Source organism: Bifidobacterium sp. ESL0682, assembly GCF_029392815.1.
In the GTDB taxonomy this organism is placed as follows: domain Bacteria; phylum Actinomycetota; class Actinomycetes; order Actinomycetales; family Bifidobacteriaceae; genus Bifidobacterium.
The window spans coordinates 574,660-805,345 of the sequence record NZ_CP113942.1; the positions used below are offsets into that span (position 1 = coordinate 574,660).

157 protein-coding genes, 8 tRNA genes and 26 pseudogenes are annotated in these 230,686 nt (G+C 55.1%); 139 read left to right on the plus strand and 52 right to left on the minus strand.

Annotated elements, in window-relative coordinates; genetic code table 11:
• Nucleotides 1-264 precede the first annotated feature (264 nt).
• On the plus strand, nucleotides 265-1,257 hold the full coding sequence (locus OZX57_RS02435; protein WP_277162911.1) for a tRNA pseudouridine synthase A: 993 nt from the start codon (nucleotides 265-267) through the stop codon (nucleotides 1,255-1,257).
• Nucleotides 1,258-1,463: 206 nt separating this feature from the next.
• Nucleotides 1,464-1,548: transfer RNA gene (locus OZX57_RS02440), tRNA-Ser, on the plus strand.
• Between the two features lie 293 nt (nucleotides 1,549-1,841).
• Here the strand turns inward: OZX57_RS02440 and OZX57_RS02445 are convergent.
• Nucleotides 1,842-2,678 carry a hypothetical protein gene (locus tag OZX57_RS02445; protein WP_277162569.1) on the minus strand — a complete coding sequence of 279 codons (837 nt, stop codon included), beginning with the start codon at nucleotides 2,676-2,678 and terminating at the stop codon, nucleotides 1,842-1,844.
• A 152-nt stretch (nucleotides 2,679-2,830) separates the two neighbouring features.
• On the opposite strand from OZX57_RS02445, the gene nusA reads away from it, so the two are divergent.
• The 5 genes and pseudogenes from nusA to OZX57_RS02470 all read left to right on the plus strand — a co-directional run bounded on the left by nusA (nucleotide 2,831) and on the right by OZX57_RS02470 (nucleotide 10,244).
• A complete protein-coding gene (gene nusA, locus OZX57_RS02450) occupies nucleotides 2,831-3,901 on the plus strand; it encodes a transcription termination factor NusA (protein ID WP_277162570.1) in 1,071 nt (356 codons plus the stop codon).
• A gap of 184 nt (nucleotides 3,902-4,085) precedes the next feature.
• A pseudogene (gene infB, locus OZX57_RS02455) lies at nucleotides 4,086-6,929 on the plus strand (translation initiation factor IF-2); the annotation flags it as partial.
• A gap of 313 nt (nucleotides 6,930-7,242) precedes the next feature.
• Complete coding sequence (gene rbfA / locus OZX57_RS02460) at nucleotides 7,243-7,725, plus strand: 30S ribosome-binding factor RbfA (protein WP_277162571.1); 483 nt, start codon at nucleotides 7,243-7,245, stop codon at nucleotides 7,723-7,725.
• Nucleotides 7,709-8,902 carry a tRNA pseudouridine(55) synthase TruB gene (locus OZX57_RS02465; RefSeq protein WP_277162572.1) on the plus strand — a complete coding sequence of 398 codons (1,194 nt, stop codon included), beginning with the start codon at nucleotides 7,709-7,711 and terminating at the stop codon, nucleotides 8,900-8,902. Before rbfA ends, OZX57_RS02465 begins: the two co-directional genes overlap by 17 nt.
• 79 nt (nucleotides 8,903-8,981) lie before the next feature.
• The gene (locus tag OZX57_RS02470) at nucleotides 8,982-10,244 is read left to right on the plus strand and encodes a riboflavin kinase (protein WP_277162573.1); all 1,263 of its coding nucleotides are present in this window, start codon (nucleotides 8,982-8,984) and stop codon (nucleotides 10,242-10,244) included.
• Between the two features lie 164 nt (nucleotides 10,245-10,408).
• On the opposite strand, the gene OZX57_RS02475 is transcribed toward OZX57_RS02470, so the two are convergent.
• The 7 genes and pseudogenes from OZX57_RS02475 to radA all read right to left on the minus strand — a co-directional run bounded on the left by OZX57_RS02475 (nucleotide 10,409) and on the right by radA (nucleotide 18,757).
• On the minus strand, nucleotides 10,409-11,278 hold the full coding sequence (locus tag OZX57_RS02475) for an amino acid ABC transporter ATP-binding protein (protein WP_277162912.1): 870 nt from the start codon (nucleotides 11,276-11,278) through the stop codon (nucleotides 10,409-10,411).
• Between the two features lie 105 nt (nucleotides 11,279-11,383).
• Nucleotides 11,384-12,240: pseudogene (locus OZX57_RS02480) on the minus strand (amino acid ABC transporter permease).
• Between the two features lie 136 nt (nucleotides 12,241-12,376).
• On the minus strand, nucleotides 12,377-13,255 hold the full coding sequence (locus OZX57_RS02485) for an ABC transporter substrate-binding protein (protein ID WP_277162574.1): 879 nt from the start codon (nucleotides 13,253-13,255) through the stop codon (nucleotides 12,377-12,379).
• A gap of 228 nt (nucleotides 13,256-13,483) precedes the next feature.
• Entirely contained in the window at nucleotides 13,484-14,872 is a 1,389-nt protein-coding gene (locus OZX57_RS02490; RefSeq protein ID WP_277162575.1) for an amidohydrolase family protein, read from the minus strand.
• Between the two features lie 166 nt (nucleotides 14,873-15,038).
• Entirely contained in the window at nucleotides 15,039-16,544 is a 1,506-nt protein-coding gene (locus tag OZX57_RS02495) for an adenosylhomocysteinase (RefSeq protein WP_277162576.1), read from the minus strand.
• A 9-nt stretch (nucleotides 16,545-16,553) separates the two neighbouring features.
• Nucleotides 16,554-17,210, minus strand: a complete 657-nt coding sequence (locus OZX57_RS02500; protein WP_277162577.1) for a cupin domain-containing protein — start codon at nucleotides 17,208-17,210, stop codon at nucleotides 16,554-16,556.
• A gap of 124 nt (nucleotides 17,211-17,334) precedes the next feature.
• Nucleotides 17,335-18,757 (minus strand): annotated as a pseudogene (gene radA, locus OZX57_RS02505) (DNA repair protein RadA).
• Nucleotides 18,758-18,909: 152 nt separating this feature from the next.
• On the opposite strand from radA, the gene OZX57_RS02510 reads away from it, so the two are divergent.
• The 3 genes from OZX57_RS02510 to tpx all read left to right on the plus strand — a co-directional run bounded on the left by OZX57_RS02510 (nucleotide 18,910) and on the right by tpx (nucleotide 20,415).
• Entirely contained in the window at nucleotides 18,910-19,524 is a 615-nt protein-coding gene (locus tag OZX57_RS02510; RefSeq protein WP_277162578.1) for a hypothetical protein, read from the plus strand.
• Nucleotides 19,525-19,662: 138 nt separating this feature from the next.
• Nucleotides 19,663-19,752, plus strand: coding sequence for an AURKAIP1/COX24 domain-containing protein (locus OZX57_RS02515; protein ID WP_004268639.1), 90 nt, complete (start codon nucleotides 19,663-19,665; stop codon nucleotides 19,750-19,752).
• A 159-nt stretch (nucleotides 19,753-19,911) separates the two neighbouring features.
• Nucleotides 19,912-20,415: a thiol peroxidase gene (gene tpx, locus OZX57_RS02520; protein WP_277162579.1), complete on the plus strand. Its 504-nt coding sequence runs from the start codon at nucleotides 19,912-19,914 to the stop codon at nucleotides 20,413-20,415.
• A gap of 179 nt (nucleotides 20,416-20,594) precedes the next feature.
• On the opposite strand, the gene rpiA is transcribed toward tpx, so the two are convergent.
• The 3 genes and pseudogenes from rpiA to pgm all read right to left on the minus strand — a co-directional run bounded on the left by rpiA (nucleotide 20,595) and on the right by pgm (nucleotide 24,941).
• The gene (gene rpiA / locus OZX57_RS02525; protein WP_277162580.1) at nucleotides 20,595-21,293 is read right to left on the minus strand and encodes a ribose-5-phosphate isomerase RpiA; all 699 of its coding nucleotides are present in this window, start codon (nucleotides 21,291-21,293) and stop codon (nucleotides 20,595-20,597) included.
• 1,104 nt (nucleotides 21,294-22,397) lie between these two features.
• Nucleotides 22,398-23,006, minus strand: a pseudogene (locus tag OZX57_RS02530) (ribonuclease H); the annotation flags it as partial.
• 260 nt (nucleotides 23,007-23,266) lie between these two features.
• Nucleotides 23,267-24,941, minus strand: a pseudogene (gene pgm, locus OZX57_RS02535) (phosphoglucomutase (alpha-D-glucose-1,6-bisphosphate-dependent)).
• 276 nt (nucleotides 24,942-25,217) lie between these two features.
• Here pgm and OZX57_RS02540 point away from each other — a divergent pair.
• Together OZX57_RS02540 and OZX57_RS02545 are read left to right on the plus strand one after the other, a co-directional pair.
• A complete protein-coding gene (locus tag OZX57_RS02540) occupies nucleotides 25,218-25,658 on the plus strand; it encodes a DUF3290 domain-containing protein (protein ID WP_277162581.1) in 441 nt (146 codons plus the stop codon).
• A 9-nt stretch (nucleotides 25,659-25,667) separates the two neighbouring features.
• The gene (locus OZX57_RS02545) at nucleotides 25,668-26,303 is read left to right on the plus strand and encodes a DUF421 domain-containing protein (protein ID WP_277162582.1); all 636 of its coding nucleotides are present in this window, start codon (nucleotides 25,668-25,670) and stop codon (nucleotides 26,301-26,303) included.
• 155 nt (nucleotides 26,304-26,458) lie between these two features.
• On the opposite strand, the gene OZX57_RS02550 is transcribed toward OZX57_RS02545, so the two are convergent.
• Complete coding sequence (locus tag OZX57_RS02550; protein ID WP_277162583.1) at nucleotides 26,459-27,559, minus strand: diacylglycerol kinase family protein; 1,101 nt, start codon at nucleotides 27,557-27,559, stop codon at nucleotides 26,459-26,461.
• 304 nt (nucleotides 27,560-27,863) lie between these two features.
• Here OZX57_RS02550 and OZX57_RS02555 point away from each other — a divergent pair, with 304 nt between their 5' ends.
• The 6 genes from OZX57_RS02555 to OZX57_RS02580 all read left to right on the plus strand — a co-directional run bounded on the left by OZX57_RS02555 (nucleotide 27,864) and on the right by OZX57_RS02580 (nucleotide 33,588).
• Entirely contained in the window at nucleotides 27,864-29,294 is a 1,431-nt protein-coding gene (locus OZX57_RS02555) for a hypothetical protein (protein WP_277162584.1), read from the plus strand.
• Nucleotides 29,295-29,434: 140 nt separating this feature from the next.
• On the plus strand, nucleotides 29,435-29,575 hold the full coding sequence (locus OZX57_RS02560; RefSeq protein ID WP_277162585.1) for a hypothetical protein: 141 nt from the start codon (nucleotides 29,435-29,437) through the stop codon (nucleotides 29,573-29,575).
• A 153-nt stretch (nucleotides 29,576-29,728) separates the two neighbouring features.
• On the plus strand, nucleotides 29,729-31,081 hold the full coding sequence (locus OZX57_RS02565; RefSeq protein ID WP_277162586.1) for an aromatic amino acid transport family protein: 1,353 nt from the start codon (nucleotides 29,729-29,731) through the stop codon (nucleotides 31,079-31,081).
• A gap of 175 nt (nucleotides 31,082-31,256) precedes the next feature.
• Nucleotides 31,257-32,543 (plus strand): serine--tRNA ligase, encoded by a 1,287-nt coding sequence (serS, locus tag OZX57_RS02570; protein WP_277162587.1) that lies wholly within the window; start codon nucleotides 31,257-31,259, stop codon nucleotides 32,541-32,543.
• 179 nt (nucleotides 32,544-32,722) lie between these two features.
• A tRNA-Ser gene (locus tag OZX57_RS02575) sits at nucleotides 32,723-32,807 on the plus strand.
• Nucleotides 32,808-32,961: 154 nt separating this feature from the next.
• On the plus strand, nucleotides 32,962-33,588 hold the full coding sequence (locus OZX57_RS02580; RefSeq protein ID WP_277162588.1) for an HAD family hydrolase: 627 nt from the start codon (nucleotides 32,962-32,964) through the stop codon (nucleotides 33,586-33,588).
• A gap of 22 nt (nucleotides 33,589-33,610) precedes the next feature.
• On the opposite strand, the gene OZX57_RS02585 is transcribed toward OZX57_RS02580, so the two are convergent.
• Both OZX57_RS02585 and OZX57_RS02590 read right to left on the minus strand, forming a co-directional pair.
• A complete protein-coding gene (locus tag OZX57_RS02585; RefSeq protein ID WP_277162589.1) occupies nucleotides 33,611-34,372 on the minus strand; it encodes a response regulator transcription factor in 762 nt (253 codons plus the stop codon).
• Nucleotides 34,373-34,426: 54 nt separating this feature from the next.
• Nucleotides 34,427-35,989, minus strand: a complete 1,563-nt coding sequence (locus tag OZX57_RS02590) for an ATP-binding protein (protein ID WP_277162590.1) — start codon at nucleotides 35,987-35,989, stop codon at nucleotides 34,427-34,429.
• Between the two features lie 114 nt (nucleotides 35,990-36,103).
• Here OZX57_RS02590 and OZX57_RS02595 point away from each other — a divergent pair, with 114 nt between their 5' ends.
• Both OZX57_RS02595 and OZX57_RS02600 read left to right on the plus strand, forming a co-directional pair.
• Entirely contained in the window at nucleotides 36,104-38,053 is a 1,950-nt protein-coding gene (locus OZX57_RS02595) for a PspC domain-containing protein (RefSeq protein ID WP_277162591.1), read from the plus strand.
• Nucleotides 38,050-38,817, plus strand: coding sequence for a hypothetical protein (locus OZX57_RS02600; protein ID WP_277162592.1), 768 nt, complete (start codon nucleotides 38,050-38,052; stop codon nucleotides 38,815-38,817). The genes OZX57_RS02595 and OZX57_RS02600 overlap by 4 nt, the downstream gene beginning before the upstream one ends.
• A 166-nt stretch (nucleotides 38,818-38,983) precedes the next feature.
• Here the strand turns inward: OZX57_RS02600 and OZX57_RS02605 are convergent, their stop codons facing one another.
• From OZX57_RS02605 to OZX57_RS02620, 4 genes are all read right to left on the minus strand, one after another.
• The gene (locus OZX57_RS02605; RefSeq protein ID WP_277162593.1) at nucleotides 38,984-40,390 is read right to left on the minus strand and encodes a hypothetical protein; all 1,407 of its coding nucleotides are present in this window, start codon (nucleotides 40,388-40,390) and stop codon (nucleotides 38,984-38,986) included.
• Nucleotides 40,324-40,767 carry a hypothetical protein gene (locus tag OZX57_RS02610; protein ID WP_277162594.1) on the minus strand — a complete coding sequence of 148 codons (444 nt, stop codon included), beginning with the start codon at nucleotides 40,765-40,767 and terminating at the stop codon, nucleotides 40,324-40,326. Before OZX57_RS02610 ends, OZX57_RS02605 begins: the two co-directional genes overlap by 67 nt.
• Before the next feature lie 36 nt (nucleotides 40,768-40,803).
• The gene (locus tag OZX57_RS02615) at nucleotides 40,804-41,475 is read right to left on the minus strand and encodes a DUF4125 family protein (RefSeq protein ID WP_277162595.1); all 672 of its coding nucleotides are present in this window, start codon (nucleotides 41,473-41,475) and stop codon (nucleotides 40,804-40,806) included.
• Nucleotides 41,476-41,702: 227 nt separating this feature from the next.
• Complete coding sequence (locus OZX57_RS02620; protein ID WP_277162596.1) at nucleotides 41,703-43,961, minus strand: DUF4037 domain-containing protein; 2,259 nt, start codon at nucleotides 43,959-43,961, stop codon at nucleotides 41,703-41,705.
• A gap of 219 nt (nucleotides 43,962-44,180) precedes the next feature.
• On the opposite strand from OZX57_RS02620, the gene OZX57_RS02625 reads away from it, so the two are divergent.
• Nucleotides 44,181-46,313 carry a DUF6020 family protein gene (locus OZX57_RS02625; protein ID WP_277162597.1) on the plus strand — a complete coding sequence of 711 codons (2,133 nt, stop codon included), beginning with the start codon at nucleotides 44,181-44,183 and terminating at the stop codon, nucleotides 46,311-46,313.
• A gap of 42 nt (nucleotides 46,314-46,355) precedes the next feature.
• On the opposite strand, the gene OZX57_RS02630 is transcribed toward OZX57_RS02625, so the two are convergent.
• Together OZX57_RS02630 and OZX57_RS02635 are read right to left on the minus strand one after the other, a co-directional pair.
• Nucleotides 46,356-47,543, minus strand: coding sequence for an MFS transporter (locus tag OZX57_RS02630; protein WP_277162598.1), 1,188 nt, complete (start codon nucleotides 47,541-47,543; stop codon nucleotides 46,356-46,358).
• Between the two features lie 192 nt (nucleotides 47,544-47,735).
• Nucleotides 47,736-47,812: transfer RNA gene (locus OZX57_RS02635), tRNA-Pro, on the minus strand.
• A 290-nt stretch (nucleotides 47,813-48,102) separates the two neighbouring features.
• On the opposite strand from OZX57_RS02635, the pseudogene lysS reads away from it, so the two are divergent.
• Nucleotides 48,103-49,766, plus strand: a pseudogene (lysS, locus tag OZX57_RS02640) (lysine--tRNA ligase).
• Nucleotides 49,767-49,936: 170 nt separating this feature from the next.
• Here the strand turns inward: lysS and OZX57_RS02645 are convergent.
• Both OZX57_RS02645 and OZX57_RS02650 read right to left on the minus strand, forming a co-directional pair.
• Nucleotides 49,937-52,171: a hypothetical protein gene (locus tag OZX57_RS02645; protein WP_277162599.1), complete on the minus strand. Its 2,235-nt coding sequence runs from the start codon at nucleotides 52,169-52,171 to the stop codon at nucleotides 49,937-49,939.
• Nucleotides 52,172-52,321: 150 nt separating this feature from the next.
• Complete coding sequence (locus tag OZX57_RS02650) at nucleotides 52,322-53,329, minus strand: LacI family DNA-binding transcriptional regulator (RefSeq protein WP_277162600.1); 1,008 nt, start codon at nucleotides 53,327-53,329, stop codon at nucleotides 52,322-52,324.
• A 401-nt stretch (nucleotides 53,330-53,730) separates the two neighbouring features.
• Here OZX57_RS02650 and OZX57_RS02655 point away from each other — a divergent pair, with 401 nt between their 5' ends.
• From OZX57_RS02655 to OZX57_RS02675, 5 genes are all read left to right on the plus strand, one after another.
• Nucleotides 53,731-55,014 (plus strand): extracellular solute-binding protein, encoded by a 1,284-nt coding sequence (locus OZX57_RS02655; protein WP_277162601.1) that lies wholly within the window; start codon nucleotides 53,731-53,733, stop codon nucleotides 55,012-55,014.
• 16 nt (nucleotides 55,015-55,030) lie between these two features.
• Nucleotides 55,031-55,975 (plus strand): sugar ABC transporter permease, encoded by a 945-nt coding sequence (locus tag OZX57_RS02660; RefSeq protein WP_277162602.1) that lies wholly within the window; start codon nucleotides 55,031-55,033, stop codon nucleotides 55,973-55,975.
• 9 nt (nucleotides 55,976-55,984) lie between these two features.
• A complete protein-coding gene (locus OZX57_RS02665) occupies nucleotides 55,985-56,863 on the plus strand; it encodes a carbohydrate ABC transporter permease (RefSeq protein WP_277162913.1) in 879 nt (292 codons plus the stop codon).
• A 178-nt stretch (nucleotides 56,864-57,041) separates the two neighbouring features.
• Nucleotides 57,042-58,133 (plus strand): 1,4-dihydroxy-2-naphthoate octaprenyltransferase, encoded by a 1,092-nt coding sequence (menA, locus tag OZX57_RS02670; RefSeq protein ID WP_277162603.1) that lies wholly within the window; start codon nucleotides 57,042-57,044, stop codon nucleotides 58,131-58,133.
• A gap of 58 nt (nucleotides 58,134-58,191) precedes the next feature.
• A complete protein-coding gene (locus OZX57_RS02675; RefSeq protein ID WP_277162604.1) occupies nucleotides 58,192-58,935 on the plus strand; it encodes a phosphoglyceromutase in 744 nt (247 codons plus the stop codon).
• 216 nt (nucleotides 58,936-59,151) lie between these two features.
• Here the strand turns inward: OZX57_RS02675 and phoU are convergent, their stop codons facing one another.
• Together phoU and OZX57_RS02685 are read right to left on the minus strand one after the other, a co-directional pair.
• On the minus strand, nucleotides 59,152-59,829 hold the full coding sequence (gene phoU / locus OZX57_RS02680) for a phosphate signaling complex protein PhoU (RefSeq protein ID WP_277162605.1): 678 nt from the start codon (nucleotides 59,827-59,829) through the stop codon (nucleotides 59,152-59,154).
• 118 nt (nucleotides 59,830-59,947) lie between these two features.
• Nucleotides 59,948-60,205 carry a hypothetical protein gene (locus OZX57_RS02685; protein WP_277162606.1) on the minus strand — a complete coding sequence of 86 codons (258 nt, stop codon included), beginning with the start codon at nucleotides 60,203-60,205 and terminating at the stop codon, nucleotides 59,948-59,950.
• A gap of 463 nt (nucleotides 60,206-60,668) precedes the next feature.
• On the opposite strand from OZX57_RS02685, the gene OZX57_RS02690 reads away from it, so the two are divergent.
• From OZX57_RS02690 to OZX57_RS02705, 4 genes and pseudogenes are all read left to right on the plus strand, one after another.
• A complete protein-coding gene (locus OZX57_RS02690; RefSeq protein ID WP_348637175.1) occupies nucleotides 60,669-61,850 on the plus strand; it encodes a type I phosphomannose isomerase catalytic subunit in 1,182 nt (393 codons plus the stop codon).
• Nucleotides 61,851-62,152: 302 nt separating this feature from the next.
• Nucleotides 62,153-63,084 (plus strand): annotated as a pseudogene (locus tag OZX57_RS02695) (CHAP domain-containing protein).
• A 210-nt stretch (nucleotides 63,085-63,294) separates the two neighbouring features.
• Nucleotides 63,295-64,053: a C40 family peptidase gene (locus tag OZX57_RS02700; protein WP_277162608.1), complete on the plus strand. Its 759-nt coding sequence runs from the start codon at nucleotides 63,295-63,297 to the stop codon at nucleotides 64,051-64,053.
• A gap of 194 nt (nucleotides 64,054-64,247) precedes the next feature.
• Nucleotides 64,248-65,255 carry a universal stress protein gene (locus tag OZX57_RS02705; RefSeq protein WP_277162609.1) on the plus strand — a complete coding sequence of 336 codons (1,008 nt, stop codon included), beginning with the start codon at nucleotides 64,248-64,250 and terminating at the stop codon, nucleotides 65,253-65,255.
• Between the two features lie 177 nt (nucleotides 65,256-65,432).
• Here the strand turns inward: OZX57_RS02705 and OZX57_RS02710 are convergent.
• Nucleotides 65,433-65,848: pseudogene (locus OZX57_RS02710) on the minus strand (OsmC family protein).
• 343 nt (nucleotides 65,849-66,191) lie between these two features.
• Between OZX57_RS02710 and OZX57_RS02715 the strand changes: the two are divergent.
• The 3 genes and pseudogenes from OZX57_RS02715 (at nucleotide 66,192) to OZX57_RS02725 (ending at nucleotide 68,567) form a co-directional block, all read left to right on the plus strand.
• Nucleotides 66,192-66,991 (plus strand): annotated as a pseudogene (locus tag OZX57_RS02715) (thymidylate synthase).
• 151 nt (nucleotides 66,992-67,142) lie between these two features.
• Nucleotides 67,143-67,802 (plus strand): dihydrofolate reductase, encoded by a 660-nt coding sequence (locus tag OZX57_RS02720; protein ID WP_277162610.1) that lies wholly within the window; start codon nucleotides 67,143-67,145, stop codon nucleotides 67,800-67,802.
• Nucleotides 67,803-68,057: 255 nt separating this feature from the next.
• Complete coding sequence (locus OZX57_RS02725; protein WP_277162611.1) at nucleotides 68,058-68,567, plus strand: low molecular weight protein-tyrosine-phosphatase; 510 nt, start codon at nucleotides 68,058-68,060, stop codon at nucleotides 68,565-68,567.
• Nucleotides 68,568-68,724: 157 nt separating this feature from the next.
• Here OZX57_RS02725 and OZX57_RS02730 read toward each other — a convergent pair.
• The 3 genes from OZX57_RS02730 to OZX57_RS02740 all read right to left on the minus strand — a co-directional run bounded on the left by OZX57_RS02730 (nucleotide 68,725) and on the right by OZX57_RS02740 (nucleotide 69,720).
• A tRNA-Phe gene (locus OZX57_RS02730) sits at nucleotides 68,725-68,800 on the minus strand.
• Nucleotides 68,801-68,845: 45 nt separating this feature from the next.
• A tRNA-Asp gene (locus OZX57_RS02735) sits at nucleotides 68,846-68,919 on the minus strand.
• 138 nt (nucleotides 68,920-69,057) lie between these two features.
• Nucleotides 69,058-69,720 (minus strand): DUF4190 domain-containing protein, encoded by a 663-nt coding sequence (locus OZX57_RS02740; protein WP_277162612.1) that lies wholly within the window; start codon nucleotides 69,718-69,720, stop codon nucleotides 69,058-69,060.
• Between the two features lie 62 nt (nucleotides 69,721-69,782).
• Between OZX57_RS02740 and trmB the strand changes: the two genes are divergently transcribed.
• The 8 genes from trmB (at nucleotide 69,783) to cydC (ending at nucleotide 82,232) form a co-directional block, all read left to right on the plus strand.
• Nucleotides 69,783-70,580, plus strand: coding sequence for a tRNA (guanosine(46)-N7)-methyltransferase TrmB (gene trmB / locus OZX57_RS02745; protein WP_277162613.1), 798 nt, complete (start codon nucleotides 69,783-69,785; stop codon nucleotides 70,578-70,580).
• A gap of 77 nt (nucleotides 70,581-70,657) precedes the next feature.
• Nucleotides 70,658-70,729, plus strand: a tRNA-Glu gene (locus tag OZX57_RS02750).
• A 417-nt stretch (nucleotides 70,730-71,146) separates the two neighbouring features.
• On the plus strand, nucleotides 71,147-74,083 hold the full coding sequence (locus OZX57_RS02755) for an HAD-IA family hydrolase (RefSeq protein ID WP_277162614.1): 2,937 nt from the start codon (nucleotides 71,147-71,149) through the stop codon (nucleotides 74,081-74,083).
• Nucleotides 74,084-74,453: 370 nt separating this feature from the next.
• Nucleotides 74,454-75,635, plus strand: a complete 1,182-nt coding sequence (locus tag OZX57_RS02760) for an NAD(P)/FAD-dependent oxidoreductase (RefSeq protein WP_277162615.1) — start codon at nucleotides 74,454-74,456, stop codon at nucleotides 75,633-75,635.
• Nucleotides 75,636-75,680: 45 nt separating this feature from the next.
• The gene (locus OZX57_RS02765) at nucleotides 75,681-77,132 is read left to right on the plus strand and encodes a cytochrome ubiquinol oxidase subunit I (RefSeq protein ID WP_277162616.1); all 1,452 of its coding nucleotides are present in this window, start codon (nucleotides 75,681-75,683) and stop codon (nucleotides 77,130-77,132) included.
• On the plus strand, nucleotides 77,129-78,199 hold the full coding sequence (cydB, locus tag OZX57_RS02770; RefSeq protein ID WP_277162617.1) for a cytochrome d ubiquinol oxidase subunit II: 1,071 nt from the start codon (nucleotides 77,129-77,131) through the stop codon (nucleotides 78,197-78,199). The genes OZX57_RS02765 and cydB overlap by 4 nt, the downstream gene beginning before the upstream one ends.
• Nucleotides 78,200-78,346: 147 nt before the next feature.
• The gene (locus tag OZX57_RS02775) at nucleotides 78,347-80,233 is read left to right on the plus strand and encodes an ABC transporter ATP-binding protein/permease (protein WP_277162618.1); all 1,887 of its coding nucleotides are present in this window, start codon (nucleotides 78,347-78,349) and stop codon (nucleotides 80,231-80,233) included.
• Between the two features lie 19 nt (nucleotides 80,234-80,252).
• Nucleotides 80,253-82,232: a thiol reductant ABC exporter subunit CydC gene (gene cydC, locus OZX57_RS02780; RefSeq protein WP_277162619.1), complete on the plus strand. Its 1,980-nt coding sequence runs from the start codon at nucleotides 80,253-80,255 to the stop codon at nucleotides 82,230-82,232.
• Between the two features lie 122 nt (nucleotides 82,233-82,354).
• Here cydC and OZX57_RS02785 read toward each other — a convergent pair whose 3' ends face one another.
• The 3 genes and pseudogenes from OZX57_RS02785 to OZX57_RS02795 all read right to left on the minus strand — a co-directional run bounded on the left by OZX57_RS02785 (nucleotide 82,355) and on the right by OZX57_RS02795 (nucleotide 85,068).
• Nucleotides 82,355-83,326, minus strand: a complete 972-nt coding sequence (locus tag OZX57_RS02785; protein WP_277162620.1) for a polyprenyl synthetase family protein — start codon at nucleotides 83,324-83,326, stop codon at nucleotides 82,355-82,357.
• Between the two features lie 133 nt (nucleotides 83,327-83,459).
• Nucleotides 83,460-84,173, minus strand: a complete 714-nt coding sequence (locus OZX57_RS02790; protein ID WP_277162621.1) for an MgtC/SapB family protein — start codon at nucleotides 84,171-84,173, stop codon at nucleotides 83,460-83,462.
• 6 nt (nucleotides 84,174-84,179) lie between these two features.
• A pseudogene (locus tag OZX57_RS02795) lies at nucleotides 84,180-85,068 on the minus strand (glycosyltransferase family A protein).
• 56 nt (nucleotides 85,069-85,124) lie between these two features.
• Here OZX57_RS02795 and OZX57_RS02800 point away from each other — a divergent pair.
• From OZX57_RS02800 to OZX57_RS02845, 9 genes and pseudogenes are all read left to right on the plus strand, one after another.
• Nucleotides 85,125-86,748 (plus strand): annotated as a pseudogene (locus OZX57_RS02800) (AI-2E family transporter).
• A complete protein-coding gene (locus OZX57_RS02805) occupies nucleotides 86,748-87,971 on the plus strand; it encodes a glycosyltransferase family 2 protein (RefSeq protein ID WP_277162622.1) in 1,224 nt (407 codons plus the stop codon). Before OZX57_RS02800 ends, OZX57_RS02805 begins: the two are co-directional and overlap by 1 nt.
• A gap of 27 nt (nucleotides 87,972-87,998) precedes the next feature.
• On the plus strand, nucleotides 87,999-89,486 hold the full coding sequence (locus OZX57_RS02810; RefSeq protein WP_277162623.1) for a D-alanyl-D-alanine carboxypeptidase: 1,488 nt from the start codon (nucleotides 87,999-88,001) through the stop codon (nucleotides 89,484-89,486).
• Nucleotides 89,487-89,490: 4 nt separating this feature from the next.
• Nucleotides 89,491-90,587, plus strand: a pseudogene (tilS, locus tag OZX57_RS02815) (tRNA lysidine(34) synthetase TilS).
• A complete protein-coding gene (gene hpt / locus OZX57_RS02825; protein ID WP_277162625.1) occupies nucleotides 90,574-91,137 on the plus strand; it encodes a hypoxanthine phosphoribosyltransferase in 564 nt (187 codons plus the stop codon). Before tilS ends, hpt begins: the two are co-directional and overlap by 14 nt.
• Nucleotides 91,134-93,269 (plus strand): ATP-dependent zinc metalloprotease FtsH, encoded by a 2,136-nt coding sequence (ftsH, locus tag OZX57_RS02830; RefSeq protein WP_277162626.1) that lies wholly within the window; start codon nucleotides 91,134-91,136, stop codon nucleotides 93,267-93,269. Before hpt ends, ftsH begins: the two co-directional genes overlap by 4 nt.
• Nucleotides 93,266-94,096 carry a hypothetical protein gene (locus OZX57_RS02835; RefSeq protein WP_277162627.1) on the plus strand — a complete coding sequence of 277 codons (831 nt, stop codon included), beginning with the start codon at nucleotides 93,266-93,268 and terminating at the stop codon, nucleotides 94,094-94,096. Before ftsH ends, OZX57_RS02835 begins: the two co-directional genes overlap by 4 nt.
• Nucleotides 94,083-94,376 (plus strand): hypothetical protein, encoded by a 294-nt coding sequence (locus OZX57_RS02840; RefSeq protein WP_277162628.1) that lies wholly within the window; start codon nucleotides 94,083-94,085, stop codon nucleotides 94,374-94,376. Before OZX57_RS02835 ends, OZX57_RS02840 begins: the two co-directional genes overlap by 14 nt.
• A complete protein-coding gene (locus OZX57_RS02845; RefSeq protein WP_277162629.1) occupies nucleotides 94,373-94,921 on the plus strand; it encodes a DUF3180 domain-containing protein in 549 nt (182 codons plus the stop codon). The genes OZX57_RS02840 and OZX57_RS02845 overlap by 4 nt, the downstream gene beginning before the upstream one ends.
• Nucleotides 94,922-95,038: 117 nt before the next feature.
• On the opposite strand, the gene OZX57_RS02850 is transcribed toward OZX57_RS02845, so the two are convergent.
• The gene (locus tag OZX57_RS02850) at nucleotides 95,039-95,962 is read right to left on the minus strand and encodes an acyl-CoA thioesterase domain-containing protein (protein ID WP_277162630.1); all 924 of its coding nucleotides are present in this window, start codon (nucleotides 95,960-95,962) and stop codon (nucleotides 95,039-95,041) included.
• 252 nt (nucleotides 95,963-96,214) lie between these two features.
• Nucleotides 96,215-97,891, minus strand: a complete 1,677-nt coding sequence (gene ettA, locus OZX57_RS02855; RefSeq protein WP_277162631.1) for an energy-dependent translational throttle protein EttA — start codon at nucleotides 97,889-97,891, stop codon at nucleotides 96,215-96,217.
• Between the two features lie 330 nt (nucleotides 97,892-98,221).
• Between ettA and OZX57_RS02860 the strand changes: the two genes are divergently transcribed.
• On the plus strand, nucleotides 98,222-99,112 hold the full coding sequence (locus tag OZX57_RS02860; protein WP_277162632.1) for a dioxygenase: 891 nt from the start codon (nucleotides 98,222-98,224) through the stop codon (nucleotides 99,110-99,112).
• 43 nt (nucleotides 99,113-99,155) lie between these two features.
• Here the strand turns inward: OZX57_RS02860 and OZX57_RS02865 are convergent, their stop codons facing one another.
• Nucleotides 99,156-99,572, minus strand: a complete 417-nt coding sequence (locus tag OZX57_RS02865) for a peptide deformylase (protein ID WP_277162633.1) — start codon at nucleotides 99,570-99,572, stop codon at nucleotides 99,156-99,158.
• Between the two features lie 397 nt (nucleotides 99,573-99,969).
• Here OZX57_RS02865 and OZX57_RS02870 point away from each other — a divergent pair.
• Both OZX57_RS02870 and OZX57_RS02875 read left to right on the plus strand, forming a co-directional pair.
• Nucleotides 99,970-101,276 (plus strand): annotated as a pseudogene (locus OZX57_RS02870) (DEAD/DEAH box helicase); the annotation flags it as partial.
• A gap of 943 nt (nucleotides 101,277-102,219) precedes the next feature.
• A complete protein-coding gene (locus OZX57_RS02875; RefSeq protein WP_277162634.1) occupies nucleotides 102,220-104,979 on the plus strand; it encodes an excinuclease ABC subunit UvrA in 2,760 nt (919 codons plus the stop codon).
• A 184-nt stretch (nucleotides 104,980-105,163) separates the two neighbouring features.
• On the opposite strand, the gene msrA is transcribed toward OZX57_RS02875, so the two are convergent.
• Nucleotides 105,164-106,111, minus strand: a complete 948-nt coding sequence (gene msrA, locus OZX57_RS02880; RefSeq protein ID WP_348637176.1) for a peptide-methionine (S)-S-oxide reductase MsrA — start codon at nucleotides 106,109-106,111, stop codon at nucleotides 105,164-105,166.
• Nucleotides 106,112-106,554: 443 nt separating this feature from the next.
• Between msrA and OZX57_RS02885 the strand changes: the two genes are divergently transcribed.
• From OZX57_RS02885 to OZX57_RS02945, 13 genes and pseudogenes are all read left to right on the plus strand, one after another.
• Entirely contained in the window at nucleotides 106,555-107,163 is a 609-nt protein-coding gene (locus tag OZX57_RS02885; protein ID WP_277162636.1) for an SWIM zinc finger family protein, read from the plus strand.
• Nucleotides 107,070-110,723, plus strand: coding sequence for a DEAD/DEAH box helicase (locus tag OZX57_RS02890; protein WP_277162637.1), 3,654 nt, complete (start codon nucleotides 107,070-107,072; stop codon nucleotides 110,721-110,723). The genes OZX57_RS02885 and OZX57_RS02890 overlap by 94 nt, the downstream gene beginning before the upstream one ends.
• A 320-nt stretch (nucleotides 110,724-111,043) precedes the next feature.
• Entirely contained in the window at nucleotides 111,044-112,669 is a 1,626-nt protein-coding gene (locus tag OZX57_RS02895) for an ABC transporter substrate-binding protein (RefSeq protein ID WP_277162638.1), read from the plus strand.
• Nucleotides 112,670-112,801: 132 nt separating this feature from the next.
• Nucleotides 112,802-114,427 (plus strand): ABC transporter substrate-binding protein, encoded by a 1,626-nt coding sequence (locus OZX57_RS02900; RefSeq protein ID WP_277162639.1) that lies wholly within the window; start codon nucleotides 112,802-112,804, stop codon nucleotides 114,425-114,427.
• Between the two features lie 373 nt (nucleotides 114,428-114,800).
• Entirely contained in the window at nucleotides 114,801-116,438 is a 1,638-nt protein-coding gene (locus tag OZX57_RS02905; protein ID WP_277162640.1) for an ABC transporter substrate-binding protein, read from the plus strand.
• A 125-nt stretch (nucleotides 116,439-116,563) separates the two neighbouring features.
• Complete coding sequence (locus tag OZX57_RS02910) at nucleotides 116,564-117,661, plus strand: ABC transporter permease (protein WP_277162641.1); 1,098 nt, start codon at nucleotides 116,564-116,566, stop codon at nucleotides 117,659-117,661.
• Between the two features lies 1 nt (nucleotide 117,662).
• Nucleotides 117,663-118,868 (plus strand): ABC transporter permease, encoded by a 1,206-nt coding sequence (locus OZX57_RS02915; protein WP_348637177.1) that lies wholly within the window; start codon nucleotides 117,663-117,665, stop codon nucleotides 118,866-118,868.
• Between the two features lie 101 nt (nucleotides 118,869-118,969).
• Nucleotides 118,970-120,678 (plus strand): annotated as a pseudogene (locus OZX57_RS02920) (ABC transporter ATP-binding protein).
• Between the two features lie 365 nt (nucleotides 120,679-121,043).
• Nucleotides 121,044-122,822 carry a DEAD/DEAH box helicase family protein gene (locus tag OZX57_RS02925; RefSeq protein ID WP_277162642.1) on the plus strand — a complete coding sequence of 593 codons (1,779 nt, stop codon included), beginning with the start codon at nucleotides 121,044-121,046 and terminating at the stop codon, nucleotides 122,820-122,822.
• On the plus strand, nucleotides 122,819-124,168 hold the full coding sequence (locus OZX57_RS02930; protein WP_277162643.1) for a hypothetical protein: 1,350 nt from the start codon (nucleotides 122,819-122,821) through the stop codon (nucleotides 124,166-124,168). Before OZX57_RS02925 ends, OZX57_RS02930 begins: the two co-directional genes overlap by 4 nt.
• A 17-nt stretch (nucleotides 124,169-124,185) precedes the next feature.
• Entirely contained in the window at nucleotides 124,186-125,856 is a 1,671-nt protein-coding gene (locus OZX57_RS02935; RefSeq protein WP_277162644.1) for a type I restriction-modification system subunit M, read from the plus strand.
• Between the two features lie 93 nt (nucleotides 125,857-125,949).
• Nucleotides 125,950-127,194: a restriction endonuclease subunit S gene (locus tag OZX57_RS02940; protein ID WP_277162645.1), complete on the plus strand. Its 1,245-nt coding sequence runs from the start codon at nucleotides 125,950-125,952 to the stop codon at nucleotides 127,192-127,194.
• 59 nt (nucleotides 127,195-127,253) lie between these two features.
• Nucleotides 127,254-128,171: a site-specific integrase gene (locus tag OZX57_RS02945; RefSeq protein WP_277162646.1), complete on the plus strand. Its 918-nt coding sequence runs from the start codon at nucleotides 127,254-127,256 to the stop codon at nucleotides 128,169-128,171.
• 11 nt (nucleotides 128,172-128,182) lie between these two features.
• On the opposite strand, the gene OZX57_RS02950 is transcribed toward OZX57_RS02945, so the two are convergent.
• Nucleotides 128,183-129,328, minus strand: coding sequence for a restriction endonuclease subunit S (locus tag OZX57_RS02950; RefSeq protein WP_277162647.1), 1,146 nt, complete (start codon nucleotides 129,326-129,328; stop codon nucleotides 128,183-128,185).
• Between the two features lie 565 nt (nucleotides 129,329-129,893).
• Between OZX57_RS02950 and OZX57_RS02955 the strand changes: the two genes are divergently transcribed.
• Together OZX57_RS02955 and OZX57_RS02960 are read left to right on the plus strand one after the other, a co-directional pair.
• Nucleotides 129,894-130,589, plus strand: a complete 696-nt coding sequence (locus tag OZX57_RS02955; protein ID WP_277162648.1) for a hypothetical protein — start codon at nucleotides 129,894-129,896, stop codon at nucleotides 130,587-130,589.
• A 169-nt stretch (nucleotides 130,590-130,758) separates the two neighbouring features.
• Nucleotides 130,759-131,358, plus strand: a complete 600-nt coding sequence (locus tag OZX57_RS02960) for an NAD(P)H-dependent oxidoreductase (RefSeq protein WP_277162649.1) — start codon at nucleotides 130,759-130,761, stop codon at nucleotides 131,356-131,358.
• Nucleotides 131,359-131,587: 229 nt separating this feature from the next.
• Here the strand turns inward: OZX57_RS02960 and OZX57_RS02965 are convergent, their stop codons facing one another.
• Nucleotides 131,588-132,925, minus strand: coding sequence for a hypothetical protein (locus tag OZX57_RS02965; protein ID WP_277162650.1), 1,338 nt, complete (start codon nucleotides 132,923-132,925; stop codon nucleotides 131,588-131,590).
• 205 nt (nucleotides 132,926-133,130) lie between these two features.
• Here OZX57_RS02965 and OZX57_RS02970 point away from each other — a divergent pair, with 205 nt between their 5' ends.
• From OZX57_RS02970 to OZX57_RS03045, 16 genes and pseudogenes are all read left to right on the plus strand, one after another.
• Nucleotides 133,131-133,667, plus strand: coding sequence for an NAD(P)H-dependent oxidoreductase (locus OZX57_RS02970; RefSeq protein ID WP_277162651.1), 537 nt, complete (start codon nucleotides 133,131-133,133; stop codon nucleotides 133,665-133,667).
• A gap of 354 nt (nucleotides 133,668-134,021) precedes the next feature.
• On the plus strand, nucleotides 134,022-134,201 hold the full coding sequence (locus OZX57_RS02975) for a hypothetical protein (RefSeq protein WP_277162652.1): 180 nt from the start codon (nucleotides 134,022-134,024) through the stop codon (nucleotides 134,199-134,201).
• Between the two features lie 8 nt (nucleotides 134,202-134,209).
• Nucleotides 134,210-134,659, plus strand: a complete 450-nt coding sequence (locus OZX57_RS02980) for an NAD(P)H-dependent oxidoreductase (protein WP_277162653.1) — start codon at nucleotides 134,210-134,212, stop codon at nucleotides 134,657-134,659.
• A 249-nt stretch (nucleotides 134,660-134,908) separates the two neighbouring features.
• Nucleotides 134,909-135,157: pseudogene (locus tag OZX57_RS02985) on the plus strand (aldehyde dehydrogenase family protein); the annotation flags it as partial.
• A gap of 243 nt (nucleotides 135,158-135,400) precedes the next feature.
• The gene (locus tag OZX57_RS02990; protein WP_277162654.1) at nucleotides 135,401-136,036 is read left to right on the plus strand and encodes an ECF transporter S component; all 636 of its coding nucleotides are present in this window, start codon (nucleotides 135,401-135,403) and stop codon (nucleotides 136,034-136,036) included.
• A 75-nt stretch (nucleotides 136,037-136,111) separates the two neighbouring features.
• Nucleotides 136,112-136,185 (plus strand) — tRNA-Ile (locus OZX57_RS02995).
• Nucleotides 136,186-136,516: 331 nt separating this feature from the next.
• The gene (gene rpmE / locus OZX57_RS03000) at nucleotides 136,517-136,729 is read left to right on the plus strand and encodes a 50S ribosomal protein L31 (protein WP_277162655.1); all 213 of its coding nucleotides are present in this window, start codon (nucleotides 136,517-136,519) and stop codon (nucleotides 136,727-136,729) included.
• 125 nt (nucleotides 136,730-136,854) lie between these two features.
• Nucleotides 136,855-137,943, plus strand: a complete 1,089-nt coding sequence (gene prfA / locus OZX57_RS03005; RefSeq protein ID WP_277162656.1) for a peptide chain release factor 1 — start codon at nucleotides 136,855-136,857, stop codon at nucleotides 137,941-137,943.
• Between the two features lie 15 nt (nucleotides 137,944-137,958).
• Entirely contained in the window at nucleotides 137,959-139,032 is a 1,074-nt protein-coding gene (gene prmC, locus OZX57_RS03010; RefSeq protein ID WP_277162657.1) for a peptide chain release factor N(5)-glutamine methyltransferase, read from the plus strand.
• 282 nt (nucleotides 139,033-139,314) lie between these two features.
• Nucleotides 139,315-139,977, plus strand: coding sequence for an L-threonylcarbamoyladenylate synthase (locus OZX57_RS03015; protein WP_277162658.1), 663 nt, complete (start codon nucleotides 139,315-139,317; stop codon nucleotides 139,975-139,977).
• A pseudogene (locus OZX57_RS03020) lies at nucleotides 139,974-141,121 on the plus strand (MraY family glycosyltransferase). Before OZX57_RS03015 ends, OZX57_RS03020 begins: the two are co-directional and overlap by 4 nt.
• A 49-nt stretch (nucleotides 141,122-141,170) precedes the next feature.
• Nucleotides 141,171-142,721: an IMP dehydrogenase gene (guaB, locus tag OZX57_RS03025; RefSeq protein WP_277162659.1), complete on the plus strand. Its 1,551-nt coding sequence runs from the start codon at nucleotides 141,171-141,173 to the stop codon at nucleotides 142,719-142,721.
• Nucleotides 142,722-142,874: 153 nt separating this feature from the next.
• Nucleotides 142,875-143,525, plus strand: coding sequence for an oligoribonuclease (orn, locus tag OZX57_RS03030; protein WP_277162660.1), 651 nt, complete (start codon nucleotides 142,875-142,877; stop codon nucleotides 143,523-143,525).
• 161 nt (nucleotides 143,526-143,686) lie between these two features.
• Nucleotides 143,687-145,099, plus strand: a complete 1,413-nt coding sequence (locus OZX57_RS03035) for a PIF1 family DEAD/DEAH box helicase (RefSeq protein ID WP_277162661.1) — start codon at nucleotides 143,687-143,689, stop codon at nucleotides 145,097-145,099.
• Between the two features lie 285 nt (nucleotides 145,100-145,384).
• Nucleotides 145,385-147,199 carry a proline--tRNA ligase gene (locus OZX57_RS03040; protein WP_277162915.1) on the plus strand — a complete coding sequence of 605 codons (1,815 nt, stop codon included), beginning with the start codon at nucleotides 145,385-145,387 and terminating at the stop codon, nucleotides 147,197-147,199.
• A gap of 474 nt (nucleotides 147,200-147,673) precedes the next feature.
• Nucleotides 147,674-148,315, plus strand: coding sequence for a single-stranded DNA-binding protein (locus tag OZX57_RS03045; protein WP_277162662.1), 642 nt, complete (start codon nucleotides 147,674-147,676; stop codon nucleotides 148,313-148,315).
• Between the two features lie 153 nt (nucleotides 148,316-148,468).
• On the opposite strand, the pseudogene OZX57_RS03050 reads toward OZX57_RS03045, so the two are convergent.
• Nucleotides 148,469-150,549 (minus strand): annotated as a pseudogene (locus tag OZX57_RS03050) (M13-type metalloendopeptidase).
• 220 nt (nucleotides 150,550-150,769) lie between these two features.
• On the opposite strand from OZX57_RS03050, the gene OZX57_RS03055 reads away from it, so the two are divergent.
• The 3 genes from OZX57_RS03055 (at nucleotide 150,770) to OZX57_RS03065 (ending at nucleotide 154,547) form a co-directional block, all read left to right on the plus strand.
• Nucleotides 150,770-151,852, plus strand: coding sequence for an HdeD family acid-resistance protein (locus OZX57_RS03055; protein WP_277162663.1), 1,083 nt, complete (start codon nucleotides 150,770-150,772; stop codon nucleotides 151,850-151,852).
• Nucleotides 151,853-152,073: 221 nt separating this feature from the next.
• On the plus strand, nucleotides 152,074-152,850 hold the full coding sequence (gene map, locus OZX57_RS03060) for a type I methionyl aminopeptidase (RefSeq protein ID WP_277162664.1): 777 nt from the start codon (nucleotides 152,074-152,076) through the stop codon (nucleotides 152,848-152,850).
• 401 nt (nucleotides 152,851-153,251) lie between these two features.
• Nucleotides 153,252-154,547 carry a citrate synthase gene (locus tag OZX57_RS03065; protein ID WP_277162665.1) on the plus strand — a complete coding sequence of 432 codons (1,296 nt, stop codon included), beginning with the start codon at nucleotides 153,252-153,254 and terminating at the stop codon, nucleotides 154,545-154,547.
• Between the two features lie 87 nt (nucleotides 154,548-154,634).
• Here OZX57_RS03065 and dapD read toward each other — a convergent pair whose 3' ends face one another.
• On the minus strand, nucleotides 154,635-155,639 hold the full coding sequence (dapD, locus tag OZX57_RS03070; protein ID WP_277162666.1) for a 2,3,4,5-tetrahydropyridine-2,6-dicarboxylate N-succinyltransferase: 1,005 nt from the start codon (nucleotides 155,637-155,639) through the stop codon (nucleotides 154,635-154,637).
• A gap of 229 nt (nucleotides 155,640-155,868) precedes the next feature.
• Between dapD and OZX57_RS03075 the strand changes: the two genes are divergently transcribed.
• The 12 genes and pseudogenes from OZX57_RS03075 (at nucleotide 155,869) to OZX57_RS03130 (ending at nucleotide 169,754) form a co-directional block, all read left to right on the plus strand.
• Nucleotides 155,869-156,000 (plus strand): hypothetical protein, encoded by a 132-nt coding sequence (locus tag OZX57_RS03075; RefSeq protein WP_277152651.1) that lies wholly within the window; start codon nucleotides 155,869-155,871, stop codon nucleotides 155,998-156,000.
• A 198-nt stretch (nucleotides 156,001-156,198) separates the two neighbouring features.
• Complete coding sequence (gene prfB, locus OZX57_RS03080) at nucleotides 156,199-157,350, plus strand: peptide chain release factor 2 (RefSeq protein WP_277162667.1); 1,152 nt, start codon at nucleotides 156,199-156,201, stop codon at nucleotides 157,348-157,350.
• A gap of 92 nt (nucleotides 157,351-157,442) precedes the next feature.
• The gene (ftsE, locus tag OZX57_RS03085; protein ID WP_277162668.1) at nucleotides 157,443-158,789 is read left to right on the plus strand and encodes a cell division ATP-binding protein FtsE; all 1,347 of its coding nucleotides are present in this window, start codon (nucleotides 157,443-157,445) and stop codon (nucleotides 158,787-158,789) included.
• Nucleotides 158,786-159,709 carry a permease-like cell division protein FtsX gene (gene ftsX / locus OZX57_RS03090; protein ID WP_277162669.1) on the plus strand — a complete coding sequence of 308 codons (924 nt, stop codon included), beginning with the start codon at nucleotides 158,786-158,788 and terminating at the stop codon, nucleotides 159,707-159,709. The genes ftsE and ftsX overlap by 4 nt, the downstream gene beginning before the upstream one ends.
• 221 nt (nucleotides 159,710-159,930) lie before the next feature.
• Entirely contained in the window at nucleotides 159,931-161,184 is a 1,254-nt protein-coding gene (locus OZX57_RS03095; RefSeq protein ID WP_277162670.1) for a CHAP domain-containing protein, read from the plus strand.
• A gap of 144 nt (nucleotides 161,185-161,328) precedes the next feature.
• On the plus strand, nucleotides 161,329-161,808 hold the full coding sequence (gene smpB / locus OZX57_RS03100; RefSeq protein ID WP_277162671.1) for an SsrA-binding protein SmpB: 480 nt from the start codon (nucleotides 161,329-161,331) through the stop codon (nucleotides 161,806-161,808).
• Between the two features lie 379 nt (nucleotides 161,809-162,187).
• Nucleotides 162,188-163,123 carry an ABC transporter substrate-binding protein gene (locus OZX57_RS03105; RefSeq protein WP_277162672.1) on the plus strand — a complete coding sequence of 312 codons (936 nt, stop codon included), beginning with the start codon at nucleotides 162,188-162,190 and terminating at the stop codon, nucleotides 163,121-163,123.
• Nucleotides 163,124-163,455: 332 nt separating this feature from the next.
• Nucleotides 163,456-164,332, plus strand: a pseudogene (locus OZX57_RS03110) (amino acid ABC transporter permease); the annotation flags it as partial.
• Nucleotides 164,333-164,517: 185 nt separating this feature from the next.
• On the plus strand, nucleotides 164,518-165,312 hold the full coding sequence (locus OZX57_RS03115) for an amino acid ABC transporter ATP-binding protein (protein WP_277162916.1): 795 nt from the start codon (nucleotides 164,518-164,520) through the stop codon (nucleotides 165,310-165,312).
• A gap of 147 nt (nucleotides 165,313-165,459) precedes the next feature.
• The gene (gene glmS / locus OZX57_RS03120) at nucleotides 165,460-167,349 is read left to right on the plus strand and encodes a glutamine--fructose-6-phosphate transaminase (isomerizing) (protein WP_277162673.1); all 1,890 of its coding nucleotides are present in this window, start codon (nucleotides 165,460-165,462) and stop codon (nucleotides 167,347-167,349) included.
• Nucleotides 167,350-167,355: 6 nt separating this feature from the next.
• On the plus strand, nucleotides 167,356-168,195 hold the full coding sequence (locus tag OZX57_RS03125) for a pseudouridine synthase (RefSeq protein WP_277162674.1): 840 nt from the start codon (nucleotides 167,356-167,358) through the stop codon (nucleotides 168,193-168,195).
• 152 nt (nucleotides 168,196-168,347) lie between these two features.
• Nucleotides 168,348-169,754 (plus strand): sugar ABC transporter substrate-binding protein, encoded by a 1,407-nt coding sequence (locus tag OZX57_RS03130; protein ID WP_277162675.1) that lies wholly within the window; start codon nucleotides 168,348-168,350, stop codon nucleotides 169,752-169,754.
• A gap of 92 nt (nucleotides 169,755-169,846) precedes the next feature.
• Here OZX57_RS03130 and OZX57_RS03135 read toward each other — a convergent pair whose 3' ends face one another.
• Nucleotides 169,847-170,620 (minus strand): type III pantothenate kinase, encoded by a 774-nt coding sequence (locus OZX57_RS03135; protein WP_277162917.1) that lies wholly within the window; start codon nucleotides 170,618-170,620, stop codon nucleotides 169,847-169,849.
• A gap of 132 nt (nucleotides 170,621-170,752) precedes the next feature.
• Here OZX57_RS03135 and OZX57_RS03140 point away from each other — a divergent pair, with 132 nt between their 5' ends.
• From OZX57_RS03140 to OZX57_RS03165, 6 genes are all read left to right on the plus strand, one after another.
• The gene (locus OZX57_RS03140; protein ID WP_277162676.1) at nucleotides 170,753-171,238 is read left to right on the plus strand and encodes a hypothetical protein; all 486 of its coding nucleotides are present in this window, start codon (nucleotides 170,753-170,755) and stop codon (nucleotides 171,236-171,238) included.
• A gap of 113 nt (nucleotides 171,239-171,351) precedes the next feature.
• Nucleotides 171,352-173,136, plus strand: coding sequence for an ABC transporter substrate-binding protein (locus tag OZX57_RS03145; RefSeq protein WP_277162677.1), 1,785 nt, complete (start codon nucleotides 171,352-171,354; stop codon nucleotides 173,134-173,136).
• A 125-nt stretch (nucleotides 173,137-173,261) separates the two neighbouring features.
• Entirely contained in the window at nucleotides 173,262-174,233 is a 972-nt protein-coding gene (locus OZX57_RS03150; RefSeq protein WP_277162678.1) for an ABC transporter permease, read from the plus strand.
• A gap of 59 nt (nucleotides 174,234-174,292) precedes the next feature.
• A complete protein-coding gene (locus OZX57_RS03155; protein WP_277162918.1) occupies nucleotides 174,293-175,162 on the plus strand; it encodes an ABC transporter permease in 870 nt (289 codons plus the stop codon).
• Nucleotides 175,163-175,164: 2 nt separating this feature from the next.
• The gene (locus OZX57_RS03160) at nucleotides 175,165-175,953 is read left to right on the plus strand and encodes an ABC transporter ATP-binding protein (RefSeq protein WP_277162919.1); all 789 of its coding nucleotides are present in this window, start codon (nucleotides 175,165-175,167) and stop codon (nucleotides 175,951-175,953) included.
• The gene (locus OZX57_RS03165) at nucleotides 175,946-176,731 is read left to right on the plus strand and encodes a dipeptide/oligopeptide/nickel ABC transporter ATP-binding protein (protein WP_277162679.1); all 786 of its coding nucleotides are present in this window, start codon (nucleotides 175,946-175,948) and stop codon (nucleotides 176,729-176,731) included. Before OZX57_RS03160 ends, OZX57_RS03165 begins: the two co-directional genes overlap by 8 nt.
• A 99-nt stretch (nucleotides 176,732-176,830) precedes the next feature.
• Here the strand turns inward: OZX57_RS03165 and OZX57_RS03170 are convergent, their stop codons facing one another.
• A complete protein-coding gene (locus OZX57_RS03170) occupies nucleotides 176,831-177,823 on the minus strand; it encodes an NAD(P)-dependent oxidoreductase (RefSeq protein ID WP_277162680.1) in 993 nt (330 codons plus the stop codon).
• A 322-nt stretch (nucleotides 177,824-178,145) separates the two neighbouring features.
• Between OZX57_RS03170 and OZX57_RS03175 the strand changes: the two genes are divergently transcribed.
• The 11 genes and pseudogenes from OZX57_RS03175 to OZX57_RS03225 all read left to right on the plus strand — a co-directional run bounded on the left by OZX57_RS03175 (nucleotide 178,146) and on the right by OZX57_RS03225 (nucleotide 190,569).
• The gene (locus tag OZX57_RS03175; RefSeq protein WP_277162681.1) at nucleotides 178,146-178,496 is read left to right on the plus strand and encodes a damage-inducible protein J; all 351 of its coding nucleotides are present in this window, start codon (nucleotides 178,146-178,148) and stop codon (nucleotides 178,494-178,496) included.
• 14 nt (nucleotides 178,497-178,510) lie between these two features.
• A complete protein-coding gene (locus tag OZX57_RS03180; protein ID WP_277162682.1) occupies nucleotides 178,511-179,017 on the plus strand; it encodes a PIN domain-containing protein in 507 nt (168 codons plus the stop codon).
• Between the two features lie 189 nt (nucleotides 179,018-179,206).
• Nucleotides 179,207-181,250, plus strand: a pseudogene (locus OZX57_RS03185) (RecQ family ATP-dependent DNA helicase).
• 190 nt (nucleotides 181,251-181,440) lie between these two features.
• Nucleotides 181,441-182,724, plus strand: coding sequence for an HRDC domain-containing protein (locus OZX57_RS03190; protein WP_277162683.1), 1,284 nt, complete (start codon nucleotides 181,441-181,443; stop codon nucleotides 182,722-182,724).
• A gap of 49 nt (nucleotides 182,725-182,773) precedes the next feature.
• The gene (gene tig, locus OZX57_RS03195; protein ID WP_277162684.1) at nucleotides 182,774-184,153 is read left to right on the plus strand and encodes a trigger factor; all 1,380 of its coding nucleotides are present in this window, start codon (nucleotides 182,774-182,776) and stop codon (nucleotides 184,151-184,153) included.
• 357 nt (nucleotides 184,154-184,510) lie between these two features.
• Nucleotides 184,511-185,774 (plus strand): annotated as a pseudogene (locus OZX57_RS03200) (chloride channel protein).
• 52 nt (nucleotides 185,775-185,826) lie between these two features.
• Nucleotides 185,827-186,450 (plus strand): ATP-dependent Clp protease proteolytic subunit, encoded by a 624-nt coding sequence (locus OZX57_RS03205; RefSeq protein ID WP_277162685.1) that lies wholly within the window; start codon nucleotides 185,827-185,829, stop codon nucleotides 186,448-186,450.
• Between the two features lie 5 nt (nucleotides 186,451-186,455).
• On the plus strand, nucleotides 186,456-187,127 hold the full coding sequence (locus OZX57_RS03210; RefSeq protein ID WP_277162686.1) for an ATP-dependent Clp protease proteolytic subunit: 672 nt from the start codon (nucleotides 186,456-186,458) through the stop codon (nucleotides 187,125-187,127).
• A gap of 176 nt (nucleotides 187,128-187,303) precedes the next feature.
• Nucleotides 187,304-188,722 (plus strand): ATP-dependent Clp protease ATP-binding subunit ClpX, encoded by a 1,419-nt coding sequence (clpX, locus tag OZX57_RS03215; protein ID WP_277162687.1) that lies wholly within the window; start codon nucleotides 187,304-187,306, stop codon nucleotides 188,720-188,722.
• A gap of 232 nt (nucleotides 188,723-188,954) precedes the next feature.
• Nucleotides 188,955-189,028, plus strand: a tRNA-Arg gene (locus tag OZX57_RS03220).
• Between the two features lie 302 nt (nucleotides 189,029-189,330).
• Complete coding sequence (locus tag OZX57_RS03225) at nucleotides 189,331-190,569, plus strand: macrolide family glycosyltransferase (protein ID WP_277162688.1); 1,239 nt, start codon at nucleotides 189,331-189,333, stop codon at nucleotides 190,567-190,569.
• A gap of 179 nt (nucleotides 190,570-190,748) precedes the next feature.
• Here OZX57_RS03225 and OZX57_RS03230 read toward each other — a convergent pair whose 3' ends face one another.
• The gene (locus OZX57_RS03230; protein ID WP_277162689.1) at nucleotides 190,749-191,696 is read right to left on the minus strand and encodes an NADP-dependent oxidoreductase; all 948 of its coding nucleotides are present in this window, start codon (nucleotides 191,694-191,696) and stop codon (nucleotides 190,749-190,751) included.
• Nucleotides 191,697-191,979: 283 nt separating this feature from the next.
• On the opposite strand from OZX57_RS03230, the gene OZX57_RS03235 reads away from it, so the two are divergent.
• Together OZX57_RS03235 and OZX57_RS03240 are read left to right on the plus strand one after the other, a co-directional pair.
• Entirely contained in the window at nucleotides 191,980-192,153 is a 174-nt protein-coding gene (locus OZX57_RS03235; RefSeq protein ID WP_277162690.1) for a hypothetical protein, read from the plus strand.
• Nucleotides 192,138-192,929 (plus strand): TIGR00730 family Rossman fold protein, encoded by a 792-nt coding sequence (locus OZX57_RS03240; RefSeq protein WP_277162691.1) that lies wholly within the window; start codon nucleotides 192,138-192,140, stop codon nucleotides 192,927-192,929. The genes OZX57_RS03235 and OZX57_RS03240 overlap by 16 nt, the downstream gene beginning before the upstream one ends.
• Before the next feature lie 3 nt (nucleotides 192,930-192,932).
• On the opposite strand, the gene OZX57_RS03245 is transcribed toward OZX57_RS03240, so the two are convergent.
• From OZX57_RS03245 to OZX57_RS03255, 3 genes and pseudogenes are all read right to left on the minus strand, one after another.
• Nucleotides 192,933-193,577, minus strand: a complete 645-nt coding sequence (locus tag OZX57_RS03245) for a methyltransferase (protein ID WP_277162692.1) — start codon at nucleotides 193,575-193,577, stop codon at nucleotides 192,933-192,935.
• A 119-nt stretch (nucleotides 193,578-193,696) separates the two neighbouring features.
• Nucleotides 193,697-194,754, minus strand: a pseudogene (locus OZX57_RS03250) (2Fe-2S iron-sulfur cluster-binding protein).
• A gap of 150 nt (nucleotides 194,755-194,904) precedes the next feature.
• Nucleotides 194,905-196,874 (minus strand): annotated as a pseudogene (locus tag OZX57_RS03255) (FAD-binding protein).
• A gap of 95 nt (nucleotides 196,875-196,969) precedes the next feature.
• Between OZX57_RS03255 and OZX57_RS03260 the strand changes: the two are divergent.
• A complete protein-coding gene (locus tag OZX57_RS03260) occupies nucleotides 196,970-197,314 on the plus strand; it encodes an MGMT family protein (protein ID WP_277162693.1) in 345 nt (114 codons plus the stop codon).
• A 168-nt stretch (nucleotides 197,315-197,482) separates the two neighbouring features.
• On the opposite strand, the gene OZX57_RS03265 is transcribed toward OZX57_RS03260, so the two are convergent.
• The 4 genes from OZX57_RS03265 to OZX57_RS03280 all read right to left on the minus strand — a co-directional run bounded on the left by OZX57_RS03265 (nucleotide 197,483) and on the right by OZX57_RS03280 (nucleotide 202,533).
• Nucleotides 197,483-199,204, minus strand: a complete 1,722-nt coding sequence (locus OZX57_RS03265) for a DNA-processing protein DprA (protein ID WP_277162694.1) — start codon at nucleotides 199,202-199,204, stop codon at nucleotides 197,483-197,485.
• Nucleotides 199,201-200,733, minus strand: coding sequence for a YifB family Mg chelatase-like AAA ATPase (locus OZX57_RS03270; RefSeq protein ID WP_277162695.1), 1,533 nt, complete (start codon nucleotides 200,731-200,733; stop codon nucleotides 199,201-199,203). The genes OZX57_RS03265 and OZX57_RS03270 overlap by 4 nt, the downstream gene beginning before the upstream one ends.
• Entirely contained in the window at nucleotides 200,733-201,206 is a 474-nt protein-coding gene (locus tag OZX57_RS03275; protein WP_277162696.1) for a YraN family protein, read from the minus strand. The genes OZX57_RS03270 and OZX57_RS03275 overlap by 1 nt, the downstream gene beginning before the upstream one ends.
• A 451-nt stretch (nucleotides 201,207-201,657) precedes the next feature.
• Nucleotides 201,658-202,533, minus strand: coding sequence for a pyridoxamine kinase (locus OZX57_RS03280; protein ID WP_277162697.1), 876 nt, complete (start codon nucleotides 202,531-202,533; stop codon nucleotides 201,658-201,660).
• Nucleotides 202,534-202,967: 434 nt separating this feature from the next.
• Between OZX57_RS03280 and OZX57_RS03285 the strand changes: the two genes are divergently transcribed.
• From OZX57_RS03285 to OZX57_RS03295, 3 genes are all read left to right on the plus strand, one after another.
• Nucleotides 202,968-204,290: an O-acetylhomoserine aminocarboxypropyltransferase/cysteine synthase family protein gene (locus tag OZX57_RS03285; RefSeq protein WP_277162698.1), complete on the plus strand. Its 1,323-nt coding sequence runs from the start codon at nucleotides 202,968-202,970 to the stop codon at nucleotides 204,288-204,290.
• A gap of 463 nt (nucleotides 204,291-204,753) precedes the next feature.
• A complete protein-coding gene (locus OZX57_RS03290; RefSeq protein ID WP_277162920.1) occupies nucleotides 204,754-205,596 on the plus strand; it encodes an ABC transporter ATP-binding protein in 843 nt (280 codons plus the stop codon).
• 197 nt (nucleotides 205,597-205,793) lie between these two features.
• Complete coding sequence (locus tag OZX57_RS03295; RefSeq protein WP_277162699.1) at nucleotides 205,794-208,451, plus strand: FtsX-like permease family protein; 2,658 nt, start codon at nucleotides 205,794-205,796, stop codon at nucleotides 208,449-208,451.
• Between the two features lie 345 nt (nucleotides 208,452-208,796).
• On the opposite strand, the gene OZX57_RS03300 is transcribed toward OZX57_RS03295, so the two are convergent.
• Together OZX57_RS03300 and OZX57_RS03305 are read right to left on the minus strand one after the other, a co-directional pair.
• Nucleotides 208,797-209,717 (minus strand): response regulator transcription factor, encoded by a 921-nt coding sequence (locus OZX57_RS03300; RefSeq protein WP_277162700.1) that lies wholly within the window; start codon nucleotides 209,715-209,717, stop codon nucleotides 208,797-208,799.
• 34 nt (nucleotides 209,718-209,751) lie between these two features.
• On the minus strand, nucleotides 209,752-212,421 hold the full coding sequence (locus OZX57_RS03305) for a histidine kinase (protein WP_277162701.1): 2,670 nt from the start codon (nucleotides 212,419-212,421) through the stop codon (nucleotides 209,752-209,754).
• Between the two features lie 287 nt (nucleotides 212,422-212,708).
• On the opposite strand from OZX57_RS03305, the gene OZX57_RS03310 reads away from it, so the two are divergent.
• From OZX57_RS03310 to OZX57_RS03385, 16 genes and pseudogenes are all read left to right on the plus strand, one after another.
• A complete protein-coding gene (locus OZX57_RS03310) occupies nucleotides 212,709-214,070 on the plus strand; it encodes an alpha/beta fold hydrolase (protein ID WP_277162702.1) in 1,362 nt (453 codons plus the stop codon).
• A 172-nt stretch (nucleotides 214,071-214,242) separates the two neighbouring features.
• The gene (locus OZX57_RS03315) at nucleotides 214,243-216,135 is read left to right on the plus strand and encodes a glycoside hydrolase family 2 TIM barrel-domain containing protein (RefSeq protein ID WP_277162703.1); all 1,893 of its coding nucleotides are present in this window, start codon (nucleotides 214,243-214,245) and stop codon (nucleotides 216,133-216,135) included.
• The gene (locus tag OZX57_RS03320) at nucleotides 216,125-217,069 is read left to right on the plus strand and encodes a beta-galactosidase small subunit (protein ID WP_277162704.1); all 945 of its coding nucleotides are present in this window, start codon (nucleotides 216,125-216,127) and stop codon (nucleotides 217,067-217,069) included. Before OZX57_RS03315 ends, OZX57_RS03320 begins: the two co-directional genes overlap by 11 nt.
• 184 nt (nucleotides 217,070-217,253) lie before the next feature.
• A pseudogene (gene proC / locus OZX57_RS03325) lies at nucleotides 217,254-218,056 on the plus strand (pyrroline-5-carboxylate reductase).
• A 199-nt stretch (nucleotides 218,057-218,255) separates the two neighbouring features.
• Nucleotides 218,256-218,890: pseudogene (locus OZX57_RS03330) on the plus strand (Type 1 glutamine amidotransferase-like domain-containing protein).
• 181 nt (nucleotides 218,891-219,071) lie between these two features.
• Nucleotides 219,072-220,159: pseudogene (gene ychF, locus OZX57_RS03335) on the plus strand (redox-regulated ATPase YchF).
• A gap of 377 nt (nucleotides 220,160-220,536) precedes the next feature.
• Nucleotides 220,537-221,196, plus strand: coding sequence for a hypothetical protein (locus OZX57_RS03340; protein ID WP_277162705.1), 660 nt, complete (start codon nucleotides 220,537-220,539; stop codon nucleotides 221,194-221,196).
• 564 nt (nucleotides 221,197-221,760) lie between these two features.
• Nucleotides 221,761-222,447, plus strand: a complete 687-nt coding sequence (locus OZX57_RS03345; RefSeq protein WP_277162706.1) for an SDR family oxidoreductase — start codon at nucleotides 221,761-221,763, stop codon at nucleotides 222,445-222,447.
• A 293-nt stretch (nucleotides 222,448-222,740) separates the two neighbouring features.
• A complete protein-coding gene (locus OZX57_RS03350) occupies nucleotides 222,741-222,950 on the plus strand; it encodes a zinc ribbon domain-containing protein (RefSeq protein ID WP_277148444.1) in 210 nt (69 codons plus the stop codon).
• 64 nt (nucleotides 222,951-223,014) lie between these two features.
• Nucleotides 223,015-223,371, plus strand: coding sequence for a DUF488 domain-containing protein (locus tag OZX57_RS03355; RefSeq protein ID WP_277162707.1), 357 nt, complete (start codon nucleotides 223,015-223,017; stop codon nucleotides 223,369-223,371).
• Nucleotides 223,372-223,551: 180 nt separating this feature from the next.
• Nucleotides 223,552-223,968: a nuclear transport factor 2 family protein gene (locus OZX57_RS03360; protein ID WP_277162708.1), complete on the plus strand. Its 417-nt coding sequence runs from the start codon at nucleotides 223,552-223,554 to the stop codon at nucleotides 223,966-223,968.
• A 161-nt stretch (nucleotides 223,969-224,129) separates the two neighbouring features.
• Nucleotides 224,130-224,941: pseudogene (locus OZX57_RS03365) on the plus strand (histidine phosphatase family protein).
• 128 nt (nucleotides 224,942-225,069) lie between these two features.
• Complete coding sequence (locus tag OZX57_RS03370; RefSeq protein WP_277162709.1) at nucleotides 225,070-226,353, plus strand: solute carrier family 23 protein; 1,284 nt, start codon at nucleotides 225,070-225,072, stop codon at nucleotides 226,351-226,353.
• A gap of 328 nt (nucleotides 226,354-226,681) precedes the next feature.
• Nucleotides 226,682-227,203, plus strand: a complete 522-nt coding sequence (locus tag OZX57_RS03375; RefSeq protein WP_277162710.1) for a gluconokinase — start codon at nucleotides 226,682-226,684, stop codon at nucleotides 227,201-227,203.
• A gap of 104 nt (nucleotides 227,204-227,307) precedes the next feature.
• The gene (locus OZX57_RS03380) at nucleotides 227,308-228,081 is read left to right on the plus strand and encodes a glucose 1-dehydrogenase (protein ID WP_277162711.1); all 774 of its coding nucleotides are present in this window, start codon (nucleotides 227,308-227,310) and stop codon (nucleotides 228,079-228,081) included.
• Nucleotides 228,082-228,194: 113 nt separating this feature from the next.
• The gene (locus OZX57_RS03385; protein ID WP_277162712.1) at nucleotides 228,195-229,529 is read left to right on the plus strand and encodes a gluconate:H+ symporter; all 1,335 of its coding nucleotides are present in this window, start codon (nucleotides 228,195-228,197) and stop codon (nucleotides 229,527-229,529) included.
• Between the two features lie 160 nt (nucleotides 229,530-229,689).
• Here the strand turns inward: OZX57_RS03385 and OZX57_RS03390 are convergent, their stop codons facing one another.
• Nucleotides 229,690-230,529 carry an FCD domain-containing protein gene (locus tag OZX57_RS03390; protein ID WP_277162713.1) on the minus strand — a complete coding sequence of 280 codons (840 nt, stop codon included), beginning with the start codon at nucleotides 230,527-230,529 and terminating at the stop codon, nucleotides 229,690-229,692.
• Between the last annotated feature and the right edge of the window lie 157 nt (nucleotides 230,530-230,686).

Here is a 230,686-nt window from a genome sequence, read left to right on the forward strand (position 1 = left end):
GTCGGAGATACAAGTCTCCGGCCTTCTTGCGTATCTGGTCTGGGCTCCTGCTGTCTAGAAAAGCATGATGTGGCTTGTGTCGTTTGCTTGTTCATAGCCGGTAAAGATGTGGAGAGAATCAGGCTTTTTCGTTCACTTTCTGATTGCTATCTCAGGTTCACCGTAATACAAGCAGCCTCATGATTTTGTTGCAATGCTCCTGATTTCCATCGCTTCTTTGGTTTAGGAGTTTTGCAAACCAGTGTGGCACGTATACTGGCAACGATGAGACTACGAATTGACTTGGCATACGACGGTGGCGACTTTCACGGCTGGGCTAAACAGCCTGGCTTACGTACCGTGCAGGGGGTTGTGGAAGAGGCTCTGCACACCGTTTTGCGTGTGTCAGCAGATGATGACTGTGAGCCGTTGCGGTTGGTGGTTGCCGGACGTACCGACACCGGTGTCCATGCTGCTCATCAGGTCTGCCATCTCGATGTGGAGGAGCAGACGCTAAATCGTTGCGTGGGGCACATGGAAGTGCCTGCGGTTGAGGCTTTGCGGCGTCGTCTGAGTCATGATTTGCCGGATGATATCGTTTTGCACGGTGTGTGCGTGGCGCCAGAAGGTTTCGATGCACGTTTTTCAGCGTTAGAACGCACGTATGTCTATCGGATTGCAGACGGAGCAAGACCGGCTGATCCAAGATTGCGCGGCTTCGTATTGAACGTTGAAGATGTACTCGACATCCCAGTAATGAACGAGGCCGCTGCCATGACCATCGGCCTGCATGATTTTGGCTCATTTGCCACTCCCAACCCAGGGGGCACCACCATTCGCGAGGTCAAACAAGCAGTGTGGCAACGAGTGCCGATGACAGGCCTATTCGGAAACGACACAACGAACGGAGAGATGAAAATCGTGAGTTCTGAGCAAGACGGTCAACAGGCTGCCATTGCTGTGGAAACGACTGCGAATAACGCAATGAATGTGGGTTATTCCGTGCCGTCGCTCGAATCAGGATTGCTGTGCTTCACCATCGTGGCGGATGCTTTCGCACACAACATGGTGCGTTCGCTGGTCAACGCATGCGTGCAAGTTGGTCGACACCGAAAGTCGCTGGATTGGTTTGCTCAGAAGATGGCTGAGCCGGTCCGTGAAGGCTCGACGGGCCCGATAGCGGCTTGTGGGCTGACTCTGGAACATGTTGCCTACCCGCCGGATGGGGAACTTGCTGAACGAGCCCAGTCAATTCGTGCCCGGCGCACATTAGATTAGTCGATTTATGCGGGACGACGGTAGAAGAGGAACCAATTGCTATTGTTTTAGCGGTACAAGCGGCACAAATAGTTCTTTTTCCGTTGCTGATGGATACATTGCTCTAGAAGAGTTGAGATGACGAATGAATTATGAGTGCGCCACGCCCGGTTGCGGTGGTTGGCACGTTGTCTTATACTAGAAAAGTTGCGTTTTGCGTAGCATATGGATAAGTGTCCGAGTGGTCTAAGGAGCACGCCTCGAAAGCGTGTGAGGAGAAATCCTCCGCGAGTTCGAATCTCGCCTTATCCGCCTTAAGCCTCTGGAATCTCGGTTCCGGAGGCATTTTTATATCTGTTCTAGGTTTTGGGGAAGTTTCTGGTACCTTGTCAAGTCAGCAAAGATGCGGTATATCGTCTCGTCTAGAAGTGGATGAGCGAGGAGCCGTTCGAGTATTCGTCAGATTTCATTAGTGTCCTCATCAGTGACTTCATCTTTATTGGAGACATCGTTGTTCAGGTATCGGTGAGGTTTATTAGCGCGTGGTGTGTGCACTGGCTCGATGATGGTAGACGGTGCCGGCTTATAGGCTTAAATACTCAAATTTATTGGTACAAAGCGGCGTCGAAAGCCGGATAGCCTGACGACAGAGCCAAATCAATGCGTGAGGAGATGAGGTCGGAAAGCACGGCCAATGATTTGCTGCTGCCGGTATTGCGGGAATCCTTGGAGGTGTTCTCATCGTTTTTAGCCCTATCCGAAGTCGGCAGTGTATTTGACAGGGCTGTCAGGGATTCGCGGGCACAATCCATTTCTGCAACGGCGACGGTAGGGGCTTGCAGACCGGTGCTCGGGTCGGCAATGGTATCGGGATGAGCGAGCAGGTTGGACACGTCATAGACCTTCTCACGGGGATCGGTGAAGGTGTCGACAGCACTACTTGTGCCCTCAGTCTCAAGAGAGATAAGTCGTGAGGCGACGGCTTTGTGGTCATCGCTGAGTTGCAACGTGGCGTTATTCACATCTTTTGCGGCGAGTACTCCGATTTCGAATCCGGCACGGTCCTCAGCCAGGGCCATGGAAGCAAGAGCATCATTGTCGACACGCAGGGCGACCACATTGTTGAGATTGGCCAATGCAGCGTCGCTATGGGTTGGATTGGCACCGACCAGCGGAGAAAGGCTCTGCTGCAGCCACTGCATCTGTGCGCTTTTCATGGTGTACACGCTGAATTGGGAGGAGCAGAGCGTAGCGGCATCACGCCAGTCTTGGGCGGCGTTGCCGGCGGAAAGATAACGGTCGATGAACGGGTGGCCGGCGGTGGTGTGGGAAGTTGCCGCAACGGCGTCAACATAAGCTGATCGGCATGGGCCTGCCTGCTCGGTCTGTGACTCGATTCTTGGTGCATTGCAGCCAGCTAGGGGCAAAGCGAGTGCGACCATTGCGACACTCGGAAGGACACGCCGTCCTAGGAAATTGCGCAAAGAGGAAAGTATACGACGTGTCTGCATAAAACACTAGAATACTGAATGATTATGACTTAATGGAGCTAGAAAAGCTCGACAGATAATTTCATATAGGAGGTCTTGCGACCATGGAACTGGACCTGACAGGTATTCATCAGCTCGCGGCGGGGCAGGGAATCGATTCTGAAACACTTGACGACGCACTTTCCGAAGCGTTGTTATTGGCTTACAGTAAAACACCACATGCGGCGAAGCACGCTCGCGTCGAACTTGACGAGCGTGCCGGCACCTTCACCATCTGGGCGAGGGACGAGGAGCCTGTGGAACCTACGGAAGAGGATCCGCATCCGCGTCCTGAACTCGGCGAGGAATATGACGATACCCCGCATGATTTCGGGCGTCTAGCAGCTTCGACGGCTCGTCAGGTGATTCGCCAGCTCTTCCGCGATGCGGAAGACGAGCGCGTGCTCGGCGCTTTCGCGGGGCAGAAGGGCAAGCTCATCACCGGCGTTATCCAGCAGGATACGAAGGATCCGGCCAATGTGCATGTCGCTGTTGGCGATGTTGAAGCCATCCTTCCCAAGCGCGAACAGGTGCCGGGTGAGCATTATCGCCACGGCGACCGTCTGCGCGTCTATGTCGTCACCGTCGGCCGTGGACTGAAGGGCCCCGAAATCGTCGTTTCGCGCTCGCATCCCGAGCTGGTTCGCAAGCTGTTCGAACGCGAAGTGCCGGAACTGGTTTCCGGAGCTGTTTCCATCATGGCCATCGCCCGTGAGGCCGGTGCCCGCACCAAGATCGCCGTGCGTGCCAACACCGAAGGTGTCAACCCTAAGGGTGCCCTGATCGGACCTGGCGGTGCTCGCGTTCGTGCCGTTATGGAGAATCTCGGACCCGAGAAGATTGACATCGTCGATTGGTCGAAGGATTCGGCCAAGTTTGTCGGCTCGGCGCTTTCGCCGGCTGTCGCCACTGGCGTCGATATCGTCAGCGAGAAGAACAAGACCGCCATCGCCTATATCCACGATGACCAGCTTTCGCTCGCCATCGGCAAGGAAGGCCAGAATGCCCGTCTTGCTGCCAAACTTACTGGTTGGAAGATCGGCATTGAATCCAGCGAGGCTCATGCGGCTGCCGCACAGGCACAGGCTGCTGCCAAAGCCGACGAATCAGGCGAAACGGCAGGAAACGAGCAATAGTCTGCAATCCAGCATCACGAGTATGCTGGGTTTCGGTAATCCGAGTGTGGGCACGCAGTGTGCCCACATATCGGTCGGAGACGAGGTAACACAATCATGGTCGCACGATGAGTCTGGGTAAGCTCGCCGTAACAATACATTGACCGTGCATGTACGCGCGGTCACAATAGTAGGAGAAAACTGAGTGGCAAAACAGCGCGTATATGAACTCGCTAAAGAGTTTGGCGTAGATAGCAAAGCCGTCCTTCAACAGTTGAAGGACATGGGGGAGTTCGTCAAGTCCGCATCTTCCACAGTGGAAGCGCCGGTCGTTCGCAAATTGCGTGCGGCGTTCCCGCAAAATGACAATTCCGGGGCTGGCAGTGCTCCGGCAAAATCCAAGCCTTCCGCTCACGGCGCCAAGCCGGGCAGCAACCAGCAGCACCAAGGCGCAAGTACAGCGAAGCCGGGCGAACAAGCTCGTCCGCGTTTCTCTGCCAAGCCTGGTCTCGGCTCTCATCATGAATCTTCGCAGAGCGAGCAAAACCACGGTTCTCGCCATGAGGGCGGCAACCGTGAATATGAGGGCAACCGTAATCGCAATGAGCACGGCGGACACGATCATGGGCATCGTCAGGGCGGCATGCCCGGGCCACGCAACGGTCAGCGTTTTGGCGGCAACAATGGAGGCATGAAGCCAGGTGCGAGCGGTTCGCGCAATGGCTCTACTCCTCGTCCGGGCAATGGTGGCGCGCAGCCTGCTACTCACGCTCAGCACGCAGGTTCCGGTCCTCGTCCCGGCAACAATCCGTTCAGCCGCAAGCAAGGCATGCATGTGCCGATGCCCAGCGGCATTCCGCGTCCGCATCCGATGGCCCGTCCTACGGTCAACAACGGCCGCAACGGTGGCCGCAATGGCGGAGGACGCAACGGCGGTCGCGGAGGATTCCGCAACGGACGTCCGGAACAAGGCGCAAGGCCAGGGCAGTGGGGACACAATCGTCCCGGCCAAGGTCAGGGCGAATCCCAAGGCCGCGGAGGTAACCGTTTCGGTGGCGGTGCCGGTGGCGGCGGCTATCAGGGCGGCGGTCCGTCACGTGGTGGCGGTCGCGGTCGCGGCGGCGCTGCAGGTGCATTCGGCCGTCAGGGCGGCAAGTCCTCGAGGGCTCGTAAGAACAGGCTCGCGAAGCGTCGTGATTACGAGGAGATCAAAGCTCCTACCATCGGCGGTGTCCGCATCCCGACTGGCAATGGCCAGACCATCAAGCTGCGTCAGGGCGCCACATTGGCCGACCTCGCTGAGAAGATCAACGTCAATCCCGCCGCTTTGGTGACGGTCATGTTCCACTTGGGCGAGATGGTTACGGCCACCCAGTCCCTTGATGAAGCGACCTTCCAGATTCTGGGCGAGGAAATCGGCTGGAGCATCAAGATTGTTTCCGCTGAAGAGGAAGACAAGGAAATCCTCCAGCAGTTCGACATCGATCTCGATGAAGAAGAGCTGCAGGATGACGAGAATCTGAAGCCGCGTCCGCCGGTGGTCACCGTTATGGGCCACGTTGACCACGGCAAGACCCGCCTGCTCGACACCATCCGTAAGACCAACGTGATCGCACGTGAGGCCGGTGGCATCACGCAGCGTATCGGCGCCTACCAGGTTACTGTCAGTCTTGAAGACAAACCGCGCAAGATCACCTTCCTCGATACCCCTGGCCACGAGGCGTTCACCGCCATGCGTGCCCGCGGTGCCGAGCTCACCGATATCGCAGTCCTGGTCGTCGCGGCCGATGACGGCGTGATGCCGCAGACGGTCGAGGCCATCAACCACGCGCAGGCGGCCCACGTGCCGATTGTGGTGGCAGTCAACAAGATCGATGTCGAAGGCGCGAACCCCGAAAAGGTGCGCGGCCAGCTGACCGAATTCGGTCTGGTTCCTGAGGAATACGGCGGCGACACCATGTTCGTCGACATCTCGGCGAAGCAAGGCACGAACGTTGACAAGCTGCTCGAGGCGATTCTTCTGACCGCCGATGCCTCGCTCGATTTGAAGGCCAACCCCGACATGGACGCGCGTGGCGCGACCGTCGAGGCAAGGCTCGACAAGGGCCGCGGTGCTGTGGCGACCGTGCTTGTGCAGCAGGGCACGCTCCATGTGGGCGACGCCATTGTGGCTGGTACCTCTTACGGACGTGTACGTGCGATGCTCAACGAGGACGGCAAGCAGATGAAGGCCGCAGAACCTTCCACGCCTGTGCAGGTCCTTGGTCTGACCTCCGTGCCGAGCGCCGGCGACCTCTTCCTGGTCGCTCCCGACGACCGCACTGCTCGCCAGATCGCCGAAAAGCGTCAGGCGTCCGAACGTGCGGCCCAGCTGGCCAAGCGCCGCAAGGTCGTCTCGCTCGAGAGCCTCAAGGAACAGTTCGCCAAGTCCGAAGTCGACATGCTCAACATCGTCATCAAGGGCGATTCCTCCGGTTCCGTCGAAGCGCTGGAAGATTCCTTGATGAAGATCGAGGTATCCGACGAGGTCGGCATCCAGGTCATCCACCGCGGTGTCGGTGCGATTAACCAGAACGATGTCAACCTGGCAAGCGTGGACAAGGCCGTCATTATCGGCTTCAACGTTCGCCCGAACCGTCAGGTCGCGGACCTCGCCGAGCGTGAGGGCGTGGAGATTAAGTACTACTCCATCATCTACAAGGCGATCGAAGACATCGAGGCATCCCTCAAGGGCATGCTCAAACCGGAATACGAAGAGGTCACCACCTCCCACTCCGAGATTCGTCAGATCTTCCGTTCCTCCAAGTTCGGCAACATTGCCGGCGTCATGGTCCAGGACGGCGAGGTCAAGCGTGGCACCAAGGCGCGCATCCTGCGCAACGGCGTCACCACGGTCAACGATCTCGAGATTTCTTCGCTGCGTCGTTTCAAGGACGACGTGCAGTCCGTCAAGGAAGGTTACGAAGCTGGTATCAACCTGGGCTCCTTCAACGACATCCAGGAAGGCGACATCATCGAGACCTTCGAAATGAAGGAAATCGAGCGCAAGGATGGACAGCCTTCGAAGAAGGACGATTCGGACAAGTCCGATGATGCCAAGGGCGAGCTTAAGGCTCCGGCTCCCAAGGCTGATTCCAAGAAGAAGTGAATAAGTCGGTCTGATTGCTCAGACTGATCTGATTTGAGCGTTAGTCGCCCGTCGCGTGGTTGGTTGTATGCGGCGGGCGACAACGTTATATGGCAGAGATATGAGAATGCGTCTTTTTCAGCAGCGTAAAGATGTTTCTGACGAGAAAACGCGTATTCTCATCAGTCGGTATCATGAAACGTAACAGCAAGAGTAGGTAATAAAAGGAAACGTTATGGCAGGAACCAATCCACGGGCCGCGCGTATCGCGGCGTTGATCCAGCGCGTCATCGCCTCGTCGATGGAGCGTACGTTGCACGACAAGCGCCTCAGTGGTGTCACCATCACCGATGTGCGTGTCACCGGCGATCTGCAGATCGCCCGCGTCTACTGGACGCAGCTCGGCCAGGAGGGCAAGGCCGAAGGGGAGCGCAAGCGTGCCGAACAGGCGCTGAAGCAGGCCACTGGTAGGCTTCGTTCGCTGGTCGGTGCGAAGGCCGGGCTGAGGCTGACTCCGCAGCTGCAATTCGTCTACGACGAGGTGCCGAGCGAAGCGCATGAGATTGAGGACATTCTGGTTACCGCGCACAAGCGTGACGAGGAGCTCAACAAGTCCCGCGAAACCGCGCAGTACGCCGGCGATGAGAATCCGTACGTCGAGCCGCGCAAGAAGAAGACCGCCGCCGATTTCGAGGATGACGGTGTCGAAGAAGAGTAAACAACCGGAACTTTCCGGACTGGTCGTGGTTGACAAGCCGCTTGGCGTGACCAGCCACGACGTGGTGGCGGCCGTGCGTGGGGAACTGCACATGCGTCGCGTCGGTCACGCCGGCACACTTGACCCGCAGGCTTCTGGCGTGTTGGTCATCGGATTCGGCCACGGTACACGCCTGCTGAATTACATCGTCGACCATACCAAGACCTATGAAGCCACCATCCGCCTTGGCCAGTCCAGCACCACTGACGATTCCGAAGGCGAGATTACTACGGTTGCGTCGGTGAGATTAGCGGGTGATTCGTCAAATCAAGGGTTGAACCATAGCGAACATTCTGGCAGTGTTCGTGTACTGACGACTCAGCAGATTGAACAAGTCATCAAAGAGCATCTGACCGGCGATATCGAGCAGGTGCCGAGTTCCTATTCCGCGGTTCGTGTCAATGGACATCACGCCTACGAGCTGGCACGGCAGGGGAAGGCTGTGGAACTCAAGGCACGTCCGGTCACCATCAGCGAGTTTACGGTGCTGGGCGCTCGCAACGTCGATAATAACGATGATGAATCAATAGCCGACACGACTGCTGCCATTGATGTGGACGTGCGTATCAGCTGCTCGACGGGAACCTATATTCGTTCGCTCGGGCGCGATTTGGGACAGCTTTTGGGAGTCGGCGGATACCTGACGAAGTTGCGTCGCACGCGAGTCGGCAGATTCGATTTGGCGGATTCGCAACTGGCGGGCCGTGTAGTCACAGCACATGCCAAGCCGCATACTTTTACCAATCGTGAAGGTGTGACGTTGACTTTGAACAAGGCCGTGTTGGATGTTGATACCGACGAACTGAAGCGCCGCTCTCTGACAATGCTTGAAGCCACACAGCGTACGATGCCGACTATTCCAATTACGGATGCTGATGCTCAGAATCTGCGTTTCGGTCGCAGGCTGCGGATGCCTTTGGCTGCCGAGATGAATGCTCGGGATTGTGCCGATACTGAAGTGGCCGATAATTCGGCGCCGACTGCCGAGCATGCGAGCGATAGAATCTTGATAAACGCTAAGCGAGCCAACAGTTTCGTTGCTGTGTATATTCCGCAGACCGGAGAGGTTGTGGGCATTCTGGAACCAACGAATGACCATGAACTGAAATCCGTGGTGGTTTTCCCGGCGGCTGGGTAAAGCCGCAAGAAAACAGACCTTTCGCACATGCGATAGGACTGCTAGGATTAGCTTCCGGCAAACAAGACAAAGGATTTTGATGAAGATCACCAGGTTGACACCCGACGATAACGGATTGGTGATGGATTGGCCCACCCTGAGCTCACACAAGCGCACGGTGTTGACCATCGGCGTATTCGACGGGATGCACAAGGGACATCAGGCCGTCGTCAAGCGCGTCGTAGAGCTCGCGAAGCAGACCGATTCTCTGGCTGTGGTGATGATTCTCGACCCGCGGCCGGCGCTCGTGCATACCTATGCCAACGAACATGACGACATGGATCTGCCCAAGGATTTTGTAGATACACAGGCGCTGAGTTCGGTCGATCAACGAATCCGTATGATGCGTGAGCTCGGTGTCGACAACGTGCTGGTGCTGCGCTATACGATGGCGTTTGCGGCCAAATCGTTCCGGTTCTTCTTGGGCCAGATGGTCGGCAAGCTGGGTATGCGCACACTGGTGCTCGGGCAGGACGCAGCCTTGGGCGCGAATCGTAAGGGCGACATCAAGTCCATTCAGGAGCTTTCCGAGGCTACCCGCGTCTTCGAGCTTGATGTGGTTGACGATTTGGGACCTGGCTATACGTGGGTGCCGCTGCATTTCGAGCCGAAGGTACCGGAAGGCACAGGGGAACAGCAAGACCCGCGAGAAGGCATGAACAAGGCCGAATTGCGTGCATGGACCAAAAAGAACAACTGTCGCAAGGTGCGAGTGTGGAGCTCGACCAATGTGCGCTACCTGCTTTCTCAGGGGTGTGTCAAGGCCGCAGCTGAGATCTTAGGACACGACCATGCTGTCGAAGGCACGGTGGTGCACGGCGAGCAGCGCGGGCGCGAGATCGGCTTCCCGACCGCAAACCTGGCTCAGATGGTCGAAGGCTATGTGCCGGTCGACGGCGTCTATGCCGGTTGGCTGGTTGATTTGGGTCCGATCGATGAGGGTAAGGGCAGCAGCAATGGTGGCACGCTTGTCGAGAAAAGTCATGCCGCCAATGTGGAGGATGCCGCTAACCTCGCGTCTCCGTCGGATGAGATGCGCATGGCTTCAGGCTCGCCATGGCGTTGGCCGGCTGCGATTTCCGTAGGCACCAAACCAACCTACAGCGACGAAACCGGCATTGACCAGCGCGTCATCGAACCATACTGCGTCACCGACGACTGGCTGGAACTTTACGGCCACAAGGTACGTGTGGAATTCACGCAATTTCTGCGTGGCCAGGTGAAGTTCAAAGACACTGAAGAACTCAAGGACGCATTGCAAGACTACGCAGATCAGACGTTGGAGATTACTGCTACAAAGTAATACGCATAATCTTGTGTGCAGTTATCTTGGAATATGACAAGCTATCTATAGAAATATAAAATGTCGTAACCATATCGCGGTTTAATCCGTGACGGGGTTACGACATTTTCTTGTATCGGTCTGTCTTGTGTCGTGTATGGCCTATGCGGGTGGGGAAGCAGCGTTCACACCTCGCGGAAATGGCTGAAGAACTCGCGGGTGGCAGGATTCTGCGATTCCTCCATGACTTCTTTGGGTGTACCGTTCTCGGCGATGAGGCCTTGCTGGAGCAGGACCACACGATCGGCGGCATGATGGGCGAATTCCATCTCGTGGGTGGCCATCAGGATGGTGGTGCCGCGTTCCTTTAATTCGGTGACCATTTCCAACACTTCGCCCACAAGCATCGGGTCGAGCGCCGAGGTGATTTCGTCGAGCAGCAACAGTTCAGGGTCAGTCATCAATGCGCGGGCAATGGCGACGCGCTGCTGCTGGCCGCCGGAAAGCTGATCGGGATAGGCCTTGGCCTTGGCATCCATACCAATGCGTTGCAAGAGTTTGTGTGCCTTGGCTTCGGCTTTTTCCTTGGGCCAGTGGTGGACCTTGATGGCACCCAGCGTCACGTTCTTGATGACGCTCATATGTGGAAACAGATTGAACTGCTGGAACACCACGCCGATGCGTGCGCGGGACTTGTCGGCGTTGACGCGCGGGTCGGTGATATCGGTGCCGTTGAGCCAGATCTGCCCGTCGTCGACGCGTTCGAGCAGATTGATGCACTTCATCAGCGTCGATTTACCGGAACCGGAAGGCCCCAGAAGTGCCACGACCTCGTGCGGGTTGATGTCGAAGGAAATGCCTTTGAGCACTTGGTTTTCGACCTTGCCGTTGTGGTAGGTCTTCTTCACGTTGTCAAGATGGAGGACAGGTTTGACGGTATCGGCAGCTGCGGTACTCTCATCGGCTGTTTGCGTGTGGATCGGCAAGTTCTTCGACTGCTGGACTGACGACGTGTCCGGCTTTTGCGATGGCGATTTCGCGTCATTCAACGGCATATTCTCCGTCTGTGTCTTGGTCTCGCTCATTGATACCTGGCTTTCAGAATTCGACGCGGAAACGGATGGTTGGATTGAATAGTTGGTTGCAGCAACAGGTATTGGTCATACGACTCCCATACCCTGCTCGCGCCCACGCAGGCGCTTGGAATACCAATCGTTGAGAAGGATGAAGGGAACGCTGGTGCAGATGAAGAGCACGCTTGCGACCACGTAAGGGGTGAAATTGTAGGTCTGCGCCACGCTGATTTGCGCTGCGCGCACCGCATCGACCGCACCGAGCGTGGAGATCAGGCCCGCATCTTTCTGCATGGAGATGAAGTCGTTCATCAGCGCCGGGGCGACGTTGCGCAGCGCCTGAGGGATGATGACCATGCGGATGGTCTGACCGCTGGTAAGCCCCAGAGAGCGGGCAGAGGCGCGTTGCGAAGGATGCACGTCTTGGAAGCCGGCGCGAAGGACCTCTCCGACAAAGGCAGCATAATCAAGGGTTATCGCGATGGTACCGAGAACGGAGGCGGGAATGCGCCCGAAAATGTTCAGGCCAGGGATACCGAAACCAATCAGATAAAGGAGCACGATCATGGGGATGCCGCGCATGAACGTCGTATACAGCGTTGCCAGCGCCCGCAGCGGGAAGAGCAACGGGGACGTACTGATGCGGATCATGGCCAACAGCGTGCCCAGAATCGCCACACCGATAGTGGCGAAGAACAGCACCTCGAGGTTGAGCCAAAGACCCTGCAAAACCGAGGGGAAGGATTGGGCGAAGTACTTGCCCGAGAAGAACGATTGACGCACATTCGGCCAGCCGGGGAGAGCTTCAAGCCCACAACGATGAGTGCGGCGAGGACAAGGGTACTGACGATGCTGATGCCGACGGAACGGAGGTTCTGACGGCGTATGTAGCCTTGGCGCTCGAGCTCTACGGCGCTGATGTTCTGTGTTGCAGTCTGCGGCATGGATGACCAATCTTTTAATAGGAACCGACGGTCTGACATGTTGATTATAGTGTGACCCTTTAACTGGCTGCGGCATTGTTGTCTTAGCTGGTTAAAGGGTCACAATAGTAAAGGAATTGCCTGAGGTTGCGGGCGCTCAGCTCTCAAGCATCGGGATGTCGGTGGTATATTCCTTGAGCCATTCGTGCTGCAGCTTGGTGATGGTACCGTCCTGCTTCAGGGCTTTGACGGCCTTGTCGACCTCAGGGGCGAGCTTTGAGCCCTTCGGAAGGATGATACCCATGCCGTCCTTGTCTTCAGAACCAGGAATCTGGCCGACGACCTTGGCGTTCTTGACTTGTCCGCTGTCCACCATCTGTACGGCATCGGGGGTGTCGACTACGAGTGCGTCGATCTGGTTGCTGTCGAGCGCTTGGGCCAGCGCGGCATTGTCGTTGAAGGTCTGGACGTCCTTCTTGATCTTGGAGACGGTGAAGTCATAGCTGGTGGTGCCCACCATGGCGCCGATAGCGCCTTTTTTAAGGTCGGCAAGGGACTTGGTATTGGCATATTTGCCGTTTTTCAGGACGATGACCGACTGTGTTTCGTTGTAGTAGCTTGGGGAGAAGTCGACGGCATTCTCGCGTTCGGGGGTGTCGGAGAACTGCTGGATGTTCATATCCCAGTCTTTCTGCGAACCTGGTGCGACGGCCTGGTCAAAGTTGGTGCGTGTCCACTTGATCTGCGACTTCTTGAAGCCCATCTTTTCGGCCACAGCGTAAGAGACCGCAGCTTCGAAGCCCTTGCCGCTCTCGGGCTTGTCGCCGATGACCCACGGTGCGTAGGTGGGCTGGCCGGTGCCGATGGTGAGTGTTCCCGGCGTCATGGTCTGCTGGGTGATATCGCCGGAGTTGCCGGAGCTTGCGGTATTGCCAGAGTTGCCGGAGCCGCAGCCGGCAGCGCCTACGGTCAGCGCGGCGATGCTCAGCGTTGCGGCGAGAATGCGGGTAATGCGTTTGGAAATTGGTGATGGCATGATTGATGACCTCTTGCTTTGTTGGAATCTGATATGACATCAACCGTATCGGCCAATGCGAATGTCGTCTTTGCGACGAATATGACGTTTGCATCATAGCATTGACTATCCCTGCACATATATGGACATACGCTTTTGATGATTTGGATAATTGATAACGCGTTATCTGTCGTTCGAAAGGCGTGGCTTAGGACTTTCGTGCATGATTGCCGGAAGTATCTGGACAAGTCAGAAAACGGTATCGTTGTACGCAAGTTTGCCGGAAATCACCGTGGCGCGGTTGTGGCCTGCGCCGTGGCGAACTAACTCGTCCAGCGTGTGCTCGATTTCGCGCGGGGTGCGTGTTTCGACGGGCATATCGATGAAGGCGAGGTCGGCCAGCGCGCCGGCGTTGATTTGCCCGATGCGCTGGGCTCCGACGTGCATGCCCATCGATTCCGCCCCGCCTAGCGTCATCATGCGGATGATGCGGTGGCTCAGGTCGTCCTTGACATAGCCTTGCTCGCGAGTGATGGCATAAACCACGGCGGCCTCGTCAAAGAGGTCGAGGCTGGGGGAGCTGGAAAGCGAGTCGGTGCCGATGGAAAGGATGTTGCCTTCGTCCATATAGCGGCGTACTGGCGCGGTCTTGCCGGTATGCGTGATCTCATTGGAGCGCGGGCACAAGGCCACTGCGACGCCCCGCTGTCGTAGGATACGGCGATCCTCACGGTTGGCCCAGACGCCGTGGGCGATATGCACGTCGGGGCCGAGTGAGCCCAGACTGTCGACGAATTGGATGGCTGAAGCGCTTTTGCCGTGCCGTTTGAGCTCGCGATAATTGGCCCAGCGCTCATCGCTCCAGTCGTTGGCCGTGTAGGTGGTGAGGATTGCGGGGTGCAAGCCGGCTTCCAGCGGCGTTTCGGCCAGATGGATATGCAGACGCATGTTCAAGCGTCGGGCGATGTCGGGCAAATCGATGAACGGCTCGGCGTCGAGGGTGTAGGGCGCATGCGGGCTGATGCCGATATTCGGCAGGTTGAGTGCTCCAAGCTGGGCGAGGGTTTCCCTGAGAGCCTTCTTACCGTGGGCTTCCCAGTCCTTGTTGTGCCAGTTCATCACTTCCCAGTAGGCGATGCCGTGCAGGCCCTGCGAGGCCAGCGCTCCTGCTGCCTCGATGTCGGTGACGACGTCGGCGGCCGCCGTGGTGCCGCTTTCTACCAGCTGGCGTGCCCCGTCATAGGCCCACCGTTGCCATGGCTTGGTCTGCTCGGCCTGTGCGTAGACCTTGTCGAATGCCAGCTCCCAGCCGTGAAAGTCTCGGTAATGTCCTTGCCCGACACTTGCCATACCGGTATATTGCAAATGGGTGTGCGCGTTGACCAAACCTGGCATCAGCACCCCGTCGAAGTGCCGTTCCGTAACATCGGCTGGATTGATGCCCTCTTCGTTGAGTTCACCGAGCACCCAGCGTCGCGTGCCGACGTGCAGTACCCGTTCGCCGCGTATGGCCACAGCGCCATTCGGGATGACAGGCGCGGTCACGGGAATTACGAGCGTCGCCGAGTACAGGTACACAGCCTGGTCTCCGGTATGGTCGTTCTCGGCAATGTTGTAAGAAGTAGAGGACGAGTTCATAGGTCGCTTTCTTGCTGTGATGTTGGAATGATTATCTCATATCAATGGTGGTGTCATTGTCGAATTGCCCTGACGGCAATGACACGGTTGATCTGCAGATATTGATACCGCACATTGCACGGTGAAGAAACGCCAAATGCGCGTTGGAAAACAGTTCAAATGGAGCTTAGTCCTGCATGGTATCGAAGCGGGTAGTTTTCCAGCTGTAGCCGTTGTTTTCGACCGCGTGGCTTGCACTGTAGCCGCGCACGTGCAAGGCGATTTCAGCTATATCGTGGTCGGTAGCGGCATCGAGACGGATGATGTGGTTCGGCAGGTTCCCGCGATTTTCGATGAGATGGGCGACTGCGCTCAGCTGAACGGCAAAGCTCAAATCCATGATTTCGATAGGATTGCCGCCGCCGGCCGTGTAATTGACGCCATCGCCTTGCGCGAGCAGTCGTAGTTCCGGACCATCGGGGACGTGGATGGTGGTGATGTCATGTCCGGGCTGATGGCGGAATGAAGGGATATCGTCCAGCGCGATCTCGTCGGCGATGCCGCCGATGACCGCAAGCATGGTGTTCGGAGTCATCAGGCGTAGATGTTCGAGCGCCAGCGTGTGCCGCACGCCGGTGGCGGAGACGGCCATATCCGTCTCGGACAGTGTGTCGTCAATATCGGCGGTAGGGAAGCCTTCGAATACTGCTCTGAGGCAGACGACGGGATCGATGTCGCAGATGGTGACGTGTGCGCCCAACGCCCGTACGCGAAGCGCAAAGCCGCGACCGACCGGCCCGTAGCCGATGACGGTGACGTTCTTACCTGCAAACCATTGATCGCCGAGGATTTCCTGAATGGTGGTCACGCAGGTCTCACCGGTGCCATGGGCGTTGTCGAAGTCGGTTTTGAGAGCGCTGTCGTTGACGGCGACGACGGGGTAGGGAAGCGCATCGTCATCTTGCATGGCTTGGAAGGCACGTACACCACTGGTCGTCTCTTCGGCCACGCCGATGAGGTTCTTGACGATTTCGGGGCGCTCGCGGGCGGCGAGACGAGCAAAGCTGGCACCGTCGTCGATGATGATGTTGGGGTTGAGGATGTCCAGAAGCCGCAGCGCCCCGTCGTGGTATTGCTCAGAAGTCCAGTCGTTTTTGGCCTCCACCGCGATGCCTTCGATATGCAACTGTCGGGCCACGCGCTCATCTACTCCGCCAGGCTCGCAGCACACGCCGACCTGCGCCCCCGCCGCTTTGAGTTCGCGTAGCAGCACGGCGGTTTTGGGCTCGAGAATCAGACAGGTGGCAATGCGGATGTCATGGAAATCGACAGTTTTCGTGAGTCGCTCCATCAGTTTGTGTGTGACGGGCATGTGTGCTTGCGCGTAGTTTATCGCGTCAAGTCCGCCGGATTTTCGCATGTCTTTAAAAGGCTCGGGGTTTTCTGTGCCATCGTTAGGTTCATGGATTCCAGAGGTTGGAACATATGGATAGACGAATGGGGAATTGTCTTTCCTGGGGTCGCCCTTGACAATGTTCATGCCCCAAGCCGCAGCTTGGTTGTAGAGCAAAGTGTCGTTGTTGCTTGTTTCATCAATCTGCAAGCTCGCTCCAGCCAGCGATTGGTTGGTATGCTGCGAAAACGTTCGTGCCCACGAGGCGAAGTCGCGATGAGGGTCATCGGAATGGTTCATATTTCCGTCTTATTCAAGTGTAAAGCCGTTGAAGGTGAAGCCGGGGCTGACCACGCAAGAGACCAGCGCGTCACCTTTGCCGGGAACGGTGCGCTGCCAGCAGCCTTCGGGGATGACCACCTGACCGATCGGTTCCGATGAGGAACCAGATGCTGGCGCATTGTTTTGGGATGTGGTGCCGGTTGCAGTCGGATTGACGGATGCTATTCCCTGGCCCAGCGTGTAGAGCGTGCGGCCGGATTCATCGGCCGGGGCGTCACCGTAGCCGCCCAGTTCAAGGCCGACGGTGGCAGGTCCGTGCCAGAGCCAGATTTCGGTGGCGTCCACCTTGTGCCAGGCACTCGCGTCGCCTTGTGCCAAGAGGAAATAGATCAGTGAAGCCAGCGGGCGGCCTTCCGTCGCTTTCATCGATTGCAGGTCTGCCGCGGTGGCAGCATAGGAAAGATCGGAGTTTGCTGTGTCGGCAAACGTAGAATCTGCTTGGCTGTTGCCAGCACCTCGCAGTGCGTCTTCGTGTTCCGCTGCTTGCTGCGTTGCTGTTCCCGCAGCAGCCTGCAGACTCAGCCAGGTCTGTCGGTACCATCCGCCCTCGGGATGTTCCTCAAGATTCAGCGTCTTCACTACGTGCTGTGCGTACTCGCTCATATCCTCAAATGCAACGCTCATTGTTTTGTCCTTTGTTCAGGTGCGAGTGAAAGTCTGTCGGAAGTTTCACTTGGCCTAATTTCAATGTGATGTTTAGAAGATTTTATCAACCGGTCTGGCACGACGAGTCGTCAGAGGCGGAGACTCATCTTCCCTTCGAAACGCCTAATGCATCGAGGGCATCACGCAAGGATGAGACCTCTACGATTTCCATGCCTTTGACGGCCTTGATGCCACGTCGACCGCGATGGGTGGGGACCACGGCACGGGTGAAGCCCAATCGTGCGGCTTCGTTGATGCGATGGGAAAGCTGGGGGACTGGGCGCACCTGGCCGGTAAGTGAAATCTCGCCCATGGCGCAGGTGGTGCGGGCGATGGGTTTGCTGGTGGCAGCGCTCGCCAGTGCGGCGACGATGGCGAGGTCGCAGGCCGGCTCTTTGGCCAGTCCGCCGGCAATGGTCGAAACGTAAAGATCGTTGGCCAGAAGATTGACATGACCATGGCGATAGAGCACTGCCGAAAGCATGGCCAGTCTGTTGGAATCGATGCCATTGGTATTGCGCCTTGGCGTTGGCAGGACGGATTTAGTAACCAATGCCTGCACCTCGATTGGCAGGCTGCGGTGGCCGTCGAGTGTGAACGTGACACAGGTGCCTTCGACGGGTGCGTCTTCGGTCGAGAGGAACAGGCCTGAGGGGTCGCTGACCTCTTCGATGCCTTCGCCGCTCATGTCGAAGCAACCCACTTCGTCGGTCGGTCCGAAGCGGTTCTTGGCCGCATGCAGCAGGCGCAGCGCGGTCTGGGCGTCACCCTCGAACTGGCAGACCACATCCACCAAGTGTTCGAGCGTGCGCGGGCCGGCTATGGAGCCGTCTTTGGTGACGTGACCGACCAACATCACAGGAATATCAAGGGTTTTGGCAGTATCAATCAGAGCGCTGGCCACTTCTCGCACCTGCGTGGAGCCGCCGGAGATGCCATCGACGTCCTGCGAAACGATGGTCTGCGCGGAATCGACAATGGCAAGGCTCGGCTTCTCCTGCTCGATCAGGCCGAGCACGGTCGCGAGATCGGTGGTCGAAGCCAACAGCAGATTGTCTTGCAGTGCGTTGATGCGTGAGGCACGCATACGCACCTGTGCTTGGGATTCCTCGCCTGAGATATAAAGAACGGATTTCTTGGGATTGTTTCGTGCCACGTTGCCGGCGGTTTCCAGCAACAGTGTTGACTTGCCGATGCCAGGTTCGCCGGCGACCAAAACGACCGAACCCGGCACGATGCCACCGCCCAAAACGCGGTCGAATTCGCCAAAGCCGCTGGGAATTCTTTTGTATATCGGTCGAGATTTCCGTAATCGGCTTGGCTGCGGCATTGCCGGCGATGACAGCGGAACTGGCCTGTGTGCGGGAGGTTCGCCCTGGCGCGGCAGTGCGCGATGCGGCGGCGGGCCGTGCCTCATGGAACTCCTCGATGGTGCCCCATTGTCCGCATTCGGGGCAACGCCCATACCATTTCACGCCGTTCCATCCGCACTCGGAGCAGACGTATTGTGTCACATTCTTTGCCATGATGCCGACGCTAGCTAATTTCGACGACATCGGCAAGTTTTCATGACGATGTTCCGTTAAATTTCAAGGTGATATTTCAGTCGATAATATTGAGAATAATTAAGCTGCGTATGGCGGAACCAGCGTCAGCCCGCTGTGAAATAATCGTGATTATGTCGACCGAACAGAAATCTTCTTCCCATGGAAAGCTGATCGCCGTCGTGGTTGCCGCCGCGGTGGTCATTGTTCTTGCCCTGCTTTCAGCGTTTGTGTGGCCTGGCTGGGCGATGAACAAGGGGACGACTGGCGAGCAGAAGCAGCAGGTCGCTGCCAGCAAACCTGCGCCTACTACGCCAAGCATCAAAGCCAAGGATTTGCCGCAGGATGCTTCGCCGTTGTTGAAGGCGATGCCCGACAGCGTGCTCAATTTCGCGCGTACCGAGGCGGCCCCGAGCGCGAACTGGACGTCTGCCTCGCCGATTGAAGAATACACGCTCACCTATTCGACAGGAGATCTGCCGAAGGATGTCACACTCGTGGTGGCGCAATGGTCCAGCGGCGACAGCGCGAAAAGTCAGTATGACACGCTCACCGGTGCGCTCAAGGGCACCGACTTGTCCAGCGGCGACGTGAAGGTCTCCGGCAATGTTACTGGCAAGTATGTGGTCAAAGCCACAGACGCAAAAGGCAAGACGGCCACAGCAATCTGGCAGAACGATACCGTTGTGTTCCAAGCCACGGGCCCCAAGGATTCGATACAGCGTTTCTATTCGAAGTTCCCTCTGTAGACTCGCAGATTGAGGTTGAATGATTCCCCTTGTTTTTCTGGGGATTCCGGAAAATCGAAGATGCTGGCGTTTTAAGTCGGCAAGAGCGAGTAATATAAGTCAAGTTGCAAACTTACAGTCAAGGATTGGAGGCTTCAGATGGGTTCCGTCATCAAGAAGCGCCGCAAGCGGATGAGCAAGAAGAAGCACCGCAAACTGCTGCGTAAGACTCGTCATCAGCGCAAGTAGTATAAAGCTTTTCATAAGGTTCGGAGTTGTTTGACTCCGAGCCTTTTATTTTGTCGTCATTACCGGTATACCTGTCGTGATCATGCCGGATACCGTCATGCGGCTGGCACAGGGCGCAAAAGATTGGCGAATTGGCCTTGAGCGTGGCATGATGAGGGTATGGCACAAATAACTTTGGGTGGTGCGCCCACTCGCACAGTAGGAAATCTTCCCGCCGTTGGCTCTGCAGCCCCGGCTTTCTCCATTGCCGATGGTGATCTCAACGATTTCGGTCTTGACAAGTTCGTTGGCCGCAAGGTCATCCTGAACATCTTCCCGTCGCTTGACACGGATGTCTGCTCGATGTCGGTGCGCAAGTTCAATACGATGGCCGAAGATCTGGATGACGTCACTGTCGTCTGCATTTCGAAGGATCTGCCGTTCGCCCAGGCCCGTTTCTGCGGCGCCGAAGGCATCAAGAACGTTGTTACCGGTTCCGCCTTCCGCTCCTCGTTCGGCGAGGATTACGGCGTGACCATCGCCGACGGTGGCATGCGTGGTCTGCTTTCCCGCGCGGTTGTCGTGGTCGACCGTGATGGCAACGTGGCATATACGCAGCAGGTTCCTGAGATTCATGACGAACCTGACTATGATGCCGCTCGCAAGGCAGTCGAAGCGCTTTAATAAGTGGTTGGAGCTTGAATAAAGCTCGTTGATTGTTATATAAAAAGCCGGTGCGCAACTTCTTAATAGTTGCGCACCGGCTTTCACTATTCGTTTTCGATTAGTGAACTATGGTTTTAGGATTCACCGATTCCTGAAGGAATTCAATATTATCCAATCAATGAGTCGGATTCGAAAACTCAGTTCTCGGAAACGGTCAAAATACGCGGGCCGTTCGGGTTGCCGACGATAACCTTGTTCACGCGGTTCAGGAAGAGACCGTGCTCCACCACGCCGACCGTGTTGATGAGGTCCTCGGCGAGGTCCTCCGGGTGGTCGATGCGTTCGAGGTGCAGATCGACGACATAGTTGTTCTCGTCGGTACGCACGTCGGTGCCGTCGGCGTTCTTGCGCAGGGTCGGCTTGTAGCCCTTGGCTTCGAACTTCTTGATGACGTGGCCGGCGCCGAAGGGGATGACCTCGACAGGCAGCGGGAACTTGCCGATGGTGTCGACCACCTTGGACTCGTCGACGATCCAGATGTTGTAGTTGGAGTTCTCGTTGACGATCTTCTCCCAGAGCAGGGCAGCGCCGCCGCCCTTGATACCGTTGAAGTTCTTGTCCACTTCGTCGGCGCCGTCGATGGTCAGATCGATGTGGTCCACGTCGTCGATGTCGACGATCTTGATGCCATAGCCTTCGGCCTGCTTGGCGGTGCGGCGGGAAGTCGTCACACCAGTGAACTGAAGGCCTTCCTCCTGCGTGCGGCGGCCGAGTTCGTCGACCAGGAAGCGCACGGTGGAACCGGTGCCGAGACCCGCGATCATGCCGTCCTTGATGAACTTGGCACCCTCGATGCCGGCCGCCTTTTTCAGTGCGTCTTGTTGCTCTTTATCCATGGATACTCCTTTAAAAGATCCTAGCTTCGCCATGTTAGTGACGAGCATCACTTTCCATAGTATCGGTGTTCCAATACTTTCTTAGGCTGTGCGTTGCGGGTCTGAACGTTCAAGTTGTGCAATACATTGCTGTGCCATGACGAATCGATTGGTTGCTGGAAAGACCTCCTGAGTCGTGGCGGATTATCGCCCGTTCTTCGTGTTGTTGGCAATCAGGAACGGGGCGTTGTTCAGCACGATAGTGCCGTCTCCGGCCACGTATCCGTCGATGGCGATGACCCCTCGGATGTAGCGAGGTTTGCCGTTGTAGGTCGGGCTGGTCTGCGGTGCCGGGAAGAAGCGAAGCGTCCCATCGACACTGAGGCCGCTGGACAGATACGGCGGTTCCTCCTTTGCCTTTGGTTGCTTGGCTGAAGCTGCTTCCGCAGTGGCTGAAGCTGCTTCCGCAGTCGTTGAGCTATCGTCAGAAGTGTCTTCGGTTTCTGAATCTTCGTCTGGGTCATTGGACTTGTCGGACTTGTCCGGATTATTCGGTCCTTCTGACTCGTGCAATTCTTCGGGCCTGCTTGATGTGTCAGTTTGGCTCTCGCTTTGCGTCGGTTCCGACTCCTCATTTTCTTGGTCGGTTTCCGTGCTATTGCTTATGAGTTCTTCTTGTACATCGGAGTTTTGGCTGTTTTGTACATCGTCTGACGGTACTTCTGCTGGTTCTTGTGCCACTGTTGATTCCTGCGAACCTTCAGAGGACGTGGCTTCGGCTGCGGGAAGTTCGGTTTCGGTGTCTACGGCATTATCGCTTTGCGGGTCGGTAATCGTTACGTCGTCCTTGACCTCGTCCGCATCAAAATTCGGATGGGAGCGAACGGTTCGTCCGGATTCCTGTGAATCGGTATTCGGGCGGTTAGCGGAATCGTCGTGAGATGCTGGTTCGTCGTTCTCGGCCGCACGATGATGGGCGACGATGGGTTTACGGGGGCTAAAATCATACTCCGGAACGCCTTCAGGCTCTGCGAGTCGTTCGGCAAGCGTGGGCTCGTGGGCATTTTGGCTAGTGCCGGAATCATCCCAATCGTCGTTGTCGCTATCGTCTTGAGCATCTGCGCCGCGCCCGAGATGATATTGTTCCTCGGTGATTTTGCCGTCGATGAGCATTTTCGCGTCGGCGGGGATATCGACGCCTTTGGCATAAGGCGAGGCAAGTAATGACTGCCAGCCTTCCAACGGCAGATAACCGTCCTTGACCCCGCTGCGGGCATCACCGGAGTAGGTGTGGGCGAGGTCATCGACCTTCTCGTTGCCGGGATTGCCGTTGTGCCCCTTGACCCAGACGAACTTCACTGGTCCTTCTCGATGGCCGATTTCAGCGTCGATGGCCTTGATGAGCGGAGCGTTCTTGACCGGCTTTTTCTGAGAGTTCTTCCAGCCGTTCTTCTTCCAACCTTTGACCCATGTGGTCGAGCAATTGATGGCGTACTGCGAGTCGGTCTCGATGGTCAACGGCTCGGCTCCTCGATGCGCGCGCAACGCTTCGAGCACCGCGCACAGCTCGCCGATCTGGTTGGTGCCGTTGGTGGCGCCGCCGGCGTCGCTGTCCCCATCGTGCTGATGGCCGTCCGTTCTTGCCGCATTCACCGCGTGGTCGGCCCAGGCCCAGCCCATGGGACCGTTGGGGTTGCCGAGTGCGCTGCCGTCCGTAGAAACCGTAATAGTCATAACTCCCAGCCTACGGTTTGCCGACGAAATTGAAAAGACAGAGCAAGTTGAACAGTGGTTTAGATTTTGGTCAGATTTAAGCGAAGTTTAAAAATGATGTGTATCGCAGAATGAATTGTCGATAAGCAAATGGAGAGGCCGGCCGATAGCGCTTCCGAAATGGTTTGATTCCGTCATTCCTGTTGTGCTATCGGCCGGCCTGTTGTTAATTGATGATTAATCGTTACCGGAAAAGCCCGTTGCGTTGGAAAGTAACCAGATTACTCGCCGAGGGCCTTGTCGACCACATCTGTGGCCTCGGAAAGCACCTGATCGAGTGCCTCGGGGAAACGAACGACTCGGCGTAGATCTTGTAGATGTTCTCGGTGCCGGAGGGTCGGGCAGCGAACCAATTGTTCTTGGTTGCCACCTTGATGCCGCCGATGGGTGAGTCGTTGCCCGGCGCACGGGTGAGCTTGGCGGTGATGTCCTCGCCGGCCAACGTGGTGGCGGAAACGGATTCGGGGAAAGGGCCGCGAACTTCTGCTTCTGCTCGAGCGTGGTCGGCGTATCGACGCGCTTGTACCAGCTTTCACCGAACTTTGCCACTTGTTCCTGATGCAGTTGCGCTGGGTTCTTGCCGGTTTTTGCGGTGATTTCCGCAGCGAGCAGATCGGGGATGATGCCGTCCTTGTCGGTGGTCCATACGCGACCATTGCGACGCAGGAAGCTCATGCCGGAGCTCTCTTCACCGCCGAACGCGACCTTGCCGGTGAAGAGCGGATCGACGAACCACTTGAATCCGACCGGTACCTCAACCAGTGGCGCTCCGATGGAAGCGGCCACGCGGTCGATCAGTGAGGATGAGACGAGTGTCTTGCCGATGCCAGTGCCCTCGGGCCAATCCGGACGTGCGCCGCTGAAGAGATAGGCGATGCAGACGGCGAGGTAATGATTCGGGTTCATCACACCCCAGTCAGGGCAGACGATGCCGTGGCGGTCGGCATCGGGATCGGTGCCTCCCACGAGATCGTACTTGTTCCAGGCGCCTGCGTTGAGTTCGTCGACGAGGCCCTTCATTGCATACTGCGAGCTGGGATCCATACGAATCTTGCCGTCGTGGTCGATGGTCATGAAACGCCAGGTCGGGTCCACATCGGGGCGGACCACGCCGATGTGGAGGCCATACTTTTCGTTGATGAGTGGCCAGTAGTTGACTGAGGCCCCGCCGAGCGGATCGATGCCGAGCCTCACTCCGGAGGAGCGGATAAGGTCGAAGTCAATGACATCGCCAAGGTCGGAAACGTAATGATCTCGGTAGTCGAAGCGCTCTACCAGTGGAGACTTGATAGCCTCGTCGTAAGGCACTCGTTTGACGTTGCGGAACGAGCCGAGTAGTTCGTTGGCGCGGTTGGCGATGGCTTCGGTCGCTTCGGCCGGTGCTGGGCCGCCGGTGACCGGGTCATACTTGAAACCGCCGTCGGTTGGCGGGTTGTGAGAAGGAGTCACGACGATGCCATCGGCAAGTCCGTCGCCTTCGAAGCGCTGCGAACCGTCGGCGGCGCGGTTGTGGGTGAGGATGGCGTGCGAGATGACCGGGGTGGGTACGAAGTCGTTGCGCGAATCGATGCGCACGGTCACGCCGTTGGCGACGAGCACTTCGATGGCCGTTTTCATCGCCGGTTCTGAAAGCGCGTGGGTGTCGCGGCCGAGATAGAGCGGGCCGGTCACTCCGGCTTTCTTGCGGTATTCAGCGATGGCCTGCGTGATCGCGACGATATGTGCCTCGTTGAATGAGGTCTTCAGCGATGAACCGCGGTGTCCGGAGGTGCCGAAGGAAACGCGTTGTGCCGGGTCGTCCGGGTCTGGAATGGCGTCATAATATTTGTCGATGACCTCGTTGACATCGATGAGGTCGGCTGGTGTGGCGGGTTTGCCCGCATTGTTTGCAATCATGTCTCCATTGTGCCACAGTCGCTAGGTGAAAGTGCAATGTTTGTGCGTTGTTGCAACCAATCGCACACAGCTGTTGTGCGATTGAGAACAGTCGGGTTGCGAATGCGAAGTGAACTCAGCGCGTCAATTGATGAGCGATTTAATGCTCATTACGGCCAGAAAGACGGAAAATGCCCTATAAATTTTTCTCACAGCCCTAAAATCCTGTTACGTATCGCGGCGATTCTACGATGAAATGGGAGAAATCACCTGCCAACCTACGTTTGGGGCGTTTTCATGACATTTTATGGTATCAACTACCTGCAAAGCCAGCACAGTATCAACCAGGTCATCCGGTTCACCATCATCATCGTATTGTGCGTGGCGCTGGTCGCGTTCTTCGTCTTGTATCTGAGGCACCGGCTCAAGACGAAATACCGGGATTTGGGCATCATCGCGCTGTTGTTGGTGGTGCTCATGCTCGGCAGTGGCTATACACAATTCCAGCAGAGCGAGACGGCCAGCGCGAAAAGCGAGCAGATGGTCAGTTTTGTGCAGCATGTCGCCAAGGAACGGCATGTTTCCGAGGATGATGTGCTCGTCAATTCGAAGTACCTGAATCAGGACGTCATCGTCAAAATCGATAAGAAATACTACACGGTGAACCTCAACACCGATTACACCGCCTACAAACTCACCGAAACCCATATGCTCGCCGACGTCAAGGTAGAAAAGTAAGGAACCGCCATGCTTATCAGCACCACACTTATCATCAAGCTCGTCGTGGGCATCGTCTTCCTGATCGTCCACATCAATCTCTTCGGCAAATCCAACCTCGCGCCCACCAGCGCCATGGACCAGATTCAGAACTATGTGCTCGGCGCCATCATCGGCGGTGTGATTTACAACGAACAGATTACCGTACTCCAGTTCGTCTTCGTGCTCGTCACATGGATGCTGCTGTGCATGATCATCAAGTTCGCCAAGGAAAACAGCCGCTTCTTCAAGAAACTCATCGACGGCAGCCCGGTCATGCTCATCTCGCACGGCAAGGTCGACGTCGCCACCTGCATGCGCAAGGGCGTCTCCGCCAGCGACCTGATGCTCAAATTACGTGCGCAAGGCGTATATGAAGTTTCCAAGGTTCTGAAGGCCTACTTCGAGCAGAATGGCCAGTTGACCGTGATCTGCTACGGCGATGAGACGCTGCGGCTGCCGTTGATCGTCGATGGACAGGTCGATACCGATGTGCTCGAAGCCATCGGCCACGACAAGGAATGGCTTGAGGATGAGGTCAAGAAGCAGGGCTACGACGGCACCAATGGCGTGTACATCGGCGAGTATGTCTCGAAGAAATTGGAACTGACCGGCTACGCAAAGTAGGAGCTATTCCGGTTCGATGATTTCGGAATAGGCGTATCTGCTTGGTTTCTGATTCGATGTGAAGGTAGACGTGGCAACAATGTCTACCTTTATTGTTGAGTGGCTTCTTCTAAAGGGGAATCCGATTATGAGTCGATTAATGCCTATGTTGCGCGTTATTGTTCGAGTTCCGCCTTGGCAGGAACGCGTACGCACAGTGCCTTCGGTTCGAGGCTGAAGAGGATATGACTCGTGGAGCCGAGCATATCGCCGTCGACCTGGGCGAGCGCCGGCTTTTCGAGCTTGATTTCAGCCTTCACGCCTTGAATCTGGTCCATGGTGGAATTGGTGGAAAGCGGGCTTTGTTGGGCCTTGCCGGTGATGGTCTGGTGCATCACGTCGCCGAAGAGGTTCATCCAGCCGAGCAGGCCGCCGGAAGTGTCGATGATTTCGAAATCGAGCAGGCCGTCGTCGAACGAGGCGTCCGGCATCAGCGAGAACACCGGAATTTGGCCGCAATTGCCGGCCATGAACGTGCGGAAATGCACTTCTCCGACCGTATGCGAATTGCCGTCTGCGCTGGTGATGGTGACGGTGCCGCGATACTTCGGTGCAAAGAGATGCTTCATGCCGCCGGAGAAATAGGCAAGCCAGCTGATGCTCTTCTTGAGTTCCGGGTTGGTGTCGCTGATCATGTCGGCGTCGAAACCGATGCCTGCGATGATGAGGAAGGCGTGGGCATGGTCGTCCTCAGGTCGATCGAGGAGGGCCAGGCGCCCCATGTCGACCATCCGTTCGCCGTGCGAGGTCGCGATGGCCAGTGCCGCGTTGATGTCGTCGACCGGGATGCCCATGTTGCGTGCGAAAAGGTTGCCTGTGCCGATGGGGATGATGGCCAAGGTGTGGCCAGTGCCGCTTACCGCGCTCGCCACGGTGCGCACGGTGCCATCGCCGCCCACGGCGACCAGAACATCAGCTCCGTGAGCAAGCGCTTCCAACGCGCAAACGCGTCCGTCGCGTTCCAATGTGGTTTCGATGAATTCGATTTCCGTGATCTGATGGTCTTTGCAGAATTCTTCGATATGCAGCCGTGTTCGTGCGGCCTGAGGCTTCGACGGATTGATGATGAAGGCGTATTTGACCTGGTCATCATCGCGTTCGTTGAGTTTCTGCACCCTGCGCCAGCGTCTCCAGGCGCGCCAAATCAGCGCCGCGGCAATTGCGAGAACACCAACTGCGATAATGGCGACGACGATGAAGAGCACAGTTCGAGACATGACTCTATTCTGTCGCGGCTCACTGACGTTGCGCTCAAAGCTGTATGAAAAATGAACGAACCCTACACGCTCTGGAAATATGAACTCATGAACGCCAACGTCTGCATTCGTAGTCACTGAAACTTTCGTGGTGTTGTATTGCGGCCCTTTGTCATGGATAGTCTGGGCGATAATGTTGACATTGTCTGATTGACTCGCATTGGATTGCTATGCGTCGCTGTGCTGTAGGCGACAGGCTTGGTGGCCATGTTGGAATGGACAATAAGATTGATAATGAGTAATGCAAAATTGGGAGATGTTGAATATGTCGGCTGAGAATGACGCTTTGAAGCAGCGTGGCCAATCCAAGACCGCGGATGCAGCCGCACTGACGTCAACCTCTGATGCCTCTGGAATCGGTGATGCTTCCAACGTCATCGATACTGCCAATGCTGCCGTAAAGGGCGAAAAATCAGCGAAACAAACTACGGATTACGCCTCGCATTGGCATAAGCAGGACACGATCTGGACGTTCAGCCTCTTCGGTACGGCGGTCGGCGCCGGCGTGCTCTTCCTGCCGATTAAGGCGGGCAGTGCCGGTATCCTGAGCCTTCTGTTCATGGTCGTGCTGGCTTTCCCGCTGACCTATTTCGCCCATCGGGCCCTATGCCGGTTCGTGCTTACCGCCAAGCATCCGGGCGATGACATCACCGATGTGGTCGAGCAGCAGTTCGGCTTTGGATTCGGCATGGTCTTCACGATTATCTACTTCGTTCAGATTTTCACCATCATCTTGGTCTATGCCGTCTCGATTACCAACACGACCGAAAGCTTCATCGTCAACCAGCTGCACATGACCGCGCCTCCGCGCTGGTTGCTTTCCGGTCTGCTGATCGGCGTTCTGGTCTGCATCGTCACCTGCGGCACCGATGTGGTCACCAAGGTCACCAGCGCCATGACCTACCCGGTCATCGCCGTACTGGTGCTGTTCGCCCTTTACCTTATTCCGCACTGGAACACGTCTATTCTGACGAGCTATCCCAAGACAGCCGGCGGCGCATTCGACTGGGGCACCTTGATTCAGGATCTGTGGCTGCTGGTGCCGGTGACCATTTTCGGCTTCGACCATTCCGCCATCATCTCCTCGTTCTGCGTGAACCTGCGCGAAGGATACGGGCTTGAGCAGTCCGACCATAAGATGATGAGCATCCTCAAGCGTGCCGAGCCGTTGATGGTCTTCGTCGTTCTCTTCTTCGTGCTGAGCTGCGACTTGGCGCTGACACCCGGCGATCTGGTCAAGGCCAAGGCGCAGAACGTCTCCATTCTGAGTTACATCGCCAATATGCTCAACAGCCCGGTGATTGCGTGGATTGCCTCGCTGACTGCCTTCGTCTCCATTTTCAAGGCGTTCCTCGGCCATTATCTCGGTGTTGAGGAAGGTCTTGGCGGCATCATCCGCAAGATCGGTGAAAAGAAGCACCGCATCATCGAGCGTCGCCCGCTGCACATCTTCGTCGCCATCTTCATGTTCGTCACCTGCTGGCTGGTGGCGTGGGCGAACCTGTCGGTCATCAACATGATCGAGACGATGGTCGGCCCGATCATTGCCTTCATCCTCCTGCTGCTGCCGATGTACGCGATTCACAAGGTGCCGTCGCTCAAGAAATATTCGGGCAAGATCAGCAATGTGTTCATTGTGGTCATCGGTGTGATTTCGGTGAGTGCCATCTTCTACAACATCGTGGAATTGTTCTGAAAACTGTATCGTGACACGATGCTCCAAGCCGTCGCACGCCTGACTTTCTGCAGGTAGGCGACGGCTTTTGATTTGCCCGACCTATCTCAAAATGTGTCATGCATTTGTCTTTTTCGGCATTTCCCACTAAAGTCGGAATCATGTTCAACATGGGAATCGAATCCGGCACCGCGGCTACCGCCGTGCGTCGCTCTTTCGCTGCCCTGAATGTGAACATTCTCGCTTCGACTCGTCGATCGTATTCGTCATCGGCCGTCGTAAGCAGCGATATTTCGGATTGATTTGTATCTCTCAATATTTTTTGATATCGCGTTCCGCGTCGGCATAGCTGCCTGGTAACGTGCGATGTTTTGCTCCGTATTGGGCAGTGACCCATTCACAGCGGATTTCTCAATGAAGTATCCCAAAAGCAGAGCACAAGAAAGTGGCATCGTATGGCAGAGCAGCAACAACAATCAGTGAAGCGACGAACAACAGACACGGGGCAGGGCAATCCCTCTGAAAAACAGGTGAGCAAAGAGTACGCCCTCAAATGGCATGGTCAGGATGTGCGATGGATGCTGAGCCTCTTCGGTACGGCCATTGGCGCGGGCGTGCTGTTCCTTCCCATCGACGTGGGCGGGGTGGGCACGCTTGGCCTGATACTGACCATCGTCATCGCCTTGCCGCTGGCGTATTTCGCGCATCAGGCGATGTGCAGGTTCGTGCTTTCCGCCAAAAATCCCGGTGATGACATCACCGATGTGGTTGAGCAGGAATTCGGCTTTGGCTTCGGCATGGTCTTCACGCTCATCTATTTCGCGCAGATTTTCGTGCTGCTGATGGTCTACTCCATCTCCATCACCAATACAGCCGAAAGTTTCATCGTCAACCAGCTGCACATGGCCGCGCCACCGCGTGGTGTACTTTCCCTGATTCTCATCGTCATTCTCATCGTCATCGTCACTTGCGGGACCACCGTGGTCACCCGCGTGATGAGCTGGATGACATGGCCGGTTATCGCAGTGCTGGTGCTGTTCTCCCTCTACTTGATTCCGCGCTGGAACCCCTCCATGCTGACGAGTTATCCGCAAGGTGCAAACGGCGGTCTCGACCTGGGCAAGCTGGCACTGAACCTCTGGCTGCTGATCCCGGTCATCGTGCTGACCTTCGACCATTCCGCCATCGTCTCCTCATTCTCCGTCAACGCGCGACTGGAATACGGCAGCAAATACGCGGAGCCCAAGATCGTGAAGATTCTCAAGGTGGGAGAGCCGATGATGGTCGTCGTCGTGCTGTTCTTCGTGATTTCCAGCGATCTGGCGCTGAACCCCTCAAGCCTCGCCACGGCCAAGGCGCAGAACGTGTCCATCCTGAGCTATCTGGCCAACATCTTGAACAGCCCGGTCATCTCCTGGGTGGCTGCAATCACCTCTTTCTTCTGCATTTTCAAGGCGTTCCTTGGCCACTATCTCGGTGTTGAGGAAGGTCTTGGCGGTATCATCCGCAAGGTCGCCGAAACCCGTCACCGCGTCATCCAAAAGGGGCCGCTGCGCGTTGTGGTCAACGTCATCATGTTCTTCGCCTGCTGGTTCATCGCCTGGGCTAACCCCTCAGTGATTGGCATGCTTGAGACCATGGCCGGCCCGCTGATTGCGTTCGTGCTCATGCTGCTGCCGATGTATGCTATCCACAAAGTGCCTGCGTTGCAAAAGTATAAGGGCAAGGCCAGCAATGTGTTTATCTTCGTGGTGGGCCTCATTGCCGTGAGCGCGATCTTCTACAACATCATTGCATTGTTCAGGTGATGCCAATCAAGTAATCATTTCAACTGATAAAAAGCGGCGTGGATAGCACATTGCTATACATGGAAAAATAATAAAAATGTTGACGTGAAACACATGTCAAGAAAGGTAAAACAGGGCTTCTCGGCCGGCTTTCAGTTCGGCCGTTGGTGTCCCTTTGCGGAAGTAGACTGAAACTATGTTAGATATCCAATTTATCCGTGAAAATCCCGACGTTGTACGCGAATCTCAGCGCAAGCGCGGGGAGTCCGTAGAACTCGTTGATGAGGTCTTGAAGCAGGATGAGACGCGTCGCGCCGCTCTCAAGTCGTATGAAGAGGCGCGCGCCGACCAGAAGGCCATGGGCAAGAAGGTCGCTGCGGCAGCTCCTGATGAAAAGGCCGCGCTGATTGCACAGACCAAGGATCTGGCCAACAAGGTCGCCGAATACAAGAAGACCTCGGATGATGCGGCTGAGGCATATACCAATGCCATGTGGAAGTTCTCCAACATCGTCGAGCCTGAGGCTCCCGAAGGCGGCGAGGATGACTACGTGGTGGTGCGGAAAGTCGGCACGCCGCGTGATTTCGAGGCCGAGGGCTTCGAGCCCAAGGACCACTTGGCATTGGGTGAGGGCGTTGCCGGTATCGATATGCGCCGTGGCGTCAAGGTCTCCGGCTCTCGCTTCTACTTCCTGCGCGGTGCCGTGGCACGTATGCAGATCGCCATGCTCACCATGGCCGTCGACCAGGCTGAGGAAAACGACTTTACGCTGGCCATCACGCCTACGCTGGTGCGTCCTGAGGTCATGGCCGGTACGGGCTTCCTCAATTCGCATGCCGATGAGATCTATCGTCTGCGCGAGCCTGACGACCAGTATCTGGTGGGTACCTCCGAAGTGGCGCTCGCCGGCATGCACGAGAACGAGATTCTTGATTTCAGCAACGGCCCGCTGAAGTATTGCGGCTGGTCAAGCTGCTATCGCCGCGAGGCCGGTGCCGCTGGCAAGGATACGTCCGGCATCATCCGCGTCCACCAGTTCGACAAGGTGGAGATGTTCGTCTACTGCAAGCAGGAGGAATCCCGCGACATGCACAAGCAGCTGCTTGGCATGGAGGAGCAGATGCTGGCCAAGGTCGAGGTGCCTTACCGCACCATCGACACCGCCGCCGGCGATCTCGGTTCTTCCGCCGCCCGCAAGTTCGACAACGAGGCTTGGGTGCCTTCGCAGGGTCGTTATCGCGAGCTGACGTCCACATCCAACTGCACCGAGTATCAGGCACGCCGCTTGAATATCCGCGAGCGCACCGAAGATGGTTCCACCCGCGCGGCCGCGACGCTGAATGGTACGCTGGCCACCACGCGCTGGCTTGTCGCGATTCTCGAGAACCACCAGCACAAGGACGGCTCCATCGATATCCCGAAGGCCATGCGTCCTTACATGGGCGGCCGTGAGGTCATCGAGCCCACCAAGTGGGAGGCCTGAGACCGAACAGTCGCTTGTTTGGTGATGGTTACGGTAACTTGCCAGGTGATTTAAGTGGCGGCATGCTTGCTGCTTATGGGCGATTGCCTGGCGACTTATGTGATGACGTGTCTGCTGTCTGTAGGCCGTTGTTATAATTTCATTCGTTGCGTTTGCGGTGCAAGCCGGAAATGCAACATGGACAGGTGTCTGAGCGGTCGAAAGAGACGGTCTTGAAAACCGTTGAGGAGCAATCCTCCGCGAGTTCGAATCTCGCCCTGTCCGCTTTACAGGGCTTCAGGTTTTAACCTGAAGCCCTTTTGTTTTGTTAAAATGTTTTTTGCTTGCGAATGTTTTGTGCTGCTGATTCGTCGGTGTTGTGGCTGTTGTGGGGTTTGGCGAGCTGTCTGTAAGATTACAGAAGTGGAAAATTTGACCGATGTGGCGTGAAGAGGTGCAGGTCATGCAAGCAGCGATAACCGATGTGGTGTTTGGGCTTGATAATGTGCTCGTCGAATGGGACGGACGGCGACCGATTACCGGGCAATATCCCGAAGGCATTGCCGACATGATGTTCGACCCGGCCGACGAGTGGGGGATGGAGTTTTATCTGGCGATGCTCGAAAGCGGGTGGAGTGAGCAACGGGTACTTGCCTCGTATGAAGCGCATCACGGACCGGCCATCGCTTGGGTGCTCAAGATGTACCTTGACCATGAAGCGGATGGGTTTGTCGGCATGATGCCGGGAATGCCTGAGTTGATGCAGGATTTAGATGCTGCCGGAATTCGTCTGTGGGGACTGGCAAACACGACGGAAAAACATTGGGAATTGGCTCGGCAACGTTTTCCTGATCTTGCTAAGCTATGTGATTCTATAGTTTCGTCCGAAGAGAGGGTTCGGCTTCCCGACCCGGTTCTGATCAATCATGCCGTCGAACGCTTTGGCATCAGTCCCGCGACGACATTGTTTGTCTACAGCGACAAGCACATGGTCAGAGACTTGGAGGATTGGGGTTTAAAGCTGTCAATTTCAAAGATGCGAGCAGCTTGCGAGATCAGCTCTTAACATTGGCTTGATTCCTTGTACCTTACACAATCTGTCGGTCGGCAGCCCAACGCGTCAGTTCGGTACGATTGGAAAGCTGGAGCTTTTTGAGCACTGCGCTGACGTGGGTTTCCACCGTTTTGATTGAGATAAACAGTTCCGTTGCGATTTCCTTGTAGGTGTAGCCACGGGCGATCAGACGCATGACCTCCTGCTCGCGGTGGGAGAGTTTGTCGAGTTCGTCGTCATGCTCGGCCTGGCCTGCACCTTGGAAGGTGGAGAGCACGAATCCGGCCAGCTTCGGTGAAAAGACGGCATAGCCTTCGTGGACCTGAATAATCGAGGAAATCAGATCGTCGCCGCTGATCGTTTTGGTGACGTAGCCGCGTGCACCAGCGCGAATCACTGCGCCGACATCCTTCGGGGAATCGGATACGGAAAGCGCCAGAAATGCTGAATCAGGGGAGAGCGGGTGCGATTTGAGTAGTATTTCCGCACCACCTCCGCCTTCGCCTCCAGGCACATGGACATCCAGCAGCACCACATCCGGCTTGGTGTCGGCGATCATCGCGACCGAGCCCTCGACATCCGGTGCCTGCCCAACGATGGTGAAATGCGGGCTCAATGTCGCAATGACACCAGCTCGGAACATCTCGTGATCGTCGACCACAGCTATGCGAATGGGGTGGCGGTCGGCAGCTGCCTGGCCGTCGTCTTGTACGTTTCCGGCTCCGGCTTGTGTTGCTGCTGTCGTATTGACCGTGGGAATGTTGTCGTTCATCTGGTTGCTGTCTCTCTGTCTCATATCGTTGCCAATCATCATATTCGTCGGGTTGCCGTTTGTGTCGTACCTATGCAGTTACTCGTGATGTTCGGCATCCGGTTGCCGGCTTCCCGCCACGGCGATTTCAGAGCTGTTGCTCTCCTTCGGAATCGGCATGGTCATGTGGACTTCGGTGCCCCAATTCGGACGGGACACGATGCTGACGTTGCCGCAGCGTCGCTCGATGCGGCCGATGATGGACTGGCGGATGCCGAGCCGATCCGGCGGTATGGCGTCCTGATCGAACCCGTTGCCGTGGTCGCGCACAAAGACTTCAGCTTGAGCGGCTCCGACCTCGCAGTAGACCGAAATCGGTTCCGCGCCGTGCTGCGCGGCATTCAACATCGCCTGTTCACTGGCATTCAACAGTGCGTCGGTCTGGGCGCTGGGTTGCGTGTCGCCCACGGTCACCACGTCGATGGGCTCACCGAATTCGTCCTCGATATGGGCCGCGATGTCCTTGAGTCCGCTGCTCACCGACCGATCTGATGGTATCCGTTCCTGATACAGCCATCGGCGCAGTTCGCGTTCCTGCTTGCGGGCCAAGGTGAACACGGTTTTCGGCTCGTCGCTGTGCAACTGAATCAGCGCGAGGGTCTGCAAAACGCCGTCGTGCAGATGAGCGGTCATGTCGGCTCGTTCCTCTTCGCGTTCTTTCAACGCGTGCTCGTGGCTCAGTTCGTGGATGAATCGATTGGCCAGCGGAACGATGGCCAGCGTCACCCCGAAGAGAAGTGCCACGCCGGCGACTGCTGCGGAAAGCGGCAGATGAATGCTGAAGGTATAGGAACCAGCGCAAATGAAATAGCCTATCGCCATGAGCGCCACACCGATAAGCAGATACCGTATCTGTCCGTCCTTGGCGTTGAATCGAATCCACGCCACGCCTATGCCGCACAAGGCTATAAAGGTGCCGAATGTAAGATCTCCGGGCAACGGGCTGTTGTCCAGTATGACGGCCAAAGCGATGAGCACGATGCCGATGAGCGCGATGATGGAAGGTTTGGAAGCGTTTTTGAAGGCTTGGGCAAGATTCTCGGGACCACTTTCGGTCTCGTCGCTGTTGGCCTCGTGTCCATTTCCATTTCCGTTTTCGGGGGCGGAAGACGGCGAAGAAGGGCGTTGTGCAGTTGATTGTTGAGCGTTGACAGCTGCATTAGGGTAGGCGGCGTTGACGGATGGATGGTTGCCGCCGTTTCCATATTGAAAGTCCTGAATATTGTTGACATTGCCGTATGACAATGGCGCGTGCGCGGTCTGCCATTCGGCTTCACGCTGTTTCTGTTCGGCGGTAACCGGGTCTCCGGCGGGAACGAACGCCCACAAAAAGATATAGGCCACGATTCCGGAGCCGAAAAGGAATGCTGTAGCGACGAAAGCCAGGCGAACCCAGACGACAGGTATGCCCAAATGCAGACTCAACCCGCGGCACACCCCGCAGAAGATGCGTTTCTTTTTCGGGCGCAGCAGTGGCAGACGTTGTTTCGGCGTCACGGGGAATCCGCTTGCAGGTGCATATTGTTGCCAAGTGTATGCCTGCTGGTTGCGCGGGCTTTGATATGGTCCGTGGTTATCTGGCGCGTGATTCGATGGCTTCATACTTCCATTGTGCATGATTTTGCGGGGGTTTCAGGGTGCGTTCATGCAAAAATCAGGGTTAAATCAGGGTGTTCCCTGACCCCTCCGAGCGTTTCCGGGTGCTGTAATAGAACCATGAGCAACAACACAAACGGTTACGGCTACCAACAGCCGAACAACATGAGCAATCCCGTTCCGCCCCGACACGACAAGATTGACCGCTTCTTCGCATGGATTCGTGGCAGTGGTCTGATGCGAGGCAACAACCGCTGGATCGCGGGCGTCTGTGACGGCATCGCGGTGCGTTACGGGCTGAGTCCCGTTTTCGTACGAGCGATTGTCGCCGCCTCCACGCTGGTCTTCGGCTTCGGCGCGGCGTTCTACGCGGCGGCTTGGGTGCTGTTGCCCGATTGCCGTGACGGCAGGATTTCTGGTGAGGAACTGGTTTATGGCCACTGGCAGTGGTCATTGCTTGGCCCGATTCTCTTCATGATCATCGCGTTCTGCTCGCCTGGCGTCGGTGTGCTGCTGGCCATCATCGCAGTTGCGGTGCTGCTGATTATGATCAACAGCCTCGCGAACAAGGCACAGCAACAGCGTGGAACCGCTTATGCGAATAACGCACGACAACACCAACCAGGCCAATGGCAAGCGCAGCCTCCGCAAGGCCAATATCAGGCCGGGCCGATGCCTTATGACCCGTCCGGCAATGTCAATCGTCCTCCGAATCCGAATCCCACCCCATATGCGCCCCAGCCTTGGCAGCAGGGCCAGAACGATTCGCAATCCGGATCTCAGGGGAACAATGAGGCGACCTTTCGCGAACAGACAGGAGTGAATCCCGATAATCGTTCAGCCACCGAAAATGCCACTGCTCAACCGGTTGCTGAATCCAATAATGGGTCTGCAGATTCTGCTTCTTCCGATTCCGCAACAAATTTTAATCTTCCGTACGGCGAACAGACTTCTGCACGGCCGTCAGCTTCGCCATTTGCGGCTAGCTCATCGCGGGCCGGCGGCATTCCTCCCACGTATATGGCCGAACCTCAACAAACCTATCCACAGGCTTCTCAAAGTACGGCAAGACCATGGGGGCCGAGGCGTACGCGACGCAAGCCGGCCGGATTCGTGGTCGTTTTGCTGACACTCGGCGTTATTTTTCTTTCTGGAGCCCTCGTTGCCATACAATGCTTCAGCAACGGCGGATACCTAAGCACGATTTTCCAATACGGGACATATTGGATTGCGGCGATACTCATATTGCTTGGCGTAATCATCGCTGTGCTCGGCTTGGTCGGTCGTCGTGCAGGGGGCTTGCACCCTTTGGTCTGGATCGCGGCGTTCGTGGCGGTGGTCTTCATGATCAGCGATATCGGCTATTCCTTGGTGTTGACCGGCTTGGAACAGACCAGTACGTTCTATCATCAGGTGAATGTCAGTGGTTTTAAAGCCATCGATGGTGGCAACGGCCAGCAGTTCAACAAACTCAAACAAGGAACTGCAATCAAAGGCCACAGGCTCGACGATGACGCAATAAATATCGACCTTAGCGATTACGGCAAAACGCACGACACCCACGATGTCGTACTGAAAGATGGCAGCACGGTCCAGTCCGATTGCCCGACCGGAACGATTCATCTGACCAACAGGCAAGCAACGGTTTTCGTCACTTTGCCGGCTGGCTGCTCTTATGAGCTGAGCCATGAATCCGATTCATTGGTTGATGGCGGAAGGATCAGTGTCGATACCGATGAAGGGTCAATCGTTATCGACGGGGGATATGCCGGCAGCGCGGTGGGTACAGAATCGCTGGGTAGCGGCTATGTCGCGATCGGCCGTAATATGCAACTCGGTATCGGGGGAATGAGTTATCGGAGCATTGATTCTGGTAGAGATTACGGCAATGAAAAAGAATACGAGTGGATTACTGATTCGCGAAAAATGCCCAAAAACGGACCCGAGCTAACCATCGATGCTCCCTACATCGTCGAAGGTCGCGTGACGGTGCAATATCCTGACGAAAGCACGGTACCCAGCTATGCGCAGTTCGCCAAAGGCAAGACCGAAGGAGAGTGGAGGCGATGAGCATGAGTGAAGAACCGAATGTGGAGAACGAAATGACGAGCTTGACTTCCGATAAGGACATGGCCGAAGCCAAGAACCGGCCGGTTCAGGGTGATGATGCGGATGTGTCCGATACCGATACCATAGCGTTGCACCATAGAGAGAGCGATAATGCTGAAACCATGCCGATTGGTAACGGTGGTGATAACAATGATGCAATCGAAACTTTGCCCGTTACTGAGTCTTTCGTGATTTTGGACGATAAGTCGGTTGATGATGGGGCAGCGGCGACAGAGACCATCGAGGTTGCGAATGATGCTGTATCGGGGCTGGAGGCTGACGATAGTGCCGGTTCGGCAGAAAAGGCAGAAGATGAGTCTGAACATGGGCCGCAAACTAGTAGTACTCCATCGAATGCGTCGAGCCGATCTGGATATGTGCCGCCGTCAAACTTTGCCAGCGGTTCTGCCCCTTATGGAACCTATGTGCACGTGCCGCGTGATTTTCCGCAGCAGATGCCCAAGCCACAACCGCCAGCTGGTCCGAGTAAAGCGACCATTCTGCTGAGCCTGCTTCCGCTGTTTTTGGGAGCTTTGACGCTGTTCATCGGCTCGATATTTCCGATGGTCTTTGCATCGGTGCCCGGTGGTGTCGATATGCGCTCGCTTGTCGCTATGGGCATTGTTCTGCTCGGCGTGTTGTTGATTGTGTTGGCGGCGCTGTTGGGCTTGGCGTCGCTGATTCATAAAGGCACGTCAAAGCGGAAGGGCGCAAATCGGCAATGAGCCGTTTCTGAATAACGGCAATACGGAGTAACGGACATATATCGCAAGATGCCTACGCAATGATGATGTTGTGCAGGCATCTTGCGATTCAATGAAACATCGCATTGAGAAATCGCCGAAAAGGCGGACTGCTGTCAATGCTGTGTTTCTAGTGAGCGCTTGCCTTTTATAGGGAATAGAGCCCGAAGAACGCCATCATGATCAGCGACGCCACCGAGGCGATGACGCACAACGCGGCAATGATGAAGCGCGTGGGAGTCCAGAAGTCATGGGAACGGTTGCCGCGGGAATGCCAAAGTTCCATGATCATCCAAGTCAGCAAAGCGACATTGATCAGGGCGATTGCCTGCATCAGCACCCAGCCCCAGTTGAGCATTGTGCTGCGAGAAGTGAGTGTCAGCGCCGATTTTGCGGCGACGATGACGTAGGCGAAGAACGCTGCGATGCCCAGAACCGCGCAGCAACTGTTTAAGGCTAAGGCTGCTGTGAGTCGATGCGGGAATCTGCCAAAGATGGCGGAATCAAGGTTTTCGGCTCCGATCATCGCTGACGGTAACTGTTCCATGTCGTTGATATGAGAATCGGATTTTCTCATTGACGAGTCGATTACCGATGTTCCTGCATTGTCGTTTTCAGTGGGTGGAAGTGGCGAGCCTTGTTTGTTGCGTTTCATCACACGTTTGAAAGTGATACCAAGGCCAATGATTCCGGCCATTGCTGCACACAAAATAACTAAGCCCAGCAGCACCAATATTGTGCTTAACGACCCGATAAGTCCCGGTTTTACACTGGTTGGGATAGAGAGCCGTTGGTTTGGCTGATCTCCGGCGATTTGCGGAGTGGCCCAATCGTTCGCTTTCGTGCCGGCGGTGACGGCGTTCGTCCAATCCTCAAGATCGTGCGTGTAGTGCGCATCGAGCGGCAAACCGGGCACGGAAGTGTGTGCGCCGACGCGCATCTGGTGGTTGGCATGATAATAGCGGACGAGCACGTTGCGGTTGCCGGCCGATTTCGCAGCGTCGATGATGTCGGTCGTTCCCTGCTCGATGGGCATGGAAAGATCGTCGGTGCCGAAGCTGATCAAGAGCGGCATCGTGAGGTCTTTCAGGTAGCGTTCGGCGGGAAAATCGGCATATTGCAGCCCAAGAGGCGCGAAATTGAGGCCGATGAATTTATCGACATCACGGTTGAGTCCTTTGGGGGCGCCAACAACGGAAACATAGGTGTTGGCGGCCATCGCCATCTGGCGCCGTCCAGAAACCGCCGGCGGAGAAGTCAACATCATGAAGGGAATGGCGTCCGGATGGAGATGTGCCATCGCTTCGGCGATCCACGTGCCTTCGGATTCCGCGTAGATGCCGGCTTGCGTGGGATCAACATCGGCTTGTGCGCGCAGGATTTTCAGTGAGGCCATATAGTCTTCGGCCATCGCGTAATAGTCGCGGTGGAACGTGGTGTATGTGTCAAGTCGTTTATCCGGCACGAGCGTGACGATGCCCGCCGAACTCATGGCCGAGGCGATGTCGCCATAGACCTCACTGGCTTTGCCGGTGCCTGCCCCATGAATGAACAATGTCGCCGGACGTTTGCCGGGAGCATCGATGGGGAGCGCAGGATGGCGTTAATGGTGACGTTCGGAGCAAGTTTGATGTGCAGGTTCGTGGTTTTGACCTGATATGTGCCTTCTTGAGCCGTTTTGAGAATGTCTGTGGTATTGGTATGGTTGCCAGCTTCTCCGGCCTGTATATCTGTATTGCGAGTGCTTTCGATAGCTCTTGCAGCCGCGGTGTCTCGGGCTTGGATGGAGGAACGAGGAGAAGCCACCCTGATGTGCTGAGTCAACGGTTCGATGCCCCAGCCCGGCGTCATTGCCGCGTCCAATGTCGCCAAAACGGCGACCAGTGTAACAAAGACGGCTATGGAGGGGAGGAATCGTTTCATCAATCGCATGCGTGTCACTCTAACGCATCGCTCATATCTTTACGCCTACTGTTGCAAAGCCTCGGCCTCGTCGAGGGATTGGAAGCCGCCGAGCAGTACGGTATTGCGGATGGTCTCTTCGGTGAGGTTGCGATTGGCGGCGGCGAGGTCGTCGATAAAGTCTTGATAGAGGCCGAATGTCTTGTCGGAGTACGTGCCGAGTTCACCGCGCAGATAGGTTTCGAACGATGTTTTTTCGTGTGTATCTTCTGACGTGTGCAGCACGCGCATCTCGCGGCCGAGTTTGGGGTAGCGGCCGCGGAAATCGTCGGCCCATGCCACTTGCTGCTCGATGACCTTTTCCTGAGCGGCAACGCGTTCAGCGGGTCGCGCGGGGATATACGGCTCGATATTCGCGTGATACTCCTCCGGCCAGGTCGAAATCATCATGCGGCCGTATTTCTCGGTGATGAGGTTGCGGCCGACGTGGTCTGCCTCGTCGAGGTCGTCGGCGTAGCTTTTGAGCAGCGGCACGGGCCAGGTCATGAACTGGCTGGCGCGCATCTGGTGGAAGGTCGGCCAGTTGCCTTGGCAGGCCGCGCGGCCGCCTTCGTTGTCGGTCTTCTGGAACTGGTCCCATTCGTGCTTGACCACATGTTCCAACAGATCAAGCCGTGCTCGTTCTTCCGCGGAAGTGGTGTTTTCCTGTGCCTCTTGCTTCGCTGCATTTTCGGCCATTGTCGCTCTTTTCCATGTTTCGCCCTGGTTTTGGGCATTATCGCTGATGCCAGTATAGGTTTTGGCATCACTTGAAAGTATTGACTTATTACTGAAAGTCGGTATGCCGATCACGATGAATCGCTCGTTTACACTTTCTCATTCCTGCCGCAGATCTATTGGTTTATGCGTAATCATCGGTATCGGCAAAGGGTAAATCGCGATGTAAGAGTCATGCTGCACCGACTTTATAGACTGTGCAGCACTGGATTGTTGCTGCCGATATGTGCTTCGATGTATGGTCGCTGCCACTCGAGAAATTCCTCGTCGCTATTGGTCAGCCCCTCGTTTTTGAGTTCTGCAACGATTTCACTGCAGATGTGTTCGACGGTGGCTTGCACCTGTTCCTGCGCGGGCGCGGAGCCCTTGCCGCCTTCGCCGAATCCGGCACCGCCGAAGCAGGCTGCCGAGGAAAGCCGCAAAATGGTTTCGAGCTGATCGCAGACATCCGGCAGAACGGTTGACATGCGACCGGAAAGCCGACGCAGTGCCGCGAACTGCCATTTGTAGTACGGCATATAGCCGGCGCGAATCGGCTCGTTGATGAGGAAGACGAATGAACAGACGTTCGTGGTGAACTCGCGGATGGAGAGCCATGCCGCCGCTCCATCGCCTCGCTTGAGCATGCGAGGCAGGTTGTACTGACCGGCCTGTGCAATCATGCCGAGTCGGCGAGAAATCATCGCAAGCCGCACATCGTCCGGCATCATCTTGAACCCTTGCCGTGTTTTGGAAACGGCGCCGAGTGGGTCGGCGAAGATTTCGCCGTTGGTCGCCGCCGCAAGTGTCGGTTCGTCCAGCAGAAGCCATTCGTGCGGTTTGTCGTCACTTGGTGCGGCCGGGTATCCGGTGATGCCGGCGAAGAAATCGCTGATGCGGAAGACTCCGGTGCGCCGGGAGCCACCCTGGGCTCGTGCAGTTGATTCGCGTGGCCCGAAGCCCATGAATTCCTGTGGTAGCGCTTCGTAGTCGGCCTGCAGCTTTTCGCCAATCTCGTCGTAATCTTCATCGGTGAGCCACAGGCAGAAACCGGGGCCGAAATCGTGATCTTGCGAATACTGGTCGTCAAATCCATAGCATTCAGAGCCATGGCCGATCAGTCCTGCAGCGATGCGCCCTTGATACTCCGGATATTTCTCTGCGATCATCGGCTTGCCGTACTGCTCCCAGTAAGCTCGTACGAGCTTGAGACCGGAGATGGCGGGCTTGGAGGTCGCGGCCGGTTCGGTTCCGGCGGCGGCTTTACTTGTTTCAGCCTGATTTTCGTCTGACCGATGCGCTTCGTTGGCCGATGACGAGAGCGTTCCATCGGATGCTGGTTCGTTGGCAGTTCCGGCTGCTTCGCTTGCCGCACGTGCGGTTTCCTCGACCTGAGCGAGATTGCCTGCGGTGATGCGGTAGTAATCGGTATCGGTGCCATAGCATTCTTCGATGACCTTGAGTGCCCGACGATAGGAATCGATGGCCTTGTCGAACAGTCCAGCCGCAAAGCAGGTCTGCGCATATCCGGCCAGAGCCGAGGCAAAATGGGCGCTGTGCTCAAGATGTCCGTTCTTGTAGATCTCCAGCGTTTTGGAGGAATGGTTCATGGCCTGTTCAAGTAGTGAATCAACGGTTTCGGATGATGCAGTATCGTCCGAGTCCAGTCTATTTTGCGATTGTTCGATAGTGACTGTGTTGTCTTGAGATTGCCTGGTGGCGGCTGTGTCCTGTGTCCCTGTTGTAGCGTTCTGTCCGTTCTGCGCCGCTTCGGTTGCCCGTTGCAACAGCACCAGCGCGAGGTTGGTGTGCGTCGAAGCAACATCGATGTCGGTCTCGGCATCGGTGCTCGATGCCTCGAGAATGGAAAGCGCCTTTTCGAGCTCGTCCTGTGCGGCTCTTAATTTTCCGGTCTCGCTGTAGAGCATCGAAATGTTGTTGTGCAGCGCTGCCATCCGCCGATCGGTGGGTTCGAATGTCTTCTGTGCCGATGCCAACGCCTGCTTGTAGAGATTCTCGGCCTGGTCGTACTGTTTGGCCGCGCGCATTCCGGTTGCCGCGTTGATCAGTGTGGTCGTCCACGCCTCGGTGCCTTCGATCCCCATCTTGAGCCCGAGTTCCAGCGCCCGCTGGATGATCCATTGGTTGTCTTCGTGCCGACCATGCGAACGGTAGAAGCCCATGGTCTCGTTCAATACGGTCAGCAGCCCCGCGTCGTCACCTGCGTTCTCCGCATCGACCATCGCCTGTTGGAGGTACGGTTCCGCCTTGTCTTTGGCCTCGTGAGCGTCGAACAAGGCGTCAAGCCCCTTCAAGAATTCGTCGGTATCGAACGTCGTGTTAGGTGTTGGGACCGGAGCGTTGTTCGGGTCGCTGGCATCTTCGGGCTCTCCGGAAATCGAAGAATGTGTTTCGCTGAAAGCCCGCAACAGCTCTTCCGGCGTCTTGCTCTGCGCGTTGTCGTCCATGACCGCTCCTTTGTCATATGCTATGTCCAGTCTATTGCCGGTTGCGGTATCCAGAGGCTCTGTTTCAGTGTGAGCTATCTCACAGGTTTATGATTTTCCTGATAAAACGACTATGCAAGGAGAGTCGCATTATTTCGACGAACCGGCACGCTAGACTGGCGATGAATACGCGAATAAGTCTTGACGCGGCTTTAACCGTCAAGGTGGCAGGGAGTAGCGGTGAAGCATAACGAAAACGATGATTGCAAGGATGCGTTGGTGGTCCGAGAGCCGCGCGTAGGTGTCGAGACGATATCGAACCCAAGTAGCACCGTCTGGCTCAAATTCGTCAATCTCCTTCAGCCTTCGAAAGTTGGATGGCTGATTCCCGCCGTGCTCGGCTTTATGGTCGCCTGCTCAAGTCAAGCTGCACAGTTCGGATGGGTTCCTTTTGACCATGTCTATCTTTATCTGCAGTCGATTGGTTATGCGGTGCTTTTTGCCTTGTTGTATATGGTCGCGTACCGTGGCGTGGAATTCGCCAGAACACATGCATTCGGTGTCTCCAAAGTCATTGACGACGTGCATGGGGGATCGCCCAAAAACATTGGCAACGGTTGCGATGGGCATGTCGATTTGACGATTGCGGTATCTCCCGAGGTAGTACTTTCCGGCGAGAATGCTTCCGATAACGGCAACATTCAGCACATATCCCAGGCGGGTGCCAAGGATGGTATCGCTGTTGGTACTGCCAAACCCCGCAAGTGTTTTGCCGCCATTCGTCGTTATTTCCATTTCCGCTATGCCGAACATATGCCCGCGATTGCCGCCGATGCGTCGATATTGCTGTGCTGTTGGCTTCCGTATATCATTCTGCTGTTCCCGGGCGTCATTCATTTCGATACCGGTGACCAGATCGCGGAATACTACGGCATGCCGCTTTACGGGATGAACGCGGGCAAGATCTGGGACCACCATCCCTTCCTCGATACTTATTTGTATGGCTGGTTTGCGTCGCTGGGCAAGTCGCTTTTCAATAATTACAACATCGGCATGTACATATATGCGCTCCTGCAGGCAGTGGGATTCGCATTCGGCATTGCCTGGCTGCTGGCCTATCTGGGCCGAACCGACCTCAACCGTAGGTTGCTGCACGGTTTCGCGGCGTTCTTCTGCTTCTTCCCGGTGGTGCCGATGTGCGTCATGTCGATTGCGAAAGACACGACGAGCGCCATGCTGTTCGTTCCATGGGCAATCATGTATTGCAAGTTGGTTGACAGCAAACTTGAGCTGACACGCAATCCTTGGTTTGTTTCTGTCTTCGCGTTGGACGGGCTGCTGGTCGCATTGACCAAAAAACTTGGACTATATGTCATTGTGCTTTGCCTACTCGCATTGATTTTTGGCAAGTTTGCTCGAAAACTCAAGGTCGCGATGGTCGCGCTTGCGGTGGTGCTGCTCGTTATTGTCGATATGGCCTTGCCGAAATTCGTTTACCGGCACATCAACGTGGTGCCGGGAACGTCGGAGGCCGCGCTCGCCTTGCCGATTCAGATGATGGCTCGAGCCGCGCATGACCATCCGGATGACATCAGCGATTCCGACCGCGAAGCCGTTGACAACTATCTTGAATATTCGTGGGATGAAATCGGCCACCATTACGATCCGTGGCTTGCCGTTCCGGCCATCGGTTGGACGATAAAAGGCAAGGTGCCGATTTCCCGCTTCGCCAAAGCTTGGCTGGATATTGGCCTGCGTCATCCTGATTCGTATCTGCAGGGCTTCTTCTGTCTGGAATCCGGGTGGATGACCTTTGACGCTTTCAGTGTCAAGGATCAGAAGATTCCCAAACCGGTTTCGGTGATGATACTGCCGATGGCCACTTCCGACACCGCTGCCTACACCTACGGTGTGCTCCAGCCGCATACCCCGCCTACCGAGGCCAGCGAGACGGTGAAGCAGCTTTATCGCACCATCATCGATACGCCAGGCATCAATATCCCGTTCTTCATGGCATTGTGGACTTCAGTATTGCCGGGATTTGTGCTGTATTACCTTTGGCGACGTCGAAAAGAGCGGCGCTCGCAAATGCTTGGGATGAGCCGCAACGTTCATGGCGAAAGCGATAGTCAAACTTCCGGTAGCCCGATGGCCTGCGCCGTATCTGCGGGTCGGAGCTTGTTGCTCACATGCCTGCCGTGGCTACTGAGCGTCGCCGGTCTCTACGTCTGCGCCGAAAGCCTGTCAAGACCGGGCCGTCCTTCGCCGACGAGGTTCGTGTTCCAGCTGGTGTTGCTCACTCCAATGGTGGTCGGTTTCCTGTGCTCTGGCCGTGGATCTCAGACTTCGGCAGACTGCAGCCCTACCAATTGACGGCAATGGCTGGCTGTATGCGGATGCGCGACGTAGCTGCGCTCATGCATCAACTATTTGCAAGCGCTCAAAGGCATCGGTATCTGTTTCGTAGCGCAGCGAATAGATGATCAGCAGAATGGTGGCGGTAAGAGCGAAGGGGATGCCTCCCAACGCCGTGAAATGGTAGTTCATGCCCGACATGGTGAGCATGCCGCCGCCCACGGCCGAACCGACCGCGTTGCCGAGGTTGAACGCGACCTGCACCGCCGCTCCGCCGATAAGCTCTCCGCCGCCTTTGCCCGCTTCGGCCATCAGCAGTTGCTGTGGAGTGGAGATGAAGAACAGCGCGAAGGAAATGATAAACGTGAAGATTGCGGTATCGATCTTGTTGCCGGGCACGAAGAATACCAGAACCAGACCAATCACGCTGAGACACTGACCAAGGCCGGCCGTTCCAGCGCTGCGCCAGCGGTCAGTCAGATGTCCGCCGACGAGCCCGCCGACCACCATCGCAAAACCAGCAAGCATCATTAGCAGCGGTACCAATCCCGAAGCGTAGCCGCCGACGTGCTGCAGCCACGGCGAGACGTAGCTCCACCAGCTGAAAATGCCGGTGTTGCCGGTGAAGACTGCAATGAGAATAATCCAGGGGCCGGGTTTGGTCAGAAACTTGAACTGTCCCAGTATGCCGGCGTCCTCGACCGGGTCGATACGCGGCACCCAAGCGGCCACCAGAATGACGGTCAGCGCGGCGACCCCAGCAAGGATGAGGAACGCCAGGCGCCAGGAAAGGTGCTCGGCGATGAGCGTACCGGCCGGCACGCCCAGCATGTTGGCCACCGTCTGACCAGTGATGGTGAGGCTGACCGCCTTCGCCTCTTTGCCGGGTTCGGCCAAGGTTTTGGCCACGAGTGCCGAGGTTCCGAAGAAGGCACCGTGGGGGAGTCCGGAAATGAAACGGCCGATGACCAGCAGTGTGGCATTCGGGGCGGATGCGCTGAATAGGTCGCCCAGGAAGGCGATGACCATGAAGATGACGATAAGCTTTTTCGGGCCGATTTTGCGCCCGAAAATCAGCATCAACGTGCCGACGCATACACCGATGGCATAGGCCGAGATGAAGTTGCCGGCTGTGGGGATGCTCACACGCATATCCCGCGCGGCTTGGGTCAGGATGCCCATCATCACGAATTCGGCGGCCCCGTAGGTGAACGCTCCACAGGCCAATGCGAACAGGCTTTTCTTCAAGGTAACTCCTTTATGGAGATTGGGTACATGGGTCGGATTTGGAAATAATCCCCAGACGGGTCGCCGAAAAATCGGTTTGTCAAGGAATATTTTTGACTGCTGTGTTCTCTTGCAACATCATACTAACGCGAAAGATTTATTGCAGATACTTTAAAGATAATAAAACCCCTTGCAAAGCAAGGGGTTTTAAGTTGGTCGGGCTGGCGAGATTTGAACTCGCGGCCTCTTCGTCCCGAACGAAGCGCGCTACCAAGCTGCGCTACAGCCCGATGAACAACAGCAATCATGATACAACGACCCCGGGGACGAGTCCATTGTGCGTGTCGTATGCGGGGTCGTTGCATCATAATTGATAGTTTTTATCAATGAATATGATAAATCGTTAGGATTTTGCGTTGTTCCAGGCACTAAGTTGGGTACATGTGCTGGAAACAACGCATGTACGACCGAAAGATGCGTTGTTTCCAGCATAGATGTGTGTGAAGTACTGGAAATAACGAAAGTGAGCTCCTAGGGACATGTAATGGCGTGTATCGGCTGCTCGGTACACTCAGGAATTATGAGTGAAACGAATGAAACCGGTGAAAACCGGAATGAAGAAGAGGCTGAAGCCCCGGTAATGTCCACCGTCGAGCGTGCAGAGCTGCGCCTCAAACAAGATGAGGCCATCGCGGCAAATATTGATGCAGGCAAGTCTTTCGACGAGTCCATCGACCCGACCAACAAGGAATTCGGACCGGAGGGCCAGCCCGAGCAGGTACAGATGCGCGTGGCCAAGCGTGCCCAGATGCTGAAGGATGGAGTCGCGCCGTATCCGGTCGTGGTTGAAGTCACCGATACGATTCCGGAAGTCCGCGCCAAGTATGAAGGCAAGCTCAATGCAGGCGATGAGACTCAGGATGTAGTCGCCATTGCCGGCCGCGTGCTTTTCCTGCGCAATGGCGGCGGCCTGTGCTTCGTGCAGCTTGCCGCTGGTGATGGCACCAAGATCCAGGGTATGATTTCCAAGAAGGAGATCGGTGCGGATTCTCTCAAAGCGTTCAAGCAGTTCGTCGATTTGGGCGATCATCTTTATCTGAAGGGGCGCGTGATTGCGTCGAAGACCGGTGAGTTGTCCGTCTTCGCCAGCGAGTGGAAGATTGCTTCCAAGGCCCTGCAACCGCTCCCTGCGCTGCATAAGGAACTCACGGAAGACACCCGCACCCGCAAGCCGTATATTGGCATGATTGCCGACGAGAACATCCGCAACATGGTCCGTAAGCGTTCCAAGGTGGTCACCTCGCTGCGCAACACCTTCGCCAAGGACGACTTCCTTGAGGTCGAGACGCCGATGCTGCAGACGGTGCACGGGGAGCGGCCGCCCGCCCGTTCGTCACCCACATGAACGCTTTCGACATGGACCTCTACCTGCGTATCGCTCCGGAACTGTTCCTCAAGCGCTGCCTGGTCGGTGGTATCGAACGTGTCTTCGAAATCAACCGCGACTTCCGCAACGAGGGCGTCGACGGCACGCACGCCCCCGAGTTCACCATGCTCGAGGCTTATCAGGCTTACGGCAACTACGACACCATCGCCGCGCTGACCAAGAAGCTCATTCAGCAGTCCGCCATCGACGCGTTCGGCTCCACCAAGGTCACGTTGCTCGATGGCAGCGAATACGACTTCGGCGGTGAATGGAAGCAGATTTCCATGTACGAGTCGCTTTCCGAGTCGCTCGGCGAGGAGATTACGCCGGAAACTTCCGTGGAACACCTTGGTGCCATCGCCGACAAGCTTGGTGTCGAGCGCGACGAGGTCGAGAACCACGGCAAGCTGGTCGAGCATCTTTGGGAGCACTTCTACGAGGCTGGTTTAGGCGCTGAAGTCCCGACCTTCGTGCGTGACTTCCCGGTCGAGACCAGCCCGTTGGTCAAAGCTCATCGTTCCAAGAAGGGCGTTGTGGAGAAGTGGGATCTTTACGTCCGCGGCTTCGAACTGGCGACCGGCTACTCCGAACTCAACGACCCCGTCGTGCAGCGCCAGCGTCTGGTCGACCAGGCCAAGGATGCGCTTGCCGGCGACGTCGAAGCGATGGATATCGACGAGGACTTCCTCGAAGCGCTGGGCGTCGGCATGCCGCCCGCTGGAGGTATGGGCATGGGCATCGACCGTCTGCTGATCGCCCTGACCGGTGCCACCATCCGCGAGACCATTACCTTCCCGCTGGTCAAGCCGCTGAACTGATCGATTCGGTATAGGGATTTCAACACAGTCCCTATCGATAAGTGATGTAAACGGTTGTGGCCCGTTCCTTCTAAGAGGAATGGGCCACAACCGTTTTTTCGATTAGGTGTTTCACCGGAAACATTCAAATGCTCTTGAAGCGGCGACACGAATCACTTTAAATTTCGTTATTATCGGCAATTCTGTTGCGGATTCGGCCGTGTCTTGACTTGCAGGGTGACGGTCTGTCCAGCCTTGACTTGTTCGTGGACGCGTACTGCGGCGCAATCGCGCAGATAGACAACTTCAGCTTGGTAGCGACGTGATTCGCCATCAAGATTCACATCCTCAAGCATTTCGCCTGGTTGCAACGCAATCTGCAAGGTGGTGTTGAGCGTCTCGGTGGTGTTGTTACAGAATGTCAATGTGTTTTTCCGCTCGTGAATGTTGATTGTGCCGCCGCAGAAGGACATACCGTCCCAGCTGAACTCGTTCCAAGGCGTATATGGTGCCACAGTGATGGATTTGGCATCCTCGTTGCGTCTGATGCCTGCGATGTCATGGACCATGAACGAGACAAATTCGCCTGCGCACCATCCGCATTTGCCCAAGCCGCGCTTGACCCTTGAAGGATCCTGCTCGGCATGTTCGAACGGCCACCACCAGAACGATCCATCGAGATCGGTGGTGTGGCGAATGCGATGCAGCGCATCGGCCAGTTCCTTGCGCGATCCCGCTCCGCACAACCCATGAACGGTGCCAGGGTAGGTAATGCCGTTGCTGTCGTCGAAGTCCCAGAAGTCAATACCGCCGGTGATCGGAGCGTAATATGGATCGTCGGTGCTGTGGGCCCATTGCGCATGATTGCGAATATACCGGTCGTCGCGGGTGGTGAACCCGTAAACCGAGGCCAACGTCAGGTCACTTTCCTCGCCGTCGTGCACGCCGATGACGTTGCCGTTGCGATCGACACCTTCCACGAACATGTCCTTGCCGCAGATGTTGCGCACGCAGCGCTGATAAAGTGCCTTTTTGAGCGAGGTAGCGATGTCGGCCAGTGCTTCGGCCTGCCCGTCGTTCAGCATTTCGCTGAAATCTTCGATAAGAGCCGTTGCCGCAGCCCACGCTAGAATGTTCGATCCCGTATGGAAATCACCCCGTGACGGTCCGTCTGAGATGTATAAGGTCTCGTAAAGGTCATCGTCCTTAGGACGGGAAGCAATCAGGTCATGGGCAAGCTGGTGGATGTACGTGGTGAATACGGATTGGTCGACGGTAAGTGCAGTCTTGCCATGACGCTGGACGAGCATGGAAGCCAGTACTATGGCCAGGCATGCGTTGCCTAGCGAATGTTCGAAACCGGTGGCTTCGGGATGCATCTTTGCCTCGCGTTGCCAGGCTTTCGCGGGAATGCCGTAACGGGCGAGGAATTCGATGGCCGTGTTCGCCAATGCGGGATCGCTTTCCAGCACGCCCATGGTGCTGTATCCGAAATCACGTGTCCACACATCGGGTAACGGATTGGCATTGGAACCCCAGAACGATCCGGCTGAGGTTCCGTCGTCGAGCAATAACATCGCCTGCCGCGCCAGTTCGCTGGCCCGTGTCGTCACTTCGCCGAACCACGGATCTTCCGGTATGTTTAGTGTGCCGAGTGTACCTTTTCGAGCGTTGAAGGTGGCCTCGAGCGCACTAGCGATGGTTGGAATGGACACGAATTCTTTGATGTTCTCGTTGTTCGTGCTGAAGTCAGCGATGAAGGCGAACTGCACTGTTTGATGTGCTTCGATGATGAAATCGTTGGTCTGCCTGGTCTCATCGCTTTCGACGTTGGTTATATTGTCGTCTTTGACGATGGCGATGGTGACATCAAGCGGCTCAGTGTCCTTTTTGCCGGTAGTCTCGCAATGTGTTCTGAGCTCGATATTGGCAGGGGCGTCGCCGTCGTTGGTGAAGGTCGTCAGCTGGATGACGCACAGCGGTCGGTCGTGGCCAATCTGCGGAACAAAGGTGGTTGTGTTGAATTGTGTCGTGTCGAGACAGGTCTCGAAAACCGGCAGCACGCCTTCGGCGAACTTCAGCCCCGGCGTCTGACAGATACGTCCGTTGACGGCGATGTCCATGCCGATGTGCCCTTCGCAGAATGCCATTTGCTTGTGGATATAGACACCTGGAATGAACTTACCGCGCACGTCTTGAACGCCGACCGCTTTGACGGCCCTGCGTATGCATCCGCTGCGATCGAGAGCCACGAGCAGACGGTTGTTGGAGATATCAACGCTGAAGGGATAGTGCGTGAAACGCCCGAGGTCGAATTCCATATCGGCGTCGTCTGGCCAATCGAGTCCTGCTGCTGAGAAGAGGGTGGTGCGATCGCGTGCGGCGCCGTGTCGGTCGAAGCCTATTGAAGCAAGGGTGGAGTGCAAGATATTCCCTTCGTTGGTGAGTGTGCGTTTGCGTAGCCGACATTGTTGTGGCACAGGTGATGCGGTATACGTCTTCTTTGCAATGATAACGTATACATAAGATTTGTCAACGAGAGACGGCGTTATCTTCCGTCTTTATGATGAGAGACTTTAGCGTAGCGGTGTGGTTGTGTTCCGAATGGCAAGGAATGAGGGGACCGTGATGTGCCGTTCGATACCAGTATTGCCGTCGATCAGTGCCAGTGCGGTCTTTCCGGCCGTGCGTCCGATGGAAAACGGATCCTGCCTGACGGTAGTGAGTCCGACCTCTTGGGCATAGGTGGAATCGTCGAATCCGATTAACGAGACATCCGATGGAATCCGTAGCCCATTGCGTAGCAGAAGCGCGAGCAACGGGACGGCATACTCGTCGTTGATGCAGCAGATCGCGGTCGGTCTTCTCTCCAATGTCGTCAGTTGTGAGAAGGCGTAGTCAGCGCGATTGACGTCTTTGGGCGCATAGATGACCCGCAGATTGATGTCAGGGCCTTCCTTGCAGATTTCTTTGATGGAGTTGAGCCTGTCTTGGCCATTCCATTTGAAGGTTTCCGTTTCGGGGTCAAGACATACGTAAGCAATATCGCGGTGGCCGAGTTGGGCTAGATGATTGACAACCATCCTCATGCTCGCCTGTTCATCGAGATTGATGGTTGCGGAGAATTCGGGCATGGGTGTGGTGTTGATGCCGATCAGCGGAATGCCGCTGGATTTGAGTTTGGCTGCCTCGTCGTGCGAGACCTGGAAGGAGACGACCAGTACGGCGTCCGCGTTGCGGTTGATAGACATGTCCGAGAAGAAATCGTGACGCTCTTGCGAGTCCGAGACTTGGTAGACCGAGATGTCATATCCCGCATTGTGCAGTACGGAATTGAGACCGGAGAGAATATGGGAATCGTACCAGGATTCGAGTTCTCCGCCGGTGAGGAAGGCGATACGTGCCGCTTTGCCGCTTTTGAGCGCTGACGCGGAACGGGAGATGGTGAATCCCATGTCGTGTGCGGTTTCAAGTACACGTTCGCGGGTTTTCGGTAACACCTTTGCGGGCTGGGTGAAGGCGCGGGAGACGGTCGCGATGGAGACTCCGGCGCGTTCGGCGACGTCATGGATGGATGCCGGCATTTATCGCTCCTTGACCAAAGGATTTGTTCATCTACAGCGTATCATAGTAAGTGCTGATAGAAGGATACGTATACATTTCTTATTATTTTCTAGGTCAAATTGTTTTACAAGATTGTCGGATTGTTGTTTTAAAGCGTTTAGAAATACTGGAAACTCAAGGAAATAAATTTCTTTAATAATCTATTCTTCAGGTTGACGTTTCTAAAATAATATGCTAACGTTTACATTATTGCGAAGAGGCATGACGCGTCCAGTTGATTGATGGTCGTATCTACCAAGCAGTCCGTGCTAAGCCGTGACTTTTGTGTAGAGTGTACGGAATCGTTGCAATGAAGCGGTTTTGAGACTCGTATAGAAGGCAAGCTCTGTGCGGTGTTGTTGGTTTCTATGAGGAGGGATCGATGAAGATAACACTAAGACGTGCAATCCGGGTGTTGCTGGCGTGCCTATGCACCATCGGCATCGCCGGAGCTGGCGCGGGTTGCGGTTCAACTGGCGCCAGCGGCTCGAACGTCGTCACCCTGAGCTTTTTCCAGACTAAGCCAGAGGCCAATGAGGATTACGACAAGATCATCGCCGACTTCGAGAAGACCCATCCCAATATCAAGGTCGTCCAGAACGAAGCGGCCGATGCAGCAACCGCGTTGAGAGCCTTGCTTGTCAAGGACCGTACACCTGATGTCATCTCGATCAACCCCAACGGGGAGATGGGCAAGATGGCCAAGGCCGGAGTGTTCTACGATTTCAGCAACAGCCCCATTGTCCCGAGACTGAAGCCGGCGCAGCAGAGGATTCTCGCCGATCTCGGCCACAATGGAGATGAGGTCAATATGCTCATGTACGCAGGCAACGTGTGTGGCCTCATGTATAACGTCGACCTATTCAAGAAATACAACGTTCCAATCCCTCGGACTTGGAAGCAACTGGAAAGCGCCGCCGCAACGTTCGAGTCCAATGGCATCGCTCCGTTCATCGGGACATTGGGAGACCCCAACCGCGTCTCCACGCCTTTCGATGGCTTGGCTCCCTATTATGAGAAGGATGGCTTCTGGGACAAGATGCATCAGGAAGGCCGTCATCTGACTCCGGATTCGCCGGTGTCGTTTTCCAGAAATTTCAAGCCTCTGCTGCAGCGCCTCTACTGGATGTACCAGCACACCACCAAGGATGTGCGCACGATGAACTATGAGGACGGCAACGCCGCATTCGCCGAAGGCAAAGGCGCGATGATACTCACCGGCAACTGGGCGCTGGCTCCGATGTTGCAGACTAACCCCAATCTGCACGCCAAGTTCTTCCCGTATCCCGCCGACAACGCCAAAGACGATATCCTTGTTTCCGGCGGTGACGTAGCCATCACCATGGGCGCGCATCCCAAACACGAGAAAGAATCGATGGAGTTCATCAACTATCTGTTCCAGAAAAAGATTCAGAAAAAATTCGTGGACGACCAGCAGCTCATCCCGTCTCTGAAAGATCTCAAGGCCAACGCGAACCCTGCGCTCGCCTCTGCGGAGCCGTGGATTGACTCGGGCAAGATTATCGGCTATGCCGATCACCATATTCCCGCATCCATCAGCTACAACCCGATTTTGAACAAAGCCATGCTTGACGGCAACCTCGACAGTGCCTTGAACACGCTCGACAACGAGTGGCGCAAGGTCGAGGCCAGGACGATTGAGTAGGGAAGAGGCAGATATCATGAATGCAACAACTGCAGGCGCGGCACCTGTTTTGAACACACATGCCGACAGCGTCACGAAGAAAGCCACTAAGCGAGTCAAACGGCAGCATCGTAAACTCGCCGATGCCACCTACTACTGGATGGTCTGGCCTTTTGTCATCCTCTTCGCTATTTTCCAGACTTTGCCGATGCTCATCGGCATCTTCTTCAGCTTCACGAACTATGCAGGATATGGCAAATGGCATATGGTTGGGTTTTCGAACTACGCCAACCTTTTCCAGGACGACCGTGCACTCCATTCCTACATCTTCACGTTCCTCTTCTCCATCGTTGCGACCATCCTGACTAATGTCATCTCGTTGGCCGTGGCACTGCTTTTGAATGCGAAGATTAAGTTCCGCAATTTCTTCCGTGGTGTCTTCTTCATCCCCTACGTGCTTTCGATGCTGATTATCGGCTATGTATTCCAGTTCTTCTTCTCGAAGTCCGTTCCGAAGATCTTCTCGTCGATTCCATTGTTGCGAGACAATATCTTGACCAATGAGCACTGGGCCTGGTTGCCGATCGTAATCGTGACGGTATGGCAGGCGTGCGCGTTCGCCATCATCATCTACCTGGCCGGTCTGCAGACCATCCCGCAAGATATCTACGAAGCTGCTTCGCTGGATGGCGCCACCGGATTCAAGGCGTTCAAATCCATTACGTTGCCGCTGATCATGGGCTACGTCACCGTCAATGTGGTGCTCAACGTCAAGAACTTCATGCAGGCCTTCGACCAGATTGTCGCCTTGACTGATGGCGGACCTGGCACGGCCACCGAATCCGTGACACTACAGATCTACAACGGCGGTTTTACCGGCGGCGAATTCGCCTACCAGTCCGCTGATGCGGCGCTGTTATTCATCGTTATCACCATCATCTCGCTGATCCAGCTCAAAGTGCTGAATCCGAAGGAGGACTGAAACATGTCCATGTCGCAAGTTTCCAATGTATCCGCTCACTCCAAACGTGCGGTAAAGCCCTCCAAGGATCATCATCGCATCAACTGGTGGGCCACGGCCCTGGTCGCGGTGTGCTCGCTGACGATTTTTGTGCCGCTTTACTTCGCGATCTCTGTGGCATTGAAGACCCCGAAGCAACTGACGCAGGGCAACGGCTTCGAATGGCCGAACCCGATCAACTGGCACAACTTCGTGACTGCGTGGCAGCGTACCAACTTCCCACAAGCCCTGATGAACACCGCGTTCATCACTGTCTTCGCGGTGGCATTCACCATCCTCACCAGCTCGATGGTGGCCTATGCGCTCGCGCGCAACATGAACCGTCCGTTCTTCAAGTTCGTTTACTACTATCTGCTGGCGGCCATGTTCATTCCTTTTCCGATCATCATGCTGCCGATGGTCAAGGAGACGGGCATTCTCCATCTGGACAACCAGATTGGTCTGATTATCCTCTACACGCTTTACGGCCTGTCGATGAACATCTTCCTGTACACCACATATCTGAAGTCCATTCCCATGGAGCTTGAGGAGGCGGCGCGTGTAGACGGTGCCTCCACGTGGCGTGCATTCTGGCAGGTTATCTTCCCGCTGCTAATGCCGATGAACGCGACTGTGGGCATCATCACCTGCGTATGGGCGTGGAACGACTTCATGATGCCGTTGGTGGTTTTGACCGATCCAAGTGCTCGGACACTGACCTTGGCGCAGTATGTGTTCCAGGGCACGTACAACACCGATTACACCGTGGCGTTCGCCTCATATCTGATGGCGATGGCTCCGTTGCTGATCGTATACGTCTTCTCGCAACGCTGGGTCATCTCCGGGGTGGTTAGAGGCTCCGTCAAGTGATGTTTGAGTAATCGAACGGCCTTGCTGTTTCCGAGTCCGATGCCATACAGATATTGCCGACCTGTCAATAGGTCGGCAATATCTGTTGTGAGACAAGGTTGAGACCGGACTGCTATAGTTTTCTTCAAGGTTACAATTACTTTTATACGGGAATTCCGGTCGTTACCGACCGAGAAAGTTGCGGGTTGCATTGAAGAACAGGGATTTGTGGGTCAACGGGTTACGTCCAAAGACATTGCCGGCGTCGATTGCACCGGTTCTCGTTGGTGTGGTGACGGCCTATCGTCTTCTGGAAGCCAAGGCGGCCGCCGGTTGCGCGGTCAAGCCAGATGAGTTGCAGGGATGCACGGCAACACCATCACCGGCGGCTTCCGGTGCTTTTTCAGTCAGTATTTCGGCAGGCATGTTCGCTCTGGTTTCCGTATTGTGCGTCATTGTCGCCTTGTTCCTGCAGATTGCCGTCAATTTTGCCAATGATTACTCCGACGGTATCCGAGGCACTGATGCCGGTCGAGGCGCCAGTGAGTTCCAAACCGCCAAACCGCAGCGTCTGACCGCTTCCGGTCTGGTTGTGCCCAAGCAGGTGCTCGCCGCTGCGGGCATCAATGCTCTTATCGCCTGCCTCGCCGGCCTTGCGGCCGTTGCACTCACCGGTCATTGGTGGATGATTATTCTTGGTGTGTTCTGCCTGCTTGCCGGATGGTTCTATACAGGTGGCAAGCACCCGTACGGCTATGCCGGTTTCGGCGAGATCGGTGTCTTCGTCTTCTTCGGTCTTGTGGCGGTGCTTGGCACCCAGTATGTGCTGACCGGTGGCATCAACATTGCAGGCGTCGTCGGCGCCGTGCTTTGCGGCCTTTATTCCTGCGCCATCCTCATGGTCAACAACCTGCGTGACGTCGAGGAAGACAAGGTCAGCGGCAAGATGACGCTCGGCGTGATTCTCGGCCCCAAGACAGCACGTACCGTGTTGCTTGTCGTTTATTTGCTCTCAGTAGTCATCACCATCGTTGTCGCGCTCACGCCTCTGGTTCACACCTTGCTGTCGTTCGTCCCCTCACTGGCCCTGTTCATGGGCAGAGTGAGCATTATCGGCATGGTTTTGACGGTTTTGGCGCTGGTCTTGGCGTTCGTGATTATCAAGATTGCCATGGATACCGTCAACAGTATCAATGCCGGGAATTTCGTCAAGGCGTTGCCGATGTGCAGCATGACGCTGCTCCTGTTCGCACTGATTTTCATCATCTCGGAACTTGCTTTGGGAATGTGATTGAGAACGTTCACAATTTCTTGGCTCGGCCGTCCCATTCATCGCCTACCATTGAACTATGACTTATAAATTAGTATTGCTCCGGCACGGCCAGAGCGCATGGAATAAAACAAACCAGTTCACCGGCTGGGTCGATGTTCCGCTCACTGAGCAGGGCGTCGAGGAAGCCAAGCGCGGTGGCCAGCTCCTGAAAGAGAAGAATGTCCTCCCCGACATCGTCTTCACTTCGCTGCTGCGTCGCGCGATCAACACCGCCAACTATGCCCTGGATGAGGCTGATCGCCTCTGGATTCCGGTGAAGCGCAGCTGGAGGCTCAACGAGCGTCACTATGGCGCCCTGCAGGGCAAGAACAAGTCTGAAATTCGTGAGAAGTATGGCGACGAGAAGTTCATGATTTGGCGTCGTTCCTACGGCACCCCGCCGCCGGAGATCGATCCGAGTGACGAGTTTTCGCAGAATAGCGATCCTCGTTACGCCGGCGATCCGGTGCCCGAGACCGAGGCCCTGGCCAACGTCGTTACCCGCGTGACCCCGTACTGGGAATCCGAGATCGTCCCTGAACTCAAGAGCGGCAAGACCGTCATGATTGCCGCGCACGGCAACTCCCTGCGCGCCATCGTCAAGATGCTCGACGGCTTGAGCGAAGAGGAAATCTCCAAGGTCAATATTCCTACGGCTATTCCGCTGGTCTATGAGCTTGACGAGGACATGAAGCCGATCAAGCCTCGTGGCGAGTATCTCGACCCCGAAGCTGCTGCCGCTGGCGCTGCTGCCGTGGCTGCCCAGGGTCAGCAGAAGTAAGTCCTCGACTTTACGACTGAAGCAAAAAGGCGAATCACAATCTTATGTGATTCGCCTTTTTCATGTGATAAGGCCGAAATTGATGAATCGATGATGAATCATGTTAGAGTCCATCCAATCATTCCTTGTTTGGCCGTGATTATTACAGATTAGAGAAGCAAAGACCAATACAAGGCAATGGTTTCGGCAACGAACGGGTGCTCGAGTCTTGGCGTCTCAGTCCTCGTCCAAATCTTTCGGTTCCTTGCTGGGATCGAAGCCTGAGACGATATAGATCACCTGACGGGCCGTGGAAACGGCGTGGTCTCCGAGACGCTCCATGAACCGCGCGGTCAGTACCACATCGATGAGCTGTTGCTTTGTGCCCTTCCATGAATCATCGAGCACAAGTTCGAAGCTTTCCTGATGCAGTTCGTCGAGTTGATTGTCGTCGGCGATGACTTGCTGTGCCAACGTCGCGTCGCGGTCGGCAAGCATTTCCGGTAATCTGTCGGCGGTGACGTCAAGCAACTGACGCATGGATTCGAAGATTTCACGGGTCTTCTCATCATCAGGCAACGCAGAGTCCGGATTAGCGCGATATGCTGTCTGAGCGATATGCTGGGCAAGATCGCCCATGCGTTCGATGGTGGAGGCCAGGCGCAGCGTGGCGACAACCACACGCAAATCTGTGGCCACCGGGTTTTGCTGTGCCAAGAGTTTTACACATTGGTCAAGAATCCTTTTCTCCAATGCATCGATGGCTTCGTCGCCGTCAATCACCGCTTTCGCGGCATTCATATCCTCGTCCATCAGCGCTTTGCCGGCTCCGTGAATGGCCACACGGACTCTGTTGGTCATGTCTTCAAGGTCATCGGCGACCGCTTTGAGTTCTCCGTTGTAGATGACTCGCATATAGGCCTCTTTCTTAGTTTCTGATTATCGGTTGGTATGCGTTACGGACGAATTGTCGAATGATGGAATCGGTTTGAGGTCTGGCTGCATCAGCGTGAATGCGCGGTTGCGGCTTGAATCAGTTGGCGCCGAGCCTGCGGTAGTCCCAGCGGTCGAAGTGCTCCCAAATCAGCATCAACATGCCGATGATGACGCCGGCTGAGCACAGAATAACGGCTTGTAGGACATGGAATCCGCATGCCAGCAATATGATGCTGATCAACAGGGCGATAAGCCACCAACTGGTTACGATGAGGAACGTCTTGCGCAAATCGACCTGAACGGGCTTCGGCGCTGGTTTGCAGACGTCGGGATTGATGATCGGGGCAAACTTCATACCTCATATTTTAGTGGTTGGGGTTAACCTTGAGTTGGCTATACGCTGATTATGCTGTCAATCCGGTAGAAGAGCTATGAGAGCATGGTGCAAGCGTAAAAGATAAGGAGCTCCGCCAAGTGTATTCGATTCACCCGGTCATCAAGCGGTATGCCTGGGGCTCCTATACCCATTTGCAGAAGATATTCGCCTCACAATTGGCGGGGAATCCGAGTCGGCAGGGCAGCAATCTGCTGACGGGCAGGCTCCGGGTGATGAAGGTCCTATTGCGGAGATGTGGTTCAGCGGCCACGCTCAATGGCCTTCGACGGTGGACGTGAGTAATGAGGAAAGGCCTGAGTCGCACTCCCGGAACGGCAAATTCGCGGCCAAACATCATTCGGCTTTACCTGAGACAGAGCAGTGTTCAACTGACAGCGTTTCAACGACATTGACCAATCTGATTCGCAGCGATCCGGAGGCTATGCTGGGTACACGTTGCTCAAGCAAATTCGGACCGGTGCTGCCGTATCTGCTCAAGGTGATTTCCGCGAGGATTCCGCTTTCTCTCCAGGTTCATCCCGTCGATTTTCTCGCCCGTGCCGGTTTCAATGCCGAAAACGCTACCGGCAAACCGATGGATGCCCCGGACCGTTCCTTCAAAGATACGGTAGCGAAGAACGAGATGGTGGTCGCTCTTGAGCCGTTCAGGGCTTGTGTGGGTTTCGCTTCGCCTGCGTTTATGCTGGCAAATCTCACACTGGTCGACCACCCTGTGGCCTCTCGCATGGTGGAGGCGTTGACGCCGCGATTGCGCCAGGAGAAGTTCGGTGCTCCGACAACGGTCACAAACGTTGCGGACCAGGATTTCGCCGAGGCCGATGCCATGATGCCTGTGGCTTCCATGGTGTGGCAACCGTCTCATAAGCGTGTCTTCCGTGCCTTTCATGCTGCAGTGACGGCGGGTCCGGTCTCCGGCTTGCAACAGGCGTTGAAGAAGGCCGCCTCTCAGGTTTCCGATGACCGCTCTCGGCTCGCTTTCAGCCTTGCCCTTTCGGCGGCTGAGGCATTTGAAGGTGATCCGAGCGTCTTGGCGCTGCTGATGATGAATCCGGTGGAACTTGAGGAGGGTGAGTCTGTTTTCATCCCTGCAGGCACGCCGCATGCCTATATCCACGGCACCGGTGTGGAGGTCATGACCAATTCCGACAACGTCTTGCGTGCCGGGATGACGGTCAAGCACAAAGACATCGCCAACGTTCTGCAAAGCCTCGATTGCAGTTCGGCGCCGCCCATTGACCCAGGTGTCAATTGGATGGGCGATTTGGGCACGATGTTCAGCAATCGTGTCGTCTATCGGCCACGCATCGACGAATTTATGCTCAGTTACGGTCGTGTCGGCACAGGGCATCATCCGTGGCCGATGGTTGAGCGGCTGACCCGTCGCTATGGTCGGTTGGTGACGTTGGGTGCGCGGTACACCAGGCATTTCGGGCCGCGAATTGTTGTGTGCTTGCAGGGGGCCGTGCAGGTGATTGGCGCGAGACAAAGCAGAGTCTTGCATGGGGGAGAAGCGGTTTTTGTCCCTGCCAGCGACGGGCGCATTCAGATTGGTTCCGATGGTGACGAGACGGGTTCGTTCATTGTAGTCTCCACGCAGATATGAACGATGGTGCCGAGCTTCGAAACCGATGCCGAACTGTATGTCGTTATTGGATAATTCTGTTTATGCAATAAGAATTTTCTTGTCTGTTTGTGAAGAAAATGTGACACGCCGAACAAACGATATATTCCGCGGTTTTCCGCCGATTAAAAGGTAAAACGATGATGGAAAATCCGAGATTGAAGTATTCTGGTAGCAGAATTTAAGAAGTGATGGTGTGCCTTTCCGGTCTTTATTGCTACGGTGTTGTTCCGGTAAAGTCAGCAGGTATCTGTCATACGCAATGTTTCGCAAGGAGTTGGTCTATGAGTCACGGTGCGCATAAGGCGCAGGGGCGTACGTCGCGTCGATCCAATATCGTCGCTTCGCTCTTCGCTCCTACCAAAGCGACCCACTCGACGAAGGCCGTGCGACAGGCCCAGGCTGTTGTCACCAATGGCGCCATGGTTGATTTGGCTCCCGAGGTCGTCGATAAGATCAATGAGATCATCCCACCCACTCGTCGTTCCATCCGCCTGTCTCGCGAAAATGAGAACCGGCATCATGCAGCCGTCGTTTCGGTCTCTCTGGCCGCTCTTGTGGGTGCTACCGCAACGGCTATGATGGCCGGCAATCCCGGTCGTGCCACGTTCGCGTCCGGCGAAGAAACCACCACTACTTCAACTTTGAGTCCTGTAGGTGCGGCCTCGCGTTCCGAGGACCGTACCCCTCTGCGTCAGGCAGGTGCGTCGGGTGAGGGCTCATGGAGTTTGGGCGCAACCAATACGTCACTGGATGTCTCGTCGATGTCCAAGTCGATTGCCAGCAACCCTCAGGTCGCAGCGTTGATGGATCAGGATTATTCGACGTTGCCGGCAGGTTTCAATCCCAACCATGCTACCGGTGATTCCGGTAATGCCTATGAATTCAGCCAGTGCACGTGGTGGGTTTATGTTCGTCGCCATCAGCTCGGTCTTCCTGTTGGCTCGCAAATGGGCAATGGTGCACAGTGGGCTTCCTCAGCCCGTTCCTTGGGCTATTGGGTCGATAACACCGCGCGTCATGCCGGCGATATCATGGTCTTTGCTGCTGGCCAGGACGGTTCCAATTCGACCTGTGGCCATGTCGCCATCATCGAGCAGGTCAATCCTGATGGTTCGGTGACCACCTCTGAATGTGGAGCCGCTTTGCAGGCAAGACGATATCGAGGACCTTCACGGCTGCTCAGGTTGCAGCGCATCAGGTCATTCACTACTGATAATTTTCCTCATTATTTCAGCTGTCCGGCTAAATCCGTGTTTTCTCTAAACAGATGGTTGACCAATCGTTAAGCAGCTTTATCGCAGGATTTTGCTTTTGGATTTGTGTGTTTCAAGATATTTTGGACACGAAGAAGATGTTGGCATTGCTTGGTTTCTGTCGTTGAACGGCAACGGATGTTGTTGCCGCTATCTGATAGCCTGAAAATATGATGAAACCTTCGAAGATTTGTGCATCTGTAGCGGCGGTCGTTCTGACGGCGTCGGTTCTGTTTGCATTTTCTCCCACCGCTTCCGCTACCAATGAAAACAATGACCCTGTTACTTCTTCACGTTCGTTCCGCAAGGTCAATATCGTTCGTAGGGATTTGCTGAAGGAATCCACCTCCACCGAAGTCGACACGCAGTCGAATTGGGGAGGCATTGAATCGTTGAATGTCCCGCAAACTCAATCGCAGGCTGAGAAGGACGCTGCTGCAGCCAAGCAGCATGCCGATGAAGCTGCAGCAGCGGCAGCATCGAGAGCGGCAACACGTTACCCTGCGGCCGCGGCGAGTGGCCAGTCCGCTGCTGCCAATAATGATGCCCAGCCGGTGACGGTAACACCTCCTAATGGTGCTTCGGCTTCGGCTTTGGTGAATTTCGCCATGCAGTTCGATGGCAAGGTTCCCTATCTGCTGGGTGGCAACACTACTGCTGGTTGGGATTGTTCTGGTTTTGTGCAGTATGTCTACGCGCAAATGGGCATTACTTTGGTGCACTCTTCCGGAGCTCAGGCTACGGCCGGTCGCGCCGTTCCCGATTTGTCACAGGCTGTGCCCGGCGACATTTTGGCCAATGCTGATCATGCGGCTATCTATATCGGCAACGGTATGGTAATCAATGCCCTCAGGCCGGGTAAACTTACTGGCTGCTCTCGCGTGGTGGATGCGTTCACCAGCAGCTACTCCATTCGACGACTTCTCTAGGAGTAAAACGAAGATTCCAATAGGTTTTCTATTCGGCTATTTATGAGTCTTTTGGCTAATTTTGTATCAAAAACGCGTCTCTTTTCAGGCGCGTTTTTTGATATCCGGAGAAGAAAGATGCCGTTTTGAGCCAAGGCTGGTATCCTTGAGATAGAGCCGTTATCGACGGCGTCATGTATGTCAAGGAGGTAGTCATGGTAAACGACAAGGCTGTTTTGGTAGGTGTTGATGGGTCGCAAGCCAGCTACAAGGCCACGTGGTGGGCAGCAAATTATGCCAAGCATGCAGGGTTGATGCTGCAGATTGTCTGCGCCTATTCATTGCCGAGCTATGCAGCGGTCTCATTTGATTCCACTTACACTTCCATGGGCGATGACAATGCCGCCCATATCGATGCTCAGGAAATTCTTTCCAAGGCCAAGGCCATCGCCGACGAGCAGGGTGTTGAAGCGCAGACGCTGATTGTCACCGGCGATCCCTCGTCGGTGTTCGTCGAGCTTTCGCGCAACTACAACCTGATTGTTATTGGCAACCGTGGCAAAGGCGGTCTGGCCGAACGCCTGCTGGGAACCACTAGCTCGTCACTGCCTGCTTACGCATATTGCCCGATTATCGTCGTGCCTTACACCGATGACGAAGGCAAGACCATGCATTTGAACAACACCATCAAGCGTGTTGCCGTGGGCATCGATGCCAGCCAGTGGGGTCTGAAGGCCTTGCAGATTGCCTCCGATCTTTCCGACGACCGTGGAGCCGAGCTCGATGTCATCGACGCGGTGCCGGGTCTGCAGGGAGTCAGCGATGAGGATGGCGTTTACGATTCCTATATGGAGGATCTTGAGTCCATGCTCGCTCCGGTTCGTCAGGCGCATCCTGATCTGAAGATCACCAAGACCATCGTTCCCGAATCTGCCGTTAGTGCACTGACCAAGGCCAGCTACGATCACGACATCGTGGTGGTGGGTTCCCGCGGCAAGGGTGGCTTCACTGGTCTTCTGGTTGGCTCCACCAGCCAGGGTCTCATCCAGCATGCAGCCGGCCCGGTCTATGTGGTGCCGCGCAAGTACGTCGAAGCCGAGAAGTCCCGCTCCGATGGTGCTATCGAAGGCATCGAAGGCGTTAAGCAGGTATCGGTTGAGACCGCCGACAGCTCGGCCGCAGAGGCGATTGAATCCTCGATTGACCCCGAGCACAAGGCCTGATAGTCGGCTAGCGCATAAAACATAGAAAAGGGCGGTGCCGATCTCTCCAACGAGATGATCGGCACCGCCCTTTTTGCATATCTGGATTGCATCTACAAACGTGGTTGCGGCAATACGGTTAAGAAGTCTATTCCCGCAACATACGCAGATACAGCAACGTTTCTAAACGCGATAAGACTACTTGGTGAGCACCTTGATGTCCATCGTCACGGGCGTGGCGACCTCATAGGTGTGCATCACCGTGCAGGACTTCTCGATATGCTTTTGACGCGGTCCTTGAGCTTCTCGACGTCTTCGCCATGAATACCGGCGCTTTGGGCATCAACAACCACCTGCTCGCGGAACGCGGTGTAGCCGTCAGCCTCGCGGTCGTAATCGCCGTCGACGGTGATCTTCGCACCCTTGCCTTCGCCCAGCGAGTTCTCGATGGTCATCTGGCTGGAAAGGGCGCCGCAAGCTGCCAACGCCACCTTCATGAGGTCGCCGGGGTTGAACTGGCCTTTGCCGTGACCGAACTTGATGTGCGCGCCCTCGTCGCTGAACGCGTCCCAGGAACCGTCCTTGTTGCGTTCCACCCACAGTTTCTTTGCCATTGTTACCTCCTCGCGGTTGTGCCTTGTGATAAGGCGTGTCCCTACCAATCTAGCCCCAAGCCCCGTCGTGGCGTTTGTTACCGGCCGTGGGCTGGGTGAACGAAAGGATACATCAGGATTCGCGGCTTTTCTATCGGTGAAACCAGAACGAGAGCAGGGGAGTGTGGACGAGTCTGTTCGCGGGTTTGGGAGGCATCACGATGAGGATAAATTCACAGAATGATTCGTTGACGGAGTGCGCTGAGGCCTACCCGGGTTGCTAGAATGAATAGCTATGTTGACTCAAGAACAGCTTGAAGAAATTCGTCATAAGATTCCCGCACGTCCACAAACCGACATTCCCATGCCTTACGAGGACCTGGTGCGCGACATCCTCACGCAGGGGACGCTCAAGACCGATCGTACCGGGACGGGAACGATTTCGCTGTTCGGCCGACAGATGCGTTTCGACCTTTCCAAGAGCTTCCCGTTGCTGACCACCAAGACGGTCTATTTCAAGGGTATCGCCTATGAGCTGTTGTGGTTCCTTAAGGGTTCGAGCAACGTGCGTTGGCTGCAGGAGCACAACGTGCACATCTGGGACGAGTGGGCCGATGAGAACGGCGATTTGGGACCGGTTTACGGTGTACAGTGGCGCAGCTGGCCTGCACCGACCAAGGACGACCCGAACCGTACCATCGACCAGATCGCCAATGTCTTGGACCTGATCAAGACCCATCCTGATTCCCGTCGCATGATTGTCACCGCATGGAACCCGGCCGAGGTCGAGCAGATGGCCCTGCCGCCCTGCCACGCACTCTTCCAGTTCTATGTGGCCGACGGCAAGCTTTCCTGCCAGCTCTACCAGCGTTCTTGCGATATGTTCCTGGGCGTGCCGTTCAACATCGCGTCCTATTCGCTCCTGACCCTGATGATGGCCCAGCAGACCGGTCTCGAACCGGGGAGTTCGTCTGGACCGGTGGCGATTGCCATGTTTACGACAACCACATCGACCAGATACTAACCCAGCTTTCGCGTGACCCGTATCCATATCCGCAGATTGAGATCCATAAGGCTGATTCGATTTTCGATTACCAGTACGAGGATTTCAAGATCGTCAATTACCAGCATCATCCCGCCATCAAGGCGCCGGTGGCGGTCTGAATACATTGCCGGATTCGTTGGCATTGTTGGCTTGAGCGGCTTTGCTGACAGTACCGACATGGTGAGGTTGTAGACGGTTTCAATCGGCGCGAAATCGCGTCTGAGGCGTTGGTTAGACTAACAATACTGCCTAATTCAAGGAGTACATGAAATGGAGCATGACAGTAGCCGTACCGGCTATCACGAACCCGAGCCCGGACTTGCCGGGCAAACAGCTACTGAGGACTGGGGAGACGATGTCGTCAAGACGTTCTCGGTCAATCTCATCTGGGCGTGCGCGGAGGACATGCAGGGCCGCCCGGGGGCAATGGGGTTCGAAGGCGGGATACCGTGGCATCTTGCCGAAGATATGAAGCATTTCAAGGAGCTGACGGTTTCCCATCCAGTCATCATGGGTCGCAAGACTTGGGATTCGCTTGATCCAAGATACCGGCCTCTGCCCAATCGCGACAATATCGTTGTTTCGCATGATGCGAACTGGCGTGCTGCCGGGGCTACTACGGCCAACGACATCGAGGCGGCGCTCGATTTCGCGCGTCAGGAAGCCATTCCTGACGACGGTCTTGATCGCAGCGAGATTTGGGTGATTGGGGGAGCACAGCTCTTCCGTTCCATCGGGCCCTTTGCCAACAAGGCATATGTCACCTATATTCGTGGTCGTTTCGATGCGGACACGTATGCGCCTGATATGGATGAGCTGGTGCGTGCCGGGGCCTGGAGTGTGCAAGATGATGGGCCGTGGGCAACTCCTGCCAAGCCTGAAGGCGCTGTCGAAGCTTATCGTTTCGTCACTTACCAAAAGAATTCCTGATTATTCGTTGCAAATATTGGCGCAGATATGGTTGCAGTTGTGACTGTATCTGCGTTTTTGTATTTGGACAGCGGTTGCTATCGCCCGATAAGCTAGAGTCAAGTGTCAATGACGACTACGAGGCACCAATCGTGTTGCGAACAATACAGTATGCGATGTTCGATTTGATTGATCGGATTGAATCTATGACAGCCTCGTCGTTATGATGGTTGTATCGTGTCATTCATACGTTGATACAAGAAAGATACTTGAATTATGACCAATCATCCTTATACTGTCATGACCGTCTGCACCGGCAACATTTGCCGTTCCCCGATGGCCGAGATTATCCTGCGTGCCAATTTCAAGGAACGGGGGCTGGGGGACAAGGTTCGTGTGATGTCCAGCGGCGTGAGCGACGAGGAATACAGCCACCCGATTGATCCGCGTGCCGTGCGCGTGCTGCGCCAGCGCGGCTATGAGATTCCCAAGCATCATTTTGCACACCGCATCACTTCCGAGGAAATTGACGAAAGCGACCTGTTTCTGCCGATGACCGCCTCGCATGAAAGGGGACTGCTGCGCCTCCTGCCGGCCGATAAGAAGCCTGAGGTGTATCTCTACCGCAGCTTCGATCCGAACCTGCCCAAGCCCGCGCCGGGCCATGAAAGCGACATCGACCTGGTCGACCCGTGGTACGGCGGCCCGCGCGATTTCGACATCGCCATCGACCAGATTGACGGCGTTGCCCCATACATCGTCGATTGGGTCGCCCAACAGCTCTGAATCTGAGATTTCAACGTGTTCAGGCTCCGGTAAATCCCTACCGGAGCCTGAACACGTTTGTTTCATGTATTGAACCCGCGAGATAAATGTTGGAGATAGTAGCAGAAATACGAAAAAGCCCCGAAACCATTGCAATTCCTTGATTTCGAGACTCGAGTGGTGGCTCCGAGCGGCATCGATCCGCTGACCTAACGATTTTCAGTCGTTCGCTCTACCAACTGAGCTACAGAGCCATGAATAATCAAAAACCCGGCGAACCGGGTTTAAGACCATTCGAGCGACTCCGGCCAGACTTGAACTGGTGACCTCCGCCGTGACAGGGCGGCGCTCTAACCAACTGAGCTACGGAGCCGTGGCTTGCTTTCATCAAGCAGCCGAGTGTTAATATTACTCAGAATCCAGATAAGCGCAACCCCGGAGCTGTTTCAGCGTGTCGCCTATGAATACAATGCCTTATAACAATTCGGTTGGAGGCAATGTACTTGAAGATTCACCAAGATCTGGCGGCATCGAAAGAGGCTGCGGTGACGGTTTGTGGGGAATCGTAGAGGTAATAGGTATAGCCGGTGTCGTCTGCATCATCGTCAGGGTCATCATCATCGTCGAAGGGATCGGAACTACAGTCCGAACCATCACAATAGCTACCGTTGAAATGATGGAGGCCGTAGCTCAAGGATGTAATAAGGGCGATGACGAGGATGACGCTCAGTATCGACGAAATGGCGCTGATGACGATGCCGGCGATGGCCATACCCTTACTTTTCTCACCACTGTGATTGATCTGAACAAGAGCGACGATGGAAAGTACGAGACCTATAATGGGAACCAGGAAGGAAAGCACGAAACCGATGATGCACAGCGTGTTCCATTTTTGATACGGTTCTGGAGGATAGTATCCCTGAGGGCCTGTCGGCGGAATGGGATTGTACGTCCCATAATTGGGAATTTGGCCGTTTTGCCCTTGATAACTTTCGCCACCGTTGCTGCCGTTGTATGGGTATGGTGCTTGATATCCGGCGTTTTGCTGGTAAGCCCCTTGGTACTGAGAACTTTGGCTGTATGGCGGATTCTGACTCTGCTGGGGATTCGCATATTGCGGGTTTTCGCCATCGGGGCCCTGTGAAGTGTTGCCATCGAAATCGTTATTCTTCATGTGCTCCAGTCTACGCGCGAAGGGGAAGTTTTCGGGTTCGCCTTCCACTAGACTTGGCTTTCATGCAAGAAAATGACCCTAGAATCCACCATGTCCTCTCCTTTGTGCGGCGGGCCGGACGGCTTGACGACCGTTTGAAGCGTGCATGGCAGCGCTATGCGCCTGATTTTCTGCTGGATATCAATGCTGGTCCCGGGTCGCTTGATGTGAAGCCGGGATTCGTGTTCGATCGCGCCTTCGTCGACAGGACTTGGGGCAACGAAAATCCATTGGTCATAGAGATTGGTACGGGACAAGGGGAGAACGTCGTCGCGGCCGCTCAAAGCCGACCTGAGACGAATTTTCTTGCGGTGGAGGTCTACGACCCTGGCGTGGCCCATACGATGCTGCGTGCGGGCAAACTCGGCCTTTCCAATCTGCGTGTAGCGCAGATCAATGCGCCGGAACTGTTTGAGGCTGCACAGGCCGGGGTGGCCGACGAGGTCTGGACGTTCTTTCCCGATCCGTGGCCGAAAATGAAGCATCATAAGCGCCGTATCGTCCAACCGGCGCTCGCAGCCAACGTGCATCGGGCGTTGGGCGAGAGGGGCGTATGGCGGCTTGCCACCGACATCGAGGACTATGCGTTGCATGTCCATGAGGTGATGGATGGACGCGACGACTTTGCCAATATCGGGTCATTGACGGTTTCCTTGCCGACGGAACATGTGGGCAAGGGCACGGCCGACAAAGCTGAGTCGATGCCTCATGCCGACTTCAAGGAGTCGGAACGTTACGAAGGCAGGATATTGACCAATTTCGAGAAGAAAGGGCTGGATGCGGGCCGGGTCATTCATGATTTCACCTATCAGGCCAGATGATTGCTGCCGGATAATTGCTTGCCAACACGCCGATACTTGCTCACGTCGAGTTTATATTTTAGACTAATCAAGTTGTTGGCCCCCTCGTCTAACGGTTAGGACACCAGACTTTCAATCTGACAACAAGAGTTCGACTCTCTTGGGGGGTACGGAAAAGGCCGGATAGCGAATCGCTATCCGGCCGATTTGTTTCTGATGACGATTGGATGGTCGTAAACGCTAGTTTTGCTCGCACAATATCGCAAATAGCCATGTGAATATTGATGAACCATATTCGAGAGTGGACGCTCGCACGAAAATTAAGTAAGCGCGTACTGTTAAATGTCGGGTGAAGCGTTGTATGGACGCCTATGCTTTACAAAGAGGTGAGATAGTGTTCCGAAGAAACGGCAGAAGGCCATTGCTGTCACACCTACAATTGTAATATTCGTCATGCGGTAGAAGATTGAAATCTTGGCGGATTCAGACATCTCGAAATGATTTCTGATTCTGCTGAAATTGGTAACCAAACAATAGAGGGAAAAGAGTTCGAGGTGGGTCAACCTGAAGCTAAAAGGAAAGTCGTTTTGCCGATCGATCAATACGATGCCTTGTTATTCGACCTCGACGGGGTTCTTGTCCCTACTGTCGAGTTGCACAAAGAGGCATGGCGAAGGCTGTTCGATTCGGTGCTGCCGAGCGCCGTGGCCTCCTACACTGACGCGGATTATTACCGGTATGTAGACGGCAAACCGCAATACGACGGTATACAGTCCCTTTTCGAGAGTCGTGGCATCACTTTGCCGGCGGGCGACCCATCAGACAGCGCCGAGAACAATACGATTTGCGGCCTGGGCAATCGTAAGAATGACATTTTCGACGAGCTGCTGCGCGTCCAAGGCGTCGAGCCGTATGCGGATGTGGCCGATGTCTTGCGGCATTTCGTGGCTTCTGGCAAGCGTCTCGCCGTCGTCTCGAGTTCTCGCAACGCTCGGCAGGTGTTGCTGAAGGCGGGATTACTCAAGTTCTTCGATGAGGTCGTCGACGGCGGCGTCAGTGCTCAAGAGGGGCTCGAAGGCAAGCCGGCTCCGGATGCTTATCAATATGCAGCCGATAAACTAGGTGTGCCTTACTCGCACACCGTGGTCCTGGAGGATGCGCTTTCCGGCGTGGCCGCCGGGGCAGCTGGCGATTTCGGTTTGGTGGTCGGCATCGACCATGGGGCCGGTCGTACCTGGCTTCTTGATGCGGGCGCCGACATCGTCGTCAACCAGCTCGGGCAATTGCTTGGTGGTATCGCCCATCGCACCGAACTCGCGGACGATTCACTCGACCACGACCGTTACCCTATCGATACTTGGAAATTCACCGAATACGGCAAACCGAGCCCTGAAGGTGCCACGCTGTTTTCTCTGTCGAACGGGACCATTGGTGTACGTGGGGAATCCGGAGAGCCGCGTTGGTTGGGTTCCGGCACGTTCCTGAGCGGTTTCCACGAGACGTTCACCATCCGTCACGCCGAGGAGGCTTACGGTTTCGCCCGCGTCGGCCAGGTGGTGCAAGGTGTTCCTGACTCCCAGGATTTTCGGTTCTTTGTTGACGACCAGCAGCTGAGCACTCCCGGCAACTTCATGCAGAGCGTCGATTTCAGAACGGGTATCGCCACACGTTCGTATCGTTTCGATGTCGATGAGCATTCGAGTCTCGATGTCGAGATCAATACCATGGTCTGTCTTTCTCGGGCTGACCTCATGGTGACTTCGCTAACGTTCAAGGCGCATGGGCGTGATCTCAAGGTCCACGTCGAAGCCCGTGTGAACACCGACAAACCTGTGGTCTCCCGCGACACCGATCCGCGTAAAGCCGATATGATCGCCGACGGCGGTCTGCGCAAGCTCAAGGTGGACAGCATCGCGAGGAACGATGACAACGAGGATTTCGGTGCTTACCACTGCGCGAATTCCGGGCTGACGATGGCCTTGGGAGTCTGCCAGCAATCCGGCGAACAATCGCTGCCGCAGATTTTCGATGTCGATGTGCAAAAAGAATCCGAGACCCGCGTTCTTCGTTACACTGCGTACAACAGCTATCCGATTCGTCCCGTAGGCATCGATCAGGGGCTCGAAGTGGCTGCCGACGGCAACCACGATGACATGGCACTGGTCCGACGATGTGAACATACCCTTTCCTGGGCCAAGGAGCAGGGCTTTGATGCCCTCGTCGACCAGCAGCGTCAGTGGCTTGATGATTTCTGGAACAAGTCCGATGTCATTATCGAAGATTCGGGGGATGGCCGCCTGCAGCAAGTGATGCATTGGGAACTGTTCCAGCTCGCTCAGGCCACCGCCACTATCCCCAACGGCATCTCTGCCAAGGGATTGAGCGGTACAGGCTATTCGGGCCATTATTTCTGGGATACGGAGACCTATATCGTTCCGTTCCTGACCTACACCGCGCCACAGCTTGCTCGTCAGGCGCTTTCGTTCCGGTATCGTCAGCTTCCGGCCGCCCGCAAGCGTGCAGCGATGATGAACATGGACGGTGCCCTCTTCCCATGGCGTTCCATCAACGGAGAGGAGGCATCGGCCTTCTTCGAGGCCGGAACCGCCCAGTATCACATCGATGCGGATATCGCCTATGCGGTCTGCCAGTATGTCGGCGTGACCGGCGACCGTGACTTCCTCGTGAAGGAAGGCATCGATATCCTGGTGGAAACCGCAAGGATGTGGGAAAGCCTGGGCTACATCGGCGGAGACGGGGCCTTCCATATCAACACCGTCACCGGACCGGACGAATATTCGGCCTTGGTGGACGACAATTACTACACCAACGTCATGGCGCAGTTCAATCTGCGCAAGGCAGCCGAGGCCATCGACTCGCTGACTCCCCAAGAGCGAGAAACGGTGATGCAGCGGCTCACGCTCGGCTCTCAAGAGCTCGTGAACTGGCGAACCGATGCCAAGCGCATGAAGCTTCCCTTCGACGACAGCCTCGGCATCCATCTGCAGGACGACGAGATCATGCGCCGTGAGCCTTGGGATTTCAAGCACGACACGGAGCGGCCGCTGTTGCTGCACTACCATCCGATGGTCATCTATCGTCGGCGTGTGCTCAAGCAGACCGATACGGTTCTGGCTCTCTACCTGCTTTCCTCGCAGTTCGACGAGCAGGTCAAGCGGCGTGATTTCGACTTCTACGACCCGTTGACCACTGGCGATTCCTCGCTTTCCGCGGCTTCCCAGTCGATTGTCGCTGCCGAAGTCGGGCACAGCAAGCTGGCGATGGATTATTTCCGTCAGTCGCTCTACGCCGACGTGGCCAATCTGCACAGCAACACCGCCGACGGCATTCATCTGGCATCGGCAGGCGGAGTATGGATGACAGCCGTGGCAGGATTTGGCGGGCTGCGTGATTCCGGTGGCGAACTGTTGTCCATCGATCCGCATCTGCCCGAGTCGTTGGCAAAGCCTCACTTACCATCTCACCATCCATGGCGCCAGAATCGAAGTCAAGGTTTGTCATGATGGTGTGGATCTGCGTCGTCTTTCCGGAGAGCCAGTGGAGTTGATGGTTCAGGGGAGAAGCGCAAGGTCTGATACCTTTGTGCGCGCCTCTGTGTTCGATGCGTGGGCATGTTGCCGTTTAGTGCAGCATACCCACGCATTTTTCGTTGAAAGAGGAGGGGCGAGGATAACGATAGGCCTTGTGCCGGCTGCATTTGTGACATATGCCATAAAAGCGGTCAGTTTACGTCATTAGCGGCCATTTTACGACGATAAAAAACGGTTTTTGTTCGGTTTGCCATATAGTGTTGGAGCATGTAGGCAATGGCGGCGTTCATATCATTATGCTGCCATTTTTTCGTTTGAAAACATAGGAAATAAGGTGAACGATATGCAGAAGATCGTTGTGTTAGGTGCGGGTTACGCCGGCATGAGAATGGTCAAAAAATTGGCCAAGGCCAAAATCGATGCGCAAATTGTCTTGGTCAACAAGAATACCTACCATTACCAGTCAACGGAACTTCATGAGGTTGCCGCAGGCACCAAGGAACCGGCTGATATCACCTTTGACGTAAAGCAAGTCTTCGCCAAGAAGCGCAATGTGCAGGTCGTCATCGACGAGGTCACCAAGATCGATCAAGATACGAAGACAGTCGAACTGAAGGATTCCGGTTCCCTTTCCTATGATTATCTTGTCAACGCGCTTGGCTTCGAGTCCGAGACCTTCGGCATCAAGGGTGCCGAGGAAAACGGCTTGCCGTTGATCGATATCGACACCGCGCTCGCCGCACGCAAGCATCTTGAAGATACGTTGAAGCGCTACAAGACCAGCCATGATGAGAACGATCTGAAGATTGTGGTCTGTGGCGCCGGTTTCACCTCCATCGAGTACTTGGGTGAACTGGTGTACCGTCTGCCCGATCTCGCCAAGGAATACGGCTTCCCGATCGACAAAGTCAAGATTGACTGCATCGAGGCCGGCCCGAAGATTCTCGGCATGTTCGAGCCGAAGTTGGCCGACTGGGGCGTGAAGTTCTTGGAAAGCAAGGGCGTCACCTTCCATGTCTCCACTCCCATCACCGAAGTGAAGCCGAACGCTGTGGTCAGCAACGACACCGAGTTCCCGGCGAACACGATCATCTGGACGACCGGTGTGCACGGCAGCCATGTCATTGCGGATTCCGGTTACGACGAGAAGCGCAATCGCGTCGTCGTCGAGGATGATTTGCGTGTCAAGGGCCAGCCGGATCAGTTCCTTATTGGCGACGTCTCCGCCGTTCCGAACCCGGACAATGGCCGTCTCTATCCGACCACGGCGCAGATTTCCATCGCCCAAGCCGATTGCGCGGCGGAGAACCTCGTGTCCCTCATCAATGGAGGAACTACCAAGAAGTTCGTCTTCAAGTCGCTGGGGACGGTGTGCTCTCTCGGCCCGAAGACCGGCATCGCATCCATTGACATGATGGGCCATTGGAATCTTAAGGGCTGGCTCGCCGCAGTCTCCAAAAAGATGATCGCTGACCGCTCTACGCTTGAGTTGGCCGATATCCGTACTATGCTGGAAACCGATTGATATCAAACCTTTTAAGTAAGGGAATATTGGGAAGAGAGGATTGACATGACTGTTTTAGGGTTGTCGCGATTCCAGTTCGCGATGACGACGGTCTTCCATTTCTTCTTCGTACCGCTGTCTATTGGCCTGGCGTTCACCGTTGCCATTATGGAAACGTTATACGTCGCGAAGAGGAAATACGTATATAAGCGCATGGCGCAGTTCTGGGGGAAAATCTTCCTCTTGAGCTTCGCTGTTGGCGTAGTGACCGGCATCATTCAGGAGTTCCAGTTCGGTATGAACTGGTCGAACTACTCGCGTTTCATGGGCGACATCTTCGGCGCCCCGCTTGCCATCGAGGCTTTGCTTGCGTTCTTCATGGAATCCACGTTCATCGGAGTGTGGATGTTCACCTGGAACCGTTTCAAGCCCGGTGTGCACGTCATCTTCATTTGGCTGACCTGGCTTGGTTCCACGCTGTCGGCTATCTGGATTCTTGCGGCCAACTCCTTCATGCAGAACCCTGTCGGCTACAGCATCGGCAAGGACGGTCATGCCAAGATGCAGAGCTTTGCCGCAATCATCGGCAATCCGCAGCTCTGGCGTGAGTTCCCGCATGTGGCGACCGGTGCCCTGATGCTCGGCGGCTTCGTCGTAGTCGGCATGAGCGCTTTCGGTTTCATGCGCAAGGATGCCGATCGCGTATTCTTCACCCGTTCGATCCGTGTCGGTGCCATTATCGCGCTGATCGGCTCCATCCTGGTCATCTTCACTGGTGACCTGCAGACCCTTGAGATCATCAAGGATCAGCCGATGAAGTTCGCGGCTACCGAAGGTATCTACGAGGATCTCAAGAGCCCGGCTCCATGGATGGTTGTCGGCTTGATGAACGAGGCCGGTCACAAGGTGGCAGCGGGTATCGAGATTCCCGGCATGCTTTCCCTGCTGGCGTTCCACAAGCTTTACGGCGGCACGATCTATGGCATGAACACCCTCAACGACCAGTATTTGGCCAAGTGGGGCAAGGCTCATCCGGACATCGCCAACTACTATGTGCCTACCAATGTGCTGTTCTGGAGCTTCCGCTTCATGGCCGCCGTCGGTTTCGCCGTGTTGGTGCTTTCGATCCTGGTTTTGTGGTTCACTCGCAAGTCCAAGAACACTCTGGCGGACAGCCGCTGGAAGCTCTGGATTCTGGGTATCTGCACCTATCTGCCGTTCGTCGGCACCACCGGTGGCTGGCTCATCACCGAGCTCGGCCGCTATCCGTGGATCGTCTACGGTCTGCAGACCATCGCCGATGCCGTCTCGCCGACGGCTACCGTGCCGAGCCTGCTGTTCACCAATATCGTGTACTTCTTGCTCTTCTGCCTCATGGGTGGCGTGATGATCTTCTACTCTCGCCGTGTGCTCCATCAGGGCCCGGAACAGGATCCCGAGACCGCCAAGGTGGAGGATGCTCCGAAGGCTGCTCCCGCAGCCGCCAAGGCAGCTGATAGAAAGGTGGCGTTGGCATGACCGCGTTTCTCGCTAAACCATTGATTGATGGCAACAATTTCCTGCAATTGCTCTGGTTCTTTGTGATTGCACTGGTATTCGCCATCTTCCTCTTCCTCGACGGCATCGATTTCGGTGTTGGCATGGCCACCCGCGTGATGGCCCACGACGGCGACGAGCGTGCGCTGTACATGCGTGCAATCGGCCCTCACTGGGACGGCAACGAGGTTTGGCTCATCACCGGCGGCGGCGCGATGTTCGCATCCTTCCCGCTGTGGTACGCCAGCCTGTTCTCCGGCTACTATCTGCTGCTCTTCATCGTCCTGGTCGGCCTCATCCTGCGCGGCGTCTCCTTTGAGTTCGCCTCGCACGCCATCACCGACCGTGAACGCAGCGTGTGGCAGTGGGCCAACTTTGCCGGCAGCGTCATCGCGCCGTTCGGCCTGGGCATGATGCTCACCAGCGTCATCCAGGGTGTGCCGATGGATGCGCAGGGCAACGTCCGCGCCGGATTCTTCGACGTGGTCAACTGGCTTTCGATTGTCGGCGGTGTGGCAGTGGTGTTCTTCTGCTTCCTGCACGGCCTGCACTTCCTGAGCCTGAAGCTCGACAAGACGATGTCCGAGCGGATGCTCAACACCACCAAGAAGGTCTACTGGATCGCCTACCCGGCGCTGGTTGTCTTCGTCATCCTGGCGTTCTTCTTCACTGATTTCTATCAGCGTCGCACCTGGTCCACGCTGTTGATCACTGTGGTCATCCTGGGCGCCACCATCTGCGGCCACATCGCTGCTTACAAGAAGCGCGGCGGCTTTGCCTTTGTGTCTTCTGGCATCACCCTTGCCGGCATCATCGCCTTCATCTTCAACGGTTTGTTCCCGAATGTGATGATCGCGACCGATCCGGCCAAGAGCATGAGCGTGGCGGCTGCCTCGTCTTCGCAGTACACGTTGGAAATCATGACCATCGTGCTCTGCTGCCTGTTGCCGATCGTTCTGATCTACTTCGCCTGGTCCTATTACATCCAGCGCAAGCGCCTGATCACGGATTCATCGCCGGCTTCCATCAAGGCGGCGTTGTCCGAGTAACGGATTGACGTTCGTTTTCCGCTAGGAAGCTGAAATCAATGCCCGATGTTTTTGTCCCGCAACAATGGATATGAGATACTGTTCATTGTCACGGGAAACATCGGGCTTTCTTGTCTTTAATAACATTTATCAAGGTAGGGACTGGCTGTGATCGATAAAAGCCTATTCAGGTTCGACGGGGTACGGCAGCGCATGGGGCTGCTCGCGTTGCTTTCCCTGGTGCAGGCGTTGTGCATCGTCGGCCAGGCCCATGGCTTGGCGCGTGGACTCGTAGAGGTATGGAAACTCCACGCCGTTTCCACGCTGGTCGGTCCCGCTCTCGAATTCCTTGTTTTCTATGTGCTGCGTCACCTGTGCGATGTCGCCAAGCAACGCATTTCCAGCAAATACGGCAAGTACGTGGCCGGACAGATTCGCCCGCAACTGCAGGAGAAGATCTTCCGACTTGGCCCGCAGGCATTGGCCTCGCGTGGCACCGGCTCGACAGTGACGATGCTGATTGATGGCTTGGATCAGGTCAAAAGCTATATCGAGATTCTTCTGCCGAAGATGACCGACATGATGCTCATCTCCTTGGTTATTCTCGTGGCCGTGTGGTGGCAGGACTGGGTCAGTGGGCTGATTCTGATGCTGATGTACCCGCTGATTATCTTCTTCATGGTCATTTTGGGCCTTGCCGCCCGTGACCGTTCCAACAAGCAGTATGCGCAGTTCAATCTTCTTAATACCAAATTCGTCGACAGCATCCTTGGTCTGCCGACCTTGAAGATGCTCGGCGTCGACAAGGAATATGAAGGTGAGATCTACAGCGTGAGCGAACGCTTCCGCAAACACACCATCGATGTGCTCAAGGTTGCGATGACCTCGACTTTCGCTCTTGACTGGTTCACCACGCTCGGCATCGCCATCATGGCTGTATTCTTGGGGTTGCGCTTGGTCAACGGCACCATGCCGCTGTTCCCGGCCCTGTTCGCGCTGATTATGGCTCCCGATTACTTCCTGCCGGTGCGTCAGTTCGGCGACAACTACCACGCCACGCTCGACGGCAAGAACGCCCTGCACGACATCATGAGCTTTATCGACAGTCCCGAGACCCCGAAGGACAACGAAACCAAGTGGGACGGTTGGAAGGCCGACAGTGAGCTCAAGCTTGAGGATGTTGACTTCGCCTATCCTGCGGGCAGCAAGCCGCAAGGGGAAGATGACACGCAAGCCGCGGCAAGCCATAACGTCGCCATGAATGCTGTGGAACAGCAGCGTGAAGGTAAGGATGATAAGAAGTCCGAAAATGCCGGCAGCGAAGCCGTTGCGGAACAAACTGCAGCCCAGCCTGACGCATTGCATCATCTCTCGATGAACTTCAAAGGCTATGGCAAGATTGCGGTCATCGGCAAATCCGGCGCCGGCAAATCGACACTGATCAACTTGCTTGCCGGATTCAACATCCCGCACGCGGGTTCCATCGAACTTGACGGCCACAAACTCGACAATTTCAACGTCGCTGCTTGGCAACGCCATATCAGCTATATTCCGCAGACTCCATACATTTTCAGTGGTTCTATTGCCGACAACATCCGTTTCTACGTCAATGATGCGAACGAGCAGGACGTCAAGGCATCTGCCCACGAAGCCGGTCTCGACGAATGGCTCGCGGAGCTTGCCGACGGGCTTGACACACTGATAGGGGAGGGCAACCGCGGCATCAGCGGTGGGCAGGCGCAGCGTATCGCCCTTGCTCGCGTCCTGCTGGACAAGTCCCGCGAGGTACTGCTCTTCGACGAGCCGACTGCACATCTTGATATCGAAACCGAATACGACCTGAAGAAGACGCTGCTGCCGATCATGGAGAACCACCTGGTCATCCTGGCCACGCACCGTCTGCATTGGCTGGCAAACGTCAATCAAGTGCTGGTGCTCGACGAAGGCAACGTGGTTGAATCGGGCACACCCAAGGAACTGATCGGCGCGGGTGGTCCGCTCGACCACCTCATCGGCGAGATGGGAGGTAACCAGATTGACCAGTACCTCGACTGAATCACAAGGCAATCCGGATATGAACCCATCCAAGGCAACCATGAACGTGACTGATATGAATGGTAACGGCATCAATGACGCAACGGTCTTGGCCTCAGCCAGTACGAATGATGGCGACAGCGTGAAAACCTCGAACAGAGCAAAAGACATGAAAAGCAATGCAGGCAACGCTACAAACGAGAAGGATACTGTTGTCTCTTCGTCCTCGCTTTCGACGCAGAGCAAGCCGAAACTGCGCGATTACCTGAAAATCTGGGACAATGACCATTGGTTCTGGCCGTACTTGAAGGAGAACAAGCGTACCCTTGCCCTGATCTTCTTCCTGGGATCCATGACCTTCGTCTGCGCCGCGGCCCTCATGTTCACCGCAGGCTATCTCATCAACCGTTCGGCACGTATGCCCTACAACATCCTCTTGGTCTATGTGCCAATCGTCCTGACACGTGCCTTCGGCATTGGCCGGCCTGTGTTTAAATACGCCGAACAGCTCAAAAGCCACGACTGGGTGCTCCATGTCATTTCCAAGCTACGCGTGCAGCTGTATCGTACGCTTTCCAAGGACGCCGCCTTCCTCAACGAGCACGAGCGTACAGGCAGCGTATTGAGCTTGCTGGCGGACGATCTCGACCACCTCGAGAACTTCTACCTGCGCACCATTTTCCCGACCGTGGTGGCCTATATTCTCTGGATTGTCGTCACCATCGCCATGGGCGTCTTCTCCTGGGTTTCCTCGCTGCTGCTCTTCCTGATGCTCGCATTGGTGCTGATTCTTATCCCGCTGGTTTCGCTGAGCTTCTCAACCGGTCATTTCGCGCTGGAAAAGCAACAGCAGGCGCAGGAATACACCAAGGTCACCGAGAGCTACCTCGGCCTGAGCGATTGGGTCATCACCCACAAAGACAAGGATTTCGTCTCCATCGGCGCCGATGAATACCGGCGAATCCAGGAAAGTAAGGACCGTCAGAAGGCTTTCGAGCGCTGGCGCAACTTCGCCATCCAGATTGTTTTCGGTGTCATCGCCATCGGCCTGATGGTCGGCGCGGGATTGACTATGACCGGTTCGAAGTCCATCGCTGATTGGTCCGCTTCCATCGTGCTTGCCGTCTTCCCGCTGGTCGATTGCTTCATCAACGTGGCCCAGGCCGCCGCCGAAGTGCCGCTGTACAGCGATTCGCTTGCCCATCTGAACGATCTGACCAATCGCGTTGAGGCTCGTCAACACGAGCCTGTGGCCCAGCAAAAGCTCAACGGCCCGATAGAAGAGATCGACTTCGACCATGTCACCTTCGCCTACGGACCCGGCCAGCCGGTACTGCTTGATGATTTCACATTGCATATCAAGGCGGGCGAGAAGGTTGCACTGCTCGGCCCCAGCGGCGAAGGCAAGACGACCATCCTCCAGCTTCTGCTTGGTGATTTGACTCCGCAGAAGGGCACTATCGCCATCAACGGCATTCCCGTGGCAGCTCTGCAGGGCGAACGTGCCCGCATCTTCGGCTACCTGAATCAGCAGGCGTTCCTCTTCAATTCCACCATTGCCGAAAACGTGCGTTTGGGTGCGCCCGACGCCACCGATGAGGATGTGTGGGCAGCATTGAAGGCCGTGCAGCTCGATGATGCAATTCGCGCGCTTCCGGATGGCATCGCCACCTCCGTCGACGAAGCCGGCCAGCGTTTCTCCGGAGGCCAGCGTCAGCGCATCGCCTTGGCGCGCATCGTCCTTAAGGACACTCCGGTGATTCTTCTGGACGAGCCGACCATCGGCCTTGACCCGATCACCGAACGCGAGCTGATGTCGATGATCTTCTCTGCTGCCGGGAACCGCACGATGCTCTGGGTCACCCATCACCTGCAAGGTCTGGAACAGTCGGACAAGGTCATCTTCCTTGACAACGGCAAGATCGCCATGCAGGGCGCGCCGACAGAACTTTACCGCACCAACGAGCGCTTCCGTGAGCTCTATCGCCTCGACGTAGGAGAGCTGGAAACGGCGCGCTAAGAAGCATAACGGGAAACCGAAACGACGTAAGTAAACTGATGGGTGAGTGCTTGATTGAAGCATTCACCCATCAGTCTATTGTGAAGTATCAAAACCGCCGAGCAGACTCGTATTCCAGGAGTTCAGAGAGTAGCGGTGAATTTGTCGATAATATTGACCAGTACTTTGACCGTGTATGGATTAATCGTCGGGTACTCATCGCCGGTGATGACATTCTTTGCGGTTTCCAAATGTTGCAGGGCTTCTTGCTTGGCTGCATCGATGAAGTGCGGATTGGTCTTGAAATAATCAAGTACCTTGAGCGGGTCGTCGAGTTTGACGATATCGACGAACGAGCGGTCGGCCGCAATGGCCAAAATGACGGGCAGGGTGTAGATGCCGTCGCGAATGTCTTCCAACTTCGGCTTGCCGGTGTCGTGGGTCACATCAAAGTCCTCGACATCGTCCAAGATTTGGAATGCGATACCCAGATGTTCTCCGAAGTTCGCAGCCTGTTCAAGTGTTTCAGGGGAAGGGGAGTCGATGGTCAGTTTGACTCCGGTGATGGCGGCCAGACGGAACAGCGCCGCCGTTTTACCGGCAATGGCGCGCTCGTAGTATTCCTTGGTGACATCGATATCGTGTCGTGCGCTTTCCTGTAGCAGGTCGCCGGCGACGATTTCGTTGACCGTATGCGCCTGTTCGACGATGAAATCCTTGTCCGGGGCGATGGTGGCCATGATTTCCATGTAACGGGAGAGGATGAGATCGCCCAGATAAATGGCGGCCTTATTGCCGCGAGTGATTTGCACCGTAGGCTGATTGCGGCGTACGGAGGCGTTGTCGAGCACATCGTCATGGACCAGTGTGGCCAGATGAAGCATCTCGATGGCCGCCGCGCCGGTTATGATGAGGTTGGCGGCGGCTTTCGGCTTGTCAGGCTGCACGGCATAGGAAAACAGCAGCACCAGTGAGGCGCGAATCATCTTGCCATGGTTGTCGAGCAGGCGGCGGTAATCCTCGCGGTACGGGGTAACGTTGTCCTCTTCGTTATGCAACGTTTCAACCACGCGCTTCAAATCGTCGCGCAACAGGAATTCCTGTTGATTCGGCATACCTACCCGACCTCTCGGCAATAATTTTTAATGACTGTATGAACGTACCCAATATAGCATGACTGCAGATATTCACCAGGTTTCAATTTGTATCATTTGCCCAGTGTTTTGTAGGCTTGCGGGATGTTTAATATCAATCGTTATTGTTGATTCTTGTGACAGATATCACGCCGTCGATCTCGCTCAAGTCACTGATGAGCTCTTTGCTGTCCCGTCCGCGTATTTCAAGATCCGCCGAAACGACATGTCCACGGCTGCCTGGTTCCCCGTCGCCTGCACCTTTAGATTTGCGTGTCGAGAATCCCTCGACCGAAACGCCATGGGAAGAACAGACCGAAAGAATCGAACGGAGGATGCCGTGCCCATCGCGATATTTCAGACGCAATATGTCGTCATTGCTGAATTCGGGAGCAATCAGACGCGTGAGGAACGGCAGCAGGGTTACGGCAAGGAAATAGAGGGCGGTGCATGCCAGAGCAGGTACAAAGAGGCCGGCGCCGCAGGCCGAACCGATAGCCGCAGTCATCCAGATGGAGGCCGCCGTGGTAAGCCCGCGTACGTGCGAGCGTTGGGTGAAGACGACACCGGCGCCAATGAAGCCGATGCCGGAAACGATTTGTGCGGCAATACGGGAAGGGTCGACCCTTACGTTGGCCGCGAGCACGTCGATGAAGCCGTATTTGCCGATGATGACGAACAAGGCCGAGCCGACTCCGACCAGGGCGTGGGTTCGCGTGCCGGCATCCTTGTGCTTGACTTGTCGTTCGAAGCCGATGAACGTCGAAAGTACCAAGGCTTCGAACAGATAGAGCGTCTGCCAGCCCCACATCGCCAATTGCGTGTTCATGCTTGCTTACACCTTTTCCTGTTTCATTGCGTTCGCTGGCTTCAGCTTGTTCCGCTCTTTATGCCAGATGTGCTCGGCCGGGTTGATGTTCCTGTGGCTAAGGTATTTCTGATAGACGGGGTAGAAAGCGCGCAGCGCGGGGATACAGGGCATATAGCGTACGTTCCGTGTCGTGCTGGCGTGAGTGGTTGGGATGGGCGTCGAAAGTGTTCTGGAAACGTTGCATGTAACGTCGGAACGACGAGAACGACGTATCCATGCGGCGCGCGGAGACGCCGGTAATCATCTTCTCTGAATAGACGGTTTTCAGCCCCTGGTCGAGCAGGTGCAGGGAGATATCGATGTCCTCATGCATGACGTCCGGCTTGTCGCGGCACACATTGTCTTTGATTTTTTCCCAGGCGCTGTCGCGTATGGCCATGTTGGATCCGAACAGTAGCACCTTGTTGTTGTCCGCACGATAGGTGACCTGGCGCACTTTGTTGTCGCCTTCCAAGCCAATGTGCTTGGCGGGCATGTCGTAATAGACTGCCGGCCCCGTGGCGCCCATGGCCTGCGGGTCACGTTCGAAGATATTGGCGACGACCTCGACCCAGTCCGGTTTGAGCATGCAGTCCGCGTCGACACGGCCGTACACGTCGCCACAGGCGGCGGCGAAACCGAAATTGCGTGTGGGAATGAGTCCTTGTTCTTTATCCTGATGGATGAGTTTCACGCCGGAATCCGGGTTGTCGGCGATGAAACGCTCGACCAGTTGGGTGGTGTGATCAGTGGAGCGATTATCGACCACGATGATCTCGTAAGGCGCGACAGATTGGCAGACGGCATTCGCCAGGCAGCTGACGATGTGATCCTGCTCGTTGTACGCGGGAATGACGATTGAAACACGAACCATAATATATGAGGATATGCCTAGTTGCCTACACATAGGACGGGGTAGGATGAGAAGTTATGAAGGAACGTGGGCAGGAAGTTGACAGTGACGAGAGCCAGAAAATCGATTTTGCGTCGGTTTTCCCCAGAAGGGAGATTCCCGCAGACCGCCGGATTGGTGGGGGCGGGCGTTGCTCTATACGGCCATCATGGTGTTCGTCTGTATCTTCCTCTGGAGGTCATGGAGCAAGGTCGAGTTCGTCGTCCTTGACGTAGTCATCTCCGTCTTCATTGCTTTGGCCATGGAGCCATTGGTTGTTCGTCTGGTGAAGCATGGCTGGAAACGTGGCGTTGCTTCGGCCGTCTCACTTATCGGCCTTATCATCATTGTGCTGGCGTTGCTGGGTCTTTTCGGCAATATGTTTGTTCAGCAAATGATTTCGATGATCAAGGGAATTCCCGCTCTCTACGACCAGGCGCGCGATCTGGTCTCGCAGCATACCGGTTTCCAGATTCCCGAGATCTCGAACCTCGGTGGCGAGATTGCCAAGAACCTGCAGACTTCCTGGGTCACCGATTTCGCCGGACAGGCATTGAGTACGACAATGGGGCTGTTTAGCGCTCTGCTGAACTTGCTGACCATCGTCATGGTCACCTATTACGTTTCCGCCGCCGGTCCCAAGATGCGCAGAAGCCTATGCCAATGGCTCGGACCGGTCACCCAGCGTCGCTTCCTCCTCGCTTGGACGGTCGTGCAGGACCAGATTTCCGGTTTCCTGTTCTCGCGTACGATCCTTGCGGCGTTCAATGCCTTCTTCACCTCGATATTCCTGATGATCATCAAGGTGCCCAACTGGCTGCCTCTGGCTCTGTTCTGCGGCATCGTCTCGCAGTTTGTTCCTACGATCGGCACCTACATCGGCGGGGCTTTGCCGGTCATCTTCGCCTGGAGCTCGCGCGGTTTCCTCTATGCGTTGCGGTCGTCGTCTTCATCGTCATCTACCAGCAGATCGAGAATCTCATTATTTCGCCCAAGGTCTCGCAGCGAACCATGGATCTGAACCCTGCCATCGCCTTCCTGTCGGTATTGGTGCTGGGTGCGATGTTCGGCGCACTCGGCGCCTTCCTGGCTCTGCCGATCACCGCCAGCCTGCAGGCCATTTTCAAGGTGTACACCAAACGCTACGAGCTGGTCGAATCGCCGTTGATGAGCGATCCGGTACCAGTGAAGAAGTCCAAGGTTGTCGCCGGCGCCGAAGCCTTCAACGAACACGTCGTCCAGCCCGTGGCGCAGCACATGCCTCGTGCTGCGCAAGGCTCGAGCGCAAGGGTGCCCGTCGACGACGAGCTGCGCAACCTGCGTGACCAGGTCTATCCGGACAATGAGGAATCGAATGCCCGATCAACCGGTCATGACCTCGACGAATCCGAGACCATCGCCATTCCCAAAGGTGTGCTTTCCCGAGAGCAGACACAGCGCAAAGGGCTGAAAGGCAGTGAGTCCGATGATGACCTTGACACGCAGGAACTTCGGCAGGATAAGTCTCAGCAGAAAAACCTGCACGACGACGTGATGCCTTCCGATAGTGGCAAGGGCGGAGCGCAGGCTAGAGTAGTGAACGACAAACCGGCAGATGACAGATTGCCGGATAACGGAACAGCCGATAACGGGACCGATAACCCTAGAAAAAGGTGGCACTGATGGTATTACTGAACATCCTTGATGTCATCTTGTTCGTATTGGGAGCCATCAGTCTCGGTTATCAGGCGGTCTGCATCATCGCCTCGCTTTTCCATCACCACATCACTTTTCCCGACGTCCCGATGGACAAACGCTATGCCGTGCTGATTTCGGCGCGCAATGAGGAAACCGTCGTGCCGAACCTCATCAATTCCATACGGGCGCAGACCTATCCCGCGAGGCTCGTTGATATCTGGCTGGTGGCCGACAACTGCACCGATAACACGGCTGAGGTAGTCCGAGGCATGGGATGCCATGTCGTCGAGCGCCACAATCTGCAACAGGTCGGCAAGGGCTACGCATTGACCTATCTGCTCGACGCGATGATCAGCAAGGGCGTTGCCAACAATTATGACGCCTTCTTCGTCTTCGACGCCGACAATCGGCTCGACAAGCACTATATCGAGGAGATGAACAAGGCCTTCCAGTCCGGTTTCAGGATTCTGACCAGTTACCGCAATTCCACCAACCTTTCCGACAACTGGGTTTCCTCGGGTTCGGCGTTGTGGTTCATCCGAGAATCCCGATTCCTCAACAACTCGCGCATGCTTTTCGGCTCCAGCTGCCATGTCGGCGGTACGGGCTTCATGTTCTCTCGCGAGGTGATGCAGCGTAACAACGGCTGGAAGTTCCATCTGCTGACCGAAGATCTCGAATTCACGATGGACTCCGTCCTGCACGGTGATCGCATCGGCTACTGCGGCACGGCCATCCTCTACGATGAGCAGCCCGTCTCTTTCGGACAGAGCTGGAGGCAGAGGTTGCGCTGGAGCAAGGGCTTTTTGCAGGTGTTCCGTTACTACGGCCCGCAGCTGATCAAGCGTGCGATACAGGAGCGAGACTTCTCGGCCGTTGACTTCACTATGCTGATCTGCCCATTTATGCTTTTGGGTATATTGCGCGTGGTAGTGGGTGTTCTTTTTGCTGCCTTGGGCTTTGTCTCATGGACTATGCAGTTTGAATCACTGATTAGCGGGGTTGTGGGAGGCGTGCTTGGCTTGCTCGGCATGATGTTCCTTGCCGCACTCACCGTCTTCGCAGAACGCGACCAGATCGGCGCTTCCAACAAGGAACTGCTGGCCTACGTGCTGAGCTTCCCGATCTACATGGCCAGCTACATTCCGATTTCCTTCCAGGCCATTTTCTCGAAGGCCCAGTGGAAACCCATCGAGCACAAAGGCTAGGTTGGTTGTGTCGAGCATAGGGGAGCGGTGAGCACAGTGGGATCATCTCCTTCAAGTCATGGAGCACACGCGCGTAGGGTAAATCATGTCGCGCGCAATCGCGCATGGCGCATCGTCGTCTCCAGCGTATTGACCCTGCTTATGGCGATGGGCTATTTTGTGGCCGATATCAACGGAATCTTGCCGGGCCCGTTGACGATACTTCCTGCAGGAAAAACGGCATCTGTTCTATCTGGTTCGGTGCGTGCCGCCAAACCCATCGCGGATTCGGCTGATCTGGGCAAGCCGATTGATAAAAACGCGACGGAAGCGGTAATCAATGCCTTTGCCGCGACACCTGGCTTGGGTAATGATTTTTCGATTGCGATTGCCGACTCCGATGGCAAGATCGTTGATTCGCGCAATCCTGATATACCTCGCGAACCGGCTTCGACGATGAAGACCTTGACCGCACTGGCCTCATCCTCGGTACTCGACATGGGTTCGACGTTCCACACCGATGCCCTGCTCGACCCTATGCCTGCCAGTGCGGGCCATACCCAACAAGCAACGCTGACCCTCAAATCAGACGGGGATATGCTGCTTGGGGCGGGGGAGAGCGACCCCAACCATATCAACGGCAGGGCAGGACTCGCTACTCTTGCCGACGAAACCGTAGCGCAACTGAAAAAGCGAAATATCGGCCAGATTCATCTCAAATATGACGATACGCTTTTCGGCTCGGTGCGTTCCCCGGCCGCCATTGCCTCCAACAACGTGGGCAATACCAATTTCACCGGTATTGCCTCGATGGCTGTGGACGGGGGTCGACAGTGGAAAGGCGCGGAGCACAATCCCGATCTGTATAGCGCCTATCCGGAAATGTCCACCACGCCGGCGCACGATGCTGCTGCTGTGTTCGCCTCCTTGCTTTCGTCTCGGGGCATCGGGGTGGACGGTGACCCTGCAAACGAAAAGACACCGAACAACGCCGAACGCATCGCAACCGTCGCTTCCGCGACGTTGTCCGAGGTGATGGCCTTCACGCTGCGTCATTCCGACAATACGCTAATCGAGGAGTTCGGCAGGCTTCTGGCGCTGAAAACCAGCGGAGCCAACAGCCCGGAAGGCGCGACCCAGGCGGTCAGGACAGAGCTGGAAAAGCTCGGCGTCGAGACGACGAACCTTCATATGGCCGATTGCTCCGGGCTTTCCGAGGGATCGTCGCTGGAGATCAAAACCTTGGTCGAAGTGCAAAGTCATAACCTCAAGGCCGGCCCTGGGGCAGCAGCAGGAGAGGGATTGTCGGTGCCAGGTCTCGTCGGCACTGCCAAAAACCGCTTGGACGATTCAAGCGCGGCAGGCCTGCTGCGCGTCAAAACCGGTTCATTGGATCAGGTGACTTCGATGGCCGGCAACGTATCGCGCAAGAACGGTGGTGTGCTCGCCTTCGCCGTCATCGTCAACAAGCCGCAGGATTATTTCGCCGCCAGGAAAGCGGTCGATGCCTTTATTTCGGCGCTCGCGGGGCTATAAGGCGATGGCATATTCGGCGACCATGAAAAAGGCGATCGGCGACGTGCGTGCTGCGCTCGCTTCAGCGGGAATCGAACGTCAGGACGCTCGTTTTGCCCAACACGGTACGCATGTTCCTGACGACAGCGCTCCGACGGTTTTGGTGGCGTGTTCGGGCGGAAGAGATTCGATGGCGCTCGCCGCCGTCAGCCATGTTGTCTGCGGAATGTTGGGGCTCAATTGCGGCGCGGTCATCGTCGACCATCAGCTTCAGTCCGGTTCTCATCAGGTCGCCGAGGAAGCGGCAAAACGTTGCCAAAAGCTCGGCGTGGACCCTGTTTTCGTGCGTACAGTCAATGTCGATGACTCGAACGGACGTAGTACCGAAGATATGGCACGGCAGGCGCGATATGCGGCGATTATCGAAGCGGCGCACCATGTCGGCGATGCTGTGGTATTGCTGGCGCACACCAGCGACGATCAGGCCGAGACGGTGGTCATGGATCTGATGACCCGTTCTTCCGGCATTGATGCGCTCGCTGGTATGCCAGTCTCGTTCGTTCGTGATGGCATCCGCTTCGTTCGGCCGTTCCTTGGCCTTACCCGTGCCCAGACCACTGCGATCTGCCAGGAATTGGGGATACGTTGGTGGGACGACCCAACCAATGGCGACATGGTGCCGCAGGGGCAGCCGTTGCCGCAACACTACCCGCTGCGTTCCCGTGTGCGACACACTTTGATGCCCTATCTTTCATCGTTTTTGGTGGCAATGTTTCGGCACATCTGGCGCAAGGAGCACTCGTCGCCGGTGGTGATAAGGAATTCCTTGAGATTTCGACCGACGAATTGTATCGCGAATCCGTTTGTGTTTCCGAAGGGGCCGCAGCGGCTTTGCGGGTCCGGCCTTTGGCACAGGCGCATAGTGCGATTCGCCGTCGGGTGATTGCCCGGGTGCTTGCGCAATTGGACATATCCTTCACTGCCGGGCATGTGTTGTCCATCGAGGCATTGGTGACGGACTGGCACGGTCAGGGCGCCGTCGCACTTCCCAGCGAATATTCAGTAAATCGGCAGAAACACGTCATTCGCGTGTGTAAAAATAGGTCACATGGAAATCGCTGATGTACAGGACGAAATTGACCACGAATTGGTGTCGAAGGAGCAAATCGAACATAAGATCAAAACGGTGGCTGCGCAGGTAAGCAAGGATTATCAAGGCAAGGATCTGCTGCTGATCGCCGTGCTTAAGGGGGCCATGAATACGCTGGTGGCGTTTTCGCAGGCCTTGAGCATCAACGTCCAGATGGATTTCATGAGTCTGTCCAGCTACGGTGCAGGAACCGAAAGCAGCGGAGAAATCACCGTCCGGCAGGATCTTTCCTGTGACGTCAAGGGACGTAACATCCTGATCGTCGAAGACATCATCGATTCCGGACGCACACTGGACTGGCTCACCCACGAACTGAAAAGGCGTGGTGCGGCGAGCGTCGAGGTGTTTGCGCTGCTGGAGAAACCATCACGTCGCGAGGTCGAGGTGCCCTTGAAATACAAGGGTTACGAAGTGCCGGACGAATTTGTGGTAGGGTTCGGGCTCGACTATAACGAACATTTCCGCAATCTTGATTCCATCGCAGTTTTGAAGCCGTCAGTCTATGAAGGAGAAGCGGCATGAGCTATCCTCAGAATCCACGCAATCCGATGGGGCCGATGGGTGGCCCGAACGGATCGAACAACAATAACAACCCATTCAATCCTTTCAACCGCGGCAACAACGCCAATAACGGCAACGATGGCAACAACGGCCGCAACAACAACGGCGACCAGAACCCCAACGCCAAACGGCCCTTCTGGCAGTCTCCGGTGCTGTGGATTGCGGTACTCGTCCTGCTGGTGCTTGCCGGATTCCAGCTGTTCAGCTCTACCGGCACGCAGACCATCGACACCAAGAACGGCATGGAACTCATCCGGGAGGGTGACGCCAACCGTATCCAGATCATCGACAACAAGCAGATGGTCAAGATGAAGCTCGACAGCGACTTCACCAAAACCGATCCCAACACCAAGGCCAACCACAATTACGGCCGCGATGTCCAGTTCTACTACACGCTCGCCGAAGGGCCGGAAGTGCTCAAGGCAGTGCAGAAGGCCGATCCGAAGAACGGATGGACCTCGGACATGCAGTCCGATTCGGTATGGGGCTATCTGATTTCCACGTTGCTGCCGTTCGTCATTCTGCTGCTGCTGTGCTGGTGGCTGTTCAGCCGTATGAGCGGTGGCATGAACGGCATGCTCGGCATGGGCGGCAAGAAGGACAACGGTAAGCTGCTCGACGGGCAGACCCCGACCACCAAGTTCTCTGACGTGGCCGGCGAGGAAGCAGCCGTGGCCGAAGTCGAAGAGATCAAGGACTTCCTGAAGGATCCTTCGAAGTACAAGGCCCTTGGCGCCCGCATTCCGCGCGGCGTGCTGCTCTATGGCCCTCCTGGAACCGGTAAGACGCTGCTCGCACGAGCCGTTGCAGGTGAAGCGGGCGTGCCGTTCTACTCCATGGCTGGTTCCGACTTCGTCGAGATGTTTGTCGGCCTCGGTGCCTCGCGTGTTCGTGACCTCTTCGAAGAGGCCAAGAAGAACGCGCCGGCCATCATCTTCATCGATGAGATCGACGCCGTCGGCCGCAAGCGCGGCTCCGGCATGAGCGGCGGACACGATGAGCGTGAACAGACGCTGAACCAGTTGCTGGTCGAGATGGATGGTTTCGACAACGACACCAACCTCATCATCATTGCAGCCACCAACCGACCTGACGTTTTGGATGAGGCGTTGTTGCGTCCTGGTCGTTTCGACCGCCAGGTGGCTGTCGAAGCTCCGGATCTGGAAGGCCGCGAGGAAATCCTCAAGGTGCACGCCAAGGGCAAGCCGTTCGTGCCTGACGTTGACCTGCACACTGTGGCCGTGCGCACGCCCGGTTTCACCGGTGCCGACTTGGCCAACGTCCTGAACGAGGCTGCATTGCTCTGCGCTCGTGTGGGAGCCCAATTGATCGATAACCGCGCCATCGACGAGGCCATCGACCGCGTCCAGTCCGGCCCGAAGCGCCAGTCGCGCGGCATGGCCTTGGACGAGATGCGCAACACCGCTTATCACGAGGGTGGCCATGCGCTCGTTGCCGCTGCTTTGCACAACACCGATCCGGTGACCAAGGTGACGATTTTGCCGCGAGGCCGTGCCTTGGGCTATACCGCTGTGATGCCGACGCAGGACCGCTATTCGCAGTCTCGCAATGAACTCCTCGACCAGATGGCCTATGCCATGGGTGGTCGCACCGCCGAGGAAATCGTCTTCCACGACCCGACCACCGGTGCCTCCAACGACATCGAAAAGGCCACGCAGATCGCACGCAAGATGGTCATCGAATTCGGTCTGTCTTCCAAGTTGGGAGCCGTCAAGTGGGGCGATTCCGAACACGGTGAGGATTCCGCCAACAACTTCATCCATGACTATTCCGAGCGTACGCAGGATACCATCGATGAAGAGGTGCACGGCATGCTCGAGACCGCGCATACCGAGGCATGGCAGATCATCACCGAGAACCGCGATGTGCTCGATGAGCTGGTCCGTCAGCTGCTCGTCAAAGAAACCTTGAACGAGAAGGAGCTGAAGGTCATCTTCGCCAACTTGAAGAAGGCTCCAGAACGCAAGCTCTGGCTCTCTGATGCCAGCCGTCCGGATTCCGACATTCCGCCGGTGCCGATTCCTGAATCGCTGAAGCGTTCGGTCGGTATGAAGCCGGAAGAGTCCGAGTGAGCGATATGACGGATTCATTGATCGATGATTCGCAAGAGTCGAGGGGCGTGGCAGTTGATGGCACGCCCCTCGGCGTTCAAGCGCAGCTTTCGCTCTCGTTCGACGAGACGTTGAGCGAGGATGTTGCGGCCGGGGCTGATGTCTGGCAGCGCGTACTCCAAGCCGTTCAAAGCGGAAAGATTCATGCCGAGGTCAGGCTGAAGGTCGAGGACCAAGATGGCTTTGGATTTGGCAATGACGGAAGTGCGAACTCACGTAACGCTGATGGCGCTGGCTTGCAAAGTGCCGATGGCCAGGACGCGGGCGTTGAAGATCCGCATGGTCAAAAGTCAGGCAATAACAGTATAAGAAGTATTGCGTTTACTGACATTCCGGTAACCATTGGTACAAGCCACAATGCCAATGAGGATAGCACCGAAATATTGAGTGTAGACGGAAGCGCTGCTCCTACCAAGGCTTCGCTGGCTGGTGCGACAATTGCCGAGCAACAGCGTAGGGATGATGCCGATAAGAAGCGGGCCCAAGAGCAAGATAACTCGGATGATGTCTATGATGTGCCTCGACGTGCCATCATTGCGATGCGTAGCAAGACTGGAAACGCTGAGAAACGCTTCCGTTCTGCTATTGTTTCGCTAGATGCGGTGCCGGGCAACCAAGTTGAAGGCATTTCGCCTTTGTACCATGTCATGGGCATTGATGATAGCTCTGATGCCAGCGCCGCCGTCATTCAACTGACCACCAAGCTCAAGCCGCAGGCAGGCCATCGTCTCGTTGCTGGATTCCCTTTCGGTCTCGCACGAAGGTGCGGTCAAGTTGCGTCTGGTTGATGTCGAGGGCGAGAGGATAAGCACGGAAGACGGAATTCGACCTTCAACTGGCAACGTTGTTGCTCATGCCGTCGAAAATGCGGCAGAAGACATCGCCTATGCTATTGAACTGCCATTAAAAGAAGCGAAGAAACAAGCCGAAATCCTCGCGCCTTGGCTTGATATGGACCCTGATGCAAAGCTCGACGGTGATCCGGTCTCCTTCCTGCTGGCGATGGCACCCGATGTCGCACGTGTGGGCAAGGTCGATGACCGTTGGATACTGGGGGAGACGCAATGAGTGCACGACGGACCCCCTGGTGGTATTACGTTATTGCGGCCTTGATTGGTCTGGTGTTCGGTGCGATACTCTTCAAATCTGACGAGATGACCGGTCTTTCGCTGATCGGCGCCCCCTGGTTCGTCTCTTTTGTGTTGGTCTTGCTCGGTGTCGTCGTCTTGGCTCTGGCCCTGCAGGTGCACCAATATGCCACCACAGACCCGGCCAAGCGCAAAAGCTGGATTGACCCTACCAAAGCCGTGTACACGCTGGTGCTCTGCAAGGCGCTAGGTATAGCGGGAGCTGGTCTTGCTGGTTGGTATCTCGCCCAGTTGCTGCTGTGTCTGGCCCATTGGGGAGTCCCATATTATCAAAGTGTGATTATCCAATGCGCCGTGGCCACCGTCATCTGCTTTGCTGATATGGCGGTCGGTATCATCGGCGAATGGCTTTGTCAGCTGCCGCCGAGCAAAGGTGCCGAGAACCCGAAGATCAAGGCTGCCAAGCGCCGCGACCGCAAACGTAAACTTGCTGCCGGTTCGATGAGCAAAAGAAGTAAAGACTGAGTAAACGCGAAGATAAAACTAAACAAGTAATAATTCAGGCGAATGAATTGGCTTAATTGCCATTCATTCGCCTGAATTATTAAGAGCGATAACCGTTGAAGATGATTCTTCGGTATCCTACTTGTTGCCGTCTTTCTTTTCGGGCACGCGGATGGTGGCTTCCTGCGTCATCGCGGCCAGAAGCTTGCCGTCGGCCGAATAGACCTTGGCGATGCCCAAGGCGCGGCCGTGGCCGGCCACCGGGGCATCCTGGACATAGAGGTGCCATTCGTTCATGTCGATATTGTCGTACCACCACATCGAGTGGTCGATTGAAGCGTAGAAAATGCCCGGCGTCGAAATGCTCAGGCCTGCGCGGCGCAGGTCCGGCTCCATCATCACCTGATCGCATTCCAACGCTAGCAGCGCACGATGCTCATTCTGCGAGGCCTTGATCGGACTGGCCATACGCATCCAGACCATCTGCTTGCCGGAATCCTTGTCGGCGCTTTCCTTGTCAGGGGCGAGCATGACGGTCGAGCCGATGTGACGGATATCGAACGGTGACTGCGAGGCATAGTATTTGGCGAATCCAGACTGATCGGCATAAGGCTTCATCAGATCCTTGGCGCTGGTCAACGTTTCCGGGTCGGGCAGGTTACATGGCATATCGTCGTTAAACTCCACACCGTCCTGTCCGGCCTTCTGCAGGCTTACCGTGGCAGTGAACAGCAGCTGTTCACCCTGCTTGGCATCCACACGGCGGGTGGAGAAGGAACGGCCGTCGCGCAACGATTCGACCTCGTAGCGGGTCTCTTCGTCGAGCTTGCCGACCTTGATGAACGTGGCATGAATGGAGTTGACGACCTTGCTGTCATCGGTGGTATCGGCTGCAGCAATGAGAGCCTGTGCGGTCATCTGGCCGCCGTAGATGCGCTCGGTGGGGTAGTAGAGGTTCGTGGCATCGTGGAAGACGGTGCGTCCGTCCTGCTCTTCTCCGGTCTTCAGCTTGAGCGCCTCAACCGCTTGCTGTGCTGCGTCGCCAGCCTTGACTTCCGCCATGTCACTCCTCATTTCTGTCGAATTAACGCTTATGCGAGTCTATCCGCGTCGCCCAACTTTCCGCTTGCATTTCGCCAATATCTGAACTTGTCGAATTTTGTCTAGAGATGGTTAGTTTGTCGTACTAATGACGTAGAGGGGCTGGGATAGATGATGCTTGACACGCTCCAGGCCGCTCAGGCCGAGTCTTTACGGTCGAGCATCATCTATCCCAGCCCCTCTACTCAGTGGAACTGATTATTTAAGAATTTATTATCGCGTCAGCTTACGATGGATGCGATGGGGGCGGGAGGCCTCCTCACCCAGGCGCTTGACCTTGTCGTCCTGGTAGGCCTGGAAGTTGCCCTCGAACCAGTGCCACTTGGCCGGGTTCTCGTCATCACCCTCCCACGCGAGGATATGCGTGGCGATGCGGTCGAGGAACCAGCGGTCGTGGGAGATGACCACGGCGCAGCCCGGGAACTCGATCAGCGCGTTCTCCAAGGATTCCAACGTTTCGACATCCAGATCGTTGGTGGGCTCATCGAGCAGCAGCAGATTGCCGCCCTGCTTCAGGGTCAAGGCAAGGTTCAGGCGGTTGCGCTCGCCGCCGGAGAGCATACCGGTGAGCTTCTGCTGATCGCTGCCCTTGAAGCCGAAGCTGGCGACGTAGGCGCGGGTCGGCACTTCAACGCCGGCGACCTCGATGAAGTCGTTGCCGTCGGAAACCGCTTCCCAGAGGTTCTTGTTCGGGTCGAGGCCTTCGCGGTTCTGGTCAACGTACGAGATCTTGACGGTCTCGCCGATCTTGAGCTCGCCGCTGGTAAGTGGTTCCTTGCCGACGATGGTCTTGAACAGGGTGGACTTGCCGACGCCGTTGGGGCCGATGATGCCCACGATGCCGTTGCGCGGCAGAGTAAAGGAGAGGTCGTCGATCAGCACGCGGTCGCCGAAGGCCTTGTGGATGTGTTCGGCTTCCAGCACCTGCGAGCCTAGACGCGGGCCTGCGGGAATGACGATTTCGGAGAAGTCCAGCTTCTTGGAGTTGCGTGCCTCGTCTTCCATCTCGTCATATCGGGCCAAACGGGCCTTGTTCTTGGCCTGACGTGCCTTGGGGGAGCTCTTGACCCAGTCCAGCTCGTTCTTCAAACGCTTGGCGAGCTTGGCGTCCTTGGCGCCCTGGATTTCCATACGCTTCTCTTTGGTCTCCAGATACGTCGTGTAGTTGCCCTTGTAGGGATAGAGCTGGCCACGGTCGACCTCGCAGATCCACTCGGCCACGTTGTCCATGAAGTAGCGGTCGTGGGTCACGGCGATGACGGCACCTTTGTAGTTATGCAGGAACTGTTCGAGCCAGAGAATGGATTCGGCGTCGAGGTGGTTGGTCGGCTCGTCGAGCAGCAGCAGGTCGGGCGCTTCGAGCAGCAGCTTGCACAGCGCCACGCGACGGCGCTCGCCGCCCGAGCAGACCTTGACGGGGGTATCGGGATCGGGGCACTGCAAGGCGTCCATCGCCTGCTCGAGCTGGGAGTCGATGTCCCAGCCATCGGCTGCGTCGATTTCCTCCTGCAGCTTGCCCATTTCGGCCATCAGTGCGTCGTAATCGGCGTCCGGATTGGCCATTTCCTCGCCGATTTCGTTGAACCGGTCGACTTTCTTGACGATGTCGCCGAAAGCGGCCTTAATGTTCTCGCCGACGGTTTTATCCTCGTCCAGCGGCGGCTCCTGCTGCAGAATGCCTACGGAATAGCCGGGGGTCAGCTTCGCCTCGCCGTTGGAGACGGTCTCCTGGCCGGCCATGATCTTGAGCAGGGTCGACTTGCCCATGCCGTTGGGGCCGACGACGCCGATTTTCGCGCCCGGCAAAAAGCTCAGGGTCACGTCGTCAAGAATCACACGGTCGCCATAGGCCTTGCGAGCGTTGATCATCTGGAAAATAAACTCAGCCAAGTATTCGTTCCTTCGTTCTGATGTGTGCTATGTCTCATTACGTTTCAACCATTCCGCAGGGTTTGACTAACCCGCGGATTCAAGCCAATTTTGGCATATCGAGTAGACGTTTCCGGGAATCTTCACGCTCGGTTTAATGTCGTTTTTGCGCATTTTGTTGAGAAATGATGACCGTTCGGGAACAAATGGTGACGGTAATATGTTGGGTCTGGTAATGTGCACGTTTCAACCTGTAAGTTGCAGTGTCATACGATCATGATGTTTGAGGCATCATGGCGGGCACAACTGGCGGATTGAGAAGTATTGGAAACCCGTGAAGGGAGCGGCACGATGGAACAGGGAATGACCAACTTCCGGGCAAACCTGCCGGAGGCTCTGCCTATTGAAAACCCGTTGAGCTCGGCTGATGCCAGGGTACCGGTGGAGATCGAACAATCCTCAGGGCTGCTGTTGCAAGGCAAACGTCTGCGTTCGTTCGCCTATACCACCGATGCCGCGGTGATTCACAACACCAACGCCGATGCCATTCTTGCCGTCTATCCGTTCACCGGCCAACCGGTTATCAATCAGGCCGTGCTCTCTGTCGCGCAGGCCCCTGTTTTCGTTGGTGTCGGCGGGGGCACCACCACCGGTACCCGAGTGCTCGAACTGGCCGTGTTCGCGGAGATGCAAGGCGTCGCCGGCGTCGTGCTGAACGCTCCCAGCGAGGTCGAGATTGTGCGCGAGGTCGCGATGACCGTGCACGTTCCCGTGATGGCCACGATCATTCAATGGGACGATATGGTGCAACGCAAGATTGAGGCTGGTGCGAAGATTATCAACGTCGCCGCAGGAAAGAACACCGCCGAGGTGGTGGCTCGCGTCAAGGACCGTTATCCCGAGATTCCGGTGGTCGCCAGTTCTGGTGGCTCTGCGCAATCGATCCGTGAGACCATCGAGGCCGGTGCCAACGCGCTTTCATGGACGCCGCCGAGTGCCGCCGACCTGCAGAAGCAGATGATGGAACGTTACCGTCGCGGCGAAACCGGGCACGCCGAAGGCGTTCAGAACAATCCCGCTTCGCCGTTCGTCAACGTCAATCCGAACGGCACGACGAAGAGCTTCTACACTTCGACGGCCAGCATGGGCCATCCCTACACGGATGTCCCGCCGGCCAAGCAGCCGAGCCCTCGTCACAAAAAGCAGACCCCGCCCAGTGATGCCGTCGTGCAATCGAATTGAGTAGGAAAATTCGAGGTTTCAGGTCTTCGGTAAGACGTTGATTTCAGATGAGCACGCCGTTGCAGTGGTCGATTTCATGCTGGATGATTTGCGCTGTCCAGCCGCTGAAATTGGCGGTACGTTCCTTGAATCTCTTGTCTTGGTAGTGGACCCGGATTGTTTCGAACCTCGTTGTCTTTCTGGTTGATTCCAGCGAGAGGCAGCCTTCTTCGGCTTCGTATGGCCCTGTCTTCTCGACGATTTCAGGATTGAACATCGTCATCACGCGACCTGTCAGTTCGTCGTTGAATACGATGATTCGCTTGTGCTCGCCGATCATGTTCGAGGCCATGCCCACACATTGTTCGGCATTCGCCTCAAGCGTATCCTTTAGGTTCTGCGCGCAGTCCAAATCGTCTGGTGTGGCTGGCTCGCTGGGCTGAGCGAGAAACGTCGGCGAAGTCGTGATGGGTTGCTGCATGATGTCATCCTTTGCGGTGGTCTGTGTCGTTGCCTAACTTCCAACGATAGTATTCGATTCTTTATTGCTGCGCGATATGCCGAATCGCGCTAGGGAGCAGAGACTGCCGATACTGTCGTTGTGGGGCGGGTCTGATATAGTAAATTGTCCATTGAGAAGCCGGGGTCCGTATTTACATATGAGTGACAGGTCGGCTTCAATCTTTTGAAAGGCTATTGTGCCGAAGCGTCGTACTCATAAAAATAATTCAGACAACTCTGCCGATTTTAAGGGCGGAGAATATGCAGGCTCGGAAATGAATAATCCTGATTCCTATAACTCAACGAAATCCCAATCGGAAAAGGCCGAAGAAGCGGCCGAAAGCGCGGCTGCGTACGCCAAGAGCGGCGACCGTCCCGAACACACCTTCGCCGAACTCGGCGTACCCGGCCCGCTGGTAAGCGTGCTGGCTCGCGACGGCAAAACCGTCGCCTTCCCGATTCAGGCCGACACCCTCGGCGATTCGTTGGCCGGACGCGATGTGCTCGGCCGTGGCGAAACCGGCAGCGGCAAAACGTTGGCGTTCTCCATCCCGCTGGTCACTCGTCTTGGCGAACAGGGCGAAGGTGAAGCCGTCATGCGCGATTTTGAGCGTATGGATCGCGGCGACCGTAAGGCGCAGAAACGCGCGATGTTGCCTCATCCTCATGGCATGATCCTTGCGCCTACTCGCGAGCTGGTCAACCAGATCAACGAGGTTGTCGCCCCGCTTGCTGCCGCCTACGACATGCGGACCGCCACCATTTACGGCGGAGTCAAGTACAGCCGTCAGATTTCCGAACTCAAGGCCGGTGCCGAAATCATCGTCGCCTGCCCGGGACGTCTCGAGGATTTGCTGCGCCAAGGTGCGCTTTCCATTGAAGACGTCGAAGTTGCAGTGCTCGACGAGGCCGATGAAATGGCTGATATGGGCTTCCTGCCGTCCGTGCAGCGTCTGCTTGAGCAGGTCGACCCGAACGGCCAGCGTATGCTCTTCTCCGCCACGCTCGACCACGGTGTCGATAAGGTCGTGAAACAGTTCCTGCACGACCCGAAGATTCACGAAATCGCGCCGGCCGACGCACAGGTCGACACTATGACCCATCACGTTTTCGAGGTTTCGCAGGGCAACAAATACGAAGTCATACGCGAGCTCGCCAGCGGCAAGGGCAAGCGCATCCTCTTTACCCGCACCAAGTACCAGGCCAAGAAGATGGCCGACAAGCTGGTCAAGGAAGGCATTCCCGCCGTCGATCTGCAGGGTAACCTTTCGCAGAACCAGCGTGACCGGCACTTGGCCGCGTTCACTTCCGGGGATGTCAATGTTCTGGTGGCTACCGATGTGGCCGCGCGTGGTATCGACGTGAGTGACGTGACGATGGTCGTGCAGACCGAGCCGCCGGAGGACCCCAAGTCGTTCCTGCATCGTTCCGGCCGTACCGCACGTGCCGGCGAATCCGGTGACGTGGTCACGCTCGTGCTGCCTCAGCAGCGGCGTGACGCTCGGCAGATGCTGCGTCGCGCAGGCATCAAGGCCAAGAGCCAGCAGATTGTTCCGGGTGCGCCGGAGCTTGAGGAACTGGTGGGGAGCACGCCCCGCTGGTTGAAGGCTGGACGCTGACGGTACCCGTGGTCAATCGCAGGGCCGGTCGCACGGGTCGCGGTGGTCGCAATGAGGGCCGTGGCGGGCGAGGCGGACGTGGCGGCTACGGTCGTAAAGACCGTGGCGGACGCCGTGACCGTAACAACAAGCGCGGTGATTCCGAACGTTCGTTCAAGAAGCACGGTCGCGATGATTCCAGCGAAAGCTTCAACGAACGCGGTGGCCGTGACGGTGGCTTCAACGATTCGCGAGATTTCAACGATTCCCGTTCGCATGGTGGTCGCCGCGACGGGCACAAGAACCGCAACCCACGTTACGATGACGCTGAGGGCCCGATTGACGGCCGTTCCTCGCGCGGTCGTCGCGATGACTGCCGTTCGCGCGATTTCTATGACGACGATTTCCGTAAAGGTAGTGGTAAGCGCTCGCGTCATTCCGATTATGACGATCGTGGCAAGCGTGGCGGCAAGGGCAAGAACCGTTCCTATAACGGCAGGCGCTCGGGCGGGCGCAATGGCGGCTTCGACGAGGGATATGGCGATTCCTATGGTTCCGGAAAGTCAAACCGTCACGGTGGCTATGGCAAATCCGGCGGCCGTGGTCGCGGACGTGACGAAGGTTATGAAGGCCGTTCCGGCGGTCGCGGGCGTGACAACAATCGTGGCGGTCAGCGCTCGCGCAAGGCCGACGGCTTCCATCGTTCGCATGGCAAGCGCAATTCGACCCCGTTCCGTCGCTCGCGCTGAAAGGCTGTAGTGAGCGTTTGAGATCTGCTGCCGATTAGCCGCAATCTTTCCCTTTAAGGTGTCATGGATTCCCATGGCACCTTTTTGAATGCTGGTTACGAAACCTGCAACCGCTTCTTTCGAGCCTCATCTTTTCTGTGGCGCTGGCAGAAACATGCAATCGCAGACGTCTACAGTGCATGTCTGTACGCTGCTATCGGGAATGTACGAGTTTCATCGCTTACAGTGCGCTTTTCTGGCGTAAGGATTGCGATTACGCTTCCACATGAACAAGGCTGGTGTGGTGAATAGAGTTGACATGATGAACGATGGCAAGAATGGGGTACGTGCGATGAATATGATGAGTGACGGTAATAACGGCAGCAGTAAGCTCAATGGCCATGGCAACATCGATGCCAAAGGCTCTTCTGTCCCTCAATCCATCGAGTTGCGCGGCGCACGTGTTCACAATCTCAAGGATGTTGACGTTTCTATTCCGTTGAACGAGCTTGTCGGCATCGCTGGGGTTTCCGGTTCCGGCAAATCGTCGCTGGCGTTGGGTGTGCTGTATGCGGAAGGCTCGAGGCGTTATCTTGACGCGCTTTCGACCTACACGCGGCGTCGGATGACGCAGGCCGAAAAGCCACAGGTCGATTCCGTGAGGTTCGTGCCGCCGGCTTTGGCGTTGCGACAGCGGCCGGGCGTCGGCGGTATGCGCTCCACCTTCGGCACCTCCACCGAGACGCTGAATGTGCTGAGGCTGATGTTCTCGCGCCTGGCTTCGCATCGCTGCCCCAACGGTCATTACCAGAAGCCGACGCTCGATGTTGCCGCCGAGATTCCCATTCATTGCACGGTTTGTGGTGCTCTTGTCGAACCTCCCAGCGCCGAACAAATGGCATTCAATTCCACCGGTGCCTGCCCGAAATGTCAAGGAACTGGAACCATCCATGAAGTCAACGATGCCGCGCTGGTTCCTGACGAGAACCTCACCATCGATGAAGGTGCCGTCGTGCCGTGGCGCACGTTTGGTTTCAACGTTCAGCCTGATATCGTCCGCGAATTCGGTGTGCGCACCGATGTGCCGTTCAAGGAGCTGACCGACAAGGAGCGTGACATCGTCTTCAACGGTCCAGAGGAAAAGAAACCCATCACCATCACTTCGGTCAAGGGCGTGCACCATCTTGGTTTCACGTTCCGCAACGCGCGTCTGACGGTGACCAAGGAACTCGACCGTGCCAACGACGAAAAGCGTTTGGCCAAGGTTTCGAAGTTCTTGGTCGAGCGAACCTGTCCGGAATGTGGGGGATCGAGGCTCAACGAGGCCGCTCGTGCTCCGAAAATCGGCAAATACAACTTGGCCGAAGTCACGGCCTGGCCGTTGCGCAAAGTGCTCGAATGGGCTCAAACGGTTCCGGATTCGTTGCCGCAGGATATGCGGCAGATGGCCGAGAGCCTGGTCGATACCTTGGAAGACATGGGCCGAAGACTCATCCAGCTTGGACTGGGGTATCTAACGCTCGACCGTGTCAGCGCTACACTTTCCACCGGTGAACGTCAGCGCGCCCAGCTCTCGCGTGCCGTGCGCAACGAGACCACGGGCGTGTTGTACGTGCTTGATGAGCCTTCAACCGGCTTGCATCCGGCCAATATCGAGGGACTGATTGGCGTGATGCGCGATCTGCTGGCTTCCGGCAATTCCGTGGTGTTCGTCGACCATGACGTCCACGTGCTCAATGCCGCCGATTATTTCATTGAAATGGGGCCGGGTGCCGGAAGCCGAGGCGGACGTATCCTTGCCCAGGGTGCGCCGGCCGAGATATTACGGAATCCGAAGTCGCGCATCGCCGGTTTCCTTGACGGTTCACAGCCCGTGGTCGTCCGCAAGCGGCTTGCGTTGCCGCCGGCTGGCGAGGCCGATTGGATGACCATGAAAACCGATGCCATCCATACAGTGCATCCGCTGGATGTCACGATTCCGCGCGGTCGTATGACGGCGGTCACCGGCGTCTCCGGTTCGGGCAAGACCACGATGGTCTTGGAATCGCTGATTCCGGCGCTGCAGGCGCAGGAGAGCCATGCGCCGCTGCCGTCCCACGTTCATTCGCTTGATGCTGCCGGCATTACTCGTGTGCGTCTGGTGGATTCCACACCTATCGGCATCAACGTGCGTTCGACGGTCGCCACCTACACAGGCATCATGGATATGTTGCGCAAGGCCTTTGCCTCGACGTCAGCCGCCAAGAAGCGCATGCTCAAAGTCTCCGCGTTCTCTTATAACACCGGCTCCTTGCGTTGCCCGCAATGCGATGGCACCGGCCAGATTAGCCTCGATATCCAGTTCCTGCCCGATGTCACCATCACCTGCCCGACCTGCGAAGGCCGTCGCTATTGCTCTGAAGTCAACGATGTGCGGCTTGCAACGCCGACGCATCCGCACGGCTTGACGCTGCCGGAAGTGCTGGATCTGGAGGTGGACGATGCCCTCGACGTTTTCACGCTTGATGACGATTTCGGCCCGGCTTCCGGTTCCGCAGACAATGGTTCAGTGAACCGGAAGCATAATGCAACAACTGCTTCTGCGAAAGACAATGAATCGTCAGAAGTCGCCGATTCTGGCGATATGATTGCCTCCACTTTGCTTAGACGCATTCACAAGGCGCTTGAAACGCTTCACGATCTTGGCCTTGGTTATCTGACTTTGGGCGAGGACACCCCGAACCTTTCCGGCGGTGAGGCGCAGCGCCTCAAGCTTTCCAACGAGCTTGGCAAGCGCCAGAATACGTCGCTATTTGTTCTCGACGAACCGACGACGGGCTTGCATCCGCTCGACGTGCGTACGTTGATTGATGTGTTGCAGCGGCTGATCAAGGGCGGTGCCACAGCGGTCTTCATCGAGCATGATCTCGATATGATTGCCAACGCCGATTACGTCATCGATATGGGCCCAGGAGGTGGCGAGGAAGGCGGCACGATTGTTGCCACCGGCACTCCGAACGAAATCGCCGACAATTCCGACAGCATCACCGGTCATTATCTGGCCAAGCATTTGGCGGGTTGAGGCAAGGTGCTGGGGTCAGATTCTTGAAGTTGCCGGAATGACAAGGATTATGCGTTAAAAAATGACGATGATCCGGCGTCAAAAAGCGGCGTGGATGATGGTTTCACATTCACGCCGCTATATGCAAACCGGGAGTCTAGGTTGCGTTCGTTTCCGATTTGACTTTGATTGAGGTTTCTTCGGCTTATTCCGCGCTGTCAAGCAGCTTCAGATATTTGCCGTATCCCTGCGTTTCCATCTGGTCGCGCGGAATGAAGCGCAGCGAAGCCGAGTTCATGCAATAGCGCAACCCGCCGCGGTCGCGAGGCCCGTCGTCGAAGACATGACCCAGATGAATCTGCGAATCGGCGGTGCGAATCTCGATGCGGGGCTGACCTGGCAGTTTGGTGTCGCGGTGCTCGGTCAGAGCCGAGTTGTCGATCGGTTTGGAGAACGACGGCCAACCGCAGCCCGCGTCGAACTTGTCGGTGGAAAGGAACAGCGGCTCGCCGCTTACGACGTCCACGTAGATCCCCGGCTCAAAGTTCTGGTCGTACTTGTTGGCGAATGGGCGTTCGGTTGCGGCCTCCTGAGTGACCGCATACTGCTCCGGGTCGAGGTCCCAGATGCTCTCGATGTAGCGTTGCCGCTTGCCGACATTCATCAGCTTTTGCACCGGGATATGGCAGTATCCGCCTGGGTTCTTGTCGAGATAATCCTGGTGGTAGGTCTCGGCGGGGTAGAAGTTGCGCAGTGGTTCGATGATCACCGCGGATTCGCGCCCCTCGCGTGCGGCCAGCTGCTGCAAGGCCTTTTCGTACACGGCTTTTTGTTCCACGTCGAGATAGAGCATCGCGGAACGGTATTGCCGTCCGGTGTCGTTGCCCTGCCGGTCCACCGAGAACGGGTCGATGACATCCAGAAACAGCAGCGTCAATGTCCGCAAGGTCACGCGCTTCGGATTGTAGCTCACGCGAACGGTCTCGGCCGCATCGGTCGTTCCGGAGCAGACCTCTTCATACGATGGGTTTTCCTTGCGCGATTGCGCATAACCAACCTGCGTATCGGTCACCCCATCGACGCCTTGGAAGTATCGTTCCACGCCCCAGAAGCATCCGCCGGCGAAGTAGGCGGTCTGTGTCTCGCCTGACATGCTTTCTCTTTGGTCCTTATTGGGTGCCATATTGCCCTCTTCGTTTGCCTTCGTTTCTGCAGTCCTGGCCACTTTGTCCGAGAAATCATCTGCACACATCATGTCTCCTCCGTATCCGTTTGCCGCCGTTCAAATTATCTGTCCTTGCTCACAGTGTGCCACAAACCGGCGCGGAACGATATACAACGTTCAGTCAGGGCTGAAAGGTTGCGTTTCCCGGTATTTTCTCGCATTTTCTGCGGTTTTCCATCGTGTTTTCTATCTCGATAAGGTGCTTTTCATCCTGACCTTTTACTTCGTCTCTTTACAGGAAACAGCATTCCACTGAAACCCGAAAAGGGGTAGGATAGAAGTTTGCGGTCTTTGATATTCGGCGATGACATTTGACGATATCGAGACTGGCGAGAATCGGAAAGCAAAATGGCGGCGAAGGGGAACACGATTTGGATTGGCATGCGTCGGTATATGGGTCGAGAACCGGAGGCTCGGGCGGATTCGGGCTCGGGGCGTCCGACAGCGATACTTTCGGCGACATTGCCGACCCTGACGGTGGCGTGACTTTTGGCGCCAGCGAGCCAGCCGTTCCCGAAAAGGTTCTGCGGCAGCGCGGCGGCAAGAGCTTCTACCGTGCCTACGAGGTCATTTCCAGCGGACGCATGCACCATCTAACCTGCACGCCCAGCGAGAACGGAACGTTGCTGACTGCCTCGGTGGAAGCAGCGGACGAATTCGCGGACGATTACGTGGTGAGCGCCCGAATCGATGAGAACCATGGAGAAATCCTCGATTCAAATTGCACTTGCCCGGCGTTCGGTCGTTTCGGCTCAATCTGCAAGCACGTCGTCGCGCTGATTATGCAATATAATGACACACCGCAGAAGTTCGAGGAATTGGGCAACGGCGTGACTGCTTCCAGTTCTCGGGGAGTCTGGGGACAGACGCTCGCCAGAACAGAGTGGTGCGTCGCACATCGCGTGCGCTGCGTTCGTTCATGCAACAGGAGGATTCCCAGCTTCAGGAACAGGCGAAGAATCGTCAGCTGGAACTTCTGAAAGAAGTCAGCAGCCGCGCCGCCGGCGACATCGGCAGCGGGGTGGCGCTGAGCCGCCACATGCCCATCGGCTCGGTTGTGCTGCGCCCGATGCTGGAGAACTCCGGCCGCGACTGGTATCTGCGCCTGCATATTGCGGTGCCGTCCAAAGGCATTTCCTATGTTGTCAAGGATGTGCGCGCATTGGTCGAGGCGGTACAACGCCGCGAATTCGTCACCTACGGCAAAAAGCTCGCATTTGTGCATTCCCGTGATTCGTTCGATGAGCGCTCGCGTTCGATTCTGGCCATTCTCGGCCGTGCCATCGAGATTCGCAAAAGCGTTTCCGGTGATTATGAGTTCTACCAGAGCAAAGCGGAAGCGCAGGAAATGCGGCTCTCGGACGACGAGACGGCCGAACTGCTGGATTTGTTCGTGGATGCCGACGTGACGTTGGACTATGTGCCGCTTCATGGCAATTTCGCCTCGGCCATTCCGGTTCATGTGGTTGACGGCGATCCCGATCTGGGCCTTGAAGTCGTTCGATCCAATGATGAGAATGATGAAACAGATGGTGTGGCGTCTCTGGATCGTGAGCCTGTAAGACGAGGCGAAGAGGGATCGCCGCAAAAGCAGGGCTATGTGATTCGTCATTCCCTCAATGTCGAAAAGTTCATCATCGGACGTGCCTCGTCGTTCGTGGTCGTTGGCTCGCCGGACGCCAGTGTTTCCTTTGGTTTGGATACTCCTGAGATTCATCGTTGTTCGAGTGCGATGGTCTCGAACCGCAACCTGCTCGGTGTGCTCTGTGCCGGAGACGAACGTAGCGATTTGTACTTGAGTGGCGATGACATCGAAGAGTTCTCGCGTACTGTGCTTCCCGCGCTTGATCCGATTGCCTCGCAAGAAGCCGACGAATCCGGCGACGACAGTGAATCCGACACGCAATCTGCGGTGACCGACGACCTGACACCCGCTGCTTCGCGCGGCACTTCGCACCACGGTATCGCCGTCAAGCTGCCATCGGAACTAGTCAAAATGCGCCGTGTGCCCTGCCATATCGAAACGTACCTCGATCGCGACAAGAACGGCATCACCTGCGACGTGCAGGCGCGTTACGGTGATGAACGTTTCCATGTGTTCTCCGGCATCGGGCCGGACGAGCCGGTCGCCAGGGACAAGGAAACCGAACGCTTGGCCGTGGAGGCCGTGCGGCAGTATTTCCCGATGCCGAACGGTCCGATAGCGCGAATCCGTGAGGATGACGACAAGGCGATTTACAAGCTGCTGAACGAGGGTCTTCCCGTCTTGCGTGGACTGGGAGAGGTGTTCTCCACCCCGAGTTTTGATGGGCTCACCTCCTCACCGCATCCTGTGTTCAAGATTGGCTTGGCCATGAAGTCCGGTTTGGTCGAAATTTCGCCGATTGCCGACGAAATCGACCCCTCGGAAGTGCCGGCACTTTTGAACAGCTATCGCAAGCGGCGCAAGTTCCACCGTCTGCGCAACGGTGCTTTTGTCAATATGGCCGACGTCGACACCGGCAAGCTTGATGAGGTCACCGGCGATTTGGGCTTGAAACCTGTCGATCTCGATTCAGGTGCCGTTTCCGTACCTGCCTACGAGGCCTATTACCTCGACAATGAGTCGGAAGATGAAGACAAGAGCGACGAATTCCGCAGTTACCTGAACGATCTGCGCGTCATCGATCCGAAGATTTATCAGGTGCCGAAATCGCTTGTACAGGTGCTGCGTCCCTATCAGGTCGAAGGCTTCCGGTGGCTCAACGCCGTGGCCGACAAGGGTTTCGGCGGCATTCTTGCCGACGAGATGGGCCTGGGCAAAACCGTGCAGATGCTTTCGTATTTGGTTTCTCGGCACGACGAGCAGCGCAAGATCGGTCCGAACCTCATCGTTTGCCCGGCATCGCTGGTCTATAACTGGGCCGCGGAATGTGCCAAATTTGCGCCAGAACTCAACGTGCAGGTGCTCGCCGGGTCCAAGGCTGAACGTCGCGCGACGCTCAAAAACACCAAGTCCTGGTATGAGGGCAGGAAAAACTCGGGAATGGAAAATACCGATCCTCTGAACCACAATCAGATGCTCGATGGCTCGGACGCGGAGCTGCTGACTTCTCATCCGTCGGTTGCGGGGGAGCAGGCTCAGGGGGCCTTGGTTTCAACTACTCATCTTGACGATTCAGCTACATCCGTTTCGGCCGATGACGGCTGGCAGGGCGCCGACAGTCCACAGCTGTTGGATATCGATGCCGAAGATGAATGGGTCGCGCCCGATGTGTTGATTACTTCGTACGACCTGCTGCGCCGTGATATCGACGATTACGACGGCCTCGAATGCTATTGCATGACGCTTGATGAGGCGCAGTATATCAAGAATCACGCCACCAAGTCCGCCCATGCCGTGCGCTCGATCAGTGCCCGACATCGTTTCGCCCTGACCGGAACGCCGATTGAAAACCGGCTTTCCGAGCTGTGGAGCATCTTCGATTTCCTCATGCCCGGAATGCTGGGGGCCTACAAACACTTCCGCGACCGTTTCGAGATGCCGATTCTTTCCGGCGATGAAAATGCGCAGGTCAAACTGCAGGCGTTCGTCGGTCCGTTCATTTTGCGTCGTCTCAAGTCGCAGGTGCTCAAGGACCTGCCGGACAAGATCGAGAACGTCATTACCGTTCAGCTTGAGGGGGAGCAGCGCAAACTGTACGCCGCGCTCGAGCAGCAGTTGCGCGCCACGCTCAACAAGCAGCGCGACATCGAATATAAGACGGGCAAGATTCAGATCCTGGCCCAACTCACCCGCATGCGTCAGGCCTGTTGCGACCCGCGCCTGCTCTTCAGCAATGTCGGCAGCAACGTGGTCAAAAAGGACGCGCATGTCTGGGGTGCGCCGAGCCGTGAGATCGAACGTGCTGACGATGCACCGATTGACGAGCTCAATGAGACCGCCGATGCCTCGGCCAATGCGATTGTCGGCAATAACGATTTGTCGGGGACGGGTTCCGGAGCCCCTGGTGTTATCGGCAAACCTCGGAAGGTGACGTCGGCGAAGCTCGACGCCATCGAGGAGCTGGTCTCCAGCTGCCAGGATGCCGGCCGCAAGATGCTGATCTTCTCGCAGTTCACCAGTTTCCTCGACCTGATTGCCGAGCGTCTGCGCAAGAACGGTGTCGCCTACAACGTCATCACCGGTGCCACCCCGAAGCGCAAGCGCCTCGAGCTGGTCGACCAGTTCAACTCCGACGATACCCCGGTTTTCCTGATTTCCCTGAAGGCCGGCAATACGGGCCTGAACCTTACGGGTGCCTGCGTGGTGGTGCACGCCGACCCGTGGTGGAATGCCGCCGCGCAGGAGCAGGCCACCGACCGTGCCCACCGCATCGGCCAGACCCAGGACGTCAACGTTTACCAGATCGTCGCCAAGGACACCATCGAGGAACGTATCCTGAAGATGCAGCAGTCCAAGAGCGACCTCGCCCATCGCTTCGTCGACAACGCCGGCACCGGTACGTCCGCTGGCATTTCGAACCTGACCAAGGACGATTTGCTGCAGTTGCTGGGATGAATGTGATGATGTTGTTCATGCAGTCAATGTCCGCAATGAAATTAACACCGCAAGTGTGATGAATGCCATAAATAAGTTGAACAGAGTAGATTTGCGAAACTTATAAATGGTTACAAGATTTGCTTATAGGCGTGCAAGCCGGTCGGCGCGCCTCGACTCTTATAATAAAGGGCAGTCATCGAATCGTGTGGTTGATATCTTTCGAAGAATGGGAAACGTTCCGGTAGGTGCCGGTAGTACGCTGTTTCATCGAAATCTTTGCCGCGGCCGGGTATCCTCCGGCATTTTCGACGAATGGATAGGTAAGAGAAGGGTTCTTCATGAAATATAGAAAAGTTCTTGCGGCCTTCACGGCCGTCGCCGCGCTGGCTTCGCTTGCGGCATGCGGTGGGGTCAAGAAGGCTGCCGACACGTCGGACTCGACCATCACCGTCGGCACCACCGACAAGGTCATCAACCTCGATCCGGCCGCGGCTTACGACAACGGGTCCTACAACATGCATATCCAGATGTACCCGTTCCTGTTCGCGCCGAAATACAACTCCAACGAGCTGTCCCCGGACATCGCCGCGGATGATGGCACCTGGAGTGCAGACGGCACGCAGTTCACCGTCAAGATCAAGCCGGGCCTGAAATTCGCCAACGGCCATACCTTGGATTCCAAGGATGTGAAGTTCTCGATCGATCGCGTGAAGAACATCAATGACCCGAACGGCCCTTCCTCGATTCTGGTCAACATCAAGTCGGTCCAGGCTCCGAACCCCACCACCGTGGTCTTTACCTCCGCTGTGCCTCACGATGTCACGCTGAAGCAGTCGCTGTCCACGCCAGCCGGCCCCATCGTCGACGATCAGGTCTTCTCGGCCACCAAGGCCACGTCGGCCGACGACATCATCAAGGCCAACGCCTTCGCCGGCCCTTATCGGCTCACCCAATACAAGCCCGACGAAATGGCGGTTTTCGAAAAGAACCCGTCCTATAAAGGACTGACCCCTGCCAAGAACAAGACGGTGCAGGTCAAGTTTTTCTCCGACACCTCGAACCTCAAGATGGCAGTGGAAAAGGGCGATGTGAAGGTGGCTTCGCGCTCGCTGACCCCGACGGACATCCAGGACTTGAAGAAGAGCGGCAAAGTCAAGGTTCTCAAGGGCCCTGGCGGTGAGGAACGCTTCATCACCTTCAACTTCCTGATTCAGCCCTATGGTGAGAAGACCCCGAATGCGAACTCGAAGGAGGCGCTTGCCGTGCGTCAGGCCGTGGCCGATCTGGTTGACCGCCAGGAAATCGCCTCGAAGGTCTACAAGGGCACCTACACGCCGATGTATTCCTATGTTCCCTCGGGCATGATGAGCCATACCGACACCCTGAAAGCCGCATACGGCGACGGCAAGGGCGGTCCCAGCCTCGAGAAAGCCAAGAAGACCTTGAACGAGGCCGGCGTGAAAACCCCAGTCAATCTGAAGCTGCAGTACAACGGCGACCACTACGGTTCGTCGTCAGCCGATGAGTATGCGGCCATCAAATCCCAGCTGGAGGCGGGCGGCCTGTTCAAGGTCGACCTGCAGCAGACCGAATGGGGACAGTACAACAAGGACCGTGTGGTCACCAAGGATTCCGACGGTTCCTATCCTGCCTACCAGATGGGCTGGTATCCCAGCTATTCCGATCCCGACAACTATCTCTCCCCGTTCTTCCGTGCCGGCAATTTCGTCAACAACGGCTACAAGAACGACGCCATCAGTGGCTTGATTGCCAAACAGGCCGGCGAGCAGGACCAAGACAAGCGCGTGGATATGTTGAAGCAGATTCAGCAGATGGAAACGCAGGACCTTTCCACCCTGCCTCTCTTGCAGGGAAACCAGATGGCTGTGACCGCGCCCGGCATCAAAGGTGTGACCTTCGACACTGCATCGCGTTTCCGTTACGCTCCCATCACCAATTCCTGATATTTTCTGATATATAGAGGAATGTTGTGCCGCGTCGCTGATGTCCGGTGGCGCGGCTTTTTCGCTCTACAAGTCTATGCTAAATGTGTTGTTATTTGAATCGTTGCCATACTGAACAGAAGAGGAAACGAAATGAGATATAAGAAGATTCTGGCGATGGCTGTGGCGGCCGCCGCCGTGACGTCTTTGGCCGCTTGCGGCGGTGTGAAGAAGGATTCCGATGTTTCGGGTTCGGCCATTGCCGTCGGCACCACCGATAAGGTCGTCAGCGTCGATCCCGCTGGCTCGTATGATAACGGATCATATATGGTCCAGATTCAGATTTTCCCGTTCCTGTATTCGCAGAATTACAATACGGCCAAGCTGTCACCTGATATCGCTGCCGATGGTGGCCAGTGGAGTGCCGACGGTTCCGAATTTACCGTGAAGCTCAAGCCGGGCCTGAAGTTCGCCAACGGTCACTCCCTGGATTCCAAGGATGTGAAGTTTACGTTCGATCGCATCAAGAAGATCAACGACGAGAACGGCCCCGCCTCGCTTCTGGCCAACATCGAGTCGGTTTCCGCGCCGGATCCCACCACCGTAGTGTTCAAGGATTCCGTGCCAAACGATGTCACTTTGAAGCAGGTGCTTTCCAGCCCTGCCGGCCCCATCGTCGATGACCAGGTCTTCTCCGCCGACAAGCTCACGCCTGCGGCCGATATCGTCAACGGCAACGCCTTCGCCGGCCCATACAAGCTGTCGCAATACAAGGACAACGAGCTCGCCGTGTTCGAAAAGAACTCCGCATACAAAGGCCTCACCCCCGCGAAGAACGGCAGCGTGCAGGTCAAGTACTTCGCCGATGCCTCGAACCTCAAGATGGCCGTGCAGCAGGGTTCGGTCGATGTCGCGTCGCGTACGCTTACTCCAACCGACATCCAGGACTTGAAGAAAGACGGCAAGGTCAAGATCGTCAAGGGGCCAGGTGGCGAGGAGCGTTTCATCGCCTTCAACTTCGAGATCATGCCTTACGGTGAGAAGACCCCGGAAGCCAATGCGACCAAGGCGCTCGCGGTGCGTCAGGCCGTAGCCGACCTCGTCAATCGCGACGAGCTTTCCAGCAAGGTTTACAAGGGCACCTACGCCCCGATGTACTCCTATATTCCTAGCGGCTTGGACGGCAAGCAGGATACGCTGAAGGCCGCTTATGGTGACGGCAACGGTAAGCCGAGCCTTGAGAAAGCCAAGAAGACCCTTGAGGATGCTGGCGTGAAGACCCCGATTAACCTGAAGCTGCAGTACAACAGCGATCACTATGGCGCTTCTTCTGCAGACGAGTATGCCGCGGTGAAGTCCCAGCTTGAGTCGGGTGGCCTGTTCAAGGTCGACCTGCAGCAGACCGAGTGGACGCAGTACAACAAGCAGCGCAACGTCAGCAAGGATTCCGACGGTAGCTATCCTGCTTATCAGCTTTCCTGGTACCCGGATTATTCCGATCCTGACAACTATCTCTCCCCGTTCTTCCGTGATGGCAACTTCGTCAACAACGGTTACTCCAACAAGGCGGTCAACGATATGATCGTCAAGCAGGCGGGCGAGCAGGATCACTCCAAGCGCATGACGATGCTCAAGCAGATTCAGGATATGGAAACCAAGGATCTCTCGACCATCCCACTGCTGCAGGGCGATCAGGTTGCGGTCATGGGCAAGGACGTCAAGGGCGTCGTGCTCGATCCGTCGTTCCGCTTCCGTTATGCTCCGATTACCAAGTCCTGATCTGAAGTAAAGCGTCGAATAAATCTCTTCGACGAAATAGATATCGGCCCGTGTGCCTGATGCTTTTGGCAGTTCCAAAGCATCAGGCACACGGGCCGTTTTGCGGTATATCCAACTATCAATGACGATAAAATTATGCAATTTGTGATGAATATTCTATGAATATTGGTGTCCAATTCCCTAATTATCTGTTTCGCATAGTGAGATAAACTACGTCTGCCTGAATCTCTGCTTCATAATGGCAGTAATTGGGGATGGCATAGACGTTCGGTTGGAGTTTTACGTAATGTTTGTGTTTTCGAAGTTGTGAATATTCATTATTCTCGCATAATTCGTTATTTCCGATTGCTGAAACTAAGAGAGGTTACCTTCTATGAAACATAAGAAGATATTGGCCGCCTTCACGGCGGTGGCGGCTTTGACGTCGCTCGCGGCCTGCGGTGGAGTGAAACAAGACGCGTCGTCGTCCGCAAAGGATTCTTCGACGATCACTATCGGCACCACCGATAAGGTCGTCAGCATCGATCCTGCTGGTTCTTTCGATAACGGTTCATATGCCGTCGAATTCCAGATCTATCCGTTCCTGTATGCGCAGAACTACAATTCTTCCGAAATGAGCCCGGATATCGCGGCCGATGGCGGAAACTGGAGTGCGGATGGCACAAAGTTCACCGTCAAGATCAAGCCCGGCCTGAAGTTCGCCAACGGTCATGCGTTGACCGCTCAGGATGTGAAGTTCACCTTCGACCGTGTCAAGAAGATCAACGATGAGAACGGTCCGTCATCCCTGCTCGCCAACATTAAGTCCGTCGATGCACCGGATGACACCACCGTGGTCTTTACTTCGTCTGTGCCGAACGACGTGACGCTGAAGCAGGTGCTTTCCAGCCCCGCGGGTCCGATCGTGGATCATCAAATCTATCCTGCCGACAAACTGGCCACCAGTGACGAGATCATGAAGGGTCAAGGCTTCGCCGGCCCGTACACGCTGAGCCAGTTCAAGCAGAACGAGAGCGCGCAGTTCTCCAAGAACCCGGCTTACAAGGGATTGACCCCTGCCAAGAACAAGACCGTGCAGGTCAAGTACTTTGCCGATCCTTCGAACCTCAAGATGGCCGTGCAGCAGAGTTCTGTCGATGTGGCGTCCAGAACGCTGAGCCCGACCGATATCCAGGATTTGCAGAAGAGTGGCAAGGTCAAGGTTGTCAAGGGCCCCGGTGGTGAGGAGCGTTTCATCGCCTTCAATTTCAAGATCATGCCCTATGGCGAGAAGACATCCAATCCTGACCCGAAGAAGGCCACTGCGGTTCGCCATGCGTTCGCTGATCTGCTCGATCGCGAATCCATCGCCAAGCGCGTCTACAAGAACACCACATACAGCCCGATGTATTCCTACATTCCCAATGGGCTTACCGGCCATGAGGATACGCTGAAGGCCAAATATGGCGATGGTCACGGAAAGCCCAGCTTGGACAAGGCCAAGAAGACTTTGGACGAGGCCGGAGTGAAGACCCCTGTCGATTTGAAGTTGGAATACAACAGCGACCATTACGGCGCGGCTTCGGCTGATGAGTATGCCGCGGTGAAGTCCCAGCTGGAGTCGGGTGGCCTGTTCAAGGTCGATTTGCAGCAGACCGAATGGGACCAGTACAACAAGAACCGTGTGGTCACCGCGAAGTCTGACGGCGCTTACCCGGTTTATCAGGCCGGCTGGTTCCCGGACTATCCGGATCCCGACGACTATCTTTCCCCGTTCTTCCGTGATGGCAACTTCGTCAATAACGGTTACAAGAACACCACGATGAATGAGTTGATTGCCAAGGAGGCGGGTGAACAAGACGAGACCAAGCGCGTCGAGATACTGAAACAAATTCAGGACATGGCCGCCGATGATCTTTCGGTCATTCCGCTGTTGCAAGGTTCACAGGTTGCAGTAACCGCGCCGAACATCAAGGGAGTGGTGTTGGACGGCTCGTTCCGCTTCCGCTACGCTTCTATCGTCAAGTCCTGATAAAATAAATAGATAATTCGTTTTTGTGCGGATTTGACATCTCAGCGTTGATACCGGTTACGGCTTTTCAGTACGGGCCGGTATCATGCTGTTTAAATGTTATTAATTTGAGGAATTGGTAAGATATGTCTGAAAAGACTGCCGATCAGGTGGACGCAAAAGCGCCATCAGAGGCAAAGAAACCTAAGAAGAACAGGTTGTCAGGCGGGTTTTTCCGCTTCGTGCTGACAAGATTCCTGTTGATCATTCCCACAGTGTTCATTCTGGTTACCGTTGTGTTCTTTGTTATGCGTGCCACCGGCGATCCGATTTCGGCCGCACAGGGCGGCAGGCTGAGCCCCGAGGAATTGCAGCGTCGTATTCACGCCGCTGGCTACGATCGCCCGCTTATCGTACAGTACGGCGACTATCTCTGGAAACTGTTGCACGGCGATCTCGGCACCACGTTGACCGACAATCAGCCGGTCAGCTCGATTCTGGTGCACTATGGTGCTGCGACCTTCGAGCTCGCCATCCTGGCGCTGATCGTCGCGCTAGTGGTCGGCATCGGCCTGGGCCGTGTGGCTGCTCGACATCGTGATCACGCCTCCGACGCCAGCATCAGGGTCTTCGCCATCCTCTGCTATGCCACCCCGGTCTTCTTCCTCGGCCTCGTACTGAAGCTCATCTTCTCCTCTTGGCTGGGTGTGCTTCCGAGTTCCGGACGCTCCTCGATCGACAGTGAGATGCAGTTCGGCAGATTGGTTTCGCCGACAGGCTTCTATATCATCGATGCGCTGCAGCTGGGCGATATGAAGGTGCTCGGCGATGTGCTTCAGCACGCCATTCTGCCAGCCATCGCGCTCGGCTTGCTGACCGCGGGTGTGTTTATCCGCTTGGTCCGCACCAACGTCATTTCTACTTATAATTCCGGTTACGTCGAGGCGGCACGTTCGCGCGGCGTTTCCGAGAAGCGTCTGCTTTCCAAGCACGCCTGGCGTCCCGCGCTCATTCCGATTATCACGGTGATGGGCATGCAGATTGCAACGATGCTCGCCGGTGCGGTGCTGACCGAGACGACCTTCGAATGGAAGGGCCTTGGCTTCATGCTTTCGCAATATCTGAAAGCCCGCGATTTCGTAGCGGTGCAGGGCATCGTGATTCTGATTGCCGTCATCGTGGCCGTCGTCAATTTCATCGTCGACGTCATCAGCGCGTTGATTGACCCGAGAGTGAGGTACTGATTTGTCTAGAGGAACTTCTGCTTCCAGCGCCGTTTCGCTCTCCAATGACGAACGTCTGGAACATCTTAACGCCAAGAAAAAGCAGTCCTGGTTCTCCAAGCTGCCCCTGATCAGCGAACTGCGTATGTCGGTCGGCTGGCAGCGCGGCATGCTCATCACCGGCCTGGTTATCACTATCTTCTTCGTGCTCGTGGCTATTTTCGCGCCGGTTTTGGCACCTTACGGCTATGCGCAGATCAAGGACGCCAACGGTGAGGCATTCCCGACCCAGTCAGCGCCCAGCGCCGCTCATCCATGGGGCACCACGGTTGCTGGCTTCGACGTGCTGAGCCGTACCATCTGGGGTGCGCGTACCGCTGTCATCGCGATTATCGTCGCCGTCCTGCTTTCCATCTTTGTCGGTGTGCTGCTCGGCCTGGTCTCCGGCTACTTCGGCGGCTGGATTGACCGCGTGCTCGTTGTGATTGCCGATGCCATCTATTCCTTCCCGTCGCTGCTGCTCGCCATCCTGATGGCCATCGTCATCTCGGGCGGCCAGTCCAGCCTGTGGGGCGGCATCTTTGCCTCCGGCATCTCAATTACCGTGGTCTACATTCCGCAGTACTTCCGCACCATCCGCGCCGAAGTGATGCGTATCAAGGAATCCGCCTACATCGAGTCCGCACGCGTGGTCGGCGCCTCCACCTGGAGGATTATGACCAAGCACCTGCTCAAGAACTCGACGCGTACGCTGCCGGTCATCCTGACCCTGAACTCTTCGGAAGCGGTCTCCACACTCGCAGGCCTCGGCTTCCTTGGCTTCGGCATTGAGCCGACCGCGGCCGCCGAATGGGGCTACGATCTGAACCGTTCCGTCGCTGACGTCACCGCCGGCATCTGGTGGACCGCCATCTTCCCAGGCCTGGCCATTGTGCTCATCGTCTTGGGCATCACGCTGGTGGGCGAGTCCCTCAACGATCTTGCCGATCCGCGTCTGCGCGCCCGTAAGTCCGCAGCCGAGGTCATCGGTTCCATTGAAGATACGTCCGTCGATCCGAACAAGAGCGACGACGTAGCCTTGGAAATCGACGGCAAGACCATCGATGCGAACGACACGAGTGATATCGCGACTGCGGTCGTGGACGATCCCGTTGTCCCTGGTCTTCCGAATTCCTCAGGAGCCGCAGGACAGTATTCGGACGCTCAGCGTCAGGGAGATGAACGATAATGAGCGAAACGAACAATACACAAGCCGAAGCCGGCAAGGCTTCAAAGTCTGCTGACGCCGCCAAAGAGACTTCCTACGGCCAAGCCGCAGCGAACGCCGTGATGCCGCACCTTTCCAAGGACATGCTGGCCTCGGTCGATAAGCTGGGCGTCTCCTTTGTCACCGACGCAGGCCCCATTAAGGCCGTTGACGACATTACCTTCACCATTCCGCGCAAGAGTGTGGTCGGTGTGGTCGGCGAATCCGGTTCCGGCAAGTCCGTCACCGCACGCTCGATCATCAAGCTGCTGCCTGACACGGCATCGACTTCCGGCGCAATCTACATCTCCAACAAGGAAGGCACCGGCGAGCTTGACGCGTTGAAGCTTTCCGGAGAGCAGCTGCGGCAGCTCCGTGGTGGCGAAGCCGCCATGGTCTTCCAGGAGCCCAACTCCGTTCTGAATCCGGTCTTCAAGATCGGCTGGCAGATCGAAGAAGGCCTGCGTGCCCACGGCATGAAGGACAAGAAGGAACTTCGCGAGAAGTCCATCGAGATCCTGAAAAAGGTCGGTATTCCCGACGCTGAGACCCGTGTTGATTACTATCCGCACCAGTTCTCCGGCGGCCAGAAGCAGCGTATCGTCATCGCGATGGCGCTGGTCTTGAACCCCGGCCTGATTCTCGCGGACGAGCCCACCACGGCGCTCGATGTGACCGTGCAGATGGAGATTCTCGACCTGCTGCGCCTTGCGCGTGATGAGTTTGGCGCCTCGGTGCTCATCATCACCCATAACATGGGTGTGATTGCCGATATCGCCGACCAGGTGGTCGTGATGTATCAGGGCCACGTCGTCGAACAGGGTGATGTGGAGCAGATCTTCTATCATCCGAAGGACCCGTACACTCAGCGTCTGCTGGCTTCTGTGCCGCGTATCGGTGAGAAACTAGTTGTTAAGAACAACGACGGCAGCGTCGTCAAGCGTTCTGTGGATTGGCGCAAGGAACCTGTGGTCGTCGAGGCCAAGGACATGAGCGTTACCTATCCCGGCCGCCTGATGCAGCCCGATTTTGTGGCCGTTAACAAGGTCAACTTTGAGATTCATCGTTCCGAAGTGCTCGGCCTGGTGGGGAGTCCGGTTCTGGCAAGTCCACTACGGGCCGTGCCATCGCCGGCTTGCAAAAGGTCAGCGACGGCTCCTTGAAGGTCTTCGGCGTCGAGATGAATGGCGTCAAGGAACGCGATTTCAAGTCCAAGCGCGCTGACATCGGCTTCGTCTTCCAGGATCCGGGCAGCTCGTTCGACCCACTCATGACCATTGCTGAAAACGTGGCCGAGCCGCTGATTGTGCACAAGAAGTATGCATCGGTTGCTGACGCGAGGAAATACGTCGCCGAACTGATGGAAATGGTGCAGCTTCCGCGCGTCTACATGGACCGCTTCCCGCACGAGCTTTCCGGCGGCCAGCGCCAGCGCGCCTCGCTCGCTAGGGCCCTCGCTCTGAAGCCGTCCCTGCTGATTGCCGACGAGCCGACGTCCGCACTGGATGTGTCCGTTCAGGCCAAGGTCTTGGAACTCTTCAAGCGCCTGCAGGTTGAGATCGGCTTCGCATGCCTCTTCATCACCCATGACCTCGCGGTAGTCGATATGCTCGCTGACCGCATCATGGTGATGCACAAGGGCCAAATTGTCGAACACGGCGACGCCAGCCAGATCATTGAGCACCCCCAGGACGCCTACACCCAAAAGCTCCTGGCCTCACTCCCGGTCCCCGACCCGCGCCAGCAGCGCGAGCGTCGCGCCCAGCTCCATCGCTTGCGCGAGCAAGAGTAAGAGCGACTAAATAGCTATAACTAAGGCGCCTAGCTTTGTGTAGAATTTATTTCCTCACAAAGGTAGGCGTTTTTCTTAATACGGATGCCGATTAACTTTGTTCCTGGTTATTGTTGTTCGTATTATTGGATTAAAAGTTTTGGAGACAAGGGACGAATGACCTATACAGAGCTACTCATTTTGTACTTGGTGGTTTAAACAATGGTTGGGTCGAGTGACGTGATTATGAAGGTTGTTTGATGAATGACCTATACAGAGAATAGTAAACTTGTTGAATTTCTAGTCGGTGCCTTTGTAAATTGCATAAGATAGTGTAAACATGAAAACTATACTGGGATAGATGAGATATGCAAGGGAGAGATCTTGTGAATAGCGAACTCGATTTTGAAATGGAGCTGATTCACCATCTCGAGTCCATCGGTGGAACCAAGCAGTGGGAATACTTACCAGAAGTTAAAACATTAGATGCCTTGTGGATGAATTTTCGTTCTATTCTTGAGAGAAACAACAAAGAGAAATTACAAGGAACTTCACTTTCTGATACTGAGTTTGCTCAGGTCAAGAAAGTTATTTGTGGTCTTGGATCCCCGTATGAAGCCGGACGCTGGATTTATGGTATGAATGGTGTCACTCAGGTCGAGGTAGACCGTGATGATAAGTCAGATGGCAGTAAAGGTGACCATATATTTCTGACGGTTTTTGACCAGTCCAATGTCGGGGCTGGGAATACTGTCTATCAAATTGTCAATCAGATCGAGCATCCAAGGGTTTTGGCAGGTCGAAAGCAACGTCGTTTTGACACCACATTGTTGATTAATGGTCTACCTGTTATTCATATCGAAGAGAAGTTCCACCATCATGATGCGCATGAGGCATTGAATCAAATTCGCCAATATATCGACGAAGGCCAGTTTAGTGACATTTTTTCGACAGTTCAGATATTGGTTGGTATGACGCCTGATCAGGCGTTGTATATGGCTAATACTGACTCCGAATCATTTAATACGGATTTTGCTTTTCAATGGCAGCGTGAAGCTGATAGCAAGCCTGTTTGGGGTTGGCGAGAGTTTGCTGATCTCATGCTTTCCATCCCAATGGCCCATCAAATGGCTACCAATTACATGATTCTTGATGGGGATCCCAAGCATAAGAATCTTATTGTAATGCGTCCGTATCAAGTATATGCCACCAAACGTGTGATTAACGCTTTGAAAAAATATACCTTCGGAGTCGACAAACACGAAGTCGGCTACATTTGGCATACCACGGGCTCGGGCAAGACCATCAGTAGCTTTAAGACCGCTTGGTTGGCGTCTCGTCTACCTAACGTCGATAAAGTCGTATTTGTGGTTGACCGCGTTGCTCTTACTGATCAGACATTCGCTAAATACAACGCTTATGACCCTGATACGGATGATGAAAACAATAACGGTGTTGTTTCCGACACGGCTAATACGGGAGTTCTTGCACAAAAGTTGCGTAGCAAGCAGTCCAACAATACCATTGTGGTAACCTCCATTCAAAAGCTTGACCGTTTATGTAAGCGTGACTCATTTGTTGTTCCAGATAAGAATTTTGTTTTTATCGTAGATGAAGCTCACCGTTCCACTAACGGTGACATGCTCAAACGGATTAAAAAAGGCTTCCCACGATCTGCATGGGTCGGTTATACCGGAACGCCTGTATTCGATGGTGATTTGACCCGACAGGCTTTTGGTGATGTTCTTCATACCTATACCATCCGTGAAGCAATTGCCGACGGGAATGTACTTGGGTTCAAGGTTGATTTTGAACATACTCTTAAAGAGGCGGAAATCAAGGATGAACTTTTGCCTAAAATGTTGGAAGAAAAATACCCGAATTGGAATGAAAAGGCCATCAATAAAAAAATTGCCAATATGTCCCCTGACGAGGTTGATGGTTATATTGATTCTGATTTATACGATAATAACGCTAAACATGTTGAAGCTGTCGTAGACGATATTGTCCGACATTGGCGTAATCGTTCAAAAGAAGGCAAGTATAGTGCTATTTTAACTACTCATGTTGGTGGTCTACAAGCTTCTGCTCCGATGGCGTTGCAATATTTTGATGAGTTCCAAAAAAGAATGAGGAACTCATCGCTGAGCAAAAGAATCCTTTGAATGTAGCAGTGACTTTCTCATATGCGACTGATAATTCCGAGCATCAGCTGGAGAAAAATAGGGGATTGCGGCGTGCAATGGATGCTTATAACGCTACATTTGGCACTTCTTATGATGATGAGACCGTTGACGGTTATTTCAAAGATGTCATGAATCGTCTTCGTGGAGAAGATGACGGGCCTAAGCTCGATTTAGTTATAGTCATTGACCAATTACTGACTGGCTACGATGCACCTAAAGTCAATACATTGTATGTTGACCGTACATTGGCTGGAGCCAATTTGATTCAGGCCTATTCGCGTACGAACCGAATTGACAACCATAAAGATAAGCCGTGGGGCATCATTGTTAATTATCGTTGGCCTGAAACTTCCAAGAGATTGATGGATGCAGCGTTGAAGGTGTATGCCAATCGTGAATCTGCATCTGTGCAAGGCGAACTTGACGATCCAGGACTTTCTGGTGTTGTTGCAGAAGATTTTGAGAAAACCCTGTCGGTTGCAAAGAAAGTTGTGAATGAGATTCGTGAGCTTTCGGATGGATTTACCGAGGTGCCTCCCAGCGAGAACGCCAAGCAAGAGCTGGCGAATCTCATTAGTAAGTACGGGACCAAGGTTTCCCAGCTGAAACAGTATACGGAATATGATTATGACCGTCCTGAGAAGTTGTGCCATGAGCTTGGGATTTCAGAAGATAATGACAACTGGATTAATAATTCAGCACGTAATGTTTTGAAGGATTGGGCCGCCAAGCATCCGAAGGATAACGTGCTTGACCTTTCTATGTTGGACTTTGATGTTGAGCATATTGCCGAAGTGAAAATTAATTATGACTACATTGCTGAACTTTTGGCTCAGGTTCTCAATGAAGTTCATGAAGGTAAGGATGCTCAGGAAACGTATGGCACATTCGTACGTGCAACTGACCAACTCGAAGATCGTCGTTTGGCCGGACAGATGAAAGACACTGCTGATGCTGCTATGAACGGTGAGGACTTGAATGTCAAATATCCCGTTCACCCTAATTCTGTAGAAGAATTGGTCAGACAGAGAGCAAAAAATAACCGTCAAAACGCTGTCGCTGATTTCCGACATCATTGGGGACTGGTTGACGTCATGACTGCCGATTTACTTATCGACAAGATGCTAGAGCGGCACACGCTTGATGCAGATGATTTACGTGATGGTGAAGAACTCTCACAATTGCTCGGAATGGCCACCAAGGGACGTGTCTATAAACAGGCTGCGGAAGACTCGGCGGTTCGCGAACTGTCTCCGGTAAAATACCGGAATGAGTTCCGTGCCGCATTCCGTGAGTTTGCGGACTATGTTGTTGCCCATTACTGAGGAAATGAGGAATACTGATGAGTGATGTACAGAATGAAGCTAAAGAGCTTACTTCTCAGTTATGGGCAATGGCCAACGACCTTCGTGGCAAAATGTCGGCTGATGAGTTCCGAGATTATATTCTTGGATTTATTTTCTACCGTTATCTTTCTGATAAACAGGAGAACTATATCGCCAGTGAGAACTTGCTTGATGTAAAAGCTGGTGAGAGCATTAATGATGCGTACAGACGTCAAGCGCCTGTAGACGGTATCGAAGAGTGGCGAGAAGATATAGCTCATGATTTAGGTTACGCTATCGATCCTGAGTACACTTGGACTTCCATGATGCAAGGCATTGCAGATCAGACGATTCATCCTGATTATTTTCAGAATATGTTTGATAGTTTCAAACGCAATGCCGAATTGGCTGCCGAGAGGAATAATTCAAAGAGCGAGAAGGATTTCCGAGACGTGTTCTCGGACATTAATCTTTCCGATTCCAGCTTAGGGAATTCGACTGCTGCAAGAGCCAAAAGTCTTTCTAATATCGCCCAGAAGATTAATGCGGTCACTTTCATGGATGCACAAGGGCATGATTTGCTGGGTGACGTTTATGAATACTTGATTTCTGAATTTGCCAGCGATTCCGGTAAGAAGGCAGGGGAGTTCTACACACCGCATGAAGTTTCCCGTGTTCTGGCTCGGTTGGTAACGTTCAAAGATGCTGAGGCGCTAAATAAAAATGAGAATCCTCTATGGAACTCAGCTCGCAATTTTTCTTTGTACGATCCGACAATGGGTTCTGGTTCATTGTTGCTGACAGTACAGAAGGAATTACCTGCACGTACTGAGTTTGCCTCGACTGTATTCTATGGGCAGGAGCTTAATCGCACCACTTATAATCTTGCACGTATGAATCTGATGATGCATGGTGTCGGTTTTGAAAGCATGAATCTGCGAAATGCTGATACGCTGGAATCAGACTGGCCTGATGGAACAGATGCCAATGGCATCGACCATCCTCTATTCTTCGATGCTGTAGTGGCCAATCCTCCATATTCCCAGCATTGGGATAATGCCGAATCGAAAATGAAGGATCCGCGTTTTAAGGATTTCGGCAAACTTGCACCAAAATCAAAAGCTGATTTTGCATTCGTAGAGCATTGCATTTATCACCTAAAAGATTCTGGACGAATGGCTATCGTGTTGCCTCACGGTGTCTTGTTCAGAGGTGCTGCGGAAGGAACAATTCGTAAGGCGATAATCGACAAGAACTATCTTGATGCTGTTATCGGTATGCCTGCGAATCTGTTCTACAATACATCGATCCCTACAGTTGTTTTGGTTTTCTTGAAAAACCGTAGTCGTGACGATATCTTCTTCATCGATGCTTCCAAAGGGTTTGAAAAGGGTAAGAATCAGAACCATCTGCGTGATGAGGATATCGATATGATTATTGATACTTATGCAGCGCGTAAAGATGTTGATAAGTATGCGCATGTTGCACAACTTGATGAAATCAAAGAAAACGAATACAACCTCAATATTCCACGTTATGTCGATACATTCGAGGAAGAAGAACCGATTGACATTGATGAGGTCAATCGACAGTTGGCTGAAACCGACAAGGAAATTGCCGAGTTGCAAGCTAAGTTCGATGCCATGGTAAAGGAACTGGTGCCGACTGATAAAGCAGACGGTCGGTAATCTTTAACTGTATAGGTCTGTAAGCATTTCAGTATTTTTATTTTTGTTTGATCAACTTACGCTGAAGAAGCAGAGTAAGTGAAGGAGCGTTCCATGTCTGAACAGCCAAAAGGCCAAAAACTGGTACCGCAGCTGCGTTTTAAGGGGTTCAATGATCCTTGGGAGCAGCGTAAGTTATCAGAGCTATTTAATACAACCATTTCTAATAACACAATTTCACGTAATTCCTTGACGCAAACCCCAAGCTCCGTTCAGGACATTCATTATGGCGATATCCTTATTAAATATCCTATGTTGCTGAATGCACAACAAGAAAATATCCCCAGTATTTTAGATACCGTCAATGTTTCTACTGGAAAAAGGGCATTGCAAAATGGAGACATAGTAATTGCAGATACGGCTGAAGATAGTGCGGTTGGAAGAACTATTGAAATCAGGGGTATTTGGAAAGGCCAAAAAGTTGTAGCAGGTCTACATACTGTTCCATTACGTCCTTTAAATAAGATGGGCATAGGTTATCTCGCCTACGCAATGAATTCTCCAGCGTATAGAAAGCAATTAATGGGACTCATGCAAGGTGTAAAGGTACTGTCTTTAACACGTTCAAGTTTATTTCAGACGCAGCTTAGATATCCCAATAATATTGCCGAGCAGTCTCAGATTGGCGAGTTCTTCAAAACTCTTGATGATCTTATCGCTGCCTGCGAGCGTAAAACCGAGCTCCTCAAGAAGCGCAAACGCTACTACCTGCAACAGATCTTCAGCCAAAGACTCCGCTTCAAAGGCTTCACCCAACCCTGGCAAGAGCGTAAGTTAGGAGAACTGTTTGACGAAAGAGCAGAGAGATCAGCTGAGGGAGAGATGCTATCCGTAACTATTGGTAAAGGCATTGTTCGTTCAAATGAGTTGGAGAGAAAAGACAACTCGAGTGCTGATAAGTCAAACTATAAACAAGTAGAACCTAATGATCTCGCGTATAACACAATGCGAATGTGGCAAGGAGCCTGCGGGGTTTCTAAATATTCGGGAATAGTTAGCCCTGCATACACAATTGCGAAGCCAAGAATGAGTACCAATCCTTATTTTTGTAATCAATTATTTAAAACTAACAGAGCCTTATATGTGTTCAGATGTTTTTCGCAAGGATTAACATCTGATACTTGGAATTTAAAATTTCCACAATTCTCCGATATTGGTTTTAAGATCCCATCAAAAAATGAACAAGATAAAATCAACATTTTTTTAACAATATTCGATTTGCATATTTCAGTTAATGATAAATACATTCGTTTGCTGAATCTTAAAAAACAAAACTACCTACATTTCTTATTCATTTGAGTAATTTATGCTATTCTCCGTTCGCTTGTTATTAACAAACAAGTGAACGGAGAATAAGAATGAATAAAAATCAAACATTGCCTATTTACTTCAAACAGTGGATGGAGATGTATAAACTGGGTGCCGTTACCGATGTGACCTATCACAAATACGTTGTCACTCAGAAAAAATTGAAAGAGTTAGTTCCAAATCTACGATTAGGCAGTATAACTCGAATAAAGTACCAGGAACTTCTTAATGAATATGCTTGTACGCACGAACGACAAACCGTTTTAGACTTTCACCATCAAGTAAAAAGTGCCTTACTGGATGCGGTTGAAGAAGGTGTTATTCAGAAAGATCCAACTAGAAGAATCGTTATCAAAGGAACTAAGACTCAAAACCATAAGCCAAAGTTTCTAAACGAAAAAGAATTAGAAGCGCTACTTCAGGAACTTGATCTAAACAGTTCCGTCAACTGGGATTATATGATTTTATTAATCGCTAAAACGGGGTTGCGGTTTGCCGAAGCTTTAGGTCTGACGCCTAATGATTTTAGTTTCCGAAAGCAAGAGATTTCTATATCTAAAACTTGGGATTATAAGTCTCCAATAGGAAAGTTTGCTCCGACTAAAAACTCTTCTTCAGTGCGCAAAGTTCGTATCGACTGGCAGCTTGCGATGCAATTTAATCAACTGCTACAGGGGCTACCAAAAAGTGAGCCCTTCTTTGTTCAGCGGAAGCGTGTCTATAATGCAACAGTCAATGATCGATTGGCAAAGCTGTGCGCGGATGCCAATATCCCTGTTATCTCTGTGCATGGCCTCCGCCACACCCACGCATCGTTATTGCTTTATGCCGGAGTTTCTGTAGCTTCTGTAGCCAAACGATTAGGACACTCAAATATGACTACAACTCAGACCACATATTTGCATGTGATTCGCGAACTCGAGAATAAAGACAATGATAAGGTAATGCAATTTTTGAGTACTCTGTAGACGTTTGCTAATTAAATAAATAAGAGTTGCAAGTAAGCTTGCTTCATTGTCTGGAATAGAAGAATCTGATTCCTTTGTTTATGAAGCAAACCGTCGGAGATATATAGCAAATCACCGATTAGCTTCTGTTCAGCGCTGTTGTCTGGGTAAAAGATGCTTGCTTCTCTTATATGTTTCCAGTCAGCTCTGGGCATTTTAGTGCCAGAAGATTGCTCCGCAACAGTTAAAAAAGCTCGGCTCTGAATAATTCCATATAAGAAATATGGAATTAATTCATTAGAAGTAAAAGCCCATATTTCTCCCGATTTGACACCATTTTCTGTTGCAAGCCACCATTTATGGAGATAAGGCCGTAAACGACCAAAAAGAACATCGTTTTTCCTGAACACACTAGTTGAAGAAGTACGTATTGTCGTATCTCCGGTTACAACTCCACTATCTTCAGATAAGTTCTCAAGTTCAATATCGATTTTTACAGTATCCGAATTATTTGTATTCAAAGATTCTTGACGTATTCTGACGCATGCTCCTAACTTACGCTCTTGCCAGGGTTGGGTGAAGCCTTTGAAGCGGAGTCTTTGGCTGAAGATCTGTTGCAGGTAGTAGCGTTTGCGCTTCTTGAGGAGTTCGCTTTTACGCTCGCAGGCAGCGATAAGATCATCAAGCGTCTTAAAAAACAAATCAATTCGGTATTGTTCAGAAATGGAAGGCAAAATTACTGTCCCCTTAAGAACTTCCGAATTCTTTACCTTCATATCATTTTTTGCACCTTTATTCACAAGCGGGCGCAGGAAATTATTCAAACGAGAAGAAGATTCAAAATAACGTTGAATTATCGGTGGGTATATATTCTTAAGTGGCGAGTAAACTGCATAAAGTGTTGAGACAATGCCTGCCTGTCCTAGATTTGTCTTTATTATTCCGAAAGGTGCTTCTTTTAGTGGGCTTTTCGTGTAAACAATATCGAAATGCTTTACAATTCTGTAATCGCGTACAGATTTACCCGCGAACGAACGACCTTGAAAATCAATTTGATTTACTACGCCTTCTCTGCCTGAAACCGATAAAACATCTTTCTTTGAGAAAGTTCCTTCACGGTTTTTTAAATCAGACGTGGACAAATACCCACTTAACTTACGCTGCTCCCAAGAATGCACTTGCAAAGATACGTTTTTATCGGTTTGTATAAGATGAAACAGATTGGCATCTGTATGCAGATGGCGAAGGTTTTGTAGATTATATTGATCGTTATTATGATGTCAGGGTTCTCAAAGGTTGGAATAGTTTGAAACCGTTTGGAGGTGCTCAATATGAGATAAAGCTGATTGGTCTGTTTCGAAGGACGATGTTGTGGAAAGTACAGTCAGTGTTTCGAATTTATGGCGTTTATGGAGAATAGGCAACTTGGCCACCGTTTATAAACTAACTGGATTGCTTTGGTGTTCCACGTCTTTCGTGCCGGTATTATTTATATGAAAACGATTAATGTAACGAAACATATTATTCTTATTTTGGCTGAGAGGGCATTGTGGAAGAGATTCTAGGAAAATTTATAAACATTTTGCCACCAAAGTTTCAGTGGAGCGCAACTGTAGCTGTGATTGTGTTTCTGCTCTCATTGTTTATTATAAAAGAATTCGGAATAAATCCTTCTTTTTTAATACTGATAAACGTCTTAGGAAGAAAATATTATTCATAGATTCTTTGAAATCAGTTTTGGATATGCCGAAAGATGAAAAGTTTTTAGAAAAGCGAAAGTCTTATTTTCAAAAGAAACTTGAAACCCGTCAGCTACAGAAGCAATTTCAAGAATATGGAAGAGAACGATTAGGAGAGAACAATCCGGAAGTTGAGAAAATATTTAAGCCTCGCAAATTCTTTGCTTTTACTTTTTACTCAGTTCTCTTTTTTATTTGCACTTTGCTTTTAGCAGTGGTCATGTCACTTTTTGTACACGAGGATAACTTGTCTTATCCGATATTTACAAAAAATAAGATGTTAAATCTTTTTGTATGTGTAATTTTTTTCGTTGGAGGAATTTTCCTTTGTGTAGGATTGCAACAACTTTGGCAGCGAATACAAATTAGCTTTGTTTTTCGGACGTTTCTTTTGCCACGTATTCATGTGGAAGGCGGATATGCAATTAATTCTGAGGAATCCGCCTTTGCCAAAATGATTGAGATAAGAAAGATAAACAATCCTAGGTTCGGTTTTATTGCGCCTCTTTCTGGAGCTTTATTTGGCTGTAGTATACCTTTTTATATTTTATGTGCTAATCTTCTTAGAATTTTTCCAAACAATTTGATTCTATCTATTTTAGGTTTTGTCTTGATGCTTTTCTGGTTTTATGGTTTATTTTATTCGATTATTAGTTTTGCGATTTTCCTTTCTTGCGAAACCAATAATAAAGCCTATTGAGAAGAACATGTCATTTTCTCTTTGAATATGTGAGATTTGAATGAGTAAATAGTCTTATTCTTCTGGGTTTCTATTAAAGGGTAAGGCCTACTTTTCATAAATTCTAAGTTTGTATTTGTTCAGATCAAAGAAAAATTTGAAAATCGGAATGAGTTCGTACAATGGTGACATGAGCAAATTCTTAGCATTTACGGCGAATCCGGATCCGGAGTCGCTGACGCAATATATTGGCAAGGCGTTTCTTGAGGGCGCTGCTAGCAAGGGCTCGGACACTGAGTTCGTTGACTTGCATGCGATTGGGTTCGATCCGACCTATCGCATGGCTGACCGCAAACAGTATCTGAATGAAGGGCCGATGCCAGATGACGCGGCCGAGCTGCAGAAGAAGATTCTCGATGCTGATGTCATCGCGCTGGTCTGCCCGATTTACTGGTGTTCGATGCCCGCGATGATGAAGGGCTTCACGGAGCGCGTGCTGTGCCGCCACTTCGGCTACAATCCGGACCACAGTAAGTCCGTGATTGCCGACAAGAAGTTCCGTTTCATCATGCTTACCGGCAGCTCCGAACAGTGGTACCACGAGTCTGGCATCCATGATGCCATCTACAACCAGGTCATCTACTACATGTTCCACCATTACTGCGGTGTTGACGACGCCGAGTTGGTCTATGTCGACAACCTCGAGATGGCTGATCCGTCACCGGAGGCCCATGCAGCCGCGGCCAAGCACATCGAGCGTATCAAGGAGCTTGGCGCCTCGATGGCGTGAGTGTGGCAATGGCTGCGCGATTGCTCAGGCTCGTACAAGAGGCCTGAGCGCTAGCAACGTCAAACGAGTTTGCGGCATGAAACTGTGAATGTATATTTGGCATGGTTTATGCCGCAGCTCATGAGTGGTGACCACTTCTTTTGTAAATGTTGGAATTTCAATGATTCCACTCAGTGTATTGTCTCATTGGCGAGGCATAGGGCTCTGATTTCGTAGAGATTAGGCTGATTTAGTAGGCATCATATCGATGCGCGTTATGACGAACCATCCACGGGTCGGGGGAATAGACGTTCTCTGCTTGGACGGTTTGAGAATGCCGACTTTGGGTTTGGGATGTGCCAGCTGGTTGGTGCTGTATTCGTGAGTCAGCAATGGCTTGAAGAAAAGCGTGCGTTTCTTCGGCCGTATGGAATGGATATGGTGTGGTGCACCATATGGGATCTGCTTCGATGACGAATGCGGCAGGGGATTGTGCAGATGTGCTGGGTAGTGAAGTGTCCGGAACCGCGTCTGTTTCTGATGCAAGCGAGCGAATGGAACTGTGGTGGAGCGTAGTGAGATGAGTGTCTGGAAGCGATGTGTTTACTTCTGACTTGTTTTGGTTCGCCCATGCCTTGTCTGTTGGCATTACATCTAAATCCCGAAATCCTACGATGATGCTGGCATTGTTCAGCTGGCTGATTTGAGCTGCTGCAGTTGCTTGAGATTCAGCCAATGCTCGATATTCTTCGTGGAATTGCGCGCCGTCAAATACCGTCAGAATATCGTGGCTTTCCGGGGCATCGGAGGTATGGATGCAGTAACCGCTTGACGCCACGGCAATTCCGTTGTGAATGATGATGCACCATTCCTCGGTGATTGAGGGAATATGGGTGTTGATTGAGATCGAAGAATCGTCCGGAGCGTTCTGCAAGTCGTGTTGCAGAACGGGGAGAGTCCTGCGTGCGGCCCGGAATTCCGGCACTCGTCCGTTGCCGAGCTGCGACCATGGGCGCTCGCCAAACCTTTTCGGGAATGCGGTCCAGTTTTGAATGTCTGAAACCGTAGTAGTAACGGCTTTTCGTCCAGTCAGCTCGACCGGCAATGAACTCAGCCAATCTGCTGTTGGTGCCTCGAATAGTAGCGACGGCATATTATGGCGGCGCCGCCAAGCGTTGAGGGCAATCAGCAGATCGGGAGCAATCCATACCGCATCTTCGTCCGCGATATTTTGCTCGGGCTGAAATCCGTAATCGCACGCGAGATTCCATGCTGAAGAGCCAGTGCCGCCATATTCGGTGTCACCGATGTATTCAGCCTCAACAGTACGAAAATTCGCCGTTCGATGTGAGCTATTTGTCATGTGAGCTTTGTCGAAATACTCCGCGAAGGCGTTTTGAGCCCAGGAGACTGGGCTGATGACGTGAAAAGTGGGGTTCAACGCTGCTCGATTCAGAATAATGCCTATTGATTCTTCAAGTGTAGGGTTGGGCATTGAACAGTCTAAAAGCCTTGTAAATGCGGCATTTCTGAAGTCGCCCAGAGTATTCCGCTCCGACAAATAATTAGACACTTTTGCGTACGTCAATTTATTCCCGCTCACCTCGCGGCGGAATATGACACTACTGCCAGTCTTGCTTAATATGGCTTCTAACAAGCATTCGTATTGCACCGCGATACGGCAAGGCCACCGCAAGTGGCTGTAGCTTGAGACAACTGAAACGAGACGCTTTCGCTGCCAAGGTGCAAGCGGCTCAAGGAAACGAAACTACAAGAAAACCAAGGAGCATATCATGACCACCATCGCTGTTTTCGTTGGATCGCTGCGCAAGGATTCCTTCAACAAGAGCCTCGCAGAAAACATCGAGCGCCTCTCTCCCGAAGGCGTCAAGTTCGATTACGTCGACATGGACCTGCCGCTCTACAACCAGGACCTCGACGGCGACTTGCCCGCCAAGGTCACCGAGATGAAGCAGAAGGTCGAAGCCGCCGACGGCGTGCTCTTCGTCACCCCGGAATATAACCGCAGCTTCTCCGGCGTCATCAAGAATGCCATCGACTGGGCTTCCCGTCCGTGGGGCCAGAGCTCCTTCGCCGGCAAGCCGGCCGCCATCATCGGAGCTTCCATGGGCGCGCTCGGCGCGACCCAGGCGCAGCAGGCCCTGCGCAACGTCGTCCTCTTCCTCGATATGAAGCTCATGGGCCAGCCTGAGGTCTACTTCAACGCTGCTTCCGGTCTGGATGAGAACGGCAACGTCGTTGAGAGCTCCGAAGACTTCCTGCGCGGCTTCGCTGAGGCGTTCGCCAAGCACGTTGAGGCCAACAAGTAGGAACGAATCGAATTTCGTCTTATTGCCGAGGCAAACCTATGTCGAACGAGTCCGGGCGGAAATGATTTTCCGTCCGGACAATAATGCTTTTTGGATAAAGATTCTATAGAAGATGTTAGTCAAACGTTTGATGCGGATTAATGCAATACATAGTATGGTTTACTGCGGTGTGAACACAATCACGGTTTCTCCTAGTGCCGCCTGAAGTTTTCGCCTCGCGCTGGACGAGTGAAAGTGGTAAGTTAGGCTAAAGGTTAAGACACACTCGAATGATGGGAGAATGCTTTAGCGGCATTCTTCCAAACCTTTGAAAAGCTTAAGAAAACGAAGTTGTGATTTGCAGGGAGGTACACTGTGGGTCTTGAAGAGACGACAGATATCGTAACGCTGGCCGCCAAGGCGGAAACCGAAGTGACACAGTATCATCTGACCGTGGTCAATGGCGGCATTTCGGAGCCTTCCAGCACGCGTCGGCTGGCCAAAGAAATCACTGAGAAGTCCGAAGCCTACCTTGAGGCCCGTGGCAAAAGGTAGTAGTTGAAGTGATTACTCTGAGGGACTTGGCCACCGATATTGCCGAGGCTTCGGTGACCTTTGAATCCAGTAACCGCCTGACTGCCGCTATTTCCTCGGTGGCTGGCGCGGATGGCCTCATCGTCGCTTCGCCGATTTACAAGGCTTCTTATTCCGGCTTGTTCAAAGAGTTCTGGGATCTCGTTCCCCGCGATGCGATCACCAATATGCCAATGATTCTGGCGGCGACCGGTGGTTCGAATCGTCATGCTCTGGTGCCGGATGTCGTTATGCGTGGCCTGTTCGCGTTCTTCCGCGCCGTGCCGACGGCGACCAGCCTGATGGCCACCAAGGAAGATTTCGACACCCCCGAACTGGAAAACCGTGAACGTCGCGCCGCTAGCGAACTTGGTGCGTTGATCCTTTCCGGTGTGCGTCATCAGCCGGTCGATGAGCAGATCGATCACGTCAACTGGTGACAAACAGTAGGGGATAGGCGACGTTTTCGTCGCTTTGAAGATTGTTCTTTTTGTCGGGCCGTCGTCTTCGTGACGACGGCCCGACAATGCGTTGTGGGTGATGGACTCGGCTCGTGGCGATTTTTCACGTCGAATTCATGTCTGATTCATCACATTTGTATTTCTTTTAAACAAGCATTTTTTATCATCGAAAATACCGAGTATGATGAGTTATATCTACAAGGAGGTAGCTAAACCGTCAATCCTTATACCAATGAATTGGTCAAAGAATATCCGTTCACCACCGACGCCGAGCTAAAAAGCGCAATTGACCTGGCAGACAAGACCTATCGCGAGATACAAAGCCAACCGATTGCCGAACGTGCCGGAATTCTGCATAACGTCGCCGCGAAGTTCCGTGAGCATGCCGACGAGCTCGCCAAAATCTGCACGATCGACATGGGCAAGCTGATTGGCGAGTCCAAGGGTGAGGTCGAAAGGACGCAGTGGTTGGCATGAGCCATAAGCAATGCCGATAGCGTAGGAGTGTGCCGTTGATTGGCGGCCTGCTAAAGTGGCGATTGGCGTCTCCGCCCGAACTGCGCAGGTCAAGGGGCGTCAGCATCCAAAACGCTGTGCGCAGTTTGTATACGAGGAACGACCGTGGCCAATCATGCCCCAAAATCAGAAACTTCATCAACCAATCAATCTTTTTCTGACAATCAGAACAATCCAAGTGGGTCAACAGAGCAAAACCGCGGTTTGGATTCGTCCGTAAACACGCCGGTTACCAAGGTCGCCAAGACATCCCGTCTGCGTTGGCGCGCTGCGGATATCGCGCTCGGTGCGGCACTCGGCGTGGCCTGCGGCATCGTCTTTTGGGGCTTCAATTTCGCCTATGCCTGGATTGCCCCGTTGCTACGCGCTGTGCTGCCTGGCATCACCAGCCTGTTTCATGCGTTCTGGTATTTCTCTGGACCGCTGGCTCTGATTATCATCCGCAAACCCGGCGCTGCCATCTATGTCGACATCCTCGGCAGTCTCACCGAAACGCTGTTCGGTAACCAGTATTCCTTTACTTTCGTCTTCCTTTCCGCTTTGTTGCAGGGGTTGTTCGCCGAAGTGCCGTTCGCGATTTTCCGGTATCGTAAGTTCAACCTCGGCCTGACCGTCGCTTCCGGCGCGCTGACCGCTTTGGAATACGGTTTTTATGTGCTGTTTACTCGTCTGCAAGGTGTCGCGCTGGTCAGTCCCCGCGGCTTGACCCACATGGTCTGCGAGATTATCGGTGGCATCCTCATCGCCGGCGTGATGAGCTGGTTCCTCTACCTTGCCATCGCCAAAACCGGCGCGTTGGACCGTTTTGCTTCCGGCCGTGCCGTGAGTAGCAGGAAATAAAAAAGACCGACATTTCCATGTGGCGTTGATGGTCAGAGCGTTTGATAAAGTAAACGAGTTGGCTTTTGCCAACGTGGGGCTGTAGCTCAGTCGGTTAGAGCATCGGACTCATAATCCGTCGGTCCAGGGTTCAAGCCCCTGCGGCCCCACTCATCCTTTCAATTCGTTGGAATCCCAAGGTTTTGTCGATTTCGTATTTGTTTCTTTGCTGTTGAAGAATATTGAATGTTTCTATGAAAATAGCCAGTTGAATTCCGGAAATCAGCTTACGGAAGAAGCCGGTATGAACTGGATCTACAGACTGTTGTGCTATTGGTGAGTGTTTGCCTAAACCTGTAAATCGACAAGCTGGAATGTATTGGTTTTCGGCTCCGATATATAGGTCAAGTCAACGCTCGCTGATAGAATTTCAACGTTCCGGTTCACGTCTGGCCATTGGGGTTAGGCGACCCGGGTCACCTGAATTCCTTAGGAGACATTATGAAGCAGGGTATTCATCCCGATTATCACACAGTGCAGGTTACCTGCTCCTGTGGCAATACTTTCGTCACGCGCAGCACCGCCAAGGGCGATCACATGACGGTTGATGTGTGCGCGAACTGCCACCCGTTCTACACGGGCAAGCAGAAGATTCTCGACACCGGCGGCCGCGTCGCTCGCTTCGAGAAGCGCTACGGCAAGAAGACCAAGTAGCATTCTTCATTCGCCAGCCACGCTGGTTCGGGTTTTCGGACCCGAATCCGGGCTGGCGTTTTTCATACCCAATTTCTGGGTTTATATCGTTGATAATTTTGAATATTGTATAAAAGGACTTTTGCATGGCAGACCAGCAATTCCCGGCGGCGCAAAGCGCGTTGGAGGAGTATCAGGACATCGAGCGGCAGATGAGCCAGCCCGAGGTCGCCTCCGATCCCAAAGCGATTCGCAAGCTGGGGCGTCGCCATGCCCAACTCGGCAGTATTGTCGAAGCGTATCGTGGCTGGCAGCAGGCTAAGGAAGATGCCGATGCCGCCAAGGAAATGGCCGGCGAAGACACCGACTTTGCCGATGAAGCCAAGCGGCTCGAAGCGCTGGTAGCGCCAGCTGAGGAGAAGCTGCGCAGCGCTCTGATTCCGCGTGACCCCGACGATGTGCGCGATACGATCATGGAGATCAAGGCCGGCACCGGTGGGGAAGAGGCGGCGCTCTTCGCCGGTGATTTGCTGCGTATGTACACACGTTATGCCGAAAAGCGTGGCTGGACCACCACCATCCAAAGCGAAAACAGCACCGAGCTTGGTGGTGTCAAGGACGTGCAGGTCGCCATTCGCGCCAAGGGCAATCCGGCACCTGAAGACGGGGTGTGGGCAAGCCTCAAATACGAGGGTGGCGTGCATCGCGTGCAGCGTATTCCCGTCACCGAATCACAGGGGCGTATCCAGACTTCTGCAGCAGGTGTCATCGTCTTCCCCGAAGCCGATGAGGACGACGATGAGATCGAAATCGATTCGAAAGACCTCAAAATCGATATCTTCATGAGCTCCGGTCCAGGTGGACAGTCCGTCAACACCACGTATTCCGCGGTACGTATGACCCATATTCCCACAGGCGTTGTGGTGAGCATGCAGGATGAGAAGTCGCAGATTCAGAATCGTGCGGCCGCACTGCGCGTCCTGAAATCCCGTCTGCTGGCCATGAAACACGAAAAGGAAGCTGAGGAAGCGGCCGATATGCGTCATTCGCAGGTGCGCTCGCTCGATCGTTCCGAACGCATCCGTACCTATAACTTCCCTGAAAACCGCATCGTCGATCATCGCACGAACTACAAGGCCTACAACCTCGACCAGGTGCTTGATGGTGATCTGCAGGCCGTCATCGACAGCGATATCCAGGCCGACGAGGCTGCGCGTCTCGCCAAAACCGACTGAGTAAGGGCATAGGCAATGGCGGAAAACGTTGTGCGTTCGACATCTGAGATTTTGCAGCAGGCAACGGAATGGCTGAAAGCCGCAGGCATTGAAACACCGCGGAACGACGCGAAACTGTTGCTTGCAGAAGCGTTCGGAGTGGAGCCTAGCGATATCGAAAAGTCTGTATTGCTCGATACGCCGTTGCATAGCACATTAAAAGATGATTCCAGCGATGGAGTCGATGTCCATCGCATCGATGATGGCGACGATTCCGAACATACTTCACAGCGAATTTCGAAAACGGGAAAATCAGGCGATACCTCTGGAAATCCCGATATTTCTGAGGAAGATAACACCGATGTGCTCAGTGACGCTGATGATGCCGCAATCCGGCGTTTTGCCGTAATGGTAGCTAGGCGCAAACAGCGTGAACCGTTGCAATATATCGTCGGGCATGCTCCGTTCCGCTATTTGGATTTGGAAGTCGGGCCGGGCGTTTTTATCCCGCGTCCCGAAACCGAAACCGTGGTTCAAGCGGCAATAGACTGGCTCACACAGGAAAATGTCAAACCCAGCCGGCTTGTCGATTTATGTGCCGGAAGCGGAGCAATCGGCTTGTCGCTCGTCACCGAAGTGGCGGGCAGCGAAGTCTGGGCTGTGGAGCAGGATACACAAGCCCTCGAATGGACGAAACGCAATGAGGAGAAGGTGTTCAAAGACCATTCGCTGGCCGGTTACAACTACCATCTTTCCCATGCCGACGCGACGAATGCCATGACGCTTTCGCAATTGAACGGCACGATTGACGCGGTGGTCACCAACCCGCCCTACGTGCCGCTTGCGCAGATTCCCGAACAGCCCGAAGTGCGCGATTATGATCCGAAAACGGCTCTTTATGGCGGTTCCTCCGACGGCACTTATACCCCGGAACGGATTATTGTGCGTGCACAGAAGCTCTTGCGCAGCGGCGGGGCACTGGTAATGGAACATGACATTTCACAGGCTCAATTGCTCGCCGATTTCGCCAAAACCCACGGTTTCCGCTCGGCCCATACCGGTGATGACCTCACTGGTCGTCCGCGTTATCTGTTTGCCATCAAACAATAGTTGCTTTGTTGAACTGGTTGATTGTGCCAACCTATGGTTTCTTGCAGGTCAAACCAGCAACGATTCCACCGACTGATCCGGTATTTATTCACCGTGAAAGGCATAGCTTTTCAGGTCGGGTTAATGCGTGTATTTCCATTGGAAAGCCATTCGGGACACCAGCAATCAATGTGGCTAAGATGTTTGCACGAACGTATGCGGATTGGTGACGCTTCTATAATCGTTGTAGGTGAAGTCGGGGTGCAATGGTGCAATTAAGGCATACTTTGTGTTGGAGGAAATATGAGTGATGTGCGTACGATTGATGATGAATCTCTGGCGATGGCTGCCAAGATTGTCAAAGATGGCGGGCTTGTCGTATTGCCGACCGACACGGTCTATGGTGTTGCCGCAAGTCCATTCAGCGCCGAGGCGGTAAGCCGTATTTATGAGGCGAAACGTCGACCGCGCAGCAAGGCGTTGCAGGTGTTGCTTTCGTCAGTTGACGATCTCGACGGGCTCGACCTTTATCTTCCGGTGCCACTCGATAGACTTGCCAAGGCTTTTCTTCCTGGTCCGTTCTCGCCGATAGCCGTGGCGCAGGCCGATTCAAAGCTGGTCACGTTGCGTGAGGAAATGAACGGCAGCAAAACGCAAGCCGTGCGTGTGCCAGATTCCGAAGCCTGCTTGAAAACACTGCGTGCCACTGGTCCTCTGGCCTGTTCCAGCGCGAACCGCAGCGGCGGCGAAAGCCCGCAAACAGTTGAGGAAGCTGTGGCGGCGCTCGGTGACGATGTCGATTTGTATCTTGACGGTGGTCCGACGGTAAGTCACGTTGCCAGCACGGTGGTCGCCGCCGACGACAACGATCGTGACGGCATCTCAATCGTTCGTGCTGGTGTCATCAGCGAGGCGCAGGTGCGTGCAGCACTGATGGATGTTGAAGGCAGGAGTTTGAACGCGTGAGAGTCTACCTGTTCATCGCCGCGATTGCTGGAGGGACCACATGGCTGGTCACCCCTCTTGTTCGTCATCTCGCGATTGAGATCGGCGCGGTGGGCGAAGTTCGCGCCCGCGATGTGCATACGGTACCGACCCCTCGTATGGGCGGGCTGGCAATGCTGATAGGGCTTGCGGTAGCAATAATATTCGCCAGCAAGATGCCTTTCATATCAGGTCTTTTGCCGGGTCGAACCAGGCATGGGTAGTGCTGATTGGTGCGGCGATGATCTGCCTGTTGGGCGTGGCCGATGACCTCTGGGACTTGGATTGGATGCTCAAACTGGCCGGCCAGCTGTTGATTTCGGTGTTCGTCGCCTGGGGTGGCGTGCAGATTATTTTCCTGCCGTTCGGTTCTTTGGTCACGGCCTCACCGAGTATTTCCATGGCCATCACCGCCTTTTTGATTGTCGCTTCCATCAACGCCGTCAACTTCGTCGATGGGCTTGATGGTCTGGCTGCCGGCATTGTAGCCATAGGCGGCATTGCGTTCGCTGTCTACTCATACGTCATCGCGCGTTCCACGCCGAGCTACGCTTCGATGGCTACCTTGCTTGACGTTGCTTTGGTTGGCATCTGCGTCGGCTTTTTGCTGCATAACTGGCATCCGGCGAAGCTGTTCATGGGCGATTCTGGGTCAATGCTGCTTGGCTATATGATTACCTGCGCGTCGATTATCATGACCGGCCATCTTGATCCGGCTTCCGTGCATACCAGCCTTTATCTGCCGGCGTTCATGCCGATTCTGCTGCCGATTCTCGTGCTCTTCCTACCAGTGCTTGACATGTGCCTGGCCATCATCCGCCGCCTGAGCAAAGGCCAGTCGCCAATGCACCCCGACCGTATGCACTTGCATCACCGCATGCTGCGCATCGGTCACAGCGTGCAAGGTGCGGTGCTTATCCTTTGGGGCTGGGCGGCGCTCATTTCCTTCGGGTCGATCATGATTCTCTTCTTCCGATGGCAGTATGTGGCCATTGGCATGATTATCGCAGCCGTAATTCTCACGATTCTGACGCTTTCGCCGTACCTGATGCGCCGCTGGCTTGAGTTGCAGAAAGAGGAGGATCCGGGCGTGCGCAATGCGCGACATTCCCGAAAGTCCCAGTAACTGTAACCCGATGGCGGTGCTCGTCACCCCGCGCCCATATAGTTGTGCTATGGCTATAAATTCTCAATCTGATATCCAGTCATCATTCAATCCTTTGCCTCCTGTTTTTGCAAAAATGGGCTTGGCGTACGACGATGTGCTGTTGCTTCCCAACGAGACCGATGTGATTCCGTCTCAGGTGGACACCACCACGCATCTGACCCGTGAAATCACCATGAAGGTGCCGATGATTTCGGCGGCTATGGATACCGTCACCGAATCCGACATGGCCATCGCTATGGCGCGAAACGGCGGCATCGGAGTGCTGCACCGCAACCTTTCCATTGACGATCAGGCCGCACAGGTCGATATCGTCAAGCGCAGTGAATCGGGCATGATCACCGATCCGCTCACTGTCAATCCCGAGGCCACCCTTGCCGATCTCGACAAGCTGTGTGGCCGTTTTCATATCTCGGGCCTGCCTGTCGTTGACAGCGACAACAAGCTGCTCGGCATCATCACCAACCGCGACATGCGTTTCATCGCCTCCGAGGACTATGACAAGCTCAAGGTCAAGGACGTAATGACCAAGGACGGGCTCATCACGGGTCCGGCGAACATTTCGCGTGCGGATGCGCATGATCTGCTTGCCAAGAACAAGGTCGAGAAGCTGCCGTTGGTCGATGGCGAAGGCAAGTTGGCCGGACTCATCACCGTCAAGGATTTTGTGAAGACCGAACAATACCCTGATGCCACCAAGGATGACCAGGGCCGTCTGCGTGTAGGCGCGGGCATCGGTTTCCTGGGCGATGCTTGGCAGCGTGCCTCCGCACTGATGGAGGCCGGTGTCGACGTGCTGGTGGTCGATACCGCCAACGGCGAGGCGCATCTGGCCCTCGACATGATCAAGCGTTTGAAGTCCGACAGCGCATTCAAGGGAGTGCAGATCATCGGCGGCAACGTGGCGACCGCCTCCGGCGCGCAGGCCATGATCGATGCCGGCGTCGATGCCGTCAAGGTCGGCGTTGGCCCCGGTTCCATCTGCACCACGCGCGTGGTTGCCGGTGTCGGTGTGCCGCAGCTTACGGCTGTCTATGACGCGGCCCAGGTCTGCCGCGCGGCCGGTGTGCCTTGCATCGCCGACGGTGGCATCCATTATTCCGGCGATATTGCCAAGGCACTGGTGGCCGGTGCTTCGACCGTCATGCTTGGCGGCACGCTCGCTGGCTGCGACGAGACTCCGGGCGAGAAGGTGCTGTTGCACGGCAAGCAGTACAAGCTCTATCGCGGCATGGGCTCGCTCGGTGCGATGGCCCCGCGTGGCAAGAAGTCCTATTCCAAGGACCGTTACTTCCAGGCCGACGTTACCAGCAACGACAAGGTCATTCCCGAAGGCGTCGAAGGCGAGGTGCCATATCGCGGCTCCCTCAACTCGGTGCTTTACCAGATGATCGGTGGACTGCACCAGTCGATGTTCTACGTTGGCGCCCACAACATCAAGGAAATGGCCGAAAAGGGACGCTTCATCCGCATCACCACCGCTGGTCTGCGCGAATCGCATCCGCACGACATCGTGATGACTGCGGAAGCCCCGAATTACAGCGGTTTCCATAACGACTGATATTTATTTAATTGCATAAAGGTAATGGAAGGACTTTTTATGTTGTCTCTCCATTACCTTTATTGTTTTGATGCAGCAAATGATAGTGGCTTTCGGTCAGACGCGTGAGATAGTGTGTAGAGTTCTGTTGATGGCAGTGAAAGGGTAATTATTATGGTGAATGCTCAGGATGACGAGACATATTCGGCGGAGGATTCCCGCCTGATTTGGATTGACTGCGAGATGACCGGCCTCGATATCTTCGGCGGCGACGAACTCGTGGAAGTCTCCGTGGTGCCGACCGATTTCAATCTGAAGGTACTCGATGAGGGCGTGGATTACGTCATCAAGCCCTCTCAGAAGGCCGTCGACCACATGGGCGACTTCGTGCGCGCGATGCACACTCGTTCCGGCCTGATCAATGAGTGGGAGACCGGCCTGAGCTTAGCTGATGCCGAAAAGAAGGTCACTGAGTACGTTGCCCGTTTCACTCCCGATGGCGTCAAGCCGCTGCTCGCTGGCAACACGATTGGCAGCGATAAGAAGTTCCTTGACCATTACATGCCTGACTTCATGAGTCACCTGCACTATCGCAGCATCGATGTCAGCACCATCAAGGAATTGGCACGTCGCTGGTATCCGGATGTCTATATGAATCGTCCTCCCAAGAACGGTGGCCATCGTGCGCTCGCTGACATCATCGAGTCGTTGGACGAGCTGCGCTACTATCGCGAGGCCTTCATGGCTCCGTCGCCCGGTCCGGACGATGCACAGTCCAAAGCTATCTGCAAGCGAATCGTGGAGACCAGCCTGAACGCTGAGTGAGTGTGATGGGCTGCGATGAAAATCAGTGGTGGGATTGGTCTCCTCTGATTTTCATTGAATCTTAAATGAGGATGCGACAGAAATAGGGATGTACGCGTGGATTTCCTGATTTCTGTCGCATGTTCGGCCTACGAAGGCACAGATAAGGGGAGAGAAACGGCATGAAGCAGGCGGAAGCGCTGACAATTCTTGACGCGGGAGCGAACGCGTTCATCACCGGTGCTCCCGGTGCCGGCAAGACCTACGTATTGAATGAGTTCATCCGTTCCGCCCGTGCCCACGGTGCTTCCGTCGCCGTCACCGCGTCCACTGGTATCGCGGCCACCCATATCAACGGTCAGACCATCCATTCCTGGAGCGGGGTTGGCGTTTCGCAAGTCATGACCCAGGCACTGTTGAAACGTATTCGTGCGCGTCGTAAGCGCAAGATCGAGGCCGCCGATATTCTTGTCATCGACGAGGTCTCGATGTTGCCCGCATGGCTGTTCGATATGGTCGACGATGTCTGTCGCGCATTGCGGCACAGTACCGAGCCGTTCGGCGGCTTGCAGGTTGTGCTGTCCGGCGACTTCTTCCAATTGCCGCCGGTCAAGAAATCTTTCCGCCGCGACGATGTGCCGCCGAGTCCGGAATTCCTGATGTCGCGTCAACGCTATGCCGATGTCGGCAAGGATGCCGACGGCTTCGTCACCGAATCCTTGGTCTGGGACGAACTCAATCCCGTGGTCTGTTATCTGACCGAGCAGCACCGTCAAGATGACGGTCAACTGCTCACCGTCCTCACCGATATTCGCGAAGGCGATGTCACCCAGGAAGACCACGACGTACTTGCCGATCGCATGGGCAAGTCCCCAACAGATGGGGAAGTGGCCGTCCACCTGTTCCCGGTCAACAAGCAGGCCGACACCTTGAACGATCTGCGACTTTCGCAGATTCACGACGAAACCCACGATTATGTTGCTGAATCGGCTGGCCCTGCCGACTTGGTCAAGCGTCTTAAGAAGAACATGCTCGCTCCGGAAAAACTGGAGCTCAAAACCGGGGCAGCCGTTATGGCGTTGCGCAACGACGCCGATCACCAGTATGTCAACGGTTCCATCGGCAAGGTGGAGGGTTTCGTTTCTGAAGCCAAGGGCGGCTGGCCGATTGTCGCTTTCGAGAACGGCAACACGGTAACTATGAAGCAGGCTTCATGGGACATGATGGACGGCGAGACCATCTTGGCCAGCGTCAAACAGGTACCGCTGCGCTGCGCATGGGCCATCACCATTCACAAATCACAAGGCATGACGCTCGATCGGGCCGTGATGAATCTGCGCCGTACCTTCGCTCCCGGCATGGGCTACGTTGCGTTGTCTCGTGTCGAAAACCTCGATGGCCTTTATCTCGACGACATCAGCGAGCGTGCGTTCATGGTCTCACCTGACGCCGTACTGCTCGACGGACAGCTGCGTGAGAACTCCAAGTCGGCTTGCGCACGTCTCGAAAGTGAAGGCAGTGACGCTTTTACCAAGCAAGCCTCCGGTCAGCTGGTCGGTGATGCTGACGAATTCGCTCAGGATGAGTTGTTCTGAGCGGTTTCGCTTGTCGGAATAATGAGATTCGTTGCTGTCTGTTTTCGTTCTGAAAACACGGATTCGTATCAGGCGTGATGTGCCGTTTCTGATGAGATATATTGACATGTTGCGGTTTGTAACAGTGGCATCAAGACATGATTGACGCATGATTAACGCCGAGACGGTGACGACAATTGCTACGAGCTGCAGGCAATTGAGAATTTGCATATAATATCAACTATTGTTACGCCGTCAATGTCGGCTCGCGCGAATAATTTAGGAACCATGACAAAAGCACTTCGTATGTCCAACCTGTTCCTGCGCACGCTGCGTGAGGACCCCGCCGACGCCGACGTTGACTCGGCACGTCTGCTCCAGCGAGCCGGCTATATCCGCAAGGCTGCGCCCGGCATCTGGACCTGGCTTCCGCTCGGCCTCAACGTTCTAAACAAGATTGAGGCAGTGGTTCGCGAGGAGATGAACGGTATCGGCGGCCAGGAAGTCCATTTCCCAGCGCTCTTGCCGAAGGAGCCCTATGAAGCGACGCATCGCTGGGAAGAGTACGGCGAGAACATTTTCCGTCTGAAGGACCGCCACGAGGCTGATTACCTGCTTGCGCCGACCCACGAGGAAATGTTCACCCTGTTGGTCAAGGATATGTATTCCTCATACAAGGACCTGCCTGTTACGCTGTATCAGATTCAGACCAAGTACCGTGACGAGTTCCGTCCGCGTGCCGGCCTGGTGCGCGGCCGTGAGTTCATCATGGAGGATGGTTATTCCTTCACTATCGACGAGGACGGGCTCAAGAAGGCCTATGTCGAAGAGCGCGACGCCTACGAGCGTATCTTCAAGCGCCTCGATCTGGGCTACATCATGGTCCACGCGGTCTCCGGCCCGATGGGCGGTTTCGAATCGCAGGAGTTCCTTTCGCCTATGGCCATCGGCGAGGATACCTTCGCCAAGGCGCCCAGCGGCAAGGCCTGGAACGTCGAGGCACTTACCACACCTGAGGTTCCGGCCATCGATTGCTCCAAGACTCCGGCGATGACCTTGCGTGATTTGCCGGACGCCAAGACCATCGACGAGATGGTCAGCCAGTGCAACGCGCTGTATCCGCGTGAGGACGGGCGTGCTTGGGCCGATACCGATATGCTCAAGAACGTCGTCATCGCCGTGAAGCATCCCGGTGAGCCCGATGACGAGAACGAGGATCATCGCAAGCCGTGGCGCGAGGTTATCGTTGTGGCATTGCCCGGCGATCGTCAGATTGACATGAAGCGTCTCGAGGCGCAGTTTGCACCTGCTGAAATCGAAGAGGCCAACGAGGCTGATTTGAAGGCTCATCCCGAACTGGTCAAGGGCTATATCGGGCCGTCCGTGCTGGGGCCGCAGGCTCGCGTTGAGGGTTCCGCCATCAAGGACCCAGTGCGTTATTTGGTTGATGCCCACGTCGCTGAAGGCTCTGCATGGGTCACCGGCGGCGACAAGGACAGCGTGGATGCCTTTGATATGGTCTATGGACGCGATTTCAAAGCTGACGGCACCGTGGAGGCGACTGAGGTTCGCGACGGCGACATGAGCCCGGATGGATCCGGCCCGCTGAGCTTCGAACGTGGCGTGGAGATTGGCCAGGTCTTCCAGCTTGGCCTCAAGTATTCCGAAGCGCTCGGGCTGAAAGTCCTCAACCAGAACGGCAAGGCCGTGCCGGTGTGGATGGGCAGCTATGGCATTGGCGTCTCACGCGTCATGGCCTGCATCGCCGAAACTCATCACGATGAGAAGGGCTTGGCTTGGCCGGTCAACATTGCGCCTGCTGCGGTGCATGTGGTTGCCACGGGCAAGAAGGACGAAGCATTCGACGGTGCTGAGAAGCTGGTCGCTGAACTTGAGGCCAAGGGCCTTGAGGTCATTTATGACGATCGTAAGAAGGTCTCGCCGGGTGTCAAGTTCAAGGATGCCGAGTTGCTCGGTGTGCCGCTGGTCGCCGTGGTCGGCCGTGATTACCTGAATGACGGCACGATTGAAGTGCGTGATCGCAACGGTGAGAACGCAGTGAAGGTTGCTGCGGATGAGGCCGCTGATACGCTGGCGCAGCGTTATGCCGCACTGCTCTAAAGCAGTGACGCTTGGAGGTTGCAGCGCCACACATAGCTGCAGATGAATGTGGCTGTCTCCTGTCGATGGAGGCGGCCACATTTTTGTTGATGATGGAGATGCTGGGAACCATCAACAAAAGATTCCCCATTTTTAGACATCGGTGTCTTGATTTTTGGATTATTGCTATCGTTACATTATTTTTGCTGGTCCAGTGATTTCTTCTGGTTGTCCACATTGACCGTTTTCCAGTGGATGGAGTCTGATTCATCCACATTCTATCCACGAAACGCCGGTACCTCGAGCGTTCGACCACAGCACCCGGTTTGGTTTGAGTGAAGCACGCTATGTGGCACATACTGGAGTAACCGCAGGATTCATGTTCTGGCCGCCCTATTCAGCGCAGTAATCCATTCGCGCATGCGCTTGGATTTCATGGCCGGTCGAACAGATTCTGCAGTCCACGTAGAAAGTTGACCGGCAAGGGAGCAGCATATGGCGCAACAAGGTACAGTGACGATTTCAGGATTTGTGGGTGCAGATCCGCAGAGCTTCGGCAAGGAAGGAGGCCCTGCGGCGTGTTCGTTCAATATCGCATGTACGCCAAGGTATTTCAATGCGACTGCCAATGAGTGGCGTGACCGTCCGACGACATGGATTACCGTAAAAGCGTTCCGTACATTGGCAAAGAACGTTCTTTCGAGTCTGCACAAAGGCGATCCGGTGGTGGCCACCGGTACCTTGGTCACCGAGGAATGGACGCGGGAAGGAACTAAGCACACCAAGATGGTGATGGAAGCAACCAGTGTGGGTCATGATCTGAGCTTTGGCATCTCGGTGTTTCAACGTGTCAAATCAGGGGTAAAAGGACAAGGCGGCACTGCTGACGCCTCTGCGGTTGATGGATTCCAAGTCGAGACAAGCAGTGGCGGGAGAACAAGTTCTATCGACGTCGGTGAGAACGATGTCTTGGATGTGCGCGGGAATGACGAACGAAACGAAAAGCCAGCGGCCGGTCTTGTTTCCAGCGATGGGAACGGAAGTGATGCTGATGTTCCTGGCGATGATCCATGGGATGCGAGCGAAGTGTTTGAAGAAACCGGCACTACTGAACGGCTGGTGGCATCGGTGGGCTGACCATGGCTTTTCGGCTGTATGTGTTTTCAAGTACCGATGAATTGGCGGCCGGAATGTTTTCATCGCATTCCGGCCGCCAATATCAGAGAATCATGGTGTACCGACTATCTTACGATCATTGCGTATGTGCAATAACCGTCTGGGAATTGCCGTCTACCAGATATGCACGCGCTGCTCCGGAGCGAGCCATAGCTTGTTTTCCGGCTTGACGTCAAAAGCCTGATAATACAAGTCAACGTTGCGCACGATGCCGTTTGTGCGGAATTCAGCAGGGGAGTGCGGGTCGATCTGCAGATATTGCTCGGTAAGCTCTTCGCGCTGAGCGGTGCGCCAGATGGAGGCATAGCTCAGGAAGAAGCGCTGCAGGCCGGTATAGCCATCGATTTCGGGAGCGCTCGCCAGCGAATCGGCTACCGCTTCCGGTGAACCATCGATTGTACGCCCTGCGGTCTTGTCAAGTGCGAACGCATAAGCCTTCAGGCTGATGTTGACTCCGCTCAGGTCGCCGATATTCTCGCCGATGGTCAAAGCTCCGTTGACATGTGGCGCCTGGCTCAGGTCGTCCGCATATTTCTCTTGAAGCTGGGAGGGGATGAATCCGTTGTATTGGTTGATCAAAGCTTCGGTAAGCTTCTGGAAGTTCGCCTTGTCTTCGGCGCTCCACCAGTCGTTGAGCTTGCCGTCGCCGTCGTACTGGCTGCCTTGGTCGTCAAAACCATGTCCGATTTCGTGTCCGATGACTGCGCCGATACCGCCATAGTTGGCAGCATCGTCGGCATCCGGGTTGAAGAACGGAGGCTGGAGGATGGCAGCGGGGAAGACGATGACGTTCATGGACGGCTCGTAGTAGGCGTTGACTGTCTGCGGATTCATCAGCCATTCCTCGCGGTCGACAACCTGGCCGATCTTGGAGAACTGGAATCCGGTTTCGTAGGCGGCGGCCGCGTTGAGATCTTCGATCAGGCTCATCTCAGGCCTGATATCGAGAGCGGTATAGTCGCGCCAGTGATTGGTGTATCCGATCATCGGGGTGAATTTAGAGAGCTTTTCAAGAGCCTTCGCCTTGGTCTCTTCTCCCAGCCAATCACTGCCGGAAATGGAGACTCGATAGGCTTCGATGATGTTGGAGACCAGCTGTTCCATGCGCTCTTTCGAGCTTTCTGGGAAGTGGAGCTTGACATATTCGCGGCCGACTTCCTCGCCGCTGATGCCATTGACCAGAGAGACACCACGCTTCCAGCGGTCACGCTGTTGCTTGGCGCCAGAAAGTACTTTGCCATAGAAATCGAACTGGGTTTTGTCGAAATCGCTGCTCAATGTGCTTGCAGAGCCGCTGATCATTGTCACACGTGCCCAAAGTTTGAGATCGTCGAGGTCGCTCTCATCCCAGAATCGGTCGAAGCCGGAAAGGAAGCTCGGTTCGTGCACGATGGTGCGGGTGAAGGCGGCTGCGAGGTTAAGCGGCTGCGCTTTCGCGGCGGGCAACGCATTGTATGCGGACTGCCACGCCTCAAGCCATGAAGCAATGTCGAAATGGGAGAGCGTCGAACGCAGGTCATCAAAATTGGTAGGGTTATAGGTCTTTTGTGAATCCCTGGTGGCCACATTGTCCCAATGGTTGGAAGCTATCCTGGTCTCGATTTCAAGGAAGTGTTTGGCTTCTTCCTCGGCCTTTGTGCTGTCGCCATAGCCAGCCAACATCAAAAAAGCTTGGTGACCATGTGTACGTATTGTTCGCGAATTGGCGCGTAATGATCGTCACGATAGTAAGCCTCGTCGGGCAGGCCGATGCCACCTTGCTCGATATGGAGAATGTTGTGCTTCGGGTCACCAGGGTCGCCATAGACCCCACAGTCGAAGAAATCGGGTCCGCCGAGTGTACTCAGCTCGCCAAGAACCTTCGTCAGCTCAGCCTTGTCTGTGGCATTGTCGATGCGGCTGAGCGCATCCTTGATAGGGCTGATGCCTGCTCTTTCGATGGCGTCGGTGTCGAGGAATGCGCGATAGAGGCTTTGCGATTTGTGTGCCGGGCAGTTCTCGTCTTCGAGAATGTCTCGAATCTGGCTTTCCGAGTCTTCGGCGAGCTTGTCGAAAGCGCCATAACGGGAGCGGTCATCAGGCAGCTCGTAGGTGTCGATCCACGGTCCGTTGGCGAATCGGAAGAGGTCGTCGCCGGGGCTGATGATGCTGGAGAAAGAGGTCGTATCAAGGCCTGAAATTAAAGGTGTAGACATGGCTCCACTGTATCGGCGTTCGCTGACAAGAAGTCGTATTAAATAGGAAGAAAAACGAGGGCAAACAAATCGATTTGATCTAATTTCTGCAGCCGGTTTACTCATCGTTCGGTGAGCGTTCAGGAATAGCTTCCGCCCTATAACTGTTGAAGATGATGATAGGTCAAATAAGCCATCATCATAGAGTTGTGTGATGATTGGAAATCGGCAAGGAGTCGATATGTCAGATGCCAATGTGAACGGTAATGATCCGAATGCCACTGAGGGCAACGGGAACAATCAGGGACAGGTGAATGGAGAATCGTCTGGGCAGCCGGAGTATGGCGCATATGCTCCCAATGGCATGAACGGCAATCAAAGCCAGACCGGCGACGCTTATACGCAAAGTGGAAGCCAGAACAGCCAGGATTATGGCCAATATGCTGGCAATCAAGGTGGTTCAAATGCCAATCCTTACCAGTACAACGGTCAGAGCCAACAGAATCAGAACCAGTCTCCGTACAACGGTTATGGGCCCAACGGGTATGGCCCTTATGCCACCGATCCAAATCAATATCAGCAACAGCAATATCAATACCAGAACGGCAATCCCTACGGAAATGGCAACGCATACAATAATGCCAATGCGAATGGCCAATACCAATACGCTCAAGGCGGTCAGCAACCCAACTATGGTGGCTCCAACAATGGTTGGAAACAGCAGTCTGCGCAACCCGGCAGCAACGAGTGGTGGAGGATGAACCCGTTCAAGCTCGTTGAGGAATGGTTGCCGAGTCAGGCGAAGAAGGCCATCCGCATCGGCTATGGCGTGGTCGGAATCGTCGCTCTTTTGCTTGGTCTTGCCCTGTTGATTTGGCCTGGAAAGACGCTGGTGGTCGTCGCTGTCATCCTGGGCATCTACTTCGTGGTTTCCGGCGTCATTCGTATCATCGGTGCCATCAGCGAAAACGGATTGCCCGGAGGCTGGCGTGTGCTTGACATCTTCGTGGGCATCATCTTGGTGATTGGCGGTGTGAGCATGCTTAAGAACACAGCGATTTCCACCGCGCTGCTCACGATTCTGGTCACGCTCACCGTCGGTATCGGCTGGATTATGGAAGGTATCATGGCACTCGTCGAGACCTGGCGTCTGCCGAAGTCCGGTTGGGCCATCTTCTACGCGATTATTTCCATCCTCGCGGGCATCGTTGTGCTCTTCTCCCCATTTACTTCAGTGATTTTGCTGGTCATTTTCGCGGGCATCGCCATGGTGGTTATGGGCATTCTCGCCATTGTTCGTGCTTTCTGTTTCGGCAAGAACTGATGATCAAAGCCGAGGTTTGACGTTTTTCGGAACGGTTATCGCCGTCGATAACGTAAGAGCGGCAAAACCGTGATTCGCAATTTGCTCCGACCGGTCTGAATCGATTCAGGCCGGTCGGAGCGTTTTTATTCGCGTGAAGGCACGATTATTCAATAAGAGATCACTTTGTATCAGTTAAAGGCCAGCGAAAGATTGTTGGCCGAACGAAGTAGGGTGAAGGCATGATTGAATTGAAAACGCCAAAGGAAATCGCCTCGATGAAGGTGGCTGGCCGCTTCGTCGGCAGCATCCTGAAGGAACTGCAGGAGACCACCAAAGTCGGTACCAATTTGCTGGAGATCGATGACCTTGTGCGCCGTCGCATCGAAAGCCGAAAGGGTGCTGAATCCTGCTATGTTGACTACGCCCCTGATTTTGGCACGGGCCCGTTCAAACATTACATCTGCACCTCGGTCAATGACGCGGTGCTGCACGGGGTTCCTTATGACTACGCCCTCAAGGACGGCGACCTGCTGAGCCTCGATCTGGCCATCAGCGTCGACGGATGGTGCGGCGATTCCGCAGTGAGTTTCGTAGTTGGCAATGACCCGAATCCTGAGGACGTTGCACTGATTAAATGCACGGAAGAGGCGCTCGCGGCTGGCATCGCGGCAGCACAATCCGGCAATCGGCTCGGCGACGTTTCTGCAGCTGTCGGCGATGTGGCTCACGAGCACGGCTACACCGTCAACATGGAGTTCGGCGGTCACGGTATCGGCCATGTGATGCACGGCGATCCGTTCGTGCCCAACGACGGCAAGGCACACCATGGCTTCAAGCTGCGTCCGGGCCTCACCATTGCCATCGAGCCGTGGTTCATGAAGAGCACCGACGAGATCTATCAGGATGCGAAGGACGGTTGGACGTTGCGCAGCTCCGATGGCTCCAATGGCGCTCATAGCGAGCACACCATCGCAATTACCGACAACGGCCCGGAGATTCTTACGGTTCGCGAGTAGTAATTCGTAAGTGATCTTAGACTTCGATTGTGGCATCTGCTTTATTAAGGCAGATGCCACTTGTCGTATGTGAGGCGGCTATCTTACGGAATCGCATGGTGTCTTGTTATCCGTTGCTGGAAGTAAATTCTGAATTTCGCGGTAACGGGTTCGTGCTGATGCGGAATTGTCGCCCATGATTGCCGTATATTCTCGCGTTGCCGTATATAAGGGAGCAGATGATCAAATATATTGCAAACCCGCAAAGTGTGCGGGATGTGGACAGCGATTGCTTCAGTTTACATTCATGCAATAAGGTGTGTTCAATCCTCAATTGATTGTGGTCATACTTGTAATTCTGCCTGTTTATGCAGGGCAATGAGGAAGAGTCACAATCGGAGCCGTGAAGAAAGGCGGAAGCCATGGTGAAGGCAAAACTCAATGTGGACGCGAACAAATTCGATCTGCCCGTTGTCAAGGCCACGGAAGGAGCCGACGGCATCGTGGTTTCCAGCCTCAGGAACGATGGTTTTGTCACTCTTGATCCTGGTTTTCTGACCACTGCACAGTGCGAATCTAAAATCACCTTCATCGACGGACAGAACTCGATTCTGCGCTATCGTGGCTATCCGATCGAGCAATTGTGCGAGCAATCCGATTTCCTTGAGGTGGCATGGCTTTTGCAGCACGGTGAACTGCCAACAAAAGCGGAGTATGAGCAATTTTGCATGGATCTGAACCATCGCACAATGGTGGGCGAGGACTTCCGCAGTTTCATGGCCTCGTTCCCGCGCACCGCCCAGCCCATGAGCGTGCTGGCTTCTGCGATTAATGCGCTTGCCGCCTTCTATCCCGATACCACCGATATCAGCGATCCCGACCAACTGGACGAATCGGCGCGCATCATCATGGCCAAGGCCCGCACCATTGTCAGCTACATCTATCGCCGCCGTCGCGATGAGCCGATGCTCTACCCGGATATCGCCCGCGGCTACGTCGATGATTTCCTCCGCATGTGCTTTGCTGTGCCTTATGAGCCTTACGAATCTGATGATCTTTCTGTTCATGCACTGGGACGATTGCTGATTATCCACGCCGATCACGAGCAAAACTGCTCAACCTCGGTGGTACGTATTGCTGGCAGCGCCCACGCCAATCTGTATTCTGCAGTGGCTGCAGGCGTCAACGCGCTTTCCGGACCACTGCATGGCGGTGCCAACGAAGCGGTGATGAAGCAGCTTGAGATTATCCGTGATTCGGGTGAAAGTGTCAGCCAGTTTGTCGAGAACTCGAAGAAGAACGGCACCCGTATTTCTGGTTTGGGCCATCGTGTTTACAAGTGCTATGACCCGCGGGCCGTTGTCGCCAAACATTATCTCGAGCAGCTCATGGCGCGAGGAGATGTCGACAGTCACCTTCCTGCTGATGAACGTGCGCTTTTTGACATCGCCACGGAACTTGAGGATATCGCCACGCACGACGATTATTTCGTCTCACGTCATCTCTATCCGAACGTCGATTTCTATACGGGTTTGCTGTATCGGATCATCGGTTTCGATGCCTCGATGTTTACGCTGCTTTTTGCCCTTGGACGCATTCCCGGCTGGATTGCGCAGTACCGCGAGATGCTCGCCGACCCAGAAACCAAAATCGGTCGTCCACGTCAAATCTACATTGGCGAGACTGAGCGTGACTATGTGCCGATGGATCAGCGCTAGGTTCCAAAACACAAGTCGGGAATAGGTTTTGAGATTGGCCATTTCTGGCGTTGATGAAAACCTATTCCCGACCTGTATAGAACGATGTCAGTTCTTGTGCAGCTTCTCGTTCAGCGCGATGCCAACCTTGCGGTAGCGTGCTTCGATGGCGCCGGTTACGGAATTGCGAATGAAGAGGATGTTGTCCTTGCCCGAAAGATCGGAACCCTTGACGACTTCCAGCGGTTCACCGGCGGTGATCTTGGCCTTGTCGTGGATGGTGATCTTCGTGCCGGCGGTGACGTAAAGGCCCGCTTCCACCACGCAGTTGTCACCCAGCGAAATGCCGATGCCGGCGTTGGCGCCGAGCAGGCTGTGCTCGCCGATGGAGTTGCGCAGCTTGCCGCCGCCCGAAAGTGTGCCCATAATCGACGAGCCGCCGCCGACGTCCGAGCCGTTGCCGACCACAACGCCCTGGGAAACCCGGCCCTCGATCATGCAGGTGCCGAGCGTGCCGGCGTTGAAGTTGACGAAACCGGCGTGCATCACTGTCGTGCCAGCGGCCAGATGGGCTCCGAGACGGACGCGGTCTGCGTCGCCGATGCGGACGCCTTCGGGAACGACATAGTCGATCATGCGCGGGAACTTGTCGACTCCGAGTACGTTGACATCGACGTGAGGGGCGGGCATGCCGTTTGCGGCGACGCCGGACTGCGCCACCGCGTTCATCACATCCATCTTGCGCAACGTAAAGTTCTCGGCGGCGAACGGTCCGTAGTTGGTCCAGACCACATTGGCCAACTTGGCAAAGATGCCGTCGAGATTGATGGTATTCGGCTCGACCATGCACATGCTCAGCAAATGAAGACGCAAGTAAGCGTCGGCGGCATCGGTGATGGGGAAGTCGAGAGCGGAGACGGTGAACACCGGAACGCGACGTACGCCGCGTGCGTCAGCTTCGTTATGCGCCAAAGCGCCGAACCCATGCTGTGGCCGCGATGCTTCGTCGGGAGCTGTTCCCATTTCCAGCTTTGGATACCATACATCCAGTGTGTTGCCTGCCTCGTCAATCGAGGCCAGACCCCAGCCCCAAGCTGTCCGTTCGTCGCTCATCCCTGCTCCTTTTCGTCTTACCAATTGGAATGAATATGCCTCTAATCTAGCGCATGTCGGCACATTTGTCTCGATAAGACCCATGATTTGACGGCTGGATGGATGAATCGGGTTGGGCTGTGGCAATGAGGCATGCTATGGCCATTCGTAAAGGCTCGCCATGATTCCCATGGCAGCAGGTGCAAGAATACGAATGCTAAATCCTGCAGGCTCGATACAATGAAATTTTGTGAGTGATTACAGGAACGAACGTGAACGCCGTGAGGGCCGTCGCCGCAATATTGTGCGGGCGATTTGCATCGTCGTGGCTGCAGCCATGCTGCTCGCGCTGGTGATTCCTGCAATCTATGCGGGTCTTTGACGACCTTGCATTGAACATAATGGCAAAATCAGGTATGAAACGACTGGTGTAGGGCGCCGAATCGTCGAAAATAATGACGTGTGCGTCAACTAACGGTTAAATCGTGGCAATAGTGAGCTTAGAGCCTGATTACCGATGATTGAGCCGTCATGTAAATGATCAGAGAATTTCCAGCGAGCGATTATAAGGTAGGCAGCAATGGCAGAATTTGATTTTTCCCAAGCGCTGGGTGAAGCGCGTACCAAATACGAGACGATCGAAAAAGCATTGGACGTCGAGCGTCTGAAGTCGGAGATCGACGAATTGGAGAAAGAGGCATCGGCGCCGAATCTCTGGGATGACGTCGAGAACGCGCAGAAGGTGACTAGCCGGCTTTCCAACAAGCAGGGTCTGGTCAAAAAACTCGATTCGCTTTCAACCCGTCTCGATGACATCGAAACGCTCTACGAACTGGGCCAGGAAGAGAACGACGTCGACTCGATGAAAGAGGCACAGAACGAGGTTGACGCCCTGCAGAAAGACCTCGACGAAATGGAGATTCAGACGCTGCTCGACGGCGAATACGACGAGCGCAGCGCCGTGGTAACCATTCGAAGCGGCGCCGGTGGCGTGGATGCCGCCGATTTCGCCCAAATGCTCTTGCGTATGTACATGCGTTGGGCTGAGCGCAATGGCTACAAGGCCAAGGTGATGGACACTTCCTATGCCGAAGAGGCTGGCATCAAGTCGGCCACATTCCAGGTCGATGCGCCCTACGCATATGGCCGTCTTTCCGTCGAAGGCGGCACTCACCGTTTAGTCCGCATTTCACCGTTTGACAATCAAGGCCGCCGCCAGACCAGCTTCGCCGCGGTCGAGGTGGTGCCGTTGGTCGAGGAGACCGATCACATCGACATTCCCGATTCCGATATCCGCGTGGATACCTACTGCTCGTCCGGCCCCGGCGGACAGGGCGTCAACACCACGTATTCCGCGGTGCGCATCACCCATTTGCCGACCAATATCGTGGTGACCATGCAGGACGAACGCAGCCAGATACAGAATCGTGCCGCTGCCATGGCCGTCCTCCAGTCCCGCCTTCTGGTGCTTCGTCACGAAGAGGAAGCCAAGAAGAAAAAGGAACTGGCAGGCGATATCAAGGCCAGCTGGGGTGACCAGATGCGTTCGTACGTGTTGCATCCCTATCAGATGGTCAAGGATTTGCGCACCGGCTACGAGACCAGCCAGACACAGGCCGTTTTCGATGGTGACATCAACGGGTTCATTGACGCGGGCATCCGCTGGCGTCACGAACAGCGTCGTCAGGCGGCTCTGGAAGCCGAACAGGACGAAAACGGTAATAAAAAGTAAAGACTTTTAGCGACTTCGGCAAAATCGGGGCGTTCTGCGATGCTGATGTCTCTAGACTTGGACGCAGTGGCAAACAGTAAGGAAACGGCATCATGGCGTTGATCACATTGGACAAGGTCTCCAAGATCTATCCGAAGGGCACACGGCCGGCCCTCGACCATATCAACCTTGACATCGAGCGCGGTGATTTCGTGTTCCTCGTAGGTGCGTCCGGTTCCGGCAAAACCACGTTGCTGAGCCTGCTGTTGCGTGAGGAAGAGGCGACGGACGGCGAGATTCGCGTGGCCGGCAACGACCTGCGCCGTCTCACCTCCCGCCAGATTCCGCAGTATCGTCGCTCCATCGGTTTTATCTTCCAGGATTACAAACTGCTGAACAACAAAACCGTTTGGCAGAACGTCGCCTTTGCGCTCGAAGTCATCGGCACCCGCCGTTCGACCATAAAGTCGCTGGTGCCGAAAGTCCTTGAGACAGTAGGGCTCACCGGCAAGGAAAAGAACTACCCGCACGAGCTTTCCGGCGGCGAGGCCCAGCGTGTGGCCATTGCCCGCGCTTACGTCAACCATCCGCAGATTCTCCTGGCTGATGAGCCCACCGGCAACCTTGACCCAACCACTTCACTGGGCATCATGGAAGTCTTGGACGCCATCAACCGCACCGGCACCACCATCGTCATGGCGACCCACAACGAGGAAATCGTCAATTCCATGCGCAAGCGCGTCGTCGAACTACATGCCGGCAAGATCGTGCGTGACGAGGCCAAGGGCAGCTACGATTCGGCTCGTTACTTCCCGGACGCTGAAGTTGAATCGAAGGCGAAGCGGGTTATTGACCCGACTGCCAGCAAATTCAAGAAGCCACAGCATGCCACCAAGTCAATCGATAGCACGTCTGCAAACGTATCCGGCGATGGCCCTGTCAGCGACCGTTCCATTGTCGCCACGCAGGCCATGGATGCCGTCGCCGACGCTGTAGCCAATGGTACCGGTGAGAACGAGGGCATCGCGCGTCTGGCCAATGCCATGCATTCCGGGCGTACGGGAAGATACGGCGAAGCGTTCCAACCGGCGGAGACCACGATGACGTGGGGCAAAGGTCTGACACGCGAAGAGGTCACCAGTGCTCACGATTTGACACCCGGCTTGAAGTCAACATCGAAATCAAAATCTAAGCAGCAGCAAGACACGAAGCAGCAGGGCGTGAAATCGCAGGATGGCAAGACATCTTCAGCTGCGGTTTCAAAGCCGAAGGCGGATTCGAAGACCTCGGCGCCCGCTATTCCTGCGCCGCCGATACCACCTGCAAAATCATCATCGAAATCAACAAACGGCAAGGCGGTCCGAAATAATAAGGACGACCAAGCCCAGGCTAAAGACAAGCGTAGTACACAAGATGTGCACGACCTTAAGGGCGGCAGCGCCATGGGGGAGCAGAAATGAGAGCACGGTTTATCCTTTCTGAAACATGGACGAGTCTGAGGCAGAATGTTTCGATGATTCTTTCCGTGTTGTTGGTCACGTTCATCTCCTTCCTCTTCATCGGTACTTCCGGACTGATGCAAGCGCAGATTACCAAGGCCAAGGGAGACTGGTACAAGGAAGTCGAAGTCGTGGTCTGGCTTTGCCCCGACGGCACCAGCCAGGTCGCCAATTGCTCGGCCGGCAAGGCTCCCACCCAGCAGGAGATTATCCAGCTGCAGGACAAGATTCACGACGAGCTCGGCAACGTGGTCTCGAAGATCACCTACGAAAGCCGTGAGGACTTCTACAAGAACACCTTCCTCAAGCAATACCCCAATGGCATCTATCAGGGACGAACCCTGACCGCTGCCGATATGCAGGATTCGCTGAGGCTCAAGCTCAAAGACCCCACCAAATATCAGGAGGTCTCCGAAACCCTTTCGGGAAGACAAGGGGTTGAGGAAGTGCTTGACCAACGCCAGATTTTCGATCCCGTCTTTGCCGTGCTCAACAAAGGCACCGTGGTCACCTTGGTTCTGGCGGCAGTGATGGTCGTGGTGGCTGTTCTGCTGACGGCAATCACCATACGTATGAGTGCAGCAAGCAGAAAAAACGAGACCGAAATCATGCGTTTGGTCGGCGCCTCGAATTGGACGATTCGATTACCCTTCGTGCTTGAAGGGGTTTTGGCCTCGCTTCTCGGGTCTTTGTTGTCCTGCGTGGCCTTGAGTGCAATTGTCAAATTGTTCATCACCGATTGGCTCGCAAAGACGGTGGCGTGGATGCCGTTCATCAATCAGGCGACAGTGTGGCTGATGGCTCCGGCGTTGATTGTCGGTGCGATGCTGCTTTCGGCGATTGTCTCGACGATATCCCTACGGCGATATCTGCAGATCTAAGAGTCGTTTCGCTACTATCATGATGTAACGGACTCGCTATCTGTTCTGATGGCAAGAGTTTGTTACAATGACAATATTGTATTACCTGAGAAAGGTGTTGTTGTGCAGAAAGTCACTCAACGTTTGCGTGTATTTGTGGGGATGGTGTTAGCCATTGCAACGCTTCTGACTTGCGCCGTTGCGGTGTTCACCGTCAATCCGGAACAGGCTGAGGCTGCCACGTGGGGGATTATCAGCAGAAGCAGCAGGAGACCAACGATCTGCGCAGCCAGCTTGCCGGGGTCAATTCCGATTTGGCGAATAAGATCATTGAGCTCAATGATTTGACTGACAATCAGATTCCTGCGGCACAACAGGCCGCCGATGATGCGCAGGGCAACGCCACACAGGCTCAGACCGCGGCGCAGTCCGCCACGGATCGTCTCAACGCCGCCATCAAAGATAAAGACGACCTCGAAGCCAAAATCAAGCAGACCGGCATCGATTACGATGACGCGAAGGCCGGCGTCGCCCAGGTGGCGCGTGACAGCTTCCACGCAACCCAGGCCACGCAGGTTATGGATGTGGTCACCAAGTCTTCCACCACACAGGATTTCGTTGATAAGATGCAGTCCCAAGCGGCTGTCAAGCGCAGCGAGGCCAATGCGGCGGATGAGGATGCTAATACCCTGAACTCCTCCATGAACCGCAAACAGCGTCTTGACGCCATCGAGGATCAGATTTCCAAACTCAAGGTTCAGGCCGACAACGATGCGGCCACAGCCCAGCAGGCGGCTCAGACTGCGCAGACCAAGCAAAGCAACCTGCAGGCACTGCTCAGCCAAGGCATGAGCCAGCGCGATTATCTGCAAAGCCAGTCGAGCCAGCTGACCACGGATTCCGCAAGGGCGGCGGCGCAGATGGTCTCGTTGAAGGCGCAGATTGATGCGCAATCCCAATCGGCGCTGAATTCCTATAACAATAACTACAACGCTCATTCCAGTGGTCAGACTTGGAGCAAGCCTTCGGGCGGTTCCTCAAGTTCTTCTGGCAGCAACAGCGGCGGCTCTCGCCCCTCATATACGCCGGTCCCTGCTCCATCACGGCCTTCCAGTGGTGGTGGCTGGAGTGGCGGCAATGCTCCGTATCCGCCGCGTCAGTGCACGCTTTGGGCATGGATTCGACGCAACCAGTTCGGTAAGCCGGTAACCGGCAGTATGGGCAACGGTGGGCAGTGGGCCGCGACTGCCCGCAGCATGGGCTGGGCCGTTGACAATTCACCGCGTGTGGGTGACGCCATGGTCTTCACTCCTGGGTCGATTATCACCGGTTCCATGGGGTATCGTCCTGTCAGCGCGGCTTACGGCCACGTCGCCATCGTGGAACGTGTGAACGGCGACGGATCCGTGTTCATCTCAGAAGGTGGCACCGGCTTCGCGACGTTCCCTGCATACGAGACGGTATATGGTGCGAGCAAATACCAGTTCGTCCACTGATCGACGGTGAACCGATGGATGGTAGCAAATAATTCGCCATTTATTTACCAGCACGACCAAGCGCGCTGCCCTTTCGGGTGGCGCGCTTGTGCTATGGTCGGGGCAGGTTAAATGTCGGAGAAATGAAGGTAAAGGAGGAGGCGTATGGTGAAAGAACAGGGTACACAGCTTATTGCACAGAACCGTAAGGCGCGGCATAACTACACCATCGAAGACCACTACGAGGCGGGTTTGGTGCTTACTGGAACAGAAGTCAAGTCCTTACGCGAAGGCCGCGCTTCGCTGGCTGAATCGTTCGTCTCCATCGACCGCAATGGTGAGATGTGGTTGGAAGGTGCGAACATTCCTGAATATCTCAACGGTACATGGAACAACCATGCCCCCAAGCGCAAGCGCAAGCTGCTGCTGCACGCCTCGCAGATTGCCAAGCTCAGCCGACAGACCGAAGCCAAGGGCTATACGATTGTTCCTCTCAGCCTTTATTTCAAGGACGGACGGGTGAAAGCGGAGATTGCCTTGGCTCGAGGCAAGAAGGAATACGACAAGCGTCAGTCCCTGCGTGAGGCCGAGGATAAGCGTGAGGCTCTGCGCGCGATGCGTTATAAGAACAAGTTGGTGCGCTGAAGCTATCTCGGGCTGTATGCTTGTCATTCGTTGGGGAACAGGGCTATAGCCGTCTAAAGGTGTTTGGCTTGCATGATAACAGGTTAGAAACCCCTCTTCGTGAATCCGAATGTTTGAATGCGTTATTTTCAGCAGTCCCCGCGCATTTATGGTGGTAAAGACCTATTTGGCTGGGATATTTGCGTTGTTTCCAGCACGAAAACTGTGGGGATTACTGGAAACGACCTATATTGTTGGTTTCCTGTGCCGTAGGGATACTGCAGATTTGTATTGTGTCCACTTAGTGAGATGGTATTTTTGCATAAATACATAGGTAAGTATATTATGCAGTTATACAAAGAAGGCGGAACGTCCGAATCCGCCCCGGAGAGGATGCAAGATGTCGTTCAAAGTTTCTAAAGCAGTTAAAAGTCTGTTGGTAGGCGTGTGTGCCGCAGCGATGGTGGCCAGCGTGGCCGCTTGCGGTACCACCGACGAAAGCGACGATAGCACGTCGTCCAAGAGCAGTGCCCCTGTTACCAACTCCGTGAAGAAGGACGACAAGATCGCTGCGATGCTGCCGGATTCCATCACGAAGGACGGAAAGTTCACCGTTGGTGTCTCGGCGGATTATGCACCTGCTGAATTCCTTGACAAGGATGGCAAGACTCCGATTGGCTATGATATGGATATCGCCAAGTCAATGGCTGCCATTTTCGGTTTGAAGTTCGCCCCGACTTCCGCCGAATTCGATTCCATCATGCCGGGCATTGGCTCGAAATACGACGTCGGCGTTTCTGGTTTCACCATGGATCCCAACCGTAAGGATGCCGGAGAATTTGTTTCCTTCCTCAACGTCGGTGCCTCCTTTGTCGTGCAGAAGGGCAACCCCAAGAAGCTTTCCGTTGATAATCTGTGTGGGCACAGCGTGGCCGTGCAGACCGGCACCGTCCATGAGACCACGGTGAAGAACCTCAGCCAGCAGTGCACCGCCGCCGGCAAGAAGGCCATCGACATCCAGTCGATGAAGGAGCAGACCGTCGTGGCGACCAACGTAGCTACCGGCAAGGCCGATGCGTTCTGTGCTGACTCGCCTGTTTCCGGCTATGCTGTCAAGCAGGATGGTGACAAGCTTGAGCTGCTGGGCAAGGCCTTCAATATGACTCCTGAAGCCGTGGTGGTCCAGAAGAACGACATGCAGACCGCAAAGGCCGTGCAGGCCGCGCTGCAAAAGCTCATGGATGATGGCACGTATATGAAGATTCTCAAGTTCTGGGGTGACGAGTCTGGCGCCATCAAACAAGCCAAGATCAACGACTATAGCGACGTTAAGTAATCAAGTAAATCGTTGATGTTGTGAGTGGGAGGCCCGGTCGATGCCTGCAGGTGTTGGCCGGGCTTTCTCGATATCGAGACGAGTGTCGGTATCGCGGGAATTATTGCTATCGTGGTGTTGCAAGCTCTGTCGTTGTTGCAAACACCGTGTAGGGTGGCTGCGCGCTAGCGAAGTGTTCGGGCGAGGGGTATTGATTTGTCCCGATGTTCTTGAATATGAGATAACAGCACAATTATGCGCAGCTTCGTATAATATACAAGTAGGTTTATGGGTGTTTTGTTTTGTCGAAGCACCAGATGGATTGTAAGCGTCAGTAAGAGGAAAGGTGCATCATGGCACACAAAAGTCAATCGGATGGGCTTGATATTCCCAATAGGATTCATGCAAGGCCGGTGCATCGCCCCGGTTCGTTGGTTGCCGGCGTCATCGTAGCGTTTCTTGTGGTGATGCTTGCCTGCGGCATGGTGACCAACAAGCAATTCGATTGGCCTACTGTTTGGAAGTACCTGTTCAATGAGCATGTGCTCGACGGCATCGGTTGGACGCTCATCCTCACAGTGACCTCCATGCTCATCGCCATTGTTCTGGCCGTGCTGCTGGCGGTGATGCGCAAGTCCGTCAATCCGGTGCTTCGTGGCGTCAGCTGGTTCTGGATCTGGTTCTTCCGTGGTACGCCTGTGTATACGCAGCTCGTGTTCTGGGGCCTGTTCACCGTGCTGATTCCCACGTTCTCGTTGGGCATTCCGTTCACCAAGATTAATTTCTGGCAAATGGACACTGCTGGGCTTAACCAACTGATTCAGCCTGGTTTCCTTGCTGCGATGATTGGCCTTGCGTTGAACGAATCAGCCTATTTGGCCGAGATTGTCCGTGCCGGACTCGAAGCTGTGGATCCGGGGGCAAAGCGAGGCTGCCGAGGCTCTGGGCATGCCACGTACGATGATCATGCGCCGTGTGATTCTGCCGCAGGCCATGCGCATCATCGTGCCGCCTACGGGCAACGAGGTCATCAGTATGCTCAAGACCACTTCACTGGTCTCTGCGGTGCCGTTCAGCCTCGAGATTCAGTTTGCCACGAATGCCATCGCCAACCGCATCTACAAGCCGATTCCGCTGCTCATGGTGGCCTGCTTCTGGTATCTGGTGATTACCTCTATCCTTATGGTCGGGCAGGCTTGGCTTGAGCGTTACTTCGGCAAGGGATTCAACGAAGGCTCCAATGGCCCGTCTGCTGACAAGGACGACGGGAAAAACGAAAAGCCAGCTGCGAAAGCGGCTGCTGCCGGTGACGAGATGGCCTTTCTTGGATTGAACGCGTGAGGGGAGCGGAACACATGAATAACGACGATATGACAATGAATGAATCGGCAAACGCACAAGCTGCCGCCAGCGACATGCAAACCGCTCTGGAACGTGGTACGGTGCCTGCCGTCAAGGCGACGCAGGTGCATAAGGCCTTCGGCAGCCTGCACGTGCTCAAGGGCATCGATATGACCGTAATGCCGGGGACGGTGACGGTAATTCTGGGTCCTTCTGGATCCGGCAAATCCACGTTCCTGCGCCTGATTAATCAGCTTGAGACCCTGACCGGCGGCAGCATCGAGGTCGACGGCGAACTCATCGGCTATAAGCATGTCAACCACGACGGCAAGGACGAACTGCAGACCTTGAATGACAAGGAAATCGCCCTGCAACGAGAGAAACTGGGGATGGTGTTCCAGCGCTTCAACCTCTTCCCTCACCGTACCGTGCTCGAAAACGTGATGGAGGCGCCGGTACATGTCGCCAAGGTGCCAAAGAAAAAGGCTCGTGAAGAGGCCATGCACGAGCTTGAGCGTGTCGGCATGGCCGACCGTGCCGATTACTATCCGATGCAGCTTTCTGGCGGGCAGCAGCAGCGCGTCGCCATCGCTCGAGCCCTGGCCATGAAGCCTAAGATCATGCTATTCGACGAGCCGACCTCTGCGCTCGACCCGGAACTCGTGGGTGAGGTGCTTAGTGTAATGCGTTCGTTGGCCGACGCAGGTATGACGATGATTGTGGTGACCCATGAAATCGGTTTTGCTCGAGAAGTGGCCGACCAGATTGTCTTCATGGACGGCGGGGTAGTGGTAGAGAGCGGCGGTCCCGAAATCATTGACGACCCTCAAGAGCCTCGTTTCAAAGACTTCCTCAGCCACGTGCTTTAGGGCATGAGCCCGTCAGCTTTTGCTGGCTGACATCTTCGTTTGACCATTCCATGATTACCCTGATTCAGTTTTAGGCATATCGGCAGATAGTGAAACTTTCGCGGTGGTGGTGTTGCGTTTCAGCGTCATCACGTAGACTGAATTGCTATGTGTGGAATTGTTGGATTTGCAGGAAACAAGACAGCTTGCGGGAAACCACTTGAAGTGTGCATGCAAGGGCTTGAACGTCTCGAATACCGCGGCTATGATTCGGCCGGTGTGGCACTGGCCGCTCCGGGAATGGAGCGTGCCGCGGTACGCAAGAAATCCGGCCGTCTAGCCAATCTTGACGCCGATATCAAGCGCAGTCCCATGCCCGAGGCGACCGTAGGCATCGGTCACACCCGATGGGCCACCAATGGCGAGCCGAGTGATGTCAATGCTCACCCGCACACCAGCCAGGACGGCAAGATCGCCATCATCCATAACGGCATCATCGAAAACGCCGAGAAACTGCGGGTTGATCTGCAGAGCGAAGGCTATACCTTCGTTTCGGCCACCGATACCGAAGTGGCAGCGAAGTTGCTGGGCAAGATTGCCAACACTATCATCGAGAAAACCGGTAAGCCTGACCTATTCGAAGCGTTGCGGCGTATGGCACGCATACTTTCCGGAGCCTTCACCATACTTGCAGTCGACGTCCGCCAGCCCGATATTGTCGTCGGTGCACGTCACGACTCCCCGCTCGTCGTAGGTCTCGGGGACGGCGAGAATTTCCTGGGTTCCGATGTGGCCGCATTTGTGGCTTATACGAAAGAAGCCATGGAACTGGACCAGGACCAGGCGGTCTGCATTTCCGGCGATACGGTGGCGGTCACCGATTTCGACGGCAATCCCGTCACCGACTCCAAACGATTCACCGTCGATTGGGACGCCAGCGCCTCGGAAAAGGGCGGCTGGGACTCGTTCATGGACAAGGAGATCCACGAGGATCCAGCGGCGGTGCGTAACACGTTGCTTGGCCGTTTCAATGAGGCTGGAGAAATCAAGCTCGACGAGCTCCATATCGATCCCGAAGCGTTCAAGCAGATTGACAAGATCATTGTCGTGGCTTGTGGAACGGCCAGTTATGCCGGCATGGTCGCCAAATACGCCATCGAGCATTGGGTGCGCATCCCCGTCGAAGTCGAGTTGGCGCATGAATTCCGCTACCGCGACCCGATTCTGACACCGCGGACGTTGGTGGTCGCCATCTCGCAGTCCGGTGAGACCATGGATACGCTGATGGCCTTGCGTCACGCCCGTGAACAAGGTTCCCGTGTGCTCGCCATCTGCAACACGCAAGGCTCCACGATTCCGCGCGAATCCGATGCCGTGCTCTATACGCATGCCGGCCCTGAAATTGCTGTGGCCTCCACCAAGGCATTCGTTGCCCAGATTGTCGCCGCTTATCTGCTCGGCCTCTATTTCGCGCAGGTCAAGAACACGCTCTACCGTGACGAGATTCATCAGATTCTGGACCAGCTCAAGGCCATGCCCGAAAAGATCCAATGGGTGCTCGACCACGAGGCCGGAGACGTCAACGACGCGGCGAAGCAACTGCTCAATGCCAAATCGTTCCTTTTTCTTGGCCGTCATGTCGGCTATCCGGTGGCGATGGAAGGCGCACTGAAACTCAAGGAGATCGCCTACACCTTCACCGAAGGGTTTGCCGCCGGCGAGCTTAAGCACGGACCCATTGCGCTGGTCGAGCCGGGGGAACCCGTTGTGGTCATCGTCCCGTCCTCACGCGGTAGAAACGTCCTGCACAACAAGGTCATCTCCGCCATTGAAGAGGTCAAGGCGCGTGGCGCGTTCACCATCGCCGTGGCCGAAGTAGGTGATCCGGATGCCGAAAAGTACGCGGACATCGTCTTCTGGCGGCCCGAGTGCCCGACGCTCCTGAGCCCGCTGGTCGATGTGGTACCGCTGCAGCTTTTCGCGCTGGATGTCGCCAAGCTCAAGGGCTACGACGTCGACAAGCCACGCAATCTCGCCAAGTCCGTGACGGTTGAGTAACCCATTTTGCAATCAAGGCATCGCTTCGTTCTCGATGAGCCGGAAGTGCCGTTTGAGCTGACGATTCTCTACAAGGATGAAAACATCATCGTCGTGGACAAGCCGCATTTTCTGGCGACCACACCTCGAGGGATGTGGTATCGGCAAACGGCGCTGATTAGGTTGCGAGAACGATTTGAAGAGTCGCAGATCACTCCTGCTCACAGGCTTGATCGTCTTACCGCCGGGGTGGTGCTCTTTGTGCGCAATCCCGCGTTACGTCGTGACTATCAGATGCTGTTTCAAGAGCATCGGGTTATGAAGACTTACGAATGTCTCGCACCGTCGAAGCCAGTTATCAGGCCGAAAACCGGTACTGTCGAACGACTGGACCCTCCGGCGGTGTTCCCGTTGAAGCGACGTTCGCATATTGTCAAGGATCGCGGTCGACTGCAAGCTTATGAGATTCCGGGCGTGGTCAACGCCGAGACCGTCATCGAGCTTGCAGATACCATTGGGAATGATGGTGCAGACGCCTTATCTAGCAGTGGCGGCAATGATGTTTGCAACGATTCTAGGCACCAACATTTGTCTAAGCGCGGAACGGTGAGTCATAGCGGTGTCGGTTTGGTGGGTCCTTACCGCCGGTATGTTCTGCATCCGCGTACTGGCAAAACGCATCAGTTACGGGTCCACATGAATTCATTGGGCTTGCCGATCAAAGGCGATGACCTCTATCCGAACGTCATCGAGCCTAATTATTCGGATTTTTCGCATCCTCTTCAGCTGGTGGCTCGTTCACTGAGCTTCATCGATCCGGTCAGTCAAGAGCCGTGTATGTTCGTCTCGCGGGTGCCGCTCGTCTGAAGTTATCTGCAGACGAGAATTTGGAATGATGGGCATGGACGAAGGAAGATGAACGATAAAGGACCTTCGCTGGACAATGAGTTGTTTCCGGCGGTTTCGGCCATGGCGTAGTCTCGTTGTTGAACACGATAGAACGACGGGGAGTGACGGATATGAAAGCACGTTGGCGCCTGAAGCTGCTTGCGGCGTTGACTTCCATATTCATGCTATTTGCCACCACCGCCTGCGGAGCACAGGACAATCGCACCGTCATCACTGTCTGGTCGTGGGAACCGAGCATGAAAGCCGAGGCTCAGGACTTTGAAAAGGCCAATCCCGATATCCGTGTCGAGATCAAGTCCACCAGCGGCTACGACAACCTCAATTCCGCCATCCAGGATGGCTACAACATGCCCGATGTGGTGCAGCTCGAGTATTATGCGTTGCCGCAGTATGCGGTGAGCGGCCAATTGCGCGACATTACCGACGAGACGCAAGGCTATGGCGATAATTACACGCCCGGCACATGGTCAAGCGTGCATATGAACGGACGTGCGTATGGTGTGCCCATGGATTCCGGTCCGATGGCATTTTTCTATAACGACGATGTCTTTCAGCAGGCTGGCGTCGATGCCTCGCAAATTCATACTTGGAACGATTACTATGAGGCCGCCAAAAAGCTCAAGGCGATAGGCGTCTACATCGCCGCAGATGCCGGAGACGCAAGTTTCTACAACGCGATGATTTGGCTCAACGGCGGGCGGCCTTTCCGCACTTCAGGCGACGGCAAAACCGTGACGGTCAACCTTGCCAATGATGCAGGAACTCGAGGATTTACGGCATTCTGGCAGAAGATGATCGATGAGGATTTGATCAATACCCAGCTGAGCACCTGGTCTGATGGATGGAAAGATGCCTTGGCATCGGGCAGCGTCGCTTCGGTGTTCACAGGAGCATGGATGCCCTCCCTGCTGCTTGCTGATGTGCCGGGAAGTGCTGGACTGTGGCGGGTTGCCCCCATGCCCACGTCGGACGGCTCATCGACGAATTCCGAAAACGGAGGGTCGGCGCTCGCGGTGCTGAACCTGAGCCGCAAGCCCGAGGCGGCGATGCGTTTCATCCGCTACGTCTGCCTCGACCAATCCGGTATTGCCAAACGCGTTGACGGTGGTGCGTTCCCGGCCGACAAGGCCACACTGAACAGCAACCAGTTCCTCAGCAAGACCACAGTGCGTGACTCCCGAAACATCGATGTGCCTTATTTCGGTGGACAGCAGTTCAACCGTGTGCTTTCACACGCCGCTGAAAATGTGTCGGTTGGCTACCAGTATCTGCCGTTCGAGGTATACGCGAGAGGCGATTTTCGTGCTACGGTCGGCCAGTCATACAAGTGGTCGAGCGCTGAACGGGCATGGCTCAAAGCGGAGGAACGGATTCAGGCCGGGCAAACGGATGCGGATGGCAAACCGTTGACTCCGCCGCAGCAGCCGGGTGCCAAGATCGGTCTGGCCGACGGCATGACCGCCTGGCAGAAAGACATCAAGGAATACGGCACCAATCAGGGCTTCACCATGCAATAACGCTGAGCAAGGTCCTTGTGGCCATTTCTGGCTTTTTGCAGTGGTACATTAAACCGATTACTTGCCGTACGAGTTCGTGGACCATTGCTGTATCACGAATTGAGATGGTAAATGAGGGACATGCCCTTGAAGATGAGATCGGGGTCGTAGATGTCAATAGCATCCGTGTCGTCTTTGAACATAGAGCCAAGTCCGCCGGTGGCGACGACTTTGAAATGCTCATCGATTTCACGATGGAATTGCTCGATGGTGCGCTCGATGCCACCGAGGAAATTGTAGTAAAGGCCTGCCTGCATGGCTGTTTTCGTACCTTTGGCGAGGATGGAATCAGGCTGAGTGATTTCCACTTCGGGCAGCTGCGCGGTGCCGGAGACCAGAGAACTGATGGAGGTCTGCAACCCGGGGCTGATGAGGCCTGCGGTGATGGCCTTGTTGCCGTCGACGTAATTGAACGTGGTCGCCGTGCCGAAATCGGCCACCAACACCGGACCGCCATAGACGCCGTAGGCGCCCACACAGTCTGCCAGGCAGTCCGCGCCCAATGATTTCGGGTCGTCCATGCGAATGGACAAACCGGACTTGATGCCCGGTCCCACGATCATCGGGTCGATATCAAGGAACTTGACGATGCTGGAACGAAAGGAATGCATGATCTGAGGGACCACGGAGGCGACGATGACGTCTTCCACGTCCGCGGGGCTGTATCCGCCCGATTCGAGGAACTGGAGCAGCAGCAGGCCGTATTCGTCGCTGGTGCGGAAGGTCTTGGTCGTGATTCGCCAGGTATCAGTGATGTTAGCGTCAGGAAAACCATCCACTACGCCGATTTCGATGTTCGTGTTGCCGATATCGATGGCCAGGAGCATTTTGCCCGCCTTTCCTTGAACTTCCTCGAGACGCAGGGCGACGTCATTATCTAACAATCGAGGTAATGAGCATGTGCGTGCTTTTATGATAGCGCGATTGGTGAAAGTGGGGCCTCAACGTAAACTGGAAGTATGAAATCTCGCATCTGGTTAAGGGCTGCTATTCTGTTCACGCAAATCGCTCTGCTTTGTCTTATCGCTTGGGGAGCATTTTTGGTGTACGTAGCCATTCCCGGAGTGCTGGTCAATTGGCCGTTGTTGGCGGGAATGAAGCCGTTGGCGGATGTGTCGGTGGTGGTCGGCGCTGTGTTGCTCGGCATTGTCGTCGTGTCCGTATTGAACCTCTTGTATGATGCGTTGGCGGCTGAGGACGATGCTCGCCAGCTGTGGCAGTTGAGGTTCCTGCGTTCGGTCATCGGATTTGCTGAAATCTATATGCTGGTGACGTTCTTTCTGTTCTGGACATTTGCGCGATTGATGTCTTTTGGAATCTATGTTGTCGTGTTCCTCGTTGCGGTCGCGGAAATCGCCGCTATCTGGATGCTTACGGAATTCATCCATATCATCAGCAACCGTGTGGGCAATGACGGTATCTGGAAGCTGGATATGAAAGGGTAGGGGAGACGGATGCTGATGGCATAAATCTATCGGTATTCATATAATTATGGATTGCAGACGACCCATATGGGCGGCTAGCGGATTCAATAATTACATCGATCAAAGAGGAATGTATGCCTACCAATTCAGGTGCGTACGGCGAAAACGACGCAACCGACAAGAAAACAACAGGCACAGCCGGCAACGAGACAGCGGCCGATAATACAAGGTCTACGGGCGCGAATGGTGATGCTGCCAACGCAAATGGGGCCGATACCGCCGCAAACCTTGGTACTGAGGCGAATAATACGGCCAGTACCGATGAAACACTCAATGCGCATGTCAAAGGCGGATCGAGCGGTAATGGCGGCAAGCCAGGCAACAAGAAGAAAGGCTGGATCTGGGCCGTCGTAGCTGTAGTCGTTGTGGTGGCGCTTATCGTTGCTTTCGTAGTGGTTCGCAGCAATCAAAAGGCCAGTAATACGGCCGCTGAAGGTCATAAGGCCGATTCGGTGACCGTCGGGCTCAAGCTTGCGCCTACGAATCTTGATATTCGCAACCAGTCCGGTTCTTCGCTCGACCAGTTGCTCGTCGGCAATGTCTATGAAGGGCTGGTCGCCCGTGATTCCGAGAACAAGGTCGTGCCGGGGCTGGCCAAAAGCTGGGAGAAGAGTGCCAACGGTACAAGCTATACATTCCATCTGAACAAAGGCATGACCTTCTCCAACGGCGACAAACTTGATGCCGACGATGTGGCATGGTCCATCAACGAATTGATGACCAAGCATTATCACGATTCCGAATCGCTGATGAACTTCAAATCAGTGACGGCCACCGATGCCGATACCGTCAAACTCGATCTGACCGCGCCTTACGACAACTTGCTGTGGGTGCTGGCCTGCCGGCCGGGACTGGTGTTCGACAAGGATGCCAACTACGACATGAAGACGCAGGCGGTCGGCTCTGGGCCATATACCGTCGCCAAGTTCGTGCCGGACGATTCCATTACCCTGAAGGCCAATCCGCGCTATTGGGGCGCGCATAAGGCCAAAACCGCTACCATCGTGCTGCGCTATTTCGCCGATGACAACGCGGCCGTCAATGCCTTGAAATCCGGGGACGTTCAGGTGCTTGCACCGGTGACCGAGAACCTTGCGGCACCTTTTGTGAAAGACAGCGCCCATTATCGCGTTGCTGCGGGTGACGACACCGACAAGTATGTGCTCGCCATGAACTCCAAGGGGGCCAAGACCTCGGATGTGCGTGTGCGTCAGGCCATCCGCTACGCCATCGACCATAAGCAGCTCATCGCCTCGCGCGGCGGGGCCGACAAGCCGCTGGGTGGGCCGATTCCTTCGCTCGACCCCGGCTATGAGGACCTGACTGGCCTTTACCCGCACAATGTAGCCAAGGCCAAGGCGCTGATGAAGGAAGCCGGCTATACGCCCGATCATCCACTCGAGCTGCGGTTGACCTATGCCAACACCTACGGCACCGAGCTCGGCGATCAGCTGCGCAGTCAGCTGAAACCCATCGGCATCGACCTTAAGGTCGATGTGGTCGAGTTCTCGACGTGGCTGCAGGATGTGCTGAAAAACAAGGACTACGACCTGTCGTTGGTCGACCACAACGAAAGCCATGACTTCTCGCAGTGGGTGAACGACGAGTACTACTACAACTACAGCAACCAGAAGGTCAAGGACTACTACAACCAGGCAATGGCCGCCTCCAGCGACTCCCAGCGTGACGCATTGTTGGCCAAAGCCGCCCGCGTGGTGAGTGAGGACGCGCCGGCTGACTGGCTCTTCAACTATCGCATCACCACGGCGATGAAGACGGGCGTGTCTGGCTTCCCGCTCAATCTGAACCAGACGTTGCTGCCGCTATACAACGTGACGTACAGGACGTCAGTCAAGTAGCGGATACTACAAGGACATGCAGTTCCATAGTCGATAATGAAGATACATGAAAAATCAAGGAATCCGAGGCAAAAGGCTGGTTTTGCTCGCATCTTCGGCTATGGATTGAATAGGTAAGGTGACATATGCGATTCGTCATTCGACGTTTCCTGCTGTTTGTGGCGGCGCTGCTTGCCATTTCGGTGGTGATTTTCGCGGCGTTGCGCATCCTGCCGGGTGATGTGGCCAGTGTGATGGCCGGACTCAATGCGCCTCCGGAACGTGTGGCGCAGTTGCGCTCGCAGATGGGACTTGACCGGCCGCTGACGGTGCAATATTTCAGCTGGATGGGCGGTTTGTTACATGGTGACTTCGGTACGTCGCTGCTGACCGGCCGCTCCATTAGCTCCACAGTTGCCATGCGTGCTTCCGTTACGTTTCCACTCATTGTGCTGGGCCTTGTGGTCGCGCTTGCCATCGGCCTGACGCTTGGGGTTGTGTCCACGTTGTCTACTCATGCGGCAGTGCGTTCTGTGTTCCATTTTGTCGCCATCGTTGGCGGTGCCATTCCCGCGCTGTGGGGAGGGCTGCTGCTGATTCTGCTCTTCGGTCGCGGTACCGGACTGTTGGGCATCCTGCCCTCGCAAGGGTTCCCCGAGGCGGGTTGGGACAATTTCGGTTCGGCGCTGACCTCGCTGGTGTTGCCGGCATTGACGGTCGGCATCATCGACGGTGCCAGCCTCATGCGCTATACGCGTTCGGCGCTGGGCGAGGTGATGAACAGCGGCTACATGGATCAGGCGATGGCCTGCGGCTATACGCGCCGTCAGGCTGCGCTCAAGGTCGGACTGAGGCTGGCGACGCCTCAGCTGGTGAGTGTGGTCGGGCTGATGTTTGCCGGCATGATTACTGGCGTCATGGTCATTGAAAATCTCTTCGCACTTCCGGGCATTGGCGCAGGTCTGGTCACCGATCTCGGCAACCGCGATCTGATTGCGGTGCAAAGCGAGCTCTTCATGCTGGCCGCGTTCTTCCTGTTCGTCGGTTTCCTCGTCGATCTGCTGCATCGCTTCCTCGACCCGCGTTTGAAGCACGCCGTGCAGGGAGGTGCGCAATGACGAGAAACAATGAACACAGTGCGTCTGAAACGGTGCGAACCAACAATGCACCAGCAAATATGGGAACGAAAGCTTCGAGCAAATTCACTGTCGTATTGCGTTCTATTTGGCGACGCGGTGAAGGCAAGTTCGCATTGATTGTGCTGGCGTTGTGGCTTGCGGTTTCGCTGCTTTCACTGGTTTGGACTCCGAAATCACTATGGGCGACCGACGGCTATCACGTCTGGGCGAAACCGTCTGCTGCTCACTGGCTAGGCACTGATGGAACCGGAGCAGACGTGTTCAGCTGGCTGATGGCCGGCGCGCGCACCAACCTTTTCATCGCCGTTCTGGCTGTGGTCTTCGCCGGAGCGCTGGGCATATTGCTGATGAGCGCGATGGTCTCGCGCAGTTCGGCTCTGTCGAATGTTTCGGTGGTTGCTGTGGATGCTCTGATTTCGATCCCGACCGTGCTGATTGCTCTGATTCTGGCCGTTCCGATGGGTGCCTCGGTTGTGGTCATCATCATCGCCTGTGGCATCGGCTATGGTCTCAACCTGGCGCGTATAGCACGCCCCCAGGCGTTGCTCGCAGCCAATTCCGACTATGTCGCTTCTGCTCTTTCCTACGGTGCTTCGGGCTTTTCGGTGATATGGCACCATATCCTGCCCAACGCGATGCCGACCATCATGGTTCAGCTTTCGCTATCCGCCGGCACTGCGGTGCTTGCCGAATCCGGTTTGACCTATCTCGGTGTCGGCGTCCCGAGCGGCGTGCCGAGCTGGGGTCATTCGCTGGCCACGTCGGTCAAGTTCATCAACGTCTATCCGCTGACCGTGCTCTGGCCAGGCCTCATCGTCACGATTGTGGTCGTGGCACTGAACGTCTTCGGCGACGTGCTGCGCGATGTCATCGATCCGGTCACGAATCCGGAATTGCGGGAGGTGTGATGATGGGTGTTGATGTCAATAAGCTTGGTATTTCCATTGGCGGCAAGTCGATTGTCCGCGATGTCAATGTGCATATCGGCGACGGCGAGCGGGTCGGTCTCATTGGTTCCTCCGGATCCGGAAAGTCCATGATTTCCAAGGCCATGCTCGGTTTGCTGCCGATAAATGCGCAGACGGAAGGTTCCGTCATTCTTGGTGATACTCAGGTCGTCGGAGCGGACGAAACCGTTCTCGCAGGCCTGCGTGGGCGCTATGTCGGTGCGGTATTCCAGAATCCTGCCTCATCACTGAATCCCGTCTTGACCGTTGGTAAACAGATTGAATTGCCGCTGAAACTCCACTATGACTTGGATAAGGCCGATCGCCAAGCACGCGTCTCCGCGATGCTGGAAAAGGTCGGACTTGACGCTACTGTGGCGAAAAAATACCCAAGCGAGCTCTCCGGCGGCCAACAGCAGCGCGTCGGTATCGCCACCGCTTTGATCACTTCACCGCGTCTGATTATCGCCGATGAACCTACAACGGCGCTCGATTCCATCACGCAGCGCCAGATTGTTGATTTGCTGGTCTCGTTGGTCGACAAGGCCGGTGCTTCGATGCTGTTCATCACTCATGACTTTTCGGTGCTCGCCCGTGCCACGACGCGTTGCTATGTGCTTGACGGTGGGCGAATTGTGGAGTCGGGAAACACTGCTGATTTGCTGGAGCATCCGCAAGGTGAACAGACGAAGAAGCTGGTCGCAGCCGCTAGAGAATTGACATTGCAGAGGAAGCAGAATCGCGATGACTGAACCACAGGTATTGCTGACGGGCAATGGCATTACCCGTATTTTCGGCAAAGGCAATGAACGTCAAACGGCTCTCGACGATGTCAGTGTCGAAGTGCGTGCGGGAGAGTGCCTTGCGCTGATTGGCGGTTCCGGTTCGGGCAAGTCTACGCTGACCCGCATTCTGCTGGGGCTTGACCGGCCTACTTCAGGAACGGTGACATTTGAAGATGAATCCGTTGATGGCAGCAAATCGGTCGGATACCAAGCTCTGCGTCGTGAATCAAGCCTTGTGTTCCAGAGCCCGTTCACCTCACTTGACCCTCGTTGGACGGTGGCCAAGTCGGTGGCGGAACCATTGAAAATCCAACATAAGTATGCGAAAATCGACGGTTCGGATATCGACCGGAAAGTGCATGAGTCGTTGTCTCTGGTCGGTCTCGATCCCAATGAATTTCTGAGCCGTTATCCGGTCGACCTTTCTGGAGGACAGGCGCAACGTGTTGCCATAGCCCGTGCTTTGGTCACCGATCCCAAGCTCATCGTCGCCGACGAGCCGATGAGTGCCATCGATGTGGCAGCGCGTCTGCAGATTCTTAAGGCATTCGCCGCCATTCGCAAATCGCGCCCGGACACGGCCATCATCATGATTTCGCATGATCTGGGTGTGGTCCAGCACATCGCCGACCGTATCGTCGTGCTTCACCATGGCAAGATGGTGGAAAGCGGTACAACAGATGACGTATTGAACCGGCCGAAAGCCGCCTATACCCGTGAGCTGGTTGCGGCTGCGTCTTTGTAGTGGGACCGGATGTTTCCTGATAATATTGTCGAATTGCGGCGGTCTGTCTCATACGTTTTGGTATGTATGAGACAGACTTCCCATGAGTGGCGGTATGCGCTATTCCACGACATTGAAACGCTCGCCGTTGCAGAAGGCGAGGATTGAACGCGCGAGTTGGCGCGAGAGGTCACGATAGGCGTCATCGGCACGCCACGCGACGTGCGGGGTAAGAATCGTGTTCGGAACTGAGCGCAGGGGGTCGTCGGCCGGTAGCGGTTCCTTGTCGAAAACGTCGATGGCGGCCTTGATGTCGCCGCGTTTAAGCCTGTTGACCAATGCGCCTGGTTCGATGAGCTCGGCGCGTGCCGTGTTGATGAAGTAGCTGCCCGGCTTGAGCTGGTCCAGATCAGCGGCGGTGATGACCCCTTGCGTTTCGTCGTTAAGCGGCATATGAAGACTCACGATATCTGAATGTGCCATGACTTCGCCGATGGTATCGACACGCGTTGCGCCCAACGAGCGTGCAGTGGCGGCATTGACGTGCGAATTCCATACCAGCGTGTGCATGCCGAACCCGTCGGCGATGCGGGCGACGGTCTGGCCGATGCCGCCGAAGCCGATGAGTCCGAGGGTCTTGTCTTTGAGCGAGGTGCCTTCAAGTCCGGTCCAGTTGCTTTCGCGGATGCTGCGGTCCATGGCGCCGACCGAGCGTGCGAGTTCGAAAATAAGCGCAAACGTATACTCTGCAACGGTCTCGTCGCCATAATGGACGGTGTTGCACACGCGGATACCCATTTCCTTCGTGCGTTTGAGGTCGATGAAATTGGCGACGCCGGTGCCGCCGAAGACAAAGCAGCGTACGTGGGTGCCGAGTTCCTCAAGCAACTTGCCGGTGACATGGAAGCCGATGACCACGACGATATCGGCGTCTTTGCAACGTTCGACGATGGTCTCAGGGTCGATGTTGAAATCCTTGTATATCCTCACACGAGCGACATTGTGCAGTATGCGCATGCTCGTGGCGATTGGCTGGTACATGGCCTCGAACATCGAGGGGATGACCACCAGCGGCAGTTCGGTGTGTTCGGATTGCGTTTCGATATACTCCATACCCCCAAGGATAATTCCGCCTCTGGCCCATGGAAGGTGAACCATTCATTTTGGTCGAATAGTCATGGATTGGTATGTTCGCGAGTCCCGGTGGGCGTCTGTCTGCGTGTCTCAGCCTCGAGCAAATCAACGTTTCGTCCGTGATGTTGACTGTTTGTGTAATGTCAAATGTCGACTTGAGCGACGGGTTGCGTGTCCAACTTCTATGCCAGATGAGAGCCGCTTTGATGGGGTTCCTAGGGTTGACAGATGTATTGCTTTTCTTGTATGCTATAACGTATAGCAGTTATGTATTGGCGGATAGGCGTTGAAGGAGATTGGCATGTCGATGGTACAGATGAACGTCCGTATCGATTCCGATGTGAAGGACGACGTCGACGAGATACTCAAGCGCAAGGGGAAGACCCCAAGTTCCGTGGTGCGTGAGCTGTGGGACTTCATCAAGGATCATGGGGATACTCCGGATTTGCAGACTAAGGCTGAAAAAGCGAATAAGGAAGCCGAAAAGCAGCGCAGACTCAAAGCGATAGAGGATGGTGCGACTTTATGGTCTCGAACGTTGAAAGAGGCGGGTTTGCCTGATGACGGTCAACATCCTTGGGCGGATATGACGTATAAGGGAATGCGCGATGCGGCTTATGAAGATTCAGTCAATGAATACGCACATGAATAAGAGAGGTAGGGGTAATGATTGAAGAAAAACGAGTGGTTTTCGATACGAATGTGCTGCTGGACTATCTTCTCACCTGGCGTTCTGGTAACGCGAATGCTATACAACTTCTGCGTGCCTGTTCGAATTCGGAAATGATTAAGTTGCTTTGTGTCTCTCTATCTTTAAAAGATGTTGACTATATCTCGAGGTCATCGTTTAAAAAACAATTTGCAGGCAATGAATCTGTAGTTGTACAGGCTACCGTTTCCAATATGGCTCCTAAGTTCGGTTGGCATTGCGTTGATGATTTATTGAAAATAATTGCATTGGTGGTTGCAGTCGATCAATCAACTTGTAAGCATGCTCTCAAGTTATGGGATGTTCATCCTGATTATGAAGATGATCTCATTATTGCCGCGTCGCGTCAGGCCAACGCCGACATGGTGGTGACGGGGGATCAGGATTTAATCAAGCATTTCCCGGATTTGTGCGTCAGTGTTGAGGACGCATTGAAGCAGATTGACGGAACGGACCAAGGCTAGACATAAAGTCGAACGATGATTCGAAAGTTGGTAATTGACGCTTCAGATTGCATGTATCTGAGCTGATTGCAAGCCATGATCATTCGAGTGATTATTGATTCGATTTTGTAGCGAGAATATGGGAAAGCGACTTTATAGATGATAGACCAGGATGAGGATTGGCCAATTGGTGAAGAGCCCTCTGTCGGCGTGGACTTTCATGGTGGCGCGCTTGCGTCGCTGAAGCAGTACTTTGGCTACGATTCGTTCCGCGAGGGACAAGATGGTCTTGTCAGCGCCATTCTCGAAGGCCACGATGTTCTAGGCGTGATGCCGACGGGCGCCGGGAAATCCATCTGCTATCAGGTTCCGGCCACCATGTTGCCGGGGTTGACCATCGTCATCTCGCCGTTGATCTCGCTGATGCGCGATCAGGTTGATGCCCTGAACGATGCAGGCATCAAAGCCGCGTTCATCAACACCACGCAGGAAAGCGACGAGCAATCCATGGTGTTCGCCCAGGCTCGGCGCGGTGATATCAACATGCTGTATGTCGCTCCCGAACGCTTGGAAACCGAACGGTTCCGCAATTTCGCCGCGCAGGTCAAGATTTCGCTGATTACCGTTGACGAGGCGCACTGTGTTTCGCAATGGGGGCAGGATTTCCGTTCGTCTTATCTGGGAATAGGCGAATTCATCGACAGTTTGCCAGTGCGCCCGACCGTCGCCGCGTTCACCGCGACCGCAACCGAAAAAGTGCGTCGTGATATCGTTCGGCTACTTGGTTTGAAAGCTCCCAAGATCACTGTAACCGGTTTTGACCGTCCTAATCTCTATTTTGACATCATTAACATGCCAACCAAGCGCAAGAACGTGTGGATTACGGAGTATGCGGCCAAGCATTCCGACGAATCCGGCATCGTCTATTGCGCCACGCGCAAGGAAACCGAGGCGCTCGCCGACGAGCTGAACCGTCATGGCATCGGTGCTGCTGCCTATCACGGTGGCATGTCCCCAGAGGCGCGCGACAAGGCGCAACGCGATTTCGTCACCGACCAGATACCGGTGGTGGTGGCCACCAACGCGTTCGGCATGGGCATCGACAAGTCGAACGTTCGTTACGTTATCCATCACAACATGCCTGAAAGCATCGAAGCCTATTACCAAGAGGCCGGTCGCGCCGGGCGAGATGGGGAGCCCGGGCGTTGCACGCTGTTGTGGAACGAATCGGATATCGTCACTCGCCGCCGACTTCTGGACATGGACTCCGACAACGAGCGCATGAGTCCCGAGGAACAGGAAATCGTTCGCCAGAGCCATCGACGGTTATTGAACGCGATGATCGGCTACTGCCGTACCACCGAATGCCTGCATCGCTATATCATGCGGTATTTCGCCGATCCCAGCAGCATGGATACCACATCAGGTGTTGAGGGCGAAAACGAAAAAGCGCCGGTTCGAGTGTCAGTCGGTCTGATTCGGGTGCGACCGTCAGTAAGAGCAGTGCCTCAGAAGTTGGTCGAGAACAGGGCACGTCGGCCGAAGATGCATCATTCAAATGCGGCAACTGCGCCAATTGCGAGAGTACGTTCGAGACCATCGACGTTTCCGATGTGGCCCGTGCCATCAGTCGTTGCGTGCACGACATCAACCAGAGCTTCGGCATGGGCAAGATCGTTTCGGTGCTGAGAGGCTCGAAGGCCCAGGATCTCATCAACCGTCACCTTGACCGCGTGCCGAGTTATGGCGCGTTGCATGATGTGCCGGATGCGAGGATTCGCGATGTCATCAACCAGATGGCGACCGACGGATATCTCTTCGTCTCAGAAAGCAGACTGCCGATTGTTCGTTTCGGAGCGCGTGCGGGCGAGACGGTAAAGCCTGATTTTCATTACGAGATTAAACGTATCCAGCGCAAGAAGCTTGCTTCCACCCCATCCGGTTCCGCATTCGGCTCCTATGATGACGATGCTTCGAATACGTCTGGCGGTTCGCGTGCAAGTAATGGAACCTACGGCGATTACGAACCCACCGATGAGGATGAAGCACTCTTCCAGAAGTTCCGAGAGCTTCGTCGCACCATCGCCCAGGAAATTGGCAAGCCTCCCTATATCGTCTTCTCCGACAAAACGTTACGCGACATGGCCCGTATCAAACCGGTCACTGACGCCCAGTTCCTCGCTGTCAACGGCGTGGGGAGAACAAGCTGCATCTCTACGGTCCTCGCTTCATGGATGTGGTGCGCTCCAACTAAGGACCATAAGGTTAGTTGCTGGTCGCAGCGGTTTGTCTCTGATTAGTACGGAAGTGGGCTGCCCAAGGCTCGCGATATGGTGGACGCCGGATTTAATGTATAGCAGTGTCTGCTGGATTGGGAATGCGCGGCGCTTGTAGGAAAGCGTCATGGCGAAATCCTGTGCAGCGGCAGCGGAGTAGGAGTTCGGTTGAGCAGCGAGCCACGATTGCAGGAAGAGCCACGTGAAGGCGTCCCTGAGGTGACTGACACGCTTGAGGGGTTCCGCGAGGCCTGCAGCAGGTTGGCGGCGGGCAACGGTTCGCTTGCCGCCGATGCCGAACGCGCTTCCGGCTATCGTTATGGGCATGAGGATTGGCTCGTGCAGTTCAAACGCACGGGTTCGGGCATCGTCCTTTTCGACCCGATAGCGTTGAATAAAGCCGGTGCGGACTGGAACGAATTCAACCGTGCCGTCGGTGACGCCACATGGATTATCCATGATTCCTTGCAGGATCTGCCGGGCTTCACTGATCTGGGTATGAAGGTCCGCAATCTTTTCGACACTGAAATCGCCGCAAGGCTGCTGGGCCTCAAGCGTTTCGGTCTGGCCGCCGTCACCGAACATTATCTTGGCATTACCTTGGCCAAGGAGCATTCCGCAGCGGACTGGTCGTACCGTCCTTTGCCGCGCGATTGGCGTAATTATGCGGCACTCGATGTCGAACTGCTGATTGAACTCGAAACGAAAATGCGTGCCGACCTCAAGAAGGCTGGGAAAATACAATGGGCTGAAGAGGAATTCAGCCATGCTCTTCAGCAGGGGACAGGTCCGCAGACGCCTCATCCGGTTCCCTGGATGCGCATTTCTCATTTCACCGCGCTTGGTCATGACAGACGTGGGCAGGCCGTAGCCAAGGCTCTCTGGGAGAAACGTGACGAACTTGCCCGGGAAAACGACATAGCTCCAACGTTGCTCTTGAGCGATGCCGCCATCATCGAAGCCTCGCAGAAGAAGCCGCATAACGCACGTCAGTTCCGTGCCATCCGCAGTCTGAATGAGCGGGTGCGCATTCACATGGGCAATGAACAGGACAAGATGTTCGAGCGTTATGCTCCGATTCAGCGTTCGGTAAAGCCAAACGTATGGAAGGAAACCATTCAGGAGGCACTGAAGCTCAAGCCGAAGGACTGGCCCGAGCCGCCTGCACCGCCACAGGAAACGCAGGCCAATGCGCCGCGTTCGATGAAATATTGGTCAGTCCACCAGCCGGAACGGTTCGCCCGTCTCAAGAAAGTGCGCGCCGTTATCGCCCAGATTGCGCAAGATACTAGGACTCCGCCCGATGTGGTCATCAAGCCGCAGATCATACGCAACCTCTGCTGGCAAGACAATGCGGCTGAGCTCGATATCCCCGAATTTCTGCGGGAGCAGGGGGCTCGCCAATGGCAGATTGCACTTGTTGCCGAGTCCGTAAGTCGCGTTATTATATGAGGGTTGCCTATAGGCAGATGTAGTTGGAATTATCGTCAGGAGCACTAGCGTGAAAATCAGCGTGAGGAATCTCGAGCCCACCAAGGTGAAGCTCACCGTCACCGTCGACCCGGAAGAGTTCGACCCATATCTCGATCAGGCCCGCGAGGAGATCGCCAAGCAGATCAGCGTCCCGGGCTTCCGTAAGGGTCACGTGCCCGGCAAGATCATCGACCAGCGTGTCGGTTTCGGTGCCGTCGCTGGCGAGGCCGTCAACAGCGCCGTCCCGGAGCTCTATTCCAAGGCTCTCGAGGAGAAGAAGATTCGTCCGATGGCCCAGCCTGAGCTGGATGTCAAGGAACTGCCGACCAGCGAGAAGGACGACACCAAGGTCAAGTTCATCGCCACTGTCGAGCGTCGTCCCGAAATCGAGCTGCCGAAGCTCGATGGCATGACCCTTGAGGTTCCTAAGGCAGAGGTCACCGATGAAGATGTCGACAAGCGTCTTGACAATCTTCGTCAGCGTTTCGGCACCCTCGTGGGCGTCGATCGTCCTGCCAAGAAGGGCGATTTCGCCAACATCGATCTCGATGCACAGATTGACGGCGAGTCCGTCGATTCGCAGGAAGGCGTGAGCTACGAGCTCGGCAGCGGCAAGCTGCTCGACGGCATCGACGAAGCGCTCGACGGCCTGTCTGCCGGCGAAGAGACCACTTTCGAAGGCACGCTGGAAAGCGGCGACCACGAAGGCGAAAAGGCCCAGATCAAGGTCAAGGTCAATTCTGTCAAGGCCGAAGAGCTGCCGGAGCTCGACGACGATTTCGCCCAGGAAGCTTCTGAGTTCGATACGTTGGATGAGCTCAAGGCCGACATCCGCAAGCAGTGTGAGCGTGACGGCGAAGGCCGCCAGGCCAATGAGGCACGTGATGCGTTCCTCGATGCCCTGAAGAAGGACGTGGAGATTCCGCTGCCCGCAGGCGTCCGCAAGGAAATGATCGAAGAGCGCCTGAAGCAGGTCACCGCCGATCCTGAAAAGGCCACCGACGAACAGAAGAAGGAAGCCGAAGAGACCACCGACAAGGAACTTCAGGACCAGATCGTGCTCGACACCCTGGCTGAGCAGCTCGACGTCAAGGTTTCCCAGATGGATGTCACCAACTTCCTCGCCTCCATCGCCCAGCAGTACGGCATGGATCCGAGTGCCTTCATCAACGCCATCGTCCAGAACGGCCAGCTTGGCTCTGCCGTCCAGGAAGTCGGCCGTTCCAAGGGTCTGCTTGCCGGCATGCGCGCCGTCAAGTTCACCTGCGAAGGCAAGGATCTCGATCTGACCCCGTTCCTCGGTGAGGACGAGGCTGTCGAAGATGCCGAAGAGAACGAAAGCGTCGAGGCCGCTTCTGCAGCCGCTGCCGTCGCCGACGAACTCTCGGAGCAAGACGAAGCTGAGTGATTTCGGAATAATTTCTGATTGAAGACTCTATGAGGGAGTCGGGGGTTGCCTCGGCTCCCTTTTTGTATGCTCGATGTTCGCGGCTCGTTATCGGTGTTCGAATTCGAAATCATTTGGTGCCGTAGAGGTTTCGCAGCTATGAATATTTTTTGTTTTGCGATTGCCTTCTGCTTTACCAATGTCAATGATTGACGGACGGGAATGGTCATGATGTAGCGTGATTCTTCGTGGTCATGATTATATTGGTCTGAAGATAAAAAGCCGGAGGTAGCTGGAACCTCTACGCATATCAATTATTGTGGAAAGTCAGAAGCGCTGGTGAAACAAGAGAACGATAGCGGATTGAAACGGTTGGGCATGATCGCCGCCGTCATATTCCTGCTCGGCGGAGTCGTCGGCGTGAGCTCGGGGCTGCTTGGCCTCATGCTGAGTGGCGTTGAACGGCTCATGCTTGGTTACGTCGAAAATCCTTTGGATCCCAGTCCTTATCAGGTGGCGGCTTGGCGACGTATCGCATCGATCGTCGGCGGATCCATATTCGCAGCCGTCGTCTGGTGGTTGCTGCGTAGCAAAACCACCAAAGTGCCCTCGGTTAAGAAAGCTGTTGCAGGGGAGCGGATGCCGGTCTGGCAGACCACCGTTCATGTGTTGCTTCAGATTTTCATCGTCGGTTCCGGTTCGTCCATCGGCCGTGAGGTGGCTCCGCGTGAGTTCGGCGCGATGCTGGGCCAACGCTTCTCGCAGCTGTTCCATCTGAACCGCGAAAAAGACCGCAGAACTGTTGTGGCCGTAGCTGCCGCCGCTGGCCTTGCCGGTGTCTATAACGCTCCGCTTGCCGGCACGTTTTTCGCCATCGAGATCTTGCTTGCAGACATCAGCATGGAAACCGTTACTTTGGCGTTAGGCACTTCGGTAGTTTCCGCCTATATCGCTTCGATGATTCGTGGGCGTGGCACGTTCTACGGTATGGCCGCCATGGGCAAATCAGCAATTCCGACGCTGAGTCTTACTTTGTTCGCCCTCATCGCCGGCATCATCTGTGGCATCGCAGGTGCGTGGTTCCGTAAAGGCTCTCAATGGGCCGAAGACAACAAGTCCCAAGGTGCAGGAATCCTTTGGATGATGCCGCTGGCGGCGCTGGCAACCGGCATCGTGGCGATATGGCTGCCACAGGTCATGGGCAACGGCCGTTCCGTGGCGCAATATGCTTTTGCCGCCACTGCTCGTGAGGCCAATGCCGTCATCCCGATTCTGCTGGCATTGCTGGTGGCCAAGGCCGTATTGACACTAGCGACCATTCGTTCCGGCGCTTCCGGTGGGGTGCTCCAACCCGGCATTTCGATAGGTGCGACGATTGGCGCCTTACTTGGTTTTTGCGTGGGTTATGGTCAGTCCTGCCGACACCGTGGCTGCATGCGCACTCGTCGGTGCTTCGGCGTTGCTTGCAGCCTCTCAGCAGGCACCGCTCATGGCGATGTGTCTGGTGATGGAACTGACTGGAGCTCCGATGGCATTCTTCGTGCCGGTTGGCGTCGGGGTGGCCGTGTCGGCACTGGTTTCGCACGGTTTCAACGATTTTCTTTCTCGTTCTCAGCGCAAAAAACAGCGGGCTGTCGTATAAGTGCGGGTAATATCGTTAACGGTAATAAATACGTGAATATCAAGGAGATACGGTGGCAGGATTGCTGACATCTATGCCGTCGATGGACGAGGGGGATTCGGCCCCCGCCATCACGGATCCGATTTTCAATAGGCTTCTCAAAGAACGCATCATCTGGCTTGGCGATGAGGTCAAGGACTCCAATGCCAACGTCATTTGCGCGCAGATGCTGATGCTCGCGGCCGAAGATCCGAAGAAGGATATCTGGCTCTACATCAATTCGCCCGGTGGCTCGGTTACCGCAGGCATGGCCATCTACGACACCATGCAGCTCATCGAACCTGACGTGGCCACCGTGGCTGTCGGTATGGCGGCTTCCATGGCCCAGTTCCTGCTTTCCAGTGGTACCAAGGGCAAGCGCTTCGCCACCAGCCACACCCGCATTCTGATGCACCAGCCTTCGGGCGGCATCGGCGGAACGGCCACTGATGTGCGTATTAACGCCGAGCTGATCATGGATATGAAGAAGACCATGTCGCAGCTCACCGCCGACCAGACCGGCCACACTCTTGAAGAGATCTATCGCGACAACGAGTACGATCACTGGTTCACCGCCCAGCAGGCGCTGGACTATGGGTTCTTCGACAAGATCGTGACCACGCCGGGCAGCATGCGTACGGAAAAGGCAGGGGAGTGAGCAACATGGCAAGTGAAGAAGCGAAGTTTGTAGCTCGTGCCGAGCGTCTCGCCGGCCCCCGTGGTGTGGCCGGGTTCGCGCCGCAGAGCCGTTACGTGATGCCGCAGTTCAGCGAAAAGACGCCGTACGGCATGAAGACGCAGGATGCGTATTCGAGGCTGTTCGAAGATCGTATTATCTTCATGGGCGTGCAGGTGGACGACACCTCCGCCGACGACATCATGGCCCAGCTGCTCGTCTTGGAAAGCCAGGACCCGAACCGCGACGTGATGATGTATATCAATTCTCCCGGCGGTTCCATGACCGCGATGACGGCAATTTACGACACGATGCAATACATCAAGCCGGATGTGCAGACCGTTTGCCTTGGACAGGCAGCTTCTGCTGCAGCCGTCGTTCTTGCAGCCGGAACCAAGGGCAAGCGCCTGATGCTGCCGAACGCTCGTGTGCTGATCCACCAGCCTGCCATCGATCAGGGAGCCGGCAAGGCCACCGAAATCGAGATTCAGGCCAAGGAGATGCTGCGTATGCGTGAATGGCTCGAGAACACGCTGGCCAAGCACACCGGCCAGTCTGCTGAGCGTATCCGCAAGGACATCGAGGTTGACACCTTCCTGACGGCTCAGGAGGCCAAGGACTATGGCATGGTCGACGAGGTGCTCGCCAATCGCAAGTAGCGATGGCGACTATACTGCGATTCGCCGTGTAGATTTATAACAAAAACAATTCGATACCCCTTGCGTTCGCGCGTGAGGGGTATCGTCGTAATCAGAGTCGCCGCAGGAAGAGAGCGGCGAGTAAACGGCTCAATACAGGATTGAACTGAAAGCGTGTGACGCGGTAAGGAGAAGGCATGGGCGACGTGGTGGATTACAACGACTCCGTCCCTCGCTGCGGATTCTGCGGCAAAAGCGAGCGTCAGGTACGCAAGCTGGTCACCGGCCAGGGTGCAGCAATCTGCGACGAGTGCATCGCCCAATGTGTCGACCTCATCAATGACGACACCGATCAGGATGTCAAGATTAACGCGTTGAACCTGCCCAAGCCTTCCGAAATCTATGCCTACCTCGATCAGTACGTCGTCGGTCAGCCTCAGGCCAAGCGCACCCTTTCCGTGGCCGTATATAACCATTACAAGCGTGTCAACATGGAGATGAGCGAAGGTGGGCGTTCTGGCGTGGGCATGGGCAAAGCCGCTGCTGCGTCCGGCACGGCGCGCGAATCGAGTGCCGCTGGAGCTGTCCAGGCGAAGCCCACTCAACGTTCCGATAAACATGTTGCCGACTCACTTGCTGACGTGCAGGTGGCCAAATCCAATATTCTGCTGCTTGGGCCTACCGGTGTCGGCAAAACCTATCTGGCGCAGACTCTTGCACGAGTGATGAATGTGCCGTTCGTCATCGTTGACGCCACCACGCTCACCGAGGCCGGCTACATCGGCGACGACGTGGAGAGCGTGCTGCAACGGCTTCTGCAGGCCGCCGACGGCGACGTGGACCGAGCTCAGCATGGCATCGTCTATATCGACGAGATCGACAAGATTGCACGAAAAAGCGGCGAAAGCACTTCTCTGACCCGTGACGTGAGCGGAGAAGGCGTGCAACAGGCGCTGCTGAAGATTCTCGAAGGCACCATCGCCTCGGTACCGGTGGAAGGCGAAGGGACTCGCAAACACCGTGACCAGAACACCGTGAAAATGGATACACGCGACATCCTCTTCATCTGTGGTGGTGCGTTCGTCGGACTTGATGCCATTGTGCGTAAGCGTCTTGGGGCGCAGGAAAGCGGGTTCACTGCGACTTTGCATGAGCATGACGAAAGCATGGCCGACCTGCTGCGTCAGGTCGATGCCGACGACTTGGGCGATTTCGGCTTGCTTCCGGAATTCATCGGCAGGTTGCCGGTGGTGAGCGTGCTTGACGAACTCACCGAACAGGATCTGCGTGATATCCTCGTCCGACCGGCCAATGCGCTGGTCAAGCAGTACCGCAAACTTTTTGCCGTCGATGGGGTCAAGCTTTCATTCACCGATGAGGCCATCGCGGCCATTGCTGCCAAGGCCATCAGAGAGGGCACCGGTGCCCGTGGACTGCGTTCCATCATCGAAAAAACTCTGGAAGAAACCATGTTCCAGCTGCCGGAGACGAACGACGTCGAGCAGGTCATTGTCGACGCTCCCGCCGTCAGTGGCGAGGGCGCGCCGAAGATGGTGGTCGCTTCGGCTGTATCTGGTCGTTCGCCGCGTCGTAGCAAGATACATACGTTCGGATAAACAGACCGCTGCCGTCGTCATGATTGATGCGGTGTCTTCGTAAAATCTCGGTGATGTTTCCAGCAAAGGTTCTGGTTCACGGTTGCTGCGTAATCGTTTCGTTTTTGCTGTAATGACGGCGTATCCGAGTATTTGCAATACTTTGGTAGGTCTTCGCGACACGCCAGTAGTTGCGAGAATCGGGCACTTACGTTATATTAAATGAGTTGTCAAAAACAAGGTTCTTGACACTGCGCACGTAGCCCAATGGATTAGAGCAGCTGACTACGGATCAGCAGGTTACAGGTTCGAATCCTGCCGTGCGCGCAGAGATTAAATCCGCAGAATCGAAAGGTTCTGCGGATTTCTTGTTTTTCAATAATGTGCTTCGCCGATGTTGTGCATCCCCAATGATTCCTACGCCGAAGAAATTGTGACTGGGATTTCGGCATAGTTAGAACAACTGATTGTCATGATATTGCCGGCTGAATGTGTAATCGGTATCGAAAAATGTCGTAGTAAGTAGCATTCATTTCTTGATATGGAACAATGATATCGATTCAATCCGGCAATGCTACGATAGAGGAATCATTACCGACAATGACGGGTCGACTAAAGAAAGATCGCAGATGAACATACAAGAGCACCCTGTCAACAGCATAGGGGATTTGAAGTCTGAGCAGCGTACCCGTGGTAGATTGCTGATGGCGTGCATGCCGTATCAAGGGCATATCAACCCGACGTTGGCGACGGTTTGTGCATTGGTTGCCGATGGCTGGGACGTCACCTACATCTGTGACCCGCGATGGGAACGGCAAGTGCGGGAATCGGGAGCGACATTTGTGCCTTATGACGATTATTCCGCCAACCCTGGCAAATTTGAGCGTACGATTCAGGCACCAGAAAAGGCCGATAACACTGTATTGCGGGTCGGTCGTGAGTCGCATTTCGATGCATTCCTGTATGAGGGTCTGCTGGTTTCTGGCAAAGCCTTGGCGGATCAATTGGGACTCCCGTCAATCCGCCTGTATTCGACGTTCTGTTACAACCGCAACATTCTTAACCGTCTTGCGGGTGCAAGTAAGGGGTTCCATCTGACCTCGGTGTTGCGTAGCCAGAAGTTCCTGCGTCTGATGTCCTCAAGCACACGGCGCAGGGGACTGATGGAAACCGAGGATTTCATCAGTGAAATGGTTGATAATCCACCGACGATGACCTATACATATACCTCACGTTCGTTCCAGATTGATGGAGACGCTTTCCCTGAAGGACAGTATCGCTTCATTGGTCCTTCGCTGGATGGAAGAGAAAACAAGAAGCCGAGCGACGATTTGGCATCCGTCCTGGAGAAAGACGTTGGTAAGCCGATTGTCTATGCCTCTCTTGGCACTATTTTCAATACGTTCCTGCCCTTCTATCGTGCCGTTGTCGGTGCGTTCGGAGGCAAGAATGTCACGGTGATTTTGTCCGTCGGACGCGATTTCGACTGTGGCAAGCTTGGTGAAATTCCGAACAATATACATATCTACGAATCGGTGGATCAGCTTTCCGTACTACGCAAGGCTTCAGTGTTCCTGACTCACGGCGGTATGAACAGCGTCAACGAAGCTTTGTATTATGGCGTTCCGCTGGTCGCCGTGCCGATGGCGGACGACCAGCCAACAGTCGCTGCAAGACTTCAAGAATTGGGCTTGGGAGTCAGTCTCGATAAGCGGTCGATTTCTGCGCAATCCGTTTATGAAGCCGCGACGAAAGTCATGGCTGACAAAGAAATTGCGGAATGCGTCAAGACGATGAGTCGTGACATGTACGAAGCAGGCGGAAATGCACGGCTTGTCAAAGATCTTGATAAGTTGTTGGCTATCTGATACCGATATTTCTTGGATTTACACTGATTGCAGTTGGCCGCTTTCAAGGTTGCGTTGCTTAAGATAACTAATCTCTATCAATGTTATGAAGCCGGCAAAGGAGGCATTCAATCATTGGCTGTCCCTTTGCCGGCTATTGATATTGATTATGGGTAATCACTTAATGATGCATTAAGCAATTATAAAGTAATGACGATCTTTCCGTGGGTGTGGCGCTTGATGAGGGACTCGGTGGCCTCACGAACCTGGTCGAGTGGGAAAGTCGTGACGGGGACCGTGAGCTTGCCTTCGGCCATAAGGCGAGCGAGACGGTCGGAACTGTCTGCAGGTGCAGTCAGCGAGCCGGTCAGGATGATGCCCTGTTCGACGAGTTTCGGGTCGCGGGTGGCGACTGCAGTGATGCGTTTGGCATCCACGCCGAGATCAAGTGCGGTCTGCGCCGCTTCCGTGCCGTAGACGTCGGCTGCTGCGGTGATGCCGTTTGGAGCCAGCTGACGAACGCGATCGGCCAATCCGTCGCCGTAAGCCACGGGTTCGGCGCCGAACTGTTCAAGGAAGGAGAACGTGGAAGGCGAGGCTGTTCCGATGACCCTGGCGCCGGTAAGTTTGGCCAATTGTACGGCTACAGTGCCTACGCCACCGGCGGCTCCACCGATGAGGACCGTGTCGTCGCTGGTGAGATGAAGCGCGTCGATGGCGGCATCTGCCGTCAGACCGGAGGTCTGAATGGTGCTCAATACGGCATCGTCCGCGCCGTCCGGCGAATGATAGAGTTCGTCGGCCACGGGTGTGCGCGGCGCACCCAGCTGCTGCGGGTCAACGACGATATATTCGGCGGCCGCACGTTCCCTCGCTCCGCCGAAGACGCGGTCGCCTACGGCGTATCCTGTCACGTTTTCTCCGACTTCGTCGATGACCCCGGCGAAATCATTGCCCATGCCCAACGGCAGAGGAAGACCGAACATGTCGGCGACCTGCTGGGATGAGTAAGCGAATACATCGGCGACGTTCAACGAAACCGCCGTGACACGAACGCGGACTTGCCCCTTTCCTGGGTGTGGCTCGGGCACGTCTTCGATATTCAAGACCTCTGGGCCACCGAATTCGTGGATGCGTATTGCTTTCATCGTTGTCTCCTTGTTTCTTTGCCTGTTGCGGCATATCGGGAAGCCGTATGGCTCCGGCTCCCAGGTTGGTCTATGCCGTGGATAGGGATACGCTATCATCGGCTCTTTATTTTGTTGGCTCTAAGGGATTTTTCTGTTTGGCACCCCATTCTGCTTCAATAAAGTATTGCGCGTTTTATCCATTTGGGGCTATGCGTGCGAGAGTCGCATCTGCGCTGTGTGCATGCCGTAAGATGCTGAAAGAACTAGATGTTGACGGGAATGCCAGGGAAGGTGCAGTGCAATGGGTGAAGCGAAGAGGCGTATCGAGACTGGTGCCGGCAAAGTGAGCGATGTGGATGATGAAGCCGTCAAAGGTTCTGATACGGCCTGCGGCACGAATGACTTTAGCGACGAGAGGCGTTCACCATTGGGGAGACCCATCGCAGTGGGTCGGTGCTTATGCGTGGGTCGATGATTCCCCAACAGACTCCGGATCAGGCGTTGCTTGGTTCTCCTGAGGAAGACGTGGATGAGGGTGAAGCCGGTCTTGTTGATGCAGGGAATAAGCCGCAGGCGGATCGAAGCATTGGTAATGGTAATATTTCGAAATCCGGCAAGGGCAAAGATTGGCGTCATGGCGACCCATGGCGCGTGCTGCGCATTCAGTCGGAATTCGTGGAGGGCTTTGACGCACTCGCGGATTTGGGCCGGGCGTTGTGTGTGTTCGGCTCGGCACGTGTAAAGGAAGATAAGCCAGAATATCGTCAGGCCATGCACATGGGCAAAATGGCGGCGCAGCACGGCATCACCGTCATCACCGGCGGCGGTCCCGGCATCATGGAGGCCGCAAATCGCGGTGCGGCCGAGGCTGGCGGCGTCTCTGTGGGCCTCGGCATCGAACTGCCGCACGAGGAGGGGCTCAATCAGTGGGTGAACCTCGGCATGAACTTCCGCTACTTCTTTGTGCGCAAGATGATGTTCGTCAAATATTCCTCGGCGCTGATTGTCTGCCCAGGTGGGTTCGGCACGCTTGATGAGATGTTCGAGATTCTGACCCTGGTGCAGACCGGAAAGACCTCGCCCAAGCCCGTCGTGCTGTTCGATACACAATACTGGAAAGGGCTTTTCGAATGGGTTCAGGGGCCGATGCTCGACCGCGGGCTCATTTCGAAAGAGGATTTGGAAAAGGTGCAGTTTACCGATGATCCCGAAGAAGCGGTGCGTTTGGCGATCAGCGGGATGACGAAATAACCCTCAGCGCTTGACGGCGACAAGCATGTCGGTTCCGGTCGGAGTCAGTGCCTGCTCGAAGCGTTCGTCGTCCTCGACGTTGGTGAGCAGCGCGTGCATCGCGTCCGGTTTGTTGTCGTCGGGATAGGCGAGGCCTGACATGTCTGTGAAGATGATGCATCCGCCGACTTTCAGCAGATTTGTGGCCTGTTCGAAAGAAGGTGCATAGTTCGAAGCGACGCCGGAGACGACGATGAGGTCGTAGGTTCCTGCGTTCAGACGTGGCAGGAAGACGGTCGGTGAGGTGTTGACGGCGCGTAGGGTGGTCCTATTGTCTGCCGAATCGGACATATCGGCGAAGAGGCTGCGGATCATGGTGATGCCACGTGCCGAGGAATCCACTGCCGTAAGCTGTCCGGCACCACCCAGACCTTCGGCGAGTTGCAGTACTTCGACGATTGATCCGGTGCCGACGCTGATGATGGAAGTGGCATTCATCGTACGGGTGATGAAACGCAGCAGATTGGCTTGGGCCGCGGAGCCTTGCGGAAGACCGGCATGCTCGGCATCGGCACGGGCTTTGCGCAGCACGTCGTTTTCGAGGCTCAACGCATGGGTTTCTGCAAATTCCCAGACCTTGGCCATGTTGGTGTACGATGCGTTCTTCATGATGTCCGCTCCACTGTTCTTCCGCCGCCGGCGGTTGCAATTACTGGTTTTATGATACGGCGAGCAATCGCCAAACAGCTTTTTGGCAGGGGAATGGCTGGTTCAGAAGAAGAACGACATTAACTCTGGTGGTTCTTGACGCGCTCGGTAAGCTGCCACATTTCTTCGCCGACGTCGATGCCACGAGGGCACTCACGGCTGCAGGCGCGGACGGATTGGCAGGCGGCGATACCGTCGGCGGTGGCGATGGCGTCGAGTCGTTCGTCGGTGGCTTCGTCGCGTGAATCGTTGATGAACCGCGAGGAGGCAATCAGCGCCGCCGGGCCGATGAACGCCTCGCCGCCGGCATAGACCGGGCAGCTGCCTTCGCAAACGCCGCACGAGATGCAGTTGCTGAGCAGCTCGAAACGTTTCAGTTCTTCGGGACGTTGCAGATATTCGAACATATCGATTTTGCCGTCTTTGGTGGTGGCCAGTTTGCCGTCGGCCTTGAGATAAGGCTCGAGCTTCTTGATTTGGTTCATCATCTGGTCGATGTCGACGATGAGATCGCGCAACACGGGGAAGCCTGGCAGCGGTGCGATCTCGATGATGCCGAGACTTGATGCGTCGCTTTGATTCGCGGTGGAATCGTTGGAATTGCTGGTATTTTCGGCGCTGTCAGTGTTGTGGCCCGTGTGCAAATCGGTGTCATTGCCAAGAGGATTGCCGGATTTCGTATCAGAAATGCTATTACCTGCAAAGTCTTTGCTGTCTGCGGATACTGTCGAGCGGAATCCTTCGTTTTCAGAAGTATTCTCGGTATTGCTTGAATTCGATTCAGGCTTTGCGAAGTCCTCGACTTTGGCGGTGCATAGCAACGTCGGTGTGCCATTGATCGATACTGCATCCGATCCGCAGATGCCGTGGCCGCAGGAATAGCGGAACGCCAGTGTCGGGTCGATATGCGCTTGATATCGAGCAGGCAGTCGAGTACGGTCTGTCCGGGCCGCGCGATGATGACGTAGTCCTGTGTGAAATGCTTGCCTCTGATACGGCGACGTGACGGTGAAGAACCGAACGGGCTGCCACCCCTGGCCTTGCCGCTGAAGGGGCTGGAGGAGCGGCGGCGGGCGTGCTCGCGTTCCGGTGCAGGCGCGAACCGTTGGATTCGTATGGTCACGTTCATACCATGCATTGCATCTTTACTCATTGCCACTGCCTTCATTGTGTTCTTTCGTCTGCCAGTCTGCCACGAGCCGTGGCCTGCTGTACCCCGTCTATCCGCCGCGATTCATTCGTGTCATATCGATTGTTCATTACTGAACCGTGGCCTGCATAATCGGTTCTAATATTCACGTGCTTTCGGTGGCATATCGACGATATGAACCGGTTGCCAATCTACGTTGCCGTTTGCGTCGGCCATCGAATGGACAAGGAAATGTTCGTCGTCGCGTCGGGGAAATCGGTGCGGGCGAACGCGCCGCGCGATTCGTGCCGTGCGGCCGATGCGTTGAGCATCGCCTGTGCCAGATCCATGAGATTGTTGACTTCCCATATCGCTGTGAGCTCCTGATTGAAAGCTGTCGTGTCCGAATGGGTTCGTAGAGCCTTGGACTGAGGCAGCAATTCGTCGTCAATATCCTGCTGTGCCTTGGCGATGCTTTCAGCGTCACATCTCACGGCAACCGCGTGCTCCATGGTTGTGCCAAGGTCGGCCAACAGCTGGTAAGGATTGCCGTTGCCGGTATTCGGCATGCTGTCGGTGGTATCTGTCGCGGAAGACGAATCGGTTTGACCGCTAGATTCTTCAGTCGATATAGATGTGATTGCATCTTCGTCTTCGGCTTTGGCAGTGGTGCTATCGTCGGCTGATGGCGTCAATAAGGTTTTGATTGATGCTTGGCGTTTTTCCGCCGCCAGTTGTGTGGCCTTCTGATTTTCGTCATCAGAAGATCGCCCGTCGACCTCGGCTGTATTGTTCTGTTCGTCGGCGATGGTCTTTGCAATGGATTCGCCGGCGCGTGTGCCGAACAGGCAGGCATCGAGCAGGCTGTTGCCACCCAAACGGTTCGCGCCGTGGACGCTGACACAGGAGCACTCACCGGCGGCGTAAAGGCCGTCAACGATATGGCGGTTACCGTTTTCCCAGCGATAGACCTCGCCGCTGGTGGTAATAGGAATGCCTCCCATGGTGTAATGTGCCGTCGGCTTGACGGGTACCCAGTCTTTGCTGGGGTCGAGACCCGCGTAATCCCGGATGGTTTCGACCACTTGGGGAAGTACATCTTGCATGTGCTCCTTATCGATGCTCGTCATATCCAGCCAGACGCAGTCTTTCGGGCCATTTGGATCCTTCGGGTCTGCGACGCCTCGTCCGGCATCGACTTCGGCCATGATGGAACGGCTGACCACATCACGTGCCGCCAAGTCCTTGTGCTCAGGTGCATAACGAGCCATGAACGCTTCACCGTCCGCGTTGCGCAGGATACCGCCTTCGCCACGTGAGGCTTCAGAAAGAAGAATCCCAGTGTGTGCGAGCCCGGTGGGGTGGAACTGTACGAATTCCGAATCCTCAAGCTGCAGGCCGGCCTTCAGCGCCAATGCCATGCCATCACCGGTCAGATCCCATGAGTTTGACGTCGTGTGGAACAGCCGCCCGGCGCCGCCCGTAGCCATCAGGACGTTACGTGCAGCGATGGCATGCGTCTTGCCGGTGTGGGTGTCGAACGCAACTACGCCGCAGGTATTGTCTTTCGTGCTGTTCAAGACCAAGTCGGTGACATACCATTCCTCTGCGAATTCAACACCTTCGCCGATGCATTGCTGCCACAGCGCATAGAGGATCTGATGACCGATGCGGTCGGCTGCGTATGCTGCGCGGCGTACAGGTGCCTTGCCGTAATCCTTGGTATGTCCGCCAAACTTGCGTTGGGCGATGTGACCGTCTTCAGTGCGTGAGAATGCCACTCCGCTACGTTCGAGGTTGACCACGGTCTGCGGAGCGTATTGTGCGAGTATCTTGACCGCGTCCTGATCGGCAAGCCAATCGCCGCCTTTGACGGTGTCGTAGTAGTGCCAGTGCCAATCGTCATGCTCAACGTTGCCGAGGCTTGCTGCGATGCCGCCTTCCGCCGAGCCGGTGTGGGAGCGCAATGCCTGCAATTTCGAAATGACCAGAAGCTTCGGATTTCGCCCTTCGGCCTTCATTTCTTTGACTTCATCGGACCTGAGGATTCCCAATGCTGCCGATAATCCGGCCGCCCCCGCACCGATGATCACCGCATCGTACATGTCTTCAACTTGCTCTGGACTCATACCCCCGATTATGGCACAAGGCCAGCAAGAGCATGTGCAGAAGCGAGGTTGAGCGGGCTCTTTCCTTGTGGGTGGGGCACTCGTACCATGGAGGTATGAGCGGAACATTCAATGCACGTGTCTACGAGGTCGTCAGGAAAATACCCGAAGGCAAAGTGGCCACGTATGGCCAGGTGGCGGCGCTCGCGGGCAACCCGCGCAATGCGAGGTTCGTAGGCTATGCCTTGCATTCCAATCCTGAACCCGGTGTGATTCCGTGTCATCGCGTCGTTTTCCGTGATGGGTCGCTGGCCCCTGGTTTCGCGTTCGGTGGCCCCGACCGGCAACGGGCATTGCTTGAAGATGAGGGTGTGTCGTTCCTGCCTCCGGCTCCCAAACATGAGAACGCCGGAGAAGAAGGATGGGTCGTTGATATGAAGCGTTGCCAGTGGCAATATTGACTCCACATTGCTTGCTATGTTCCGATTCCATGCAACCTCCTTTCGACCCGGTTTCGTGTGATTGATCCAGCTATTGGTTGGGTAGCGTTGACTATTGCTGTCGGGTGCAATGAAAAGAGCCTCTTGATCGTTCGCCGAAGACCGTGGTTATGAATGGATTTCCTATCTTCATGAACGGTGATGCGGTGGTTGGTTGGCTATTGTTGAATTTTTGCGGTTGCGGGTGACGATGCATACCGTTCCTGCTTCAAGACGAACCATTCCCAATAATTCCATTTCCCCAAGCTCGCTTTCCAATCTGCCGATAGCCCAAGGTTTGCGTTGTCGTGCTGACGCATCAGTGAGTTTTTGCGCTTCTGTTTGGTTTTTGACTGTAGAGCGGGACGTGTTGAGCATCTCAAGAATGGCCTCATGTGTGGCTGCGTTGCCTTGTCTTCTGCAACGTCGAATAGCCGTCAGCACCTCCTGTTGTGAGGCGGTGAATTCGGTTTCGGGTACTGACGGTTGCGACTTGGAATCCCAGGCCGTGCCATTTGCCGTTGTGCTATTCCTTTGGGCAGATTGTGAGGTCTTGGTGTCGCTTGGCAAAGGGACTTGCACGGCAATGTTCGTTCGCTTGGCGGCTGAATCGTCGGATTGTTGATGTGCTTGATGGCCGGAATCATGATTGCTCTCCTCGGAGGATATGGATGCGTTGGGTGCCGGTGTTGTTGCTGTTGTTTGGTTTTCTGTAGTTTCATCGTCATCGTTTGGCAATGCCTCCTCGTCAGAACGTATTGCTTTCGGAGCATGTCCTTCGTGACAGATTTCATCGATGGAGTTGACCGAGGTGAGGATGGCGGCGCGGTGATCACGGATGAGCCGGTTGCAGCCGGTGTTGCCGGGTATGTTGATATTGCCGGGGGCGGCATAGACCTCACGGCCAAGTTCTGCAGCCCAATTGGCGGTGTTGAGCGCGCCAGAGCGACTGCGTGCCTGAGCCACGACCACAGTGGAGGCCAACGCCGCGATGATGCGGTTGCGCAATAAGAATCTCCGGGCTTCGGGAATGGTGTCGGGGCACAGTTCACTGATAAGGGCACCGCCATTGGCTTTGATGCGGTCGAACAGAGACCGGTTGCGTTCGGGGCCGATATGGTTGAGACCTCCGGCGAAAACGGCCACGGTTCGTCCGCTTTCTTTCTCGCCGATGGCGCTCATGGCATCCAGAGCGCCCCAATGTGCTGCAGCGTCGATGCCGAATGCGCCTCCGGAAACCACCAGATGCCCTTGTTCGGCGGCTTTCTTGGCAATGGTTTTTGCCACGTATCGTCCATAGTCGTCGGCTCCGCGAGAACCCACAACGGCCAATGGCTTCGCACAGCTGGTCAAGGCCGCAGGGTCACCGATTCCCCAGAGGCACAGCGGTGAGGCCCAATCTTTTCTGATGGAAAGGTCATCGAGTTGATGGGGCCAATAGGGGCTGGTTGGTCCAATGATCCATTGAGACGCATTTACGGTGAACAAGTCTCTGAGTTCTTCTTTGCTGTGTGAAGGAAGTTGGTGCAGCCGTTCGCGCCAGCGTTCCAGCCCGTGATGAAATGAGCTCATGCCTCGTGCGTTGACTTTTCGCCCCCATCTGGCTGTCCCCTTGGCGAACGCCTCATCGAGCTTGTTGTGGTTGATGGTGCCGCCTTTTTCATCGGCTATGAGTCGTAAAGCGGTCACGGCACTGCCGGCTCCTTTGATGGTTGCAAAGAGCAGTGCGTCGGCGCTGTCGATGCAAAAGGTCAGGACTGCCCGTGCCAGAGTATCGTCATCGACAGGCCATGAGTTGACAATCTTCTGCTTCGTTGTCATGGTGGGAGTCGAATCGGCTGTTGCTGTCGTTTCTGTGCTGTCGTTCATCATGACTCCTTTGTCCTTAAAGCGATGCCTTGCATCATCTCAGCATGTCCCGGCGAAGGTTTGCCGTCCAAATCGGCAAGGGTCCAGGCCAATCGCAACGCACGGTCGGCGCCACGCAGACTGAGACGCTCGCTTTCCAGCGCTTTATCGATGAGGGTGAGTGCGACTTTCGAAGTGTTTGCGCGAAGCCATGTACCCGATGCCTGTGCGTTGCAAGTCCAGTGATAGTCCACGAAACGCTCCTGCGCCGTGTGCCTTGCTTCGGTGACTTTGTGCCTCATCTGCTCGCTGGTCGTCTGTGGCTGGGAGTTTCGCGTCATAAGGTGTTCTACTGGTGGCACCTCCACTTGAATGTCGATGCGGTCGAGGATGGGGCCAGAAAGCCTTGAGAAATAGCGGATACGGTCCTTCTCCTTGCAGGTACAGCGTGAACTGTCGCCGTATCCGTAGCCGCAAGGGCAGGGATTTGCCGCCATGATGAGCTGGAAATTGGCGGGGTAGTAAGTCGTACCTTTCGATCGTGAAAGCGCTACGTATCCGGATTCCAGCGGTTCTCGCAAGGTCTGCAATGAACGAGGAGAAAATTCGGGAGCCTCGTCCATGAACAGCACCCCACGGTGGGCTCGAGTGATGGCTCCGGGCGTGGCAATGCCTGATCCTCCACCGACCAGCGATGCTGTGGAAGCCGTGTGGTGCGGCGCTTCGAACGGAGGCACATCGCTGATGCCATAATTCTGTAGTGTGCCGCACAGCGAACGTATCGAAGCCACCTCAAGCTGTTCCTGTTCGTTCAACGGACACATGATGCCGGGCATGCGTGAGGCGAGCATGGTCTTGCCGGAGCCTGGAGAGCCGGTCATCAGAAGATGATGGCCGCCTGCTGCGGCCACTTGAAGTGCCCATTTCGTGCGTTCCTGACCGATGACTTCTGCCATGTCGCCGACCGCTGGAGCAAGATTCGCCTCGTCGGTGGTTGCTTGCTCGGAAGGAATACGGGATTCGTCGATATGATATTTTGCTTCACCGCCCATCAGTTCGATAAGCTCGCCCAAATGACGGATGCCGATAACGTTGAGTCCATCAACTAACTGAGCCTCTTCAAGGTTGCGTTCGGGCACGATGACCTGGTCAATGCCGTGTTCTCGCGCATACAGCGCAATCGGCAGTACACCGGTGACGGGCAGTACCGAACCGTCGAGATTCAGTTCCCCGAGCACTACGGTATCTGCCAAGCAATTGTGAGGGATGACTCCGGCCGCGCTCAGTACGGAAACCGCGATGGCAAGGTCGTGCGAGGAGCCTCGTTTGGGCAGCGAGGCAGGGGAGAGGTTGACGGTCACCCGAGTCTCGGGCCAGCTGAAACCACTGGCTTGGCAGGCGGATTTTACTCGTTCGCGTGCTTCGCTCAGGGAGGTGTCCGGCAGACCGATGATGGAGAAATATGGCAGGCCCGGCGAGATGAAAGCCTGCATCTGGATGGCATTGGCCTTGAGCCCTACCAATCCCACCGACATCGCCGTCCCGATGGCCATCAGAATGCCCCCGGAATATGTTGGACCTTCGGCCTATTGCCTTCCAGCAAAATCGACATGGCATCGAAGCGAATGCCTGTTCGTCGTATCGACTTGCCAGGGCCGGCTAGCCAAAGCGCGGCTGCGTGATGAAGATTCGCCTGTTTGTGCGCGGTGATGGCCTCCTGCGGGGTGCCGTAGCGCTGTGTCCGTCGCGTCTTCACTTCGACGAACACCACGATGTGTTCAGGGGTCATCATAATGATGTCGAGTTCGCCGAAACGGGTGCGCCAGTTTCTTGTCAACACACGCCAGCCAAGCTGTGTGAGCCACGCCGCCGCGTATTGTTCGCCGATTGCGCCAAGTTGTTTATTGGAAATGTCGGGAATGATCAGCTGTTCCTCAAGTTCCGCCAGTGAGCTCTCAGAAGCTGTGCCATTGAAGTCGGTATCTGCGTCGCTTCCGAGACATTCGTTGGGTCGACGTTTTTGCACTGTTGCAATATTTGTGTTCATGCATTTAGTGAAGCATGGTTGACGATTGTATCGGGTGAAAAACGGGCGGTGTGGTTAAACGGTTGTTGTTTTTCTGATTCCCGGCGTTTCTCTGGATAACTTCGCTTTGATGCAATGCAATTGTGGTTAACACTGTGGGTATTTTTAAAGGTATGTGTGCAAGTTGCGGCGAGAGTGGTGGAAAACTTCTTTGAGGGTTGCATTGGCAGTGGAAAACCTTGTGGGGAAAATCGGAGCGTGCACAAGATCATCTGCATCTTCAAGCCGGTTCGAATCGGCGTCCGATACGAAATCGTCCCTGCAATTCGGCGGAATGATGAAACCGTCAAGAAGCAGGGACAATTTTGATTTCACATCAATCAAGCTGCAATTTCGAATTCAAAAGGGAATGCAGCAAATTCATAATGACGCTGAAGCCCAAAGCGGGCGTTCAATCCACGAGCCCGGTAAGCTCGCCCAGATTGAGCTCGAAACTCACGCCGCGTTCTTCGAAATCGGGCTGGTTGCGCGTGGATTCCATGGCATGACGCACGAATTCGCCGGCCACCTGGGCCGATTCACTGAGAGTCTTGCCGGCCATCACTGCGCCGCACAGCGCCGAAGCAAAGGCGTCACCGGTACCGTGAATCATGTAGGGGAGCTTGTCGTGAGCTAGCTCGACGCGCGCGGAAGCTCCGGCGCTCGCGCTGCCCACGAAGTTGCGCAGCTTGCCATCGCCACGGTCGATGCCTTTCAATACGACGTTCTTCGCACCCAAATCAAGCAGTGCGCCGACCCAATCGGTCGCCTCGTCATCGCTCAGGTTCTGCTCCGGGTAGTCGCGTCCGGTCAGGATGCTGGCCTCGGTAAGGTTCGGCATCAGCACGTCCGCGCCGTCCGCAAGCGTCTTGACCGCGTCGCACATTTCCGTGGAATACGTGGGATACATCTGCCCGCCGTCGCCCATCACCGGGTCGACCAGCCGCAGTGCCTTCGGGTATTCGCGATACATGCGCTTAATGATGTCCACCTGCTCGGCCGAACCAAGGAAGCCGGAATAGATGCCGTCAAGCTCCACGCCGATCTTCTGCCAAGCGTCGAGGTAGCCGGAAAGCATATCCGTGGTGTCGTGGAAGGTATAGAACGGGAACTTGGTGTGTGCGGAAAACAGGGCCGTCGGCACGGGGCACACGTCGCAACCGCACGCCGAAAGAATCGGGATTGCAGCGGTCAGCGAGCATTTGCCGTAGCCGCACATATCGTGCACTGCCGCAACGCGGGGAATATATTTGGGGTCGCGCTCATAGAGCGTCGTATCTTCTTGCATTTCATGACCTTTCAGAAAGTCTATGAATAATATCGGCGTCCGTCGCCGGGCGGGAATGCCCGGTGCGTCGCTGGTACCGACTGTAGACCTCATGGCGACAGACACGCCCCGTTTCGTTCGCAAGATGATGGGGGACTGGAAGTTGGTTGGAGCAATCGGTGGTGAGATTGTACGGACTGAAAGTATAAGCGTCGTTTCAATCCGTTGCCGTTACTGGTGTTATCAGGTTTTCAACAGACTAAGGAGGTACCGGGAATGCTGTCTGAATAGAATTCAGTAATTTATGATGTCGGGTTATCGTAAAATGCCGAAAATTCAAGGGTTTTCAAGGCGTTATAGATTACTGGGATAGCGTCGCGCTTGCCGTGCCGATTTGGTCGGTTTACGCTCGGAAAGGAAATACTGGGCATTCGTATACGTAAAAGGAGCTGGATATGACGAACGAGACTACGCCGAAGAAGTATCATTTCGAAACGCTGCAGCTGCATGTGGGTCAAGAGGAGGCCGACCCTGCCACCGACGCGCGCGCCGTGCCGATCTACGCCACCACCAGTTACGTCTTCCATGACTTCGACCATGCCGAGGCGCGTTTCGCCCTTGAGGATCCGGGCAACATCTACGGCCGTCTCACCAATTCCACCGAAGACGTGTTTGAAAGGCGCATGGCCGCGCTTGAAGGTGGCACTGCGGCGCTCGCGCTGGCCAGCGGCGCGGCAGCGGTGGAAGCGGCTCTGCGCAACATCACACAGACCGGTGACCACATCGTCTCCTCGTCGCATATCTACGGCGGCACCTTCAACCTGATGCGCCACACCTTGCCTCGCGATGGCATCACCACCACCTTCGTCGACCCGGCCGATCCGCAGAACTTCGAGGACGCGATTCAGGACAACACCAAACTCGTCTACTTCGAGACCTTCGGCAACCCCAACGCCGACCTGCCCGATTTCGAGGCCATCTCCAAGATCGCGCACAAGCATAACCTGCCGGTCTTCGTCGACAACACCTTCGCCACTCCGTATCTCTTCCGTCCGCTGGAGAACGGTGCTGACATCGTCGTGGAATCGGCCACCAAGTTCATCGGCGGCCACGGTACGACGCTTGGTGGTGTCATCGTTGAAGGCGGCCATTTCAACTGGGCCGCGGTGCCGGGCAAGTTCCCGACCCTGACTGAGCCTGACCCGTCCTATCATGGTATGAACTTCTACGAGGCGCTCGGCGAGACGGCCTTCGTCACCCGCGCCCGCGCCATCTTCCTGCGTGACACAGGTGCATGCATCAGCCCCTTCGCTGCATGGCTCCTGCTGCAGGGCACCGAAACGCTGTCGTTGCGCGTCGAACGCCATGTACAGAATGCACTCAAAGTGGTCGAATACCTGCAGACCGTGCCCGAGGTCGAGTCCGTTTCGCACCCCTCGATTCCCGGACGTCCCGATCATGAGCGCTACGAGAAGTATTTCCCGAACGGCGCCGGCTCGATCTTCACCTTCGACATCAAGGGCGGCAAGGATGCGGCGCGTGTTTTCATCAACAACCTGCACCTCTTCAGCCTGCTTGCCAACGTCGCGGATGTGAAGAGCCTCGTCGTGCACCCGGCCTCCACCACCCACGCCCAGGAAACTCGCGAGGAACTGGAAAGCCAAGGCATCCACCAAGGCACTATCCGCCTGTCAATCGGCACCGAATACATTGACGACATCATCGATGATCTCAAAGGCGGTTTCGAGGCCTTGCGGGCTTCTGGCCTCGCCAAGTAAGGCGGTTGAGATACCAAGGGCGGATGCCGAAAAATTTCGGTACCCGCCCTTTCGTGTGTTCATTTCTTCACGCGTCTCATCCTTTCGAACGATGGTGTTCGAATCCTGCGGGCATGGCTATGCGCTGAAAATTCATTCCTGCGCACGATGGGGGAGACGGGCGGATTCTTTTAGAATTTGAAACATTAGATAAGTAGTGACCTCAAACAAAGGAGTCCACATGAACCCCAACAATTTCTACGGCAACAACGCCGGCAGCGATTTCCACAGCATCATCAACCCGAATCTAGGTGGCAACGGCAACGCGGGCGCCAATAACAGTTCGACTGCGGCGACCCCTGATAACGGCGTTCCTTCACCGTCCTTCATTCCGCCGCAGCCTCAGCGGTACCCGCAGCAGCCTGCGGAATCTTACACTCCGCAATACCGAGAATCAGTGCCAGCTCAGCAATTCCAGCAGCCGATGCAGCAAACGCAGTTCCAATCTCAGCCCCAGCAGCCTAGGCAATTCGCTGTTGAGGCCATCGACCTGGTCAAAGACTATGGCACCGGCGAGAACGTCGTACACGCGCTGCGCAATGTCAACGTCGGCTTCGAAAAGGGCAAGTTCACTGCCATCATGGGTCCTTCCGGCTCCGGCAAATCGACCATGATGCACACGCTCGCCGGCCTCGATTCCGTCACGAGCGGCAAGGTCATTCTCGGCGGACAGGACATCACCAAGATGAACGACAACCAGCTCACGATGCTGCGCCGCAACGAGATCGGCTTCATCTTCCAGAGCTTCAACCTTCTGCCGATGTTCACGGCCGAGCAGAACATCCTCATGCCGTTGACCCTCGCTGGAACCAAGGCCGATAGGAAATGGTTCAACACTCTGGTCGAAACCCTCGGCCTCACACAGCGCTTGAAGCACCGCCCGAACGAGCTTTCCGGCGGCCAGCAGCAGCGCGTCGCCATCGCCCGTGCACTGATTTCCAAGCCGCAGGTAGTCTTCGCCGATGAACCGACCGGCAACCTCGATTCTGTTTCCAGTGCCGAGGTTCTGAGCTTCCTCAAGCGTTCCGTGCGTGAGTTCGGTCAGACCGTGGTCATGGTCACCCACGACGCTGTAGCCGCCTCTTACGCCGACCGTGCCATCGTCTTCGCCGATGGCCGCATCGTGGCCGATGAGCAGCATCCCACCGCTGAGCATATGAGTGATCTCTTGATGAAGGAGAGTGAACGTGCCGCCCGACAGAGTGCAGCCCCCACGATGGATCAGCTGATGAACGGCAAACCTCGGCACGCGCAAGTCGTGAAGTGAATCGATAGAGTTGCTGCAGTTTCGTTTGCACGTGCTGGTTGGGTTTGCATTGACACAAAGACGAGAATCGTCAAATAACGGCAATCATAGCTATAAACAATCCAGTCGATAATCAACAACCACAACGAAACATAGCGAGCAATCTCCATCAATCACCCTGAAACGAACTTGTAGACGAAAAGCAAAAGGAACCAACAATGTTCTCAGTAACACTCAAACTTATGAAAAAGAGCGGGAAGATGCTCATTCCCGCCGGCATCGCCATCCTCATCGGCACCGCATTCATCGCCTCGACTTTCCTCTTTGGCAACTCGATGGACGATTCGTTGCGCACACAGCTGACCTCCCGGTTCATGCAGTCCGATTACGTCGCGTTGATGAAAGATTCGAATGGCGGCGACAGCAGCACCTACAGCGATGACGCTCCGCCGGTCGTCGGCACCTTCAAAACCGACGAGATTGAGAAGGTGGACGGTATCACGGCCACGCAGTCCTTGGTCTATGGCGATGGCCATGTCACGAAAGGCGATGATTCGTCGACCACCACGTACGCTCTGGGTTCCACCAGCAACAGGCTTCAGCCGGTCGAGGTAGTCAAGGGGCATAGCCCGCTCAAGGCCGATGAGGCTGCTGTGCCCGAGAAAATGGCCGACAAGATGCACTTGAAAATCGGCGATACATTCAAACTCACTCTTTCCGAATCCGGTTCCAGCAATGCCCCTGCTGCCAACGCGACATTGGTGGGCCTGACCCGCGACCAAAACGGGAGCTATACCGTCTACGGCGGTGTCACGTTGGTCTCACCGCAGGTGCTGACAAAGCTTTATGGCATGGACTCCTTCAACGACGTCCCGTCCAACGGTTTGCTTTTCAATGTCGACCCAGCCAAAGCCGGAACGGCCATACCGCAGGTCAGGCAGGCAGATTCTGGCAAGAAGATGAGTGTCGATACCCGCCAGCATATCGGCGACGAGCAGATGAAGTCCCTGAGCGCCAACGGTAGCTCTCCGGTGAAGATCTTCCTCATGGTCTTCGGCATCCTTGCCATGTTCGTCGCGGCTTTGGTCATCGCCAACACCTTCCAGGTCATGGTTGCCCAGCGTCGCCGCACGCTCGCCCTACTGCGCACCATCGGTGCTAAGAAGGGTCAGCTGTATCGTTCTGTGCTTTTTGAGGCCGGTGTGCTGGGGCTTATCGCTTCCATTCTCGGCATTCTCGTGGCGATGGCCTTGATGGGCGGATTGGGCAAGCTCGGCTTCGTCATGGGAAACATGGGCTCCAAGATGAAGCTTATCGTCACCTGGCCGGTCATCGTGGTGCCGCTGGCCTTCGGCATCGTTATGACGGTGCTCGCCTCCATCGGCTCCGCACGTTCCGCCACGGCCGTCACCCCGCTCGAGGCGCTGCGCCCGATCGAGGTCACTGATACCCGCAAGGCCGGCAGGGTGCGCGGTGTGTTTGGCACCTTGATGATCGTGCTCGGCGTGATCTGCTGCGCGCTTGGCGCGAGCCGTATGCCTTCCATCATCAACACCCCATCACCGGGCGACGGCAGTGACACCACTTACGAATATGCGTTGTTCTCCGCCATGGGTGGCTGCGCTTTGCTCTTCATCGGCTTGGCTATCACCGCCACATTCTGGCTGCCGGTGCTGATGCGCGGCATCGGAGCGTTGGTCGCGCATATCGGTCCGTCCGCCAACATTGCCAACGCGAACATCCGGAAGAACCCGCGTCGCGTTGCCGCCACCGGTGTCGCGCTGCTGATCGGTGTCACCCTCGTCTCCACCATCGCCACCGGCGCGGCCTGTGGCAAACAAACCATGGATTCCACACTCGATTCGCATTACAGCGTCGATATGACCGCGGAAGGCAACGGTCTGACGAAGCACACTGCCGACAAGGTTGCCAAGGTCAAGGGCATCTCCGATACCCTCTACCTGCCCACCGCCACTGCGAACGTGAAACTGGGCAACGGGAAAGACGATAACAATATGAGCGTGTTGCTTGTTGGCGTCAACAACAAGCAGGCCTTGCAAAAGGTGATGCACACTGATATTTCCTCTGGTTCCATCGCTCCAGGCACCGTGCTTGCCCCGCTTTACAATGCTCAGACCGGCAAGAAGCTGAGTTTTGCGAACAACACTGTCGATTTCTCTTCGGTCGGCAAGGATGGCTCCAAGAACCATATCAATCTGCCGGCGATGAAGGTCACGCAGGTCGATTACCGCAAGCTCGCCAGCATGTATTCCATGGTCGTCTTCGTTGACCAGTCGGTCCTTGCCAACAGCAACGTCGAAACCGACGGCCACATACTCCTGACCAAATTCGACATGAATGCTACGAGCGTCACCGACACGTTCGACGCTGTGCAGAGCGCCCTGGGCTCCACCGACGGCATCAACGTTTCCGGTCCGATTGCCGACCGCGTCACCTGGGACACGGATATCGACCAGATCATGACCTTGCTTGTCGCCCTGCTCGCTGTCGCGGTGTTGATCGCACTGATTGGCGTGGCCAACACGCTGAGCCTGTCCGTGATCGAACGCACCCGCGAATCGGCCACCCTGCGCGCCATCGGCATGACGCGCGGCCAGCTCAAGCGCTCTCTGTCCTGTGAGGCACTGCTCATCTCGCTGGTCTCGGGTGTCGTCGGTGTCATCCTCGGCACGGCGTTCGGCTGGCTCGGCTCCTACATGGTCTTCAGTCTCTACGGCAAGACGGCCTACCTCTTCGACTGGAAGTTCGACGGCGCAGTGCTCCTGATCGCCGCGCTCGCTGCTCTGATTTCGAGCATCTTCCCGGCCCGTCGCGCGGTCAAGACCCCGCCTGTCGCCGCCCTCGCCGAGGCGTAGACGTCTGGCGGGTGCGGCAGGCATCCGCTCCGTAACAGTCGCGGTCCGTCCGATACTGGTATTCCGGTCTCGGACGGACCGCTTTTTCGTGGGAAGAGCTTGTGAACGATAGCTCAAAATGCTGATGGAAGCACGGAACGGCAATCGTCGATAGATTGTGTGTAAGTGCTGTGTTTGTGCAGGACGGAAACGAATGCCGCGTCTAAAAAGTGTTCCGTGCTGTGGCTTCATTCTGTGCATATGAAAAGAATGGCGGAATTCGGGGATTCTTGAATCCGAAGTCGCTGATTTCAGTAGCACGGAAAGCTAATCAATTGGAATAGAGCCTTCCGTGCTGCCGAGCAGTCACACCAGTTTGTTGTCGTAGGCGAAGACGACGGCCTGCACGCGGTCGCGCGAATAAGTTTTTTGCAAGATATGGGCGACGTGAGTCTTGACGGTGGGCAGGCTGATGCACAGCTTGTCGGCGATTTCCTGGTTGGACAGGCCGTGCGCGATCTCGACTAGTACCTCGCGCTCGCGATCGGTCAGCGTATCAACCGCTGGGTCGTGGTAGGGAAGTGGTGCGCTGGTGGTGTTTTGCCGGGCTGCTTGATCAGCGGAATCGCCTATGGTCGAATCGTTGACGGTTGTGCCGTTACTTGGGAGGGTTGAACCGTCACTGCGGTCGTAGTCGGTACTCTCATTACCGTCTGTCTGTCTTGGGAATACGCCATTGCTTGCGTCACCGGAGGCGTTGCCGTAGTCGGAATTTTGAACGTTTCCAGCATTTCCAGAACTCTTTGCCGCCGTCCGTGTCGCACCCAACTCGCCGTCGACCATCTTTTCGATGAGCCGCTTGGTGGCGGATGGGGCGATGATGGCGTTGCCCTGATAAACCGTGCGAATCGAGGACAGCAGCGTCTCGGGCTCGGTGTCTTTCAATAGGAATCCCGAGGCTCCGGCGTCGATGGCGCTCATCACGTATTCGTCAAGGTCGAACGTCGTCAGAATGATGACGTGGGTCTTCGGAACATCGCTTCCAACTTTACGTTCTGCGTCGATGATGAGTTTGGTCGCCTCGATGCCGTCAGTGCCGGGCATGCGCACGTCCATCAGCACCACATCCGGCTTCAGGTCAAGGCTCAGCGCCACCGCCTCCGCGCCGTCAGAGGCCTGGCCGACCACTTCCATGTCATCCTGCGAATCGATGACCATGGCGAAACCTGCCCTCACCAACTCCTGATCGTCGGCGATAAGAACTCGGATAGGCTGTGTCTCACTCATACTTCAAGGTTAGCAAGACACGGCGGCAACGTCATCATTCTTTGTTTTTCATTTCAGCAACAGGATGCAGCAACGGTTGAGAAGTAGCAGCATTGTCATCGCTACCGCCGGTTTCGCGTAGCACGCGTAGCAGCTCCCGCATGTGGGCCAGAGCCTTGCGACCTTGTTCACCGATGGTGCGGAAAGCCTCGGTGATGGCTTGTGGGGAAGTGGTTATGCCGGCTGCGGCATCGGCGTCGAGCATGGCCAGTCCCGCGTTCGCTTTGTCGATGACTCCGGCCAGCGTCTCGCTGACCTCGCCGCGAATCTGGGCACCGATCTGCTCACGTTCGTTATTGGCTGCCAAAACCTGCTTTTTGGCCGATTCCTCTTCCAACGCTTCGTGTCGGGCCTCGAGCACCATGGCATTTGTACCGCTTGCTCGTACCCACAGTGCCGCCCCGATAGCTACAGCGCACACGGCCAATGCGAGGAATATGAGCCCGACGATTTGGTATGGGTAGCTGCCTCGCGTTCCGTAGACCCCTGAGTATTGCTGCCGATTCAGCACCCAATCCACCAACGTCGGATAGCCGACAAACGCCCCGCTGAAACGCAGGCTGAACAGTACGGAATCCACGATTGCGGCCACACTTGCCCAGCGGCGTGAGTGGTTTTTGCCGTAAAGGCACACGGAATACAGCGAGACCGGCGCATAGAGCACGGCCGACGGTATCTCTTCCAGGAAGCACAGCGAGAAAGTGGCCACAGCGACCATGACGGCTGCGGCGGACTGTGGGAAACGTCGGCGAAGCGTCAGAATCACAAACACAATGAGACTGACGACGATGTCCGCGAGTTTCAGTGCGGTTGTCGAGGCGCGCGCCGAAGAGCCAAACACCATGGTGTGGGTGCCGTCATTGTAGCGGAATGTCAGCACGCTCCACGGGAAAATCAGACCCATTAAAACCAGCGCAATGATAGCGTCGGCCAATAGGTAATGCTGTGCAAAGAAACGGGATATCCGTTCCACCCAATTGAGATCGACTGATGCCTGTCGGGTTGCCGGTTTCGTTATGGAATTGTTGTTTGCTAAGAGATTCGCAAAGAGGGAATGGCGATGCGCCTCTATGCCGTTCGGCTCGTCGCCATTGCTGGTGTCGGAAGCTGAATTACTGAGGGTAGCATGGTGGCTGGCAGATTCGCTGCTGCTGGTTGGATGATTGTTTGCTGCGGCATTGAAGGTTTTGCAATTATCGGCGTTCTGTTGAGCTGGTTCCTTGTTGTCGTGTTCATGATTGGCCGATTGGAAGTTGATGGGTCGGCCATTGATTGATTCGTCGGTAGTCTGTAATGAAGCTTCTGTGCGAGTGAAAGATATTGCCTGTGCTGGTGCTACCGCTGTATCGTGCGACATTTTGGCCGTTGCGTCAAACGGCAAGGTGATGTCGACTTCAAAGCCACCGCCGACGCGAGGTCCGGCAACAACCGTGCCGCCTACGGCCTGGACACGTTCGCGCATTCCGGTGATGCCATAGCCGGGCTTGTGTCCATCGAGCGAGGCGGAGGCTCCGTTGCCGTTATCGCGAACGGTCAAACGCAAACTGTTGTCGTTCCAGGTTTCTGCAACCTCAACGGTAACGCCTTTACCGGCGTATTTACGTGCGTTGGTCAGTGCCTCCTGTACGGCGTGGTACAGCGCAGATTGTGCTTTGTCGCTCAGTCGTTCCGGTTGTGGGCTGGCATTGCCGCCAACCATGCGTGTTACGTTTCCGTCGGCCGTCTGCGCGGTTGCGTCGGCCTGTGCGACGAGACCAGCGATATCGCCATAACCGGTGTGCGAGGTCCCGCCGAATGCGTTGAGCAGCCCATCCATGTCATGCTGTGCGCGTTGCGATTCGTGTCGGATGGTCTCCATGATTTCCCGCGCTTTTGCAGGGTCTTTCGCGCCTGCATACCTGCCGCCGTCCGACTGGACGATGATGGTGGAAAGCGTGTGGGCCACCACGTCGTGCATGTCTCGAGCAATGCGGGCGCGTTCGGCGGTGCGTGCGATGTCGAGATCCTCCTGTTCGCGTGCGGCTAGCGCCTCGTTGCGTTCGCGCAGCAGGGACGCGGTGACGAGCCTTATGCGCGACCGATAGCCCATGAAGCAGGCGGCAACGAGTACGGCGACGATGCAGGCGAGCAGGAAAAGTATGGTGCCGAAAAGGTTGACTCCACACGAGCGAGTAAGGCCGGAAGTGTAGACGGTATGGCAGGAATAATAGGTCCAGCTTGCCGAATCGCCTGCATGCCCAGGATTGTACAGCGGTCCGATTTCTGAGCCCCAGGCGATGATCGGTGCCGCGGCGATGCCGATAACGAAGGCCAAGGTGATAAAGACCTTGCTGCGTGCGGGGTTGCCGTAGACGATAACCGAATAGAGCATCACTGCGGCGAGCAAATCACTGAACACGTAGCTTGGTCCGGCAAGAAGTTGCGCGACGGCCAGAGTGGCGAAAACCAGTGCCGCACCTTGCGGATGCGTTCGGCGAAAGAGAAGTGAAGTAATGAGCGCACACGACCAGAGGATCTGCCAGCCTCCGCTATAGCTGACCCACAGCCCGCCTTCTGCGGTGGTCGTACTGATACAGGCGAAGAACAGCGCCACCAGCGCCAGCAACACATCCCCGACCACCGGGTTGCGCGCCAGCCACTTGCCGAACCGCCGTATCTTGCTCATGGTTCAAGCCTATCGCAGGACGGTTGCGTTCGGTATCGTGCCTGGGAATGATGTTCGGTTGTCGGGCGCTGAATTCTCGGTTCTGTGTGTTGGAAAGTGGGACGAAGTTGAGTCCGCAACATGATATGTCTAATCAATTTTGTTGAATTTAATTGAGGTAAAATAATGTTGGCGCAAATTCCACCATGTGACATTCTTTAGTCAAATAATAATTATTTGACTAGCATGTTTGCTGTAGGCGGTATACAGTGAAAGTCGTTGGATTGTCATAGTTATCAGGGGGAAATATGACTTTACTGGCAAAATATTACGTACCAGGGTTGGCCGTGGAGGACCATTCCATCAAAGTACCGCTGGATTGGCGCGTTAATTCGCCAGGCAAGGGCTTTACGGGGAAATCATTGAGCCTGTTCTACCGCGTGGTTACCGCACCGGAGCATGTCCATGACGATTTGCCGTTGCTGCTTTTTCTGCAAGGTGGTCCGGGAGGCGCTTCACCCCGCCCGTTGGATCCGTCAAGCGACGGTTGGATTGAAGAAGCCATCAAGCATTTCCGTGTTGTCCTGCCTGACCAGCGCGGCACCGGCCGTTCATCCTGCGTGGATTCAAACACGATGCGTCACATCGAAGGCGCCGAGAATCAGGCGGAGTATCTCAAATGTTTCCTAGCCGGTTCCATTGTCCGGGATTTTGAGCATTTGCGGCGTACGGAATTCGATGGCAGGAAATGGGTGACGTTGGGACAAAGCTATGGCGGGTTCCTGACGCTGGCTTATCTTTCGCTTGATCCGGAAGGGCTGGCGGCCTGCTTTACCACCGGTGGAATTCCTCACGTTCCTGCCAGTGCGCGTGAGGTGTATGAGCACACGTTTAATCGAATGGTCCAAAAGACGGTACAGTATTACCGCCGCTATCCGCATGATATCGAGCGTGTGACGGCCGTGGCCGACAAAATCGCCTCGCTCGAGGGCCATCACAAGGACGATATTCTGTTGCCCAACGGGGACCCGCTGACTGTCGAGCGGTTGCAGACCTTAGGCAGTGATTTTGGCATGAAGCCGAGCCCGGAACGTCTGCATTGGATTATGGATATGGCGTTCGCCAAAGACGACGGTTCCGAGAACGTTCATGCCCCGCTTTCCGATCAGTTCCTGGAAGCGGTTATGGAAGCTACTGCCTCCGATCCGTTGTATTGGCCTCTGCAGGAATTCATTTATGCCGATGGGGAGCTCGAAGAGCCTATGGGCTGGGCCGCGCAGCAGGTGCGTGACGCCCATCCGGAGTTCTCCGTCGAACATCGTCCGCTTGTATTCACCGGAGAAGCGGTGTTCCCCTGGATGTTCGAACAAGAGCGTGCGTTGCGTCCGTTCCGTGCGGCGATGGATGTGCTGATGAACGACACTCTTTTCTGCAAGATCTACGATACCGTCCAGTTGAAGCATAATGACGTGCCGCTTCAGGCCGCCGTCTATTTCGACGACATGTATGTCGATTCCGGTATGCAGCTCGATACGCTTTCGCGCGTGGGCAATGCACATGCCTGGGTCACCAACGAATATGAACATGACGGTATCCACCACGGAGGTGCGGTTTTCGCGCATCTCTACAACGAAGCGCTGAACCGTGGCGATTTGGAGAAGGTGTACTAGATCGTACAGGTTCTGCCAAACGGTTCTCCGTCGTCGGCGTTGGAAATTGAAATGAGATGATGTCTCGTATCGTTTACTGTTCCTGTGCTCGTACACCTTCGTATATGATGGTGAATTCAGCGGCCTCAGTGATGAGAAGCCGCTGAATATCGGATACAGAAAAGAGGTGTCCATGGAACCATCGTGGACGTGGCTTGACGAGCCAGAGACCTTCAGAGTCAATGAATTGCCTGCGCATTCAGATCATCGCTGCTATAGGAATCTGCAAGAGGCAGACGAGCAATGTTCAAGCCTTGTTCGTGATTTGGATGGTCAATGGCAATTCTCGTATGTCGACAATCCCGGGCTCATCCCGAAAGGCTTTTATTCGCCTGATGTTCCCGAAGAACGGTTCGGAAACATCGAGGTTCCCGTTCATATCGAACTTTCCGGTTATGCGCAGATTGAATATACCAACACCGCCTATCCGTGGGAGGGGTCTGTGTTCAGGCGTCCGGCTTATACCACGCCGCCGGAGGATCCGCAGGCCGGCAGCTTTTCGGAGGCCGCCGACAATCCGGTCGGGCTCTATCGCCGGTCTTTCAATCTCGATGAGGCTTGGGCATCTCAACCGTTGCATATTTGTTTCGAAGGGGTGGAACGCGCGTTCTATTTGTGGTGCAACGGTAAATTCGTGGGATATGCCGAGGATTCGTTCACCCCGAGCGCCTTCGATCTGAGCCCATATGTCCATGTCGGCGAAAATCTCGTCGCGGTGGCAGTGTTCCGACATTGCACCGCGAGTTGGATCGAAGACCAGGATTTCTTCCGTTTCTTCGGTATCTTTCGTCCAGTGAGACTGTTGTCGCTTCCGGCAACCCATGTCGACGATTTGACTGTCAAGCCGACTCTGAAAGACCATGATTATATCGGCGTCCTGAATGTCTCTGCCAAGCTTTCGCCCTTGCAAAACGGCTCGAAAGCGACAATGGAACTGGCTGATTGCGAAGGGAACGTACTCGTCAGCAACACGGTCGAGGCACAGGAACAGACCGTCTGGCCTACTTGCACACTGATGGATCCGCATCTGTGGTCGCACCGTGACCCCTACCTGTATCGTCTCACGATTACCGTCACCGACGTCAAGGGTGAGACTGTCGAGGTCGTGCCGCAGGCTGTCGGATTCCGCCGTGTTGAAATCGGTGCCGACAAGGTGGTGCGGCTCAACGGCCAACGTCTGCGCATTCTGGGCGTCAACCGCCACGAATGGAGCGCCACCAGAGGCCGCGCGATTACACAGGCCGACATGGACGCCGACATGGCGACTATCAAGACGAACCATATCAACGCCGTGAGAACCTGCCATTACTCCGATCAGCTTCCGTGGTATCGGATGTGCGACGAAGAAGGCATCTACGTCATGGCCGAAACCAATATGGAGTCGCATGGCACGTGGGCAAAACTGGAAAGCGAAGACGGGGCCTACAATGTTCCGGGCAGCTTCCCGCAGTGGCGTGAGATGGTGGTCGATCGCGCCAGAACCCAGTACGAGACGCTCAAAAACCATCCCTCGATTCTTTTCTGGTCGCTCGGCAATGAATCCTACGTCGGCGAGAACATCGTCGCGATGGAGGAATACTACAAATCGGTCGATCCGACCCGCCCTGTGCACTATGAAGGGGTGGTGCATAATCGTGAGTACGAGGACCGCGTTTCCGACTTCGAAAGCAGGATGTACGCCCCGCCGGCCGATGTCGTCGAGTATCTTGAGAACAACCCGAAAAAGCCGTTCGTCCTTTGCGAATACATGCACAGCATGGGCAATTCCGTCGGTGGGCTTTCCGACTATATGGATTTGTTTGATCGCTATCCGCAGTACATGGGTGGTTTCATCTGGGATTTCAAAGACCAGGCTCTTGAGGTCACCGATACCATCACCGGGCGCAAGGTGATGCGCTATGGCGGCGATTTCGACGACAGGCCTACCGCACGTCAATTCTCCGGTGACGGGTTGCTTTTCGCCGATGGGGCCGAAAAGCCCGCAATGCAGGAAGTGAACGAGGAGTATGGCAGATATGACCGATAACGTATGCATCGTCATCGATGAAGAACTGATTGGCCTGCATGCTTCCGGCTGCGACTGCCTCTTCGATTACAGCACAGGTCTGGTATCTCTCAAAACCGGTGGCAAGGAATGGCTGTATGGCGCACCGCAACCGGCATTCTGGCGGGCGACGACCGACAATGACCGAGGCAACGGTTTCTCCCGTCGCTCGGCGCAGTGGGCTGGTGCCGATCTGTTCAGCGTTGCAGGACGGCCGAGCCTCAGTATGGACCGCAAGCCAATCGGCATTCCCTACACTCCTGCAGATGGCAGCACCGGAGGCCAGCTATATGCTTCTGAAGCCTCGTTGACCTATACATTCACCACGCCGACAGTTCCGGCTACGACGGTGGATGTCTGCTATACGCTCGACGCTGCGGGAGATCTGACAGTGAACGTGCGTTATTACGGCAAACCGAATTTGCCGGAGCTGCCGGCTTTCGGCCTACGCATGGTCATGCCGACGCCCGCCACCGGTTTCACCTACTTCGGATTTCCGGGCGAGACCTACCCGGATCGGCTCGGAGCGGGCAGGAAAGAGCTCGTTGAAGTGGAGGGCCTGCATGTCACTCCTTATCTGGTTCCTCAGGAATGCGGGATGCATATGGATACCGACTGGGTGCGTGTCGATCGTGAGACGACGCTCAACAACGCCGATGAAGCCATCGCGCCGTATAGCCTGATCTTCGCTCGCAAAGACGAGTCGTTCGCGTTCAGCTGTCTGCCGTATACGCCGTTGGAGATGGAAAGCGCCACGCATCAGGAAGAGCTGCCGCCGGCGAGGCGTACGGTTTTGACGATATACGGTGCCGTGCGAGGCGTGGGCGGTGTCGACAGTTGGGGCGCGCCTGTGTCCGAACAATGTTCAATAAGCGGCGAAAAGGATATCGAATTCTCGTTCGTCATCAAGTTGTAGAACAAAACAACGCTATCACGTTGCAATGCTGAATACGGGCTGTTCATAATCGTTGTCTGCGATATGATGGGCCGTTCCGCCACGACAATGACGGAGCGGCCGTTTTATGGCGAAGGCCTCGCGTCTGATGGCCTGGCATCCTTGTCGGCGTGTAATGTCGACATCATTATCGAAAGGTGTGAATATGAGCGATTTGAACAACATGACTGTGGGATTCATCGGCTTCGGCAACATGGCGCAGGGCATTGCCAAAGGGCTGGTCAACGGGGAGTGATTTCCGGCTCGCAGATCGTCGCCAACTCCGGCCATTTTGAAAAAGCGCAATCTGCCGCCGCGGCCATCGGCGCCAAGGCCACGCATGCCGCCTCCGAGACCGTTGCGGCCTCCGATGTCGTAGTCATCGCTGTCAAACCCAACCAGATTGAAGCTGCACTTGCCGATGTACTTGACGAGCTGAAGACTGACGACAAGTTCATCGTCTCCGTCGCAGCCGGCCGTAATCTTGACTGCTACCAGGAACTGCTTGGCGACAGCGCACATGTACAGTGCGTCATTCCCAACACCCCCATCGAGGTCGGTCAAGGCATTCTCGTCACCGAAAATGCCAACACGCTGACCGATACGCAACGCGATGTGTTCGAGGCGCTGTTCTCGCCGATCGCCCTGATTGAGCGCGTGGACACCCCGCTGATGGACATCGGCTCGTCCGTGGCAGGATGCGCACCGGCGTTTACCGCCATCTATATCGAGGCGCTCGCGGATGCCGGCGTGAAGTACGGTCTCAAGCGTGAGACCGCCTATCGTCTCGCCGCCAAGATGACCGAAGGCGTCGGTGCACTTTATATGGCTACTGGTACCAATCCCGGTGCGATGAAGGACGCGGTCTGCTCGCCCGGCGGCACCACCATCAAAGGTGTCACCGAGTTGGAAAAGCAAGGCTTCCGTGGAGCGGTCATTTCCGGAGTCGATGCCATACAGAACGGCTGAGTCAGCTGGGAACGTTCTTGTCTTATTTTTTAAGATTGCGACATTGCCGGGTGTGATTATGCTTTTATTGCACGGTTAATCATCATTGTGCAATTAATCTCACGGAATATCCCCGTATCCTCACCTGTCGGCATTAAAATAAAAGCAATCAGTACATTACGGCTGGCAAAAGGACGACAGGAATCGAGGGCACAACAGCATGGGCAGGATACTTCTGGCGTCAAGTGCGCTTCCTGCCCTGCGCTCATTGCTCAGCGTGTTGCCTCAGCATCATGTCCAGCATTCCGGGTTGCGCATCGCCTATATTCCCACGGCCGACAAGCAAGGCATCTCTCGTTATGCGCGGCCGCTGATCCGGCACATGTTGCGTTCCGCAGGCTTCCGTGTGCATATGCTTGAAGTTGCAGGCGCCAGCTACGAGGAGATCCGTTATATCCTTTCGACCTGCGACATTATCTGGGTGGGTGGAGGCAACACTTTTTCCTGCTGCACGAGCTGAAACGTTCGGGCGCCGCCGATCTCATTGTCGAACAGGTCGCCGCAGGCAAGACCTACGTCGGAGTCTCTGCAGGGGCAGTCGTCGCCGGGCCGGACATCGAATACATCGGTGATATGGACAAGCGTAGTGCAGCGCCGTCGCTTCGGGATGTCACTGGGTTGCATCTGGTCGATTTCCGCGTGGTTCCGCATCTCGACAATCCCATCATGGGTCCTGCGGCTCGCGCCATTGCAGCTGCCGAACGCAAGGAAGGCCATTTCATCCGTACGTTGGCCGACGATTGGACCGTTTTGGTCAAGGGCGAGAACGGCCACATTCATTTCCGCCGTCCTTAGCGCCATCATTATTCTCTTATTTTTGAGTCGGTTCTCGAGCTGTTTGTTCTTGAGCCGTTCATTGTCGAATTGGACTTCCCACCCCGATTTTGATTGTTTCATCTTCGTAGGGTGCATTGCGCCGTGGGATTTGAGCTGTCGTTGTCTCTTTCAACGTCCGGTTCGCCGGTAGACTTGAGGTATGTCTTTAACTATCGGAATCGTCGGTCTGCCCAATGTCGGCAAATCCACCATGTTCAATGCCCTGACCCGCAACAATGTGCTTGCGGAAAATTATCCGTTCGCCACCATCGAGCCCAACACTGGCATCGTGCCGCTGCCCGACAAGCGTCTTCCCGTGCTCGCGGATTTGGTAGGCACTGAAAAGATTGTGCCGGCCACCGTCACCTTCGTTGATATCGCGGGCATCGTCAAGGGTGCCTCCGAGGGTGAGGGCCTGGGCAACAAGTTCTTGGCCAACATCCGTGAGGCCGATGCGATCTGCGAGGTCGTGCGCGCCTTCAAGGACGATGACATCGTTCATGTCAACGGCAAGGTTGACCCGTCCGACGACATCGACACCATCAACACCGAACTTATGCTCGCCGACCTGCAGACCATTGAGAATGCGCTGCCGAAGCTCGAGAAGGAGCTGCGCGGCAAGAAGGTCACGCAGGAGTACATGGACGCGGTTAAGAAGGCGCAGTCGATTCTCGAGGCGGGGAGACCATCGACCACGCCGCATCTGCCGGAAAGATTGACAAGGCCGACATTTACGACCTGCACCTGATGACCGCCAAGCCGTTCATCTATGTCTTTAACGTCGACGACAGAGAGTTGGGTGACAAGGACTTCCAGAAGCAGCTTGCCGATTCCGTGGCGCCTGCGCAGTCCATCTTCCTCAACGCTCAATTTGAATCAGACCTGACCGACCTCGACGAGGCCGATGCCCGTGAAATGCTCGCCGATGCAGGCCTGAAGGAATCCGGTCTCGACCAGTTGGCCCGAGTCGGCTTCGACGTGCTCGGTCTGCAGACCTTCCTCACCGCTGGTGTCAAGGAGGTGCGCGCCTGGCAAATTCATCAGGGTTGGACCGCCCCGCAGGCCGCCGGCGTCATCCACAGCGATTTCGAGCGTGGCTTCATCAAGGCCGATATCGTCTCCTACGACGATTTCGTCGCCGCCAAGGGCAGCATGAACGAAATCAAGGAGGAAGGCAAGCTCCGTCAGGAGGGCCGCGACTACGTGATGCAGGACGGCGACATCGTAGACTTCAAGTTCAACGTGTGAGTTTGCAAAAGTCTATCTGCTAAGAGTGGCCCGATATTTCTGGATTGGGTCACTCTTGCTATCTCAAGACCATCGAAGTTTAAAAGTTTCGAATAAATTTATGCAAAAATGAAAGGTGTTTTATGCTAAAGCTTTTAGTTCTACGAATCAGTTTGTTATGAAATAATGAACTTAATCAATAGAATACTAGTGCTTAAATTGACAAGTAGTGAGAATATACGCCTATTGCCACAAAACGAGACTTGCGGATTATCGTGCAACATTTTGCGGTGCAGCGTAAGTTGCTGAGGATGTAGGTCAGATAATACGTAAGTTCCCTTAAACCAAATTTGCCATATTGATTGAGTGCAAATAAATACTATAGTATTGGAAAATAAATGTCTTCTGTAGAGAATCAACATAGGCAGCGTTTTGCTGTTATTAAGCAATGGTCGATATCTGGCATAGAGCGACCAAGAGAAAGTTTTTATGTCGAAGAAGAATTCAAGCAGCGACTCCGGGAAAATGATTGCGATACGTTCTTTAAACCGGTTCAATTAAATGATTCAGAGGATATGCATTACAACTTGGAAGTGAGCTATCTAATAGATGCATTTGATGAGTTGCCTCATCGAGTAGATCTAGCTTTTGATTCGGCGTGGAAGGCACTGGAATCAGCATTGTCATTCAATTACTCCTCGGGCAATACTACTGAAAATCTTAATCAATTTGTTAATGAGGACTTTTTAGAGAGCAATGACATATGTGACCTTCTTTGTAAGAATATCCCCATTCAGTCATGTGAATACCTTTACAATCGTTTGATTGAAGATTCTTGTAGAGAAGATGCTGAAAAAGAAAAAGCGGAAAAGGAAGAAGTAAAAACCGGGAAAAATAAAAGCAAAATGACAGATGCAGATCGTTTGTTCAATAGGTTGAAGCTCAAAGAGAATCTTGGGATTGGTGAACTTATCCGTGTCTTAAAAGGACGGTATAAGAACGGTAACGGTCAACGCTGTGAGGTACATAATGGTCCAAGATTTATAAAAAAGTGCTGAATAAAGAAAGCAATATCGCGCTTCGTGAAAATGAACCTAAGGGAGAATCGAGGCGCGGCAAATCTTTTCTTGTTCTGCTGCAGAGCGAAGGCGTTTATTGATTTCTGGGCTCTTATACACTTTCCGGTGTGACCGATTCCATGGCGATTCTCTTTCTCCTTTCCTTAGTAGTAAGGCATCTATTAAAACCTATACTCATCCATATTTTTCCTTCATTGCTTCCTATTATTTGTTGCTTTGTTTGTGGGTTAAAAAAATGCCTGAAGTGCTGAATACGGATTTTGGGGGTGTGCAGAGTTCCCTAAAAGAAAACCTTACTCGTGCGGAAGCTATCTTTGGAAAAGATTGGAATGAAGGTTTAGGTTAATTAATATCAGCTATTATTTAATTATGACAATGAACTTTGATTCGTGCGAATGGTGGAAACACTGAATAGATGAAGAAAGCGTGATAATAGGCTTTGCTTCGTTCGCTCTGTCCGCGTAAATCAGTTTTATGGCATGATGATGGTGATGGGGATTCATCAATAACGATGGATATTAAAACCTTTCGAAAGGAATCGACATGGCTAATGAGCGACGAGTAGTGATTTTGGGCGGGCATGGCAAGGTGGCACTGCTGGCAGAGCCGAAACTGAAAGAGGCCGGGTTTGCGGTGGATGCGGTCATCCGCAATCCTGCACAGTCCGATGATGTACGCAAGGCTGGCGCGAATCCGGTGGTCTTCGATATGGAACATGCCAATGTCGACAGCTTCGCGGGCCTGTTCGAAGGCGCCGTTGCCGTCGTGTTCTCGGCCGGTGCCGGCGGCGGGGATGCCGTCCGTACCCATGCTGTTGATTACCAGGCAGCGGTCAATGCGATGGATGGTGCCGAAAAGGCTGGTGTGCGTCGTTTTGTGATGGTTTCCTATGACACCGCCGACCGCGATCCGCAGAAGATGGGTTGGCCTGAATCGTTCGTCCCGTATGCGCAGGCCAAGCACGATGCAGACGCACATTTGCGTGATTCCTCGCTCGAATACACGATTCTCGGGCCTGGTATGCTCACGCTCGAGCCGGAAACCGACAAGATCGTCTTGACTGATGACCACACGATGATTGACGGCAAGCCGGCAACCAGCGGGCAGCGTGCGACTTCACGCGGCAACGTCGCGGCGGTTATCGCTCGTGTGCTTTCGGCGGATGTCGCCAAGCGCAAGACCATTGCTTTCTATGACGGTGACAAGCCGATTGACGAGGTCCTTGTCTAAGCCTTGCAAAAAGGAAATCGGATATTCGGTGTTCGGATATTCAAGATTTGGGAAAGTGCCGCGACGTCAGATTCGATGCGGCATTTCCTGTTTCTGGAATGCATGCAAGAATTCAACGCATTCAAGGATTCTTTTTCAGGGCCATGATGACGATGGCATAACGTTTCCGGAACAAAGCTGGCTTCAATAAAACAGATATTCGTTCGTGCATTTCGAATTTTCAGCCTTGCGATTATGGTTAAATTGAATGGACGAGGCATTGTTTCACTTAAGAGAAGAAAGGCTCACCGACAATGGAACAGAAACAGTACGTATGTGAAAAGTGCGGTTGTCAGCATTACACCTCCGACCAGTTCCAGGCCACGGGCGGCGAGTTCGCCAAGCTGTTCAACGTACAGAACAAGAAGTTCATCACCGTCAGCTGCACACAATGCGGCTACACCGAGCTTTACCGTGCCGAGACCGACGCGGGCATGAACGTTCTCGATTTTCTGATGAGCTGATATCTGTCATTCCGATTCGGCCTGCGCTAGTCTGGGCATATAAAGGCCAAAAGGAGCGGAAAATATGACGATTGCGCTGAAACGAATGTATGAAGCGGCCGAGGATTCGGATGGATACCGTGTGTTGGTCGATAGACTTTGGCCGCGCGGGATTTCGAAGGTGAACGCCAAGCTTGATTTGTGGCTCAAGGAGATTGGTCCAACCACCGAGCTGCGTCAATGGTTCGGCCATGATCCTGTCAAATTCGATGAGTTTGCAGATAAATATCGCAAGGAACTTGACGGCAACGCTGATGTGGTCGGCAAGCTGGTCGCGATTTGCCGTGAACAGCCGAAAGTCACATTGCTATATGGGGCTAAGGATGCGGAACACAACCAGGCCGTGGTGCTGAGGGATTATCTGCATCGTCATCTTAAATAGGGGATTCATGCCCACTGCGGCTCGCCAATTTTGTGCCGGCATTATCGCCATCTCGGATTTGCTTCGGTAGGTTTATCTGTCGATGGATTGCATGTTTCGATGTAGTAAACTTCATAGAAAAATCCGTATTTAGGCCGTGTGGCTTTGTCTGTACAGCGTATGATTGAAGCCATGGCGACAGTGACGTTATCGATTCCGAGGGCACGGCGGCGTGAACGTGCCATTTCCGACTACTTCGACATGTGGGTGACGCGCGATTTCGACAAGCTCGATGCGTATTTCGCTCCTGATTGTATCTATGAGCAAAGCAATGGTCACATCTACGAAAACCGCAATCAAGTTCATCACTGGATTGAGGATTCGCTTGATCATCAGACTGTAACGACGTGGAGGATAGCAACTTTCACCCATGCACGCGGCCGCGAGGGGCAGCCGTCGATTACTGTCTTCTGGACATTTGCGGCCAAGAACGACGATGGCAGCGACGATGCGTTCGATGGTGTATCGGTCTTTGAGTTCAACCGTCAGAACAAGATCAAGCGTGTTCGCGAATATCACGCGAAGCATCGTCGCGATTGCCCATACAAGGGTGAATAGAAGCAAACAACCTAATAGCGTTGAGATTCAGAAGAAACGGGTCATCGCCAATAGCGATTGACCTGTTTCTCTGTTTGGTTCTTCTTTGCGTTGTCTGTGCGATAATGGGGGAAGATAGGCAATAGAAATCAACAGATGGAAACGAAAACGAGGTTTGGCATATGGGCATGCCAATGGATTTGTATGTGATTCGGCACGGGGAGTCGGAGGCGAATGTCATCGTCAAAGCGGGGAGCACGGTGACAACTCGCTGTTTACCCAGGACAACGTCACTGTCCCCGATCGTTCGTGGAGGCTGACGGCAACGGGACGTAAGCAGGCCTATTGCATCGGTCGCTGGCTGGTCGAGCAACAGCAGCTTTTCGACCGCTATCTGGTGTCTCCTTACGTGCGCACCCGCGAGACTGCGGCGACCATGGCGCTGCCCAAGGCCAAATGGGAGGAGACCCGCGTGCTGCGCGAGCGTTCGTGGGGCGAGATCAGCACAGTGACCCAGGATATGTTCAAGAACAACTACGAGCGCAACTGGATGTTCAAGAAAACCGATCCGCTCTACTGGCGCCCGCCGGCCGGCGAATCGCTGGCCGATGTGGCTGAAAACCGCGTCCATAATCTGCTGACGTCGCTGAACCGCCGTGCCGAAGCACAGTCCGTCATCGCGGTCACCCATGGCGATTTCATGCTTTCGCTGATGCTGACCCTCGAAGACCTTTCCGACGAGGAGTTCCTGCGGCGTGCCGACAGCGACAGCTGGAAAATCACCAACTGCACCTGCCTGCACTATTCGCGGCGTGACCCACACACCGGCCTTACCGATGAGCGCATTCGTTTCGAACAGACTGCGCGCCCGGTCTATGACAAGGACACCGGCCGCTGGGTGGTAAAGGTCGACCCGTGGCGCGAGTTCCAGCGCCCCTTCCTCTCCAACGGCGACTTGGTGGACGTCGTCCAGTCCGTGAATCCTCATTTGTGAAATAATCGACACGCTGATGTCAGGGGTGTCGCTAAAATGTCCCAAGGCGCGCGACGAAAGCAAAAGCCGCGTGGCAAATCCCCTATTTTCAATTAGTGGCGGAAGTATGCCTAAAAGGAGAGTCAAGGATGGGCAACATGTTCACCTGGAAACTGCATGGCGACGGCAAAACGTTGAATCCCGGAGAGGTGGTCGACCCTGACGAGCGCATGACGTGGGGCCGAACGGCAGGCATTGGTGCCCAGCACGTCATCGCGATGTTCGGCGCGACGTTCCTCGTTCCGATTCTGACGGGCTTCGATCCGTCCACGACGTTGTTCTTCACAGCAATGTCGACGGCGTTGTTCCTGTTGATCAATAAAAATGAGCTACCCAGTTATTTGGGTAGCTCATTTGGTTTTATAGCCCCGATTGTCGCGGTCACCACCGCCCACAAGGGCATCGCCGTGGCCAGCTTTGGCATCATGGTCACCGGCATGCTGCTGGCACTGATTGGTCTGTTGGTGCACTTTGCCGGCGCCAAGTGGATCGACATCATCATGCCGCCGGTGGTCAACGGTGCCATCGTCGCCATCATCGGCTTTAACCTCGCCCCTTCGGTGTGGAACAATTTCCAGAAGGCCCCGGACACCGCTGTCGTCACGTTGGCTGCCGTCCTGCTCATCGCGATGCTGTTCAAAGGTCTGCTCGGTAGACTGAACATTTTGCTTGGTGTCTTGGTCGGCTATGCCTACGCCTGCTTCCGCGGGCAGGTAGATTTCGCTGCGGTCGGCAAGGCTGCATGGATCGGTTTCCCGCACTTCCACCTTCCGCAGGCTGACTTCTCCGTGCTGCCCATGTTCATCCCTGTGGTCATGGTACTGATAGCCGAAAATGTTGGCCACGTCAAGTCCGTCGCGCAGATGACCGGCCACAACTATGACGACCACATCGGCACCGCCCTCTTCGCCGACGGCTTGGGCACTGCCATCGCCGGCTTCGGCGGCGGCTCCGGCACCACCACTTACGGTGAGAACATCGGCGTGATGTCCGCCACCCGCGTCTATTCCACGGCCGCCTACTGGTGCGCTGCTGCCTTCGCGCTGATCCTGAGCCTCTGCCCGAAGTTCGGTGCCATCATCAACACGATTCCCGCTGGCGTGCTCGGTGGTGTGACCACCCTGCTCTACGGCATGATTGGTATGGTCGGCGTGCGCATCTGGGTCGACAACCACGTCGACTTTGGCAAGCCCTTGAACAACATGACCGCCGCCGTGACGATGATCATCGGTATCGCCGACTTCGGATTCGCCATCAATGGCGTCAAGTTCAACGGCATCGCCATCGGCACCGTCGCGGTGCTCGTGATCTACCACGGTCTGCGCGCCATCGGTCGTGCCACCGGCGCCATTCCCAAGGATGATGGCGAGTGAGTGCCTGATGATTCGGTCGAATATGAATTGACATATTTCGACTGCAAATTATCGGCTGGATGACGAAACTGTCATCCAGCCGATTGCGTTTCGGTAGTTTGAGGATATTTATAGTCAGGGAACGTGTTTGTCATGATTCAATCAAGACCATAGTCTGCGATGGCTGCAATCGAAACGTTTCCGGTTTGACGATACTGTTATAGATACTGTGATTTATGTAATAGATACTACCTTTATAAAAATGGGTCATTCTTTTGACAAATGGTTTTTAGAGTCATATAGTTAATCTCCGTCAGTTGTCCAATGCGAGGATGCAGGAGAGTTAAATATGAGTATTCATGTAGTCATCATGGGCGTTGCCGGCTGCGGCAAAACCACTGTGGCACAGGCAGTCAGCGACCAGCTGGGATTTGTCATGGCCGAGGGCGATGACTTCCATCCGAAGGCAAACGTCGAAAAGATGAGCCATGGTATCCCACTTACCGATGAGGATCGTTGGCCGTGGCTTGAGATTATCAGCCAGTGGATGACCGATCAGGACAAGCAGGGAAACTCGACGGTGGTCTCATGCTCGGCACTCAAGCGTGAGTATCGTGAAGTGCTTCAGAAGCATGTCGATGTTCTCTTCGTCCATCTTTCCGGAACGCAGGAGCTTATCGGAGACCGTCTGTCCAAGCGCCAAGGCCACTATATGCCGCCGTCGCTTCTGCCCAGCCAATTCGCTGATCTCCAGCCGCTCGAGCCGGACGAAAACGGTGTCACGGTTTCCGTGGAAGGTGACCCCGCCACGGTCGAAAGCCGCGCCATCGATGCCATCAAGCATTATGAGGAAACCGGCAAACTCGCATAGTGGAAAATCGCCACAGCGAAGGCAAGGCTGTCGCTGTGGCGATTTCTTCGATGATGTTTATTCGTGTTTTACCAAACCTTTAAAGGTGAAGGAAAGGATAAAAGATGGCAGAATTTTCAATTCATAGCTTTGAACTGACCGATAAGGTCGTGCTCATTACCGGAGGAGCGAGCGGGCTCGGCAAATACTATACCCAGGCTGTCAGTACCGTTGGTGCCGATGTCTGCGTAGTCAGTGCTTCCGAGAACGGCTGGGACGAGACTCGAAAGATCGTCGAAGAAAACGGTCGCAAAGTCGTTTTCATCAAGCAGGACATCACCGCGGAAGGCGCGGCGAAATCCATCGTGGAACAGACCCTCAAGGAGTTCGGCCGCATCGATGTGCTCATCAACAACGCCGGCATCCAGCTGCGTCACGATCTTGCCGATTTCCCTGACGAGGACTGGCGCAAGGTCATCGACGTGAATCTCAACGCTCTGTATTATCTTTCGCATGAAGTCGCGAAAGTGATGATGAGGCAGAAGAGCGGCAAGATCGTCAACATCGGTTCGATGCAGTCCTACCGTGCCGGCAAGAGGATTTTCCCTTACACCGCAAGCAAGCACGCCGTCATGGGGCTGACCAAGGCCTACGCCGATGCCCTTGCGCCGTACAACGTGCAGGTCAATGGCCTGGCTCCCGGGTACATCAATACGCCGATGACGTTGGCCCTGCAGAACGACCCGGTGCGCAGCGTCGAGATTCATGACCACATCCCGGCAGGCCATTGGGGAGAGCCGAATGAGCTGATGGGGGCCATGGTGTTCCTGTGCTCGTCCGCTTCCGATTACGTCACCGGTGTGATGCTTCCCGTCGATGGGGGCTATCTGCTCCGCTGACCGCAAGGCCGACGGAAGCGTACATCAAGTTGTTTCCTGCGTCGAAAGGTGCGGGAAGTCAAAAAACAAGTAATAGATATCAAAGAAGAAAAAGTAAAGGGGTAGGTGAAACAATGCCATTAGTAATCGTGGCCTGCGCTGTTGCAGTGCTTATATTCCTGATTGCCAAGTGCAAGCTCAACACGTTTGTCTCGCTGATTATCACTTCCATTCTGGCGGCTCTGGTCCTTCAGATTCCGATCGCCAAGATTCCGACGACTATCGAGAACGGCATCGGTGGGCAGCTTGGACATCTGGCCATTATCTTCGGCTTCGGCTCGATGCTCGGCAAGCTGGTTTCCGACTCTGGCGGCGGCCATCGTATTGCGATGACGCTGATTGACAAGTTCGGTCGCAAGCACATCCAGATTGCCGTCGTCCTGGCGTCGTTCATTGTCGGTATTGCTCTGTTCTTCGAAGTCGGCCTTGTCGTTCTGCTCCCGATCATCTTCGTGATCGCCCGTGAGATCGATATGCCGTTCATGGAGCTCGGCCTTTCCGCAGCCGTCACCTTGAACGTGGCTCACGCCTTCCTGCCGCCGCACCCTGCACCCACCGCGATTGTCGGTACGCTCGGCGCCAACATGGGTCAGGTGATGATCTATGGCATCATCGTCGCCATTCCGACCGTCATCATCTCCGGCCCGGTCTTCAACCACTTCCTGCACAAGCTGCGTCCCGGCCTGTACCGCAAGGACATCGATATCACCGTTTTGGGCGAATACAAGGAATTCAAGACCGAGGACACCCCGGGCTTCGGCATCTCCGTGCTTACTTCGCTGCTGCCGGTCATCCTGATTGCCTTCGCCACCATCTGCTCGTTCATCCTTCCCAAGCAGAACGTCGTCAACGAGGCCATCCAGTTCATCGGTGCCCCCGATATCGCAATGCTGCTTTCCATGCTGTTTGCGGTGTGGTCGATGGGCTTCCATCAGAAGAGGAACATGGGCGAGATCACCAAGTCCATGGAAGAGTCGGTCAAGCAGATCGCCATGATGCTGCTGATCATCGGCGGCGGTGGCGCCTTCAAGCAGGTGCTCGTCGACGGTGGCGTCTCTACTTACGTTTCGCATCTCTTCACGAACATCAATATGCCGCCGCTGATTGCGGCGTGGCTCATCACCGCCATCCTGCGTGTCTGCGTGGGCTCCTCGACCGTCGCTTCGCTGACCGGCGCGGGCCTGGTGCTGCCGCTGATTGCTTCCACCGGTGTGAACCCGGCATTGATGGTGCTGGCCGTCGGCGCGGGCTCCGTGTTCTGCGACCATGTCAACGACGCCGGTTTCTGGATGATCAAGGAATACTTCGGCCTGTCGCTGAAGGATACCCTCTCGTCCTGGACAGTGGCGACGGCGGTAATTTCCGTTGTGGGATTGCTTTCGGTGCTCTGCCTGTCGCTATTCGTCTGATATCTCGTTTGACCGTTAACCGTATGGCTTATTTGCCATTGAACAATGAGCCATACGGCATTGGTCGGTAAACGCTATCTCTCATCAACAATAAATAAGGTCCTGCTTCGTCTTTTCGGATGGAGCAGGACCTTATTTGTATGAGATTGTTGATTCCTATTCAGGCATTCTGCGTGGTGGTGCGTACTTCGGCAACGATATGGGTCATGGCTTCGTGGGCGAGTTGTGCATCGCCTTTCCAAATCCCCTCCGCCACTTTTTCGTGTGCATCCAGGGCGTCAGGACGCGGCGCGGCGGGGTAGAGCCCCTGCTCCACTCGGCTTTTCAACACGATATCGACCAATGGTGAAAGAGCGGCGAACAATTCATTGCCGCTGTTGATCAGTATTTCGTTATGGAAGCGAACGTCGAGTTCATGGAATTTGTCGAGATTTCCGGATTCTCCGTTTTTTCGCATTTCGCTGGCCAGAACAGGCATCAGCGCCCTGGTCTCCATCGGTGCGTGCAAAGCGGCGTCGCCCGCTGCGACTGGTTCGACGGCAAGGCGCAACTCGGTCAGTGTCAGCAGCTGTTGCTTTCGATAACTCGAATGAAGCTTCCATTTGATGACCTGGGTATCCAACGACAGCCACTTGTTCAGTTCCTGGGCAATGAGTCCCACACGTTTCCGGACGATGATTGCTTTTGCGGATTGTAGCGCATGCGCCGCTTCTCGCGCCACCGTTCGTGAAATGGAAAAACGTTCCTGAATGTCGTTAAGGGTGATACTGGTCCCCGGCTTCCATCGGTTTTCGATGATGTCGACAGCGAGCTGCTCGGCGACTGCGTGGTGCATGGGAATCTGGCTTTGTTGCAAGATGGATGGGTCTGTCGAATCCGATGGGAAAGCAGGCTGCGCATCCGATTTGCCGGCGGATAAGGATTGCTGTTTGGCGTTGCTCTCTTCCGTAGGGGAATAGAGAGCAGAACTTGCCGTTGATCCTGTGCGTTTGCTAACCATGGTCTCAGAGTAGCAAACGAATTGCATAAAGTTGATATTTACGAGTAAAAAATCAAAAATGTGAGATAAGAAATATTTATAAAAAACAAAAGTAATCTCTTTAATATATATGGTACTCTTTGTCTGATAGTAAAAAGATGTTTCTCAAGGAGGACAT

What these genes read in the sequence shown, in the direction of transcription:
- OZX57_RS02435 (WP_277162911.1), top strand. Translation starts at nt 265, where the DNA reads ATGAGACTACGAATTGACTTGGCATACGACGGTGGCGACTTTCACGGC.
- OZX57_RS02445 (WP_277162569.1), bottom strand. Translation starts at nt 2,678, where the DNA reads ATGGTCGCACTCGCTTTGCCCCTAGCTGGCTGCAATGCACCAAGAATC.
- nusA (WP_277162570.1), top strand. Translation starts at nt 2,831, where the DNA reads ATGGAACTGGACCTGACAGGTATTCATCAGCTCGCGGCGGGGCAGGGA.
- rbfA (WP_277162571.1), top strand. Translation starts at nt 7,243, where the DNA reads ATGGCAGGAACCAATCCACGGGCCGCGCGTATCGCGGCGTTGATCCAG.
- OZX57_RS02470 (WP_277162573.1), top strand. Translation starts at nt 8,982, where the DNA reads ATGAAGATCACCAGGTTGACACCCGACGATAACGGATTGGTGATGGAT.
- OZX57_RS02475 (WP_277162912.1), bottom strand. Translation starts at nt 11,278, where the DNA reads ATGCCGTTGAATGACGCGAAATCGCCATCGCAAAAGCCGGACACGTCG.
- OZX57_RS02485 (WP_277162574.1), bottom strand. Translation starts at nt 13,255, where the DNA reads ATGCCATCACCAATTTCCAAACGCATTACCCGCATTCTCGCCGCAACG.
- OZX57_RS02490 (WP_277162575.1), bottom strand. Translation starts at nt 14,872, where the DNA reads ATGAACTCGTCCTCTACTTCTTACAACATTGCCGAGAACGACCATACC.
- OZX57_RS02495 (WP_277162576.1), bottom strand. Translation starts at nt 16,544, where the DNA reads ATGAACCATTCCGATGACCCTCATCGCGACTTCGCCTCGTGGGCACGA.
- OZX57_RS02500 (WP_277162577.1), bottom strand. Translation starts at nt 17,210, where the DNA reads ATGAGCGTTGCATTTGAGGATATGAGCGAGTACGCACAGCACGTAGTG.
- OZX57_RS02510 (WP_277162578.1), top strand. Translation starts at nt 18,910, where the DNA reads ATGTCGACCGAACAGAAATCTTCTTCCCATGGAAAGCTGATCGCCGTC.
- OZX57_RS02515 (WP_004268639.1), top strand. Translation starts at nt 19,663, where the DNA reads ATGGGTTCCGTCATCAAGAAGCGCCGCAAGCGGATGAGCAAGAAGAAG.
- tpx (WP_277162579.1), top strand. Translation starts at nt 19,912, where the DNA reads ATGGCACAAATAACTTTGGGTGGTGCGCCCACTCGCACAGTAGGAAAT.
- rpiA (WP_277162580.1), bottom strand. Translation starts at nt 21,293, where the DNA reads ATGGATAAAGAGCAACAAGACGCACTGAAAAAGGCGGCCGGCATCGAG.
- OZX57_RS02540 (WP_277162581.1), top strand. Translation starts at nt 25,218, where the DNA reads ATGACATTTTATGGTATCAACTACCTGCAAAGCCAGCACAGTATCAAC.
- OZX57_RS02545 (WP_277162582.1), top strand. Translation starts at nt 25,668, where the DNA reads ATGCTTATCAGCACCACACTTATCATCAAGCTCGTCGTGGGCATCGTC.
- OZX57_RS02550 (WP_277162583.1), bottom strand. Translation starts at nt 27,559, where the DNA reads ATGTCTCGAACTGTGCTCTTCATCGTCGTCGCCATTATCGCAGTTGGT.
- OZX57_RS02555 (WP_277162584.1), top strand. Translation starts at nt 27,864, where the DNA reads ATGTCGGCTGAGAATGACGCTTTGAAGCAGCGTGGCCAATCCAAGACC.
- OZX57_RS02560 (WP_277162585.1), top strand. Translation starts at nt 29,435, where the DNA reads ATGTTCAACATGGGAATCGAATCCGGCACCGCGGCTACCGCCGTGCGT.
- OZX57_RS02565 (WP_277162586.1), top strand. Translation starts at nt 29,729, where the DNA reads ATGGCAGAGCAGCAACAACAATCAGTGAAGCGACGAACAACAGACACG.
- serS (WP_277162587.1), top strand. Translation starts at nt 31,257, where the DNA reads ATGTTAGATATCCAATTTATCCGTGAAAATCCCGACGTTGTACGCGAA.
- OZX57_RS02580 (WP_277162588.1), top strand. Translation starts at nt 32,962, where the DNA reads ATGTGGCGTGAAGAGGTGCAGGTCATGCAAGCAGCGATAACCGATGTG.
- OZX57_RS02585 (WP_277162589.1), bottom strand. Translation starts at nt 34,372, where the DNA reads ATGAGACAGAGAGACAGCAACCAGATGAACGACAACATTCCCACGGTC.
- OZX57_RS02590 (WP_277162590.1), bottom strand. Translation starts at nt 35,989, where the DNA reads ATGAAGCCATCGAATCACGCGCCAGATAACCACGGACCATATCAAAGC.
- OZX57_RS02595 (WP_277162591.1), top strand. Translation starts at nt 36,104, where the DNA reads ATGAGCAACAACACAAACGGTTACGGCTACCAACAGCCGAACAACATG.
- OZX57_RS02600 (WP_277162592.1), top strand. Translation starts at nt 38,050, where the DNA reads ATGAGCATGAGTGAAGAACCGAATGTGGAGAACGAAATGACGAGCTTG.
- OZX57_RS02610 (WP_277162594.1), bottom strand. Translation starts at nt 40,767, where the DNA reads ATGCGATTGATGAAACGATTCCTCCCCTCCATAGCCGTCTTTGTTACA.
- OZX57_RS02615 (WP_277162595.1), bottom strand. Translation starts at nt 41,475, where the DNA reads ATGGCCGAAAATGCAGCGAAGCAAGAGGCACAGGAAAACACCACTTCC.
- OZX57_RS02620 (WP_277162596.1), bottom strand. Translation starts at nt 43,961, where the DNA reads ATGGACGACAACGCGCAGAGCAAGACGCCGGAAGAGCTGTTGCGGGCT.
- OZX57_RS02650 (WP_277162600.1), bottom strand. Translation starts at nt 53,329, where the DNA reads ATGCCGGCATCCATCCATGACGTCGCCGAACGCGCCGGAGTCTCCATC.
- OZX57_RS02655 (WP_277162601.1), top strand. Translation starts at nt 53,731, where the DNA reads ATGAAGATAACACTAAGACGTGCAATCCGGGTGTTGCTGGCGTGCCTA.
- OZX57_RS02660 (WP_277162602.1), top strand. Translation starts at nt 55,031, where the DNA reads ATGAATGCAACAACTGCAGGCGCGGCACCTGTTTTGAACACACATGCC.
- OZX57_RS02665 (WP_277162913.1), top strand. Translation starts at nt 55,985, where the DNA reads ATGTCGCAAGTTTCCAATGTATCCGCTCACTCCAAACGTGCGGTAAAG.
- OZX57_RS02675 (WP_277162604.1), top strand. Translation starts at nt 58,192, where the DNA reads ATGACTTATAAATTAGTATTGCTCCGGCACGGCCAGAGCGCATGGAAT.
- phoU (WP_277162605.1), bottom strand. Translation starts at nt 59,829, where the DNA reads ATGCGAGTCATCTACAACGGAGAACTCAAAGCGGTCGCCGATGACCTT.
- OZX57_RS02685 (WP_277162606.1), bottom strand. Translation starts at nt 60,205, where the DNA reads ATGAAGTTTGCCCCGATCATCAATCCCGACGTCTGCAAACCAGCGCCG.
- OZX57_RS02690 (WP_348637175.1), top strand. Translation starts at nt 60,669, where the DNA reads ATGCTGGGTACACGTTGCTCAAGCAAATTCGGACCGGTGCTGCCGTAT.
- OZX57_RS02700 (WP_277162608.1), top strand. Translation starts at nt 63,295, where the DNA reads ATGATGAAACCTTCGAAGATTTGTGCATCTGTAGCGGCGGTCGTTCTG.
- OZX57_RS02705 (WP_277162609.1), top strand. Translation starts at nt 64,248, where the DNA reads ATGGTAAACGACAAGGCTGTTTTGGTAGGTGTTGATGGGTCGCAAGCC.
- OZX57_RS02720 (WP_277162610.1), top strand. Translation starts at nt 67,143, where the DNA reads ATGGAGCATGACAGTAGCCGTACCGGCTATCACGAACCCGAGCCCGGA.
- OZX57_RS02725 (WP_277162611.1), top strand. Translation starts at nt 68,058, where the DNA reads ATGACCAATCATCCTTATACTGTCATGACCGTCTGCACCGGCAACATT.
- OZX57_RS02740 (WP_277162612.1), bottom strand. Translation starts at nt 69,720, where the DNA reads ATGAAGAATAACGATTTCGATGGCAACACTTCACAGGGCCCCGATGGC.
- trmB (WP_277162613.1), top strand. Translation starts at nt 69,783, where the DNA reads ATGCAAGAAAATGACCCTAGAATCCACCATGTCCTCTCCTTTGTGCGG.
- OZX57_RS02760 (WP_277162615.1), top strand. Translation starts at nt 74,454, where the DNA reads ATGCAGAAGATCGTTGTGTTAGGTGCGGGTTACGCCGGCATGAGAATG.
- OZX57_RS02765 (WP_277162616.1), top strand. Translation starts at nt 75,681, where the DNA reads ATGACTGTTTTAGGGTTGTCGCGATTCCAGTTCGCGATGACGACGGTC.
- cydB (WP_277162617.1), top strand. Translation starts at nt 77,129, where the DNA reads ATGACCGCGTTTCTCGCTAAACCATTGATTGATGGCAACAATTTCCTG.
- cydC (WP_277162619.1), top strand. Translation starts at nt 80,253, where the DNA reads ATGAACCCATCCAAGGCAACCATGAACGTGACTGATATGAATGGTAAC.
- OZX57_RS02785 (WP_277162620.1), bottom strand. Translation starts at nt 83,326, where the DNA reads ATGCCGAATCAACAGGAATTCCTGTTGCGCGACGATTTGAAGCGCGTG.
- OZX57_RS02790 (WP_277162621.1), bottom strand. Translation starts at nt 84,173, where the DNA reads ATGAACACGCAATTGGCGATGTGGGGCTGGCAGACGCTCTATCTGTTC.
- OZX57_RS02805 (WP_277162622.1), top strand. Translation starts at nt 86,748, where the DNA reads ATGGTATTACTGAACATCCTTGATGTCATCTTGTTCGTATTGGGAGCC.
- hpt (WP_277162625.1), top strand. Translation starts at nt 90,574, where the DNA reads ATGGAAATCGCTGATGTACAGGACGAAATTGACCACGAATTGGTGTCG.
- ftsH (WP_277162626.1), top strand. Translation starts at nt 91,134, where the DNA reads ATGAGCTATCCTCAGAATCCACGCAATCCGATGGGGCCGATGGGTGGC.
- OZX57_RS02845 (WP_277162629.1), top strand. Translation starts at nt 94,373, where the DNA reads ATGAGTGCACGACGGACCCCCTGGTGGTATTACGTTATTGCGGCCTTG.
- OZX57_RS02850 (WP_277162630.1), bottom strand. Translation starts at nt 95,962, where the DNA reads ATGGCGGAAGTCAAGGCTGGCGACGCAGCACAGCAAGCGGTTGAGGCG.
- OZX57_RS02860 (WP_277162632.1), top strand. Translation starts at nt 98,222, where the DNA reads ATGGAACAGGGAATGACCAACTTCCGGGCAAACCTGCCGGAGGCTCTG.
- OZX57_RS02865 (WP_277162633.1), bottom strand. Translation starts at nt 99,572, where the DNA reads ATGCAGCAACCCATCACGACTTCGCCGACGTTTCTCGCTCAGCCCAGC.
- msrA (WP_348637176.1), bottom strand. Translation starts at nt 106,111, where the DNA reads ATGTCAGGCGAGACACAGACCGCCTACTTCGCCGGCGGATGCTTCTGG.
- OZX57_RS02895 (WP_277162638.1), top strand. Translation starts at nt 111,044, where the DNA reads ATGAAATATAGAAAAGTTCTTGCGGCCTTCACGGCCGTCGCCGCGCTG.
- OZX57_RS02900 (WP_277162639.1), top strand. Translation starts at nt 112,802, where the DNA reads ATGAGATATAAGAAGATTCTGGCGATGGCTGTGGCGGCCGCCGCCGTG.
- OZX57_RS02905 (WP_277162640.1), top strand. Translation starts at nt 114,801, where the DNA reads ATGAAACATAAGAAGATATTGGCCGCCTTCACGGCGGTGGCGGCTTTG.
- OZX57_RS02910 (WP_277162641.1), top strand. Translation starts at nt 116,564, where the DNA reads ATGTCTGAAAAGACTGCCGATCAGGTGGACGCAAAAGCGCCATCAGAG.
- OZX57_RS02935 (WP_277162644.1), top strand. Translation starts at nt 124,186, where the DNA reads ATGAGTGATGTACAGAATGAAGCTAAAGAGCTTACTTCTCAGTTATGG.
- OZX57_RS02940 (WP_277162645.1), top strand. Translation starts at nt 125,950, where the DNA reads ATGTCTGAACAGCCAAAAGGCCAAAAACTGGTACCGCAGCTGCGTTTT.
- OZX57_RS02945 (WP_277162646.1), top strand. Translation starts at nt 127,254, where the DNA reads ATGAATAAAAATCAAACATTGCCTATTTACTTCAAACAGTGGATGGAG.
- OZX57_RS02955 (WP_277162648.1), top strand. Translation starts at nt 129,894, where the DNA reads ATGCCGAAAGATGAAAAGTTTTTAGAAAAGCGAAAGTCTTATTTTCAA.
- OZX57_RS02960 (WP_277162649.1), top strand. Translation starts at nt 130,759, where the DNA reads ATGAGCAAATTCTTAGCATTTACGGCGAATCCGGATCCGGAGTCGCTG.
- OZX57_RS02970 (WP_277162651.1), top strand. Translation starts at nt 133,131, where the DNA reads ATGACCACCATCGCTGTTTTCGTTGGATCGCTGCGCAAGGATTCCTTC.
- rpmE (WP_277162655.1), top strand. Translation starts at nt 136,517, where the DNA reads ATGAAGCAGGGTATTCATCCCGATTATCACACAGTGCAGGTTACCTGC.
- prfA (WP_277162656.1), top strand. Translation starts at nt 136,855, where the DNA reads ATGGCAGACCAGCAATTCCCGGCGGCGCAAAGCGCGTTGGAGGAGTAT.
- prmC (WP_277162657.1), top strand. Translation starts at nt 137,959, where the DNA reads ATGGCGGAAAACGTTGTGCGTTCGACATCTGAGATTTTGCAGCAGGCA.
- OZX57_RS03015 (WP_277162658.1), top strand. Translation starts at nt 139,315, where the DNA reads ATGAGTGATGTGCGTACGATTGATGATGAATCTCTGGCGATGGCTGCC.
- guaB (WP_277162659.1), top strand. Translation starts at nt 141,171, where the DNA reads ATGGCTATAAATTCTCAATCTGATATCCAGTCATCATTCAATCCTTTG.
- orn (WP_277162660.1), top strand. Translation starts at nt 142,875, where the DNA reads ATGGTGAATGCTCAGGATGACGAGACATATTCGGCGGAGGATTCCCGC.
- OZX57_RS03035 (WP_277162661.1), top strand. Translation starts at nt 143,687, where the DNA reads ATGAAGCAGGCGGAAGCGCTGACAATTCTTGACGCGGGAGCGAACGCG.
- OZX57_RS03040 (WP_277162915.1), top strand. Translation starts at nt 145,385, where the DNA reads ATGTCCAACCTGTTCCTGCGCACGCTGCGTGAGGACCCCGCCGACGCC.
- OZX57_RS03045 (WP_277162662.1), top strand. Translation starts at nt 147,674, where the DNA reads ATGGCGCAACAAGGTACAGTGACGATTTCAGGATTTGTGGGTGCAGAT.
- OZX57_RS03055 (WP_277162663.1), top strand. Translation starts at nt 150,770, where the DNA reads ATGTCAGATGCCAATGTGAACGGTAATGATCCGAATGCCACTGAGGGC.
- map (WP_277162664.1), top strand. Translation starts at nt 152,074, where the DNA reads ATGATTGAATTGAAAACGCCAAAGGAAATCGCCTCGATGAAGGTGGCT.
- OZX57_RS03065 (WP_277162665.1), top strand. Translation starts at nt 153,252, where the DNA reads ATGGTGAAGGCAAAACTCAATGTGGACGCGAACAAATTCGATCTGCCC.
- dapD (WP_277162666.1), bottom strand. Translation starts at nt 155,639, where the DNA reads ATGAGCGACGAACGGACAGCTTGGGGCTGGGGTCTGGCCTCGATTGAC.
- prfB (WP_277162667.1), top strand. Translation starts at nt 156,199, where the DNA reads ATGGCAGAATTTGATTTTTCCCAAGCGCTGGGTGAAGCGCGTACCAAA.
- ftsE (WP_277162668.1), top strand. Translation starts at nt 157,443, where the DNA reads ATGGCGTTGATCACATTGGACAAGGTCTCCAAGATCTATCCGAAGGGC.
- ftsX (WP_277162669.1), top strand. Translation starts at nt 158,786, where the DNA reads ATGAGAGCACGGTTTATCCTTTCTGAAACATGGACGAGTCTGAGGCAG.
- smpB (WP_277162671.1), top strand. Translation starts at nt 161,329, where the DNA reads ATGGTGAAAGAACAGGGTACACAGCTTATTGCACAGAACCGTAAGGCG.
- OZX57_RS03105 (WP_277162672.1), top strand. Translation starts at nt 162,188, where the DNA reads ATGTCGTTCAAAGTTTCTAAAGCAGTTAAAAGTCTGTTGGTAGGCGTG.
- OZX57_RS03115 (WP_277162916.1), top strand. Translation starts at nt 164,518, where the DNA reads ATGCAAACCGCTCTGGAACGTGGTACGGTGCCTGCCGTCAAGGCGACG.
- glmS (WP_277162673.1), top strand. Translation starts at nt 165,460, where the DNA reads ATGTGTGGAATTGTTGGATTTGCAGGAAACAAGACAGCTTGCGGGAAA.
- OZX57_RS03130 (WP_277162675.1), top strand. Translation starts at nt 168,348, where the DNA reads ATGAAAGCACGTTGGCGCCTGAAGCTGCTTGCGGCGTTGACTTCCATA.
- OZX57_RS03135 (WP_277162917.1), bottom strand. Translation starts at nt 170,620, where the DNA reads ATGCTCCTGGCCATCGATATCGGCAACACGAACATCGAAATCGGCGTA.
- OZX57_RS03140 (WP_277162676.1), top strand. Translation starts at nt 170,753, where the DNA reads ATGAAATCTCGCATCTGGTTAAGGGCTGCTATTCTGTTCACGCAAATC.
- OZX57_RS03145 (WP_277162677.1), top strand. Translation starts at nt 171,352, where the DNA reads ATGCCTACCAATTCAGGTGCGTACGGCGAAAACGACGCAACCGACAAG.
- OZX57_RS03150 (WP_277162678.1), top strand. Translation starts at nt 173,262, where the DNA reads ATGCGATTCGTCATTCGACGTTTCCTGCTGTTTGTGGCGGCGCTGCTT.
- OZX57_RS03155 (WP_277162918.1), top strand. Translation starts at nt 174,293, where the DNA reads ATGGGAACGAAAGCTTCGAGCAAATTCACTGTCGTATTGCGTTCTATT.
- OZX57_RS03160 (WP_277162919.1), top strand. Translation starts at nt 175,165, where the DNA reads ATGGGTGTTGATGTCAATAAGCTTGGTATTTCCATTGGCGGCAAGTCG.
- OZX57_RS03165 (WP_277162679.1), top strand. Translation starts at nt 175,946, where the DNA reads ATGACTGAACCACAGGTATTGCTGACGGGCAATGGCATTACCCGTATT.
- OZX57_RS03170 (WP_277162680.1), bottom strand. Translation starts at nt 177,823, where the DNA reads ATGGAGTATATCGAAACGCAATCCGAACACACCGAACTGCCGCTGGTG.
- OZX57_RS03175 (WP_277162681.1), top strand. Translation starts at nt 178,146, where the DNA reads ATGTCGATGGTACAGATGAACGTCCGTATCGATTCCGATGTGAAGGAC.
- OZX57_RS03180 (WP_277162682.1), top strand. Translation starts at nt 178,511, where the DNA reads ATGATTGAAGAAAAACGAGTGGTTTTCGATACGAATGTGCTGCTGGAC.
- OZX57_RS03210 (WP_277162686.1), top strand. Translation starts at nt 186,456, where the DNA reads ATGGCAAGTGAAGAAGCGAAGTTTGTAGCTCGTGCCGAGCGTCTCGCC.
- clpX (WP_277162687.1), top strand. Translation starts at nt 187,304, where the DNA reads ATGGGCGACGTGGTGGATTACAACGACTCCGTCCCTCGCTGCGGATTC.
- OZX57_RS03225 (WP_277162688.1), top strand. Translation starts at nt 189,331, where the DNA reads ATGAACATACAAGAGCACCCTGTCAACAGCATAGGGGATTTGAAGTCT.
- OZX57_RS03230 (WP_277162689.1), bottom strand. Translation starts at nt 191,696, where the DNA reads ATGAAAGCAATACGCATCCACGAATTCGGTGGCCCAGAGGTCTTGAAT.
- OZX57_RS03235 (WP_277162690.1), top strand. Translation starts at nt 191,980, where the DNA reads ATGGGTGAAGCGAAGAGGCGTATCGAGACTGGTGCCGGCAAAGTGAGC.
- OZX57_RS03240 (WP_277162691.1), top strand. Translation starts at nt 192,138, where the DNA reads ATGCGTGGGTCGATGATTCCCCAACAGACTCCGGATCAGGCGTTGCTT.
- OZX57_RS03245 (WP_277162692.1), bottom strand. Translation starts at nt 193,577, where the DNA reads ATGAAGAACGCATCGTACACCAACATGGCCAAGGTCTGGGAATTTGCA.
- OZX57_RS03260 (WP_277162693.1), top strand. Translation starts at nt 196,970, where the DNA reads ATGAGCGGAACATTCAATGCACGTGTCTACGAGGTCGTCAGGAAAATA.
- OZX57_RS03265 (WP_277162694.1), bottom strand. Translation starts at nt 199,204, where the DNA reads ATGATGAACGACAGCACAGAAACGACAGCAACAGCCGATTCGACTCCC.
- OZX57_RS03270 (WP_277162695.1), bottom strand. Translation starts at nt 200,733, where the DNA reads ATGGCCATCGGGACGGCGATGTCGGTGGGATTGGTAGGGCTCAAGGCC.
- OZX57_RS03280 (WP_277162697.1), bottom strand. Translation starts at nt 202,533, where the DNA reads ATGCAAGAAGATACGACGCTCTATGAGCGCGACCCCAAATATATTCCC.
- OZX57_RS03285 (WP_277162698.1), top strand. Translation starts at nt 202,968, where the DNA reads ATGACGAACGAGACTACGCCGAAGAAGTATCATTTCGAAACGCTGCAG.
- OZX57_RS03290 (WP_277162920.1), top strand. Translation starts at nt 204,754, where the DNA reads ATGCAGCAAACGCAGTTCCAATCTCAGCCCCAGCAGCCTAGGCAATTC.
- OZX57_RS03295 (WP_277162699.1), top strand. Translation starts at nt 205,794, where the DNA reads ATGTTCTCAGTAACACTCAAACTTATGAAAAAGAGCGGGAAGATGCTC.
- OZX57_RS03300 (WP_277162700.1), bottom strand. Translation starts at nt 209,717, where the DNA reads ATGAGTGAGACACAGCCTATCCGAGTTCTTATCGCCGACGATCAGGAG.
- OZX57_RS03305 (WP_277162701.1), bottom strand. Translation starts at nt 212,421, where the DNA reads ATGAGCAAGATACGGCGGTTCGGCAAGTGGCTGGCGCGCAACCCGGTG.
- OZX57_RS03310 (WP_277162702.1), top strand. Translation starts at nt 212,709, where the DNA reads ATGACTTTACTGGCAAAATATTACGTACCAGGGTTGGCCGTGGAGGAC.
- OZX57_RS03315 (WP_277162703.1), top strand. Translation starts at nt 214,243, where the DNA reads ATGGAACCATCGTGGACGTGGCTTGACGAGCCAGAGACCTTCAGAGTC.
- OZX57_RS03320 (WP_277162704.1), top strand. Translation starts at nt 216,125, where the DNA reads ATGACCGATAACGTATGCATCGTCATCGATGAAGAACTGATTGGCCTG.
- OZX57_RS03340 (WP_277162705.1), top strand. Translation starts at nt 220,537, where the DNA reads ATGTCTTCTGTAGAGAATCAACATAGGCAGCGTTTTGCTGTTATTAAG.
- OZX57_RS03345 (WP_277162706.1), top strand. Translation starts at nt 221,761, where the DNA reads ATGGCTAATGAGCGACGAGTAGTGATTTTGGGCGGGCATGGCAAGGTG.
- OZX57_RS03350 (WP_277148444.1), top strand. Translation starts at nt 222,741, where the DNA reads ATGGAACAGAAACAGTACGTATGTGAAAAGTGCGGTTGTCAGCATTAC.
- OZX57_RS03355 (WP_277162707.1), top strand. Translation starts at nt 223,015, where the DNA reads ATGACGATTGCGCTGAAACGAATGTATGAAGCGGCCGAGGATTCGGAT.
- OZX57_RS03370 (WP_277162709.1), top strand. Translation starts at nt 225,070, where the DNA reads ATGGGCAACATGTTCACCTGGAAACTGCATGGCGACGGCAAAACGTTG.
- OZX57_RS03375 (WP_277162710.1), top strand. Translation starts at nt 226,682, where the DNA reads ATGAGTATTCATGTAGTCATCATGGGCGTTGCCGGCTGCGGCAAAACC.
- OZX57_RS03380 (WP_277162711.1), top strand. Translation starts at nt 227,308, where the DNA reads ATGGCAGAATTTTCAATTCATAGCTTTGAACTGACCGATAAGGTCGTG.
- OZX57_RS03385 (WP_277162712.1), top strand. Translation starts at nt 228,195, where the DNA reads ATGCCATTAGTAATCGTGGCCTGCGCTGTTGCAGTGCTTATATTCCTG.
- OZX57_RS03390 (WP_277162713.1), bottom strand. Translation starts at nt 230,529, where the DNA reads ATGGTTAGCAAACGCACAGGATCAACGGCAAGTTCTGCTCTCTATTCC.